This is a genomic window from Citrobacter sp. RHB21-C05, assembly GCF_013889015.1.
Taxonomy (GTDB): domain Bacteria; phylum Pseudomonadota; class Gammaproteobacteria; order Enterobacterales; family Enterobacteriaceae; genus Citrobacter_A; species Citrobacter_A sedlakii.
The window spans coordinates 172,493-403,178 of record NZ_CP057611.1; the positions used below are offsets into that span (position 1 = coordinate 172,493).

At 55.7% G+C, this 230,686-nt stretch carries 204 protein-coding genes, 1 tRNA gene and 1 other RNA gene (2 of these 206 cut by a window edge); 103 read left to right on the top strand and 103 right to left on the bottom strand.

Features of this window, described 5'->3' with window-relative positions:
• Window positions 1–115 carry the end of a molybdopterin guanine dinucleotide-containing S/N-oxide reductase gene (locus HVX72_RS00790; protein ID WP_233459249.1) on the top strand. Its footprint begins 2,210 nt before the window's first position, so the window shows 115 of its 2,325 coding nt (coding positions 2,211–2,325); its start codon lies off the left edge, out of view; its stop codon occupies window positions 113–115.
• On the opposite strand, the gene HVX72_RS00795 is transcribed toward HVX72_RS00790, so the two are convergent.
• Complete coding sequence (locus tag HVX72_RS00795; RefSeq protein WP_060570228.1) at window positions 84–524, bottom strand: N-acetyltransferase; 441 nt, start codon at window positions 522–524, stop codon at window positions 84–86. The two genes, HVX72_RS00790 and HVX72_RS00795, sit on opposite strands and share 32 nt — an antisense overlap.
• A complete protein-coding gene (tag, locus tag HVX72_RS00800; protein ID WP_042286797.1) occupies window positions 505–1,083 on the bottom strand; it encodes a DNA-3-methyladenine glycosylase I in 579 nt (192 codons plus the stop codon). Before tag ends, HVX72_RS00795 begins: the two co-directional genes overlap by 20 nt.
• Before the next feature lie 157 nt (window positions 1,084–1,240).
• Here tag and HVX72_RS00805 point away from each other — a divergent pair, with 157 nt between their 5' ends.
• The 10 genes from HVX72_RS00805 to dppF all read left to right on the top strand — a co-directional run bounded on the left by HVX72_RS00805 (window position 1,241) and on the right by dppF (window position 12,048).
• Entirely contained in the window at window positions 1,241–1,942 is a 702-nt protein-coding gene (locus tag HVX72_RS00805) for an autotransporter domain-containing protein (protein WP_042286794.1), read from the top strand.
• A gap of 230 nt (window positions 1,943–2,172) precedes the next feature.
• Complete coding sequence (locus HVX72_RS00810) at window positions 2,173–3,375, top strand: MFS transporter (RefSeq protein ID WP_181822357.1); 1,203 nt, start codon at window positions 2,173–2,175, stop codon at window positions 3,373–3,375.
• A gap of 262 nt (window positions 3,376–3,637) precedes the next feature.
• A complete protein-coding gene (eptB, locus tag HVX72_RS00815) occupies window positions 3,638–5,329 on the top strand; it encodes a kdo(2)-lipid A phosphoethanolamine 7''-transferase (RefSeq protein WP_060570226.1) in 1,692 nt (563 codons plus the stop codon).
• A 91-nt stretch (window positions 5,330–5,420) separates the two neighbouring features.
• A tRNA-Pro gene (locus HVX72_RS00820) sits at window positions 5,421–5,497 on the top strand.
• A gap of 32 nt (window positions 5,498–5,529) precedes the next feature.
• Window positions 5,530–5,662: non-coding RNA, RtT sRNA (locus HVX72_RS00825), on the top strand.
• 677 nt (window positions 5,663–6,339) lie between these two features.
• Complete coding sequence (gene dppA / locus HVX72_RS00830; RefSeq protein WP_042286785.1) at window positions 6,340–7,947, top strand: dipeptide ABC transporter periplasmic-binding protein DppA; 1,608 nt, start codon at window positions 6,340–6,342, stop codon at window positions 7,945–7,947.
• Between the two features lie 165 nt (window positions 7,948–8,112).
• On the top strand, window positions 8,113–9,132 hold the full coding sequence (dppB, locus tag HVX72_RS00835; protein WP_042286783.1) for a dipeptide ABC transporter permease DppB: 1,020 nt from the start codon (window positions 8,113–8,115) through the stop codon (window positions 9,130–9,132).
• A gap of 9 nt (window positions 9,133–9,141) precedes the next feature.
• Window positions 9,142–10,044 carry a dipeptide ABC transporter permease DppC gene (dppC, locus tag HVX72_RS00840; RefSeq protein ID WP_042286779.1) on the top strand — a complete coding sequence of 301 codons (903 nt, stop codon included), beginning with the start codon at window positions 9,142–9,144 and terminating at the stop codon, window positions 10,042–10,044.
• 10 nt (window positions 10,045–10,054) lie between these two features.
• On the top strand, window positions 10,055–11,038 hold the full coding sequence (gene dppD / locus HVX72_RS00845) for a dipeptide ABC transporter ATP-binding protein (protein ID WP_042286777.1): 984 nt from the start codon (window positions 10,055–10,057) through the stop codon (window positions 11,036–11,038).
• Entirely contained in the window at window positions 11,035–12,048 is a 1,014-nt protein-coding gene (gene dppF / locus HVX72_RS00850) for a dipeptide ABC transporter ATP-binding subunit DppF (protein ID WP_042286774.1), read from the top strand. The genes dppD and dppF overlap by 4 nt, the downstream gene beginning before the upstream one ends.
• 50 nt (window positions 12,049–12,098) lie before the next feature.
• Here the strand turns inward: dppF and HVX72_RS00855 are convergent, their stop codons facing one another.
• The 4 genes from HVX72_RS00855 to bcsE all read right to left on the bottom strand — a co-directional run bounded on the left by HVX72_RS00855 (window position 12,099) and on the right by bcsE (window position 17,107).
• Window positions 12,099–13,394, bottom strand: coding sequence for an amino acid permease (locus HVX72_RS00855; RefSeq protein WP_042286772.1), 1,296 nt, complete (start codon window positions 13,392–13,394; stop codon window positions 12,099–12,101).
• A 289-nt stretch (window positions 13,395–13,683) separates the two neighbouring features.
• Window positions 13,684–15,363: a cellulose biosynthesis protein BcsG gene (bcsG, locus tag HVX72_RS00860; protein WP_060570224.1), complete on the bottom strand. Its 1,680-nt coding sequence runs from the start codon at window positions 15,361–15,363 to the stop codon at window positions 13,684–13,686.
• The gene (bcsF, locus tag HVX72_RS00865) at window positions 15,360–15,551 is read right to left on the bottom strand and encodes a cellulose biosynthesis protein BcsF (protein ID WP_181822358.1); all 192 of its coding nucleotides are present in this window, start codon (window positions 15,549–15,551) and stop codon (window positions 15,360–15,362) included. The genes bcsG and bcsF overlap by 4 nt, the downstream gene beginning before the upstream one ends.
• The gene (gene bcsE / locus HVX72_RS00870; RefSeq protein ID WP_042286763.1) at window positions 15,548–17,107 is read right to left on the bottom strand and encodes a cellulose biosynthesis c-di-GMP-binding protein BcsE; all 1,560 of its coding nucleotides are present in this window, start codon (window positions 17,105–17,107) and stop codon (window positions 15,548–15,550) included. Before bcsE ends, bcsF begins: the two co-directional genes overlap by 4 nt.
• 288 nt (window positions 17,108–17,395) lie before the next feature.
• On the opposite strand from bcsE, the gene bcsR reads away from it, so the two are divergent.
• The 9 genes from bcsR (at window position 17,396) to HVX72_RS00915 (ending at window position 33,250) form a co-directional block, all read left to right on the top strand.
• Complete coding sequence (gene bcsR / locus HVX72_RS00875) at window positions 17,396–17,584, top strand: cellulose biosynthesis protein BcsR (protein WP_042286759.1); 189 nt, start codon at window positions 17,396–17,398, stop codon at window positions 17,582–17,584.
• An 11-nt stretch (window positions 17,585–17,595) separates the two neighbouring features.
• The gene (bcsQ, locus tag HVX72_RS00880) at window positions 17,596–18,348 is read left to right on the top strand and encodes a cellulose biosynthesis protein BcsQ (RefSeq protein WP_060570223.1); all 753 of its coding nucleotides are present in this window, start codon (window positions 17,596–17,598) and stop codon (window positions 18,346–18,348) included.
• Entirely contained in the window at window positions 18,345–20,966 is a 2,622-nt protein-coding gene (bcsA, locus tag HVX72_RS00885; protein WP_181822359.1) for a UDP-forming cellulose synthase catalytic subunit, read from the top strand. Before bcsQ ends, bcsA begins: the two co-directional genes overlap by 4 nt.
• Before the next feature lie 10 nt (window positions 20,967–20,976).
• Window positions 20,977–23,328, top strand: a complete 2,352-nt coding sequence (bcsB, locus tag HVX72_RS00890) for a cellulose biosynthesis cyclic di-GMP-binding regulatory protein BcsB (protein WP_042286752.1) — start codon at window positions 20,977–20,979, stop codon at window positions 23,326–23,328.
• A 6-nt stretch (window positions 23,329–23,334) separates the two neighbouring features.
• Window positions 23,335–24,441 (top strand): cellulose synthase complex periplasmic endoglucanase BcsZ, encoded by a 1,107-nt coding sequence (gene bcsZ, locus HVX72_RS00895; protein ID WP_181823226.1) that lies wholly within the window; start codon window positions 23,335–23,337, stop codon window positions 24,439–24,441.
• Complete coding sequence (gene bcsC / locus HVX72_RS00900) at window positions 24,423–27,920, top strand: cellulose synthase complex outer membrane protein BcsC (protein ID WP_181822360.1); 3,498 nt, start codon at window positions 24,423–24,425, stop codon at window positions 27,918–27,920. Before bcsZ ends, bcsC begins: the two co-directional genes overlap by 19 nt.
• 164 nt (window positions 27,921–28,084) lie before the next feature.
• Window positions 28,085–30,073: a biofilm formation regulator HmsP gene (gene hmsP / locus HVX72_RS00905; protein WP_181822361.1), complete on the top strand. Its 1,989-nt coding sequence runs from the start codon at window positions 28,085–28,087 to the stop codon at window positions 30,071–30,073.
• Window positions 30,074–30,248: 175 nt separating this feature from the next.
• Window positions 30,249–31,535: a C4-dicarboxylate transporter DctC gene (dctA, locus tag HVX72_RS00910; protein ID WP_042286745.1), complete on the top strand. Its 1,287-nt coding sequence runs from the start codon at window positions 30,249–30,251 to the stop codon at window positions 31,533–31,535.
• Between the two features lie 221 nt (window positions 31,536–31,756).
• Window positions 31,757–33,250 carry a pitrilysin family protein gene (locus HVX72_RS00915; RefSeq protein WP_181822362.1) on the top strand — a complete coding sequence of 498 codons (1,494 nt, stop codon included), beginning with the start codon at window positions 31,757–31,759 and terminating at the stop codon, window positions 33,248–33,250.
• 54 nt (window positions 33,251–33,304) lie between these two features.
• On the opposite strand, the gene HVX72_RS00920 is transcribed toward HVX72_RS00915, so the two are convergent.
• Complete coding sequence (locus HVX72_RS00920; protein WP_060570217.1) at window positions 33,305–34,234, bottom strand: sugar kinase; 930 nt, start codon at window positions 34,232–34,234, stop codon at window positions 33,305–33,307.
• A 229-nt stretch (window positions 34,235–34,463) separates the two neighbouring features.
• Between HVX72_RS00920 and pdeH the strand changes: the two genes are divergently transcribed.
• On the top strand, window positions 34,464–35,231 hold the full coding sequence (gene pdeH / locus HVX72_RS00925) for a cyclic-guanylate-specific phosphodiesterase (protein WP_042286736.1): 768 nt from the start codon (window positions 34,464–34,466) through the stop codon (window positions 35,229–35,231).
• Window positions 35,232–35,307: 76 nt separating this feature from the next.
• Window positions 35,308–37,368, top strand: coding sequence for an AsmA family protein (locus tag HVX72_RS00930; protein ID WP_181822363.1), 2,061 nt, complete (start codon window positions 35,308–35,310; stop codon window positions 37,366–37,368).
• A gap of 98 nt (window positions 37,369–37,466) precedes the next feature.
• Here HVX72_RS00930 and HVX72_RS00935 read toward each other — a convergent pair whose 3' ends face one another.
• The 3 genes from HVX72_RS00935 to HVX72_RS00945 form a co-directional block, all read right to left on the bottom strand.
• The gene (locus tag HVX72_RS00935) at window positions 37,467–38,789 is read right to left on the bottom strand and encodes an MFS transporter (protein WP_042286730.1); all 1,323 of its coding nucleotides are present in this window, start codon (window positions 38,787–38,789) and stop codon (window positions 37,467–37,469) included.
• Window positions 38,790–39,097: 308 nt separating this feature from the next.
• A complete protein-coding gene (gene yhjD, locus HVX72_RS00940) occupies window positions 39,098–40,126 on the bottom strand; it encodes an inner membrane protein YhjD (RefSeq protein WP_181822364.1) in 1,029 nt (342 codons plus the stop codon).
• A 48-nt stretch (window positions 40,127–40,174) separates the two neighbouring features.
• Window positions 40,175–41,074, bottom strand: a complete 900-nt coding sequence (locus HVX72_RS00945) for a LysR family transcriptional regulator (protein WP_181822365.1) — start codon at window positions 41,072–41,074, stop codon at window positions 40,175–40,177.
• A gap of 119 nt (window positions 41,075–41,193) precedes the next feature.
• On the opposite strand from HVX72_RS00945, the gene HVX72_RS00950 reads away from it, so the two are divergent.
• Window positions 41,194–41,952 (top strand): SDR family oxidoreductase, encoded by a 759-nt coding sequence (locus HVX72_RS00950; protein WP_060570213.1) that lies wholly within the window; start codon window positions 41,194–41,196, stop codon window positions 41,950–41,952.
• 358 nt (window positions 41,953–42,310) lie between these two features.
• On the top strand, window positions 42,311–42,910 hold the full coding sequence (locus HVX72_RS00955; protein WP_042286718.1) for a response regulator transcription factor: 600 nt from the start codon (window positions 42,311–42,313) through the stop codon (window positions 42,908–42,910).
• A gap of 12 nt (window positions 42,911–42,922) precedes the next feature.
• On the opposite strand, the gene HVX72_RS00960 is transcribed toward HVX72_RS00955, so the two are convergent.
• Window positions 42,923–43,477, bottom strand: coding sequence for a GNAT family protein (locus HVX72_RS00960; RefSeq protein ID WP_181822366.1), 555 nt, complete (start codon window positions 43,475–43,477; stop codon window positions 42,923–42,925).
• A gap of 151 nt (window positions 43,478–43,628) precedes the next feature.
• Here HVX72_RS00960 and HVX72_RS00965 point away from each other — a divergent pair, with 151 nt between their 5' ends.
• Window positions 43,629–45,212: an STY4199 family HEPN domain-containing protein gene (locus HVX72_RS00965; RefSeq protein ID WP_181822367.1), complete on the top strand. Its 1,584-nt coding sequence runs from the start codon at window positions 43,629–43,631 to the stop codon at window positions 45,210–45,212.
• Window positions 45,213–45,259: 47 nt separating this feature from the next.
• On the opposite strand, the gene HVX72_RS00970 is transcribed toward HVX72_RS00965, so the two are convergent.
• Entirely contained in the window at window positions 45,260–46,909 is a 1,650-nt protein-coding gene (locus HVX72_RS00970; protein ID WP_042286711.1) for an alpha,alpha-trehalase, read from the bottom strand.
• 421 nt (window positions 46,910–47,330) lie between these two features.
• Between HVX72_RS00970 and HVX72_RS00975 the strand changes: the two genes are divergently transcribed.
• Window positions 47,331–48,725: a cytochrome-c peroxidase gene (locus tag HVX72_RS00975; RefSeq protein ID WP_042286708.1), complete on the top strand. Its 1,395-nt coding sequence runs from the start codon at window positions 47,331–47,333 to the stop codon at window positions 48,723–48,725.
• A gap of 34 nt (window positions 48,726–48,759) precedes the next feature.
• Here the strand turns inward: HVX72_RS00975 and HVX72_RS00980 are convergent, their stop codons facing one another.
• From HVX72_RS00980 to HVX72_RS01010, 7 genes are all read right to left on the bottom strand, one after another.
• On the bottom strand, window positions 48,760–49,938 hold the full coding sequence (locus HVX72_RS00980) for a fimbrial protein (RefSeq protein WP_181822368.1): 1,179 nt from the start codon (window positions 49,936–49,938) through the stop codon (window positions 48,760–48,762).
• Window positions 49,939–50,006: 68 nt separating this feature from the next.
• The gene (locus HVX72_RS00985; protein WP_181822369.1) at window positions 50,007–52,544 is read right to left on the bottom strand and encodes a fimbria/pilus outer membrane usher protein; all 2,538 of its coding nucleotides are present in this window, start codon (window positions 52,542–52,544) and stop codon (window positions 50,007–50,009) included.
• Window positions 52,545–52,656: 112 nt separating this feature from the next.
• Window positions 52,657–53,361 carry a fimbria/pilus periplasmic chaperone gene (locus tag HVX72_RS00990; protein WP_181822370.1) on the bottom strand — a complete coding sequence of 235 codons (705 nt, stop codon included), beginning with the start codon at window positions 53,359–53,361 and terminating at the stop codon, window positions 52,657–52,659.
• Between the two features lie 83 nt (window positions 53,362–53,444).
• Window positions 53,445–54,002 (bottom strand): fimbrial protein, encoded by a 558-nt coding sequence (locus HVX72_RS00995; RefSeq protein WP_060570208.1) that lies wholly within the window; start codon window positions 54,000–54,002, stop codon window positions 53,445–53,447.
• A 321-nt stretch (window positions 54,003–54,323) separates the two neighbouring features.
• Window positions 54,324–54,938, bottom strand: coding sequence for a hypothetical protein (locus HVX72_RS01000; RefSeq protein WP_181822371.1), 615 nt, complete (start codon window positions 54,936–54,938; stop codon window positions 54,324–54,326).
• A gap of 769 nt (window positions 54,939–55,707) precedes the next feature.
• Window positions 55,708–57,060 carry a glutathione-disulfide reductase gene (gorA, locus tag HVX72_RS01005; RefSeq protein ID WP_181822372.1) on the bottom strand — a complete coding sequence of 451 codons (1,353 nt, stop codon included), beginning with the start codon at window positions 57,058–57,060 and terminating at the stop codon, window positions 55,708–55,710.
• A 71-nt stretch (window positions 57,061–57,131) separates the two neighbouring features.
• Window positions 57,132–57,974, bottom strand: coding sequence for a 23S rRNA (adenine(2030)-N(6))-methyltransferase RlmJ (locus HVX72_RS01010; protein WP_042286702.1), 843 nt, complete (start codon window positions 57,972–57,974; stop codon window positions 57,132–57,134).
• Between the two features lie 214 nt (window positions 57,975–58,188).
• On the opposite strand from HVX72_RS01010, the gene prlC reads away from it, so the two are divergent.
• Both prlC and rsmJ read left to right on the top strand, forming a co-directional pair.
• Window positions 58,189–60,231 carry an oligopeptidase A gene (gene prlC / locus HVX72_RS01015; RefSeq protein WP_042286700.1) on the top strand — a complete coding sequence of 681 codons (2,043 nt, stop codon included), beginning with the start codon at window positions 58,189–58,191 and terminating at the stop codon, window positions 60,229–60,231.
• Between the two features lie 7 nt (window positions 60,232–60,238).
• Window positions 60,239–60,997, top strand: a complete 759-nt coding sequence (gene rsmJ / locus HVX72_RS01020; protein ID WP_181822373.1) for a 16S rRNA (guanine(1516)-N(2))-methyltransferase RsmJ — start codon at window positions 60,239–60,241, stop codon at window positions 60,995–60,997.
• A 24-nt stretch (window positions 60,998–61,021) separates the two neighbouring features.
• Here rsmJ and HVX72_RS01025 read toward each other — a convergent pair whose 3' ends face one another.
• The gene (locus HVX72_RS01025) at window positions 61,022–62,224 is read right to left on the bottom strand and encodes an NAD(P)/FAD-dependent oxidoreductase (protein WP_181822374.1); all 1,203 of its coding nucleotides are present in this window, start codon (window positions 62,222–62,224) and stop codon (window positions 61,022–61,024) included.
• A 219-nt stretch (window positions 62,225–62,443) separates the two neighbouring features.
• Between HVX72_RS01025 and HVX72_RS01030 the strand changes: the two genes are divergently transcribed.
• Window positions 62,444–62,947, top strand: a complete 504-nt coding sequence (locus tag HVX72_RS01030) for an Rrf2 family transcriptional regulator (protein WP_042286691.1) — start codon at window positions 62,444–62,446, stop codon at window positions 62,945–62,947.
• 97 nt (window positions 62,948–63,044) lie between these two features.
• Here the strand turns inward: HVX72_RS01030 and dtpB are convergent, their stop codons facing one another.
• Both dtpB and uspA read right to left on the bottom strand, forming a co-directional pair.
• Entirely contained in the window at window positions 63,045–64,517 is a 1,473-nt protein-coding gene (gene dtpB / locus HVX72_RS01035) for a dipeptide/tripeptide permease DtpB (RefSeq protein WP_181822375.1), read from the bottom strand.
• 234 nt (window positions 64,518–64,751) lie between these two features.
• Window positions 64,752–65,186, bottom strand: a complete 435-nt coding sequence (uspA, locus tag HVX72_RS01040; RefSeq protein ID WP_000323571.1) for a universal stress protein UspA — start codon at window positions 65,184–65,186, stop codon at window positions 64,752–64,754.
• A gap of 398 nt (window positions 65,187–65,584) precedes the next feature.
• Here uspA and uspB point away from each other — a divergent pair, with 398 nt between their 5' ends.
• Window positions 65,585–65,920, top strand: coding sequence for a universal stress protein UspB (uspB, locus tag HVX72_RS01045; RefSeq protein ID WP_042286682.1), 336 nt, complete (start codon window positions 65,585–65,587; stop codon window positions 65,918–65,920).
• A 146-nt stretch (window positions 65,921–66,066) separates the two neighbouring features.
• Here uspB and pitA read toward each other — a convergent pair whose 3' ends face one another.
• Window positions 66,067–67,566: an inorganic phosphate transporter PitA gene (gene pitA, locus HVX72_RS01050; RefSeq protein WP_042286680.1), complete on the bottom strand. Its 1,500-nt coding sequence runs from the start codon at window positions 67,564–67,566 to the stop codon at window positions 66,067–66,069.
• 230 nt (window positions 67,567–67,796) lie between these two features.
• Between pitA and HVX72_RS01055 the strand changes: the two genes are divergently transcribed.
• Entirely contained in the window at window positions 67,797–69,005 is a 1,209-nt protein-coding gene (locus tag HVX72_RS01055) for an NAD(P)/FAD-dependent oxidoreductase (protein ID WP_181822376.1), read from the top strand.
• Here the strand turns inward: HVX72_RS01055 and HVX72_RS01060 are convergent.
• The 5 genes from HVX72_RS01060 to HVX72_RS01080 all read right to left on the bottom strand — a co-directional run bounded on the left by HVX72_RS01060 (window position 68,995) and on the right by HVX72_RS01080 (window position 75,257).
• Window positions 68,995–70,878: a sigma 54-interacting transcriptional regulator gene (locus HVX72_RS01060; RefSeq protein WP_181822377.1), complete on the bottom strand. Its 1,884-nt coding sequence runs from the start codon at window positions 70,876–70,878 to the stop codon at window positions 68,995–68,997. The two genes, HVX72_RS01055 and HVX72_RS01060, sit on opposite strands and share 11 nt — an antisense overlap.
• An 81-nt stretch (window positions 70,879–70,959) precedes the next feature.
• Window positions 70,960–72,123 carry a metallo-dependent hydrolase gene (locus tag HVX72_RS01065; RefSeq protein WP_042286672.1) on the bottom strand — a complete coding sequence of 388 codons (1,164 nt, stop codon included), beginning with the start codon at window positions 72,121–72,123 and terminating at the stop codon, window positions 70,960–70,962.
• A gap of 11 nt (window positions 72,124–72,134) precedes the next feature.
• Complete coding sequence (locus tag HVX72_RS01070; protein WP_042286947.1) at window positions 72,135–73,529, bottom strand: DASS family sodium-coupled anion symporter; 1,395 nt, start codon at window positions 73,527–73,529, stop codon at window positions 72,135–72,137.
• Window positions 73,530–73,594: 65 nt separating this feature from the next.
• Window positions 73,595–74,293 (bottom strand): RraA family protein, encoded by a 699-nt coding sequence (locus tag HVX72_RS01075; protein ID WP_042286670.1) that lies wholly within the window; start codon window positions 74,291–74,293, stop codon window positions 73,595–73,597.
• Window positions 74,294–74,303: 10 nt separating this feature from the next.
• A complete protein-coding gene (locus HVX72_RS01080) occupies window positions 74,304–75,257 on the bottom strand; it encodes a hydroxyacid dehydrogenase (protein WP_042286667.1) in 954 nt (317 codons plus the stop codon).
• Between the two features lie 634 nt (window positions 75,258–75,891).
• Between HVX72_RS01080 and HVX72_RS01085 the strand changes: the two genes are divergently transcribed.
• The 5 genes from HVX72_RS01085 (at window position 75,892) to HVX72_RS01105 (ending at window position 81,580) form a co-directional block, all read left to right on the top strand.
• Window positions 75,892–76,959 (top strand): HlyD family efflux transporter periplasmic adaptor subunit, encoded by a 1,068-nt coding sequence (locus HVX72_RS01085; protein WP_060570202.1) that lies wholly within the window; start codon window positions 75,892–75,894, stop codon window positions 76,957–76,959.
• A complete protein-coding gene (gene rbbA, locus HVX72_RS01090; RefSeq protein WP_181822378.1) occupies window positions 76,956–79,700 on the top strand; it encodes a ribosome-associated ATPase/putative transporter RbbA in 2,745 nt (914 codons plus the stop codon). The genes HVX72_RS01085 and rbbA overlap by 4 nt, the downstream gene beginning before the upstream one ends.
• Window positions 79,700–80,824, top strand: coding sequence for an ABC transporter permease (locus tag HVX72_RS01095; RefSeq protein WP_042286658.1), 1,125 nt, complete (start codon window positions 79,700–79,702; stop codon window positions 80,822–80,824). Before rbbA ends, HVX72_RS01095 begins: the two co-directional genes overlap by 1 nt.
• A 124-nt stretch (window positions 80,825–80,948) precedes the next feature.
• Window positions 80,949–81,224, top strand: a complete 276-nt coding sequence (locus HVX72_RS01100; protein ID WP_181822379.1) for a type II toxin-antitoxin system HicA family toxin — start codon at window positions 80,949–80,951, stop codon at window positions 81,222–81,224.
• Window positions 81,221–81,580 carry a type II toxin-antitoxin system HicB family antitoxin gene (locus HVX72_RS01105; RefSeq protein WP_042286652.1) on the top strand — a complete coding sequence of 120 codons (360 nt, stop codon included), beginning with the start codon at window positions 81,221–81,223 and terminating at the stop codon, window positions 81,578–81,580. Before HVX72_RS01100 ends, HVX72_RS01105 begins: the two co-directional genes overlap by 4 nt.
• 81 nt (window positions 81,581–81,661) lie before the next feature.
• Here HVX72_RS01105 and nikR read toward each other — a convergent pair whose 3' ends face one another.
• From nikR to HVX72_RS01140, 7 genes are all read right to left on the bottom strand, one after another.
• The gene (gene nikR, locus HVX72_RS01110; RefSeq protein WP_042286649.1) at window positions 81,662–82,063 is read right to left on the bottom strand and encodes a nickel-responsive transcriptional regulator NikR; all 402 of its coding nucleotides are present in this window, start codon (window positions 82,061–82,063) and stop codon (window positions 81,662–81,664) included.
• A 12-nt stretch (window positions 82,064–82,075) separates the two neighbouring features.
• Window positions 82,076–82,876: a nickel import ATP-binding protein NikE gene (gene nikE, locus HVX72_RS01115; RefSeq protein ID WP_181822380.1), complete on the bottom strand. Its 801-nt coding sequence runs from the start codon at window positions 82,874–82,876 to the stop codon at window positions 82,076–82,078.
• Window positions 82,873–83,637: a nickel import ATP-binding protein NikD gene (gene nikD / locus HVX72_RS01120; protein WP_042286643.1), complete on the bottom strand. Its 765-nt coding sequence runs from the start codon at window positions 83,635–83,637 to the stop codon at window positions 82,873–82,875. Before nikD ends, nikE begins: the two co-directional genes overlap by 4 nt.
• Window positions 83,637–84,470, bottom strand: coding sequence for a nickel ABC transporter permease subunit NikC (gene nikC / locus HVX72_RS01125; protein ID WP_042286641.1), 834 nt, complete (start codon window positions 84,468–84,470; stop codon window positions 83,637–83,639). Before nikC ends, nikD begins: the two co-directional genes overlap by 1 nt.
• Complete coding sequence (gene nikB / locus HVX72_RS01130) at window positions 84,467–85,411, bottom strand: nickel ABC transporter permease subunit NikB (protein ID WP_042286639.1); 945 nt, start codon at window positions 85,409–85,411, stop codon at window positions 84,467–84,469. Before nikB ends, nikC begins: the two co-directional genes overlap by 4 nt.
• Window positions 85,411–86,985: a nickel ABC transporter substrate-binding protein gene (gene nikA / locus HVX72_RS01135; protein WP_181823227.1), complete on the bottom strand. Its 1,575-nt coding sequence runs from the start codon at window positions 86,983–86,985 to the stop codon at window positions 85,411–85,413. The genes nikB and nikA overlap by 1 nt, the downstream gene beginning before the upstream one ends.
• A 127-nt stretch (window positions 86,986–87,112) precedes the next feature.
• A complete protein-coding gene (locus HVX72_RS01140) occupies window positions 87,113–87,973 on the bottom strand; it encodes a LysR family transcriptional regulator (RefSeq protein ID WP_181822381.1) in 861 nt (286 codons plus the stop codon).
• 99 nt (window positions 87,974–88,072) lie between these two features.
• Between HVX72_RS01140 and HVX72_RS01145 the strand changes: the two genes are divergently transcribed.
• Window positions 88,073–88,579 (top strand): phenolic acid decarboxylase, encoded by a 507-nt coding sequence (locus HVX72_RS01145; protein WP_042286629.1) that lies wholly within the window; start codon window positions 88,073–88,075, stop codon window positions 88,577–88,579.
• On the opposite strand, the gene acpT is transcribed toward HVX72_RS01145, so the two are convergent.
• The 20 genes from acpT to HVX72_RS01245 form a co-directional block, all read right to left on the bottom strand.
• Window positions 88,576–89,160, bottom strand: a complete 585-nt coding sequence (acpT, locus tag HVX72_RS01150; protein WP_181822382.1) for a 4'-phosphopantetheinyl transferase AcpT — start codon at window positions 89,158–89,160, stop codon at window positions 88,576–88,578. The genes HVX72_RS01145 and acpT overlap by 4 nt on opposite strands.
• Before the next feature lies 1 nt (window position 89,161).
• On the bottom strand, window positions 89,162–90,391 hold the full coding sequence (locus HVX72_RS01155; RefSeq protein WP_042286622.1) for a beta-ketoacyl-ACP synthase: 1,230 nt from the start codon (window positions 90,389–90,391) through the stop codon (window positions 89,162–89,164).
• Window positions 90,388–91,119, bottom strand: a complete 732-nt coding sequence (locus HVX72_RS01160; RefSeq protein WP_042286618.1) for a 3-ketoacyl-ACP reductase FabG2 — start codon at window positions 91,117–91,119, stop codon at window positions 90,388–90,390. Before HVX72_RS01160 ends, HVX72_RS01155 begins: the two co-directional genes overlap by 4 nt.
• Window positions 91,116–91,592 carry a 3-hydroxy-fatty acyl-ACP dehydratase gene (locus HVX72_RS01165; RefSeq protein WP_042286614.1) on the bottom strand — a complete coding sequence of 159 codons (477 nt, stop codon included), beginning with the start codon at window positions 91,590–91,592 and terminating at the stop codon, window positions 91,116–91,118. The genes HVX72_RS01160 and HVX72_RS01165 overlap by 4 nt, the downstream gene beginning before the upstream one ends.
• Window positions 91,589–92,758 (bottom strand): beta-ketoacyl-[acyl-carrier-protein] synthase family protein, encoded by a 1,170-nt coding sequence (locus HVX72_RS01170; protein WP_181822383.1) that lies wholly within the window; start codon window positions 92,756–92,758, stop codon window positions 91,589–91,591. Before HVX72_RS01170 ends, HVX72_RS01165 begins: the two co-directional genes overlap by 4 nt.
• 1 nt (window position 92,759) lies before the next feature.
• Complete coding sequence (locus tag HVX72_RS01175) at window positions 92,760–93,335, bottom strand: DUF3261 domain-containing protein (RefSeq protein ID WP_060570193.1); 576 nt, start codon at window positions 93,333–93,335, stop codon at window positions 92,760–92,762.
• Window positions 93,332–95,650: an MMPL family transporter gene (locus HVX72_RS01180; RefSeq protein WP_181822384.1), complete on the bottom strand. Its 2,319-nt coding sequence runs from the start codon at window positions 95,648–95,650 to the stop codon at window positions 93,332–93,334. The genes HVX72_RS01175 and HVX72_RS01180 overlap by 4 nt, the downstream gene beginning before the upstream one ends.
• The gene (locus tag HVX72_RS01185) at window positions 95,619–96,224 is read right to left on the bottom strand and encodes an outer membrane lipoprotein carrier protein LolA (RefSeq protein WP_042286603.1); all 606 of its coding nucleotides are present in this window, start codon (window positions 96,222–96,224) and stop codon (window positions 95,619–95,621) included. Before HVX72_RS01185 ends, HVX72_RS01180 begins: the two co-directional genes overlap by 32 nt.
• Window positions 96,221–96,643 (bottom strand): thioesterase family protein, encoded by a 423-nt coding sequence (locus HVX72_RS01190; RefSeq protein ID WP_042286599.1) that lies wholly within the window; start codon window positions 96,641–96,643, stop codon window positions 96,221–96,223. The genes HVX72_RS01185 and HVX72_RS01190 overlap by 4 nt, the downstream gene beginning before the upstream one ends.
• A 3-nt stretch (window positions 96,644–96,646) precedes the next feature.
• The gene (locus HVX72_RS01195) at window positions 96,647–98,338 is read right to left on the bottom strand and encodes a glycosyltransferase (protein WP_181822385.1); all 1,692 of its coding nucleotides are present in this window, start codon (window positions 98,336–98,338) and stop codon (window positions 96,647–96,649) included.
• The gene (locus HVX72_RS01200) at window positions 98,329–98,682 is read right to left on the bottom strand and encodes a hydroxymyristoyl-ACP dehydratase (RefSeq protein WP_042286593.1); all 354 of its coding nucleotides are present in this window, start codon (window positions 98,680–98,682) and stop codon (window positions 98,329–98,331) included. The genes HVX72_RS01195 and HVX72_RS01200 overlap by 10 nt, the downstream gene beginning before the upstream one ends.
• Window positions 98,669–100,027, bottom strand: a complete 1,359-nt coding sequence (locus tag HVX72_RS01205) for an acyl-CoA synthetase (RefSeq protein ID WP_181822386.1) — start codon at window positions 100,025–100,027, stop codon at window positions 98,669–98,671. The genes HVX72_RS01200 and HVX72_RS01205 overlap by 14 nt, the downstream gene beginning before the upstream one ends.
• On the bottom strand, window positions 100,024–100,605 hold the full coding sequence (locus HVX72_RS01210; RefSeq protein ID WP_042286588.1) for a hypothetical protein: 582 nt from the start codon (window positions 100,603–100,605) through the stop codon (window positions 100,024–100,026). The genes HVX72_RS01205 and HVX72_RS01210 overlap by 4 nt, the downstream gene beginning before the upstream one ends.
• Window positions 100,606–100,610: 5 nt before the next feature.
• Window positions 100,611–100,862, bottom strand: coding sequence for an acyl carrier protein (locus tag HVX72_RS01215; RefSeq protein ID WP_042286585.1), 252 nt, complete (start codon window positions 100,860–100,862; stop codon window positions 100,611–100,613).
• A gap of 11 nt (window positions 100,863–100,873) precedes the next feature.
• Window positions 100,874–101,131: a phosphopantetheine-binding protein gene (locus tag HVX72_RS01220; RefSeq protein ID WP_042286581.1), complete on the bottom strand. Its 258-nt coding sequence runs from the start codon at window positions 101,129–101,131 to the stop codon at window positions 100,874–100,876.
• Window positions 101,106–101,945: a lysophospholipid acyltransferase family protein gene (locus HVX72_RS01225; protein ID WP_148365385.1), complete on the bottom strand. Its 840-nt coding sequence runs from the start codon at window positions 101,943–101,945 to the stop codon at window positions 101,106–101,108. Before HVX72_RS01225 ends, HVX72_RS01220 begins: the two co-directional genes overlap by 26 nt.
• Window positions 101,924–102,646 (bottom strand): beta-ketoacyl synthase chain length factor, encoded by a 723-nt coding sequence (locus HVX72_RS01230; protein ID WP_042286575.1) that lies wholly within the window; start codon window positions 102,644–102,646, stop codon window positions 101,924–101,926. Before HVX72_RS01230 ends, HVX72_RS01225 begins: the two co-directional genes overlap by 22 nt.
• Before the next feature lie 54 nt (window positions 102,647–102,700).
• Window positions 102,701–103,762 carry a methyltransferase gene (locus HVX72_RS01235; RefSeq protein WP_181822387.1) on the bottom strand — a complete coding sequence of 354 codons (1,062 nt, stop codon included), beginning with the start codon at window positions 103,760–103,762 and terminating at the stop codon, window positions 102,701–102,703.
• 73 nt (window positions 103,763–103,835) lie between these two features.
• Window positions 103,836–104,213, bottom strand: a complete 378-nt coding sequence (locus tag HVX72_RS01240; protein WP_131729044.1) for a hypothetical protein — start codon at window positions 104,211–104,213, stop codon at window positions 103,836–103,838.
• A gap of 376 nt (window positions 104,214–104,589) precedes the next feature.
• Entirely contained in the window at window positions 104,590–105,639 is a 1,050-nt protein-coding gene (locus HVX72_RS01245) for an AI-2E family transporter (protein WP_181822388.1), read from the bottom strand.
• Between the two features lie 89 nt (window positions 105,640–105,728).
• On the opposite strand from HVX72_RS01245, the gene HVX72_RS01250 reads away from it, so the two are divergent.
• Window positions 105,729–106,988 carry an MFS transporter gene (locus tag HVX72_RS01250; RefSeq protein ID WP_072014968.1) on the top strand — a complete coding sequence of 420 codons (1,260 nt, stop codon included), beginning with the start codon at window positions 105,729–105,731 and terminating at the stop codon, window positions 106,986–106,988.
• Window positions 106,989–106,992: 4 nt separating this feature from the next.
• Here HVX72_RS01250 and HVX72_RS01255 read toward each other — a convergent pair whose 3' ends face one another.
• Together HVX72_RS01255 and HVX72_RS01260 are read right to left on the bottom strand one after the other, a co-directional pair.
• Window positions 106,993–107,550: a DcrB family lipoprotein gene (locus HVX72_RS01255; RefSeq protein WP_060570187.1), complete on the bottom strand. Its 558-nt coding sequence runs from the start codon at window positions 107,548–107,550 to the stop codon at window positions 106,993–106,995.
• 72 nt (window positions 107,551–107,622) lie between these two features.
• The gene (locus tag HVX72_RS01260; protein WP_181822389.1) at window positions 107,623–108,288 is read right to left on the bottom strand and encodes a 7-cyano-7-deazaguanine/7-aminomethyl-7-deazaguanine transporter; all 666 of its coding nucleotides are present in this window, start codon (window positions 108,286–108,288) and stop codon (window positions 107,623–107,625) included.
• A gap of 242 nt (window positions 108,289–108,530) precedes the next feature.
• Between HVX72_RS01260 and tusA the strand changes: the two genes are divergently transcribed.
• From tusA to HVX72_RS01290, 6 genes are all read left to right on the top strand, one after another.
• Complete coding sequence (gene tusA / locus HVX72_RS01265) at window positions 108,531–108,773, top strand: sulfurtransferase TusA (RefSeq protein ID WP_042286560.1); 243 nt, start codon at window positions 108,531–108,533, stop codon at window positions 108,771–108,773.
• 412 nt (window positions 108,774–109,185) lie between these two features.
• Entirely contained in the window at window positions 109,186–110,325 is a 1,140-nt protein-coding gene (gene tssD / locus HVX72_RS01270) for a type VI secretion system tube protein TssD (protein ID WP_181822390.1), read from the top strand.
• Window positions 110,319–110,579 (top strand): hypothetical protein, encoded by a 261-nt coding sequence (locus HVX72_RS01275; protein WP_042286554.1) that lies wholly within the window; start codon window positions 110,319–110,321, stop codon window positions 110,577–110,579. Before tssD ends, HVX72_RS01275 begins: the two co-directional genes overlap by 7 nt.
• Window positions 110,580–110,763: 184 nt before the next feature.
• Window positions 110,764–111,735, top strand: a complete 972-nt coding sequence (locus tag HVX72_RS01280) for a TRAP transporter substrate-binding protein (protein WP_181822391.1) — start codon at window positions 110,764–110,766, stop codon at window positions 111,733–111,735.
• A gap of 23 nt (window positions 111,736–111,758) precedes the next feature.
• On the top strand, window positions 111,759–112,268 hold the full coding sequence (locus HVX72_RS01285) for a TRAP transporter small permease (protein ID WP_181822392.1): 510 nt from the start codon (window positions 111,759–111,761) through the stop codon (window positions 112,266–112,268).
• A 10-nt stretch (window positions 112,269–112,278) separates the two neighbouring features.
• A complete protein-coding gene (locus tag HVX72_RS01290; protein ID WP_181822393.1) occupies window positions 112,279–113,565 on the top strand; it encodes a TRAP transporter large permease in 1,287 nt (428 codons plus the stop codon).
• Between the two features lie 76 nt (window positions 113,566–113,641).
• Here HVX72_RS01290 and zntA read toward each other — a convergent pair whose 3' ends face one another.
• Window positions 113,642–115,840, bottom strand: coding sequence for a Zn(II)/Cd(II)/Pb(II) translocating P-type ATPase ZntA (gene zntA, locus HVX72_RS01295; RefSeq protein WP_181822394.1), 2,199 nt, complete (start codon window positions 115,838–115,840; stop codon window positions 113,642–113,644).
• A gap of 76 nt (window positions 115,841–115,916) precedes the next feature.
• Complete coding sequence (locus HVX72_RS01300; RefSeq protein WP_042286542.1) at window positions 115,917–116,543, bottom strand: lysoplasmalogenase; 627 nt, start codon at window positions 116,541–116,543, stop codon at window positions 115,917–115,919.
• 141 nt (window positions 116,544–116,684) lie between these two features.
• Between HVX72_RS01300 and HVX72_RS01305 the strand changes: the two genes are divergently transcribed.
• Complete coding sequence (locus tag HVX72_RS01305) at window positions 116,685–117,050, top strand: DUF2500 domain-containing protein (protein WP_181822395.1); 366 nt, start codon at window positions 116,685–116,687, stop codon at window positions 117,048–117,050.
• 20 nt (window positions 117,051–117,070) lie between these two features.
• On the opposite strand, the gene HVX72_RS01310 is transcribed toward HVX72_RS01305, so the two are convergent.
• Window positions 117,071–117,340, bottom strand: coding sequence for a DUF1145 family protein (locus HVX72_RS01310; protein ID WP_042286536.1), 270 nt, complete (start codon window positions 117,338–117,340; stop codon window positions 117,071–117,073).
• On the bottom strand, window positions 117,330–117,926 hold the full coding sequence (gene rsmD, locus HVX72_RS01315; RefSeq protein WP_042286534.1) for a 16S rRNA (guanine(966)-N(2))-methyltransferase: 597 nt from the start codon (window positions 117,924–117,926) through the stop codon (window positions 117,330–117,332). The genes HVX72_RS01310 and rsmD overlap by 11 nt, the downstream gene beginning before the upstream one ends.
• 125 nt (window positions 117,927–118,051) lie before the next feature.
• Between rsmD and ftsY the strand changes: the two genes are divergently transcribed.
• From ftsY to rpoH, 4 genes are all read left to right on the top strand, one after another.
• Window positions 118,052–119,542, top strand: a complete 1,491-nt coding sequence (gene ftsY / locus HVX72_RS01320) for a signal recognition particle-docking protein FtsY (protein WP_181822396.1) — start codon at window positions 118,052–118,054, stop codon at window positions 119,540–119,542.
• 2 nt (window positions 119,543–119,544) lie between these two features.
• Window positions 119,545–120,213, top strand: coding sequence for a cell division ATP-binding protein FtsE (ftsE, locus tag HVX72_RS01325; RefSeq protein ID WP_012908291.1), 669 nt, complete (start codon window positions 119,545–119,547; stop codon window positions 120,211–120,213).
• Window positions 120,206–121,264: a permease-like cell division protein FtsX gene (gene ftsX, locus HVX72_RS01330; protein ID WP_181822397.1), complete on the top strand. Its 1,059-nt coding sequence runs from the start codon at window positions 120,206–120,208 to the stop codon at window positions 121,262–121,264. The genes ftsE and ftsX overlap by 8 nt, the downstream gene beginning before the upstream one ends.
• Window positions 121,265–121,517: 253 nt before the next feature.
• On the top strand, window positions 121,518–122,372 hold the full coding sequence (gene rpoH, locus HVX72_RS01335) for an RNA polymerase sigma factor RpoH (RefSeq protein WP_042286526.1): 855 nt from the start codon (window positions 121,518–121,520) through the stop codon (window positions 122,370–122,372).
• A 51-nt stretch (window positions 122,373–122,423) separates the two neighbouring features.
• Here rpoH and HVX72_RS01340 read toward each other — a convergent pair whose 3' ends face one another.
• Window positions 122,424–123,920, bottom strand: coding sequence for a PLP-dependent aminotransferase family protein (locus HVX72_RS01340; protein WP_060570178.1), 1,497 nt, complete (start codon window positions 123,918–123,920; stop codon window positions 122,424–122,426).
• Window positions 123,921–124,038: 118 nt separating this feature from the next.
• Between HVX72_RS01340 and HVX72_RS01345 the strand changes: the two genes are divergently transcribed.
• The 3 genes from HVX72_RS01345 (at window position 124,039) to livJ (ending at window position 128,041) form a co-directional block, all read left to right on the top strand.
• Entirely contained in the window at window positions 124,039–125,304 is a 1,266-nt protein-coding gene (locus HVX72_RS01345) for a 4-aminobutyrate--2-oxoglutarate transaminase (protein ID WP_181822398.1), read from the top strand.
• Window positions 125,305–125,440: 136 nt separating this feature from the next.
• Window positions 125,441–126,685: an aromatic amino acid transport family protein gene (locus tag HVX72_RS01350; RefSeq protein ID WP_042286519.1), complete on the top strand. Its 1,245-nt coding sequence runs from the start codon at window positions 125,441–125,443 to the stop codon at window positions 126,683–126,685.
• Window positions 126,686–126,937: 252 nt separating this feature from the next.
• On the top strand, window positions 126,938–128,041 hold the full coding sequence (livJ, locus tag HVX72_RS01355) for a branched chain amino acid ABC transporter substrate-binding protein LivJ (protein ID WP_120714933.1): 1,104 nt from the start codon (window positions 126,938–126,940) through the stop codon (window positions 128,039–128,041).
• 134 nt (window positions 128,042–128,175) lie between these two features.
• On the opposite strand, the gene panM is transcribed toward livJ, so the two are convergent.
• Window positions 128,176–128,559, bottom strand: a complete 384-nt coding sequence (gene panM, locus HVX72_RS01360; protein ID WP_042286942.1) for an aspartate 1-decarboxylase autocleavage activator PanM — start codon at window positions 128,557–128,559, stop codon at window positions 128,176–128,178.
• A 423-nt stretch (window positions 128,560–128,982) separates the two neighbouring features.
• Here panM and livK point away from each other — a divergent pair, with 423 nt between their 5' ends.
• From livK to ugpQ, 10 genes are all read left to right on the top strand, one after another.
• Entirely contained in the window at window positions 128,983–130,092 is a 1,110-nt protein-coding gene (livK, locus tag HVX72_RS01365) for a high-affinity branched-chain amino acid ABC transporter substrate-binding protein LivK (protein ID WP_181822399.1), read from the top strand.
• A gap of 61 nt (window positions 130,093–130,153) precedes the next feature.
• Complete coding sequence (gene livH, locus HVX72_RS01370) at window positions 130,154–131,080, top strand: high-affinity branched-chain amino acid ABC transporter permease LivH (RefSeq protein WP_042286511.1); 927 nt, start codon at window positions 130,154–130,156, stop codon at window positions 131,078–131,080.
• Window positions 131,077–132,354 (top strand): branched chain amino acid ABC transporter permease LivM, encoded by a 1,278-nt coding sequence (livM, locus tag HVX72_RS01375; protein ID WP_181822400.1) that lies wholly within the window; start codon window positions 131,077–131,079, stop codon window positions 132,352–132,354. Before livH ends, livM begins: the two co-directional genes overlap by 4 nt.
• Window positions 132,351–133,118: a high-affinity branched-chain amino acid ABC transporter ATP-binding protein LivG gene (gene livG / locus HVX72_RS01380; RefSeq protein ID WP_042286506.1), complete on the top strand. Its 768-nt coding sequence runs from the start codon at window positions 132,351–132,353 to the stop codon at window positions 133,116–133,118. Before livM ends, livG begins: the two co-directional genes overlap by 4 nt.
• A 1-nt stretch (window position 133,119) precedes the next feature.
• A complete protein-coding gene (gene livF, locus HVX72_RS01385; RefSeq protein ID WP_181822401.1) occupies window positions 133,120–133,833 on the top strand; it encodes a high-affinity branched-chain amino acid ABC transporter ATP-binding protein LivF in 714 nt (237 codons plus the stop codon).
• Window positions 133,834–134,080: 247 nt separating this feature from the next.
• A complete protein-coding gene (gene ugpB, locus HVX72_RS01390) occupies window positions 134,081–135,397 on the top strand; it encodes a sn-glycerol-3-phosphate ABC transporter substrate-binding protein UgpB (protein WP_181822402.1) in 1,317 nt (438 codons plus the stop codon).
• A 98-nt stretch (window positions 135,398–135,495) separates the two neighbouring features.
• Window positions 135,496–136,383 (top strand): sn-glycerol-3-phosphate ABC transporter permease UgpA, encoded by an 888-nt coding sequence (gene ugpA, locus HVX72_RS01395; RefSeq protein ID WP_042286499.1) that lies wholly within the window; start codon window positions 135,496–135,498, stop codon window positions 136,381–136,383.
• On the top strand, window positions 136,380–137,225 hold the full coding sequence (ugpE, locus tag HVX72_RS01400; protein ID WP_181822403.1) for a sn-glycerol-3-phosphate ABC transporter permease UgpE: 846 nt from the start codon (window positions 136,380–136,382) through the stop codon (window positions 137,223–137,225). The genes ugpA and ugpE overlap by 4 nt, the downstream gene beginning before the upstream one ends.
• 1 nt (window position 137,226) lies before the next feature.
• On the top strand, window positions 137,227–138,297 hold the full coding sequence (locus tag HVX72_RS01405; protein WP_181822404.1) for a sn-glycerol-3-phosphate import ATP-binding protein UgpC: 1,071 nt from the start codon (window positions 137,227–137,229) through the stop codon (window positions 138,295–138,297).
• On the top strand, window positions 138,294–139,040 hold the full coding sequence (gene ugpQ, locus HVX72_RS01410) for a glycerophosphodiester phosphodiesterase (protein WP_181822405.1): 747 nt from the start codon (window positions 138,294–138,296) through the stop codon (window positions 139,038–139,040). Before HVX72_RS01405 ends, ugpQ begins: the two co-directional genes overlap by 4 nt.
• Here ugpQ and HVX72_RS01415 read toward each other — a convergent pair.
• Window positions 139,024–139,392 carry a DUF2756 family protein gene (locus tag HVX72_RS01415; RefSeq protein WP_181822406.1) on the bottom strand — a complete coding sequence of 123 codons (369 nt, stop codon included), beginning with the start codon at window positions 139,390–139,392 and terminating at the stop codon, window positions 139,024–139,026. The genes ugpQ and HVX72_RS01415 overlap by 17 nt on opposite strands.
• Window positions 139,393–139,513: 121 nt before the next feature.
• Here HVX72_RS01415 and ggt point away from each other — a divergent pair, with 121 nt between their 5' ends.
• Entirely contained in the window at window positions 139,514–141,259 is a 1,746-nt protein-coding gene (ggt, locus tag HVX72_RS01420; RefSeq protein WP_181822407.1) for a gamma-glutamyltransferase, read from the top strand.
• Between the two features lie 86 nt (window positions 141,260–141,345).
• On the opposite strand, the gene yhhY is transcribed toward ggt, so the two are convergent.
• Window positions 141,346–141,834: an N-acetyltransferase gene (yhhY, locus tag HVX72_RS01425; RefSeq protein WP_181822408.1), complete on the bottom strand. Its 489-nt coding sequence runs from the start codon at window positions 141,832–141,834 to the stop codon at window positions 141,346–141,348.
• 468 nt (window positions 141,835–142,302) lie between these two features.
• Here yhhY and HVX72_RS01430 point away from each other — a divergent pair, with 468 nt between their 5' ends.
• From HVX72_RS01430 to gntU, 5 genes are all read left to right on the top strand, one after another.
• Window positions 142,303–143,340 (top strand): oxidoreductase, encoded by a 1,038-nt coding sequence (locus tag HVX72_RS01430; RefSeq protein WP_181822409.1) that lies wholly within the window; start codon window positions 142,303–142,305, stop codon window positions 143,338–143,340.
• Window positions 143,341–143,462: 122 nt separating this feature from the next.
• Entirely contained in the window at window positions 143,463–144,158 is a 696-nt protein-coding gene (locus tag HVX72_RS01435; RefSeq protein ID WP_042286476.1) for a pirin family protein, read from the top strand.
• Window positions 144,159–144,299: 141 nt separating this feature from the next.
• Entirely contained in the window at window positions 144,300–145,295 is a 996-nt protein-coding gene (gene gntR / locus HVX72_RS01440) for a gluconate operon transcriptional repressor GntR (protein WP_181822410.1), read from the top strand.
• A 139-nt stretch (window positions 145,296–145,434) separates the two neighbouring features.
• Window positions 145,435–145,962, top strand: a complete 528-nt coding sequence (gntK, locus tag HVX72_RS01445; RefSeq protein WP_042286469.1) for a gluconokinase — start codon at window positions 145,435–145,437, stop codon at window positions 145,960–145,962.
• 3 nt (window positions 145,963–145,965) lie between these two features.
• Window positions 145,966–147,306, top strand: a complete 1,341-nt coding sequence (gene gntU / locus HVX72_RS01450) for a gluconate transporter (protein ID WP_042286465.1) — start codon at window positions 145,966–145,968, stop codon at window positions 147,304–147,306.
• A gap of 78 nt (window positions 147,307–147,384) precedes the next feature.
• Here the strand turns inward: gntU and yhgN are convergent, their stop codons facing one another.
• Window positions 147,385–147,978, bottom strand: a complete 594-nt coding sequence (gene yhgN / locus HVX72_RS01455) for an NAAT family transporter YhgN (RefSeq protein WP_012908322.1) — start codon at window positions 147,976–147,978, stop codon at window positions 147,385–147,387.
• A gap of 190 nt (window positions 147,979–148,168) precedes the next feature.
• Between yhgN and asd the strand changes: the two genes are divergently transcribed.
• From asd to glgP, 6 genes are all read left to right on the top strand, one after another.
• Window positions 148,169–149,272, top strand: a complete 1,104-nt coding sequence (gene asd, locus HVX72_RS01460; RefSeq protein WP_042286462.1) for an aspartate-semialdehyde dehydrogenase — start codon at window positions 148,169–148,171, stop codon at window positions 149,270–149,272.
• Window positions 149,273–149,599: 327 nt separating this feature from the next.
• The gene (gene glgB, locus HVX72_RS01465; RefSeq protein WP_042286460.1) at window positions 149,600–151,786 is read left to right on the top strand and encodes a 1,4-alpha-glucan branching enzyme; all 2,187 of its coding nucleotides are present in this window, start codon (window positions 149,600–149,602) and stop codon (window positions 151,784–151,786) included.
• Window positions 151,783–153,759 (top strand): glycogen debranching protein GlgX, encoded by a 1,977-nt coding sequence (gene glgX, locus HVX72_RS01470; RefSeq protein WP_181822411.1) that lies wholly within the window; start codon window positions 151,783–151,785, stop codon window positions 153,757–153,759. The genes glgB and glgX overlap by 4 nt, the downstream gene beginning before the upstream one ends.
• Before the next feature lie 13 nt (window positions 153,760–153,772).
• Window positions 153,773–155,068 carry a glucose-1-phosphate adenylyltransferase gene (gene glgC / locus HVX72_RS01475; protein WP_042286454.1) on the top strand — a complete coding sequence of 432 codons (1,296 nt, stop codon included), beginning with the start codon at window positions 153,773–153,775 and terminating at the stop codon, window positions 155,066–155,068.
• Complete coding sequence (gene glgA, locus HVX72_RS01480) at window positions 155,068–156,501, top strand: glycogen synthase GlgA (protein ID WP_042286452.1); 1,434 nt, start codon at window positions 155,068–155,070, stop codon at window positions 156,499–156,501. Before glgC ends, glgA begins: the two co-directional genes overlap by 1 nt.
• Before the next feature lie 19 nt (window positions 156,502–156,520).
• Window positions 156,521–158,968, top strand: a complete 2,448-nt coding sequence (glgP, locus tag HVX72_RS01485; protein ID WP_181822412.1) for a glycogen phosphorylase — start codon at window positions 156,521–156,523, stop codon at window positions 158,966–158,968.
• A gap of 89 nt (window positions 158,969–159,057) precedes the next feature.
• Here the strand turns inward: glgP and glpD are convergent, their stop codons facing one another.
• Complete coding sequence (gene glpD, locus HVX72_RS01490; protein ID WP_042286444.1) at window positions 159,058–160,566, bottom strand: glycerol-3-phosphate dehydrogenase; 1,509 nt, start codon at window positions 160,564–160,566, stop codon at window positions 159,058–159,060.
• Between the two features lie 207 nt (window positions 160,567–160,773).
• Between glpD and glpE the strand changes: the two genes are divergently transcribed.
• The 3 genes from glpE (at window position 160,774) to HVX72_RS01505 (ending at window position 162,779) form a co-directional block, all read left to right on the top strand.
• Complete coding sequence (glpE, locus tag HVX72_RS01495) at window positions 160,774–161,100, top strand: thiosulfate sulfurtransferase GlpE (RefSeq protein WP_042286441.1); 327 nt, start codon at window positions 160,774–160,776, stop codon at window positions 161,098–161,100.
• A 74-nt stretch (window positions 161,101–161,174) separates the two neighbouring features.
• The gene (gene glpG / locus HVX72_RS01500; RefSeq protein WP_042286439.1) at window positions 161,175–162,005 is read left to right on the top strand and encodes a rhomboid family intramembrane serine protease GlpG; all 831 of its coding nucleotides are present in this window, start codon (window positions 161,175–161,177) and stop codon (window positions 162,003–162,005) included.
• A 15-nt stretch (window positions 162,006–162,020) separates the two neighbouring features.
• The gene (locus HVX72_RS01505; protein ID WP_042286437.1) at window positions 162,021–162,779 is read left to right on the top strand and encodes a DeoR/GlpR family transcriptional regulator; all 759 of its coding nucleotides are present in this window, start codon (window positions 162,021–162,023) and stop codon (window positions 162,777–162,779) included.
• 46 nt (window positions 162,780–162,825) lie between these two features.
• Here the strand turns inward: HVX72_RS01505 and HVX72_RS01510 are convergent, their stop codons facing one another.
• The 6 genes from HVX72_RS01510 to HVX72_RS01535 all read right to left on the bottom strand — a co-directional run bounded on the left by HVX72_RS01510 (window position 162,826) and on the right by HVX72_RS01535 (window position 168,385).
• Window positions 162,826–164,004, bottom strand: coding sequence for an acetyl-CoA C-acetyltransferase (locus HVX72_RS01510; RefSeq protein WP_181822413.1), 1,179 nt, complete (start codon window positions 164,002–164,004; stop codon window positions 162,826–162,828).
• Window positions 164,001–164,660, bottom strand: coding sequence for a 3-oxoacid CoA-transferase subunit B (locus HVX72_RS01515; RefSeq protein ID WP_181823228.1), 660 nt, complete (start codon window positions 164,658–164,660; stop codon window positions 164,001–164,003). The genes HVX72_RS01510 and HVX72_RS01515 overlap by 4 nt, the downstream gene beginning before the upstream one ends.
• On the bottom strand, window positions 164,660–165,316 hold the full coding sequence (gene atoD / locus HVX72_RS01520; RefSeq protein ID WP_181822414.1) for an acetate CoA-transferase subunit alpha: 657 nt from the start codon (window positions 165,314–165,316) through the stop codon (window positions 164,660–164,662). Before atoD ends, HVX72_RS01515 begins: the two co-directional genes overlap by 1 nt.
• A 90-nt stretch (window positions 165,317–165,406) precedes the next feature.
• Window positions 165,407–165,706, bottom strand: coding sequence for a hypothetical protein (locus HVX72_RS01525; protein ID WP_181822415.1), 300 nt, complete (start codon window positions 165,704–165,706; stop codon window positions 165,407–165,409).
• Window positions 165,706–167,046: an acyclic terpene utilization AtuA family protein gene (locus tag HVX72_RS01530; RefSeq protein ID WP_181822416.1), complete on the bottom strand. Its 1,341-nt coding sequence runs from the start codon at window positions 167,044–167,046 to the stop codon at window positions 165,706–165,708. Before HVX72_RS01530 ends, HVX72_RS01525 begins: the two co-directional genes overlap by 1 nt.
• 34 nt (window positions 167,047–167,080) lie before the next feature.
• Window positions 167,081–168,385: a citrate:proton symporter gene (locus HVX72_RS01535; protein ID WP_181822417.1), complete on the bottom strand. Its 1,305-nt coding sequence runs from the start codon at window positions 168,383–168,385 to the stop codon at window positions 167,081–167,083.
• Between the two features lie 416 nt (window positions 168,386–168,801).
• Here HVX72_RS01535 and HVX72_RS01540 point away from each other — a divergent pair, with 416 nt between their 5' ends.
• Window positions 168,802–169,710 carry a LysR family transcriptional regulator gene (locus HVX72_RS01540; RefSeq protein WP_181822418.1) on the top strand — a complete coding sequence of 303 codons (909 nt, stop codon included), beginning with the start codon at window positions 168,802–168,804 and terminating at the stop codon, window positions 169,708–169,710.
• Window positions 169,711–169,737: 27 nt separating this feature from the next.
• Here HVX72_RS01540 and malT read toward each other — a convergent pair whose 3' ends face one another.
• From malT to HVX72_RS01560, 4 genes are all read right to left on the bottom strand, one after another.
• On the bottom strand, window positions 169,738–172,443 hold the full coding sequence (gene malT / locus HVX72_RS01545; protein ID WP_042286434.1) for an HTH-type transcriptional regulator MalT: 2,706 nt from the start codon (window positions 172,441–172,443) through the stop codon (window positions 169,738–169,740).
• Window positions 172,444–172,816: 373 nt separating this feature from the next.
• Entirely contained in the window at window positions 172,817–173,248 is a 432-nt protein-coding gene (locus tag HVX72_RS01550; RefSeq protein WP_181822419.1) for a hypothetical protein, read from the bottom strand.
• Window positions 173,249–173,256: 8 nt separating this feature from the next.
• Window positions 173,257–174,117: a hypothetical protein gene (locus HVX72_RS01555; protein ID WP_181822420.1), complete on the bottom strand. Its 861-nt coding sequence runs from the start codon at window positions 174,115–174,117 to the stop codon at window positions 173,257–173,259.
• A gap of 28 nt (window positions 174,118–174,145) precedes the next feature.
• On the bottom strand, window positions 174,146–174,625 hold the full coding sequence (locus tag HVX72_RS01560; RefSeq protein ID WP_042286423.1) for an Hcp family type VI secretion system effector: 480 nt from the start codon (window positions 174,623–174,625) through the stop codon (window positions 174,146–174,148).
• A 387-nt stretch (window positions 174,626–175,012) separates the two neighbouring features.
• On the opposite strand from HVX72_RS01560, the gene malP reads away from it, so the two are divergent.
• Together malP and malQ are read left to right on the top strand one after the other, a co-directional pair.
• Window positions 175,013–177,406, top strand: a complete 2,394-nt coding sequence (malP, locus tag HVX72_RS01565; RefSeq protein WP_181822421.1) for a maltodextrin phosphorylase — start codon at window positions 175,013–175,015, stop codon at window positions 177,404–177,406.
• Between the two features lie 9 nt (window positions 177,407–177,415).
• A complete protein-coding gene (gene malQ, locus HVX72_RS01570; RefSeq protein ID WP_181822422.1) occupies window positions 177,416–179,500 on the top strand; it encodes a 4-alpha-glucanotransferase in 2,085 nt (694 codons plus the stop codon).
• Window positions 179,501–179,587: 87 nt separating this feature from the next.
• On the opposite strand, the gene gntT is transcribed toward malQ, so the two are convergent.
• The 3 genes from gntT to gntX all read right to left on the bottom strand — a co-directional run bounded on the left by gntT (window position 179,588) and on the right by gntX (window position 182,569).
• Window positions 179,588–180,904 carry a gluconate transporter gene (gene gntT, locus HVX72_RS01575; RefSeq protein ID WP_042286414.1) on the bottom strand — a complete coding sequence of 439 codons (1,317 nt, stop codon included), beginning with the start codon at window positions 180,902–180,904 and terminating at the stop codon, window positions 179,588–179,590.
• A gap of 347 nt (window positions 180,905–181,251) precedes the next feature.
• Complete coding sequence (gene nfuA, locus HVX72_RS01580; protein ID WP_012908340.1) at window positions 181,252–181,827, bottom strand: Fe-S biogenesis protein NfuA; 576 nt, start codon at window positions 181,825–181,827, stop codon at window positions 181,252–181,254.
• Window positions 181,828–181,885: 58 nt separating this feature from the next.
• Window positions 181,886–182,569 carry a DNA utilization protein GntX gene (gene gntX / locus HVX72_RS01585; RefSeq protein ID WP_181822423.1) on the bottom strand — a complete coding sequence of 228 codons (684 nt, stop codon included), beginning with the start codon at window positions 182,567–182,569 and terminating at the stop codon, window positions 181,886–181,888.
• Window positions 182,570–182,606: 37 nt separating this feature from the next.
• Here gntX and bioH point away from each other — a divergent pair, with 37 nt between their 5' ends.
• Window positions 182,607–183,377: a pimeloyl-ACP methyl ester esterase BioH gene (gene bioH / locus HVX72_RS01590; RefSeq protein ID WP_060571177.1), complete on the top strand. Its 771-nt coding sequence runs from the start codon at window positions 182,607–182,609 to the stop codon at window positions 183,375–183,377.
• Between the two features lie 45 nt (window positions 183,378–183,422).
• Here the strand turns inward: bioH and HVX72_RS01595 are convergent, their stop codons facing one another.
• The 6 genes from HVX72_RS01595 to greB form a co-directional block, all read right to left on the bottom strand.
• A complete protein-coding gene (locus tag HVX72_RS01595; RefSeq protein ID WP_181822424.1) occupies window positions 183,423–184,349 on the bottom strand; it encodes an Rpn family recombination-promoting nuclease/putative transposase in 927 nt (308 codons plus the stop codon).
• 198 nt (window positions 184,350–184,547) lie between these two features.
• Entirely contained in the window at window positions 184,548–184,784 is a 237-nt protein-coding gene (feoC, locus tag HVX72_RS01600; RefSeq protein WP_181822425.1) for a [Fe-S]-dependent transcriptional repressor FeoC, read from the bottom strand.
• A gap of 10 nt (window positions 184,785–184,794) precedes the next feature.
• Window positions 184,795–187,119 carry a Fe(2+) transporter permease subunit FeoB gene (gene feoB / locus HVX72_RS01605; RefSeq protein ID WP_181822426.1) on the bottom strand — a complete coding sequence of 775 codons (2,325 nt, stop codon included), beginning with the start codon at window positions 187,117–187,119 and terminating at the stop codon, window positions 184,795–184,797.
• Window positions 187,120–187,137: 18 nt separating this feature from the next.
• Window positions 187,138–187,365: a ferrous iron transporter A gene (gene feoA, locus HVX72_RS01610; RefSeq protein ID WP_012908346.1), complete on the bottom strand. Its 228-nt coding sequence runs from the start codon at window positions 187,363–187,365 to the stop codon at window positions 187,138–187,140.
• Between the two features lie 429 nt (window positions 187,366–187,794).
• Window positions 187,795–190,116: a Tex family protein gene (locus HVX72_RS01615; RefSeq protein WP_181822427.1), complete on the bottom strand. Its 2,322-nt coding sequence runs from the start codon at window positions 190,114–190,116 to the stop codon at window positions 187,795–187,797.
• 88 nt (window positions 190,117–190,204) lie between these two features.
• Window positions 190,205–190,678 (bottom strand): transcription elongation factor GreB, encoded by a 474-nt coding sequence (gene greB / locus HVX72_RS01620; protein WP_042286394.1) that lies wholly within the window; start codon window positions 190,676–190,678, stop codon window positions 190,205–190,207.
• A gap of 226 nt (window positions 190,679–190,904) precedes the next feature.
• Here greB and ompR point away from each other — a divergent pair, with 226 nt between their 5' ends.
• Both ompR and envZ read left to right on the top strand, forming a co-directional pair.
• Window positions 190,905–191,624: a two-component system response regulator OmpR gene (gene ompR, locus HVX72_RS01625; RefSeq protein ID WP_001157751.1), complete on the top strand. Its 720-nt coding sequence runs from the start codon at window positions 190,905–190,907 to the stop codon at window positions 191,622–191,624.
• Window positions 191,621–192,973: a two-component system sensor histidine kinase EnvZ gene (gene envZ, locus HVX72_RS01630; RefSeq protein ID WP_042286390.1), complete on the top strand. Its 1,353-nt coding sequence runs from the start codon at window positions 191,621–191,623 to the stop codon at window positions 192,971–192,973. Before ompR ends, envZ begins: the two co-directional genes overlap by 4 nt.
• Window positions 192,974–193,055: 82 nt before the next feature.
• Here envZ and pckA read toward each other — a convergent pair whose 3' ends face one another.
• The 5 genes from pckA to igaA form a co-directional block, all read right to left on the bottom strand.
• On the bottom strand, window positions 193,056–194,675 hold the full coding sequence (pckA, locus tag HVX72_RS01635) for a phosphoenolpyruvate carboxykinase (ATP) (protein ID WP_042286388.1): 1,620 nt from the start codon (window positions 194,673–194,675) through the stop codon (window positions 193,056–193,058).
• A 365-nt stretch (window positions 194,676–195,040) separates the two neighbouring features.
• Window positions 195,041–195,919: an Hsp33 family molecular chaperone HslO gene (gene hslO / locus HVX72_RS01640; protein WP_042286939.1), complete on the bottom strand. Its 879-nt coding sequence runs from the start codon at window positions 195,917–195,919 to the stop codon at window positions 195,041–195,043.
• Window positions 195,920–195,943: 24 nt separating this feature from the next.
• Complete coding sequence (hslR, locus tag HVX72_RS01645) at window positions 195,944–196,345, bottom strand: ribosome-associated heat shock protein Hsp15 (protein ID WP_181822428.1); 402 nt, start codon at window positions 196,343–196,345, stop codon at window positions 195,944–195,946.
• Window positions 196,346–196,355: 10 nt separating this feature from the next.
• Window positions 196,356–197,024 (bottom strand): GMP/IMP nucleotidase, encoded by a 669-nt coding sequence (yrfG, locus tag HVX72_RS01650; protein WP_042286384.1) that lies wholly within the window; start codon window positions 197,022–197,024, stop codon window positions 196,356–196,358.
• A gap of 65 nt (window positions 197,025–197,089) precedes the next feature.
• Window positions 197,090–199,222 carry an intracellular growth attenuator protein IgaA gene (gene igaA, locus HVX72_RS01655; RefSeq protein WP_181822429.1) on the bottom strand — a complete coding sequence of 711 codons (2,133 nt, stop codon included), beginning with the start codon at window positions 199,220–199,222 and terminating at the stop codon, window positions 197,090–197,092.
• Between the two features lie 324 nt (window positions 199,223–199,546).
• Between igaA and nudE the strand changes: the two genes are divergently transcribed.
• Window positions 199,547–200,107: an ADP compounds hydrolase NudE gene (gene nudE, locus HVX72_RS01660; RefSeq protein WP_060571183.1), complete on the top strand. Its 561-nt coding sequence runs from the start codon at window positions 199,547–199,549 to the stop codon at window positions 200,105–200,107.
• 87 nt (window positions 200,108–200,194) lie between these two features.
• Here nudE and mrcA read toward each other — a convergent pair whose 3' ends face one another.
• Window positions 200,195–202,747, bottom strand: coding sequence for a peptidoglycan glycosyltransferase/peptidoglycan DD-transpeptidase MrcA (mrcA, locus tag HVX72_RS01665; RefSeq protein WP_181822430.1), 2,553 nt, complete (start codon window positions 202,745–202,747; stop codon window positions 200,195–200,197).
• 120 nt (window positions 202,748–202,867) lie between these two features.
• Between mrcA and HVX72_RS01670 the strand changes: the two genes are divergently transcribed.
• From HVX72_RS01670 to trpS, 12 genes are all read left to right on the top strand, one after another.
• Window positions 202,868–203,650 (top strand): DNA utilization protein HofM, encoded by a 783-nt coding sequence (locus tag HVX72_RS01670; RefSeq protein ID WP_181822431.1) that lies wholly within the window; start codon window positions 202,868–202,870, stop codon window positions 203,648–203,650.
• The gene (locus HVX72_RS01675; protein ID WP_181822432.1) at window positions 203,647–204,186 is read left to right on the top strand and encodes a PilN domain-containing protein; all 540 of its coding nucleotides are present in this window, start codon (window positions 203,647–203,649) and stop codon (window positions 204,184–204,186) included. Before HVX72_RS01670 ends, HVX72_RS01675 begins: the two co-directional genes overlap by 4 nt.
• Window positions 204,170–204,625, top strand: coding sequence for a hypothetical protein (locus HVX72_RS01680; protein WP_181822433.1), 456 nt, complete (start codon window positions 204,170–204,172; stop codon window positions 204,623–204,625). Before HVX72_RS01675 ends, HVX72_RS01680 begins: the two co-directional genes overlap by 17 nt.
• Window positions 204,618–205,022, top strand: coding sequence for a HofP DNA utilization family protein (locus HVX72_RS01685; RefSeq protein ID WP_181822434.1), 405 nt, complete (start codon window positions 204,618–204,620; stop codon window positions 205,020–205,022). The genes HVX72_RS01680 and HVX72_RS01685 overlap by 8 nt, the downstream gene beginning before the upstream one ends.
• Window positions 204,934–206,172, top strand: a complete 1,239-nt coding sequence (gene hofQ / locus HVX72_RS01690) for a DNA uptake porin HofQ (RefSeq protein ID WP_181822435.1) — start codon at window positions 204,934–204,936, stop codon at window positions 206,170–206,172. The genes HVX72_RS01685 and hofQ overlap by 89 nt, the downstream gene beginning before the upstream one ends.
• A 306-nt stretch (window positions 206,173–206,478) precedes the next feature.
• Entirely contained in the window at window positions 206,479–207,000 is a 522-nt protein-coding gene (gene aroK / locus HVX72_RS01695) for a shikimate kinase AroK (protein WP_042286358.1), read from the top strand.
• 80 nt (window positions 207,001–207,080) lie between these two features.
• The gene (gene aroB / locus HVX72_RS01700) at window positions 207,081–208,169 is read left to right on the top strand and encodes a 3-dehydroquinate synthase (RefSeq protein ID WP_181822436.1); all 1,089 of its coding nucleotides are present in this window, start codon (window positions 207,081–207,083) and stop codon (window positions 208,167–208,169) included.
• 97 nt (window positions 208,170–208,266) lie between these two features.
• Entirely contained in the window at window positions 208,267–209,556 is a 1,290-nt protein-coding gene (gene damX, locus HVX72_RS01705) for a cell division protein DamX (protein ID WP_181822437.1), read from the top strand.
• A gap of 65 nt (window positions 209,557–209,621) precedes the next feature.
• On the top strand, window positions 209,622–210,458 hold the full coding sequence (dam, locus tag HVX72_RS01710; RefSeq protein ID WP_042286349.1) for an adenine-specific DNA-methyltransferase: 837 nt from the start codon (window positions 209,622–209,624) through the stop codon (window positions 210,456–210,458).
• Window positions 210,459–210,475: 17 nt separating this feature from the next.
• Window positions 210,476–211,153 (top strand): ribulose-phosphate 3-epimerase, encoded by a 678-nt coding sequence (gene rpe / locus HVX72_RS01715; RefSeq protein ID WP_042286346.1) that lies wholly within the window; start codon window positions 210,476–210,478, stop codon window positions 211,151–211,153.
• Window positions 211,146–211,904: a phosphoglycolate phosphatase gene (gene gph, locus HVX72_RS01720; protein ID WP_181822438.1), complete on the top strand. Its 759-nt coding sequence runs from the start codon at window positions 211,146–211,148 to the stop codon at window positions 211,902–211,904. The genes rpe and gph overlap by 8 nt, the downstream gene beginning before the upstream one ends.
• Entirely contained in the window at window positions 211,897–212,901 is a 1,005-nt protein-coding gene (gene trpS, locus HVX72_RS01725) for a tryptophan--tRNA ligase (protein ID WP_042286340.1), read from the top strand. The genes gph and trpS overlap by 8 nt, the downstream gene beginning before the upstream one ends.
• A 69-nt stretch (window positions 212,902–212,970) precedes the next feature.
• Here trpS and HVX72_RS01730 read toward each other — a convergent pair whose 3' ends face one another.
• The 6 genes from HVX72_RS01730 to tsgA form a co-directional block, all read right to left on the bottom strand.
• On the bottom strand, window positions 212,971–213,138 hold the full coding sequence (locus HVX72_RS01730; RefSeq protein WP_042286337.1) for a YhfL family protein: 168 nt from the start codon (window positions 213,136–213,138) through the stop codon (window positions 212,971–212,973).
• A 245-nt stretch (window positions 213,139–213,383) separates the two neighbouring features.
• On the bottom strand, window positions 213,384–214,757 hold the full coding sequence (cysG, locus tag HVX72_RS01735) for a siroheme synthase CysG (RefSeq protein ID WP_042286335.1): 1,374 nt from the start codon (window positions 214,755–214,757) through the stop codon (window positions 213,384–213,386).
• Between the two features lie 11 nt (window positions 214,758–214,768).
• Window positions 214,769–215,578, bottom strand: coding sequence for a nitrite transporter NirC (nirC, locus tag HVX72_RS01740; RefSeq protein ID WP_042286332.1), 810 nt, complete (start codon window positions 215,576–215,578; stop codon window positions 214,769–214,771).
• 116 nt (window positions 215,579–215,694) lie between these two features.
• The gene (gene nirD, locus HVX72_RS01745) at window positions 215,695–216,021 is read right to left on the bottom strand and encodes a nitrite reductase small subunit NirD (protein WP_042286330.1); all 327 of its coding nucleotides are present in this window, start codon (window positions 216,019–216,021) and stop codon (window positions 215,695–215,697) included.
• Window positions 216,018–218,561: an NADPH-nitrite reductase large subunit gene (nirB, locus tag HVX72_RS01750; RefSeq protein WP_181822439.1), complete on the bottom strand. Its 2,544-nt coding sequence runs from the start codon at window positions 218,559–218,561 to the stop codon at window positions 216,018–216,020. Before nirB ends, nirD begins: the two co-directional genes overlap by 4 nt.
• Window positions 218,562–218,887: 326 nt before the next feature.
• Window positions 218,888–220,069: an MFS transporter TsgA gene (gene tsgA / locus HVX72_RS01755; protein ID WP_042286325.1), complete on the bottom strand. Its 1,182-nt coding sequence runs from the start codon at window positions 220,067–220,069 to the stop codon at window positions 218,888–218,890.
• Between the two features lie 293 nt (window positions 220,070–220,362).
• On the opposite strand from tsgA, the gene ppiA reads away from it, so the two are divergent.
• From ppiA to HVX72_RS01780, 5 genes are all read left to right on the top strand, one after another.
• The gene (gene ppiA / locus HVX72_RS01760) at window positions 220,363–220,935 is read left to right on the top strand and encodes a peptidylprolyl isomerase A (protein ID WP_042286322.1); all 573 of its coding nucleotides are present in this window, start codon (window positions 220,363–220,365) and stop codon (window positions 220,933–220,935) included.
• A gap of 106 nt (window positions 220,936–221,041) precedes the next feature.
• Window positions 221,042–221,209, top strand: coding sequence for a YhfG family protein (locus HVX72_RS01765; protein WP_060571196.1), 168 nt, complete (start codon window positions 221,042–221,044; stop codon window positions 221,207–221,209).
• A complete protein-coding gene (locus HVX72_RS01770; protein ID WP_042286314.1) occupies window positions 221,199–221,801 on the top strand; it encodes a putative adenosine monophosphate-protein transferase Fic in 603 nt (200 codons plus the stop codon). The genes HVX72_RS01765 and HVX72_RS01770 overlap by 11 nt, the downstream gene beginning before the upstream one ends.
• A 31-nt stretch (window positions 221,802–221,832) precedes the next feature.
• Window positions 221,833–222,396 (top strand): aminodeoxychorismate synthase component 2, encoded by a 564-nt coding sequence (pabA, locus tag HVX72_RS01775; protein WP_181822440.1) that lies wholly within the window; start codon window positions 221,833–221,835, stop codon window positions 222,394–222,396.
• 85 nt (window positions 222,397–222,481) lie between these two features.
• Complete coding sequence (locus HVX72_RS01780) at window positions 222,482–223,702, top strand: aspartate aminotransferase family protein (RefSeq protein WP_060571198.1); 1,221 nt, start codon at window positions 222,482–222,484, stop codon at window positions 223,700–223,702.
• Between the two features lie 13 nt (window positions 223,703–223,715).
• On the opposite strand, the gene HVX72_RS01785 is transcribed toward HVX72_RS01780, so the two are convergent.
• Together HVX72_RS01785 and crp are read right to left on the bottom strand one after the other, a co-directional pair.
• The gene (locus tag HVX72_RS01785; RefSeq protein ID WP_181822441.1) at window positions 223,716–225,803 is read right to left on the bottom strand and encodes a YccS/YhfK family putative transporter; all 2,088 of its coding nucleotides are present in this window, start codon (window positions 225,801–225,803) and stop codon (window positions 223,716–223,718) included.
• Window positions 225,804–225,854: 51 nt separating this feature from the next.
• Window positions 225,855–226,487 (bottom strand): cAMP-activated global transcriptional regulator CRP, encoded by a 633-nt coding sequence (crp, locus tag HVX72_RS01790; RefSeq protein ID WP_000242758.1) that lies wholly within the window; start codon window positions 226,485–226,487, stop codon window positions 225,855–225,857.
• 307 nt (window positions 226,488–226,794) lie between these two features.
• Here crp and HVX72_RS01795 point away from each other — a divergent pair, with 307 nt between their 5' ends.
• Entirely contained in the window at window positions 226,795–227,199 is a 405-nt protein-coding gene (locus tag HVX72_RS01795; RefSeq protein ID WP_042286302.1) for an OsmC family protein, read from the top strand.
• Window positions 227,200–227,266: 67 nt separating this feature from the next.
• Here HVX72_RS01795 and HVX72_RS01800 read toward each other — a convergent pair whose 3' ends face one another.
• Genes HVX72_RS01800 through HVX72_RS01810 form a run of 3 tightly spaced genes read right to left on the bottom strand, consistent with a single transcriptional unit; the run spans window position 227,267 to window position 229,428 of the window.
• The gene (locus HVX72_RS01800) at window positions 227,267–228,136 is read right to left on the bottom strand and encodes a phosphoribulokinase (RefSeq protein ID WP_042286299.1); all 870 of its coding nucleotides are present in this window, start codon (window positions 228,134–228,136) and stop codon (window positions 227,267–227,269) included.
• 54 nt (window positions 228,137–228,190) lie between these two features.
• The gene (locus HVX72_RS01805; protein ID WP_042286296.1) at window positions 228,191–228,409 is read right to left on the bottom strand and encodes a YheU family protein; all 219 of its coding nucleotides are present in this window, start codon (window positions 228,407–228,409) and stop codon (window positions 228,191–228,193) included.
• Window positions 228,406–229,428 carry a hydrolase gene (locus HVX72_RS01810; RefSeq protein WP_181822442.1) on the bottom strand — a complete coding sequence of 341 codons (1,023 nt, stop codon included), beginning with the start codon at window positions 229,426–229,428 and terminating at the stop codon, window positions 228,406–228,408. The genes HVX72_RS01805 and HVX72_RS01810 overlap by 4 nt, the downstream gene beginning before the upstream one ends.
• Window positions 229,429–229,678: 250 nt before the next feature.
• Between HVX72_RS01810 and mdcA the strand changes: the two genes are divergently transcribed.
• Window positions 229,679–230,686, top strand: the 5' portion of a protein-coding gene (gene mdcA / locus HVX72_RS01815; RefSeq protein ID WP_181822443.1) for a malonate decarboxylase subunit alpha. The gene runs 648 nt beyond the window's last position; only the first 1,008 of its 1,656 coding nucleotides appear in the window; its start codon is at window positions 229,679–229,681; its stop codon lies beyond the right edge, outside the window.

Below are 230,686 nucleotides of genomic sequence, written 5' to 3' on the forward strand. Positions count from 1 at the left end.
GCCCAGTTCCCGACTGGGCAATGGCTGCGCGGCGAACACCGCGCTGGCGTGGCTGGAAAAATATTGCGGCCCCGCGCTGACGCTTACGGCGTTTGATCCGCCTGCCAGCTCATAATCCAGGTGGGATGCTGGGTATCCTCCTGCCATGCGCTGTCTTCAATACGAAAGCCCATCGCATGGTAGAAGTTCACCGCGTTCTGGTTTTTTTGATATACCTCAAGACTCAGCTGCGTAAAGCGCTGTTGCACATACCGCACCAGCGCTTTGCCGATCCCACTGCGCAGTGCGTCAGGCGTGACAAACAGCGCGCCTAAAAAACGATCTTCCAGAACGCTAACGAACCCTTTCAGAACGTCGTTATCCTCCCACACCCAGGTTCTGGCGGCGGGCAGATACACGTCGCGCACGATCGTTTCGCTCTCGCGCCAGTAGTGTTCAGGAATAAACGGATGGGCAAAGATCGTGCTTTCCAGCCACAGCGCCAGAATCGCCGTCCTGTCGGCGCTACGGGATTCGCGAATCATATTTTTCACCCGGGTGGCAAAAACAGCCGGTGATATGGTCATTGACCAGTCCGCACGCCTGCATAAAGGAATAGCAAATGGTCGTACCGACGAACTTGAAGCCCCGTTTTTTCAACGCTTTTGACAGCGCGTCGGAGGCGGGCGTAGAGGTTGGGATCTCGCTCAGCGTGGCGGCCTGCGTCACTTGTGGTTGATGGTCGACAAATGACCAGACGAACTGCGCAAATGGTTCGCCGTTTTGCTCCATCGCAAGCCAGGCGCGGGCATTGCCAATGATGGCCTGAATTTTTCCGCGATGACGGATGATGCCCGGGTCGAGCAGCAGCCGTTCGACATCCTCTTCCTGCATCGCCGCCACGCGAACGGGATCGAACTGGTGGAAATTGGCGCGATAGTTCTCGCGTTTTTTCAGCACCGTAATCCACGACAGGCCGGCCTGCTGGCCTTCAAGGCAGATCATTTCAAACAGTTTTTTACCGTCGGTTTCGGGGACGCCCCATTCTTTGTCATGGTAGGCAATATAAAGCGGGTCCTGGCTGACCCAGCCGCATCGTTCCATACTTTCCCTCGCTCTCTGAATTGCCTTAAAAATTTCATTCTGCGCGCCTTGACGCGTCTGCGAAAAAGACAATATTTAATACAGGGCTTTTAGCCTGTCATCCTTCTCACAATGACAATAATATCGCCGATTTCGGCTCTCCTCTGGAGTCGCATTGATGATGACAAAAAAAGACGGTGGTCGCCGGGAAATCGTTCTGCTGGCGAGCGTGGTGGCCTGTTCGCTATACATCAATACCGCCAGTGCATGGCAACAAGAATATATCGCCGAAGCGCCATCCGGACATACGACTGAACGCTATACCTGGGACAGCGATCACCAACCGCGTTATGACGACATCCTGGCGGAACGGATCAAATCCTCGCAAAACGTGCCGGGCTTGAGCGTTAACTTTGCGGATGCGTCGCCCCATGAGGCGACCAGTGGCATGAGCATGGGCTGGAATTTCCCGGTTTCAGAGACGGTGATGACCGGGCCGGTCGCCGCGCTCCATTACGACGGTACTACTACATCGATATATAACGAATTTGGCGACAGCGTGATGAATTTATCCGCCGATCCGTTATGGCATGCCAGTGTGAGTACGCTGGGCTGGCGGGTGAATTCGCAATTTGGCGAGATCAGACCCTGGGCGCAGGTCAGCTATAACCAGCAATATGGCGATAGCATCTGGAAAGCGCAGTCCGGGCTAAGCCGCATGGCGGCTACCTCACAAGACAACAGCTGGCTGGACGTGACCGTGGGGGCGGATATGCTGCTTAATCCGCACATGGCCGCTTACGCAGCGCTCACTCAGGCGGAAAATACGCCCAACACCACCGATTACCTCTATACGATGGGGGTCAGCGCCAGATTTTAACCTTGAATTTACAACTACACCTTAGCCATAACATGGCATGCAATGATAGTGAGCACTAACTTACAATATAAAAATCAGCTTGCTGAATATATGTCTCGTCATTCATTCCAGATTCCAGGCATTTCATTCCGTTCTGACGGCACTTCATGCCGTTTTTTCCCCGCATAAAATGCATTTCGTTATGGTTGTCAGCAGTGAATTTCCCCTTTTGTTTATGCAGGAATACTGCCATGAAAACTTCAACGTATCAGCGCACCCGTTGGTTGACCCTTATCGGCACCATTATTACGCAGTTTGCCCTGGGTTCTGTTTACACCTGGAGCCTGTTTAACGGCGTACTGTCCGAAAAACTGGATGAACCCGTCAGCCAGGTCGCCTTCTCTTTTGGCCTGCTAAGCCTGGGGCTGGCGATCTCATCTTCCGTTGCCGGAAAGTTACAGGAACGATTTGGCGTTAAACGGGTGACGATGGCGTCAGGCATTTTGCTTGGGCTGGGCTTCTTCCTGACCGCACATTCTTCGAATCTGATGATGCTGTGGCTGAGCGCTGGGGTGCTGGTAGGACTGGCGGATGGCGCAGGTTACCTGTTAACCCTGTCCAACTGTGTGAAGTGGTTCCCGGAGCGCAAGGGGCTGATCTCCGCTTTCGCCATTGGCTCCTATGGTCTGGGCAGCCTGGGTTTTAAATTCATCGACAGTCAACTGCTGGCGACCGTCGGTCTGGAAAAAACCTTCGTAATTTGGGGCGCGATTGTGCTGGTAATGATTGTCTTTGGCGCCACGCTGATGAAAGATGCGCCGAACCAGGAAGTCAAAACCAGGAATGGCGTTGTGGAAAATGATTACACGCTGGCGCAATCGATGCGTAAACCGCAGTACTGGATGCTGGCGGTCATGTTCCTGACGGCGTGTATGAGCGGTTTGTACGTGATCGGCGTGGCGAAAGATATTGCGCAGGGCCTGGCGCATATGGACGTCGCGTCTGCGGCCAATGCGGTGACGGTTATTTCTATCGCAAACCTGTCTGGTCGTCTGGTGCTGGGGATCCTGTCGGACAAAATTGCCCGCATTCGCGTTATTACGATTGGCCAGGTGGTGTCGCTGGTGGGGATGGCCGCTCTGCTGTTTGCGCCGCTGAACGCGATAACCTTCTTTGCCGCTATTGCCTGCGTCGCCTTTAACTTTGGCGGCACCATCACTGTCTTCCCGTCGCTGGTGAGCGAATTCTTCGGCCTGAATAATCTGGCGAAAAACTATGGCGTGATTTACCTCGGCTTTGGCATCGGCAGCATCTGCGGTTCGATCATCGCCTCGCTGTTCGGTGGCTTCTACGTCACCTTCTGCGTGATTTTCGCCCTGCTGATTCTCTCGCTGGCGCTGTCTACCACCATTCGCCAACCAAAACGCGATGTGATGAATATGGCGCATGCCTGAATAAAATAAACAATGACAGGACCAGCCGCGTGGCTGGTCTTTTTGTTATTAGCAGTCGCGTGAAAAATCCGTTTTCAAACTTGAATATTTGTAAAAATCTGCTTCGATCACATTATCTGCTGCCACTTTTTCCCTTCCTTGTGGTCTACTTAGCCGCGCGTGTAGATCTTTCCTGTCTGACTACCTTCGCAATTTGTCCTGCCCGGCTGGGTTAGCCGAAGCGCAGGCTGTGTTTACCCCTCGATTTCCAGGGCTTGCTTGCATGAAATACATTACGTCGATGACGCAGCAAAAGCTGAGCATTTTGCTTGCCGTCTATATCGGTCTGTTTATGAATGGCGCGGTTTATTTCCGTCGGTTTGACGGTTATGCGCAGGATTTTACCGTATGGAATGGAATCGCCGCGGTTGTTGAATTGGCTGGCACGGTGCTGGCTACTTTCTTCTTTTTACGTCTCTTTTCCCTGTTAGGCCGTACGGCCTGGCGCGTTCTGGCTTCGCTACTGGTGCTGATCTCCGCTGGCGCAAGCTATTACATGACCTTTATGAATGTCATGATTGGTTACGGTATTGTGGCTTCAGTCATGACCACCGATATCGACCTGTCAAAAGAGGTTGTTGGCTGGACGTTTATTCTTTGGGTGGCTGGCGTAAGCCTCATCCCGCTGGTGTTGATCTGGTTTAACCGCTCGACGGACACCTTTTTGCGTCAGCTTTGTACGCCAAAAGTACGCTGGCGCAGCGCGCTCACCGTTCTGATGGCGGCTTTTCTGGTGTGGGCGCCGATTCGCCTGCTGGAGCTGCACCAGAAGCGCGCCGATCGCATCGCTGGCGTCGACATGCCAAGCTACGGCGGGGTGCTGGCGAACTCGTATCTGCCAACAAACTGGCTGTCCGCACTGGGCCTGTACGCCTGGGCGCAGGTTGATGAATCGTCAGATAACAAATCGCTTATCAATCCGGCGAAAAAATTCACGTATACGCCAACCCAGAATCTTGATGACACCTACGTGATTTTCATCATTGGCGAAACCACGCGTTGGGATCACATGGGCATGCTGGGCTATGAACGTGATACCACGCCGAAGCTTGCGAAAGAGAAGAATCTGGCAATGTACCGCGGCTACTCCTGCGATACCGCCACCAAGCTGTCGCTGCGCTGCATGTTCGTGCGTCAGGGCGGGGCGGAGGATAATCCACAGCGCACGCTGAAAGAGCAAAACGTATTTGCAGTGCTTAAACAGTTAGGTTTTAGCGCCGATCTGTACGCGATGCAGAGCGAGATGTGGTTCTACAGTAACACGATGGCCGACAACATCGCCTATCGCGAGCAGATCGCTGCGGAGCCGCGCAACCGGGGCAAAGCGGTGGATGATATGCTGCTGGTGAACGAAGTTTCGCGGTCCCTGGAGAATAACCCGCAGGGCAAACATCTGATTGTGTTGCATACCAAAGGTTCCCACTATAACTACACTCAGCGCTACCCGCGCGAGTTCGCCCAGTGGAAGCCGGAATGTTATGCCATCGACCGTAAGTGTCCGAAGGACCTGATGATTAACTCTTACGATAACTCCATAACCTATGTGGACCACTTTATCGATAGGGTGATTGATCAGGTGCGCGATAAGAAAGCGATTGTGTTCTACGCGGCGGATCACGGCGAATCGATTAACGAGCGCGAGCATTTGCACGGCACGCCGCGTAAGCTGGCGCCGCCGGAGCAGTTCCGCGTACCGATGATGGTCTGGATGTCGGACAAATATCTCGAGAATCCGGCCAACGCGCAGGCATTCGCGCATCTGAAGAAAGAGGCGGAAATGAAGGTGCCGCGTCGTCACGTTGAGCTGTACGACACGATTATGGGTTGTCTCGGATACACCTCGCCCAACGGCGGGATTAACGAGTATAACAACTGGTGCCATGTCCCTGACGGGAAGAAAGTTGCCGCACAATAAGCGGCCTGACGACTTTCTCGCCGATTAAATGGCATTTTGCGACTAAGGGATTGACGGGGGCGCGCCTGAGCAGTAAGATGCGCCCCGCATTCGGTGATTGGCGCAGCCTGGTAGCGCACTTCGTTCGGGACGAAGGGGTCGGAGGTTCGAATCCTCTATCACCGACCAAATTTAAAGCCCTGCTCAACGAGCAGGGCTTTTTGCATTTGAAGCCAATGAGGATGAGAACCTCCGGGGGAAGAGGTTCGACCCGAGCGAAGCGAGAGAACGTTGCGTCAGCAACGGCCCGCAGGGCGAGCCACGCAGTGGCGAGTCATCCTCTATCACCGACCAAATTTAAAACCCTGCTCAACGAGCAGGGTTTTTTGCATTTGAAGCCAGTGAGGATGAGAACCTCCGGGGGGAAGAGGTTCGACCCGAGCGATCACCGACCCAATTCGAAACTCTGCCATCTTCATTTTTGCTACAAAAATTGCGCCTTACTTCTCACTATTCGTTAACGATTTTGTGACATATTCCATTGTCTTTTTTTATCTTTGCATCAATCTTTTTTTGCGTTACTTATGGCTGACCCCAGCATTTTCCGCTGTGCGTTTTAACGTTCATGGCATTAATCGCTCAGATATACAGCATTTCGTCAGAAATTTTTCATAATCTGCACAAAACTTAATCACCAAATGTTGCGAAATATTAAGATTTATATTCTGGTATTACGCGCGTAGCATAAATTTCTCTGCTGAAAATACCCCTCTGGAGTTTTTTTAATCTTTGTTTGTCAATTCTCACCGTTGTCGTAAAACGCGGTTAGCTGTATTGACGTTTTCACATTCTGTTGACAGATTGTAGGGCATGAGGGGCATTTCATGGAGAATCCGCGCTGCAACTCAGTCGTTTAAGTGAATGGAATCCCACCTCATCACGCCGACCCGGCCGGTCAAAAATAAAAAAGGCCAGGCGGCGCTAACCCACTGCAAAGGGTAAAACAACAACATCACATTTGGAGCAGAAGAATGAGTATTTCCTTGAAGAAGTCAGGGATGCTGAAGCTTGGTCTGAGCCTGGTGGCTATGACCGTCGCAGCAAGCGTACAGGCTAAAACCCTGGTCTATTGTTCAGAAGGTTCTCCTGAAGGGTTCAACCCGCAACTCTTTACCTCTGGCACAACCTATGATGCCAGTTCAGTACCAATCTATAACCGTCTGGTGGAATTTAAAACCGGCACCACCGAAGTAATCCCAGGCCTTGCGGAAAAATGGGAAATCAGTGAAGACGGGAAAACCTACACCTTCCACCTCCGTTCTGGCGTGAAGTGGCAATCCGGCAAAGAATTCAAACCGACGCGCGACATGAACGCCGACGACGTGGTCTTCTCCTTCGATCGTCAGAAAAACGCGCAAAACCCGTACCATAAAGTGTCCGGCGGCAGCTATGAATATTTCGAAGGGATGGGCCTGCCCGATCTGATCAGCGAAGTGAAAAAAGTGGACGATATGACCGTCCAGTTTGTGCTGACGCGTCCGGAAGCGCCGTTCCTCGCCGACCTCGCGATGGACTTTGCCTCTATTCTTTCTAAAGAATATGCGGACAACATGCTGAAAGCCGGTACGCCGGAAAAAGTGGATCTGAACCCTATCGGCACCGGTCCGTTCCAGTTGCAGCAGTACCAGAAAGACTCCCGTATCCTCTATAAAGCCTTTGACGGCTATTGGGGCACCAAGCCGCAAATTGACCGCCTGGTCTTCTCCATCACGCCTGACGCCTCTGTGCGCTATGCCAAACTGCAGAAGAACGAATGCCAGGTGATGCCGTATCCGAACCCGGCAGACATCGCGCGCATGAAGCAGGATAAAAACATCAACCTGATGGAGCAGGCGGGTCTGAACGTGGGTTACCTCTCGTTCAACACCGAGAAGAAACCGTTTGATGACGTCAAAGTGCGTCAGGCGCTGACCTACGCGGTGAACAAAGAAGCGATCATCAAAGCCGTTTACCAGGGCGCGGGCGTTGCGGCCAAGAACTTGATCCCGCCAACCATGTGGGGTTATAACGACGATATCAAAGACTACACCTACGATCCTGAGAAAGCGAAAGCGTTGCTGAAAGAAGCAGGGCAGGACAAAGGTTTCACCGTCGAACTGTGGGCAATGCCGGTACAGCGTCCTTACAACCCGAACGCGCGCCGTATGGCGGAGATGATTCAGGCGGACTGGGCGAAGATCGGCGTGCAGGCCAAAATTGTCACCTACGAGTGGGGTGAGTACCTGAAACGCGCCAAAGCGGGTGAGCATCAGGCGGTCATGATGGGCTGGACCGGCGATAACGGGGATCCGGACAACTTCTTCGCGACGCTGTTCAGCTGCGCGGCGGCGAAAGACGGTTCCAACTACTCTCGCTGGTGCTACAAGCCGTTTGAAGATCTGATTCAGCCGGCGCGCGCCACCGATGATCACAACAAGCGTATTGAACTGTACAAACAAGCTCAGGTGGTAATGAACGAGCAGGCACCGGCCCTGATCATCGCTCACTCCACCGTATATGAGCCGGTGCGTAAAGAAGTCAAAGGCTATGTGGTGGATCCGTTAGGCAAACACCACTTCGATAACGTCTCTGTCGAATAATTAAACGCTATCGTCAGGTAAGCGCTACGCCCCCGAAGATCGGGCAGGCGTAGCGCCACCCGGCAGCAGTGCTTTATTCCTTCTCTGTAAGCGGGAAGGGATAAGATTTGTGAGCAATACAGACTCACGGTTCCACGCCGTGCGTCCTGAGAGAGAATCCGGGTTATGTTGCAGTTCATTCTCCGACGTTTGGGACTCGTCATCCCTACGTTTATCGGTATCACCCTTCTCACCTTCGCGTTTGTCCATATGATCCCCGGCGATCCGGTGATGATCATGGCGGGTGAGCGTGGTATCTCCCCTGAGCGTCATGCTCAACTGTTGGCTGAACTCGGTCTCGATAAACCGATGTGGCAGCAGTACCTCCATTATATCTGGGGAGTCATGCAGGGTGATTTAGGCATCTCGCTGAAAAGCCGTTTGCCGGTGTGGGACGAGTTCGTGCCGCGCTTTAAAGCGACGCTGGAACTTGGCGTCTGCGCCATGATTTTCGCCACCGCGGTGGGCATTCCGGTCGGCGTGCTGGCCGCCGTCAAGCGCGGGTCCATTTTCGATCACACCGCTGTTGGCCTGGCGCTGACCGGTTATTCCATGCCGATCTTCTGGTGGGGGATGATGCTGATCATGCTGGTCTCGGTACACTGGAACCTGACGCCGGTTTCCGGGCGTGTCAGCGACATGGTGTTTCTTGACGATACCAATCCGCTGACCGGTTTTATGCTGATCGACACCGCCATCTGGGGCGAAGAGGGCAATTTTATTGATGCGGTTGCGCACATGATTCTGCCCGCAATGGTCCTCGGCACGATTCCGCTGGCGGTCATCGTGCGTATGACCCGCTCGTCGATGCTGGAAGTGCTGGGTGAAGACTACATTCGTACCGCCCGCGCCAAAGGGCTGACCCGCATGCGGGTCATTATTATTCACGCGCTGCGCAACGCCATGCTGCCGGTGGTCACCGTGATTGGCCTGCAGGTGGGCACGCTGCTGGCGGGCGCCATTCTGACCGAAACCATCTTCTCGTGGCCTGGCCTCGGACGCTGGTTGATTGATGCGCTGCAACGACGCGATTACCCGGTGGTACAGGGCGGGGTGCTGCTGGTGGCGACGATGATTATCCTCGTCAACCTGCTGGTTGACCTGCTGTACGGCGTGGTGAACCCGCGTATTCGTCATAAGAAGTAAGGGGCCATCATGTCACAGGTTACTGAAAATAAAGTTATTGCCGCACCGGTGCCGATGACCCCGCTACAGGAGTTCTGGCACTATTTCAAACGCAACAAAGGCGCGGTTGTTGGCCTGGCGTATGTCGTCATCATGATCCTGATTGCGGTATTCGCCAACGTCCTTGCGCCCTATAACCCGGCGGAACAGTTTCGCGATGCGCTGCTCGCGCCGCCGGCCTGGCAGGAAGGCGGGAGTCTGGCGCACCTGCTGGGTACCGACGATGTGGGTCGCGACGTGCTGTCGCGACTGATGTATGGCGCGCGCCTGTCGTTGCTGGTCGGCTGCCTGGTGGTGGTGCTGTCGCTGGTGATGGGCATCGTGCTTGGGCTGATTGCCGGTTACTTTGGCGGCATTGTTGATAACGTCATTATGCGCGTGGTCGACATCATGCTGGCGCTGCCGAGCCTGCTGCTGGCGCTGGTGCTGGTAGCGGTCTTTGGGCCGTCAATCGGTAACGCCGCGCTGGCGCTGACCTTTGTCGCCCTGCCGCACTATGTCCGGCTTACCCGCGCGGCGGTGCTGGTGGAGGTGAACCGCGACTACGTGACGGCTTCCCGCGTGGCGGGCGCTGGCGCGATGCGTCAGATGTTCATCAATATCTTCCCGAACTGCCTCGCGCCGCTGATCGTTCAGGCGTCGCTCGGTTTCTCTAACGCCATTCTCGATATGGCCGCACTCGGCTTCCTCGGCATGGGTGCGCAACCGCCAACGCCGGAGTGGGGCACCATGCTCTCCGACGTGTTGCAGTTTGCGCAAAGCGCCTGGTGGGTCGTGACCTTTCCGGGTCTGGCGATCCTGCTGACGGTGCTGGCATTTAACCTGATGGGTGACGGTCTGCGTGATGCGCTCGATCCCAAGCTGAAGCAGTAAGAGGTTCGAGATGGCGTTATTAAATGTAGATAAATTATCGGTGCACTTCGGCGACGAAGGCAGCGAATTCCGCGCCGTAGACCGGATTAGTTACAGCGTGAATCAGGGCGAAGTGGTCGGTATCGTTGGCGAATCAGGTTCCGGTAAGTCCGTCAGTTCACTGGCGATAATGGGGCTGATTGACTATCCCGGGCGGGTAAACGCCGAAAACCTGGTGTTTAACGATCAGGATCTGAAACGCATCTCTGAGAAAGAGCGGCGCAATCTGGTGGGCGCCGAAGTGGCGATGATTTTCCAGGACCCGATGACCAGCCTGAACCCCTGCTACACCGTCGGTTTCCAGATCATGGAAGCCATCAAGGTACATCAGGGCGGCAACAAGAAAACCCGCCGTCAGCGGGCCATCGACCTGCTGACCCAGGTGGGGATACCGGACCCGGCGTCGCGTCTGGACGTGTATCCGCATCAGCTTTCCGGCGGGATGAGCCAGCGCGTGATGATCGCGATGGCCATTGCCTGTCGGCCAAAACTGCTGATTGCCGACGAACCGACGACGGCGCTGGACGTGACTATCCAGGCGCAAATCATCGAGCTGCTGTTGGAACTGCAACAGAAAGAGAACATGGCGCTGGTGCTGATTACGCACGATCTGGCGCTGGTGGCGGAAGCGGCGCATAAAATCATCGTGATGTACGCCGGTCAGGTCGTGGAAACGGGCGATGCGCACGATATCTTCCGCGCGCCGCGTCATCCGTACACCCAGGCGCTGCTTCGCGCGCTGCCGGAGTTCGCTCAGGACAAAGCGCGGCTGGCGTCTTTGCCGGGTGTGGTGCCAGGGAAATACGACCGTCCCACGGGCTGTCTGCTCAATCCGCGCTGCCCCTATGCCACCGATCGCTGCCGCGCAGAAGAACCTGCGCTGAACCAACTGGACGGCGGACGTCAGTCAAAATGCCACTACCCACTCGATGATGCCGGGAGGCCCACACTATGAGTACGCACGAGGCCACCTTGCAACAGCCGCTGTTGCGGGCCATCGACCTGAAAAAACATTATCCAGTGAAGAAAGGGATCTTTTCTCCTGAACGGCTGGTGAAAGCGCTGGACGGCGTGTCGTTCACCCTTGAGCGCGGTAAAACGCTGGCGGTGGTGGGCGAGTCCGGCTGCGGGAAATCGACGCTCGGTCGTCTGCTGACGATGATCGAAACGCCGACCGGCGGCGAGCTGTACTATCAGGGGCAGGATCTGCTCAAGCACGACCCGCAGGCGCAGAAGCTGCGTCGGCAGAAAATCCAGATTGTGTTCCAGAACCCGTATGGTTCACTGAACCCGCGTAAGAAAGTGGGGCAGATTCTGGAGGAGCCGCTGCTTATCAATACGTCGCTCAGCAAAGCGCAGCGTCGCGAAAAAGCGCTGGCAATGATGGCGAAAGTGGGGCTAAAAACCGAACACTACGATCGCTATCCGCATATGTTTTCCGGCGGCCAGCGTCAGCGTATCGCCATTGCCCGTGGTCTGATGCTGGACCCGGACGTGGTGATTGCCGACGAGCCGGTCTCTGCGCTTGACGTTTCTGTCCGCGCGCAAGTGCTGAACCTGATGATGGATTTGCAGCAGGATCTGGGGCTGTCCTACGTCTTTATCTCCCACGACCTGTCGGTGGTTGAGCACATTGCCGATGAAGTGATGGTGATGTATCTGGGCCGTTGCGTCGAGAAAGGGACGAAGGAGCAAATTTTCAACAACCCGCGCCATCCGTATACGCAGGCGCTGCTCTCCGCCACGCCGCGTCTGAATCCGGACGAGCGTCGCGAACGTATCAAACTGACCGGCGAGTTGCCCAGCCCGCTGAATCCACCGCCCGGCTGCGCGTTCAATGCGCGCTGCCGCCGTCGCTTCGGCCCGTGCACCCAGTTGCAGCCGCAGTTGAAGGAGTACAACGGTCAACTGGTCGCCTGTTTTGCTGTCGATCAGGACGAGAATGGGCAGAAGCCGGTGACATAACCTTCCCGCAAGGCCGGATGGCGCTTGCGCTTGATCCGGCCTTTTCTCTGCTACTCAATCAATTTCAGCAGCGGCGACAGGCACAGCAGTACGCCGTACAGCAGTATCAGCCAGGTTTTCAGGCCACGCAGTTTTTCCAGTTGCGCGACCTTGTATATCAGGAAGCAAGGGATCAGGCAGGAGACAATGCCGTATAGCGGGCTGCCGAGCTGGAAGAACACCAGCACCGACACGCGAAATGAGACCCAAATCACCAGCGTCGTCACGATAAACGCACAGATCCCAAGCGTGATCATGCGCGAAGGAATGCGCTCCACGTTGACGATACGACCCAGCAGATTCAGCACAATCCCTTTCATTGCCTCGTGGAAGCCGAGATAAATACCAAAAAACGCGGTCAGGACGGCGAAGATATTCAGTACCGTCGAGGTGATATGGATCACCGGACCGGGAATAACCTGAGCCGCCAGCGCCAGGGCGGAGATGTTTTGCTCGAATGCCGACACCGCTTCTTCGTGGCTGATGGAAAAGGTAAACGAGAAAGAGAAAAACAGAATCACCGCAATCAGCGTGATATAGCTGATGCGGTGGGTGCGAATTGCCATCCGGGTTGCCAGCACCCTGTCGGCCTCGCGCTTGCGATAGGCGATGTTCATCGGATTCAGCACCTGAATAAACACCGCCGAAAAGAAGCAGAACGGAATAGTAAGCAAGACGTCGCGAAAAAACACCGATGCCTGGGGAAAGGCGGTGATATTGGCGAAATTCCAGTGTGGAATCATCGCCAGGCCAAATACCACGATGATCCCCACTTTTACCACCACCATCGGCCCGGAGATTTTGAACAGCAGTTTCTCGCCGCCCGAGGCGATAGCGACCAGCGCTGCGAAGATGGCCGCTTTAAAAAGCAGCGACTGGGAGAGATCGGTCTGGGTCAGGCCAAAGGTACGCAGATAAGACGCGCTGTCGAATACCACGGAAAGCGAATAAATAAAGATGCCGTGGATAATCATCAAAAAATAGATCACACCGAGAAAAACGCCCCAGTTTTTGCCGAGATAATGGCTAATGACGTCGGTGTAGTCATGGCAGGTTTCGCTTTGCGAAAGCGTTTTGAGATACACGTCCTGTACGATCCAGGTCGCCGGATAAGCGATAAGCGACGCGGTGATAAATACCCAAATCCCTTTAAGTCCAATCTGCACCGGCATCAGCACCGTACCCGCGCCAATCGCCATACCAATGCACAGCAATACCCAACCAAAGTCGTAGCGGGTAAAAGGAAGTCTGCGCGAAACCTGTTCGCCTGAGCCGTTAAGATGAGAAAGTGATGTGTCGTGCTGCATGAAGTCCCCTGCCAGAAATAGCCTTCACGGCGTCATGGCCGCAAGGGGACGCAATTCTACAGAAGCGCAGGAGACACTGCCAGCCGATTGAGGATTTGCGAGACGCCACGCAGAGTAAAACACGGGCGGATGTGTAGGCAAACCGCTTGCCGTAGAATCCGCAGCAAGCCGGGGCAATCCGGTGAGGCGCAACGTTGCGGGGGCTTGATCCCCTGACGGGCGTCTGCCTGCCGCAGTGGCAACATGCGCCCGAACCGGGCCGCAGGGATATCCTTGCGGCCTTTTTCGTTTACTGCGGATACGGTACCCAGTCGCCGCCGTTCAGGCGCACGTAGGGTTTATCCTGGTACTGAATCACCACCGCGTTGGCGTTTTCCGAGACCGCCGCGGTTTGCGGCAGATTACTGGTGAGCTTCGTCCAGTCAACCGGATCTTCGGAGAAGATCTTGCCGTCGAGCACGCGCACCACCAGTTCTGAGATGGCCAGATAGCTGCTCGGTTGGGTAATTTCAATCGGCGCGCCCTGATGCGGCGCTTTCATGCCAAAGAATTTCACCCCGGCGGGGACGTTGGTGATCGACGGGCTGGGGATATCGCGCAGACCGGAGACCTGCATTCTGTCGCCTTTCAGCGCCCCGCCATGTTCCGGCACCACCACCACCATGACTTTACGGCCAGACTTCTCGAGCTGCGTAAAGAACGCATCCAGTTCATCGAAGAATTTCTGTGCACGCGCTTTGTAATCCGCCGTTTTGCTCACGCCAGGATAGTGGTTGCCATCGTGCAGCGGCAGGGTGTTATAGAAGGTTGCGCTGCGCGAATCTTTGTCCTTTTCGGTGGTTTCAAGCCAGCGGTTAAGCACTGCCGTATCGTCATAGACTGGCGAGCCGTCAAAGCCCAACAGCGGCACCGGTAAACCACTCTGATCCATCAGCTCAGCCTGCATACCGCCGTTTTCGCGCACTTCTTTCAGGAAGCCGCCGAACTCACCGTTGTGTCCCATCATCAGATGCTGGGCGAAGCCCAGTTTCGACAGATTATCAAACAGATAGCATTCATTGCCGGCTGGTTGATACAGATTGGTATGTGACGGCTGACCGCAGCTGGCGCGCAGCAGGCGAATCGCCGCCGGACCGCTGTAAGAGGTCGCCGAGTTAAAGTGCTTAAACTGAATATCAAAATGCGACCACAGCGGATGTGACATCAGCCCCGCCGCTTCGATATCGGACCACGAAAGCGAGCAGATGTTGATCACCAGCAGTTCAAACGGCTGGGCATCTTCCGGCAGCGCCGCCGGGAAGGGCGTTTTACGTTTTGCTTCCGCGTTGTAAAAGGTGTTCAGCCAGGCGTTGAGGTTGGCGGACGTCGGTGGCGCGGTTTGCGCCGGGATATCACCGACAACCGGCGCGCCTTCAGCGGTGGCGATCGTGGCCGCCGCGGTACCGCCGGTGGTCGTGACGGTGTTGGTCGGCTGACCGGCAGGCCACAGTGAAAAACTCGGCCCCGCCAGCGTCAGAACGTTGAGCCAGACCATTATGGCCACCACAAAAACGGTGACGCGAACCCACTGCGCCAAAAACAGCCACGCCACGAGCAGCACGAACACCGCGCCGATCATTTGCCAGTTAATAAAGCGGGTGACCAGGTCGAGCATATAGTCAGTGCTGAACGCCGCGACCTGGGAGCCCTGGCTCATTATACTCTCTGGCCCTGGCAGCCAGGTATCGTGCCAGAACAGGGCAAAACCAATCGGAATGGCGATCCAGTGGCGAAGGCGATGCAGGCTGTAGCGCGGAATCGGCATCAGCAGGAACGCCATGAACACCAGGTTCATCAGGGCGTGGAAGTTAAGATAGCCTGCCCAGAGCAGACCAAATTTCACCAGAAAATAGAAATTCCAGCCCGAAAGTCCGCGCCAGTATTGCCAGAGAGGCGAAGGCGGCGAGGCATGTTGAGTATGTTGAGTCATTTTTTGGTCGCTCTGGGAATTACCGTGCGGCGCAATGTTCCGGCCGGTTTGACATAACGAGGTTTAGCAAATAGCAGACGGGCGATGTTGCTGAGACGGCGCAGAGAATGACGCGCCAGATAGCCCAGTGGAAAAAAAATCAGCGCGCAGACGACGATGATTTGCAGAATATCGCTGATGGTCATCATGATGAACGCTCCATTTCATCGTCCAGCAAGCGCAGCGGCTGAGGAATTCGACGCCAGACCTTACCATCGTGTTCAGCGTTCAGTACGGGTTTGACCTCCTGGGTGAGCGGCAGCGGCTGACCCCACAGCTCCGGCGACAGCAGACGCATTTGCACCAGTTCGGCGCTGATCTGATTGTCCTCGAACCACACCATGCGGTTAGAGAACAGATCGCCGGTCGGCAGCGGAAAGATGTGATTCAGGGCGGTGTCGAGATCGTTGACCCGGCAGAACGACAAAAACAGCACCAGTCGGTTGCCGCCAATGGTCACAATATCGCCGGTACGGTGTGGGCGGCAAAGCGTTAACGCCTGTTCCACGCGAATACCTGGCACTGGACGCAGCGCCACCATCACCCCTTTGCCGTCGGCGGGGAGCAGGGTATTGCTCATCATATTATTCACCGCGTCACAGAAGACATCCCACTTCTGAAAGCCGCGCAGCTTCATCGGCTGGGTCATCGACAGCAGGGTGGTGATATCTTCCGGCACATAACGGCTGAACTGTTGGCCCTGCACGCTTTCAATCAACGTCAGGCAGCGGGAAAGCGGGGCGTTCCACGGGATCACCATATTGGCGCCGCAGCCCAGCAGCAGACGTTCGTCGGTGGCGCGCAGGCTGGCGATATTTTCCCGCACAAGAATTTTTAGCGCGCTGCCGCGCTGGCGGCGCAGGGTGTGGATGCTGCGCGCCAGCGGTTCAATCTGACGATTTTGCTGGAGAGAAAAGACCAATGTCGCCGCCTGGGCGGTACGGGCCTCATTGAATAATGCTTCATTACTGTCGAATAATTTCCAGTGCTCCGACAGCGGCGGCGCACCTTCGAGTACGGTCACATTACTGAGGATCCGCTTTTCGTCGCTGCGGGGCTGGATGTCGGCTTCGGCCTCTTGCGCCAGTTCCCAGCGACCCTGGCGATGGCGAATGGTCAACTGCTGGCGGGCGCTGACTCCTTTCTCGTTGCACCAGAAGGCGATATCCAGCAGGTGCTGGTCGCCCTGAAAACGCATGCTGGCAAGACCAGACAGCGAGCGATATTCCCCCATTAACAGCGAGAACTGTTTGTCATTATTATTCCCAGGGTTAAGCACCAGAACAGAACAACGATGAAGACGTGTCCATTTATTCATTTTATCCAGCCACTGACGCAATCGTTCCGCTGGAATATTTTGCCACGCATTATTTGCGCATATAAGGATGAATAAGTAATGGGTAGGATCAACTGAGCAGAGTATATCGCGGGACATAAAGTATAGTCCCTTCTCTGAATCTGGCATCGAAAATAACTGAATTTTTTCCGGACCTTGCGTTTCGTCTAATTTGAAAACTTTCCCTGGATCGCTGCCCATACTCATCGCCGCGACTTTTGCAGTCCCGGTTTGAAAAGCAATCGTTTGATTCGCCAGGCTGATAGCATCTTCACTGCGATCAGTGTTAACCCACCAGACACCGCCAGTTGGCATATGGCGAAGTTCATCCCATAATGATGAGATACCTATTGAAAATACTGGGTCCACAGCGTTCCTCGGGTCGCTATTTGTCTGCTTATCAGTTTACTAGCGAAAGCGCAGAAATAAACCTAACATTGAAATTAAAACGTATCAGATTTAGCATGTGAATCAATTTGGCTGGCAGGAAGCCTCTTTACGTCGGCCTTTCCGATTCCATGACTCGTATTCTTTGAGTGATGAAAAATCAGAAAATGCGCGGATTCTGACGCCATCAATTTTCGTTGGGAAGGGGGCTGAATGCAAACAGAAAAAATGTCTGAAGCATGGCGAGTATATTCAAAGGGATAAAAAAATATGTCTGACAACGAACCCGATACGCTGCCTGATTCAGCTTTAGGCTATACCTTTCAAAACGATTTCCTGGCCCTGAGCCAGGCTTTTTCATTGCCTGAATTCGATTACACCGATATATCCCAACGTGAACAGCTTGCCGCTGCGATTAAACGCTGGCCGCTGCTGGCTGAATTTGCGCAACAAGAATAAGGGAGTCGTGGATGGCTATTCTGGGACTTCAGGGCATCCGTGGTGGCGTAGGCACGACGTCTATCACTGCGGCGCTGGCCTGGGCATTACAACTGTTAGGTGAAAACGTCCTGGTGGTGGATGCCTGCCCCGATAATTTGCTACGCCTGTCATTTAATGTCGACTTTGTGCATCGCGACGGCTGGGCCAGAGCGCTGCTGGACGGGCGTGACTGGCGCGAAGGCGGAATGCGCTATACCTCGCAGCTCGATTTGCTGCCGTTTGGCCAGCTCACGGCGCAGGAACGTGACTACCCCGATCAATGGCAGGAACGGCTCGGCGAGATTGTCCCTGGCCTCCAACGGCTAAAAGAGAGCGGCAGGTATTCCTGGATTTTACTCGATTTGCCCACCGGCGCCGCGCCGCTCACTCGCCAACTGGTCAACGCCTGCGATCGTACGCTGGCGGTCGTCAAAGCCGATGCCAATTGCCATATTCGCCTGCATCAGCAGGCGTTGCCCGCCGGTTCGCATATTTTGATTAACGATTTACGCATTGGCAGCCAGATGCAGGACGATCTTTACCAGGTCTGGCTCCAAAGCCAGCGTCGGCTGCTGCCGATGGTTATTCATCGCGATGAAGCCCTGGCCGAATGCATGGCGGCGAAACAGCCACTGGGAGAATACCGCAGCGATTCGCTGGCCGCCGAAGAAGTGTTGACGCTGGCGAACTGGTGTTTATTGCATTATTCAGGCCGCAAAGACGCCGCCGGGAGCGCAACATGAGTATCCTGTCCCGGTGGTTGCTTATCCCGCCGGTCAGCGCGCGCCTGAGCGAGCGCTATCAGGGCTACCGTCGTCATGGCGCGCCAGCGTTTAGCGCGGCCCTGGGCTGTTTTTGGGCCGTTCTGGCATGGGTGTTCATCCCGCTGGAGCATCCGCGCTGGCAGCGGATCCGCGCTGCGCATAAGGCGCTTTACCCGCATATCAACGCCGCTCGTCCGCGCCCGTTAGATCCCGCCCGCTACGTTATTCAAACGCTCTGGCTGATGGCGACCGCCTCGCGTCGACAAACGGCCCAACCGCGCTGGCAGACCTTTTCCCGCCTGGAAGGCGTCCGGGGCCGTTACCATCAGTGGCTGGATAAACTGCCTGAACGGGTCACGCAAAACACAACCCATCTTGATAAGCAAAAGGAACTGGGGCATCTGAGCGCTGGCGCGCGCCGTTTAATCATTGGGATTATTGTCACTTTCTCGCTGATACTGGCGCTGATCTGCGTGACGCAGCCGTTCAACCCGCTGGCGCAGTTTATCTTCCTGATGCTGCTATGGGGCGTTGCGCTGATTGTACGGCGGATGCCGGGGCGTTTCTCGGCGCTGATGCTGATTGTGTTGTCGCTGACCGTATCATGTCGCTATATCTGGTGGCGCTACACGTCCACCCTGAACTGGGACGATCCGGTAAGCCTGGTTTGTGGACTGATCCTGCTGTTTGCCGAAACCTACGCGTGGATTGTGCTGGTGCTGGGCTACTTCCAGGTGGTCTGGCCGCTCAACCGTCAGCCGGTGCCGTTGCCCAAGGATATGTCGCAGTGGCCGTCGGTGGATATTTTCGTTCCGACCTACAACGAAGAGCTGCACGTAGTGAAAAACACCATCTACGCGTCGCTGGGCATCGACTGGCCGAAAGATAAGCTCAACATCTGGATTCTCGACGACGGCGGGCGGGAAGAGTTTCGCCAGTTTGCCCAGAATGTCGGGGTCCACTATATCGCCCGCACCACCCATGAGCACGCCAAGGCCGGGAACATCAACAATGCGCTGAAGTACGCCAAAGGCGAATTCGTGTCGATCTTCGACTGCGACCACGTGCCGACGCGCTCGTTCCTGCAAATGACCATGGGCTGGTTCCTGAAAGATAAAAAACTGGCGATGATGCAGACGCCGCACCACTTTTTCTCGCCGGACCCGTTCGAACGTAACCTTGGCCGCTTCCGCAAAACCCCCAACGAAGGCACGCTGTTCTATGGGCTGGTGCAGGACGGCAACGACATGTGGGACGCCACCTTTTTCTGCGGCTCCTGCGCGGTGATTCGCCGTAAGCCGCTGGATGAAATAGGCGGTATTGCCGTCGAAACCGTCACCGAAGATGCGCACACCTCGCTGCGTCTGCACCGTCGCGGTTACACCTCGGCTTACATGCGTATTCCGCAGGCGGCGGGGCTGGCGACCGAAAGTTTGTCCGCCCATATCGGCCAGCGTATCCGTTGGGCGCGCGGGATGGTGCAAATTTTCCGCCTCGACAATCCGCTTACCGGGAAAGGGCTGAAATTCGCCCAGCGGTTATGCTACGTCAATGCGATGTTCCACTTTCTGTCGGGGATCCCACGGCTCATCTTCCTGACCGCGCCGCTGGCGTTCTTGTTGCTGCATGCCTATATCATCTACGCGCCCGCGCTGATGATTGCGCTGTTCGTACTGCCGCATATGATTCACGCCAGCCTGACCAACTCGAAGATTCAGGGAAAATACCGCCACTCCTTCTGGAGTGAGATCTACGAAACGGTGCTGGCCTGGTACATCGCGCCGCCGACGCTGGTGGCGCTGATTAATCCGCATAAGGGCAAATTTAACGTCACCGCGAAAGGCGGGCTGGTGGAAGAAGAGTATGTCGACTGGGTGATCTCTCGTCCGTATATCTTCCTGGTGCTGCTTAACCTGGTCGGCGTGGCGGTAGGTATCTGGCGTTATTTCTACGGGCCGGAAAGTGAAATGCTCACCGTCATCGTCAGTATGGTGTGGGTATTCTATAACCTGATTATCCTCGGCGGCGCGGTGGCGGTGTCAGTGGAAAGTAAACAGGTACGCCGTTCTCACCGCATGGAGATCTCAATGCCAGCGGCGATTGCTCGCGAAGACGGTCATTTGTTCTCGTGTACCGTGCATGACTTCTCCGACGGCGGCCTGGGGATCAAAATCAACGGTCAGGCGCAGGTGCTGGAAGGGCAAAAGGTGAATTTACTGCTTAAGCGTGGACAGCAGGAGTATGTCTTTCCCACCCAGGTGGCGCGCGTATGGGGTGAACAGGTGGGGTTACAACTGATGCCGCTGACCACTAAACAGCATATCGATTTTGTGCAATGTACGTTTGCTCGTGCGGATACATGGGCGCTCTGGCAGGACAGCTATCCGGAAGACAAACCGCTGGAAAGCCTGCTCGATATTCTGAAACTGGGGTTCCGCGGCTATCGCCATCTTGCGGAATTTGCCCCAGCGTCGGTCAAAGTAATTTTCCGGTCTCTGACGTCTCTGGTTGCCTGGATTGTGTCGTTCATTCCGCGCCGTCCGGTGCAGGATGATATGGCGGTGCAACCACCGGCTCAGGTTATGGCTCAACAATGATGATAACGCGATGAAAAGAAAACTTTCCTGGATTTGTGCGATGGCAATGGGGATGAGCGCTATCCCCAGTTTCATGTCGAATGCGGCGCCAGCAATACAACCGCAGACAGCGGCTGAGCCAACCGCGGCCCCGGCCATTCCCGTTCAGGCGGACGACAATCAGCCGGTGGGCCAGGTGATGCCGGGCGTGCCGGGAGCGGATGCGCCGATCGTCGCGCAAAATGGTCCTTCGCGTGATGTGAAACTGACGTTTGCGCAAATCGCGCCGCCGCCGGGCAGTATGGTGCTGCGCGGCGTTAACCCGAACGGCAGCATTGAATTTGGCATGCGCAGTGATGAAGTGGTCACGAAGGCGATGCTGAATCTGGAATACACGCCGTCGCCATCGCTACTGCCCGTTCAGTCCCAGCTCAAGGTCTATCTGAATGATGAGCTCATGGGCGTGCTACCCGTCACCCAGGAACAGCTTGGCAAAAAGACGCTGGCGCAGATCCCCATCAACCCGCTGTTTATCACCGATTTCAACCGCGTACGGCTGGAGTTTGTCGGCCATTACCAGCAGGTATGTGAAAACCCGTCCAGCAGTACGCTGTGGCTGGATGTAGGTCGCAGCAGCGTACTCGATCTCACCTACCAGACGCTGGAAGTGAAAAACGATCTCTCGCACTTCCCGGTTCCGTTCTTTGACCCGCGCGACAACCGCGCGATGACGCTGCCGATGATCTTCGCCGGCGCGCCCGATCTTAAACTGCAGCAGGCCGCCTCTATCGTCTCGTCATGGTTTGGTTCCCGCTCAGGCTGGCGCGGGCAGCACTTCCCGGTGCTGTATAATCAACTGCCGGATCGGAATGCGATTGTGTTCGCCACTAACGACAGCCGTCCCGACTTCCTGCGCGAGCAGCCGCCGGTGAAAGCGCCGACGATCGCGATGATCGACCATCCGGAGAACCCCTACGTAAAACTTCTGGTGGTGATGGGGCGTGATGAAAACGATCTGTTGCAGGCGGCGAAAGGTATTGCGCAGGGCAACATTCTGTTCCGCGGCAGCAGTGTCGAAGTGAACGAGGTAAAACCGCTGCTGGCGCGTAAACCGTACGATGCGCCGAACTGGGTGCGGACCGATCGTCCGGTGACCTTTGGCGAGCTGAAAACCTATGAGCAGCAGTTGCAGTCCAGCGGCATCGAGCCCGCCGCCATCAACGTTTCCCTTAACCTGCCGCCGGACCTGTATCTGCTGCGCAGTACCGGTATTGATATGAACCTCAACTACCGTTACACCACGCCGCCGACCAAAGACAGTTCGCGCATGGATATCAGCCTGAATAACCAGTTTCTGCAAGCCTTTAGCCTCACCAGCAACGAAAAGAACAACCGTCTGCTGCTGCGTCTGCCGGTGCTGCAAGGGCTGCTGGATGGTAAAACCGACGTCTCGATCCCGGCGCTGAAGCTGGGGGCGGTGAACCAGTTGCGTTTTGACTTTGAGTACATGAACCCGATGCCTGGCGGTACGGTGGATAACTGTATTACCTTCCAGCCGGTGCCGAACCATGTGGTGATCGGCGACGACTCGACCATCGACTTCTCGAAGTACTATCACTTTATTGCGATGCCGGATCTGCGCGCCTTTGCGAACGCGGGGTTCCCGTTCAGCCGAATGGCCGATCTTTCTGACACCATCGCCGTGATGCCGAAAACGCCGAATGAAGCGCAGATGGAAACACTGCTGGAGGCGACGGGCACGATTGGCGCGCAAACCGGCTTCCCGGCCATCAACCTGACCATCACTCAAGACGGCAGCCAGATTCAGGGGAAAGATGCCGATATCCTGATTATTGGCACGATTCCGGACAAGTTAAAGGATGAGAAGCGTATTGACCTGCTGGTGCAGGCGGCGCAGAGCTGGGTGAAAACGCCGCTTCGCCAGAGCGCATTCCCGGGGATCATGCCGGATGAGGCCGACCGCAAAGCGGATGCGCAGGCCACTGTCACGTCGAGCGGCCCAATGGCCGCCGTGGTGGGCTTCCAGTCGCCGTTTAACGATCAGCGCAGCGTTATCGCCCTGCTGGCGGACAGCCCGCGCGGTTATGAACTGCTGAACGAAGCGATTAACGACAGCGGCAAACGTGCGGCGATGTTTGGTTCGGTGTCCGTCATTCGCGAGTCGGGCGTCAACAGCTTGCGGGTGGGCGATGTTTATTACGTCGGACATCTGCCGTGGTTTGAACGTCTGTGGTATGCGCTGGGAAATCATCCGGTGCTGTTAGCGGTGTTGGCGGCCATCAGCGTGGTATTGCTGGCATGGGTGTTGTGGCGCCTGCTGCGCATCATTAGCCGCCGTCGTCTTGATCCAGACCATGAGTAACGCATGATGAACGCGCTGCGTAGTGGAATCGCTGTTGTCCTGATGTTGGCCGCCCTGAGCGTTCAGGCGGCCTGTCATTGGCCCGCCTGGGATCAGTTCAAAAAGGATTACATCAGCAAGGAGGGCCGGGTGATTGATCCGAGCGACGCGCGGAAAATCACCACCTCGGAAGGGCAAAGCTACGCCATGTTCTTTGCCCTCGCGGCTAACGATCGTCCGGCGTTTGATACGCTTTTGGCATGGACCGAAAACAACCTGGCGCAAGGCTCGCTGAAAGCGCATCTGCCCGCCTGGCTGTGGGGACAAAAAGATCCAGCGACCTGGGAAGTGCTGGACAGCAATTCCGCTTCTGACGGCGATATCTGGATCGCCTGGTCGCTGCTGGAAGCCGGGCGTTTATGGCAGGAGCCGCGATACACCGATATCGGTAAAGCGCTGCTGAAGCGGATTGCCACTGAAGAAGTGGTGACGGTGCCAGGGCTGGGGTCGATGTTGCTGCCGGGTAAAATCGGTTTTGCCGAAGAAACCCGCTGGCGCTTCAACCCGAGTTATCTGCCGCCGCAGCTGGCGCAGTACTTTACCCGTTTCGGCGCGCCGTGGACCACCCTGCGGGAGACGAATCAGCGGCTGCTGTTAGAAACCGCGCCGAAAGGCTTTTCGCCGGACTGGGTGCGTTACGAGAAAAACAAAGGCTGGCAGTTAAAACCAGAAAAAACGCTGGTCAGCAGCTACGACGCCATTCGCGTCTATCTGTGGGCCGGGATGATGCATGACGGCGACCCGCAGAAAGCGCGGCTGCTCACTAAATTCAAACCGATGGCTACCCTGACAACCCAAAACGGCGTTCCGCCGGAGAAAGTGGATGTCGCCAGCGGCAAGGCGCAGGGCAACGGCCCGGTAGGCTTTTCCGCTTCTTTACTGCCTTTCCTGCAAAACCGCGACGCACAAGCGGTGCAGCGACAGCGCGTTGCAGACCACTTTCCTGGCAGCGATGCCTATTACAGCTACGTGCTGACCCTCTTCGGACAAGGGTGGGACCAGCATCGTTATCGCTTCACCGCCAAAGGTGAGTTACTACCTGACTGGGGCCAGGAATGCGCAAGTTCACACTAAGTTTTCTTGGGGTATCACTCGGTATTGCGCTGATGCCCTTCGCGGAAGCCGCGCCGTCGGCGCAACAATTGTTACTCGACCAGGTTCGGCTGGGCGAGGCCACGCACCGCGAAGACCTGGTGCGTCAGTCGCTCTACCGGCTGGAGCTGAACGACCCGAATAACCCTGACGTTATCGCTGCCCGCTTCCGCTATATGCTGCGTCAGGGCGACAACGACGGCGCTCAAAAGCAGCTCGACAGGCTTGCAGAGATCGCGCCCAATTCGGCGGCGTATAAATCGTCGCGCACCACCCAACTGCTGGCGACGCCGGATGGCCGCCAGGCGCTGCAGGAAGCGCGGTTACAGGCGACGACCGGACATGCGGAAGAGGCCATCGCCGCTTACGATAAGTTATTCAAAGGCGCGCCGCCGGAAGGCGAGCTGGAGGTGGAGTACTGGAGTACGGTGGCGAAAGTGCCTGCCAGACGCGGTCAGGCGATCAACCAGCTTAAGGCGATCAACGCCCGCAGCCCCGGCAATACCGGGTTGCAGAATACTCTGGCGCAACTGCTGTTCGATAACGACCGTCCGGCTGAAGGTTTTGTCGTGCTGGAACAAATGGCGAAATCCAGCGCCGGACGCAACGCGGCGGCAACGCTCTGGTACGCCCAGATAAAAGATTTGCCGGTCAGCGACGCCAGCGTAAAAGCGTTGCAAAAGTACCTCACCGTGTTTAGTGAAGGGGACAGCGTGACGGCGGCGCGCAGTAAGCTGAACGAACAGCAACAACAGCTTGCCGATCCGACGTTCCGCGCCCGTGCGCAGGGGCTGGCGGCGGTAGAGGCCGGGCAGGGCGGCAAAGCGGTTGCCGGGCTGCAGCAGGCGGTGAAAGCGAATCAAAACGACAGCGAAGCCGTTGGCGCGCTGGGTCAGGCGTATTCACAGCGCGGCGATCGCGCCAGCGCGGTGGCGCAGTTTAAAAAAGCGCTGGCGATGGATCCGCAAAGCCCGAGCCGCGACAAATGGGAAAGCCTGCTGAAGGTGAACAGCTACTGGCTGGCGATCCAGCAGGGCGACGCCGCGCTGAAAGCGAATGATATCGACCAGGCCGAACGGTTTTATCAACAGGCAAGACGCATCGACAATAGCGATAGCTATGCGGTGCTGGGGCTGGGCGACGCGGCAATGGCACGTAAAAACTACCCGGCTGCCGAGCGTTACTATCAGCAGACGCTGCGTATGGACAGCGGCAACACCAACGCCGTGCGCGGCCTGGCGAACCTCTATCGCGAGCAGTCGCCGGAGCGAGCCAGCGCTTTTATCGCCACGCTTTCCGCCAGCCAACGCCGCAGTATTGATGACATTGAACGCGGGCTGGAAAACGATCGTCTGGCGCAACAGGCTGAAACGCTGGAGAGCCAGGGCAACTGGGCGCAGGCGGCGGAGCTGCACCGGCGTCGTCTGGCGCTGGATCCGGGCAGCGTCTGGATAACCTACCGTCTGTCGCGCGATCTGTGGCAGGCCGGTCAGCGTAGCCAGGCCGACGCGCAGATGCACGCGCTGGCGCGTCAGAAACCTGGCGATCCCGAGCAGGTCTATGCTTACGGGCTGTACCTGTCCGGCGCCGATCGGGACCGCGCGGCGCTGGCGCATATCAACGCGCTGCCGCGCAGCCAGTGGAACCCAAATATTCAGGAACTGGCCGACAGGCTGCAAAGCAACCAGGTACTGGAAACCGCTAACCGTCTGCGCGAAAGCGGCAAGGAGCGTGAAGCCGAAGCGCTGCTACGTCAGCAGCCTGCTTCTACCCGTATCGACTTAACCCTCGCCGACTGGGCGCAGCAGCGCCGGGACGTTACGGCCGCGCGCGGATATTACAGCGGCGTGCTGGCGCGCGAACCGGACAACGTTGACGCGCTGCTTGGGCTGGCGGAGATCGACATCGCTCAGGGCGACAACGCGGCCGCGCGGGCGCGACTGGCGGCACTGCCGACGACCAACGGGTCTTCAATGAATATGCAACGTCGGGTGGCGCTGGCGCAGATGCAACTGGGCGATACCGTGGCGGCCAGACAGACATTCGATAGCCTGATTCCGCAGGCGAAATCGCAGCCGCCGTCGATGGAAAGCGCGATGGTGCTACGTGATGCCGCCAGGTTTCAGGCCCAGAGCGGCGAGCCGCAGCAAGCGCTGGAAACGTATAAAGATGCCATGGTCGCCTCTGGCGTCACCCCGACGCGTCCGCAGGATGACGACACTTTTACCCGTCTGACCCGCAACGATGAAACAGACGACTGGCTGAAGCGCGGCGTGCGCAGCGACGCGGCGGATCTGTATCGTCAGCAAGATTTGAACGTAACCCTCGAACACGATTACTGGGGATCGAGCGGTACCGGCGGTTATTCCGATCTGAAAGCGCACACCACCATGCTGCACGTTGATGCGCCCTGGTCCGATGGGCGTATGTTCTTCCGCACCGACCTGGTCAATATGAATGTCGGCAGCTTCGCAACCGATGCCGACGGGCGTTATGACAACAACTGGGGCACCTGTACGCTGGAAGACTGTAGCGGCAACCGCAGCCAGTCGGACGCCGGGGCGAGCGTGGCGGTGGGCTGGGCAAACGACACCTGGCGCTGGGACATCGGCACCACGCCAATGGGCTTCAACGTGGTTGATGTGGTTGGCGGCGTCAGCTACAGCAGCGATATCGGGCCGTTAGGGTATACGCTTAACGCGCATCGTCGTCCCATTTCCAGTTCGCTGCTGGCGTTTGGCGGCCAGAAAGACGCGCAGAGCCATAACGGCGACAGCGATGCGATTAACACCGGTAAAAAATGGGGCGGCGTACGCGCCGACGGCGGCGGCATCAGCCTCAGTTACGACAAAGGGGAAGCGAATGGCGTCTGGGCTTCGCTCAGCGGCGACCAGTTAACCGGCAAAAACGTGGCGGACAACTGGCGCGTGCGCTGGATGACCGGGTACTACTACAAGGTGATTAACGAGAATAACCGCCGCGTCACTGTCGGTCTGAACAATATGATCTGGCACTACGACAAAGACCTCAGCGGCTATTCGCTCGGTCACGGTGGTTACTACAGTCCGCAGGAATATGTGTCGTTTGCGGTGCCGGTAATGTGGCGTCAGCGTACGGAAAACTGGTCCTGGGAGCTGGGCGGTTCCGTGTCGTGGTCGCATTCACGCACGAAAACGATGCCGCGTTATCCGTTGACGAACCTCATTCCGGCGGATTACCAGGAGGCGGCGCGCGATCAGACCAATGATGGCGGCAGCAGCCAGGGCTTTGGTTATACCGCCCGGGCGCTGGTGGAGCGGCGGGTCACCTCCAACTGGTTTGTCGGCACCGCTATCGATATCCAGCAGGCGAAAGATTACACTCCAAGCCATTTCCTTCTTTACGTGCGTTATTCCGCCGCAGGCTGGCAGGGCGATATGGATTTACCGCCGCAGCCGCTGGTGCCTTACGCCGACTGGTAATCGCCAGGGTCGGATGGCGCTGCGCTGGCGTGAAAGCCAGATAAGACAACGCCGCCATCCGACGACCTGAACTCAGAAAAGTCCTTTTCAGATACGGCCTCTCTTAATGCCGCTGCAATCGGGTATACTCGGGCGGCAATTTGGGATATCCGGGGGAGACAATATTGCGCGTGAGTCGCTCGTTAACAATTAAGCAGATGGCAATGGTCGCGGCCGTTGTCATGGTGTTCGTTTTTATTTTTTGCACCGTTTTGCTATTCCATCTGGTCCAGCAGAACCGCTATAACACGGCTACGCAACTGGAAAGTATCGCCCGCTCCGTTCGTGAACCCTTGTCTGCCGCCATATTAAAAGCGGATCTCCCCGGCGCGGAGGCGATTCTCGCCAGCATAAAACCGGCTGGGGTGGTTCAGCGCGCCGATGTCGTGCTGCCAAATCAGTTTCAGGCGCTGCGCATGAGCTTCATTCCTGAACGCCCGGTGCCGGTCATGGTCACCAGACTTTTTGAATTACCGGTGCAAATTTCCCTGCCCGTCTATTCGCTCGAGCGTCCGGCGAACCCACAGCCGCTGGCCTATCTGGTGCTACAGGCGGATTCGTTCCGTATGTATAAGTTCGTCATGAGCACCCTCTCCACGTTAGTGACTATTTACTTACTTTTGTCACTCATGCTGACCGTGGCGATTAGCTGGTGCGTAAACCGCCTGATTCTGCACCCGTTGCGCAAAATCGCCCGCGAGCTGAACGATATTCCGCAACAGGATCTTATCGGGCATCAGCTGGCGCTGCCGCGTCTGCACCATGACGATGAGATCGGGATGCTGGTGCGCAGTTATAACCTTAATCAACAGATGCTTAAACGCCACAGCGAAGAGTTGACGGGGAACGCGATGCGTTTTCCGGTTTCCGAGCTGCCCAACAAAGCCTTTCTGATGGGGTTGCTGGAGCAAGTGGTGGCGCGACAGCAGACCACCGCGTTGATGATCGTCACCTGCGAAACGCTGCGTGATACCGCAGGCGTGCTGAAAGAGGCGCAGCGGGAAATCCTGCTGCTCACGCTGGTGGAAAAACTGAAATCGGTGATTTCCCCGCGAATGGTGCTGGCCCAGATCAGCGGCTACGACTTTGCGATTGTCGCTCACGGCGTGAAAGAGCCGTGGCACGCCATCACGTTAGGTCAGCAAGTGCTCACTATTATTAATGAGCGGTTGCCGGTCCAGGGGATCCAGCTACGCCCGAGTTGCAGCATTGGCGTGGCGATGTTTTATGGCGACCTCAGCGCCGAGCAGCTCTACGTTCGTGCCGTTTCGGCGGCGTTTACCGCCCGTCGGAAAGGCAAAAACCAGATTCAGTTCTTCGACCCTGAACAAATGGCGCAGGCGCAAAAAAGGCTGACCGAAGAGAGCGACATTCTTACCGCGATGGAAAACCACCAGTTTGCGCTCTGGCTACAGCCGCAGGTGGCGATCGCCAGCGGCAAGGTGGTGAGCGCGGAAGCGCTATTGCGTTTGCAGCAACCGGACGGAAGCTGGGCGTTACCGGAAGGGCTGATTGAGCGCATCGAGTCCTGCGGCCTGATGGTCACCGTGGGGCGCTGGGTGCTGGAGGAGTCTTGCCGTCTGCTTGCCGCCTGGCAGGAACGCGGAATGGCCATGCCGCTGTCGGTCAACCTGTCGGCGCTGCAACTGATGCACCCGACCATGGTGTCGGACATGCTTGAGCTGCTGGCCCGTTATCGCATCCAGCCGGGTACGCTGATTCTGGAAGTGACCGAAAGCCGCCGTATCGACGACCCGCACGCCGCGGTGGCGATATTACGACCATTGCGAAACGCTGGCGTGCGCATAGCGCTGGATGATTTTGGTATGGGTTACGCGGGGTTGCGTCAGCTCCAGCACATGAAGTCGCTGCCGGTAGACGTGCTGAAAATCGACAAAATGTTTGTCGACGGTCTGCCGGAAGATAACAGCATGATCACGGCGATTATTCAGCTGGCGCGCAGCCTGAATCTGCAAACGATCGCCGAGGGCGTTGAGAACGAGGCGCAGCGCGACTGGCTGGCGCAAGCCGGTGTGGATATCGCTCAGGGCTATCTTTTTGCCCATGCCGTGACGGCTGAAACCTTCCAGGAACAGTATCTCACGCACAAGTGACGTAATTACAAAACTTTAAAAAGGCCCGGCTTATGCGAGCCAGTTCAAAGTTTTTAACATTTTTGTTTCAATTATGATCTAGGTGCATTTCTGTCGTGTTGTCCGGGTGTTATTTTAAGGCCGCAGGTTAATCATAACCTTACAAGACCTGTGGTTTTTACTTCAAGGACACCCTATGAAAACCTCTCTGTTCAAAAGCCTTTATTTTCAGGTCCTGACAGCAATTGCCATTGGTATTCTCCTTGGCCATTACTACCCTGAATTAGGCGCACAAATGAAGCCGCTTGGCGACGCGTTCGTCAAGCTGATAAAGATGATCATCGCTCCTGTCATCTTCTGTACTGTCGTGACCGGCATTGCAGGCATGGAAAGCATGAAGGCCGTTGGCCGCACCGGTGCGGTAGCGCTGCTTTACTTTGAGATCGTCAGTACGATTGCGCTGATCATTGGTCTGATTATCGTTAACGTCGTGCAGCCAGGGGCCGGGATGAACGTTGATCCCGCGACTCTCGATGCGCAGGCGGTGGCGGTTTACGCCGAGCAGGCGAAAGATCAGGGCATTGTCGCCTTCCTGATGGATGTGATTCCGGGCAGCGTCATTGGCGCGTTTGCCAGTGGTAACATCCTGCAGGTGCTGCTGTTTGCGGTGCTGTTTGGCTTTGCCCTGCATCGCCTGGGCAGCAAAGGCCAGCTGATTTTCAACGTCATTGAAAGTTTCTCGCAGGTCATTTTCGGCATTATCAATATGATCATGCGCCTGGCGCCTATCGGCGCGTTCGGCGCAATGGCCTTCACCATCGGTAAATATGGCGTCGGGACGCTGGTGCAACTGGGGCAGCTTATTATCTGCTTCTACATCACCTGTATCCTGTTTGTGGTGCTGGTACTGGGTTCTATCGCGCGGGCGACGGGCTTCAGCATTTTCAAGTTTATCCGCTATATCCGCGAAGAGCTGCTGATCGTGCTGGGTACCTCCTCTTCTGAGTCCGCGCTGCCGCGTATGCTCGATAAGATGGAGAAGCTGGGCTGCCGCAAGTCGGTGGTTGGGCTGGTTATCCCCACCGGGTATTCCTTCAACCTTGACGGGACGTCGATATACCTGACGATGGCGGCGGTGTTTATCGCCCAGGCGACCAACAGCCATATGGATATCTTCCATCAGATCACGCTGCTGGTCGTGCTGCTGCTCTCCTCTAAAGGCGCGGCGGGGGTAACCGGAAGCGGCTTCATCGTGCTGGCGGCGACCATCTCTGCGGTAGGCCATCTGCCGGTGGCGGGCCTGGCGCTTATCCTCGGTATCGACCGCTTTATGTCGGAAGCCCGTGCGCTGACTAACCTGGTTGGCAATGGCGTGGCGACGGTCGTGGTGGCGAAATGGGTGAAAGAGTTGGATTCCCAAAAGCTCGACGATGTCCTGAATAATCGTGCGCCGGACGGCAAAACGAACGAAATATCCTCATAATCTCACGACTTATGACCGCAGTCCCTTGTGGGGCTGCGGGCTCCTGCGCATAATTGACCCCTGCACCTTAATCCTTCAACATGAAGGCATTGGGTTTATTTCACTTCTGCCGTGACATTTCCATGTTCTTGCGGTCTAACACGAAGTGTTTTTACGTCATATTCAGACTGGCCTTCGCAGGGCTGTCTTTTTATTACCAGGATTGTTGATCAGGGGTTCACATGCAGGGCACAAAAATTCGACTTATAGCGGGCGGTTTGCTGATGATGGCCACTGCTGGCTATGTGCAGGCAGATGCGCTCCAGCCTGACCCGGCATGGCAACAGGGGACGCTGGCGAATGGATTACAGTGGCAAGTGTTAGCCACCCCGCAGCGCCCCAGCGACCGCATTGAGGTCCGCCTGCTGGTAAATACCGGTTCGCTCACCGAAAGTACGCAACAGAGCGGTTTCAGTCATATTATTCCTCGTATTGCGTTAACCCAGAGCGGCGGGCTGGACGCCACCCAGGCGCGTTCGCTTTGGCAACAGGGTTTCGACCCCAAGCGTCCGATGCCGCCCGTTACCGTCTCCTATGACTCCACGCAATACAATCTCAGCCTGCCCAACAACCGTAACGATCTGCTGAAAGAGTCGCTGACCTATCTGGCGAATACGATGGGCAAACTGGCGATCACCCCGGAAACGGTGAACCATGCGATCAATAGCGAAGATATGGTCACTACGCTGCCGGTCGATACCAAAGAGGGCTGGTGGCGCTACCGGCTGAAAGGCTCCGCGCTGCTGGGCCACGATCCCGCTGAACCGCTGAAGAGGCCGATCGATGCGGCGAAAATTCACGATTTTTACCAGAAATGGTATACCCCGGACGCGATGACGCTGATTATTGTCGGTAACGTCGACGCGCGGACGGTAGCTGAGCAAATCAACAAAACGTTTGGCGAGCTGAAGGGCAAACGCGAAACGCCTGCGCCAGTGCCGACGCTGTCGCCGCTGCGCGCTGAGGCGGTGAGCATCATGACCGACGCCGTGCGCCAGGATCGTTTGTCAGTCATGTGGGATACGCCGTGGCAGCCGATTCGCGAGTCATCCGCGCTGCTGCGCTACTGGCGCGCGGATCTGGCGCGTGAGGCGCTGTTCTGGCACGTACAGCAGGCGCTGAGTAAGAACAATGCTAAAGATATCGGCCTCGGCTTTGACTGCCGCGTGCTGTTTCTGCGCGCTCAGTGCGCCATCAATATTGAATCGCCGAACGATAAGCTCAACGCCAATTTAGGCACCGTGGCGCGCGAACTGGCGAAAGTGCGCGATAACGGTTTGCCGGAAGACGAGTTCAACGCGCTGGTGGCGCAGAAGAATCTGGAGCTACAAAAGCTCTTTGCCACCTATGCTCGCACCGATACTGACATTTTAATCAGCCAGCGCTTGCGTTCTCTGCAAAATCAGGTGGTAGATATCGCGCCGGAGCAGTATCAGCGTCTGCGTCAGGACTTTCTTAATGGTCTGACCGTGGAGATGATGAACCAAAGCCTGCGTCAGCAACTGTCCCAGGAGATGGCTTTGATTCTGCTGCAGCCGAAGGGAGAACCGGAATTTAACATGAAGGAACTGCAGGCCACGTGGGATCAGATTATGGCCCCGGTGAGCGCGGCGGCAGCGACGGTTGAAACGGATGATGCGCATCCGGAAGTCACGGATATTCCGGCCGCGCAGTAACCTGCAATTCTGTTGGCCCGGTAAGCGTAATGCTACCGGGCAATGGTTAATGGCTTACTGCGGCATTGCGTCGCGCGGGATAATCGCCCCGCGATGCTGTATTACCGTGCTGGCGGTCAGGTGTCCGCGCTTCGCAGCCGCTACGGTATCGCCACCGGTCAGGCGAATGGCCAGATATCCTGCGCTGAACGAGTCCCCTGCGGCGGTGGTATCAATGACGTTCTCTTTCGGCAGTTTTACCGCCGGGACGTCAATCAGATCTTGTCCCGCAACAGACACCAGGCAGGAATCCGCCCCGCGTTTCACCACCACTTCCTCTACGCCCGCGGCGTGCGTCCGCGCAATCACCTCTTCCACGGGTTTGACGCCCCACAGCGCGTCTTCGTCATCCAGCGTCAGGAAGGCGATATTGGTGCAGTCGAGCATCTGCTGATACACCTGCTGCGTTTCTTCTTTGCTTGCCCACAGACGCGGACGATAGTTGTTGTCGAAAATGACTTTGCCGCCGTTAGCGCGGCACTCGCGCAGCAGGGACAACAGCTTTTCACGGCTGCCCGGGCTGAGGATCGCCAGGCTAATGCCGCTCAGGTAGAGATAATCAAACGTCGCCAGTTCTTCACAGATCGTCGCAGACTGCTCGCTCTCGAGCCAGAATTTCGCCGCGGCCTCGTTGCGCCAGTAGTAAAACGTGCGTTCGCCGCTGCTGTCGGTCTCAATGTAGTACAGCCCCGGCAGACGGTTTTCCATACGCTGGGTCAGCGAGGTATCGACGTTTTCACCGTGCCATGCGTCCAGCATCTGCTGGCTGAAACTGTCCGTGCCCAGCGCCGTGACGTAGTGAACGGAAAGCGCCGCAGCGTCAACCTGGCGGGCAATATAAACGGAAGTATTCAACGTATCGCCACCGAAGCCGCGCTGAACGTCAGCGCCTTTCTGTGACAGTTCGATCATGCATTCGCCAATCACGGCAATCTTTTTGGACATAGTCGTGAACCTACCTGGAAAAATTAACGTTAGTGTGCGCTGTGGGTGTTTGGTGGTCAATCATATTAAAACAACGTTCCATTATTTTTTTGAGCCAGTCCGTATTCTGCGTTGTTTTTTCCTGACTGTTGTCGTTTTTGCGTGTGACGCAGCATAAAGTTCTTCGCGCGAAGGCCGATAACCCTTGACGAGTCCGGGCAGCCACACACTTAATCACGGGACATCGGCGATGATAAACCAGATTATCCAGCAGCTAAGCACGTCCGCAGCGAGCCCTGAATGCTTGCAGGAGCGTCGCTACTGGCTGCAGTGTGAGCGCGCTTACACTTTTCAGCCTATCTATCAGACCAACGGGCGTCTGTTGGCGGTGGAGCTTCTGACGGTGGTCACGCATCCGGATAATCCCGCGCAACGCATTGCGCCCGATCGTTATTTTGCCGAAGTGGCGGTACGCCAGCGTATTGAGGTGATAAAAGAGCAGCTCTGCTTACTTGAACAAAAGGCAGACTTTTTCCAGCGTCACGCGCTTCTGGCGTCCGTCAACGTTGATGGCCCGACCTTAATCGCTCTGCGCGAGTATCCGCAGATCCTGCAGAATATCGAGCGTATGCCCTGGCTGCGCTTTGAGCTGGTGGAACACATCCGTCTGCCGAAAGAGGCCTCGTTTGCCTCGATGTGCGAGGCAGGACCGCTGTGGCTGGATGACTTCGGCACCGGGATGGCTAACTTTTCCGCCCTCAGCGAAGTGCGCTACGATTTTATTAAGATAGCCCGCGAGCTGTTTGTGTTGCTTCGTCAGACGTCAGAAGGGCGTAACCTTTTCACCCAACTGCTACAGCTGATGAACCGCTACTGCCGTGGCGTTATCGTAGAAGGTGTCGAGACGCAGGAAGAGTGGCGAGACGTACAGCGCTCGCCCGCGTATGCCGCTCAGGGCTATTTCCTCTCTCGTCCGCGACCTTTTGCCTGTCTGGATGAGGTGAATTTGTCGCATTAAATCAGGCTGTTTCCGGTAAATCCGCCTGGCTGGACTATCTTTAGGACAGGCAAGGGAAGAAGTGAGGAAGCAGAACATGACCAGAGCAGGCAAAATTACCGCCGCTGTAACAGGGACTTTCTTGTTGTTGATCGTCGTGCTCATCGTCCTGATCGCGACATTTGACTGGAACCGACTCAAACCGACCATCAACCAGAAAGTCTCTGCGGAACTGAACCGTCCGTTCGCCATTCGCGGCGATTTAGGCGTGGTGTGGGAGCGTCAGAAACAGGAAACCGGCTGGCGAAGCTGGGTGCCGTGGCCGCACATCCACGCCGAGGATATTATCCTTGGCAACCCGCCGGATATCCCCGAAGTGACGATGGTGCATCTGCCTCGTGTTGAAGCGACGATTGCCCCGCTGGCATTGCTCACGAAAACCGTGTGGCTGCCGTGGATCAAGCTGGTGAAGCCCGACGCGCGGCTGATTCGTCTGACGGAGAAAAACAATAACTGGACGTTTGATCTCGCCGGGGATGAACAAAAAGATCCCAACGCGAAGCCGTCTGCCTGGTCTTTCCGCCTTGACAACATCCTTTTCGATCAGGGGCGGATCGCCATTGATGACAACGTCAGCAAGGCGGATATTGAGATCCTTGTCGATCCGCTGGGTAAACCGCTGCCGTTTAGCGAAGTGACGGGAAGCAAAGGTAAAAATGAAAACGCCAACGTTGAGGATTACGTTTTCGGCCTGAAGGCGAAAGGGCGTTATAACGGCGAACCGCTCAGCGGGACGGGGAAAATTGGCGGTATGTTGGCGCTGCGTAGTGCTGATGCGCCATTCCCGGTGCAGGCTGATTTTCGTTCCGGAAATACCCGCGTGGCGTTTGTCGGAGTGGTGAACGACCCGATGAAAATGGGCGGCGTCGATTTACAGCTTACGTTTTCCGGCGATTCGCTGGCGGAACTGTACGACCTGACCGGCGTCCTCTTGCCGGATACGCCGCCGTTTGAAACCGATGGCCGGCTGGTGGCGAAAATCGACAGCGAAAAATCCTCGGTCTATGACTACCGCGGCTTCAACGGACGGATTGGCGACAGCGACATTCACGGCTCGCTCACCTATACCACCGGTAAACCGCGTCCGAAGCTGGAAGGGGATCTGGAGTCTCGCCAACTGCGTCTGGCGGATTTAGGCCCGCTGATTGGCGTCGATTCCGGCAAAGGAGCCGAACAGACCCGGCGTTCAGAACAGAAAAAGGGTGAAAAAAGCGTCCAGCCTGCGGACAAAGTGCTGCCCTATGACCGTTTTGAAACCGATAAGTGGGACGTCATGGACGCCGACGTGCGCTTCAAAGGACGGCGCATTGAGCACGGTAGCAGCCTGCCAATTAGCGATCTCTCTACCCATATCATCCTGAAAAACGCCGATCTGCGTCTGCAGCCGCTGAAGTTTGGCCTGGCTGGCGGCAGCATCAACGCCAACATTCATCTGGAAGGTGATAAAAAGCCTATGCACGGACGGGCGGATATTCAGGCGCGCCGTCTGAAACTGAAAGAGCTGATGCCGGATGTTGAACTGATGCAGAAGACGCTGGGTGAGATGAACGGTGACGCCGAGTTTCGCGGCACCGGGAACTCCGTAGCGGCGCTGCTTGGCAACAGCAATGGCAACCTGAAACTGCTGATGAACGACGGTTTAATCAGCCGCAACCTGATGGAGATCGTCGGGCTGAACGTCGGTAACTACATTGTCGGGCAGATTTTTGGCGACGATGAGGTACGGGTGAACTGCGCGGCAGCCAATCTGGATATCGTTAACGGCGTGGCGCGCCCGCAGATTTTCGCTTTTGATACCGAGAATGCGCTGATCAACATTACCGGAACGGCGAGCTTCGCGTCTGAGCAACTCGATTTAACCATTGATCCGGAAAGTAAAGGGATCCGCATTATTACTCTGCGCTCGCCGCTGTACGTGCGCGGCACCTTCAAAAATCCGCAGGCCGGGGTGAAGGCGGGGCCGCTGATCGCGCGTGGGGCGGTAGCGGCAGCGCTGGCGACTTTGGTCACCCCAGCCGCTGCGCTGTTAGCGCTGATTTCGCCCTCTGAAGGCGAGGCGAATCAGTGCCGAACGATTTTGACCCAGATGAAGAAATAATGTCCTTCGCCGCGTTGCCCGGCGGCGCTATGCTTGCCGGGCTGTCGGGAAGGCACACAGGATGACCGGATAAGCGTCAGCGCCATCCGGCCAATGACTCACAGCGACTGATGACGCGTCTCGTGCGTTAACAGCAGCGCAATCAGCGTCAGCGCGGCCATTGATGCCAGATAAAGACCCACGGCGGCCAGCCCATAGTTTGACTGCAACCATGCGGCGATATACGGTGCCACCGACGCGCCAAGAATCGACGACACGTTATAGGAGAACGACGCGCCGGTGTAGCGTACTTCCGTGGGGAACAGCTCCGGCAGCAGCGCACCCATCGGGCCAAAGGTCAGCCCCATCAGGCTCAGCCCCAACAGCAGAAAAGCAAACACCAGCACCGGGTTTCCGGAACCGAGCAACGGTTTAAACGCGAACAGGGCAAAGAGGATGATCAGGCTGGTAATAATCACCATGCTCTTACGACGACCAAACGCATCCGCGAGCAGACCTGCAATGGGGACCATTACGCCGAAACCAATGACCGCCATCATCAGCATCCACAGCACCTCATTACGCGGCATGCCCAGCCCAACGGGAGCGGCTGCGGTACTGTAGGTCATTGAATAAACAGTCATAATATAAAACAGCGTGTAGGTCGCCAGCATGATAAAGGTGCCGAGGATTGTCACGCGCACATGTTTAGTCAACAGCGTGCCGAGCGGGATCTTGACCTGTTTTTTCGCTGCGGCGACTTTGGCGAAGACCGGTGTTTCATGCAGCGACACGCGAACGTACAGGCCGATGATCACCAGCACTGCCGAGAAGATAAACGGCACGCGCCAGCCCCAGGTCATAAACTGCTCGTCGGTCAGCAGCCAGGAGAGCAGCAGGAAAGTGCCGTTGGCAAAGAAGAAGCCAATCGGCGCGCCCAACTGCGGAAACGAACCGTACAACGCGCGCTTGCGCGGCGGCGCGTTTTCGGTGGCCAGCAGCGCTGCGCCGCCCCATTCGCCGCCGAGTCCCAGACCCTGACCAAAACGCGCCAGCGCCAGCAGCAGCGGCGCGAAGATACCAATGGTGGCATAGCCTGGCAGCAGGCCGATGATAACCGTTGAAATCCCCATGGTTAGCAGCGACGCCACCAGCGTCACTTTACGCCCCACCCGATCGCCAAAGTGACCAAACAGCGCGGAGCCGATGGGACGCGCGACAAAGGCGATGGCGAAGGTGGCGAGCGACTGCAGCGTGGCGGCTGTCGGGTCGCCCTGCGGGAAGAAGATATGTGGGAAAACAATCACCGCGGCGGTGGCGTAAATGTAGAAGTCGAAGAACTCAATGGCGGTGCCAATGAGTGAGGCGACGACGACTTTATTACGCGAGTTGACCGGCGTGTGTTCCTGTTCATTGTCGAGTGTGGTGGCTGTTGCTTGCATACAATTTTCTTATTTTTTGGCGAACGAAAGGCCATATTACGCACAGCAAAAGCGACATTTCAATCTGTAACAACGTAGTGGGATGGCTAAAAAATGGGCAAAAAGCGGATAATTTTTACACCTTAGATTTCACGTCCATGAAATGCTTCACATAATTGTAAACTTAGTGGATAAAACTGGTTTTCGGTTAAATAAAAGTTACGGCCTGGATTTATATGCTGAATCAATGAGTGCTGGCGGAAGTCCATGCCTGGTCGGCCTTAGCTGGCCGGATGAGCGAGTCGCTATCCGGCACGTCGATACCGCCTCTAGCGGTGGCTTTTGCCCGGCATACGCGGGTCGTCTTTGTATTCGGCGGTGGCGATCCACGCGGCGCAAAACAGCGTCAGGCGGGCGAAAAAGTAAAAGAACGCCATCAGCCCCAGCACCGAGCCAAATGCGGCGCCGGACGGCGATTTCACCAGCGCGGGCAGGGTGTAGGTCATGATGATTTTGATCACCTCAAAGCCAATCGCCGCAATAAACGTTCCGCGAATTAGCGCTTTTTTGCGCGGACGATGGCGCGGCAGACGCCAGAAAATCCAGAAGAACAACAGGTAGTTGGCGAAGATAGAGATCGTCAGGCCAATCAGACGCCAGGCCGGTTTCAGCCATTCAATGTTGTCCAGATACAGCGCCGAAATAATCATTTGCTGCGCCGAACCCGCAACCGAAGTTATCGACAACGTAATAATCAGCGCGACCAACAGCCCGATCAGCGAGATAAAATCGCGCAGGTACTTTATCCAGATTTTTTCCTGATCCTGCGGCGTGCGTTCCCACACGTCACGCGACTGCGCGCGTATCGCCTCACGCAGGTTACCCATCCAGTTCACTCCCGAATAGAGCGCCACCGCCAGACCCACCAGGCCAACGGTAGTACGCTGCTGCACCGCGGTATTGATGGTGCTTTTCAGCGTGGCGGCCAGCGTCGGGTCGCTGACGTTCATCAGAATCTTATTAAAGATATCCTGCAACAGCGTGGGATGGGAGACGAGGATAAAACCGGCGGCGGCAAACGACACCATCAGAAGCGGAATCATCGACAGAAACGAGAAGTAGGTGATGGCCGCGCCAAACTGATTGCCCAGGCGGTCGTTAAAGCGCTCAGTCGCGCGGATCAGATGCGCAATCATCGGAATGCGCTGGATCTGTTCCACCATGGTGGTCAACTTTTTCAGCGTCGCGTTGCTGCTTTCCTGCTTCGGGGTCTCAATGGCTTCAGTCGTGTCGACCTTTGGGATCGGCTGGTGTTCAAGTTCCTGAGTGGGGCGTTTTACGTCGTTATCCTGCGTCATCAGGTCGGTCGTCCTTCTTTTGTTCATGTCTGCACAGAGTATAGCTTCTCAGTCCACGTAGTCCCGCATAACGCCGGATAACCATTCCATAAACAAATGGACCCGCCGCGAAAGATTCCGCCGATGGGGATAAAGTAGCGACACCGGCATCGGCGCGGCGCGGTACTGGGGCAGGATTTCGATCAGGCTGCCGCTGCGTAATGCCTCCCGCACGCCGACCCGCGGCACCTGTATGATGCCCAGACCCGCCAGACAGGCGGCGTGATAGGTTTCGGTGCTGTTTACCGTCAGCGTGCCGCCGGTTTTTATCCAGTGTGTGCCGCCGGCGCTGGCGATCTCAAAGCCGGGCGGGCGCGTCCCGAGATTCAGCGAATAATGCACCACGGCATGTGAGGCGAGATCGTCGGCGCTTTCCGGGTAACCAAAACGCTCCAGATACTGCGGACTGGCGCAGTTGATCACCGTCAGCTTACCGAGAGGACGGGCGATCAAACCGGAATCCTTAAGCGTGCCGACGCGTACCACGCAGTCAAACCCTTCGCGGATCAGATCCACCAGCCGATCGCTGCTGCTCAGCTCCAGCTCAATGCCGGGATACTGCTGTAAAAAGGCGGGCAGGCGCGGGATCACCAGATTCCTGGCGACGCCTACCGGCATATCGATCCGCAGCTTGCCGCTGATGCTGGTCGGGTCGTGTTGAAACAACCCGTCCAGCTCATCGAGGTTGCTCAGCACATCTTTTGCCCGCTCGTAGTAGACCATGCCGTCCTGGGTCAGTTGAACCCGACGCGTGGTGCGGTGCAGCAACTGGGTGCCGAGATGGTTTTCCAGTGCCTGGATCTGGCGCGATACGCTACCTTTAGGTAGGCCCAGGGTATCGGCGGCACGCGAAAAGCTTTCCAGCTCCGCGACGCGAAGGAATAACTGCATTGCATGAATTTTATCCATTCGATTGACCTATTGTTGTTCTGGATGAAACAGTCATGCGCAATTCGCGACATTTATTGTTTTTCTATCACCTAATAAGCTTTGTCTCAATCTTCACAAGCGCAGAAATGAGGTTTCTTATGACGCAACGTATCGCATTGGTGACTGGCGCAAGCCGTGGACTGGGTAAAAACGCCGCGCTTAAGCTGGCGGACAAAGGAACGGATATCCTCATTACCTACAATAGCCAGCAGCAGGCGGCGCTGGATGTTGTCGCCGAAATTGAAGGAAAAGGCAGAAAAGCGGCGGCAATTCAGCTAAATGTCGCCGATACATCCGGCTTTTCCGACTTTGCGCAAACGGTAAAAGAACAGCTTCAACAACACTGGCATCGCGAGACATTTGATTATTTAGTGAACAATGCCGGTATTGGCGTGTATGCACCTTATGTCGACACGACCGAAGCGATGTTTGACGAACTGATGCGCATTCATTTTAAAGGCCCCTTTTTCCTGACTCAGCATCTGTTGCCGCTGCTGAAAAATGGCGGACGCATTCTCAATGTGTCAACCGGGCTGGCGCGTTTTGCCCTGCCGGGTTACGCGGCCTACGCTGCGATGAAAGGGGCAATGGAAGTCCTGACGCGCTATCAGGCGAAAGAACTTGGCGAACGGGGCATTTCCGTTAATGTTATCGCGCCCGGCGCAATTGAAACGGATTTCGGCGGCGGTCGTGTGCGGGACAATCAGGCGCTGAACGCGTGGATCGCGTCGCAAACGACGCTTGGTCGCGCAGGGCTACCCGATGACATCGGTGACGCTATTGCCGCGTTGCTCAGTGACGATCTGGCCTGGATGACCGCACAGCGTATTGAGGTGTCAGGCGGTATGTTTTTATAACCGCGGTTCAGCGGGCGAAAGTCCGCTGAATTAACCTAAAATGCGAATTTTTATTATGTTACATATTGCGGGTTTTTCACTTCTTTCCCTTTCTGCGCGCTTTCGATAATATTTTGATAAATAATATTATAAATCATTACCTCACCACGAATTTATAAGGATATCCTTAATTTGGCGTCGGTATTTTCGTCAAATGTGTAATTTATGGGGCTGAGCTGTAACTATTCGTCTTTTTTTCTTCTCTCCATGCGTGATATCGGTAGAATGGCCCCCGCCAAAAGGCGAATTCTTATTTTACCCCCCGGGTAATACCCTTTCACTCCTTAATGCGATTTTGGAAAACGGTGGAGAGAGAGTAATGAACATCATCATGTTTGACAGGCAGTCAATATTTATTCATGGAATGAAAATCAGTTTAGAACAGCGAATTCCAGGAGTAAGTATTCAGGGCGTCAGTCAGGCGGATGAACTCTGGCAAACGCTGGAAAACACCCCGGACGCCCTGCTGATGCTGGACGGCGATCTTGACGGCGAGTTTTGCCGCTGGTTATTACAGACTCTGGTCCAGCGGTTTCCGCAGGTGAGGACCTTGATTTCGGTGACAGACTGCAGCAAAAAGTGGCTTCAGGAAATGGTGCAATATAACGTGCTGGCGATTGTGCCGCGTGATTCTGTCGCCGAAAAATTCGCCCTTGCCTTAAATAGCGTCGCGATGGGAATGTTATTTTTACCCAGTGAACTGTTAACAACTCCATCACCTGAATATCGCGATATAAACGCATTAAGTAGCCGACAGCGAGAAATTTTAACAATGCTTGCAGCGGGCGAATCAAATAAAGAAATTGGCCGCGCGTTAAATATCAGTACCGGAACGGTTAAAGCGCATCTTGAAACGCTTTATCGCCGCCTCGACGTGAAAAATCGTACGCAGGCGGCCATGCTGTTGTTTCAGCCATAAGGCAATCGCTTTTTATTTCGTGGCCAGAAATGTGCTGGTCGCGAAATAGTCCCGCTTCAGTAGACCGAACAGCCAGTCATTTTGCCAGCGCTGTTCGAGCCAGTAGCTTTCCCGCAGCGTGCCTTCCAGTACAAATCCTGTTTTTTCCAGCAAGCGCCGCGAGGCCTGGTTTCCTTCTGTGACGCAGGCTGTCAGGCGGCGTAAGCCGCCCGTTGTGAAGGCGTAGTCGCAGACTGCGCGCAGGGACTCCATGCCATACCCTTTCCCCTGCGCCTCCGCTGCCAGCAGGAACCCCACTTCCGCGCTTCCTTCATCATGCTGAATATACCCCGTCACGCCCAGCGGCGTCTGCGTCGCCGTGTCGCACACCACCAGGCACAGCCAGTGCGCTGCGCTAGGCTGCCATGCCGGCAGGCGGGCGTCAAAGGCGTCACGGATCTGTTTTTCGCTGCGCGCGTCAGCAACGTAACGCATCACCGACGGGTGTCGCTGGAGCGCGAGAAAAAAGGGCCAGTCGTGGGAGACGATGGGGCGGCAGGTCAGGCGGTCGGTCGTTAACACGGGCACGGGGCACACTCCTGAAAATTTCTCGATGTTCACACAGCGGTCACTGTATTAATGATTAAACATGTTATATCTATAAAAAGTAATAATTAAAACAATGTACTAAAGCAAAATTTATTTCCCGGTGGGGTGGACTTTCTGGTGAAGGAAGAGAATGACGATTAGCGTTTTACAGACCACACGCACGACGTTTGAACACTGCCTGGGAATCATCCGCCAGGCTTCCGTTGAAATCCTGCTGTTGTTGGGGGTACATGCTTCTGAAGGCAAAGATCCGCGCTGGTTTCTTGAACAACTGGATCAGGCCCGACTGAATCTGGGGGGCTGGAGCGCGGTCGCCCGGCGGCTGCATCTTAACGATGCGCAACTGAGCCAGTTGACGCTGCAACTTCGCCACCTTCAGCAGTGCGTGCCGCAATACGACAATGGACAAGAGGTCAACGAGAATCAGCTTATTGCCGCCCTGCGGGTAGTGAATGCCCTTGAACGACTGCGCCAGCATCAGCCGTTGCTGAACTACAAGACAGACATTGAGCAAACCGATGCAAGCCAGCAGATGCGCGCCGAGCGCCAGCTGCGCGCGATTGAACTGACGTTAATCGCCCTGATTGCGCAAATGTGGCCGGACAAGAGTCAGCTCAACAACTATCTCAGACAGAGCTTTGGCGCCGATAAGCTCAGACGCTGGATTAAGCAGGGTGAAAAGCAGGATCCGCTGAGCGGAATGCGCTTTAGCGAATTGGCGCTAATGGTGGTCGACAAGAAAACCTTTAGCCGCCATTATGCCGGGATCTTTAACGATGCATCCGTGTTGACGCTGTTTGTAGAACCGCGCCTCACACTACGCGTGTTTCTTGATGACTGCCGGCAGGCGCGTAACAGCGTACTGGCCGGCGTTCCCTTATCATCGGCGCAACTGACGCTACTGGCCTGCCAGTTTCAGCATATTGTCCGCCCCGTACAGCGGGCTTACGAACAGGGACGAGGGCGGGTAAACCCGACGGCGTTCATGATCGTGGAAGAAGGAAAACTGGCGCAATACTGGGACGATGCGCGGCATAAAGACCATCAGGCAGGCGGTGACGCGCAGGAGATCGGCGAATCCATTGATCCACCGCGCAAGCGGCCGCAGCGCACGGCGGAAGAACGCGAGCAGCTGATTTCCGGCGTGCTGTGGGGCGCCGTCGGCGTGATGGTCTTCGCCATGCTCGGCGGCGGCGCGTGGCTGGTCAGCTCCCAGCCGCCAGCCCCAGCCCCAAGCGTGGCTATCGTGCAGAGCGAACCCAAGCGTGAAATGCCTTCTGCACGGGAGACGGTCAGCCAGATGGGGATTACCTGGGATGCGTTTTCACTTCGGGCGGCCATCGATCGTAACGATGTGCGGGTCACCAGCCTTTTTTTACAAGGCGGAATGAACTGGCAGATTGCCTGGACGGAGACGGCGTTTGCCCGCGGACACGACGACGTTTTACAGCTGCTGCTGCGCTATCCCTCCCAGATGGACGAAAACAAGCCCTGTCGACGGTTCATCAACACGCTGGGTCACGCCATGTCAGGCGGCGCGACGATGAACAGTGAACACAAAGCCTACCTGCAACGATTTTGCACCGTGCCTGCGGTGGTGAAGCGCCAGCAGTATGATATGGAGCAGGCGGAACGGCGCTTGCGCGCCGACCCCAGCGCGGATAATAAAAAGTGGCACAGGATCCAACGCGCCATTTATGACGCCATCAGGTAATGCGGTAGGCCGGAGAAGGCGCTTCGCGCCGCCATCCGGCACTCGCTTTAAGGTTCGCCGTACAAGCCAATCAGCCGACGCACCACGCCGTTCGTCCAGCCGAAGCCGTCCTGCAACGGATATTCACCACCGCCCCCTTCACGCGGGGTGCCGCCAGCGATGTGATACTTCTCGATCAGCTTGTGGTGCTGTTGATAAAAAAGGTTCACCGTTTGCAACCAGCTATGCGCTATCTCATCGCCAAGCGCGTCGTCGCCGTACATTTTGAAGCCCTGAATCGCCATCCACTGGAGCGGCGCCCAACCGTTGGGTTTATCCCACTGCTCGCCGGTTTCATACTCGGTGGCGAGGATCCCGCCAGGCGTCAGCAGGCGGTTACGTACCGCGTCGCCGAGGCGATCGGCCTGTTCGTGCGTCGCCATGCCGACATACAGCGGCACGATGCTGGCGGCGGAAAACAGCGCCATCTCTCCGCGTCGCCAGTCATAGTCGCGATAGCAGCCGTTTTCTTCATCCCACAGATAGCGGTTTACTGCCGCCCGTCGGTCGCTGGCCTTCTGGCGAAATTCCGCTTCCACCTCGCGTTCTCCTTTCAGCGCCGAAATATTGGCGATAGCGCTTTCCAGCTTAAACAGGAAGGCGTTGAGATCGATCGGGATAAACTGCGTTGTGCGAATGCTCGCCAGACGCGTGGCGTCGCGCAGCCAGCGGGAAGAATAGTCCCAGCCGGAGGCCGCGCCCGCACGCAGGTCGCGATAGACCTCATTTGGCGGACGCCCGGAGTGCTTGGCGGTTTCCACATCTTCCAGCCACGACTCGTCGCGCGGCGTGTCACGATCGTCCCAGTAACGGTTGAGCAGCGAGCCGTCCGGCATGCGAACCACGTGACGATAGGCCTGGTTAAGCACCAGCGACTCCGCCCCGTCCATCCAGAAGGCGTACTCCATTTTCAAATGATCGAGATAACGCCGCGCGCCGCGTACGCCATCTTCTTCGAACAATTCGACCATCAGGGCGAAGACCGGCGGCTGCGAGCGGCTCAGATAATAGGTGCGGTTACCGTTAGGAATGTGACCGTATTTCTCGATCATCCACGCAAAATTATCCGCCATACATTTCAGCAGATCTTCCCGGCCGCTTTCCGCCAGGCCCAGCATGGTGAAGTAGGAATCCCAGTAGTAGGTTTCACTAAATCGGCCGCCTGGCACGATATAAGACTGCGGCAACGCCAGCAGCGAGGACCACGGGATATGATCCTGCGGTTCGCGGGTAAGCACCGGCCACAGACGGTCAATGTGTTCTTTAAGCGTATTTTCAGGGTCTGAGACATATTGGCTGTCGTACACTTCCGGCAACCAGAAGTGGTTTTCGACAAACTGTCGCAAATCGAAATCCCGATGACGTCTGACTTTACGGTAGCGGATCAGAATATCGAGCGGATCCATTTTCGGCGCGCAGTCCGGGAACGTTTTGCTGTCGGGAAACAGCTTTACGGACTGCACATGCTCAAACAGTTCAAGATAACGATCGGCTGGCGTCAGGGCGTCAGAGGCGGGGAGCCCCTCAATCATCTCAGGTTCCGGTTCTGCCTCGATCATCTCATCCAGCTTTAACTCGCACGGATCCGTTTCGTACATCAGATCGACATCGATCGTGAGTTCCTCTGACGGGACGTGTTGTAGGTTCTGGTTGATCATAATGAGAAGGACCTCCGGATTGCGTCGTAAATGATACGGGTGTTGCCCGGCTGTTTTTTAAGCGTAGACATTCGCTTCGGTCTGTGCGGTGCAAAGTGTGCGGTCGATCACGTTTCGATATTTCCTCTTTTATCATATAAATAATTTATCTGTTTGAAAGACAGCGATATTCTGAAAAATGATGTCGTGTCGACCGTCGCTATTTTCGGAACATTCGATTGCAACGAAGTATAAATAGCAAAAAATAAAAAACCCGTTAAATAATAGGGATAAGCTATCTCAACGATAGTTACCGCCCATGTTATTGCTTGATACTTATCAATCCCCGCTTCAGCGTCTTTTTTATTATGACTGGGTCTTTACAAGACACGTCATTTTATCTTTCTGGGACCCACTAACTCACTACCGTGAGGGTAAAATAATGAAAATCATTACCCGTCTTACCGCGATAGCCATCGCGGGCATCGTTCTATGTTATTTCGGCTTATCCGCTTACGTCTGGTACCACGAAAAGCAGCGTAGCCAGACCGCATCCGTTCAGGCCTCTGCGCTGAAGGAAAATAACCAGGTGTTGGGGTTTTTAAGAGAGAAGGGATGCGATTATTGCCATACCCCCTCCGCTGAACTTCCTTTTTATTCTTCTTTCCCCATCGCCAGGCAACTGATGAATTACGATATTCAGCTTGGCTATAAATCTTTCAATCTGGAGGCCGTTCGCGCCGCGCTGGTGGCCAACGAGCCTGTTTCCCAGAGCGATCTGAATAAAATCGAGTGGGTGATGCAATACGAAACCATGCCACCGACGCGCTATACCGCGCTGCACTGGGCGGGGAAGGTGAGCGACGAGGAACGTAAGACGATTCTGGACTGGATCGCGAAGCAGCGTGAGCAGTATTACGCCAGCCATGACACCGCCGCGCAGCATCGCAATGAGCCGGTGCAGCCGATTCCAAAAGTCTTACCGACCGATGCGCAAAAAGTGGCGCTGGGTTTCACGCTGTATCACGATCCGCGTTTATCCGGCGACAGCACGATTTCCTGCGCCCATTGCCATGCGCTGAACGCGGGCGGAGTGGATGGTCGTAAAACGTCGATCGGCGTGGGCGGCGCGGTAGGGCCAATCAATGCGCCGACGGTGTTTAACTCCGTCTTTAACGTTGAGCAGTTCTGGGACGGACGCGCGCCAACGTTACAGGCGCAGGCCGGTGGACCGCCGCTGAACCCGATCGAGATGGCCTCGAAATCCTGGGATGAGATCATCAGTAAGCTCGACAAGGATCCTGTGCTGAAGCAGCAGTTCCTGGCGGTTTACCCGCAGGGTTTCAGCGGAGAGACGATCACCGACGCGATTGCCGAATTCGAGAAAACGCTGATCACCCCAGACTCCGCGTTTGACAAGTGGCTGCGCGGCGACGAAAACGCGCTGACGGCTCAGCAGAAGCACGGTTATCAGCTGTTTAAGGATAACAAGTGCGCGACCTGTCATGGCGGCGTGATTCTCGGCGGTCGGTCGTTTGAGCCGTTGGGTTTAAAGCGGGACTTTAACTTTGGTGAAATGACCGCAGCGGATATTGGGCGTATGAACGTTACCAACGAGTTGCGCGATAAACTGCGCCAGAAGGTGCCGGGTCTGCGTAATGTTGCGCTAACCGCGCCCTATTTCCACCGGGGCGATGTGCCGACCCTGGACGGCGCGGTGAAGCTGATGCTGCGTTACCAGGTCGGGAAAGAGATCCCGCAGGAAGATATCGATGATATCGTCGCCTTCCTCGAAAGCCAGACCGGGGTGTATACGCCGTATATGCAGGGCAAGTGATAAAAATCAGGCCGGAAATCCGGCCTGTTAATTATCAATTGTAGGTGATCGTAAAAACCGCTGCGCCGTTGGCGATGCCAGCTTTTACTTCGGATTGATATTGTACATAGCGTGCTTTAAGCGGAATGATATAGTTTGCGCCATCTTCCGTCGGTAAATTTTGCAGGTTAAATCCGCCCGAACCATCAAGATTAAGCAATGTAGCGCTATTTCGTTCTGACACTTCGATACCAATGCCTTCGGCTGCCGTCGGTCCGCTTTCCAGTTTAGCGATTTGCGGATTGTTCTCTACTACACCGTGAACGCTGTTAAAGGTGATAGCGACCTGGTTTGGGGCGTTGGTGCCCGTTGTCTCGCCGGTTGATTCTCTGTAAGAGTGATTGCCATAGCCGACAAATGCCGGACAATCCCGCAGCATAATATCAAACTCGCTCCACGGCGCGACGGTGCCAATACCGGTGAAGTCAGCGCGTTGATGGCGGCCCAGCTCGACATCAACGACTGATGTAGCCAACTGACAGGTTTTGGTATACATGGTCGTGGCGCCGCTGAAATTGAGCGTTACAAACACATGATCCACAACGATTGGCGAATGTGATCCAGATGTAATCTGGAACGTCGGAAAAGACGATCCCAGTACCTGATGAGTACCTGGCGCAATTGGACCTGTCTTGATTAATTCGAGCTCAACCAATGATATCTGTCCCAACCCCTGCGATGTCTTCCCATATCCGATCTCAAATTTCCTTTCCCAAATAGCCGGGAATTTCGAATTTTGGAATGACGATCCCGACAGGTAAAAGATGACGCCAATGCCGGGCACGTTGGTTGGGAAAATGGCTTTTTCCTCTGAAAGCGTCGGCGCACCCAATGGTGTGGCGATGATGTCAATTTTGTTATAAACATGCATTGTCTGTACGCTTTCGCCAGCTTCAATATCTTCTACATTGATATCGCAGTAATAACTGGTTGCCCTGGCGGTACCCATAAACCGTCCTCTGTAGATAACCTGACCCACGGGAACATCTTCACCAACGGTTGACATACCCGGTCCGACAACCGGAATGGTCAAATTTTCGTGAAAGATATTATCGAATCCGCAGGTATACGCCTGAGCCTGTAGCGCCGTAAGCGCCAAAACGCCGCAAATCATGCGCCTCAACGACCCGAGGGAAAGGCGGAGCCGGGGCGGTAAGCGCAGAGCTAATTTCATGTTCATATTCCTTTTTGTCCGTTACCGTTGTATCCGGTTGTGCATTCAGCGATGCTACGGTACTGTCGTTACTCGCAGCGCGAGTTAAATTTGATGGCGTTGCTTTTTTCCAGATCTGCATTGGCGGGCAGCATATAGCGCACCTGGCACTGCTGGTCCGGGCCTTCGCCCCAGACAACCTTGATCTTGCCTTCGGTTGACGGCACGCGGGCAAATAGTCTGCCGCCCTGGCCGACAACCCCGATGTGTCTTCCGTCGCTGTCAAAGGCTTCAGCGCCAAACGGCAACGGTTTTCCATTCGCCATTGGCGCGCCGATCAGGGCGGGATAACCCACCGTAGTGTCGTATTTCACTTTCACTACTGCTCCGCTATAGGGCGCCACTTTCTGACTGGTCAGATTCAGTTCGACGTTGTTCGATAGCCCCTTCGGACTGATCTCCACTTCATTAAGTTGATACGCTGTCAGATAAGGAATGACGGCATAGCCGAAGCGATCCACTTTAATGCCTGGATAACTCACCATGCTTGCCCCTTTTGCGCCTTTCGCTTCAACCAGCGCATAGGTATCGCCGCTGTATGGCGAGAGCGTCAGTCCGCCGGAGTGAGCCACCATCGCGCCGCTGAATCCCGCAGACCAGGTTTCATAATGTTTACCGCCGCCCGCCAACGCGTTCAGCGTGGTGTATGGCGTACGAGCAGAACCGTTCATCACCAGGCTGCTGCTGTTTTCCCTGCTCTGCCGGGTATGCCCGGCCGTCACGCTATAGTTGTATTGGTTTTCGTCGCCTGCCGTGCCGGAAGCAAACAATTGTTCATTGAGGGTGTTGCCAGGACCATGCGTCAGGGTAGAACCCATCTGGCTGAAGCCCAGTAAATCGTTCAACGGCAGTGTCAGGTTGAGCATGTAAGAGTTCTGAAACCGGCCAAACGCGTCCTGATTGCGATTAATACTCAGGCTGTAGCTGAGCTTTTTGAACCGGTTGTTATAACCGAACTGGTACTGGCGGTCGGTTGCCGCATCATTCCAGTAGGCCTGTTGCCAGGCACTGACATAAAATTGCCCCCAGCCGGTAGGCAGGGGTTGTGACGCACTGACCAGCACCCTGTCTTTAGCGCGTCTGGCGGTTCTACCGCTACCGTTTCCAGAATACAGCTCGTCGGTGGTCATGGCGGTCATGAAGTCCATATAACCATCAGTAGAGTAGCGATACGCCGCGACAGAAAGATTACTGCCGGTGCTTTGTATGACATTGCTGTACTTAAGCTGATAACTTTCGCCAGACATTTTTCCCCAGCCCGTTCCCAGTCTCGGGCGCGAATGTGTCACATCCAGTGAGAACGTACCAAATGCGGTGCCGAATGCCGCGCCGCCCTGGATTGCCTGATAGGCGCCGTTACCTTGCATGCCGCCATAGAGCGTTAGCGCATTATTTATCCCGCGCCGATAGGTCGCTTCCGCAAGGGTGGGCTCTTCACGCAACTGAGTTGAGCGTATTTTGCCTATGGTCAGGCTGTAATGGTGCGTGCCGGGGCGCAGCAGGTTGCTGGTGGCCGTATAGGGAATTTGAAAATTCTGCTGTGAGCCGTCCGCTTCTTCGATAGAAATATCCAGGTTGCCGCCATAACCGGTTGGGTAGAGATCGGCGATTTCAAAGGGGCCGGGAGCAACCGAACGTTCGTAGATAACATTGCCGTTCTGCCGAATAATAACGCGCGCGGCTGTGCGGGCGTTGCCCCTAACAACCGGTGCGTACCCTCGAACGGAGTTAGGTAACATCTGTTCTTCGTTAGCGATTTGCGCACCGCGAAATGAAAGGGTGTCGAACAACTCTCCTTTGGTATTGGCGTCACCCAAAAGCAGGCGTCCCTGAATAGCGGGAATATCGCGCTGTAAGTAGGTATTGATATTGTTGTAAACGCTGTCGGTATCTGTCGTTTTGGTGTAAACGCCGTTGTGGCGGAAGTACCAGCCGCCGAGGTTAAAACCGCCCTGGAAACTGCTATACAACATGTCGTTGTCTTTGCCGTGGTAACGGGTGCTTCCGGCGTTCACGTTATAGCCCAGCGTGGCCGCCGTGATGCCTGTATCCCATTGTTCAGGATTAACATAACCTCTGGGGCGATTAATGAGATACACCTCCGGCAGCGTCATGTTCAGCGATTGTTCGTTAGCGTCGAAAGAAACGCTGTTGACTGGCAACAGGCGGTTCAGCGCCAGACAATGATCGTCGTTGTTGGATTCTTGATGGGTCGCAATCATTTTTTGCGCTTCAGGTGTAAGCCGCTTGAGGTTGATATCCAGCGCGTCCAGCGTCGACAATTTTACGCAAATATCCACTTCAGGCAGTCGTTTACCGCTGACGGTTCTGTCTTGTACCGTTACGTCATCGCGACCGATACGGCGATCGTTAACGATAAGCTCAACGCTATACCGACCCGCAGGAGCGAGATCCTGATTGTAGCGAGACAGGTCGATCCGGCTCTGGCTTCCCGGACTCATAAAGTGGGGGTTAAACTCAATATCATTATTGGCTGCGCTCTCGGTTGCGGTAGCAAGCAGAACAGCGGCAGTCAGCGGAGACAGCAAATGATGGAAAGAGGACATGTGAGTTCCTTTCACTTTAGCGACGTGACGCGGTTGAACACAATTAAGCTCGGTATTCGGTCTTTTTTCTTTTTTGCCCGCCCGTACACGCGGGGATGCCGGACAGCGATGGCTACGGCGCTACCGACTGTGGCACAGGGGTTATCCCACCAAAATCATTGATATATGAGGGGTAAATTGTTGAGGGGCGCTTATTTGTCACAAAGAATGTCTTCCCGCCGGGAGCAATCATTCCACCGTTACCAATCGGTTTTTTACCTTCTTCATCTTCCGCAATGTTGGCGAGTGAGACGAAGTATGGTGTCGGGTTTGTACCCTCAACGCCCCCATCCACCTTTTTCCAGCTAACGAATTGTCCGGCCAGGTTTGCATCCCCCACCAGACCTGAAGGACGAAAGAAAATTTTGATTCGCGAACGAAACGCCATCTGTAACTGGTTTTGCTTTTCTTTGCTCATTGGCGGTACTTCAAGCACGTTCAGCCAGAATACAGATTCCTTATCCTTCGGAAGCGCTTCTCCGGTATACATCAGACGCAGCGTCTGACCTTTTCCCGGATTGATTCGATTCACAGGAGGTGTGATAGTAAACGGCGCGTTCGCTGTTTCCGGCGTGGCGCCAGCATCGCCGTCGTCGACCCAACTTTGCGCAAGGACCGGTTTATCTCCGCGGTTATCAATTTTAACCGTGACCTCTCGTTCTCCTGCCGGGTAAACGACGCGTGTACCGGTGATAACAATTCCCGCCATTGCAGGGGCCGCTAAAGCGAAAGATAAGACGAATGCGGCGGCATTAAGGTAAACGGTACGATGTTTCATGCTGATTTCTCCCTGAATGCGGGGGAGCGAAATGTCGCTCCCCCGCATATCGCTCCTCACTACCCGGACTGTTGCGAAACAGATTAGAAGTAGTTAATGGTGAAGTTGACTGAGCTGGCCACCAGGCCCGGGGTCGCTGCATCGGTCGCGTAGTATTCAACGGCGTACGGCAGTGTGGCGGAGCCTGATGTCAAATCATAAGTCGACGACGAGGCGTGCTGATCCGGACTACCGACCTTAATGGCATTGCCGGTCGGGGCGTCAACCAGCTGCAGCTGGACGTTGGTCGCTCCTGTTCCATCGGTGATGGTGTTGTTCAGTCGGTAGCCGATCGGATCAACGGTTGAACCGTTTTCAAAGAATGCCGCTGCGCTGGAGACAGACGCGGAACCAGAGCAGTTGCTCAGTTCAATATTGAAACCTGTCCGTTTTGCGGTTGCGCCGGCGGCACTCAGTTGGCTTTTGTCGACTGCTTGCAGCACCACTGTTGCCGGGCTGGCATTACCGTCGATGGTGACATCACAAGTTTTGTCCAGGACTTCACCGGTAAAGTTGACGGTACCGTTAGAGGCGGCCTGAACGCTTGCTACGCTAAAGGTTGCTGCGATTGTGATAGCTAATAACTGCTTTATCACCTTCATAATAAACTCCATGTTGTACTTGCATATATTGAAGAAAAAGGGAACCTTACCGCAATAAAAGGCGGGTGTTCGTGTGGTGTTTTTTTCATAATCTGTAAATAAAAGTTCTCTTTTTATTGCGTTAGCTATCACTCCTTCCTGAATTTTATAAGCCAGATAGTAATCATCAATGTCGATATGGTTTTATAGCGTGACTAAATATAATTCGGATCTAGCGCGAGAAAGAAAGTTTCGGGCTTTCAGAATTCTTTTTGATATAACTTTATGCCTCTTTTATCTGTCTTTAATGTACAGCTACGTATTAAGCATAAAGCTGATTGTTTAGTAAAATGCAATACTGTTTTCAAAAGTAAACCGATTCAAAACAGGTTGTCTTTTATTATACGTTCTCATCTCCGCGATATCCCGGCATAAAAGAATACCTGTGGCAGAGTTACAATGTAAAAGACCAAGACTAATGTTGATCTTACGCCTTAATGCGTAGATGTACTTACTGGGCAAGCCCATTATCTCCGCGACTTCATCATGCGAAAGTCCGGCACCAAGGTAAGAAAAAAGCTCAGCTTCTCTGGCAGAAATCTGGTGCATCTTAAAACGATTTATTTGGAGTGTATGCAGAGCATTAATAAGCTCTTCTTTGGTTAAACACTCTGAGACAAGCCATGGGATAAAGATTCCCCTTGGGATTACACGCGTTCCAGTTCTCTCCATAATCGCCAGCCGGCAAAGCGCAATTTCTGGGATATGCAAAACCCTTCGGCGCACGCAAACATTTGAGATGGCGAGAATGACAATGTCATCTTGTTCTGGTGTCGTGTAAAACTCATCTTCATTGATATTGACGTAAATGGAATGCTCGCCAATAGAAGTTCCTCTTAAAACATGCTTTAACCCGTCAATAAAGTAACTATTGTCAGAAATGAAATAACATTTCACTGATCCACACCTCCACCTCCCTTTGAGAAAATCTGCGTTAAAACTTCTTACCTTTCAGAACGGAAAGAGAGAAATAAACCTTTTGCAGAATAATCTTTTACCAATCCTTTTGCTAATTTTTAACGAATGATTCATTTCATTTAAAATCGTTTTTAACTATCGCAATTGGTTTTAATGATAGTTAAATCCTATTTAAAGGAAAATAAGATTATTCACTAGAAAATTAAAAATTAGTACCAATCACATAATTTTGAATATTCTTAAAATGGAATTTTGGAAATGTAAATTCGCTCAAGATCATTTTAAAAACTAAAAACCGAAGAATAAGGCGGAGTTAAGGCCTATAATATTTCTGCAATCTAATATGCGCTGACTTATGCTTACAAAACCATACTAAAAATCCTGGATAAGATTCCCATTTTATAGCGGACATTTAATTTGGTTCAAAAAATCTTAGCATGTGACAAAATGCAAAATAGCCCATCAAAAAAGATGACATATATTTGATCTGGATCAAATATATGTCTTGCATCATTGCAACTAAAAGTAAGTAAAGAACAAGAATCAGTATAAGGATGGTCCACAATGTTAATGCAGGAATTGTTGATGGTAACGCGTTAGCGGGAAGGCAGAGTTGAGCGTCTTAACGTATTGGACAGGCAAAAAACGTAGTATGAAAAAGGCCGAAGCAGTAAAAAAAACAAGCAGGGACAGAAGGGTAAACAGGGCGTTCTGCCGGACAGCTCAGTGCCGTCCGGCATGTTGTCGCTTAACGCATCGTCACAAATTCTTCCGCGGCGGTTGGGTGAATCGCTACGGTGTTGTCGAAGTCTTTCTTGGTGGCGCCCATTTTCAGCGCAACCGCGAAGCCCTGCAGCATTTCATCCATGCCGAAGCCAATACCGTGAATACCGACAATCTTCTCTTCCTGACCGACGCATACCAGCTTCATGCGGCACGGCTGGCGGTGAGAGGTAACGGCGGTATACATGGCGGTAAACGATGATTTGTAGACTTTCACCTGGTCATCGCCGTACTGCTCGCGCGCCTGCGGCTCGGTTAAGCCAACGGTGCCAATCGGTGGATGACTGAAGACCACGGTTGGGATGTTGCTGTAGTCCAGATGCTCGTCCGGCTTGTTGTTAAACAGGCGTTCAGAAAGACGACGACCCGCCGCCACCGCGACCGGCGTCAGTTCGACCGCGCCGGTGTTGTCGCCTACCGCGTAAATCCCTTCCACGTTCGTGTTCTGGTATTTATCAACGATGATGTAGCCTTTTTCATTCGTTTTCACGCCCGTTGCCGCCAGATTAAAATCATCTGTCGCCGGTTCGCGGCCAATCGCCCAGATCAGACAGTCAACCGTTTCGCGGCGACCGTCTTGCAGTTCCAGCGTCAGGCTGCCGTCGGCGTTTTTTACCACCGCTTTCGGAATGGCCTGGGTGTGCAGCGTCGGGCCTTCAGCGTTCATCACCTCGACCAGCGTCTCGGTGATCATCGGGTCAAAGCTGCGCAACGGCGCGTGTTTACGAACAAACAGGTGCGTTTGCGCTCCCAGACCATTGATCACGCCCGCCAGCTCGACGGCGATATAGCCTGCGCCAACTACCGCCACGCGTTCCGGCAGCGCGGGAAGTTCAAAGAAACCGTCAGAGTCGATGCCGTATTCCACGCCCGGAATATCCGGATGGCTTGGGCGGCCGCCCGTGGCGATCAGAATATGGTCGGCGGTCAGGGTTTCGCCGTTAACTTCGATGGTTTTTGCATCGACAAAGCGGGCAAAGCCCTTGATCACATCAACATTATTTTTACCCAGCACGTTATCGTACGAGGTGTGAATACGGTCAATATAGGCGGTACGGCTGGCAATCAGCGTGTCCCAATTGAAACTATTGATGGTGGTATCAAAACCGTAGTCCGGGCCGTACAGATGGATCGCTTCGCGAATCTGCGCAGCATGCCACATCACTTTTTTCGGCACGCAGCCGACGTTGACGCAGGTGCCGCCCAGCTCTTTGGCTTCAATCAGCGCACACTTCTGGCCGTACATCGCTGCACGGTTAATCGAGGCGATACCGCCGCTGCCACCGCCGATAGCGATGTAGTCATAATGTTTGCTCATAGGTCTTATCCTTCCGTTCAGATTGCCGCGATTGTATACCTGAAATCAATTGGTTCCACCAATGGCTGCGATTACTCCGGCACGATCCAGTTCACCGATGTATGTCCGGTTCCGGCGGGAACCAGTTTGCTATGCAGCCATGGCAGCACGTTGTTCATTTGCGCTTCCAGCTTCCACGGCGGGTTGATCACAATCATTCCGGAGGCGGTCATGCCGCGCTGGTCGCTGTCCGGGCGCACGGCCAGTTCAATTTGCAGGATCCTTCGGATGCCAGTGGCTTCCAGGTCGTGGATCATACGTTTGACTTGCTGGCGGAGCACCACCGGATACCACAGGGCATAAGTGCCGGTGGCGAACCGTTTATAGCCTTCGCTGATGCCGCTGACCACGGCCTGGTAGTCACTTTTGATTTCATAAGGCGGGTCAATAAGAATCAGGCCGCGGCGGGAAGCCGGAGGCAGCTTAGACTTCAACTGCTGATAGCCGTCGGCGCGCGCCACACGGGCGCGGCTGTCTTTCTGAAATTCGCCGCGCAGCAGCGGAAAATCGCTCGGGTGCAGCTCAGTCAACTGTAGGCTGTCCTGCTCGCGCAGCAGCTGACGGGCGATCAACGGCGAGCCCGGGTAATAACGCAACTGACCGCTGCGGTTGAAGTGGCTCACTACGTTAATGTACGGCTCCAGCTCGGCGGGCAGGTCGTCCTGCTGCCAGATGCGGGCGATGCCTTCCAGGTATTCCCCGGTGCGCTCGGCGTGTTCACTGCTCAGCTGATAGCGACCTGCCCCGGCATGGGTGTCCAGATAAAGAAACGGTTTTTCCTTCTCTTTCAGCGATTCAATGATCAGGCTCTGAACGGTGTGTTTAAGGACGTCGGCGTGGTTGCCTGCGTGGTAGCTATGGCGATAACTGAGCATGGATGAAAGTATTCCATATAATAAACGTAGACCCAAAAGCTGCGCGCCATCGGGCAAAAATAGAGCGTATCGCCACAGTATACAGAAAAGTTCCCCCTGCCGCGAAAGCGCAACGCCCGGTATTGAAATCCTCTACACTTATCCCCATTGTACAGGGATATTGCACAGCGCCGGATGCGCGCTTCATACACTTCTTTCAAACAGGACAGCGTTTATGACTAATCCTTTACTGACGCCCTTCGAGCTACCGCCGTTTTCCCAGATTCAGCCTGAGCATGTTGTTCCCGCCGTCACCAAAGCGCTGAACGACTGCCGTGAAAATGTGGAACGTGTGGTCGCGCAGGGCGCGCCGTACACCTGGGAAAATCTGTGTCAGCCGCTTGCCGAAGTTGATGATGTGCTGGGTCGCATTTTTTCGCCGGTCAGCCACCTGAACTCGGTGAAAAACAGCCCGGAACTGCGCGAAGCCTACGAGCAAACGCTGCCGCTGCTGTCTGAATACAGCACCTGGGTAGGGCAACATGAAGGACTGTACAAAGCGTACCGCGACCTGCGCGACGGCGATCATTACGCCACTCTGAACACCGCGCAGAAAAAAGCGGTAGATAACGCCCTGCGTGATTTCGAGCTGTCCGGCATCGGCTTGCCGAAAGATAAACAACAACGCTACGGTGAAATCGCCACCCGTCTGTCCGAACTGGGCAACCAGTACAGCAACAATGTCCTCGACGCCACCATGGGCTGGACGAAGCTAATTACCGATGAAGCGGAGCTGGCGGGTATGCCGGAAAGCGCGCTGGCGGCGGCGAAAGCCCAGGCCGAAGCGAAAGAGCAGGACGGTTACCTGCTGACGCTGGATATTCCGAGCTATTTGCCGGTGATGACCTACTGCGACAACCAGACGCTGCGTGAAGAGATGTACCGCGCCTACAGCACCCGCGCTTCTGATCAGGGGCCAAACGCCGGAAAGTGGGACAACAGCCCGGTGATGGCGGAAATCCTCGCCCTGCGTCACGAACTGGCACAACTGCTTGGCTTTGACAGCTACGCGGATAAATCCCTCGCCACTAAAATGGCAGAAAACCCACAGCAGGTGCTCGACTTCCTGACGGATCTGGCGAAACGCGCCCGTCCACAGGGCGAAAAAGAGCTGGCGCAACTGCGTGCGTTTGCCAAAGCGGAATTTGGCGTTGATGAACTGCAGCCGTGGGACATCGCGTACTACAGCGAGAAGCAAAAACAGCATCTGTACAGCATCAGCGACGAGCAACTGCGTCCTTACTTCCCGGAAAACAAAGCCGTTAATGGCCTGTTTGAAGTGGTGAAACGCATTTACGGCATCACCGCCAAAGAGCGCAACGACGTGGACACCTGGCATCCGGACGTGCGTTTCTTCGAGCTGTATGATGAGAAAAACGTGCTGCGCGGCAGCTTCTACCTCGACCTGTACGCCCGCGAAAACAAACGCGGCGGGGCGTGGATGGACGACTGCGTCGGCCAGATGCGTAAAGCGGATGGTTCCCTGCAAAAACCGGTCGCCTATCTGACCTGTAACTTCAACCGTCCGGTGAACGGCAAACCTGCGCTGTTTACCCACGATGAAGTGATTACCCTGTTCCATGAGTTCGGTCACGGCCTGCATCACATGCTGACCCGTATTGAAACTGCCGGAGTTTCGGGGATTAGCGGCGTACCGTGGGATGCGGTCGAGCTGCCAAGCCAGTTTATGGAAAACTGGTGCTGGGAGCCGGACGCGCTGGCGTTCATCTCCGGTCACTTTGAGACCGGCGAGCCGTTGCCGAAAGCACTGCTGGATAAAATGCTGGCGGCGAAGAATTATCAGGCGGCGCTGTTCATCCTGCGCCAGCTGGAGTTCGGCCTGTTCGACTTCCGCCTGCATGCGGAATTTGACCCGCAGCAGGGGGCAAAGATCCTTGAAACGCTGGCAGAGATCAAAAAGCAGGTGGCCGTGGTGCCATCACCGCACTGGGGCCGCTTCCCGCACGCGTTTAGCCACATCTTCGCCGGCGGGTATGCGGCGGGGTATTACAGCTACCTGTGGGCAGACGTGCTGGCGGCAGATGCCTACTCCCGCTTTGAAGAAGAGGGGATTTTTAACCGCGAAACCGGACAGTCGTTCCTTGATAACATCCTGACCCGTGGCGGTTCTGAAGAGCCGATGGAGCTGTTCAAACGCTTCCGTGGCCGCGAGCCGCAGCTGGACGCAATGCTGGAACATTACGGGATAAAAGGCTAATCCCGACGTGAAAATCTGCTTAGTTAATGAAACAGGCGCCGGAGACGGCGCCTTATCTGTTCTCGCGTCTCGCTGGGGACTGGAGCACGATGAAGACAACCTGATGGCGCTGGTGATGACTGCCGCGCATCTGGAACTGCGTAAGCGCGACGAACCCAAACTGGGCGGTATCTTCGTTGATTTTGTTAGCGGGGCGATGGCGCATCGGCGTAAGTTTGGCGGCGGTCGCGGCGAAGCGGTAGCGAAAGCGGTCGGCATTAAAGGCGACTATCTGCCCGACGTTGTTGACGCCACGGCGGGGTTAGGACGCGATGCGTTTGTGCTGGCCTCGGTGGGCTGCCGCGTGCGGATGCTGGAGCGTAACCCGGTGGTGGCGGCCTTACTCGACGATGGCCTGACACGCGCCTATGCCGATCCGGAGATTGGCGGCTGGTTACAGGAACGCTTACAGTTGATCCATGCCTCCAGCCTGTCGGCGCTGACGGACATCACGCCGCGTCCGCAAGTGGTCTATCTCGACCCGATGTTTCCTCATAAGCAGAAAAGCGCTCTGGTGAAAAAAGAGATGCGGGTGTTTCAGTCGCTGGTGGGACCGGATTTAGACGCCGACGGTCTGCTGGAACCGGCGCGCCAGCTCGCCACGAAACGTGTGGTGGTCAAGCGCCCGGATTATGCGCCGCCTCTGGCGAATGTCGCCACGCCCAACGCGGTGGTGACCAAAGGGCATCGGTTTGATATTTATCCCGGGACGCCGTTGGACGCGTGACGAAGCCCCGGATGGCGCTTCTGCTTACACAAATGGTGCGTACGGATCCGCCATTTTAAACGCGGCTTCTTTTTCTGCTACCGGCGGGTAAATTAATTCGCGGGTGATCGACTGCTTCACTTTTTTCGCCTCTGCGCGCGTCAGTTTCACCTGCTGGTCCCATCCTTCGGTATAGACAGCACCCCAGGCGCCGAGATCCAGACAGGTGACATACATTTCCTGGCGATACGGTAGCGCTTCGATGCCGAGCAAATCGGCTGCGGCGTTATTACCCGCAAATTTGCCCAGCAAAATCGCGTGCTGGCAGGTCATGAGGGCGTGATTGCCTTTATCCTCGGTGGCTGCGTAGGCCACATCGCCAGTGGCGAAAATATGCTCGTGTCCTGGCACCTGAAGTTTGCTGTTGACGTGCAGACGGCCCTGGCGATCGCGCGGCGCATCAATTTGCGCTGTCAGGGCGTTTGCCTGTACGCCAGCCGTCCAGATTACCGTTTGTGAAGGGATGGCGCGTCCATCTCTCAGCGTTACGCCGCTGGCATCGACTTTTTCAATCTCACTATTCACCAGCCATTCCACGCCAAGCTCAGCGGAAGCTTCGATGATAGTGTTTCGCAGGGCTTCGCTGTAGCGTGAGCCGGGCGTCGGTCCACGTTCAACTACGACTACTCTGGTCTTAGCATTCGCGCCGAGGATCTCACGCAGCCGTCCCGGTAGTTCCAGCGCCATCTCGATACCGGTAAAACCGCCCCCGCAAACGACAACGGTATTACGCGCGTCACTTTCCACCTGGCGCGGCAGTTCGTTCAGGTGCCGCTCCAGGACCGCGGCGCTCTCCAGTTGATCCAGATCGAACGTATAAGTTTGTGCGCCCGGCACGTGTGAACGGTTGACGTGGCTTCCGCTGGCGAGAATCAGACGGTCATAGTGATGTAAGTGTGATTCACCGTTGGTATCAGTCCAACTGACCTCCTTTGAGGCGGGCAGAATTTGAGTGACCGTTCCACGCAGGAAATTTACGCCCGTAACGTCGAACAAAGGCTGTAAAGGGGCAACCAATGTTTCTACGGCATTTTCATAGAAGCGGGGACGCACACGAAGCTCAGGCTGCGGGGCAATCACCGTAATATCAATAGACTGGCTGTCATTTTTATCCACCAGACGAGCGGCGCTCAGGGCTGCCCACATTCCGGCGAAACCCGCACCAACGATCAAAATTTGTTTATGCATTGCTTACCTGCTCCGTTAACACTGATTTATTTACTCGGATTTTATTGGTCGTAGTTTGAAAAAGCAACGCGAAAAATCATGACGGCCAATATTTAGCTATTATCATCTTGATTAATAGCTAGTTATTTTTGCTATCATCGCTGATTTAAAGGGAGGGAGTGGAATGATAAGGGCGAAAAAGCTACAATAACTCAGAATTAATTTGGCTGAGATAAAGGCATGGCATTCTACAGTTCCGGGGTTGAGTATGGCATCCACAGCTTGATGTGTATGGTGGACAGCAAAGGCGATGCCCGCGATATGAGCGTGCGCGAAATAGCTGAGTTACAAAGCGTGCCGTATGACTACCTGGCTAAAATCTTTACCCGACTGTCGAAGGCGGGACTGGTGCGCAGCATAGAAGGAAAGGGGGGCGGTTTTCAGCTTGCCAGACCCGCCGAACACATTACCGTGCTGGATGTGGTTAATGCCATAGATGGCGACAAGCGTATTTTCGAATGTCGCGAGATCCGCCAACGTCTGGCGGTATTTGACGAGCAACCGCCGACGTGGGCCTGTGAAGGCATTTGTGGCGTGCGTTCAGTGATGGATATGGCGCAGCAGCGAATGGAAGAGGCATTGGGCCAACATACCATTCTCGATTTGGCGCGTAAAATGTACCGTAAAGCCCCGGATACATTTGTCGTCGAAGTGCAGGCGTGGATCGACGCGCGTAAAGGGTAAATCGTATGAATGGCCCGATGGCGTTGCGCTATCGGGCCTGGAGCCCGGTGCGGAAGGCGAGACAGGGCGAGGCTGCCCTCCGGCACAAGCAGTACGGTTACTTCTCGCTGTCCGGCGTATTGATCATCCGGTTCAGCCACGGCACCATCAGCGCCATCACCACCGTTACGCCCAGCGTCACCAGTCCGATTTTACTGAATACCCCGGTATAAATGGGCAGCGTCAGTAGCGGGTCGGTGATATTTTCCGGCACGGCGGTAAAGGTGGCCACGTAGCCGCCCAGCAGAAACGCCGCGGCCTGCGTCAGGAACCACATCCCCAGAATAAAGCCCATCAGGTGCTGCGGCACCAGCGCCGCGACCATCGCCAGCCCCAACGCGCTGATCAGCAGTTCGCCCAGACTCTGGAACAAATACACCAGTACGATAAACCACGGCGACGTCAGCCCCTGCGCGTCGGCAAACCACATGCCTGCGGCGGCGGCGGTTAAAAAGCCCAGCGAGCATAAAAACATCCCGAGGGTAAATTTCATTGGCATCGTCAGGTCTTTGCCTTTGCTGCCCAGACGGGTGTAGATCGCCGCCAGTACCGGGCTGGCGACGACTACCCAGAACGGGTTCAGCGCCTGGAAACTCACCGGGTTAATGGTGAAGCCGAGGATCTCATGGTGGACGTTATTAATGGCGAAAAAGTTCAGCGAGGTTGGCATCTGTGCGTAAAGAATGTAAAACAGCACCGCTTCAAGCATCAGGATAAACGCCACGAACATTTTGTTGCGCCCGGTTTTATCCAGCTTAAACGCCTGGCGGAAAAAGATAATTGTCACCGCGATGGACAGAACGATCAGCACCAGGTTGGCGACCTGTACGTTATGCATCAACCAGGCGCAGAGGAAAATCATCGCCACTGTGCCAATCAGCACAGACAGCAGATTCCGCATACTGAGCGGCCGATGGTCTGGCTCGGAGCCAATATTCTTTACCATCCCCCGGCAGGCGAAATAGACCAGCAGCGCGACAATCAGCCCCGCGCCGCACAGGTTATAGGTGACGGCATAGCCAAACTTTTCCGCAATCACGGGCGCCAGGGAAAGCGACAGCAGCGAACCGATGTTGATCGACATGTAAAACAGGGTGAAAGCGCCATCCAGACGCGGATCTTTCGGGGGATAACATTTCGAAAGCAGGCTCGCCGGGTTGGCTTTAAATAAGCCGTTGCCGACAGCGATGGTTCCGAGTGCGATAAATATCAGGTCGGGCTTCAGTAACGACATCCCGGTCATGAAGTAGCCGATTGCCAGTACAATCGTCCCCAGCACCAGCGTTCGCTTAGTGCCAAGCAGGTGATCGCCCACGTAACCGCCAATGGAGATCAGGCCGTAGACCAGCGCAGCGAAGGCGCCAAAGGTGATAAAGGCCTGTTCCTGCGAGAAGCCAAGCTGTTTGACGAAGAAAACGGCCAGGATGCCCTGAACGCCGTAATAGCCGAATCGTTCCCATAATTCGACAAAAAAGATCATGAAGAAGGGGCGGGGTTGCTGTAGCAAACCCGTCGGTGCAGATGTGTTCATATTTTTTCGCCTTTCGATGCCATCCCAAAAAGTATGACGCGTAAAACAAAACGCGCCGAAAATGTATGACTCTGTTATAGACTGCGGTCATTAACCGAATGAGTAGATTATTATACAGATAGATTTCGATCTAATTAGCCGATCACACTAATTATGTTTTGTGGGCTGGAATGATGTCCTGAGGGAGAAATAAAAACGCCCGCAAAAGCGGGCGTGGGATCTGGCAGGGAAAACTTACTCTTCTTCGTCGCGCAGAGGAACGATCAGCATGTCAACGTGAACGGTGTTGATCAACTGGCGCGCTGAAGACATCAGCTTGCTCCAGAAGTCCTGATGATGACCACATACCACCAGGTCCATGTCGTATTTCTTAATCGCGTCGACCAGCACCTGGCCCAGGTCGCCGCTACCGCTCAGGGTTTCGGTGATAGGGTAGCCTGCGTTGGTGGAAAGCTCGGTCAGCGCATGGTGAGTTTCTTCAGAAATGCGCTTTTGCATATCGCCCAGATTAACGTCAATCAGGCCGGTATAAAGGTCAGAGTAGTTTACATCTACGTGGATCAGGGAAACTTTTGCGTTGTACGGGCGCGCCATAGAGACCGCTTTTTCTACCAGCACTTTACTTTCCGGAGAAAGATCAACTGCGATGAGAATGTGTTTGTAAGCCATAGTATTACTCCTTCCATAAAGTTGTCGATGACCAGCCAGCTGGCGTTTCTTGTGCCGTCGCGTCACCCGCGTCCTGCGAACTATGCGATTTTGTCTACGCGGGGCCAGCTCAGCCGCGATGAATTGTTGAGACGATCCTTACAGTATAGCGACCAGGATAATCCGTCAATCCGCCTTGCTTACCAGTTAGTTAAACAAATTTTTGCGTTAATTGCATTGATAGTGATTAACCTTCTGGCAAAAAAATTAACTGATCTCCTACACTATTAATAAAGCCGCTCGGATTTTATGCACCATCGTGGGCGGTTTCGTCGTACTCTTTCATTGAACTGTCTGGCAAGTTTGGGGAGCGGTAGTCCCGGAGAGGATCTCCGTGGGCGGGTCGCCGGGGAGGTCGTATGATAAGCACCGTCGCATTGTTCTGGGCGTTATGTGTCGTATGCATTGTTAATATGGCGCGCTATTTCTCATCGTTACGCGCACTGTTAGTGGTACTTCGTGGTTGCGATCCTTTGCTTTACCAGTATGTGGATGGGGGCGGCTTTTTTACCTCGCACGGCCAGCCCAACAAGCAGGTGCGGCTGGTGTGGTATATCTACGCCCAGCGTTACCGCGATCACCATGATGATGAATTCATTCGCCGCTGTGAGCGGGTGCGCGGTCAGTTTATCCTGACCAGCGCGCTGTGCGGCCTGGTGGTCATCAGCCTTATCGCGTTGATGATTTGGCACTGAGCAAAAAAAAGCGGGCCAGTTTCCTGACCCGCCCGATACGGTTTATTTCGCATCCCCTTACCTGAAAGCGCTTCGCTTACCGGGCCAGAGTGCTTCGTTTATCTGTAGGCCGGATAAGGCGTTGCCGCCCTCCGGCACAGTGATGTTTAAATCAGCTTCAGCGAGATCCAGTACAGCGTACCGGAAAGCAGGATCGCGGCTGGCAGCGTGAAGACCCACGCCATCAGAATGCTGGTTACCGTTTTACGCTGCAAACCGCCGCCGTCAACCACCATCGTCCCCGCCACAGAGGAGGAGAGTACGTGGGTGGTGGAAACCGGCATACCGGTGTAGCTGGCCAGACCGATAGAGACAGCCGCCGTCATCTGCGCGGACATCCCCTGTGCATAGGTCATGCCTTTCTTGCCAATCTTCTCACCGATAGTGGTCGCCACGCGGCGCCAGCCGATCATGGTACCAATACCCAGCGCCAGCGCGACCGCCATGATGATCCAGACAGGCGCATACTCAATGGTGCTCAGCATATCGGTTTTCAGTTTTTTCAGCAGACGCTGGTCGTCTGTGCTCACGCCTGGCAGCTTCGTCACCTTATCAGTGGTGTCGGAGATGCACAGCATGATGCGACGCAGCTGGCTACGTTGCTCAACGCTCAGTTTGTCATAGCTTTCCACGTTGTTCGCCAGCATGGCCTTCGCACGCTCAAGCGCGTTGATGGTGTTTGCCGGGTGGCAGTGGAATTCCGTTGGCTGGGTGGCGACCGGTTCCGGGGAAGGAATCAACTGGTCGACGCCTGTCACTTTTTTCAGCAGGTCAGGGTGCTGCTGGAAGTAAGTTTCGACGTTATTGATCGCATCGCGGGTACGGGTAATTTCATAACCTGAGGCGTTCATATTCACCACGAAGCCCGCCGGAGCGACGCCAATCAGAACCAGCATTACCAGACCAATGCCTTTCTGACCATCGTTCGCGCCGTGAGAGAACGCCACGCCGATAGCGGAAAGAATCAGGGCGATACGGGTCCAGAACGGCGGTTTTTTCTTACCGTCTTTCTTTTCACGTTCCGCTGGCGTCAAGTGGATACGGGCGCGCTTTTTGGTGCCGCTCCAGTAACGACGCAGAATGAAAATCAGGCCGCCCGCGACCACCAGACCGACGATCGGCGAGACGATAAGCGAAGCAAAAATGCCGATAACTTTCGGGATGTTGAGCGCGTCGACAACTGACGTGCCGGTCATCAGGGCATTGGTTAAACCGATACCGATAATCGCGCCAATCAGCGTGTGGGAACTGGATGCAGGCAAGCCAAAGTACCAGGTGCCGAGGTTCCAGATGATCGCCGCAAGCAGCATGGAGAAGACCATCGCAAGTCCATGCGTGGAGCCCATGTTGAGTAGCAGGTCCGTCGGCAGCATATGCACGATGGCATAGGCTACGCTGAGTCCGCCCAGCAGCACACCTAAGAAGTTGAACAGCGCAGCCATCACCACCGCCAGCTGCGAACGCATCGCGCGGGTGTAGATAACGGTTGCGACTGCGTTGGCTGTATCATGGAAGCCATTGATCGCTTCGTAGAACAGCACAAAAGCCAGAGCAAGTAACAATAAAAGCCCGGTATGTAAATCCAGGCCAGCAAACAAATGTAGCATAGGACGTTACGCCATCTTGAGGACATGAACGCGGCGCATTATCAGTGACTTTGGCGGCGCGGGCAAAGTGAAATATAGATTTTTTTTGATTTAACGTCGGCATCCTGAGCTGCCTCTAAAGAATTATCTTATAGATTTCAGACAAATACTCCTTACTGAGGATTTTGGCGCTGGTGCGACCACTTAGATAACTTTACAATTCACGCCCGGTTTTGAGAGAGGAACGCAAAGTGGAAAGGTTTGATGCCGTTATTATAGGCGCTGGCGCGGCAGGTATGTTTTGTGCGGCGCAGGCAGGACAGGCGGGGAGCCGGGTGCTGCTTATCGATAACGGTAAGAAACCGGGTCGCAAGATCCTCATGTCCGGCGGCGGGCGCTGCAACTTTACTAACCTTTATGTTGAGCCTGCGGCCTATTTGAGCGAAAACCCGCATTTTTGCAAATCGGCGCTGGCGCGCTATACCCAGTGGGATTTCATCGATCTGGTCGGCAAGTACGGCATCGCATGGCACGAAAAAACGCTCGGACAGCTTTTTTGTGATGACTCCGCGCAGCAAATCGTCGACATGCTGGTGACCGAATGCGAAAAAGGCAATGTTACCCTGCGGTTACGCAGCGAAGTGCTGAGCGTGACGCGGGACAACGACGGTTATACGCTGGCGCTGAATGGCATGAACGTTGGCGCAAAAAAACTGGTGATCGCCTCTGGCGGGCTGTCGATGCCGGGACTGGGCGCCACGCCGTTCGGTTATAAAATTGCCGAACAGTTTGGCCTGAAGGTGTTGCCGACGCGTGCAGGTCTGGTGCCTTTCACCCTGCATAAACCCCTGCTGGAGGAGCTTCAGGTGCTTTCCGGCGTTTCTGTGCCGTCAGTCATTACCGCCGAGGACGGCACCGTCTTTCGCGAAAATCTGCTGTTCACTCATCGCGGTCTGTCAGGCCCGGCTGTTTTACAGATATCCAGCTTCTGGCAACCTGGCGAATTTGTTACCATTAATTTGCTGCCGGATGCCGATCCCGACATTTTCTTAAACGAGCAGCGCAGCGCACATCCCAATCAAAGCCTGAAAAATACGCTGGCGATGCTTCTGCCGAAGCGGCTGGTGGAATGTTTGCAGCAGCTTGGGCAAATCCCCGACGTTTCGCTTAAGCAGCTTAACGCGCGTGAGCAGCAGACGCTGGTCGACACCCTCACCGCGTGGCGTATACAGCCAAATGGCACTGAAGGTTACCGCACGGCGGAAGTGACGCTGGGCGGCGTCGACACCAACGAACTGTCATCGCGGACGATGGAAGCCCGTAACGTACCGGGGCTCTACTTCATTGGTGAAGTGATGGACGTGACCGGCTGGCTGGGCGGCTACAACTTCCAGTGGGCGTGGTCGAGCGCCTGGGCCTGCGCGCAGGATTTAACGTCTCATGAGGACGCTAAACGCTGATGCGATGTTCTTTAAGCTTACGCCACAATGTGGTGGGGCTTATTCCGAGCATTGTCGCGGCTTTGGTACGGTCGCCTGCCGTGGTTTCAATGACGCGGGTAATGAGCTGTTTTTCCTGTTTCTTAAGCAGGTTGGTAGCGTCCACCGTCATTTCGCTTGTGTGGAGGCGCGAAACCTCCTCCGGCGAAACGGAGGATATCTGGCACAACTGCTGAAGATCCGCTTTGCTCACCACATCCGTTTGTAATAACACAACGAGCCGATAAACCACCGCCTGCAGCTCACGAATGTTGCCCGGCCAGGTATACGCGTTTAAAAACGCCTGGGCTTCCGGGGTAAATATCAGCGTTTTGCCTTGCTGCGCCAGCAGGTGCTGCACGATCAGCATGACGTCGCCGGGGCGCTCGTGGAGCGCGGGCAACGCCAGTTCGAGAATGTTGATGCGGTACCAGAGATCCTGACGAAATTCACCCGCGTCGACCTGCGCCTTCAGCGGTTTATTACTGGCGGTAATAAGGCGGAAGTTGGCGGTAATCAACGAGTCGCCGCCGATCCGGGAAAACTGTTTTTCCTGTAATACGCGCAGCAATTTTACCTGCACCGATAACGGCGCTTCGCTGATTTCATCAATGAACACCGTGCCGTCTTTCGCCATTTCGAAAATGCCGGGTTTGCCGCCTTTACGGGCGTTGGTAAATGCGCCATCGGCATAGCCAAACAGTTCGCTTTCCAGCAGGCTTTCCGGGATGGCCGCGCAATTGATGGCGATAAAAGGACAATGGCTGCGTGCGCTATGGTTATGAATGCTCTGGGCGAAAAGCTCTTTCCCCGTCCCGGTAGCACCGGTGATATTGACCGGTAAATCATGTTGGGCGCACAGCTTTGCTTTCGCAATGACGTCAAGGATTTGCCGCGACTGGCCGATAATATCGTCAAAGTGATACGACGTGGAAAAGCCGCGCAGTTTGCTTTTTTTATTCGCCACGGAATGCCAGAGCGCATTATCCTGGCTTAAACCGGTGATAATCGAAAACGAGTGTCGACGGTTGGCAAAATGTTTGATCGAGACGTAGACCAGATTTCCGTTAATTTCCGTCGGCTGTTCCTTGAGGCTTATTTCATTAATAATGCTACCGTACAGATCTTTAAACGCCTCTTTTTTGAAGAGTTTATCGCCCGGATGGCACTGAAACAGGGTCATACCGGTGGCATTAACGCTAATGACTTCCCCCATCTGGTCGATACACATAATGCCTTCACGCGACTGATTCAGCGCCGACTGGCTCATTAGCAGTTTTGTGTTTTCCTGATTGATATATTTCAGCAGACTCCAGGCTTCGTTAATGGCTTGTTCGATGGAGATATTATCGGTATCGCCCATGACCGCATTTAAGCCGTACTTTTTCGCCATTTCAGCCACTGTCAGGCCGCCAATCACCAGCTGATAGTCATTTTCGGCCAGATTTTTAACCACGTTTTCAATATCATAATGGTTATAGACCTGGCAGATCTTGAACTCTTCGTTGGTCATATTTTGATAATGGCGCAGCGCATTACAAAACTGAGGAAAACCAATAGCGGCGATTTTCTGCGACTTGTGTTTGGCTTCCTGCAGGATGCGATAAACGCCGTGAAAATCATGGGCGATCTCGATAACCGGAATGGTCATATTGCTGCGCAACAGGGCGGCGGTGCCACCGCGGCTGATAATAATTTTTGTGCCGGCGCGAATCATCTCATCCGCTTTTTCCAGCACGTCAGAATAATGAAATTCGTATACGGGAATATCCAGTTTGCGTTCTATTAACACATTGGCGATGCGCTGAGTGATGGTGCTGGAAACAGAAAAGATAACAATCTCATTATTCTTCATTTATTCATCACTTACGGCTGGCGTCCTGATTTATAAAAAGAACCTTACACAAACCATTGTGTAAGGTTCAACAGGCAATGCTCAGAAATGAAGACGACGATAAACAATCTGACCGTTGCAGAGTGTGGCGCAGTTATCGATATACCGATCGCCCTCTATTTTTACGCCGCGGGTATCTTCAAAGACGATCCGCTCCTTGCGTAGCTTCACAAGGGAAATATCGGCAAACGCGCCTGGCTTTAACGTGCCGATGTCTCCTTCCATTTTCATCAGGCGGGCTGGCGTGGTGGTGACTGCGCGCAGGACGTCAAAAAATGACATGCCCATGTTGAGATATTTCGACATTACATGCAGCAGGCTGTACACCTTATCCGTCCGCAGGCTATTTCTTTGCGTCAGGTCAGTGCTGATGATATCCGGGTAAAAACCTTGCTCCATCGCATTGCTGGCCACGTTGAAGTCAAAATGCGCCACCCCGTTGGAGCAGTCGAAAATCACGCCCCGCTTTTTGGCCTGTTTCACCGCCGGGTAAACTTCGCCCTGCGCGTTCAGTATCGAGTGACCCGTACCGTGGAAGCAGTGGGCGTATATATCGTTTGCCTGAAAATGACCTATCAGCTCATCGGCGGGCAGCAGGGCATCTGTAACATGAACGCAGAGGGAAGTGTTCAGCTCACGCGCCAGCGCGACGGTGGTAAGGAAAGGATCGCTGGAGTACGCTTTTCCCTTCGCAATATCCTGGCTGTAACGCAGCTTCAGACCAAGGATATTGTCGCTGTTTTCCGCCAGCGTCCGGGCAATGCGTTCCACGTTGTAATTCGCGGGATTGGTGTTTTCCAGATAACCGGTTGGCCCGCCCCCGAGCGTGGAAAGCCCGACGTTCACCACGTTGAGATAGCTTTTTATCTTTACCATTGAAGATGCGATCACGCTGTGACGAAACAACGCGTAGTTCACCCATCCGCTGCTTCCCGCATCCACCACGCTGGTGACGCCATTCGGCAGGCAGATAATATCCGGGTTCACGCTGATTGCCGTACCGCCATGAAACACATGGGCATGAAAGTCGATCAGACCCGGCAGGACGAGACAGCCAGCGGCATCGATCACCGTTTCCGCCTGGGTGGCGTCGACGTTATCCAGATCGACAATGCGGTTGCCAATAATCCCGATGCTGCGATTCAGGTATTCATTGCTTTCGACATCGGCAATCAGGCCATTTTTGATCAGAATATCCAGTTTCATTGCTATCTCCTTTAAATACCGATGAATTTCCAGTAAGGAATGCCGATCAGGAAGTAAACCAGAACGTTAATCACCACCATAATGGTACCTAACAGCCAGAAGGTTTTTTGCGGGACATAGCCGCTGGAGAAGGTGAAAACCCCCGCGCCGTTGCCGTAGTGGGTCAACAATGCGCCATAGCCTGCTGAAAACGCTAAAGACAGCGCCACATACATCGGGTGCGCCTGGGTGGTCATGCCAAGAGTAAACAGCACCGGGTAGAACGAGACGACAAAAGCGCTGTTAGAGACGAAGAAGTAACGTACCGCGAGGCTGATAAACACCAGCACCGCGATGGCGCTGAATTCGCTCAGGTGCGACAAATCAAGATAGTTTTTGATGACGTCGACGAGGAAGACATAAAAACCGCCCTTTGACAGCGCCACCGCGCAGCCATAGAACGCGCCGTACCAGACAAAGGTTTGCCAGGCGGATTTCTCACTGACCACATCGTTCCAGCTTAAAACGCCAAACAGCAACAGACAGGCAAGGAAAGCCAGTCCCACAGGTATAAAGGCGATGCCGGTGAGCGAACCCGTCATCCAGCCCAGTACGCCGAGGATGAAAAAGACGATCAGCAGTTTTTCTTCCCGCTTCACCGGCCCCAGCTCACGCAGGCCTTTTTCAGCGATGTCGTTCACGTTGGCGATTGTTTTTAACTCTGGCGCGTAGATTTTATACAGGATCCATGGCGACAGCAGCAGAACCAGTCCGGCGGGCACGATGGCGGCCTTAAACCAGGTCATCCATTCCAGGTTGACCTTCATAATTTCGTTCGCCAGCGACACGGTAATTGAGTTGGTGGCCATCCCGGTCAGAAACAGGCTGGAGGTGCCCATTGAGACGACATACATCAGGATAGTCAGATAAGCGCCGATTTTGCGGCTGCCCTCATCCGGCTTTGAGCCCAGCGCTTCGGCAATGTTGCGGAAAATGGGGTAGGTGATGCCGCCGGAACGGGACATGTTTGAGCCGGTGGCGGGCGCGAGAACGGTATCGGTTACCATCATCAAATAGCCGAGCGTCAGGGTATTCTTCCCGTAACGCTTAAGCAGCATATAGGCGATGCGCTTGCCGAGGCCGGTGATCACAAACGCTTTGCAGATGATAAAGGCGCTGATAATAAACCAGACCATCGGACTGCCGAATCCGGCAAACAGTGGACCGGGATCGAGCACCAGAGACGCGAACCCCAGAATAATCAGCATGATCACCGCATCGGTAAACGGGCGCAGCACCAGACCGCACAGCATTGCCAGATAAATCCCCACCATATGCCAGGTGGCGGCGGAAACGCCTTCAGGATTAGGTATTATCCAGAACAAGACCGGGAAAAAAATAATGGGTAAGAGTTTTAAATAAAGCATGTTAATTACCTTTGCTTTAAAGCCGCGGCTCATCAGACGTCGCGGCGTTTTATTATTTATTCGTATTAACGGTAAGTGTCGTCGATGAACTCAACGCCTTTGTCTTCAAGCGTCTTCTTAACCCACTGACGGTTCGCGGCGCCGTTTTTAGCCGCTTCGACCTTACTTGCGTCAAATTTTGAATACTCTTTTGCTTTCGCCAGCAGCGCTTCGGCGTCGCCAAGCGGCACCACGATGACGCCATCGGCGTCGCCGACAATCAGGTCGCCCGGATTCACCGCCACACCGCCGACGGCGATCGGCGTATTCACTTCGCCCGGCCCTTCCTTAAAGGGGCCTGCCGGGTTTGCGCCGGTAGCAAAGAGCGGGAAGTCGAGGACGGAAAGCGCGTCGATATCACGGATGGGGCCGTCGAGCACAATTCCGGCGATTTTTTTGCAGCAGTGCGCGTAGGCCACCATGATCTCCCCCATCAGCGCGCGGGAGCGGTCGCCTTCATTAGAGACCACAATCACGTCGTTTTCCGTCGCCATATCCAGCGCCGCATGCAGCATCAGGTTATCCCCGGCGCGCGCTTTCACGGTGATAGCAAACCCTGCCATAATCGGCTTCTTCGGCGCGGAAATACGCTTTATGCCGTTGCCGAGTACCGCGATACGGTTCATGGTGTCGGCAATATTTGCCGCCGGAAGCTGTTCATACGCTTTGAGCAGTTCAGGGTTGCCTTGCGGGCGTTGTAAAAAAATACGGTTGCCAATAGACATGTTTTTCTCCTTAAAAACCCGGAACCGGCCAGGACGGTTTTTTACCGGACAGGACTTCATCAATCCCGATGGCGGAATGCAGTGAAGCGCGATCGGTCGCTTCGATCGTGGCGGCGCCGATATGCGGCCCAATCACGATATTGCTCAGTGAAAAAATGGGATCGTTGGCGTCGAACGGCTCTTTTTTCAGCACATCGATGCCTGCGCCCGCGATGGTGTTACTGGTGAGCGCGTGATAGAGCGCTTTTTCATCCACCAGCTTGCCGCGCGCGGTGTTGATGAAATAGGCCGAAGGTTTCATCAGGGAGAACTGTTTTTCACCGACAAAATCGGTGGTTTCGGCGGTGGTCGGACAATGCAGCGAAACAAAGTCGCTCTCTTTAAAGATGCGTTCAAAGTCATCCGTCATCTGGACGCCCTGCGGCACTTGCTGCTGGGTTTTATACGGATCGTACGCAATGACTTTCATGTTGAAGCCGTGCAGGGCTTTCAGGGCCACGCGGGAGCCGATATTCCCCACCCCGATCAGGCCGAGCGTTTTGCCATCCAGCTCCACTTTTGGGGTACGCAGTTTGGCCCAGTAGTAATCTTCAAGCATCTTTTCTTCGACCAGCTTAAAGTTACGCGAGCAGTGCAACATGTAGAAAATCGTCAGTTCGGCAACCGACATGCTGTTGGCGATAGGCGCGTTAAGAACCACCACGCCGTGGCGTTTGGCTGATTCAAGATCGACAGTGTCGTAACCCGCGCCGTGACGTGCGACCACCTTCAGCTTTTTAGCCGCTTCAAAGACGCGATCGGACATTTTGGACAGGCGAACGATAATACCGTCGCAATCCGGGATATCGCGGATAATGTCCTCTTCTTCCATGCCTGAGCCGGTAATCAGCTCATAACCGCGGCTTTCCAGATATTCTCTCCCTTCTGCCATGATTTCCTGCGGGAGTAAAATTTTGTACGTCATTTAACTATCTCCAGTGTTGATTACACCGGTGATATTGCAGAGGGCGTGCCATAACCTTGCAGAACGCAGTGAATTTTTATAATGCATTGAAAATAATCTATTATTTTTTAAATGGGTGAGGCGAGTGAGACCTGTTCAGGTGATGTTCTTCACATTCTGGCTGGCCGCCGAAATAGCGATATTTGCAAAGTGAAAGGGGGTGAAATGCAGAATGAAATCCGAAATGGAACGCGATCACATCGTCCATGCCAGCACCCTGCGGCGCCGCCAGAGTACGGCCTTCGTTCAGTCCGGGATAATACAGGGCGATAAGTGAATTCCGTTACGGGCGTCATTGACAAGAATTACTGAATAGACTTATTAATCGCAGGTGTTAGTATCCTATTGATAGTAGTTATGAGTATGCGTGTTTCATTTACGGCCAGGATCGCTGATGATGACAACATTACTACCCGTTTTTCGCACTTCTCCATCATTCACTTTCCTTCACGGCACGCGTCGCGCTGACGCCCGGATGCCGCACGGCTACTTTCTCGCTTTCCTTCTTATCCCGGAAGGAAGATCCCGCTGAACGCGCGTTCGGCGGGTGTTGTAACACGCATGGTTTGCTGACAGGGATTATGGCGGGTCGATTATGGACAAGAGTAAACGTCATTTGGCGTGGTGGGTGGCAGGCGTGCTGGTGGTGGTCGCGGCGGCGGCGTGGTGGATGCTGCGCCCCGCTGGCGTGCCGGAGGGCTTTGCCGCCAGTAACGGCAGGATCGAGGCGACGGAAGTGGATATCGCCACCAAAATCGCCGGACGCATTGACGCTATTCTGGTGAAAGAGGGGCAGTTTGTTCGCCAGGGCGAGGTGCTGGCGAAGATGGATACCCGCGTGTTGCAGGAGCAAAGGCTGGAAGCCATCGCGCAAATTAAAGAAGCGGAAAGCGCCGTTGCCGCCGCGCGGGCGCTTCTTGAGCAGCGACAGAGCGAAACCCGCGCCGCGCAGTCGGTGGTGAAACAGCGTGAAGCCGAGCTGGCTTCGGTCTCTAATCGACACCTTCGCTCACGCTCGCTTTCCCAGCGTGGCGCGGTGTCGGCGCAGCAACTGGATGACGATCGCGCCGCCGCCGAAAGCGCCCGCGCGGCGCTGGAGTCGGCAAAAGCGCAGGTCTCTGCCGCTAACGCGGCGATCGAGGCCGCGCGTACCAGCATCATTCAGGCGCAAACCCGCGTGGAAGCCGCGCAGGCCACCGAACGTCGCATCGTCGCCGACATTGAGGACAGTGAACTGAAAGCGCCGCGCGATGGCCGGGTGCAGTACCGGGTGGCGGAACCGGGCGAAGTACTGGCGGCGGGAGGTCGGGTGCTGAATATGGTCGATCTCAGCGATGTTTATATGACCTTTTTCCTGCCTACCGAACAGGCCGGACTGCTGAAGATTGGCGGCGAAGCGCGACTGGTGCTGGATGCCGCGCCAACGCTGCGTATTCCCGCCACCATTAGCTTTGTCGCCAGCGTCGCCCAGTTCACTCCGAAGACCGTTGAGACGAGCGATGAGCGACTGAAGCTGATGTTTCGCGTCAAGGCGCGTATCCCACCGGAACTGCTCGAACAGCATCTGGAATATGTGAAAACCGGGCTACCGGGAATGGCGTGGGTGAGGCTGGATGAAAAACTCCCGTGGCCTGAGTCGCTGGCAGTGAGGCTGCCGCAATGACGCATCTGGCGCAGGTTTCTGTACCTCCCGTGGCGCACCTTGACGGCGTGAGTCAGCATTACGGGGCTACGGTCGCGCTGAACAATATCACGCTGGACATTCCCGCCCGCTGCATGGTGGGGCTGATTGGCCCGGACGGGGTGGGAAAATCAAGCCTGCTGTCGCTGATTTCCGGCGCGCGGGCGATCGAACAGGGAAACGTGAGGGTGCTTGGCGGCGATATGCGTGACCCGAAGCACCGCCGCGAGGTGTGTCCGCGCATCGCCTGGATGCCGCAGGGGCTGGGAAAAAACCTCTACCACACGCTGTCGGTGTATGAAAATGTCGACTTTTTTGCCCGCCTGTTTGGGCATAGCAAAGCCGAGCGCGAAGCGCGTATCAATGAACTGTTGAACAGCACCGGGCTGGCGCCGTTTCGCGACCGTCCCGCCGGAAAACTGTCGGGCGGCATGAAGCAAAAGCTGGGACTGTGCTGCGCCCTGATCCACGACCCGCAGTTATTGATTCTCGACGAGCCGACCACCGGCGTTGATCCGCTTTCCCGCGCGCAGTTCTGGGACCTTATCGATAGCATTCGCCAGCGTCAGACCAACATGAGCGTGCTGGTCGCGACCGCCTATATGGAAGAGGCTGAACGTTTTGACTGGCTGGTGGCAATGAACGCGGGTGAGGTGTTGGCAACCGGCAGCGCGCAGGCGTTGCGCGAGCAAACCGCCAGCGACTCGCTGGAGCAGGCGTTTATCGCCCTTTTACCCGAGGCGCAGCGGCAGGCCCACAAACCGGTGACTATCCCGCCGTATGACGCGGAACAGGCGGAAATTGCGATAGAGGCGAAAGCGTTGACTATGCGCTTTGGCAATTTCGTCGCTGTCGATCACGTTAACTTCCGCATTCCGCGCGGCGAGATTTTTGGCTTTCTCGGTTCGAACGGCTGCGGGAAATCCACCACCATGAAAATGCTGACCGGGCTGCTGCCCGCAAGCGAAGGCGAAGCGTGGCTGTTTGGTCAACCGGTCGATCCGAAGGATATCGAAACTCGCCGCCGCGTCGGCTATATGTCGCAAGCCTTTTCACTCTACAGCGAGTTGACGGTGCGGCAAAATCTGGAGCTGCACGCCCGCCTTTTTCATATACCGCAAGCGGAGATCCCGGCGCGGGTCAATGAGATGAGCAAACGCTTTATGCTCACCGAAGTGGAAGACATCCTGCCGACGTCGCTCCCGCTCGGCATTCGTCAACGCCTGTCGCTGGCCGTGGCGGTGATCCATCGCCCGGAAATGCTGATCCTTGACGAACCGACTTCCGGCGTCGATCCGGTCGCCAGGGATATGTTCTGGCAACTGATGGTCGATTTATCCCGTCGCGACAAAGTGACCATTTTTATCTCCACCCACTTTATGAACGAGGCGGAGCGTTGCGACCGCATGTCGCTGATGCACGCCGGGAAAGTGCTGGCCAGCGGCACACCGCGGGAACTGGTAGAACGGCGCGGCGCCGCCACGCTGGAAGACGCGTTTATTGCCTGGCTGGCGGAAGCGTCGGGTCCGGCCCCGACGCCGGACGCGTCGTTGCCGCTGAAGACGACGCATGAGCAGGAAAAACCGCCGCGCCAGGGCTTCAGCCTGCGCCGTCTGTTCAGCTATAGCCGTCGCGAAGCGCTGGAGCTGCGTCGCGATCCGGTTCGTTCAACGCTGGCGCTGATGGGGACGGTGATCCTGATGCTGATCATGGGCTACGGCATCAGCATGGACGTTGAAAACCTGCGCTTTGCGGTGCTCGACCGCGACCAGACAGTCAGCAGCCAGGCGTGGACGCTCAACCTGTCCGGTTCCCGTTATTTTATTGAACAACCACCGCTTACCAGTTATGACGATCTCGACCGGCGAATGCGCGCGGGTGAAGTGGCGGTAGCGATTGAAATTCCGCCTGATTTTGGCCGCGACATTGCCCGCGGCACGCCGGTGGACATTGGCGTATGGGTTGATGGCGCGATGCCGAGCCGCGCCGAGACGGTGAAAGGTTATGTACAGGCGATGCACCAAAGCTGGCTGCAGGAGGTGGCGGGCCGCCAGCCAACGCCCGTAACGCAGTCCGGTTTACTGACCATCGAAACCCGCTATCGCTATAACCCGGACGTGAAAAGTCTGCCTGCTATTGTTCCGGCGGTGATCCCGTTGCTATTAATGATGATCCCTTCCATGCTCAGCGCGCTGAGCGTGGTACGGGAAAAAGAGCTCGGGTCAATCATCAACCTGTACGTAACGCCGACCACCCGCAGCGAATTTCTGCTCGGCAAACAGCTGCCGTATATCGCGCTGGGGATGCTCAATTTTCTGCTGCTCTGCGCGCTGTCGGTGTTCGTGTTTGGCGTTCCGCATAAGGGCAGTTTTCTGACGCTCTGCCTCGCGGCGCTGCTATATGTCACCATCGCCACCGGCATGGGGCTGCTGATTTCTACGTTCATGAAAAGCCAGATTGCGGCAATTTTCGGTACGTCCATTATCACGCTGATCCCGGCCACCCAGTTTTCAGGAATGATCGATCCGGTGGCTTCGCTGGAAGGTCCAGGCCGGTGGATTGGCGAGATCTACCCGACCAGCCATTTTCTGACGATCGCCCGCGGAACATTTTCGAAAGCGCTGGATCTTGCCGATCTCTGGCCGCAGTTCCTGCCGCTGCTGGTGGCCATTCCGCTGGTGTTGGGACTGAGCATTCTGCTGCTGAAAAAACAGGAGGGGTAATGCGCCGGTTACGCAATATTTTCAATTTGGGCATTAAAGAGTTACGCAGCCTTCTGGGTGATAAAGCGATGCTGACGCTGATCGTTTTCGCGTTTACCGTCTCGGTATACTCCTCCGCCACCGTGCTACCCGGTTCGCTGCATCTGGCGCCGATTGCGATTGCCGACATGGATCAATCGCCGTTGTCGAATCGCATCGTGAACAGCTTTTATCGCCCGTGGTTTTTACCGCCGGAAATGATCACCGCTGACGAAATGGACGCAGGGCTGGACGCGGGTCGCTACACCTTTGCGGTGAACATTCCGCCCAATTTTCAGCGCGACGTGCTGGCCGGACGGCAACCGGATATTCAGGTCAACGTTGACGCCACGCGGATGAGCCAGGCGTTTACCGGCAACAGCTATATCCAGAATATCATTAACGGCGAGGTGAACAGTTTTGTCGCCCGTTATCGCGACAACAGCGAGCCGCCGGTCTCACTGGAGACGCGAATGCGTTTTAACCCGAACCTTGACCCGGCGTGGTTTGGCGGCGTAATGGCGATTATTAACAACATCACCATGCTGGCGATTGTGTTGACCGGCTCGGCGCTGATCCGTGAACGTGAACACGGCACCATTGAACACCTGCTGGTGATGCCGATTACGCCGTTTGAGATCATGATGGCGAAGGTCTGGTCGATGGGGCTGGTGGTGCTGGTGGTTTCTGGCCTGTCGCTGCTGCTGATGGTGAAAGGCGTGCTCGGCGTGCCGATCGAAGGTTCGATCCCGTTGTTTATGCTGGGCGTAGCGCTGAGCCTGTTCGCCACCACTTCCATTGGTATCTTTATGGGCACGCTGGCGCGTTCCATGCCGCAACTGGGCCTGCTAATGATCCTGGTGCTGTTGCCGTTACAGATGCTTTCCGGCGGTTCGACGCCGCGCGAAAGTATGCCGGAGGCGGTCCAGGACATCATGCTGACCATGCCAACCACCCATTTTGTCTCGCTGGCGCAGGCGATTCTTTATCGCGGCGCGGGGTTTGGCATCGTGTGGCCGCAGTTCCTCACCCTGCTGGCTATTGGCAGCGCCTTCTTCCTGATCGCCTTGTTCCGCTTCCGGAAAACGATCGGCACGATGGCGTAATCCGGCCTGCGGTCGCGAACTGCGCCAGGCCGGAGAAGCGCAGCGCACCCGGTAGCGGAGGCTTGACTTCACTTTATGCTGTCATAAAATTGACGTCAAAGGATGAAGTCAAAAAGGGAATGTTATGAGGCAGCAGGTGTTATCCTTGCGGAAAAAGCAAAGGAATATGCTGGAGCAACTCTTTAAAACGCCTGTACCACAAGCAATAAAGTGGTTAGACATAGAGTCTCTGGTCAAAGCGTTAGGCGGTGAAATTAAAGAAGGACGCGGCTCTCGATGCAAATTCTTATTAAACAATAGTATTGCTTGTTTTCACCGACCGCATCCTTCACCGGATACAGATAAAGGCGCAGTGGAGAGTGTGCGCGACTGGCTAATAAGCATAGGGGTTAAACCATGATCAAACCTAAAACGCCAAACGCAATGGAAATCGCGGGGCATCCTGCCGTGATTCATTATGTGCCTGAACTAAACGCGTTTCGCGGTAAATTCCTTGGGTTATCGGGTCATTGCGATTTTGTCTCAGACAGCATTCAGGGTTTACAGGAAGAGGGCGAAATCTCTTTAAACGAATATCTTGCGGATTGCCGGGAAGCGGGAATCGAACCTTATGCACATACGGAAAAAATGAAAACGTTTACGCTTCGCTATCCGGAATCTTTTGGCGAACGCTTAAGTTCCGCAGCGGCGGAAGAACAGGTGTCCGTCAATACCTGGATTATCGATACCCTTAGTGAACGTTTGAAACAGGCTTAATGCCTGAGCCGGCCTGCGGTCGCGAACTGCGCCAGGCCGGAGAAGCGCAACGCACTCGATCTTTTGCCGGATGCGGCGACGTTATTCTTCTTTTGGCAGGCACTGCAAATGGCCGTGGCGCACGCCGCGCTGGGCGATGACATCGTCGGCGAAATGTTGCACGTCGCCCATGTCGCCTTTCAACACCGCGATCTCCAGGCAATCGTCATGATTAATATGCACATGCAGGGTGGCAACGGAAAGGTCGTGGTGATGGTGCTGCGTGGAAACAATCCGGCTGGCTAAGTCGCGTTTTTCATGTTCGTACACATAGGAAAGCACCGCGAAGCCCTGGGTGCCGTGTTCCTGCGTGGTTTCCTGCGCCAGCGCGCCGCGCAGGATATCGCGGATCGCTTCGGAACGGTTGTGATAGCCCCGGCGCTGACTCAGGCTGTCCAGCGTCTCCAGGAGATCGTCATCGAGGGTAATGGTGACTCGTTGCATCTGTTATAAACCTCAGGCTATGGCGCGACGGCGCACGGGAAAAGCGGGAAGTACCGCGTTTTGTAACACACGTCCCGCCTCAGAGGAAAATGTTAACGTCTCGCCAACGGTCTGCGTTTCCACGATTCGCCCGTCGTCCATCACCATCACCCGCTGGCAGAAACGCTCGACCAGCCGCAGATCGTGGGTGATAAACAGACAGGCGGTGCCAAACTGTTGCTGCAATTTTTTGAGCAGACGGATCACCCCGGCCTGCAACACCAGATCGAGGTTCGATACTGCTTCGTCCAGAATCAACAGTTTCGGCTCTACCACCAGCGCTCGCGCCAGGCAGACGCGCTGCAGCTGGCCGCCGCTCAACTGCGGCGGGCGTTTGTTCAGCAGCGAAACGTCGAGATCGACCGCGTTCAGCATCTCGCGCACCCGCGCCAGTTGGTCGGCTTTCGACAGCGAGAGCAAATGACGCATCGGCTCACGGAGGATCTCGCAGACGGTTTTGCGCGGATTAACGGCGCTGATAGCGTCCTGGAACACCATCTGAATATCCCGGCGAAAGGCTTTCTGTTTCGCCCGGTTCAGTGTCGCCAGCGGTTCGCCGCGCCAGCTTACGCTCCCCTGCGTCGGTGACTCCAGCCCGACGAGCAGACGCGCGAGGGTGCTTTTCCCGCAGCCGCTACGGCCTAACAGCGCCACGGTTTCGCCGCTTTGCAGGTTCAGTGAGATATCGTTCAGTACCGCCTGATGCGGATGTTTGCCGCCGAGGTTCGCGTGCGCATACTGATGTGACAGGGCAGAGACGCTGAGTAAGGTCATGAGGCTAACTCCATTCCGTACAGGGCCAGATGCGCCGACACCAGACTGCGGGTTACGCTGTGCTGCGGCGCATGGAACAGCGTTTCCACCTCGCCCTGTTCGACGATCCTGCCGTTATCCATCACCGCTACGTCGTCGGCCAGCCGCGCCACCACGCCCATGTCGTGCGTCACCAGCAGCATACCTGGCGCGCGCTCAGCCATAATGCGTTCCAGCAGCTCGAGGATGCGCGCCTGGGCGACCACGTCAAGATCGGTCGTCGGTTCGTCGGCGATGATAAACGGCGCGTCGCACAGCACCGCCATAGCAATCATCATACGTTGCAACATGCCGCCGCTCATCTCAAACGGGTACAGCTTCAGTACACGCTCCGCGTTGTCCAACCCGACAGCATCCAGCGCCGCGATAAGCGTGGCGTCGTCGGCGGATTTCCCCAGCGCCAGGCAGGTCTCCCGCGCGTGTGTCGCCATGGTATGAAGCGGATTAAAGGCGCTGCGCGGGTTTTGCATAATAGTGGCGATTTTGATGCCGCGCAGCGTGCCGGGCGAGACCGGCCTGCCGTCGGCAAGGAGGACGCCTGCCGTCTGGCGAACGCCTGCGGGCAGGATACCGAGCGCCGCCGCGCAGGTCAGCGACTTACCGCTGCCGCTGCCGCCCACCAGCGCCAGCACCCGTCCGCGTTTCAGCGTTAATGAGACGCCGTGTACCAGCGGACGGTCCGCTTCCAGGGCAAGAGTCTGTAATGCAATCTGTTGCGGCATCAGTGGGCATGCTCCGTAATCAGATGAGGATCGAGGTGATCGCGCAGGGCGTCGCCCACCATGTTAAAGGCCATCACGGTGACAAACAGCGCCAGCCCCGGCCAGAACATTTGCAGCGGCTGGGTCCAGATATACTGGCGCGCGTCGTTAATCATTACTCCCCATTCCGCCGTCGGCGCGGTGACGCCGAGGCCGAGGAATGACATACCGGCGACGTGCAGCATCATATGGCCGATATCCAGCGTCGCCAGCACCAGCAGGGAAGGGATTACCGCACCGGCCAGATGATCGATAAACACCCGCACGTGACCGGCGCCGGAAAGGCGCGAAGCGAGTACGAACTCGCGCTGGCGCAGGGAGATCACCAGGCTGCGCACCATTCGCGCATACCACGCCCAGTGGGACAGCGCGATGGCGATAATTACGTTGGTCAGCCCGGTTCCCAGTACACCGACCATGAAGAACGACAGGATCGAGGTTGGGAACGTCATAAACATATCCGCGACGCGCATCGTTATCTGATCGACGCGACCGCCCATCAGTCCGGCGCTGCCGCCAACGACCAGCCCCAGCGCCAGTACCAGCAGCAGGCAGGCCATCACTGACCCCAGCGACACCTTTGTCGCCGCCAGCAGGCGGGAAAAAATATCGCGCCCCAGATGGTCGGTGCCAAGCCAGTGCTGGCTGTCGGGGGCCAGCAGACGCGACGGTAAATCGATCGCCTGCGGATCGTACGGCAACCACCACTGACTGGTGATCGCAACCACCGCCAACAACGCGATAATGACCAGTGCCAGACGTACCGACCAGCGAGCAGAGAGAAAAAAGTTCACGAATGCGCTCCTTCATGGCGGCGAATGCGCGGGTCCAGCGCGGCGTTCAGCAAATCTACAATCAGGTTACAGACTACAAACACCACCACCATCATCAGCGTAAAACACTGAATCACCGGATAGTCGCGGTTAAAAATCGCCGATACGGCGTAGCGCCCGACGCCGGGCCAGGCGAAGATGTTTTCAATAATCATCGTCCCGCCGATCAGCTCGCCGATGTGCATCCCCACCGCGGTGACGACCGGCAGCGAGGCGTTGCGCAGAATATGGCGACGTTCGGTTTGTTTCTCGTTAAGACCGCGCAGTCGCGCCCAGGTGACGTGGCGCTGCCCGGCAACCTCCAGCATGCTGGCGCGCAGCAAACGGGCGTTGATCGCCAGCGACATAAAGGCGATCGACAGCGCAGGCAAAAGAAGGTGCTGCCAGCCGCCGTAGCCCATCGCGGGTAGCCATTGCAGGTACACGGAAAAGAACATCACCAGCAGGAAAGCGAGCCAGAAGTTGGGCATTGAGACGCCGAGGAACGCGATCAGCCGCACGATGAAATCCGGCAGGCGATCGCGGTGGCGCGCCGCCCAGATACCAAGCGGCACAGAGGTGAGCAGAATTAATATCAGCGCCGCGCCCGCCAGTTGCAGGGTCGCGGGCAGGAAGTTCAACATATCATCCAGCACCGGGCGCTGAGTGGCGAACGAGATGCCGAAGTCCAGATGCAGCGCCTTCCACAGCCAGTTGCCATACTGCACGATAAGCGGCTGGTCCAGCCCCAACATTACGCGCGTCGAAGCGACCATCTCCGGCGTCGGCGGCAGATTCGACAGGCGCAAGTAGTCCATTGCCGGGTCGCCGGTACCCAGACGCAACATCAAAAAGATAATCACCGAGGCGGCGAAAATCATCGGGATCAGCAGCAGAATGCGCCGCACTATGTAACGCAACATCAGGGGTTCACCGGTTCTATCTGTTCAAACGGGATGTCCGACGCGATGGGCGCGTAAGGGATTTCGCCCAGCTCAGGTTTTGCCACCACCATCATGGAGACGTAGCTGATGGGCAGATACACCGCGTCATTGTGCAAACGGGTCAGAATGTCTTTGTACAGCGCCTGACGCGTGGTTTCGTCTGTGGTTTCCAGCACTTCGCCGATCTCTTTATCGATGATCGGCTTGTCAGCCAGTCCCTGCTGCGCCTGGTAGTCGGCGTGGGAGGGGACGCGCATTGAGCTCATAAAGGCGTGCGGATCGTACGGCGCGCCCCAGGTGCGATTGAAAATCATGCCAAAGCGACCGTCACGCTGGCGGGCATAGATACTGCTCTCTTCTTCGCCGATCAGAGCGATATCGACGCCAATTTTGCGCATATCGGCCTGAATGATTTCCGCCATGGATTTGCTCAGCGCGTCGGTGCCGATAAACGACAGCTCAATGCGCAGCGGCTGACCCATTTTTTCGCGGATGTCTTTGCCCGCCGGGAGCTTCCAGCCCGCATTTTCCAGCAGCGTTTTGGCCTGCTGCGGGTCGTACTGGCGCGGCTTCAGGCCGATATTGGCGTAGGGCACGCTCGGGGCGAACAGCGTGTCGGCCACCTGCTGGGTGCCGTACAGGGCATTGTCGATCAGTGATTTTTTGTTCACCGCATAATTCAGCGCTTCACGCACTGCCAGCTCGTTGGTGGGCGCTTTGGCGGAATTCAGCGCCAGCATCACCGTCTCTATCGGCTGTGAAAGCTGAGTACGGTACGCCGGGTTCTGACTGAACCGGGCAAAGGTGTCGAGCGGCAACAGTCCTTCATTGCCGTACAGCAGGTCAACTTCGCCGGTTTCAAACGCCACCGCGCGGGTGGTTGGATCAGGGATCACCTTGACGGTGATTTGCCTGATCGGCGGCTTGTCGCCCCAGTAACGTTCGTTACGCACCAGCACGTCGTACTGGTTAAGCTTTGATTCTTTCAGTACCCACGGTCCGGTGCCGATCGGCGCTTTAATGCCGCGCAGGGTTTCATTGTCTTTAAACTGCGACGGGGCGATAAAGCGGAAAGGGCGCGGCAGGGACAGCTCTTGCAGGAACGGGTAATAGGCGCTCTTCAGGGTAATTTGCAGTTCGGTTTTGCCCAGCGCTTTGACGTCGACGATTTGGTTGGCCAGTTCAAGCCAGGCATGACGCTGGCGGTTGTCGAGCACCACGCGGAAATTTTCCGCCGCGGCAGGGGCGTCAAACGGTTCGCCATTGGAAAACGTCACGTCATCGCGCAGCGTGAAGGTCCAGGTTTTCCCGTCCGCCGTGTGGGTCCAGCTTTTTGCCAGCCACGGTTTTACCGATCCGTCCGCCTGGTATTTCACCAGCGGCTCGTACACCATGCTCTGGGCGAACATCTGATTAGGGGTATAGAGATGCGGGTTAAGCGGCCCGACGTTGACCGGCCAGGCGGTAGTGATTTCGTCAGGCGCGGCGGCGTGCGCGAAGAAGGACGCACAGGCCAGCAGCGCAAAGAGTGTGCGGCGTAGTCTGGACAAAATAGTGATCCTGAATGCTGTAGGAGTACGACTAAAGAAGTATGACGATTCTAAGGAATCATCATACTTTTGACGTGTTCTGGATCAATAGAAGGGCGGTGAAAGGCGGGAATTATACGAAAATCATATGTTATCTCTCGCTTAATAACCGCAGCAGAGTGCTGACCTGATCATCGAGCGGGGCGAGGGTATTTTTGACAATAAGATGCAGCGGCGTGGCGCGACGGGCGCCATGCGTCAAGGGTAGCCTGCGCAGTACGCCCTGTTCCAGCAAGGGTTCAATCCGTTCCTCCGGTAGCCAGCCATAGCCGACCTGATACATCACCGCGTCAATGGCGGCGTCGACGGTGGAAAAGGTCCAGCCATCGCGGCCAGGCTGCTGCGGATTATCCCGGTCGGCAATGCGAATAAGCGGCCAGGCGCGCAGCGCGTCTTCATCCAGCGGTATCGTCTGCGCGCACAGCGGATGATCGCGATGGGCGACAGCGATGAAATCAATGTTCATCAGCCACTCGCCGCGCCCGGTGATATCATGTCGGCGGGTGAGCACCATGACGTCAGCATCGGCATACGCCGCCTGCTGTTCGGGGCTGTTTTCCAGCACTTCCGTGAGGCGTACCTGGGTTTGCGGCCACGCCTGTTGAAACTGTTTGAGAATGACAAACAGACGGCGGCGAGGAAAAATGCTGTCGACCACCAGATCCAGTCGCGTGCGCATACCGTTTTGTAACGTCGCGGCGCGGGTTTCCAGCCAGGTGAACCCCTTCAGTAACGGCTTCACCTGATTGAGCAGCAGTTCACCCGCTGGCGTTAATACCGCCCGGCGGCCTTCCGGCGCCAGCAGCGTCACCCCGAGGCGCTCCTGGAGCAGCGCGAGGTTATAGCTCACCGATGACTGGCTGCGGTGAGTGACTTCCGCCGCTTTGACAAAGCTGCCTGCCTCCACCACCTTTTCTAACAATGCCCACTGTTCCAGCGTCGTTTTGTGCATAACTCATCTAAAAATTGAATGAATGTGATGCAAACATAGCGTTATTCATCGATTTTTTGAAGCGTTATGATCTTCGCATCAACCAACAGGAGAAAGATTATGAGCACTTTCGACAAACAAGATTTAAGCGGTTTCGTTGGCAAACATCTGGTTTATACCTACGATAATGGCTGGAACTACGAAATTTACGTCAAAAATGACACTACCCTGGACTACCGGATCCACAGCGGTATCGTCGCAAACCGTTGGGTGAAAGATCAGAAGGCTTACATTGTGCGTGTCGGGGAAAGCATCTATAAAATTTCGTGGACCGAGCCGACCGGGACTGACGTCAGCCTGATCGTCAACCTCGGCGACAAACTGTTCCACGGCACCATTTTCTTCCCGCGCTGGGTAATGAATAACCCGGAAAAAACTGTTTGCTTCCAGAACGAGCATATCCCGCTGATGGAGTCGTATCGCGAAGCGGGCCCGGCGTATCCAACGGAAGTGATTGACGAGTTTGCGACCATCACTTTTGTCCGTGACTGCGGCGCTGACAATGACAGCGTGATCGACTGTGCGGCGAGCGAGCTGCCGGCGAATTTCCCGGATAACTTACGCTAAACCGTCTCCAGCCATTGCACCGACGCCGCACTCAGCGTATACGGCGTCGGCGTGCAGACGGCGAGGCTTAAGTTGTTGATCTGGCAATGGCTGACGGAAAGCGCGGAGGCCAGCGTGCTGTCGACGCTAACGATTTGCCAGGCGCTGCCGCCGCGCTGTTTCACCATCGCTTCTTTGCGCGTCCAGATACGCCAGAAAGCAGCCAACTGCTGGTCCGGATGTTCTGCTTCAATTTCAGCGTGCTCCCCGACGCTGAAAACCGCATTTGCCAGTTCCCGCCAGTTGGTTCGCGGGCGGATGGCTTCGATGTCGCATCCCACTTCCCCTTCATCACTCAGCAGTAGCGCAATATCATCGCCGCTATGGCTCAGGTTGAACCACAGCGTGTGTTGCGGGGCAAAGGCGGGCTTTCCCTGTTCGCCGTAGACGATCTCCGGCAGCGGCGAAAGGGCATGGGAAAGCAGTACGCGACCCGCCAGCCAGCGCGCGCGGCGCGCTCCCTGAGGCGCCTGCTCTGTTAACGCCGGCGGCAAAACGCCTGTGCTCAGTGTCGATACTTTTCCGAGCAAAATCTGGTACATATCACGACCAACGTTTAATGATGATGGAGGTATTGATGCCGCCAAACGCAAAATTGTTGCTCTGTAAGTATTCGCAGTCAATCTTACGGGCTTCACCCATGATGTAATCCAGTGCGCCGCAGCTGGCGTCCGGTTGACGTAAATTTAGCGTAGGCGCAAACCAGCCCTCGCGCATCATTTGCAGACTCATCCAGGCTTCCAGCGCGCCGCAGGCGCCAAGCGTATGACCGAAGTAGCTTTTCAGCGAGGAGACCGGCACGTTGTCGCCGTAGATCGCCGCCGTTGCCTGGCTTTCCGCGATGTCGCCACGGTCGGTGGCCGTGCCGTGCGCGGAAATATAACCCATGTCCCGCGGGCTTAAGCCTGCCATGTTTAACGCCTGCTCCATGCAGATTTGCATTGTTTCCCGCTGCGGCTGGGTGATATGCGCCGCGTCGCAGTTGGTGGCGAAGCCGACAATTTCACCGTAGATCGTTGCGCCGCGCGCTTTCGCGTGTTCCAGCTCTTCAAGAATGAGCGTCCCGGCGCCTTCGCCAATCACCAGTCCGTCGCGCGCTTCATCGAATGGCGAAGGCGTGGTTTTTGGCGCGTCGTTGCGCTGGCTGGTGGCGAACAGGGTATCGAAAACCGCGGCTTCTGACGGACAGAGTTCTTCCGCGCCGCCTGCAACCATCACTGTCTGATAACCGTGGCGAATGGCCTCCCATGCGTAGCCGATGGCCTGACTGCCGGAGGTGCAGGCGCTGGAGGTCGGGATCACCCGCCCGCGCAGACCGAAAAACAGTCCGGTGTTCACCGCGGTGGTGTGCGGCATCATCTGCACGTAGGTGGTGCCGGTAATGTTATTGGTGTGCTTTTCGGTCAGCATGGTGGCGAATTCGCTTACCGGGCCGGTGCTGCCGGTGGATGAACCGTAGGCGATGCCGGTCTGACCGTTGGTTAATACCTCATCGCCAATCAGTCCGGCCTGCTCCAGCGCCAGTTCGCTGGCGCGGGTGGACATCAGCGACACGCGGCCCATTGCGCGGATGCGCTTGCGGGTGTAGTGCTCCGGCAGGCTGAAGTCGTCGATCGGCGCGCCCAGCAGCGTATGCAGCCCGTCATACACTTGCCATTCCGGCATTTTTCGCACCGCGTTTTCATAGGCCAGTAGCCGCGCGGAGACAGCCTGCCAGCTTTCACCAAAAGCGGTCACGCCGCCCATCCCTGTAATCACCACGCGACGTGTCATAGCATCCCTCCATTGATGGAAATCACCTGGCGGGTGACGTAACCCGCAATATCCGACATTAAATAACTGGCCAGTCCGGCCACTTCGTCCGCCTGCCCCATGCGTTTCATGGGGATCATCGCCATCGCCTCTTTCAGCGCGGCGTCTTCCATGTCGATCATCCCGGTATCAATCAGCCCGGGCGCGATACAGTTGACGGTAATTTTGCGCTTCGCCAGCTCAATCGCCAGCGCTTTGGTCGCGCCGATGATCCCCGCTTTGGCGGCGCTGTAGTTGACCTGCCCGCGGTTGCCCATCACGCCGGATACCGACGACAGGGTGATGATGCGTCCGCCCTGGCGTGCGCCGATCATTGGCATGATGCAGGGCTGGATAACGTTATAAAAACTGTCGAGATTGGTGTGGATCACCGCATCCCAGTCGTTATCGCTGAGTGCCGGAAACGCGGCGTCACGGGTGATACCTGCGTTGCTCACCACGCCGTACCAGGGGCCGTGGGCGGCGATATCCTGCTCCAGCACCTCCCGGCACTGCTCGCGGTTAGCCACGTCAAAGCTGAGCAGACGGCCCGCGCCGCCAACGGCGAGGATCGCTTCCAGCGTCGCCTGCGCGCCTTGCGCGTCGCGGTGATAATGCACGCCGACCACAAAGCCGTCTGCCGCCAGCTTCCGGGCGATAGCACGACCGATACCTTTGCTGGCGCCGGTCACTAAAACTGAACGACTCATACAGACGCTCCTTGTTGAAATAGGGTGTTAAGTTCATCAGCCGTTGGCTGGAAGGTGTTGACGCGCCCGGTTGCCAGCGTCTCGTCATCCGCCGAGATAACGCACTCAAAGCTGCCAAAGCGTTCATCCTGCATCAGCAATTTGACGTCAATGATCAACGTCTTACCGGCGGGAAGCCTCCCCGCCGCGCAGATGAGTTCCCGCGCGCCGAGCACCATGCCCAACGAAATCGCGCCCTGTCCCTGCTGGTGGCGATGCCAGCCAGACCACACGCCGACGGTTTGCGCCATCAGTTCCAGGGCGTACCAGCCGGGGAGATAGCCCATTGGATCGAGAAACGGCGCCAGCACGCCGTCGGGCGCAACCGTCACGCGGCAGATGGCGGTCTCGTCGGTCACGCTATCGACCTGCTCAAGCAGCAGCATCGGCGCGTCGTGCGGCAGGTATTCGCCGGGCGATAAATAAGGGCTCATGAAATCCTCCCGAGCAGAATACTGGCGTTATTGCCGCCAAAGGCGAAGGAATTGGAAAGAATGACCGGCCGCTCCAGCGGCTGCGGCTGCGTAATGATGCCGCAGACTGGCAGCGCCGGGTCGTGCGGCGATGCGCTAAAGTCCTGAGGGGGCAGCGGAAGGTTGCGCTGCAAAATCAACATACTCAGGGCGGCCTCGGTGATGCCCGCCGCCCCCAGCGTATGCCCGGTCAGGTGTTTTGTGGAACTGCAGGGGACGCGTTCGCCAAACAGCATGTTTACCACTTTCGATTCAATTTTGTCATTAAGCGGCGTGGCGGTGCCGTGCAGATTGATATAGCCCACCTGGTCCGCAGCGATGCCCGCGTCGTTTAACGCTTGCTGAATCGCGCGGATCGCCCCTTCGCCTTCCGGATGTGGGGCGGAAATATGGTGCGCGTCGCTGGATTCGCCGACGCCCAGCAGCGCGATGGACTGCGGCTCGCGGGTGAGCAGCATCAGTGCCGCCCCTTCGCCGATGGTGATACCGCTGCGATCGCGGGCAAACGGCTGGCACCGCGTCGGCGAGAGCGACTCGAGGCTGTGAAAGCCGTTGACCGGCATCCGGCTGAGCGTATCCGCCCCGCCAACAATCGCCACGTCCGCCAGGCCCGCCTCGATTAACCGGCGCCCGCTGATGATGGCGCGGGCGCTGGAGGAGCAGGCCGTAGAAAGGGTAAAGGCCGGGCCGTCCAGCGCCAGCCAGTGACTGAGAAAGCGCGACGGGTCACCCAGTTCCTGCTGCGGGTACTGCCATGCGGTGCTTTGCTGGCCATTCAGCGTCAGATTGACGTGAGCATCGCCTTCATCCAGCCCCGAGGTGCTGGTGCCGAGCACCACGGCAATCCGATCCCGGCCATAACGCGCGATGGCGTCGTCCACCTGCGGTTGAATCTGCGCCAGCGCCGCCAGCAACAGTTGATTGTTGCGCGAACGGTGGGCGTGAAACGCGTTTGGAATCGCTGGCAGTTCACCGTCGACGCCTGCCAGTACCGCGTCGGGATAACCCTGCAGCCAGCCCGCGCGCGCCCGCATGCCGGGCGCCACGCCGCGTGTCAGGTTCGCGGCGATTGCGTCGTTATCGTTGCCCAGTGCATTGATCGTGCCGACCGCGGAAATGTAGATCATCTCAGCCACCTAAATATTGAATGGTGATGTGGTATTTAAAGACGTGCTGTTCAATGCCGATCGGCTCGCGCTTCCCGTTACGGTTCAGGTAGCTGATTTCAGTGACCAGCCTGCCGCGCGCGTTGCGCAGTTCACGCTTGTCGCCAGTGTCTGTTAACGTCCAGCCTTCCGGTAACTGTGGCTGCCAGGCGCTGACAGGCCAGTGGCTCAGCATCACGTCCGCCAACACCTGGCTGGCTGGCGGCAACTGCGGTACCACGATGGACTGCTCGGTATGCAGTCCTTTTTCATCGTAGGTGACCAGAAACAGCCGAATGCCGACGGACGACAAGCCAGCAAGGGTAATTTTTTTATTGTCGGCGTTGAGCATCACCAGCAGCGACTGGGTTTTGCCGTCAAAGCTGCCGGTAAGCAACTGCTGGGAATTTACCGCCGGAGAGATGCCCGGCGCAGGCAGCGTGACCCGCACGCCGGGTTCCAGCCACGCCTGCGGACGGCCTTCCTGCTCCCTGGGGGAGTGGCTACAGCCGGTCAGAATGAGCACGCCAAGCAACATGGCAAAAATACGTTTTATCATCGTTTTTTCTTCTCTCTTTTCGACGGCATCGCCAGCGGCGAAAGCAGGAATGCGGTGAAAATACCGCTCACCAGCACAATGCCAAAACTGCTTATTGCCTGGGTGGCGCTAAACACCAGCATGCCAAGCGTCAATAGCGTGGTCAGCATCGCCAGCGTTATCGCCAGCAGCGAGGTCAACGGCGTACCGCGCGGATTACTGAAAAACAGGGTGTAGTTAATGCCAATGCCCAGCACCAGCACCAGCGCCAGCAGGGAAAACAGATTGACCGCATGGCCGCTCAGCGACAGTACCGCCAGGGCGCAGCCGAGCGAGAGTACCGAGGGCACCAGGCTGATAAGTCCTTTTCGCCAGCCGAGCCGGACTATCGCGCCGCAGGCGATTACCGCCAGCGCGACAAACAGCAGACCGCTCAGTATGTGGCGATACAGCGCGAACAGCGCATCAAAGGCGCTTTTCCGATCCACCCATGCCACGCCGGAATACCGCTCGCCAAGAGCGTTCAGCGCTGCGCTCTGTCTGACCCCTTCAACCGGCACCAGCATGCCGCTTTCGCCGTCCTTCAGCGTCAGCCACAAAAGGCGCCAGCCTTCGCTTGCCGGATTGGCAAGCCAGGCGTCCACCGTCACCGGCATGGCGTTAAGGTCCGGCGTAACCGTCGCCAGTCCGGCGTGGTTCAGGCTTCGGGTAACGGCAGGCGCGGCGTTTTTCAGCAAGTCGAGATCCTGCTGCTGGCGCGCCAGCGAATTGAGCGGAATGCTGCGGTAGTGGTCGATCAGTCCTTCTTTTTTAGCCTGTTCCAGCGCGGGCAGGAAGGCTTCCAGCCGCTCCAGCGTCTGCTGGGCGGAGTCACCGTAAACCACAAACCACTTCTGGTCGACGCTCTGGCCTGTCAGCGCGGTAATCGCTTTTTCCTGCGCCAGAAGGGTCTGCGGCAGCGCCTGCAACTGCGAAATGTCATCATCGACGCGCAGGGTTGCCAGTCCGGCCAGCGAGAAGACGGCGAGCACCAGCGGGAGCCCCACGGAAAGCGCCTTGTTACGGCGCCAGGCGACAAGCCAGCGCAGCATCAGTACCATCGCCGGTACCGGTCGCACCGGCAAACCGCGGCACAGCCACGGATGCCAGAAGATTACCGTCAGGCATGAGGCGGAAAGCCCCACGGCGGCGAAGACGGCCATCTGGCGTATGCCGGGGAACGGCGCGAGCATCATGATCAAATACGCCGCCACAGTGGTCAGCAGCGCCAGCAGCAGGGCGTTGCGCACTTTGCCGAGGCTTTGCCACGGCGTAGCGTCTGCGCCATGTACCATACGTTCGGTCAGATAATAGAGCGTGTAGTCGGCGGAAATGCCGATGATGCTCATGCTCATCACCAGCGTCATCAGGTGCAGTTCGCCAAAGAGAAGCAGGGTGACCACACTGCCCGCCAGCGCGCCGATACTGATGGAGATCACGCACAGCAGCAGCGGACGCAAGGAGCGGAACACCGTGACAATCAGCAGCAGCACGCCCAGCACCGTCGCCACGCCGAGGGTCGAAACATCCTGCTTCGCCTGTTGGCTGGCATAGTCGCTGTAGAACGCGGTTCCCCGCGACAGCAGCTGCGCCTGCGGATAGCGTGCTTTCAGGTCGCTTTCCAGCGCGTTGAGTGTGGTCACCAGCCGGTGCGTCTGCTGCATGTCAAACGAGGAGCCAGCCAGTTCACCGTGCAGCAGGTACCAGTAATTCCCCTGCGCGTCTTGCGCCACCAGCCAGCCGTCCATCAGCCGCAGGCGTTGACCGTTTTTCGCCATCGCCAGTTGCGAACCGCGCATCAACATCAGCGGATCGTTTTGCAGCTCTTTACCGCTCACGCCGGAAAATGCGGAATAGAGTTGAGACAGGATCCACTGCGCCTGCGCCTCGCCGCCGTTTTGCAGGCGCGCGCGGGTGTCGGGATCCACAAGGCCGTTGCGGTGCTGCCAGAAGAACGCGCCCCACGCCTGCTGGCTGTCGGCGTCCATCGGGCCTTTCACCTCCGCCAGCGCCTGCGATTGTTTAAGCAGCGTCAGCCACGCCTGCGCCACCTGCGGGTCGGCCTGTTTGCCGGGGCTGACCAGCCAGACCAACTGGCGGTCCAGACGCTGCAGAAAGCCGTCGTTCAGGGTCGGCGGAATCGTCCCCAGCGCCTGTTTCGGCAGCATCGCCAGCACGCTGCTGTTCAGCCGCGCCTGGGGCAGCAGCGCAAGCAAGACGCCCAGCATCAGCAGGCAGGCAAAACCCCATAACAGCGCGGGGCGTTTACTGGGCGGCAAAGCGTTGGCGTTCGTCATCGGTCAGTTGTGTGGGCGTCAGTTGGTGCTGGGAGAGCGTAATGTCCGTGCGGTCGCCCTGTTTGTCGTTTAGCGTAATTCGCTCCAGATACGCATTTCCGGCGAGATCGATAGTGGCGAAAATTTTATCCAGCGGCGTGGTGATCGGGGTGAGGCGCAGCGACCAGCGGCCTTCGCCTGCATCGGTAAAGTCAACGCGGAAGTTTTGCTCCAGCACCTTGCGATCGGCTCTGAACAGCGCGCGCAGCAGATGGTTGAACTGGAACATCTGCGGATTATTGTCGGCGGTGATGGTCTGCGGCGGCTGACCGTTGATGGTCTGCACCATCCGTTTGTCGTCAAGCAGAAGCTGCATCGGAAACGGCGCGGTTTGATCCCACAGCAACCCCTGGTCGCGGGCGATCAACATCTGGCCCTGGGATCGCAGCGGCTGCGGCAGATCTTTTATCGTGCGGGTCTGATCAAAATGGGCGCGTACGACCGGCTGCCCGGTAAAGCGCTGCTGTAAATCATCAAGCGTCAGGGCGCTGACGAACGGGCTGACGAGCAAGGCCAGCAGGGGCAAAAATCTCATGGCGTCACCCCCATGCGTTCAAACAGGATATCCGGGCTGACGAAGCACATTTCACGGCTTTTTTCTTCTACCGCTACCTGAATGGTGTAACCGGTGGTGGCGCGCTTACCGGTTTCGGCGTCAAAAATTTCATAGCCGATACGCAGTCGGTTTTCGAATTCCTCCAGACGCGCGCGCACGCGAATGCGCTGCTCGAAGGTCAGCGGATTGCGGTACTTCACGCGGGTATCGACCACCGGCCACAGATAGCCGGAGGCTTTCATCTGGCGGTAGCCATAGTCAAACTGGTTGAGCAGCGCTTCGCGGGCGATTTCAAAGTAGCGGAAATAGTTGCCGTGCCACGCCACGCCCATCATATCGACGTCGTGAAACGGAATCGTCAGCTCGACTTCAGCCGTAAAACGGGGATCGTTAAGCACCCTTTACTCCTTGTTTTTGGCATCCGGCAGATGCCAGAAATCGTAAAAATTAAACCAGTCGAGCGGCGACTGGCGCGCGTAATGCTCAAGGCGTTCGGCGTAGCGGTCGATGGCATGCTGCAAAGCGCGCTGGCGATCGCCACGCGGCAGGACCAGCGGATCGGCGAACGGCACACAGTACACGCTCAGCGTATTCTGTTCGCGCAGGGCAAAGATGAGATCGACCGGGCAGCGGAGTATTGACGCCAGAATAAATGGCCCCTGCGGAAACGGCGCGGGCTGCCCCATAAAGTCACTCCAACAGACGCGCCAGTCGCCGCCGCGTTGCGGGTTCACCGCGATGCGGTCGCCAACGATGGCAATCCATTCGCCGCGTTCCAGCTTCTCTTTAAGCGCAATGGCGGTGTCCGGGCCGATGTCGGTCACCGGCATCAGGTTTAGCCCGGCCTGCGGCGCCATCTCCTGCATGATCTGTTTAAAGCGCTGGGCGTTATCGCTGAACACCAGCGCATTGATAGTTTTGCTGCCCTGACGCTGCGCCAGCGCCCGACAGGCTTCAACATCGCCAAGATGCGACGCCAGCAGCAGCTTGCCGCGTGGGTCGTCAACGTTAAGCGCCGCCTCCGCGCCAGGGGCGAACACCACGTCGCGACCCAAATGCAGTTCACCGCGCCAGCTGGCGATTTTGTCGAGCATCGCATGACCAAAGCGCAGGAAGTGCTGGTAGCTGTTCAGAGTGCGCGGTACCGGTTGCTGGCGCGCGGTGAGCTGCTCGCGTACGCGGGCGATCCAGTCTTGCGATGCGCGTCGGGCGCGGGAGGCGGTCAGCCAGTACACGCCGATCACCGGGTACAGCAGCAGTGAAAACGCCCTGCGTCCCAACAACCGCCAGACCAGCAGCATCAGACGCATGCCCCAAAGTCCTTTCACTTCGTCCTGACGCGCCCAGTGCGAGGATGGGCGGCGAAACAGCAGCGACGGTATGCGCGGCAGCATGCCGAAGAACAGCCGGGTGTGCATCAGCGAAATGCGGCAGTTGTCTTTCAGCGCGTCGAAGTGCGACAGGCCGTCTGCCGGGTAGGTCACCCGGGTCGGCACAAAATAGCTGGTGTTACCCTGCCAGTAGAGGCGCACCATGACTTCGGTGTCGAAGTCCATCCGCTGACCGAGCGTCACGCGCTGGGCCAGCTTCAGCGTGGGCGCGATCGGATAAACGCGAAAGCCGCACATGCTGTCTTTCAGTTGCAGCGACAGGGTTTCTATCCACACCCAGACGTGGGTCACCCAGCGTCCGTACAGGCGCGAACGGGGAACAGAGTCATCATAGACAGGCTGCCCGGAAATCAGCGCGTCCGGGTGCGTCTGCGCCCGTTCGAGCAGTTTGGGGATATCCTCTATGGCGTGCTGGCCGTCGGCGTCTACCTGCACGGCGTGGGTAAACCCTGCCTGCGCCGCCGCCTGCAAACCGCGGATCACCGCCGCGCCCTTGCCGGCGTTTTCCGCCAGGCGAAGCAAGGTCAGGTTGGTGGTTTGTGCCGCCAGCCGCTCCAGCTCCTGCCGGGTAGCCATGTCGCTACCGTCATCCACGACGATGCAGGGCAGGTCGAACGGTTCCAGGCGCGCCAGCACCTGCGCCATCATCGCGCCGTGGTTATAGCAGGGGATCAGTACGCACGGGGAGAAGGTCAACGACATAACCGAATCTTCCCGCTGCTGGCGGTATGACGGGCTTCACCGTCGTGACGCTGATAGCTGAACGCCAGGATCTGGCGCGCTTCCTGCCAGTTCAACGTGAGCGTGACGGTGCTGTCAGGCAGCAGCGGCGCCTGGAATTTGACGTTTTGTATGCTGTGAAAGCGCCAGCCGGGGGCGAGCAGGGTAGTGGCGTAGTGCATCACCCAGTCCATCTGCGCCACGCCGGGCAGCAGCGGCTGCACGGCAAAATGACCGCGAAACCAGAACAGGGACGGGTCGAGATGCAGTACGATCTCAATCTGGTGCGGCTGTGCCTGATGGCGCTCAATTTCATGGGGTTTCATGAAATAACTCCTGTAGTTGCGCATAGACACGCTTATTCATACTGTTGACCGGGATCTCGTCGATCACCCGCCAGTAACGAGGGACGGCAACCGGCTCCAGCCACGGCAGCAAGGCGCGTCGCCAGTTAAGTTCCTGCGCTTTGCCGCTGCGCTGCCAGCGCGCGCGGGCCTCGTCCTCCAGCACCAGTAGCACGCCCACGCCCTGGCGACCGCCACGGTTCAGGGCCAATGCGGCGGCTTCGCGGACGCCTTCCAGCGACAGCAGGCGTTGTTCGACTTCGCTGAGGGATATCCGTTTTTCTTCGATTTTAACCACCCGGCCCCGGCGTCCCATCAGTCGGAACTGCCCGTTCGCCTCGAACTGCAGAATGTCGTCGAGCGCTAATCCTTTATCGTCGGCGATCAGCGGCGAAAATACGCGATATCCTTGGGCTTCTGGCATAAACCGTATACCAGGAAAGGGCAACCAACTGACGTCATCCTGCTGGCGGTAGCGCCAGGCGAGGATGCCGGTTTCGGTACTGCCGTAAATTTCATCCGGCCAGACGTTGAGCCAGGCGGCAGTTTGGGTGACGTCCCGCCAGGGCAGCATGCCGCCCGCGGAGAGGAGCATCGACACCGGCGGCGGCGTAAGCTGGGCATCGAGGCGCTTTAAAAACGCCGGACTGCTGATAAACGCGTAACGATGTTGATGGTCCAGCGCCGCAAGCTGCTCGGCGTACCAGAGCATGGCCGCATGTAGCGGCAGGCTAAGGGCCATCGGCAGGAAGATGCGGAACGTCAGGCCGTACAGATGCTGCGGCACAACGGAGGCCACGATGCGACAGCCCGCCAGCCTTTCAGCGAAACGCGCCGCCAGCAGCCCGGCTTCGCGGTCAAGACAAGCGATGGGCTTCACGATGCGCTTCGGCTGGCCGGTAGAGCCAGAGGTAAACAGTTCCACGTAAGCGTCTTCAGGGACGGGCGGGAAGGTGAAAGCCTCGTCGCGAAGGGTTTTCGCGGTGCTGACAACCCGTAGCGTGCCTTGCCAGCCAAGGGGTTTGTCGCTCAGTACGCCGTCAAACAAGGCACGCTGCTCGTCGAGCAATGAAACGCGGCTATGTCCGGGAATGACCGGCGTTTTGCCCGCATGCAGGGTGGCGAGTAACGCGACGATAAACAGATAGCTGTTTTCAAAGCACAGCGCCCAGCGAGCGCCCGGCTGTTGGCGCAACTGCGCTATCAGGTGGGCGACGTCGTGGCGCAGATGGCCCAGCGACCAGGTAAAGTCGTCCTGCCAGGCAATCGGCGTTTGTGCGGGACGCGGCGCGGTGAGCCACTCGGCAAGCGTCAGGGTTTGCTTCATCGGGGATCTCGTTTAATCATCTGACGGCGAACCAGCCATTCGCCCGCCATCAGCGCGCCCATCAGCAGATAGGCAATCATGCCGTTCCAGGCCGTCCATAGCGTCATATCGCCATAAATCGCGGTAAAGAGCGCGATGCTGCCGTTAAGAATGAAAAAGACGCACCAGATTTGCGTCACCCGGCGGGTATAGCGTACCGCAGCGTCTGGTAACTGCGGGTCGCGCAGTCTTGCCAGCCGTTCGACAAGCGGCATTGACGTCCACAGCGAACCGCCAAACACCGCGAGCATGACGCTGTTCACCACCACCGGATAAAAAAGCAGCAGCTGATGGGTTTTCAGCAGGGCGCTGCCGACGCACAGGGCGATCCCGGCCACGGCAACCACCTGGGTCACTACGCGCAGGGGACCCGCCTGTCGCCGGGTCTGGCGAAAGCGCAGAAACAGCAGCAGCGCCATCAGCGGAAGTAACCAGCGCAGGCTGTTATGCGCCAGCCCAAACCAGATAAGAAACGGCCAGGCGAGCAATAACATGCCCGTCAGCAGCTTGACGCCAGGCAGCGCGCGTGCGCCCGACATGGCGATTACGCTTCTTTCAGCAGACGTTCTACGGCGTCAACGACATCCTGCACGGTGCGCACCGCTTTAAATTCTTCCGGCTTGATTTTCTTACCGGTTTTTTTCTGCAGGTGCACAATCATGTCGACGGCGTCGATGCTGTCCAGTTCCAGATCTTCGTACAGGCGCGCCTCAGGCTTGATATCCTCCGGGTCAATTTCAAACAGTTTGACCAGCAGCGCGGAGACTTCGTCGTAAATGGCTTGTTGTTCGGTCATCACGGTTCTCCTCAGGCACGTTGCGCGTGAATGAAGGACGCCAGCGTGGCGACGGAGAAGAAGTGCTGGCGCATTTCTTCACTTTCCGCAGAGAGCACCACGCCGTACTGATTTTTAACCGCCAGCCCCAGCTCCAGAGCATCGATTGAATCCAGCCCCAGGCCGTCGCCAAACAGCGCCGCTTCGGTGTCGATGTCGTCTGCCGACAGCTCGTCCAGATTCAGCGTGGTGATGATGAGATGTTTAATTTCCTGATAAAGCGCTTGCATCATTAATTCCTGAGAGAGGTAACGTACCTGGTTGTAATTTAAGTAAAAGATGCCGGTTTAGCTGTCTTGCCGCCAGCGCCGGTTCTTGTGAGTCTGCGTCATAAAACTGGTTGATCTTCACGCGCTCTCGCACCTCAATGGTGAACAGCGGTTTGCAGGGCGGAACCTGATACCATTTACTCTCTTTATCGAGCATCCGCTCGCTACAGTGGATCGTCACGACCCGTAAATCGCTGTGACAGCGCACGGCGATATTGGCGGCGCCGCGCTGTAGCGTCATGGTTTCACCGGGTTTTGTGCGGGTCCCTTCGGGGAAGATCAAAATGGTGTCGCCCTGCGCCAGCCGCTGCTGGCTGGCGGGCAACAGCGCGTCCGCCTGGCTGTTAACCAGATAGTCGGCGGCACGCACGACGCCGCTAAGGAAAGGGTTCGTCAGCAGCGCGCTTTTAACCAGACAGTCCGTTTCGGGCATCACGGAGGCCAGCAGCACGTAATCAATGAGCGTGGGGTGATTAGCGACCACCAGACATCCGCGTTCCTGACGCAAAATGTCCACCCCTTCCATGCGATAGTCCAGCACGCCAAGCACCCGCGTCACCGTTAAAAAGAGACGGAAGCTGGCGGAAATGCTGCGCCTGGCAATGCGGCGACGCCGGGAATTATCCCACACGAAAACTAACAGAACGTTAAACCAGACGACAGAAAGCAGCAGGCCGCCGAGGCCAAAGAGGGCGAAGCAGAAGCCGGTCATAGCGATGCGCCATAGCCGGTTCAGAGAGGTAAAAACGCCGTTCATGCGCGGCTCCAGTGCCATTGCATGCGCTCTCCGGGGATCGTAAAGGCGTTGGCGTCTTGTAAAAAGTGCTGTAAAAACAGCAGGCTTTGCGGAAGTGTTGTCTCCGCGCCCGCAAGGGCCGGACGGGTCTGGCAGTGCCAGTCATCGCCTGCTTCGCATACCAGCGCGACTGCGTAGGGCCAGGTCGGCATGTTTTCCGCCAGGTGCGGATGGTAAAATTCGGGGAGAAATCCGTCGAAATCGACCAGCAATATCCGTTGGTAACCCGCCTGCAAAAGGCAAATCACTTCACACAGACCCTGCTGGAAAGTGTCACGACCCGCTGAGAGCGAGGAAGAGACGACAGGCTGTTTGGCCGCGATAGTCAGATTGCCGACGGCGGAGTTATGCACCGACAGGGCGAAGTCGGTCGGTGAAAGCGCCTGTTCGTTCGCCAGTGCGTGCAGAATGCGGTAATTGCGCTCCAGTTCGCCGTGACGACTGGTATACAGCACCGCGTCGATAGCGTGACGGCGCAGCATCGTCAGTCCGCACTCTACGGCGAGTTTGCTGCCGGAGCTGAGGCGGCGAGCGGTCATCATCGGCAGCTCGCTTAACTTGCCTTGCGCCGCGCCCGGATCGATGGCGTGCGAATGCCGTGACCATTGCAGCCACTGATTAGCTTCGCTGAGCCCTGGCGCCATCGCCCGCCAGTCGGTCATGTTTAAAGAGAATTTCATCAACGCGCGTCCGCGGTAAACCGGTGATTCCTGTAGCGTGGTGACGCTACTTTGTTATTTTTTCTTTTGGCATATCAGTAAGGTATGCCCAACGCCTAAATTGTCGTGGCGTGCTTCTACCTGGAACCCTGCCATGTCCAGATAGCCATAAAATTTTTCTGCGCTGTAGAAGCGGCTGTTGCCGTTCGCCATGCAGGTAAAATAGAGCGAAGACGCATTCAGACTGAATGAAGCGGCTTCAAAGCGCTGTGCATCCCAGAACAGCTCCATAACGCACAGCCTTGCACCGGGTTTCATGACGCGTGCAACGTTGCTGAGCAGGGCGACAATTTGTTCGGGTGAGAAGCAGTCCAGAAATTGACTCATCCACCAGATATCGGCCTCTGTCGGTAAAGGCGCATCGCCAAGCATATCTACCGCATGAAAGTCGATGCGATGAGATAATCCTGCATTTTCGATATTTTCGCGGGCAAGTGCAATTTGTTGTGGCAAATCTAATAGGGTTACCGCGATATTTTCGTCGTAGCGGCAGCAGCGGATCGCCCATTTACCCGTATTTCCACCTACATCGTACAGGGTTGCAGGACGGCTGGCGAATATCAGCGGCAGCGCCGCGTCAAATGCCCCGTCTGAGTAGTAGTGATCGAAGGCGAACCAGCTTTCACGCGCCGATGGCGGCAATTGGGATAACGCCGGATAAATCGTTGGCCAGTCGCCAAATACTTTTAATCCTGACGGTTTCCCCTCTTTCAGGGCGTTCTCTAAAAAGAACAGCCCCTGATAACAGACGTCCTGCGTGAAATCCATATTTACGCGGGTCATGGTGTCGTGCAAAAGGAAATGTCCGATTTTTCCCAGATAATACCGTCCCTCTTTATAGGTAAGAATACGTCCGCTTAATCCCATATCCAGCAGTACGCTGGCCGCATATTCATTTATCTGGCTATTTTCGGTTATCTCGGCAAGGGTCGCCCCATTTTTTCGCTGGCTATCAAGCCAGGCCAGCACGCCAGTATTTCGCAGACACAGCGCGGTTTGAAATAGCATCGGGGCGAAGGCGATACGCTGCGCTTCAGTAATCGCATCCAGTGCGCTGAGAGAGTCCTGTTCGTACATGGCGAGCACAACCTGTTAAAAGGGTAATGATAAGGTTATCGGGCCAAAATGGCCCGAATTGAATTTTTTTGAATTACAGACCCGCGCCGGCAGACAGATTCAGCTGAATGTCTTTATCCAGGTTACGTACCCAGCGGTTGTAGTTTTTATGAATTTTGCCGCCAGACGCCTGCAGATTGAGGCTGCTGTCGTATTTGATATCGTAGCTGGTCGCGGTATAGGTTATACGTACTTCCGCTACGTGGTCGCGAGACTGCTGGCGCGCTTTGATCACGCCCGGACCCGCTTCGTTCATGATCCATTTACGCTGGATGCCCGCTTTCAGGATCGCATTTTTAACCTGATCCTGCGTGTGGCCTGCGCTCACGGTTGAGTGAACCTGATCGATTGGCGCAGTACGCGCGCAGCCTGCCAGGGCGCCCACAACGGCAATCGCCGCAAACCACTTAATGTATTGTTTCATGAAAACTCCCTATCAAAATAACTATTTATATTAACGTCGAACACATTTCTTTATTGGTTTACGCAACAATAATACCGCTTATTTTAAATGATGACTTTCGCGGATTGTCACGAAAAATCTGTAATTATTATGCGTTGCAGGCGGGGAAATATCCTGCGGTACTGCATGAGATCAGTCAATTAACGCTTACTTAAATGAAATTTCGTAGTGAATTGATTTGCCTTAAAATCATGGACGCAGAGTATATATTTTATTTTTTATGATCATCGGCGCGCTAAATGAAACATGATGATAACAAAAAGCGCGCCTTATAATACGTTCACCCGTCCGGGAATAAAACTACCCTGGTTGGTAGGTAACGTCGTTAGCCGGGTAATCGATTTTTGGGACGGCCCGGCCCAAGCAGTATTGCCAGTTTACTGCCGCCTTTGGTGGTTTCCATCCAGATTTTACACACGCTGGTCAGCGGTACGGAGAGCAGCATTCCTACCGGGCCGAGCAGCCAACCCCAGATGAGCAATGAGAGAAATACCACCAGCGTCGACATGCCAAGACGGTGCCCCATCATGCGTGGCTCCACCATGTTGCCCAGCACCATATGCACCACCAGAAACAGCGCCCCGACGAGAAAACATTCATAGAGGCCATTAAACAGCAGTGCCTGAATCATAGGAGGAACGGCGGAGATCACCGAGCCAATATTGGGCACGTAGTTCAGCAGAAACGCCAGCACGCCCCACATCAATGCAAACTGAATATCCATGAGCGCCAGACCCAACCAGATAATCACCCCGGTCCACAGGCTAAGCAGCGTTTTCAGCGCCAGATAGTGTGATACTCCTTTCAATGCCCGGTGCAGACCCGCGATGTGAATTTGAGGGTTATTCAGAGCAAAACGCATTTTGTAAGGTACATGGCGGACTTCAAACAGCATAAAAACCACGGTCATGACCAGCAGCACGACGCTGGCCATCGCGCCGGAAAGCCCGGTCATCAGGGTGGTCGTGAAGGCCATGATTTTTTCCGAATCCATCCGCTGTAGCATTCGCTCTGGCGACATATGCAGATTGAGAAAAGGCATCATATCCTGCAGATACAATAACTTGCGCGTTAACTCTTTATTGTAGCTCGGCAGCATGGCGATAAATTCATTGATCGACGCGGCGAGCACGCCAATGAGCGCGGTGAGGGCAATAAGCATCACCACCACCACAATGGTGATCGCCACGGGTCGCTTGATGCCGCGACGCACGAACCAGGTGACCAGCGGGTTAAGGACGATAGCGAAAAAGAGCGCCAGCAACAGTTGCACAATAATATCGGCGGCAGCGTGGATCCCGGCGAGGATCACCACCAGCGAAGCCAGTTTGAGCAAAATATGCATACCCGTTTTGTCGGGCTGGGGGGTTGTCATGGTTACGTCCTGTTTATGATTTTCATTAAGTGTAGCGTCTGGCTTGCTGCCGATAATCCTAATCTTCATGCTGATTTTCCCGCCGTTGCATGGTAGAAGGGAAACACTGTGGTAAAAACGTGGTGATCCCCATGCCCGAACCTGTCGCTGACCCGGCGCTTACTGGATTGCGCCTCAATCTGCGCATTGTCTCTGTTGTCATGTTTAACTTTGCCAGCTACCTCACTATTGGCCTGCCGCTGGCGGTACTTCCCGGCTATGTCCATGATGTCATGGGATTTAGCGCGTTCTGGGCGGGACTGGTTATCAGCCTGCAATATTTCGCTACCTTGCTCAGCCGCCCTCATGCCGGTCGCTACGCCGATTTACTCGGGCCGAAAAAAATCGTCGTTTTTGGTCTGTGCGGCTGTTTTTTAAGCGGGGCGGGCTATTTTCTGGCCGCAAGCGTCAGCCCGTGGCCGGTTGCCAGTCTGCTGTTGCTGTGTCTGGGGCGTGTGATTCTGGGCATTGGACAGAGCTTCGCCGGTACGGGATCGACGCTGTGGGGCGTGGGCGTTGTCGGTTCGCTGCATATTGGCCGGGTGATTTCGTGGAACGGCATCGTCACGTATGGCGCGATGGCGATGGGCGCGCCGCTTGGCGTACTGTTTTACGCCTGGGGCGGCCTGCAGGGTCTGGCGATGATCATCATGGGCGTTGCGCTACTGGCGGTATTACTGGCGATTCCGCGCCCGGCGGTAAAAGCGAACAAAGGTAAACCGCTGCCGTTTCGCGCGGTACTTGGACGCGTCTGGCTGTACGGCATGGCGCTGGCGCTGGCATCCGCCGGATTCGGGGTGATCGCCACGTTCATCACTCTGTTTTATGACGCCAAAGGCTGGGACGGCGCGGCCTTTGCGCTGACCTTATTCAGCTGCGCTTTTGTCGGGACGCGTCTGCTGTTTCCCAACGGCATTAACCGCCTGGGCGGGCTGAACGTGGCGATGATCTGCTTTAGCGTCGAAATCGTCGGTCTGTTGCTGGTCGGCGTGGCGGTGATGCCGTGGATGGCGAAAGTCGGCGTGCTGCTGGCGGGAATGGGTTTCTCACTGGTGTTCCCGGCGCTGGGCGTGGTGGCGGTGAAGGCGGTGCCGCAGCAGAATCAGGGGGCGGCGCTGGCGACATATACGGTCTTTATGGATTTGTCGCTTGGGGTGACGGGACCGCTGGCGGGGCTGGTGATGAGCTGGGCGGGTGTCCCGGTGATCTACCTTGCGGCGGCGGGACTGGTGGTCATTGCGCTGTTGCTGACGTGGCGGTTAAAAAAACGGCCTCCGCAGGAGTCTGAGGAGGCCGCTTCATCCGCGTAGAACGTTACTGGATAACCAGCGTATTGATGATGTTCTCGGCTGTGGTTTGTGCTTTCTGCTGATCGTCCGCAGGCAGCGTGATTTGCAGAGTCAGCAATTGGTCATCGACTTTACCCAACAGGACAGAGGAATACGCCGTCTGGCCTTTTGCGGAGATAATGCTGTCTAACTGCTGCAGCGTGTGGCCTTTCAGCTCGATGGATTTGTTGGTCACCACCTGCAACTGCGGGTCACGGGCGCGCTGTTGATCTTCCAGACGTTTCGCCAGCACCGCCAGGTCTTCGCTGGTGTTGTCACCAACAATCACAATCACCGCTTTCTGTCCGGTTGAATCCGAGTAAACGTGCATGTTATTCGCCTGGGTGCCCAGCTTACCGCTTTGATCGGTCATATCCGCGGGCAGGGAGAAACTGAGTTTACCGTCGAGCAGCGTAATAGGCTGACCGGTGGCCTGGCTTTCTGCCGCCGCACCGTCTGCAGGCGCTTTCGTCTCACTATTATCACAGGCCGCCAGCCCCATCACCAGCAGGCCAATCCCGACATATTTAACCAGATTGCGCATTGACTTCTTCCTTTCGATAAACGGCCATAACGGCTCATGGGTTCATCTTAACACAACTCGGAAAACGAACCTTTAACTCGTCTGCATTGCCGGGATTTCGGATTTATCTGCCAGTCTTTTCAGCAACATATTCAGCAACACACCGTACATCGGCAGGAAGAAAATCATGCTGATAAGCACCTTGAAGCCGTAGTCGACGAGGGCAATTTCCATCCAGTGCTCGGCCATAAACGCATCCGGGCTGCGCCAGAACGCGATAAAGAAGAACGCGAGGGTATCACTGATATTGCCAAACAGCGTGGACGCGGTTGGCGCCAGCCACCAGCGCTGATTCTGTCGCAGGCGGTTAAAGACATGCACGTCGAGGATCTGCCCCAGCGCGTAAGCCATGAAGCTGGCGGCGGCGATACGGGCGACGAACAAATTAAACTGCGCCAGCGCGCCGAATCCTTGCCAGGCGCCCATGTAAAACAGCGACGAGATAATATAAGAGACCAGCAGCGCCGGGATCATCACCGCGAAAATAATCCGTCGGGCCAGCGGCGCGCCAAAAATACGCACGGTCAGGTCGGTGGCGAGAAAGATAAACGGAAAGCTGAATGCGCCCCATGTGGTATGAAAACCAAAAATGGTGATGGGAAGCTGAACCAGATAATTACTGGAGGTGATCACCAGCAGATGAAATAGTGATAGCCAGAACAACGCTTTTACGCGCTGCGATTGAGAGAACGACGTCATATTGTACCTTTTTAATTTTGGGGTGAGGGAACCCAATACGTGCTTCACGCTATTTTCCTTGCCATTTTTCCCTTAAGGTAAACTGGCTGCGACAATAACGCGTTTTAAACCGGGTAAGGCCGCCGCATGATACTGCTTTAGCGGGACTTTGCAATGGTTGTTTTTCACGCAATCGTTAACCTGATTGGCTTAGCGCGCAACAGGGCGTAAACTACGGCGGTTTTTATGTATATGAGACCACCATGAGCGATCTGTTTACCTCTCCCGACCACACTCTTGATGCCCAGGGGCTCCGCTGCCCGGAACCGGTGATGATGGTACGTAAAACCGTCCGCGGTATGCAGAGCGGCGAAACGCTGCTGATTGTGGCGGACGACCCGGCGACCACTCGCGACATCCCCGGCTTCTGTACCTTTATGGAGCATGAACTGCTGGCTCAGGAAACCGAGGCGCTACCCTATCGTTATCTGCTGCGTAAAGGCTAAATCATTTGCCGCTTTGAATCTGCGCCGGGCTCAGATAAAACGCGTGAGCGTTTTGAACCCCCTTCAGGACGGCCCGAAGGGGGAGCTTCGCGAAAAATGCTTTCGTATTGCGTGCACGCTCCGGTGCTTCCACATCGTCCGTATTCAACAGATCGTGCTACTCTCGCTGACAAAGGCTTTTATCCGCAGCGGCGACATGCTGTACCTGTCCCGATAAAATAATCGCCTTCTATAATTTAAACCACTCTATTCACATTACGCATTTCATCCTGTCAGATAATCCTTATTATTGCCGATAAATTGAAAAAATTTATTATTTCGCTATACGGAATCTCTTTATCAGCGTAAAAGTTAATTTCCAGGGATATTGTTGCCACTGTTGTATTACCTCAACATGTAATAAAGGGATGAAATGAGTGATATTGTTTACCTGACGATCGCAGGGGAACAACAAGGCGCTATTTCTGACAGTTGTGGAACCGCTGATTCAATTGGGAACCGTCGACAAATCGGTCACGAGAACGAAATTTTTGTTTTTTCGCTCACGAATAGTCTTACCAGTACCGGTAATGGTTCGCAACAGCATGGGCTAAGTTTCAAGAAACTGATCGATAAAAGCACACCATTGTTGTCGAATGCGATTAATAATAACGAACAGTTATATATGGAGTTTTATTTCTACCGCATCAATGCCTATGGCCGATGGGAGAAATATTATTATCTTCAATTGCGAGGCGTTTTCATATCAAGTATCCATTATCTATTTTCGCCAGGTAATTTAGATACGGAAACTATTGTTGTAAATTATGAATATATCCTCAGCAAACATCTTATTGCTAACACGGAGTTTGGCTATCTGGCGTTCCCTGCTGACTATAACCGCTTGTTTATACCCGTCAAAAATGAAACGGCGATCAATGTGTTAACAACGTTGAATAGCAAGTCTGTCGGTAGGCTTCTCGCTGCTGGTGGGATTTATAACGGGAATATCGACGGCTTCGAAGAGACAGCGAAAAAACTGGGAGGAGAAGCGCCTGATGGCTACAACCAGGTGATGGATAACCAGGGTTTATTGATTACTGGCGCGTCGTTGATGGCTGGATTAATGATGGGGAGGATGAAGTTTCCGCAGCTATCAAAACTTGATGTTTATGGAGCGAAAGGAGCATTCACATCACGACCATTTGATGCAAAAAAGGCCGGTGGGCCTGTTGAACATTTAACAACAGAAGGAGTTGTGATCACTCATGAAGGAGTTGACATTGTAGAGAAGCATGTTTCTCGGTTTGATGCTGATCCCGGGAATGAATTCATGGTTAATAGATTAAGAAAAATTGCAGATGGTAAGATGACTGCGGAGCAAGTTGATTTAAACTACTACACTCACGAATGTAGAGAGTATCAACGATACTGTAATCTTGGTTGGGAAACTGGACGGCCTACGGATTACGATGAATCATATGATTTATGGAATAATGCTCATACAGCAACTCTTGAGGATTATAGAATTACTGGCGATGATCTTTATCACAAGGATGCCCCAACATGGTAAATGAAACTGAATTTAATATCCTTAAGCTGTTAGCTTCAAGGGTTGATGTTAAATGGAATTGGTACACCCTTGATCGTGCGATGAGTTCGAGGGAAATGGATGGTATTGGCAATGTCGCAAGGCTTGTGAAAAACCTTGAAGAGCAAGGTTTAGTTGATTTCATACCTTCTACAGTGCCTTCAATGCCAACATATCGTGTTTCTGAAAAGGGATATGAATACATAAAAAATATGGATGAACTAAAAGAGTCTTAATCCAAAGCCGGGTAAGATTTCCTTCTGCCCGGCTTAACGACATCACAGTTCTAAACCATCGTTTCAAAACTTCACAATTTTGTGAGGTGCTTCACCTCCGCTTTTCAGGGCGTAGTCTAGTTTTTAAGCGTACAAAACTAAAACACTGTTTTAACGCTTACCTCACTACCCTGGAGCTCACGAAATGAAAACGACCCTCAAGCCGTTACTGGCCGTGCTGTGCCTGTCTGCTTTTTCCTGCGCCGTTTCTGCGCAAACGATTAAAGCCGCCGACGTCCATCCCGAAGGCTACCCGAACGTGGTGGCGGTGCAGCAGATGGGCGAGAAATTAAAACAACAAACCAATGGCGAGCTGGAAATCAAAGTTTTTCCGGGTGGCGTGCTCGGGGATGAAAAACAGATGATTGAGCAGGCGCAAATGGGGGCGATCGATATGATTCGCGTCTCGATGGCGCCGGTTGCGGCGATTCTGCCCGATATCGAAGTCTTTACCCTGCCGTACGTGTTCCGCGACGAAGACCATATGCACAAGGTGATCGACGGCGATATCGGGAAGCAGATCGGCGACAAGCTCACTGCTAACCCGAAATCGCGGCTGGTCTTTTTAGGCTGGATGGATTCCGGTACCCGCAACTTGATCACCAAAAATCCGGTAGCGAAACCGGAAGATTTGAAAGGTATGAAGATCCGCGTTCAGGGCAGTCCGGTCGCGCTGGCGACATTGAAGGATATGGGGGCGAACTCAGTGGCGATGGGCGTCAGCGAAGTGTATAGCGGCATGCAAACCGGCGTGATTGACGGCGCGGAAAACAATCCGCCGACCTATATTGCCCATAACTACCTGCCGGTCGCCAAAAACTACACCCTTAGCGGGCACTTTATCACCCCAGAAATGCTGCTCTATTCGAAAGTGAAATGGGACAAGCTCAACGCCGACCAGCAGCAAAAACTCCTCACTCTCGCCCGTGAAGCGCAGTTTGAACAGCGCAAGCTATGGGATGCCTATAACCAGCAGGCGCTGGAAAAAATGAAGGCAGGCGGCGTCCAGTTCCATGACATCGACAAGGCGGTGTTTGTGAAAGCCACGGAGCCGGTACGCGCGCAATATGGCGAAAAACATCAGGATCTGATGAACGCTATCGCGGCTGTGAAGTGATCCCACCCCGTTGCGGAGGAAATATGTCCGAACTGTACCTGAAGTGGATGGATCGCCTGTACCTGCTGGCGATGACCGTGGCGGGGGTGTCGCTGCTGGTGATGACCACCGTCATCCCCATCGGCATCTTCTCGCGCTATGTGCTGAATCGCGGGGAGTCATGGCCGGAACCGATCGCCATTATTTGCATGGTGACTTTTACCTTTATCGGCGCGGCGGTGGGCTACCGCGCCGGATCGCACATCGCGGTGAACATGCTGACCGACCGTCTGCCGCCGGTGCTGAAAACCGCCTGCGCACGGGTGGTGGATCTGTTGATGTTGCTGATTTCGCTGATCATGTTCTGGTACAGCTATCTGCTGTGCGTCGATCTGTGGGAGCAGCCAGTGGCGGAATTCCCAATACTGACGTCGGGTGAAAGCTACCTGCCGCTGCCCATCGGTTCGGCAATTCTGATTTTCTTCGTCCTTGAGCGCCTGTTCTTTGGCTCACAGGAACACCGTCCGGTCGTGACGATCGGCAACCACGGTTAAGGGGTGAACAATGGACGCCTTTATCTTGTTATTCACCCTCGCCATTTTGCTGGCGCTGGGCATGCCAGTGGCCTTTGCCGTCGGCCTGAGCGCCGTTGCGGGCGCGCTGTGGATCGATTTACCGCTGGAAGCGCTGATGATCCAAATCACCAGCGGGGTCAACAAGTTCACCCTGCTGGCGATCCCGTTTTTTATTCTTGCCGGGGCGATCATGGCGGAAGGGGGAATCGCCCGGCGGCTGGTCAACTTTGCCTATCTGTTCGTCGGCTTTATTCGCGGCGGATTGTCGCTGGTGAACATTGTCGCCTCGACCTTTTTCGGCGCGATTTCCGGCTCGTCGGTGGCGGATACGGCGTCCATCGGTAGCGTGATGATCCCGGAGATGGAGAAAAAGGGCTATCCGCGCGAGTACGCGGCGGCGGTCACCGCGAGCGGTTCAGTGCAGGCGATTTTGATTCCACCGAGCCATAACTCGGTGATCTACTCGCTGGCGGCGGGCGGGACGGTCTCTATCGCCACGTTGTTTATCGCGGGGGTGTTGCCGGGACTGCTGCTCGGGCTGTGTCTGATGGGGCTGTGCCTCTGTTTTGCGCGTAAGCGTGGCTACCCGAAAGGTGAACGGATCCCGTTTCGCCAGGCGGTGAAAATCTTCATTGACGCGCTGTGGGGGTTGATGACGGTCGTGATCATTCTGGGCGGTATATTGTCGGGAATTTTTACCGCCACCGAATCGGCGGCGGTGGCCTGCCTGTGGGCCTTTTTCGTCACCATGTTTATTTACCGTGACTATAAGTGGAATGAGCTGCCCAAACTGATGTGCCGGACGGTGAAAACGGTCACTATCGTGATGATTTTGATCGGCTTCGCCGCAGCGTTTGGCGCGGTGATGACCTATATGCAGTTGCCGATGCGTATCACCGAATTCTTCACCTCGCTTTCCGATAATAAGTACGTGATCCTGATGTATCTCAACATCATGCTGCTGCTGATTGGCACGCTGATGGATATGGCGCCGATCATCCTGATCCTGACGCCGGTGCTGTTGCCGGTGACCAATGCGTTAGGGATCGATCCGGTGCATTTCGGGATGATTATGATGGTGAACCTGGGGATTGGACTGATTACCCCACCGGTCGGATCGGTGCTGTTTGTGGCCAGCGCGGTAAGTAAGCAGAAAATTGAACACGTGGTGCGGGCGATGCTGCCCTTCTACGGTCTGCTGCTGGTGGTGCTGGCAATGGTGACCTATATCCCCGCCATCTCGCTGTGGCTGCCGGGGCTTCTGGGAATGCAGTAAGACACAAAGCCGGATGGCGCTATCCGGCCTACACGTCATGCTACGCGTAGGGCCGGTAAGCGCCACCGGGCTTTTTTTACCGACGACGCAACAGTCGCAGCGCGTTAGCCGTCACCAGTACCGTCGCGCCGGTATCCGCCAGCACCGCCAGCCACAGCCCGGTCATGCCGAGCAGGGTGGTGACGAGGAAGATCCCCTTCAGCCCCAGCGCAATGGCGATGTTCTGGCGAATATTGGCGTGCGTCGCCCGCGCCAGCGTCACCATTTGCACGAGTCCGGTCAGACGATTGTGGGTTAGCGCAGCGTCTGCTGTTTCCAGCGCCACGTCGGTACCGCTGCCCATCGCAATCCCGATGGCGGCGGCTTTCATCGCGGGAGCGTCGTTAATGCCGTCGCCCACCATCGCCAGCGGCGACTGCTGATTCAGCGCGCTGACCGCCTGGACTTTGTCTTCCGGCAGGAGTCCCGCTTTGTAATCCAGTCCCAACGTCTCCGCGATGGCCGCCGCCGCGCGTGGGTTGTCGCCGGTGAGGATGACGCCTTCAACCCCCAGCGCGTTCAGTGCGCTTATGGCGGTACGGGCATCGTCCCGTAGCGTATCCTGGAGGGCGATAACGCCGAGCACGATGCCATTTCGCCGCACTAATACGACCGTCTGACCTGAACGTTCAAGCTGATTAATGCGCGCAGCAAACGCCTCGTCAGGCTGTTTCCCGGCGGCGCTAATCAGGACGCGCTCACCGTTGACCCGAGCCTCAATGCCGGAACCGACCAGCGCGCGCTGTCCGTCGGCGGCGGGGAGGGTAAGCGCCCGCTGTTGCGCTTCACGTACAATCGCCTGCGCCAGCGGGTGCGTCGCGCCTTGCTCCACCGCTGCCGCCAGCGCCAGCAGCTCAGTCTCGCTGATACCCGTGGCAGGATGAATTGCCGTCACGCGCGGCTTGCCTACGGTCAGCGTCCCGGTTTTATCAAACGCGACCTGCGTGACACGTCCTAGCTGTTCCAGCGCCGCGCCGCCTTTGATCAGCGCCCCGCGACGCGCCGCCGCCGCCAGCCCGGAGGTAATCGCCGCCGGGGTGGAAATCACCAGCGCGCACGGACAGCCAATCAGTAACAGCGTCAGTCCCTTATAAATCCACTCCTGCCAGCTACCGGCAAACAGCAGTGGCGGAACGAGCATCACCAGCAGGGCGACGACCATGATGGCGGGCGTGTAAATCCGGCTGAAGCGGTCGATAAAGCGTTCGATGGGCGCGCGCCGTTCTTCCGCTTCTTCAATCAGCTTCAGGATGCGATCTATGGCGCTGGCACCCGCTTCCGACAGTACCTCCAGCGTGACAAGACGATCCACGCTGGTCGCCCCCGCCGGGACTTTCTCGCCGCTGGCGCGTTCAACCGGGATCGACTCGCCGGTCAGGGCGCTTTCGTCAAAGCTGGCGAACGCGGACAGCAGTTTTCCGTCGGCGGGCAGGCGTCCTCCGGCGGCGACTTCAATCACATCGCCCGGTTGCAGAGTGTTGATGGCGACCTCTTCGCGCACGCCGTCGCGCAGGCGGATTGCCACCTCTGGTTTTAGCGCCATCAGCGCGCTGACCCCTTTGCGGGCGCGACTGGCGGCCCATCCCTCTAACCGCTCGCCAATCAGGAACAGCAGCAGCACCATTGCCGCTTCCGCTGTAGCGCCAATAAACAGCGCGCCGATGGCGGCGACACTCATCAGCGTTTCAATGGCAAACCAACTGCCGGATTTCATCAGGCGCAGCGCCTGGCGGGCGATGGGATACAGCCCGACCAGCGTGGTGGCGATAAACGCCAGTTGTCCGAACAGAGGGTTGAACTGCTCCAGCCCCCAACTGACCGCCATCATCACAATCAGGGTCAGTAGCGGCAGATTCTCTTTGACGCGCGATTCCGGCGCGGCGGCGTTGGCCTGCTCGTCTTGCAGCGTATAGCCCGCATTTTGCACTGCCCGCGCGATTTGTGAACGCAGATCGCCGTCGCTGTCGACCACCAGCTTTTCGGTAGCAAACAGCACCTGAACCTGATTCACGCCGCTTATCTGGCGCACCGCGTTCTCAACTTTGCGGGCGCAGGCGGCGCAGTCCATACCGGCGATTTTCCAGCTATAACGGGCGCCTTTTACCGTTTCAGCGACGGTTTCCGGCGAGTCGCAGGCACCGTCGCAGCAACAGGCATCGGCTTTCTGCGGCGCCGGGGCGAGTGTGAAGGATGAAAATTGTGGGGCTTTTTTGCCATCAGTATCGGGTGTCGACATGGCATCCTCCGGTTGATGATAATTTTCTCATTAACCGGAGGATACACTCTGGAGTCGACTCCAGAGTCAAGCACTATCAGAGATAAAGTGAGCGGACGATCAGGAAATGCCCGGCGAAGTAGCAGGCCGCAGCGATAGCGTTGTCGGCACGAAAGCGGCGGCGGTAATGACTGCCCAGCCAGACAATGTTACCCAGGAACAGCAGCGCCGCCCCCATAAACGCCGACAGCGCGGGCGCGGTGGGTCGGAAAAACCACAGTTCACCGGCCAGCCAGACCATGACCAGCGTCATGGCGACGAAGGTGCATACCGGCCAGCGCAGCTCCTCAAGACGCGACCAGATTACCGCGACGAGCAGCGCGCCCAGTACCAGGAGCGCTAATGGCAATGGCCAGAAGAATGAAAGCGTCATCTGGCTGGCGAAATAGATGGTGTACAGCAGATGCGAAAGGAAAAACGCGCCAATCGCGTACAGCAGACGCTGACGTGGCAAGAGCGTTAACGCATCGCCTAACAGCGACGCACAGAGACCCGCCAGCACCAGATAACTGATAGCGTCAAACATCGGCGCTTGCCAGGCGAGCAGCAGCAGGAGAAGCAGCGTGACAGGTTTAAAGACCCAACGTTGCCAGGCGGGGCCACGGTAAGAAGCATCCACAAACAGCCATGCGGAAAGGCAGACAGCGATAAACGACCAAAGCATCTTAGTTCCTTGAATTCGTTATTTTTTCGTAAGCGGTATGCTTACGGTCTTACTCTTCAGTTTAGAGGCGGGTAAGGGCGGATGACAACACCATAACGGTCAGGGTATGCTGATTTCCGCATTTTCTGATGGGTTAAGGGTATGAGTAAGCCACCGCTCTTTTTTATTTTAATCATTGTGTTAATTCTCATTGCCGCCTCGTTTCGTTTTATGCAGCAGCGGCGGGAAAAAGCCGATAACGAGGCTGCGCCCCTGCAACAGGCGCCAATGATGGTCAGCAACAAGCGGGAAAAGCCGCTCAATGACCGCCGCTCGCGTCAGCAGCAGGTCACCCCCGCAGGCGCCAGTATGCGATACGAAGCGAGCTTTAAGCCGCTACGCGGCGGACAGGAAAAAAACTTCCGCCTGGACGCGCAGCAGTACCACGCGCTGACAGTAGGCGACAAAGGGACGCTGAGCTTTAAGGGTACGCGGTTTGTCGGGTTTGTGGTTCACAGGCCGGATTAAATGCCATCCGGCTGTCAGCCTCATTTTTTGACGTTAAACTTCTTCTGCCATACCAACAGTTCAAACACGCCGAACAGGAAAATTCGCACTTTTTCCCCGTTGCTCATCTGCGGCCCGTCTTTTGGCAGGGTCGATTTCAGTAGCGCCAGTTGCATACCGTGCATCAGCGCCATAAACACCAGCGCGACGTTAACAAAAATATTGAGCGGGCGCGGAAACGGTTGCACCAGATTCCAGAGTAAAAAAGCCCAGACGCAGAGCATCAGTAAACGTCCAATATTAATCAGCATCGTTTTCTCCTTGTGCTTCGCGTTGATACAAGCGATAGGCAACCTGTCCGGCAACCTTCTCGCGATACAGCGACCAGTTATTGGGCACCGGCGGCAGACCGTTTTCCACTTCGCTTTCCACGTAAATATACGCCTCGTCAGCCAGCCAGCCATGGTTTTCCAGCAGGCGTAAGGTCTCTTCCAGCAGACCCTTGCGAAACGGCGGATCGACAAACACGACGCTGTGCGGCGTACCGGTCTGCGCCAGAAATGCCAGTGTATTCGTGTTTACGACGTTAGCGTTGCCTGCCTTCAGCGTCGCTAAATTCTTTTGTAACTGCTGCGCGACGGCGCGATCCATTTCCAGCAGGGTAGCAGACGCCGCGTAACGCGACAGCGCCTCCAGCCCCAGCGCGCCGCTTCCGGCGAAACAGTCGAGACAACGGGCGTCGACCATTACCGGCGCCAGCCAGTTAAACAGCGTCTCGCGCACGCGATCGGTGGTGGGACGCAGACCGGGGCTGTCCGGTACCGGAAGTTTGCGGCCGCGCCATTGCCCGCCAATAATGCGGATCTGGCCACTGCCAGAGTGATTCGGTTTTTTCATTTCTGCTGCTCAAACCGCCCTAATTCGGTCTTTCCAGGCGGTGATGTAAATTAAGTTAAGTGATAGACTATTTCATCATTTTTTTAGCTTCCATGTATATAGAGCCGCGAGGAGTGTAACCGCAGATGGCAAAACAGAAAAAACGTGGCTTCTTTTCCTGGCTGGGCTTTGGTGAAAAAGAGCAGGAACAAGAACAAAAAACCGAAGAACAGCAGGTTGTCGAGGAACAACGACAGGCAGACACGCCTGTTGAAACGGCAGCTGACGTAGAAGCAGAATCCCCTGCGCACAGCAAAGAAGAGACAGACCACTTTGCACAAGAGGTGGTTGAGGTCACCGAACAGGTTCAGGAGAGCGAAAAGCCGCAGTTGGTTGAGCCTGAACCGCCTGCCGTGGCAGACGAGCCACAACCGGAAGTGGAACCGCTTGCGGTCGCCGTACGTGAAGAACTGCCGCTGCCGGAAGAGGTAAACGCGGAAGAAATCTCTCCGGAAGAGTGGCAGGCGGAAGCCGAAACCGTTGAGATCGTTGACGCGGTAGAAGAAGAGGCGCAGAACATGCCGCCGCTGAGCGATGAAGAGCGGGAAGCGCAGGCGCTGGCGGCAGAAGCCGCAGAAGAAGCGGTGCTGGTGGTGCCGGTAGCGGAAGAAGACGCGCCGGTTGAAAAGATTGCGCAGGAGCAGGAGAAACCGACCAAAGAGGGTTTCTTTGCCCGTCTTAAGCGCAGCCTTCTGAAAACAAAAGAAAACCTCGGTTCCGGATTTATCAGTCTGTTCCGCGGGAAGAAAATCGACGATGATTTGTTTGAAGAGCTGGAAGAACAATTGCTGATCGCCGACGTGGGCGTGGAAACGACGCGTAAAATCATCACCAACCTGACCGAAGGCGCCAGCCGCAAGCAACTGCGTGATGCGGAAGCGCTGTACGGTCTGTTAAAAGATGAGATGGGCGAGATTCTGGCGAAGGTCGATGAACCGCTGAACGTGGAAGGCAAAACGCCGTTTGTGATTTTGATGGTGGGCGTCAATGGCGTCGGTAAAACCACCACCATCGGCAAGCTGGCGCGTCAGTTCGAGCAGCAGGGCAAATCGGTGATGCTGGCGGCAGGCGACACGTTCCGCGCCGCAGCGGTGGAACAGCTTCAGGTCTGGGGCCAGCGTAATAATATTCCGGTGATTGCCCAGCACACTGGCGCGGACTCTGCTTCCGTCATCTTTGACGCTATTCAGGCGGCGAAGGCGCGTAACATTGATGTGCTGATCGCCGACACCGCGGGGCGTCTGCAAAACAAATCGCATCTGATGGAAGAGTTGAAAAAAATCGTTCGCGTGATGAAGAAACTGGACGAGGATGCGCCGCATGAGGTTATGCTGACTATCGACGCCAGCACCGGGCAGAATGCGGTAAGCCAGGCCAAACTGTTCCATGAAGCCGTGGGGTTAACCGGGATCACCCTGACCAAGCTGGACGGCACGGCGAAAGGTGGGGTGATCTTCTCGGTGGCCGACCAGTTTGGCATTCCTATCCGCTATATTGGTGTGGGCGAACGTATCGAGGATTTGCGTCCGTTTAAGGCGGACGATTTTATTGAGGCACTTTTTGCCCGAGAGGATTAACAATGATTCGCTTTGAACATGTCAGCAAGGCCTATCTCGGCGGGAGACAAGCGCTGCAGGGCGTCACGTTCCACATGCAGCCGGGCGAGATGGCTTTTCTGACCGGCCACTCAGGCGCGGGGAAAAGTACCCTGCTGAAGCTGATCTGTGGGATTGAGCGGCCAAGCGCCGGGAAAATTATCTTCAGCGGACACGATATTACCCGTCTGAAGAATCGTGAAGTGCCGTTTTTGCGTCGGCAGATTGGCATGATTTTCCAGGATCACCATCTGCTGATGGACCGCACCGTTTACGACAATGTGGCGATCCCACTGATTATTGCTGGTGCCAGCGGAGACGACATTCGTCGCCGCGTGTCGGCGGCGCTGGATAAAGTCGGGCTGCTGGACAAAGCGAAAAACTTCCCTATTCAACTCTCCGGCGGTGAACAGCAGCGTGTGGGTATCGCCCGTGCGGTGGTCAATAAACCGGCGGTCCTGTTGGCGGATGAACCAACCGGTAACCTGGATGACGCGTTGTCAGAAGGGATCCTGCGTTTGTTCGAAGAATTTAACCGTGTGGGGGTCACCGTCCTGATGGCCACCCACGACATCGGGCTGATTTCCCGCCGATCTTATCGCCAACTGGTGCTAAGCGATGGACACCTGCATGGAGGCGTGGCTTATGAATAAGCGCGATGCGATGAATCATATCCGGCAGTTCGGCGGGCGTCTGGATCGTCTGCGCCGCTCTGGCGGTTCGTCAGGCGACGGTGGCCGCAATACCCCGAAGCGGGCGAAACCGTCGCCGAAACCTAACTCGCGGAAAACCAACGTTTTCAACGAGCAGGTACGCTACGCGTTCCAGGGCGCGTTACAGGATCTGAAAAGCAAACCACTGGCGACCTTTTTAACGGTGATGGTCATTGCCATCTCTCTGACGCTGCCGAGCGTTTGCTATATGGTCTACAAGAACGTCAACCAGGCGGCGACGCAGTATTATCCGTCTCCACAGATCACTGTTTATCTGCAAAAAACGCTGGATGACGATGCGGCGGCGGGGGTGGTGGCGCAGCTTCAGGCCGAGCAGGGCGTGGACAAGGTGAATTACCTGTCGCGGGAAGACGCGCTGGGTGAGTTCCGTAACTGGTCCGGCTTTGGCGGCGCGCTGGACATGCTGGAAGAGAACCCGCTCCCGGCGGTGGCCGTGGTGGTGCCGAAGCTTGATTTCCAGGGCACCGATTCGCTTAATACCCTGCGCGATCGTATCTCGCAGATTAACGGCATCGATGAAGTACGTATGGACGACAGCTGGTTTGCCCGCCTGGCGGCGCTGACCGGTCTGGTGGGCCGCGTATCAGCCATGATCGGCGTACTGATGGTGGCAGCGGTGTTCCTGGTGATCGGCAACAGCGTACGCCTGAGCATTTTTGCCCGTCGCGATACCATTAACGTGCAAAAACTGATTGGCGCGACGGATGGATTTATTCTCCGTCCGTTCCTTTACGGCGGCGCGCTGCTCGGCTTTTCCGGCGCGTTTCTTTCACTGATTTTATCTGAAATTTTGGTGATGCGGCTGTCTTCGGCAGTGACAGAAGTGGCGCAGGTTTTCGGAACGAAGTTTGATCTCAATGGGTTATCGTTCGATGAATGCCTGTTATTGCTGCTGGTTTGCTCGATGATCGGCTGGGTGGCGGCGTGGCTTGCCACGGTTCAACATTTACGCCACTTTACTCCCGATTAATAAAATCGTGGTATAATCTTTCCCTGCAATGGATTTCCGTTCGCAGGGAAAGAGTCTCCGTTGTCCTCTTCCCCGCTTTCATCTTCATGTCACATTTTGTGCGCAATTTATACACAACGTTGCATGGAACTTGTGGATAAAATCACGGTCTGATAAAAGAGTGAATGATAATCTCGTTGCTCATTAACGCTGGCACGGTTGTTGCTGATGACTTTCAGGTAGTGCCAGACGATAAAAAATTGAGAGGATTTGAATGACCAAAGAAATGCAAAATTTAGCTTTAGCCCCTGTTGGTAACCTGGAGTCTTACATCCGGGCTGCGAACGCGTGGCCGATGTTATCGGCTGACGAAGAGCGGGCACTGGCTGAAAGGCTGCATTACCAGGGCGATCTGGAAGCAGCTAAGACGCTGATCCTGTCTCACCTGCGCTTTGTTGTTCATATTGCTCGTAACTACGCGGGCTATGGCCTGCCGCAGGCGGATTTGATTCAGGAAGGTAATATCGGCCTGATGAAAGCCGTGCGCCGTTTCAACCCGGAAGTGGGTGTGCGCCTGGTCTCCTTCGCCGTACACTGGATCAAAGCGGAGATCCACGAATACGTTCTGCGTAACTGGCGTATCGTCAAAGTCGCGACCACCAAAGCGCAGCGTAAGCTGTTCTTTAACCTGCGTAAAACCAAGCAGCGCCTGGGCTGGTTTAACCAGGATGAAGTTGAAATGGTGGCGCGCGAGCTGGGCGTGTCCAGCAAAGACGTGCGTGAGATGGAGTCCCGCATGGCGGCGCAGGACATGACCTTTGACATGTCTTCGGACGATGAGTCCGACAGCCAGCCGATGGCCCCGGTCCTGTATTTGCAGGATAAAACCTCTAACTTTGCCGACGGCATTGAAGAGGATAACTGGGAAGATCAGGCGGCCAACAAGCTGACCCACGCGATGGAAGGTCTCGACGAACGTAGTCAGGACATCATTCGCGCCCGCTGGCTGGACGAAGACAACAAGTCCACCTTGCAGGAACTGGCTGACCGCTATGGCGTGTCTGCTGAACGTGTCCGCCAGCTTGAAAAGAACGCAATGAAAAAACTGCGCGCCGCGATCGAAGCATAACACCGCAAGCGCAGCTAAAAACGCCCCGACATTGGTTGGGGCGTTTTGCTTTCAGGCGTTCATCAACAGCACCTGCGGGCAGTTGTCACGCAAACAGTCCAGCAGCGTGGCGAATGCAGGCACCATCTGTTCTTCCGTCAGACAGGCGAACCCCAACAGCAGCCCCTGCTTGCGCTGGGCGGTCAGGTAATAACGCGAAAGCGGACGTACCAGAATATTTTGCGCATTGGCGCTGGCCGCGACGGCGACATCATCCACCTCATCCGGCAGGTTGAGGATCAAATGCAGCCCGGCATTATCGCTGAAATCCGACAGCGCCCGCGTCCCACAGTGACGTTCAATCAGCTCGGTGAGAAAGGCACGACGGCGGCTGTATAACAAACGCATACGGCGGATGTGCGCCGAATAATGTCCGCCGTTGATAAACTCTGCCAGCGCCATCTGAATCAGTGAATGCCCACCGCGATACAGCTCCGCATGGGCGCTTTTCAGGGCGTGCGCCAGCGGGCGAGGCAGCACCATATAACCCAGTCGAAGCCCCGGATAGAGCGTTTTACTGAAGGTGCCGATATAAACGACTGGCGCATCCGGCACCAGACCCTGCAACGCCGGGATCGGTTGTCCAGAAAAGCGAAACTCGCTGTCATAGTCGTCTTCCACAATCCAACTGCCGTACTGCCGGGCGAGTGCCAGCAGCCGCTGACGTCGCTCAAGACTCATCACCGCGCCCAGCGGGTACTGATGAGAGGGCGTAACGAAGATCAGACGCGGTGCTTCATCCGGCCTGTCGGGCGGCGCGAGGCCGCTGGCATCAACGGGGACAGGCGTAATGCGTAGATCGTTCATCGCCAGCACATGGCGGATCCCCCAGTAGGAGGGTTCCTCCACCCACGCCAGGTCGCCGGTATCAGCCAGCATCCGCGTCACCAGGTCGATAGCCTGGTGGATCCCCTCCGTGATAAGTATTTGATCTGCCTGACAGCGCACACCCCGGGCGACGCGCAGATAATCCACCAACGCATGTTGCAGTTCCGGCGTCCCGCCATTGCAGCTGTAGCTCAGCCGTTCCGGCTTCGGTCGACGGCTGATGCGTGCCTGTAACTTACTGAAAAGTGGATGGGGAAAGGCATTGACGTCGGGAACGCCGGGAATAAATGCTCCCCATTGTCGTGGGCTGGCGCTGACGTGCTGCAGCAAAAAATGGCCGCGCTGCGAAACGGAGGATGCCTGTGCGGCCGTCTCACTGTTTTCCACTCCGGCTGCCGCCGTTAAAAAGGTATCGGGGGTGGTTTGTGCGACGAATGTCCCGCTTCCTCGTCGGGAAACCACATATCCTTCCGCCAGCAATTGTTCATAAGTTGTTAATATGGTGTTTCTGGAAATCCCAAGCTCGCCCGCGAGATCGCGCGATGCGGGCAAGCGGCTATGCGGCGGTAAAGAACCGTCGAGAATCGCCCGGCGAAGCGCGTTGTAGAGCCGTTTGTGCAGGAATTCATCCTGTTCCTGTTGGAGTCTGACCAACAGGAGATCGCCCACTAATGCCCGCAATTGGATCCCTCAGATATTCTGAATTGGTACTCGATTATAGGGCCAACACCTGTGTAAATAAACGTCATCGTTTCGAATTTGTTGCAATAAAGTGACATTCATAACAGGAGATCCGAGGGTGAAAAGTTCAGAACTGAATCAGCGTCGCCAGCAGGCGACTCCCCGTGGTGTTGGTGTGATGTGCGACTACTTTGTCGAAAAGGCCGAAAACGCCACAATTTGGGACATTGAAGGCAAAGAAGTGATCGATTTTGCCGCCGGGATCGCCGTCCTTAACACCGGCCACCGCCACCCGAAAATTGTCGCGGCGGTAGAAAAACAGCTTCAGGCGTTTACCCATACCGCCTACCAGATTGTGCCTTACGAGAGCTACGTGTCGCTGGCGGAGCGCATCAACGCCATTGCGCCGATCGACGGTCCGGCGAAAACCGCGTTTTTCACCACCGGCGCCGAAGCGGTTGAAAACGCGGTCAAAATTGCCCGCGCCCATACCGGTCGTCCGGGGTTGATCACCTTCGGCGGCGGGTTTCACGGACGTACCTTCATGACCATGGCGCTGACCGGCAAAGTGGCGCCTTACAAAATAGGTTTTGGGCCTTTCCCCGGTTCGGTCTATCACGCTGTGTACCCGAACGCGGCTCACGGCGTGACCGTCGAGGACGCGATCAAAAGCCTGGAGCGCCTCTTTAAGGCCGATATCGCCGCGGATCAGGTCGCTGCCATTGTTATTGAGCCGATTCAGGGCGAGGGCGGTTTTAACGTCGCGCCTGCGGCCTTTATGCAGGCGTTGCGTAAAATTTGCGATACCCACGGCATTCTGCTGATTGCGGATGAAGTGCAGACCGGCTTTGCCCGTACCGGCAAGGTCTTTGCGATGCAGCACTATGACGTGAAGCCCGACCTGATGACGATGGCGAAAAGCCTGGCGGGCGGCTTCCCGCTCTCTGGCGTTGTGGGGCGTGCTGAGGTGATGGATGCGCCTGCTCCCGGTGGGCTGGGCGGTACCTACGCCGGTAATCCGCTGGCGGTTGCCGCCGCGCACGCGGTGCTGGACATCATTGAAGAAGAGCAATTGTGCCAGCGGGCGAGCCAGCTGGGCGAGCATCTGAAAGAAGTGCTGAATCAGGCGCGCGAGCACTGCCCGGCGATTGTTGACGTTCGGGGACTCGGTTCGATGGTAGCGGTGGAATTTAACGATCCGCAAACCGGCGAACCGTCTGCCGAATTTACCCGCGAGGTCCAGCGCAAAGCGCAGGAAAACGGCCTGCTGCTGTTGAGTTGTGGCGTATATGGCAACGTCATACGTTTTCTTTATCCCTTAACGATCCCGGATGCGCAATTCTCTAAAGCGCTGGATATTCTGACCCGCGCGCTACGGGGCTGACGCACCCGGACCGGCAGGCAGCGGCAGGGAAGCCTCTACGACAACTGAGTTGTTCCCGTTCAGCGTGAGTGGTTAATCACCCTGATATCACCTTTTTTCCGGCGGCGCTCGTCGCCGGAGTAAAACGGAAAATATTATGTCTGAAAACTCCACCTTTTCTCCGGCGCTGACGCGTCGGGAGCGTACCGCTGTACCCGCTAAATCGTTGAGCTTTGTTGAGGGCGTGTCGATGATCGTCGGCACCAACATCGGCGCAGGGGTATTATCCATCGCTTACGCCTCCAGCAAAGCGGGTTTCCTGCCGCTGTTGTTCTGGCTGGTGCTGGTTGGCAGCCTGACCACCATCACCATGTTGTACGTTGCAGAATCCACCCTTCGCACCCGCAAGCATCTACAGCTCAGCGGTTTGTCGCACCGTTACGTCGGACGGTTTGGGGCGCTGATGATGTTTATGTCCGTCTGCGTCAACAGCGTCGGCGCGCTCATTGCCTACATGACCGGTAGCGGCAAACTGTTGCACTCGTTATTAGGGATTTCGCCCGCGCTCGGCAGCGCGCTGTTTTTTATTCCGGCGGCCGGCGTGCTTTATCTTGGCCTGAAGGCAATTGGTCGCGGGGAGAAATTTATCAGCATCGGGATGGTCGTCATGATCGCTGTGCTGATCGTCGCCACGATGCTGAAAGAAACTACCCAGGTACGCTATCTGCTGGACGGCAACTGGCTGTACATGGTGCCGGTGTTTAACGTGGTAGCATTTTGCTTCTCCGCGCAGTACATCGTGCCGGAAATGGCGCGCGGCTTTGTCGATAAGCCGGAAAAACTGCCAAAAGCGATTATGGTCGGAATGGCGATTACTTTCAGCCTGCTGGCGCTGGTGCCGATGTCGGTCATCATGTTAAACGGCCTCGATAACATTACCGATGTGGCGACCATCTCATGGGGACGCGCGTTGGGAGAGTGGGCTTTCTTCTCGGCGAACCTGTTTGCGCTGTGCGCCATGTTGACTTCGTACTGGGGGCTGGGCGGCAGCTTTCTGACCAATATTTTCGATCAGTTTCGCCTAGGCGATGATGCGCAGCCGTTGAAGCGCTTTCTGGTGCTGGTGGTGGTGGCCGTGCCGCCGTTTATCCTTGCCTACAGCGGTATGGTGTCGTTTGTAAATGCGCTCTATTTCGCCGGGGTGTTCAGCGGCGTGATTCTGTCGATTATGCCCATTCTCATGTTGAAAGGCGCGCGTCAGCGCGGCGATGTAACGCCTGGCTGGACCTGCCCGGCATGGATTACTCATCCTGTTATTCAGGGATTCATCGTATTGCTTTACCTGTGCAGCGCCGTGTATGCCATTGCTTCTGCGCTGGGTTACCTTCCGGCTGGCTGGTAATCCGGTATTTTACTCCCCCGCGTCTTCCGGAAGGACGCGGTTTTTTTTGTCACTCATTTGTTACATTCGCCGTAATTTAGTCTTTTCAAACGCCAGTAAATAACGGTATGTTTAGCATAGTGTGCTGCAAAAGCGCGAAAGGCAGCCCTTAAGATAGCTATCATATGCTTTTCTTATTTCATATAACAGAATAATGCGCTGAAAAACAACATCATAACAAATGCAAAAACCACAATAATGGGGAGCTTCAGGATGAATATGAAGGGTAAAACGTTACTGGCAGGATGTATTGCCTTAATGATGAGCAGCCCGGCGCTGGCGGAAGATATCAAAGTCGCCGTTGTCGGCGCGATGTCTGGTCCGGTCGCGCAGTACGGCGACCAGGAATTTACCGGTGCGGAGCAGGCCATCGCCGATATCAATGCCAAGGGCGGCATCAAGGGAAATAAGCTGGTTGCGGTAAAGTATGACGACGCCTGTGACCCGAAACAGGCTGTCGCGGTGGCGAACAAGGTTATCAATGACGGCATTAAATATGTCATCGGTCACCTGTGCTCCTCATCGACTCAACCCGCGTCTGATATCTACGAAGATGAAGGCATCCTGATGATCACCCCGGCTGCCACCGCGCCGGAGCTGACCGCGCGTGGCTATCAGTTGGTGCTGCGCACCACCGGTCTGGATTCCGATCAGGGACCGACCGCCGCGAAATACATTCTGGAAAAGGTGAAGCCGCAGCGCATCGCCATCGTCCACGACAAACAGCAGTACGGTGAAGGGCTGGCGCGCGCGGTGCAGGATGGCCTGAAAAAAGGCAACGCGAACGTGGTGTTCTTTGACGGCATTACCGCCGGAGAGAAAGACTTCTCCACGCTGGTGGCGCGTCTGAAGAAAGAGAATATCGATTTTGTGTATTACGGGGGCTATCACCCGGAAATGGGCCAGATCCTACGCCAGGCGCGTGCCGCCGGTCTGAAAACCCAGTTTATGGGGCCGGAAGGGGTGGCGAACGTCTCGCTGTCTAACATCGCCGGTGAGTCTGCGGAAGGTCTGCTGGTGACCAAGCCGAAGAACTACGATCAGGTTCCGGCGAACAAACCCATCGTGGACGCGATCAAAGCGAAGAAACAGGATCCAAGCGGCGCGTTTGTGTGGACCACCTACGCCGCGTTGCAGTCTCTGCAGGCGGGCCTGAACCAGTCCGATGATCCGGCGGAAATCGCGAAATATCTGAAAGGGAATACCGTCGAAACCGTTATGGGGCCGCTGTCATGGGATGAGAAGGGCGATCTGAAGGGCTTCGAGTTCGGGGTCTTTAACTGGCACGCTAACGGTACGGCGACCGACGCCAAATAATTTTCCCGTCGTTTTTCTACAGTATGGAACGTCCGGGAAAACGCCGAAAACCTCAATGCCGGATGACGCTTACGCTTAACCGGCCTTTGTGAACAGCGATATGCAGGCCGGGTATGGCGACGCCACCCGGCTTTTTAACGTTTCTCCCAGCCATCCTGCTGCGCGGTAAAACCCGACGCCTGCATAAACGCCGCCATCACGCCGCGGTCTTCCACGCCGACGTCCGCCATCCACCAGGAGGAGACGTTAGGGTTATCGCGTATGACTTCCTCCACAAGATACTGCCCTACGCCGCGACGACGCGTGATCTCACGCACCCGCAGGGAATCCAGCGCGCCCTGCGCTCCGCTTAGCGTCACGCGTACCGCGCCCAGCAGACGTTCATTGAAACGCGCGGCGTAAATCCGGTGCGTTTCATCTACGCTTAACGAGGCGGCGGAATATTCCGGCCAGATTTTGCCCAGATCTATCAGATCCTGATCGCTAAAGTGTTCTAATCGAACGATGGTCAGCTTCATCGACAGCATGTCCAAATCACAAAAGAGAGCGTCAGTGTACCGAAAATTTTTAGCGGGATGCTTTCACTTTTTTAATTCATTTGGCAGGTGATTAGTTTTTTGTCAGTCGCAACCTTAGCGCGAAACGTCAGAGAATGAAAAACAGGCAGGATATTCCCCTGGAAGGTAGTGATTTATTCGGCTCTTTGTCCCGTTATTTTATGCTGACAAACGCGCTTTTTTTTGTTTATCTATGGTGAAAAGCAGAATATTATCTGTTCTTAATAGACTGAAAAATAGGGGTTTTACTCTATTTTTGTCAAAAACACTGCGCTAAACCATTAATCAGACTGGTAAAAAACAGTGTAGTACAAAAAAACACAGTCTTCTTTTTACGCATACAAATAAAAAATAAGTACACTTCGTCACGAATGGGGATTCAGTATGAAACGGAATGCGAAAACAGTTATCGCAGGCGTCATTGCATTAGCGATGTCGCAGGCGGCAATGGCAGATGAGATCAAGGTTGCCGTTGTGGGCGCGATGTCCGGGCCGGTCGCCCAGTGGGGCGATATGGAATTTAACGGCGCGCGTCAGGCCATTAAAGACATCAACGCCAAAGGCGGTATCAAGGGCGACAAACTGGTGGGCGTAGAGTACGACGACGCCTGCGATCCGAAACAGGCCGTTGCGGTCGCCAACAAAATTGTCAATGACGGCATTCAGTACGTGATTGGCCATCTGTGTTCTTCTTCTACCCAACCTGCATCGGATATTTACGAGGATGAAGGCATCCTGATGATCTCCCCGGGGGCGACGAATCCGGAGCTGACCCAGCGCGGTTATGCGCACATCATGCGTACCGCCGGGCTGGACTCCTCTCAAGGGCCGACCGCGGCAAAATACATTCTGGAGAAGGTGAAGCCGCAGCGCATCGCCATCATTCACGATAAACAGCAGTACGGTGAAGGGCTGGCGCGCTCCGTACAGGACGGCCTGAAAGCGGCGAACGCCAATATTGTCTTCTTCGACGGTATTACCGCCGGTGAAAAAGATTTCTCCGCGCTGCTTGCCCGTCTGCAAAAAGAGAACATCGACTTTGTTTATTACGGCGGGTACTACCCGGAAATGGGACAAATGCTGCGACAGGCGCGTTCGGTTGGCCTGAAAACCCAGTTTATGGGGCCGGAAGGGGTCGGTAATGCGTCGCTGTCGAACATCGCCGGTGATGCCGCAGAAGGCATGCTGGTGACGATGCCGAAACGTTATGACCAGGATCCAGCCAACAAAGCGATTGTCGATGCGTTGAAAGCAGACAAAAAAGATCCAAGCGGTCCTTATGTGTGGATCACCTATGCGGCGGTGCAGTCGCTGGCAACCGCAATGGACCGTTCCGGCAGCAAAGCGCCGCTGGATCTGGTGAAAGATTTAAAAGCGAACGGTGCTGACACCGTGATTGGGCCGCTGAAATGGGATGAAAAAGGCGATCTGAAGGGATTTGAATTTGGTGTCTTTCAGTGGCACGCCGACGGTTCGTCTACCGCCGCGAAGTAATTCCTGAAGACAAGTTATCCCACCGCCCGCGCAAAACGGGCGGGTTGAGAAAGGTTACCTTATGTCCGAGCAGTTCCTCTATTTTCTGCAGCAGATGTTTAACGGCGTCACGCTGGGAAGTACCTACGCGCTGATCGCTATTGGTTACACCATGGTGTACGGCATTATTGGCATGATCAACTTCGCCCACGGCGAGGTTTACATGATCGGCAGCTATGTCTCATTCATGATCATCGCCGCGCTAATGATGATGGGTATTGATACCAGTTGGCTGCTGGTGGCGGCCGGGTTTGTCGGGGCGATCGTCATCGCCAGCGCCTACGGCTGGAGTATTGAGCGGGTGGCCTACCGGCCGGTGCGCAACTCCAAGCGCCTGATTGCGCTGATTTCCGCGATTGGGATGTCCATCTTTCTGCAAAACTACGTCAGCCTGACCCAGGGCTCGCGCGATGTCGCGCTGCCAAGCCTGTTTAACGGCCAGTGGATTGTGGGGGCCAGCGAACACTTTTCGGCCAGCATTACCACCATGCAACTGGTGATCTGGATCGTCACCTTCCTCGCCATGCTGGCATTGACCCTTTTCATCCGTTATTCCCGCATGGGACGTGCCTGCCGCGCCTGCGCCGAAGATCTGAAAATGGCCAGCCTGCTGGGGATCAACACCGACCGCGTGATTGCGCTGACCTTCGTGATCGGCGCGGCGATGGCGGCGGTGGCGGGTGTTCTGCTCGGTCAGTTCTACGGGGTGATCAACCCCTACATCGGTTTTATGGCCGGGATGAAAGCCTTCACCGCCGCAGTGCTTGGCGGGATCGGCAGTATTCCGGGGGCGATGATTGGCGGCCTGATTCTCGGCGTCGCCGAAGCGCTTTCTTCAGCTTATCTCAGTACGGAATATAAAGACGTGGTGTCGTTCGCGCTGCTGATTCTGGTGCTGCTGGTGATGCCGACCGGTATTCTGGGTCGTCCGGAGGTAGAGAAAGTATGAAACCGATGCATTTTGCAATGGCGCTGCTCTCTGCCGCCATGTTCTTTGTGCTGGCTGGCGTCTTTATGGGCGTTCAGCTGGAGCTTGACGGCACGAAGCTGGTGGTGGATATCGCTGCCGACATCCGCTGGCAGTGGGTGTTTATTGGCACCGCAGTGGTTTTTTTCTTCCAGCTTCTGCGTCCGGCGTTCCAGAAAGGGCTGAAAAGCGTTTCCGGGCCTAAGTTCATTCTGCCGGCCATTGATGGCTCAACGGTTAAACAGAAGCTGTTTCTGATTGCGCTGTTGGTGGTGGCCGTCGCGTGGCCGTTTATGGTGTCGCGCGGTACGGTGGATATCGCCACCCTGACGATGATTTACATCATCCTCGGTCTGGGACTGAACGTGGTGGTGGGACTGTCCGGGCTGTTGGTGCTGGGCTACGGCGGTTTCTACGCAATTGGCGCTTACACCTTTGCGTTGCTGAACCACTATTACGGCCTCGGTTTCTGGACCTGCCTGCCGCTGGCGGGGCTGGTGGCCGCTGCCGCCGGCTTCCTGCTCGGCTTTCCGGTGCTGCGCCTGCGCGGCGACTATCTGGCGATTGTGACCTTAGGGTTTGGCGAAATCGTCCGCATCCTGTTACTCAATAATACCGAAGTGACCGGCGGGCCGAACGGCATCAGCCAGATCCCGAAACCGACGCTGTTTGGTCTCGAGTTCAGCCGTAGCGCCCGTGAAGGCGGCTGGGATACCTTCAGCAATTTCTTCGGTGTGAAGTATGACCCGTCCGATCGCGTTATCTTCCTGTATCTGGTGGCGTTACTGCTGGTGGTGCTGAGCCTGTTTGTTATCAATCGTCTGCTGCGTATGCCGCTGGGTCGCGCGTGGGAAGCTTTGCGTGAAGATGAGATCGCCTGCCGCTCGCTGGGTCTGAGCCCAACGCGTATCAAACTGACCGCATTTACCATCAGCGCCGCGTTCGCCGGTTTCGCCGGGACGCTTTTCGCCGCGCGCCAGGGCTTTGTCAGCCCGGAATCATTCACTTTTGCCGAATCGGCGTTTGTGCTGGCAATTGTGGTATTGGGGGGAATGGGCTCGCAGTTTGCGGTGATCCTTGCGGCGGTATTGCTGGTGGTTTCGCGCGAGCTGATGCGTGATTTCAATGAATACAGCATGTTGATGCTGGGTGGTTTGATGGTGCTGATGATGATCTGGCGTCCGCAGGGCTTGCTGCCGATGACCCGTCCACAGTTGAAGCTGAAAAACGGGGAAGCGAAAGGAGAGCAGGCATGAGTCAGCCATTATTATCGGTTAACGGCCTGATGATGCGTTTCGGTGGTCTCTTGGCGGTCAACAACGTTGATCTGGAACTGCATCCCCAGGAGATTGTTTCGCTGATTGGGCCGAACGGCGCCGGGAAAACCACGGTCTTTAACTGCCTGACCGGGTTTTACAAACCGACCGGCGGTACGATCATGTTGCGCGATCAGCACCTTGAAGGGCTGCCGGGCCAGCAGATTGCCCGTATGGGCGTAGTTCGCACTTTCCAGCACGTACGTCTGTTTCGTGAAATGACGGTGATCGAGAATCTGCTGGTGGCGCAGCACCAACAGCTGAAAACCGGCGTGTTTTCCGGTCTGTTGAAGACACCCTCGTTTCGCCGGGCCCAGAGTGAAGCGCTGGACCGCGCCGCCACCTGGCTTGAGCGTATCGGTCTGTTAGAGCACGCCAACCGACAGGCCAGCAACCTGGCTTACGGCGATCAGCGTCGTCTGGAAATCGCGCGTTGCATGGTGACCCAACCGGACATTCTGATGCTCGACGAACCGGCTGCGGGGTTGAACCCGAAAGAGACGAAAGAGCTGGACGAACTGATCGCTGAGCTGCGCAATCATCACAACACCACCATCTTGCTGATTGAGCACGATATGAAGTTGGTGATGGGGATTTCTGACCGGATTTACGTGGTGAATCAGGGCACGCCGCTGGCGAACGGGACGCCGGAGCAGATTCGTAATAACCCGGACGTGATCCGCGCATACCTTGGTGAGGCCTAAGATGGAAAAAGTCATGTTGTCCTTTGACAAAGTCAGTGCCCACTACGGAAAAATCCAGGCGCTGCATGAGGTGAGCTTGCATATCAATCAGGGGGAGATCGTGACTCTGATTGGCGCTAACGGCGCAGGGAAAACCACGCTGCTCGGTACGCTGTGCGGCGACCCGCGCGCAACCAGCGGTCGGATTGTTTTTGATGACAAAGACATTACCGACTGGCAAACCGCCAAAATCATGCGTGAAGCGGTGGCGATTGTCCCGGAAGGGCGCCGCGTTTTTTCCCGTATGACGGTAGAAGAGAACCTGGCGATGGGCGGTTTTTTTGCCGAGCGAGACCAATTCCAGGAGCGCATCAAAGGGGTCTATGAACTGTTTCCGCGTCTGCACGAACGCCGTATTCAGCGAGCGGGAACCATGTCTGGCGGCGAGCAGCAAATGCTGGCGATTGGTCGCGCGCTGATGAGCCAGCCGCGCCTGCTGCTGCTGGACGAACCGTCGCTGGGACTTGCGCCTATTATCATCCAGCAGATTTTCGACACCATCGAGCAACTGCGCGAGCAGGGAATGACCATCTTCCTCGTCGAACAGAACGCTAACCAGGCGCTAAAGCTCGCTGACCGTGGATACGTGTTGGAAAACGGTCACGTCGTGCTCTCCGATACGGGCGACGCCCTGTTGGCGAATGAGGCGGTGCGCAGCGCTTACCTCGGCGGGTAACGCCTGTCATGCCCGTATGCGTGCAGCATCCGGGCTGACAACACCGTGCTCCCCAGGCAGGGTAAGGCGAAGCCGCCCCCCGGTTTTTATTCATAACACTTTTCATATTTCCATCATCCCATTGACGCCTGGCTGTCATCTTTTTGTAAATAAACGGTTATTTTTCTGTCATTCGCGCATGGCATGTTAACTCGCGAACAAAAAACGCGTGATATCGCGCATCCGGCACAACAAGAGAGATAACCGAATGACATCGTTACGACATACAGCGTTAGGCGTGGCGTTAAGCCTGGCATTCGTGGGAAATGCTATGGCCGTGACCACCATTCCGTTCTGGCATTCTATGGAAGGCGAGCTGGGGAAAGAGGTGGATTCTCTGGCGCAACGTTTTAATGCCGCCAATCCGGATTACAAAATTGTGCCGGTGTACAAAGGCAACTACGAACAGAGTCTGAGCGCGGGCATCGCCGCCTTCCGTACCGGCAACGCGCCGGCGTTGCTTCAGGTGTACGAAGTAGGCACGGCGACGATGATGGCGTCGAAGGCTATCAAGCCCGTTTATGAGGTGTTCAAAGACGCGGGTATTCATTTTGATGAATCACAGTTCGTGCCGACCGTCTCCGGTTACTACACCGATTCCAAAACCGGTCACCTGTTGTCTCAGCCGTTTAACAGCTCCACTCCGGTGTTGTATTACAACAAAGACGCCTTCCAAAAAGCCGGGTTAGACCCCGAACAACCACCAAAAACCTGGCAGGATCTGGCCGACTACACCGCGAAGCTGAAAGCGGCAGGGATGAAGTGCGGCTACGCCAGCGGCTGGCAGGGCTGGATCCAGATCGAAAACTTCAGCGCCTGGCATGGTCTGCCGGTGGCGACCAAAAACAACGGTTTTGACGGTACTGACGCGGTGCTGGAATTTAACAAGCCGGAGCAGGTGAAACACATCACCCTGTTGCAGGAACTCAATAAGAAGGGCGATTTCAGCTACTTCGGACGTAAAGACGAATCCACCGAGAAGTTCTACAACGGTGACTGCGCCATTACCACCGCTTCCTCTGGTTCGCTGGCAGACATTCGTCACTACGCCAAATTTAACTACGGCGTGGGCATGATGCCGTACGATGCCGACGTAAAAGGCGCGCCGCAGAACGCCATTATCGGCGGGGCGAGCCTGTGGGTGATGCAGGGGAAAGACAAAGAGACCTACAAAGGCGTGGCGACGTTCCTCGACTTCCTGGCGAAACCGGAAAACGCTGCTGAATGGCATCAGAAAACCGGCTATCTGCCGATCACCAAAGCTGCCTACGATCTGACCCGCGAACAGGGTTTTTATGACAAAAATCCGGGCGCGGATATCGCTACGCGTCAGATGCTGAACAAACCGCCGTTACCGTTCACCAAAGGCCTGCGTCTGGGCAATATGCCGCAAATCCGTACCATTGTGGACGAAGAGCTGGAAAGCGTATGGACCGGCAAGAAAACCCCGCAACAGGCACTGGATTCTGCGGTAGAGCGCGGAAATCAACTGCTACGCCGCTTCGAGCAGTCGACCAAATCGTAATGTGACTTGCCCGGTGGCTTCGGCTTACCGGGCCGACAAGAGTGTAAGCCGGGTAAGCCGAAGCCGCCGCCCGGCGCTGTTCAGGAAAGCCAATTTTCATGTCATCTTCTCGTCCGGTATTCCGCTCGCGCTGGCTGCCTTATCTTCTGGTCGCGCCGCAGCTGGCAATTACCCTTATTTTCTTTATCTGGCCTGCGGGCGAGGCGCTGTGGTACTCGCTGCAAAGCGTCGATCCGTTTGGGCTGTCCAGCCAGTTTGTCGGGCTGGATAACTTCGTCGCACTGTTCCATGACCGCTACTACCTCGATTCCTTCTGGACGACGGTGAAATTCAGCGCGCTGGTGACCGTCAGCGGCCTTTTGGCCTCGCTGTTTTTCGCCGCGCTGGTCGACTACGTGGTGCGCGGCAGTCGTCTGTACCAGACGCTGATGCTGCTACCTTACGCCGTCGCTCCCGCCGTCGCCGCCGTGCTGTGGATCTTTCTCTTTAACCCGGGGCGCGGGCTGATTACGCATTTTTTGGCCGAATTCGGTTATGACTGGAACCACGCCCAGAATAGCGGTCAGGCCATGTTCCTGGTGGTGTTTGCGTCGGTCTGGAAGCAAATTAGTTACAACTTCCTGTTCTTCTTCGCCGCGCTGCAGTCGATTCCCCGTTCGCTGGTGGAAGCCGCCGCCATTGACGGCGCGGGGCCGGTGCGCCGCTTCTTCAGGCTGTCGTTGCCGCTGATTGCCCCGGTGAGCTTCTTTCTGCTGGTGGTTAACCTGGTGTACGCCTTCTTCGATACCTTCCCGGTGATCGACGCCGCCACCGCCGGTGGGCCTGTGCAGGCGACCACCACGCTAATTTATAAAATTTACCGCGAAGGTTTCGCCGGGCTGGATCTGTCAGCTTCCGCCGCGCAGTCGGTGGTGCTGATGTTCCTCGTCATCATCCTCACGGTGGTGCAGTTTCGCTATGTGGAAAGTAAGGTGCGTTATCAATGATTGAGAACCGTCGCGGGCTGACGATTTTCAGCCATACCATGCTGGTTCTGGGGATTGCCGTCATCCTGTTTCCACTGTACGTGGCGTTTGTCGCGGCGACGCTGGATAACCGGGCGGTATTCGACACGCCGATGACGCTGATCCCAGGATCACACCTGATTGAAAACATGAAAAATATCTGGGTCAACGGCGTGGGCGCCAACAGCGCGCCGTTCTGGCTGATGATGCTCAACAGCTTCATCATGGCATTCGGTATTACGGTGGGCAAAATCACCGTGTCGATGCTCTCGGCCTTCGCCATCGTCTGGTTCCGCTTTCCGCTGCGTAACCTGTTCTTCTGGATGATTTTCATCACCCTGATGCTGCCGGTGGAAGTGCGTATCTTTCCCACGGTAGAGGTAATCGCCAACCTGAAGATGCTCGACAGTTACGCAGGTCTGACGTTGCCGCTGATGGCCTCGGCGACGGCCACTTTCCTGTTCCGCCAGTTCTTTATGACCCTGCCGGACGAGCTGATTGAGGCCGCGCGTATCGACGGCGCGTCGCCGATGCGTTTTTTCCGCGATATCGTGCTGCCGCTGTCAAAAACCAACCTCGCGGCGCTGTTTGTCATCACCTTTATCTACGGCTGGAACCAGTACCTGTGGCCGCTGCTGATTATCACCGACGTTAATCTTGGCACTACCGTGGCGGGTATTAAAGGCATGATCGCCACCGGCGAAGGCTCCACCCTCTGGAATCAGGTGATGGCGGCGATGTTGCTTACCCTTATCCCCCCGGTCGTTATCGTTTTAGCCATGCAGCGTGCGTTTGTGCGTGGTTTAGTGGACAGTGAGAAATAAGATGGCAGGTTTAAAACTTCAGGCAGTCACCAAAAGCTGGGATGGTAAAACCCAGGTCATTCAGCCGCTCACGCTCGACGTGGCGGACGGGGAATTTATCGTGATGGTCGGCCCGTCCGGCTGCGGCAAATCCACACTGCTGCGCATGGTGGCGGGGCTGGAGCGCGTGTCCTCTGGCGATATCTGGATCGACCGCCAGCGCGTCACCGAGATGGAGCCCAAAGATCGCGGTATCGCGATGGTGTTCCAGAACTATGCCCTCTATCCGCACATGAGCGTGGAGGAGAACATGGCCTGGGGGCTAAAAATTCGCGGGATGGGTAAAGGCCATATTGAAGCACGGGTGAAAGAGGCGGCGCGCATTCTGGAACTGGATGGTCTGCTTAAGCGCCGCCCGCGCGAGCTCTCCGGCGGCCAGCGCCAGCGCGTGGCGATGGGGCGCGCCATCGTGCGCGATCCGGCGGTGTTTCTGTTTGATGAGCCGCTCTCCAACCTCGACGCCAAACTGCGCGTGCAGATGCGCCTCGAGCTGCAACATCTGCATCGTCGCCTGAACACGACATCCCTGTATGTGACCCACGATCAGGTTGAGGCGATGACGCTTGCCCAGCGGGTGATGGTGATGAACAAAGGCATCGCCGAACAGATTGGCACGCCGGTAGAGGTGTATGAAAAACCCGCCAGCCGCTTTGTGGCGAGCTTTATCGGCAGTCCGGCAATGAACCTGCTGGACGGGCGCATCACCAGATCGGGCACGCATATTGAGCTGGAAAGTGGCATGGCGTTGCCGATTGGGGGAGACTACCGTGGTTACGCCGGGCGTAAGATGACGCTGGGTATTCGTCCGGAGCATATTGCGCTAAGCTCGCAGACGGAAGGCGGCGTGCCGCTGGTGATGGACACCCTCGAGATGCTGGGGGCTGACAATCTGGCCCACGGACGCTGGGGCGAGCAAAAGCTGGTGGTGCGCCTTACCCATCAGCAACGCCCGAAAGCAGGCAGCACGCTGTGGCTGCATCTACCAGGAAATCATTTGCATCTTTTTGACGGTGAAACAGGACAACGTGTATGAGTAACTGGCCGTATCCCCGCATCGTCGCCCACCGTGGCGGCGGTAAACTGGCGCCGGAAAACACCCTCGCAGCAATCGACGTGGGCGCCCGTTTCGGACACACCATGATTGAGTTCGACGCTAAGCTGTCAAAAGACGGCGAAATCTTTCTGCTGCACGACGATAATCTCGAGCGAACCAGCAACGGCTGGGGCGTGGCGGGTGAGCTGAACTGGCAGGATTTATTGCGTGTCGATGCGGGAAGTTGGTTCAGCGGGGAGTTTAAAGGCGAACCGCTGCCGCTGCTGGCGGATGTGGCGGACCGCTGTCGTCAACACGGTATGATGGCCAATATCGAAATCAAACCGACCACCGGCACCGGGGCGCTGACGGGAAAAGTGATTGCCCTTGCCGCGCGTGAGCTGTGGGCGGGGATGACCGCGCCATTGCTTTCATCGTTTGACATTGATGCGCTGGAGGCTGCGCAGGTTGCGGCACCGGAACTGCCCCGCGGACTGTTGCTGGACGAATGGCGCCAGGACTGGCGCGAGTTAACCACCCGCTTAGGCTGCGTGTCGATCCATCTCAATCATAAATTGCTCGATGAAGCGAGCGTGAGCAGTCTAAAAGACGCCGGGCTGCGCATCCTGGTGTACACCGTCAATAAACCCCAGCGCGCCGCTGAGTTGCTGCGCTGGGGCGTGGACTGCATCTGTACGGATGCCATTGATATCATCGGTCCGGACGTTAATTCTGCTGGTTAAGCATATCGCCGTTCTGCCGCTGGGGCAGCATCTTCTGACTGCTGCTCTGGCCGCCGCTTAGCATCCCGCCGCCGCTGTTGGGGAGCGGCTGTTCACGCATTTGGCCCTGCTGGATCCGTTGCTGATTGCTGTTTATCTGCGTTTGCAGATGCTGCTGTTGTTGTTGAGTCTGGGTTTTGAGCTGTTGGTTCAGCATCCCTTTCTGCTGGATCTGCTGCGACTGCATTTGCGTCTGCATCCGCTGCTGGCTGGGGATCTGATAACCCGGTTGGTTCGGGTTGTTCATGGTATTGATCGGCTGTGCGAAACAGGCAAACGGCAGTAGCGCTGTCAAAATGAAGAGTCGTTTCATCGTCATTCCTCCTGTGTGAGGTATCTCTTAAGTTTACGCCTTTCCCGGCGAAACGATGGTTATTTCAGAGTTATGCACCAGGCTTAGTGGGGCGTTGCCCGTTCAATTCTGGAGAATAACGATGATGAAACCGACGTTTTTGCGCCGGGTAGCCATTGCTGCTCTGCTCTCAGGAAGTTGTTTTAGTGTGGTAGCCGCGCCGCCAGCGCCGCCTCCGGTCTCGTACGGCGTGGAAGAGGATGTATTCCATCCCGTTCGCGCAAAGCAGGGCATGGTGGCCTCGGTGGATGCGATGGCGACAAAGGTGGGGGTGGATATCCTCAGGCAGGGCGGTAATGCCGTCGATGCCGCTGTCGCCGTCGGCTACGCGCTGGCGGTGACCCATCCGCAGGCGGGGAACCTGGGCGGCGGCGGCTTTATGCTGCTGCGCACGAAAGAGGGTACGACCACCGCCATCGATTTTCGCGAAATGGCGCCCGCTAACGCTACGCGTGATATGTTCCTTGACGATCAGGGGAATCCCGACAGTAAAAAATCGCTGACTTCGCATCTCGCGTCCGGGACGCCAGGCACCGTGGCGGGGTTTTCACTGGCGCTGGAAAAATACGGCACGATGCCGCTGAACAAAGTGGTGCGTCCGGCTATTTCATTGGCGCAGGACGGCTTTGTGGTTAACGACGCGCTGGCGGAGGATCTGAAAACGTACGGCAGTGAAGTCATTCCCCATCATGAAAACAGCAAAGCGATTTTCTGGAAGGACGGCGAGCCGCTGAAGAAAGGCGACACGCTGGTACAGAAGAATCTGGCGAAAAGCCTGGAGATGATCGCCGAAAGCGGTCCGGATGCGTTCTATAAAGGCGCCATTGCCGATCAAATTGCCCAGGAGATGCAGAAGAACGGCGGGCTTATCACCAAAGAGGATTTAGCCAACTACAAAGCGGTGGAGCGTACGCCAATTAGCGGTGATTATCGCGGGTATCAGGTCTTCTCCATGCCGCCGCCTTCATCCGGCGGGATTCATATCGTCCAAATCCTCAACATCCTTGAAAACGTCGATATGAAAAAATATGGCTTTGGCAGCGCAGACGCCATGCAAATTATGGCGGAAGCGGAAAAATACGCTTATGCCGATCGTTCGGAGTATCTGGGTGACCCGGACTTCGTGAAAGTGCCGTGGCAGGCGCTGACCAACAAAGCCTATGCCAAAACGATCGCCGAAAAGATCGATATCAACAAAGCGAAACCGTCCAGCGAAATTCGCCCCGGCAAACTCGCGCCTTATGAAAGCAATCAGACCACGCACTTCTCGGTGGTGGACAAAGACGGCAACGCAGTGGCGGTGACCTATACCCTGAATACCACCTTCGGTACTGGCATCGTGGCGGGCAATACCGGCATTCTGATGAACAACGAAATGGATGACTTCTCCGCGAAACCGGGCGTGCCAAACGTATACGGACTGGTGGGCGGCGATGCCAACGCCGTCGGGCCGAAGAAGCGCCCGTTGTCGTCGATGTCGCCAACCATTGTGGTGAAGGACGGGAAAACCTGGCTGGTGACGGGCAGCCCGGGCGGCAGCCGTATTATCACCACGGTGTTGCAGATGGTGGTCAACAGCATTGATTTTGGGATGAACGTTGCAGAGGCAACCAACGCGCCGCGCTTCCATCACCAGTGGCTACCGGATGAGCTGCGCGTGGAGAAAGGCTTTAGCCCGGATACGTTGAAGCTGCTGGAGCAAAAAGGACAAAAAGTCGTGCTGAAAGAGGCGATGGGCAGCACCCAGAGCATCATGGTTGGGCCTGATGGCGAGCTGTATGGGGCTTCCGACCCACGTTCGGTGGATGATTTAACGGCGGGGTATTAACGTGTTGCCGGGTGGCGGCTTCGCCTTACCCGGCCTGCGTTTCAGTCTTATCAGTCCCGGTAGGCGTAGCGCCACCGGGCGATGTGTCACTTTATTCTTGCCATATAATACGCGTCCACATACTCGCCGTCGCGCAGGGCGTAGCGCTTGCCGGTGCCTTCAATGTCAAAGCCATGCTTTTTATAGACCGCCACCGCTGGCGCATTATCGACAAACACCGTCAGTTCGATGCGATCTACCCGCAGCCAGTTATCGCACATATCGATCATCGTGCGAATCAACGCGCTGGCAACGCCGCGGTTTTGCCAGCGGGCGTCAACGCAGATGCCAAAATCGGCGACATGGCTGCGGCGGGGGCGCTGCGTAACCTCAATGCACAAATGCCCGACAACCTGCTCGTCAATGCAGGCGACAAGCTGTTTAATGCCCGGCTGGTCGGCCAGTCGCGCCTGCCACATTTCCATCGAGGGATGCGGAACCTGTAGCGTGTTGCGATACACCTCAGGCTGGGCGTGGATCTGACGAATCGCGTCATAATCTCTGGTTTCAGCGTGGCGTATCACTATTTCGCTCATTCTTGTCTCTCCGGTGGGGGTAAAGTCCTTTTTAACATCATTGACTTTTAAATCGCAGTCAAATGCATTTATTTGCAAAAAGTGTTGGACAACTGCGAATGAGAATGATTATTATTGCTTTGCGTTCAGGGAGACCCTTGCGGAGAACCTGAAAGCACGACATTGCTCACATTGCTTCCAGTATTACTTTAGCCAGCCTCTGCTGGCTTTTTTTTTGGGGTCTGTTTCAGCCTGGCTTACTTGTCATTTTGTCCCCGGGAAGTGCCCGTGCTCCTCACGTACATTAAGTACGCTCCGGGCCCTGCGCTCTTGCCGTGAACAAACTGACGGCGACGGCTGATTTTTTGGTTTTGCTTTTGTAGGCCGGATAAGCGCTAGCGCCATCCGGCAACGGTTTCGGGCTCTGACGTGTCGTCTTTCCCTGGTTTGCGCTAAGGTGTAGTCAATCACCTTAAAAAGGACACCTTCATGACGTTACATTGCGCATTTATTGGCTTTGGGAAAAGCACGACCCGTTATCATCTTCCTTATGTACTCAACCGTAAAGACACCTGGCACGTCGCCCATATTTACCGCCGCCGCGCGAAGCCGGAAGAACAGGCGCCGATCTATTCTCATATCCATTTCACCAGCGATCTTGATGAAGTGTTAAATGACCCACAGGTAAAACTGGTGATTGTCTGTACCCATGCCGACAGCCATTTTGAATACGCGAAGCGTGCGCTGGAAGCAGGGAAAAACGTGCTGGTCGAAAAGCCCTTCACCCCAACCCTGGCAGAGGCCAGGGTGCTGTTTGAACTGGCGAAAAGCAAAGGACTGACGGTATCGCCGTATCAGAACCGCCGCTTTGACGCCTGCTTCCTGACCGCCAAAAAAGTCATCGAAAGCGGCAAGCTGGGGGAGATTGTCGAAATCGAAAGTCATTTCGACTACTACCGACCGGTGGCGGAAACCAAACCGGGTTTGCCGCAGGACGGCTCGTTCTACGGTCTCGGCGTGCATACCATGGACCAGATTATCTCGCTGTTTGGGCGTCCGGATCACGCCGCGTATGACATCCGTAGTCTGCGCAACAAAGCGAACCCGGACGATACCTTTGAGGCGCAGCTGTTTTACGGCGACCTGAAAGCGATCGTTAAAACCAGCCATCTGGTGAAAATCGATTACCCGAAATTTATCGTTCATGGCACCAAAGGCTCGTTTATTAAATACGGCATCGACCAGCAGGAAACCAGCCTGAAGGCCAACATCATGCCGGGTGAACCGGGGTTTGCAGCCGATGAGTCGCTGGGCGTGCTGGAGTACGTCAATGATGACGGTGTGACGGTGCGCGAAGAGATCATGCCGGAGGTGGGGGACTATGGTCGCGTTTATGATGCGCTGTTCAAAACGATTACCCAGGGGGCGCCAAATTACGTCAAGGAATCTGAGGTTTTGACGAATCTTGAACTCCTGGAACGGGCGTTTGAGCAGGCGTCTCCGGCCACCATTACCCTTGCCAGATAAGGTTTACGGCTCCTCTATGCTTGTTCATATTTTTTGAACAGAGGAGTCAATTTTCACCCTCTATGATCGCAGCGCGATTGGGTCCACACTGACTCCATCGAAAACATCTGGGGGTGAACACAATGATCTACTTACGCAAAGCAAATGACCGCGGCCACGCCAATCATGGCTGGCTGGATTCCTGGCACACCTTTTCGTTTGCCGACTATTATGACCCGAACTTTATGGGCTTTTCGGCGCTGCGGGTGATTAACGATGACGTGATTGATGCGGGACAGGGGTTCGGTACCCATCCGCATAAAGACATGGAGATCCTGACCTACGTGCTGGAAGGCGCAGTAGAACACCAGGACAGCATGGGCAACAAAGAGCAGGTGCCAGCCGGTGAATTCCAGATCATGAGCGCGGGAACAGGGGTACGTCACTCTGAGTACAACCCGAGCAAAACGGATCGTCTGCGTCTTTACCAGATCTGGATCATCCCGGAAACAACCGGCATAACGCCGCGTTACGAACAGCGTCGTTTCGATGCCACGCAGGGGAAACAACTGGTGCTGTCGCCGGATGCCCGCGACGGTTCGCTGAAAGTGTATCAGGATATGGAACTGTACCGCTGGGCGCTGGTAAAAGACGAGCAGTCGGTGCATCAGATTGCCGCAGAACGCCGCGTCTGGATCCAGGTGGTGAAAGGCGAGGTGACGATAAACGGCACCAAAGCGACCACCAGCGACGGTCTGGCGATTTGGGATGAACAAGCGATCTCAATTCATGCCGACAGCGATAGTGAAGTGCTGCTGTTTGACTTACCGCCAGTATAAATCGACATCACCCTGCCCAACGAGGGCTTACAGGCCGGATGCGACGTGAAAACGTCGCTATCCGGCTTTTTTCGTGTGTCATTAATTCTTCATGTCCGTGGTAAACTGAGAAAATCTATCCCTTTTATATCTTTCAGGACGATGAAAAAGAAAAGACCCGTACTTCAGGATGTCGCCGACCGCGTAGGCGTGACCAAAATGACGGTCAGCCGCTTTTTGCGTAACCCGGAGCAGGTCTCCGTCGCGCTACGCGGCAAGATCGCCGCTGCACTTGATGAACTGGGTTACATTCCCAATCGCGCCCCTGATATTCTTTCAAACGCCACCAGCCGGGCGATCGGCGTGTTGCTGCCTTCATTAACCAACCAGGTCTTCGCAGAAGTGCTGCGCGGGATTGAGGCGGTGACGGATGCCCACGGCTACCAGACTATGCTCGCGCACTACGGCTATAAGCCGGAAATGGAACAGGAGCGCCTGGAGTCGATGCTTTCCTGGAATATCGACGGTCTGATTCTGACCGAACGTACCCATACTCCGCGCACCCTGAAAATGATAGAAGTGGCAGGCATCCCGGTGGTTGAACTGATGGACAGCCAGTCGCCGTGTCTGGACATCGCCGTCGGCTTTGACAACTTTGAAGCTGCCCGTCAGATCACAGCCGCGATTATCGCCCGCGGGCATCGTCATATCGCCTATCTTGGCGCGCGTCTCGACGAACGTACTATCATCAAACAGAAGGGGTATGAGCAGGCGATGCGGGATGCAGGCCTGGTGCCTTACAGTGTGATGGTTGAACAGTCTTCATCTTACTCGTCGGGGATCGAACTGATCCGCCAGGCGCGCCGCGAATATCCGCAGCTTGACGGGATCTTCTGTACCAACGATGACCTGGCGGTCGGGGCGGCGTTTGAATGCCAGCGCCTGGGGCTTTCAATCCCGCGTGATATGGCGATTGCCGGGTTCCACGGTCATGATATTGGACAGGTGATGGAACCGCGTCTGGCCAGCGTCCTGACGCCGCGTGAACGGATGGGCAGCATTGGCGCAGAGCGCCTGCTGGCTCGCATCCGTGGTGAAAGCGTGACGCCGAAAATGTTAGATTTAGGTTTCACCTTGTCACCGGGCGGATCTATTTAAGCCGACAAATTTGAAGTAGCTCACACTTATTCACTTCTGGCACGTTTGGACATTGCGTCCAGGTTTGTCCGGTCGGACAATGTTACCGATAACAGTTACCCGTAACAATTCCTGAACTTTGTACTGTGAGGGCACCACTTTGAGCACGACTAACCATGATCACCACGTTTACGTTCTGATGGGCGTATCGGGCAGCGGCAAATCCGCTGTCGCAAGCGAAGTGGCGCATCAACTTCATGCCGCGTTCCTTGACGGCGATTTTCTCCATCCGCGTAGCAACATTGAGAAAATGGCCTCTGGCGAACCCTTAAATGACGACGACCGTAAACCGTGGCTGCAGGCGCTGAACGACGCCGCGTTTGCTATGCAGCGTACCAACAAAGTGTCGCTGATCGTCTGTTCCGCGCTGAAAAAACACTACCGCGACATCCTGCGCGACGGTAATCCAAACCTTTCTTTTATCTACCTGAAAGGCGATTTCGACGTCATTGAAAGCCGTCTGAAGGCGCGTAAAGGCCATTTCTTCAAAACGCAGATGCTGGTGACACAATTCGACACGCTGCAGGAACCGGACGCTGACGAGAAAGACGTGCTGGTGGTGGATATCGATCAGCCGCTGGACGGTGTTGTTGCAAGCACCATCGAGGTCATTACTAAAAGGCAGTAAGTTTTGAGTACATTAACGCTTGTTTTAACAGCAGTAGGCTCCGTTTTACTGCTGTTGTTTTTAGTGATGAAGGCGCGAATGCATGCCTTCGTTGCTTTGATGGTGGTGTCTATTGGCGCAGGGCTCTTTTCCGGTATGCCGCTCGATAAAATTGCAGCGACGATGGAAAAGGGAATGGGCGGTACGCTTGGCTTCCTGGCCATTGTGGTCGCGCTGGGCGCTATGTTCGGTAAGATCCTGCATGAAACGGGCGCGGTCGATCAGATCGCCGTCAAGATGCTGAAATCCTTTGGTCACAGCCGCGCGCACTATGCGATTGGCCTGGCCGGTCTGATCTGCGCGCTGCCGTTGTTCTTTGAAGTGGCGATCGTGTTGCTGATTAGCGTCGCGTTTTCGATGGCGCGTCATACCGGCACCAATCTGGTGAAGCTGGTGATCCCGCTGTTTGCCGGGGTTGCGGCGGCTGCGGCCTTCCTGCTGCCCGGGCCTGCGCCGATGCTGCTGGCTTCACAAATGCACGCCGACTTTGGCTGGATGATCCTGATTGGCCTGTGCGCCGCGATTCCGGGAATGATTATTGCCGGGCCGCTGTGGGGCAACTTCATCAGCCGTTTTGTGGAGCTGCGCATACCCGACGATATTACCGAGCCACACCTCGGCGAAGGCAAGATGCCATCCTTTGGCTTCAGCCTGTCGTTGATCCTGCTGCCGCTGGTGCTGGTGGGGCTGAAAACCATCGCCGCGCGCTTTGTACCGGAAGGGTCAACGGCTTACGAATGGTTTGAATTTATCGGCCATCCGTTCACCGCGATTCTGGTTGCTTGTCTGGTGGCGATCTATGGCCTGGCGATGCGTCAGGGAATGCCAAAAGATAAAGTAATGGAAATCTGCGGTCACGCGCTGCAGCCGGCGGGGATTATTCTGCTGGTGATTGGCGCAGGCGGCGTGTTTAAGCAGGTGCTGGTGGATTCCGGCGTGGGCCCGGCGCTGGGGGAAGCGTTGACCGGCATGGGCTTGCCGATTGCCATTACCTGCTTCGTACTGGCCGCGGCAGTGCGCATCATTCAGGGTTCCGCGACGGTGGCCTGTCTGACGGCGGTGGGGCTGGTGATGCCGGTGATTGAACAACTGAACTTCTCCGGTGCGCAGATGGCGGCATTGTCTATCTGTATCGCGGGCGGTTCGATTGTTGTCAGCCACGTTAACGACGCCGGTTTCTGGCTGTTCGGTAAATTCACCGGCGCGACCGAAGCGCAAACGCTGAAGACCTGGACGATGATGGAAACCATCCTCGGTACTGTCGGCGCGATCGTCGGGATGATTGCCTTCCAGCTATTGAGCTGATGACTGTGCCCGGTGGCGCTTGCGCTTGCCGGGCCTGAGTACTGCATAGGTTGAAACCGTAGCACCCCCGCCGTTTTATCACCCCTTCATCCACATCCGGATACCGTCGAGGAACATCTGGGTCGCCATCATCACCAGAATCAACCCCATCAGGCGCTCCAGCGCGTTTACGCCTTTTTCGCCAAGCAGGCGCAGGAACAGCGATGACTGCATCAGAATGGCAAACGTGCCGCCCCAGGCCAGCAGCAGAGCAATGACCAGATGTCCCATCTGGTTTGGATATTGATGTGACAGCAGCATTAACGTCGCCAGGATGGTCGGACCGGCCACCAGCGGGATGGCCAGCGGCACGATAAAGGGCTCTTCACCCGCCGGTAACCCCGCGCTATTGCCCGACGCGCTGGGGAAAATCATTTTAATGGCGATCAGGAACAGGATAATCCCCCCGGAGATGGACACTGTTTCGGCGCGTAAATTGAGAAAAGCGAGAATTTTCTCGCCCGCGAAAAGAAAAATCAGCATCAGCAGCAGCGCGATAAACAGCTCGCGAACCATAATCGCGCGACGCCGTTTTGGCTCGGTATGTTTCAGTACGGACATGAAGATAGGCAGATTACCGAGCGGATCCATAATCAGGATCAATAAAACTGCTGCTGAAATGATTTCATTCATAACTCAAATTCCCTGATAATTGCCGCGGACTTTCTGCTTGCTAACGCAGCGGGATAAGTCGCATTACTGATGGCATCGCTATCATTGATTAATTTCACTTGCGACTTTGGCTGCTTTTTGTATGGTGAAGGATAAGCCAGTAGGACACTGGTTAGCATACACAGCACACATCTCTGCAGGAAAAAACGCTATGAAAAATGTTGGTTTTATCGGCTGGCGCGGTATGGTCGGCTCTGTTCTCATGCAACGCATGGTTGAAGAGCGCGACTTCGACGCCATTCGCCCTGTTTTCTTTTCGACTTCTCAGCTGGGGCTGGCTGCGCCGACGTTTGGCGGCACCACCGGCACACTTCAGGACGCATTCGATCTCGAGGCGCTGAAGGCGCTCGACATTATTGTGACCTGCCAGGGCGGCGATTATACCAACGAAATTTATCCAAAGCTGCGTGAAAGCGGGTGGCAGGGCTACTGGATTGACGCCGCCTCCTCGCTGCGTATGAAAGATGACGCCATCATCATTCTCGACCCGGTTAACCAGGATGTCATCAACGATGGCCTGAATAAAGGCATCAAAACGTTTGTCGGCGGTAACTGTACCGTTAGCCTGATGCTGATGTCGCTGGGCGGCCTGTTTGCTAACGACCTGGTGGACTGGGTGTCTGTTGCCACTTACCAGGCGGCTTCCGGCGGCGGCGCGCGGCATATGCGTGAGTTGCTCAACCAGATGGGCCAACTGCATAACCACGTGGCGGATGAACTGGCGACCCCTTCTTCAGCGATTCTCGATATCGAACGTAAAGTCACCCATCTTACCCGCAGCGGCGATCTGCCGGTGGATAACTTTGGCGTACCGCTGGCAGGCAGCCTGATCCCGTGGATCGACAAACAGCTCGATAACGGCCAGAGCCGCGAAGAGTGGAAGGGCCAGGCGGAAACCAACAAAATTCTCAATACCGCTTCCGTGATCCCGGTGGATGGCCTTTGTGTGCGCGTGGGCGCGCTGCGCTGCCATAGCCAGGCTTTCACCATTAAATTGAAAAAAGATGTGTCTATTCCGACCGTGGAAGCACTGCTGGCGGCGCACAATCCGTGGGCCAAAGTCGTGCCAAACGATCGGGATATTACCCTGCGCGAACTGACCCCGGCGGCCGTTACCGGTACGCTGACCACGCCAGTGGGCCGTCTGCGTAAGCTGAATATGGGACCGGAGTTCCTGTCAGCCTTTACCGTGGGCGACCAGTTGCTGTGGGGCGCGGCGGAACCGCTGCGTCGGATGCTGCGCCAACTGGCGTAACCGTGTATTGCCCGATCGCGCTTTGCGTATCGGGCCTGCGGGTAATCCGCAAAAATTTGTCAAAGTGTTATCCAGGGTGCTGAGTCACCCTTTTTTATGCGTTATACAGGAGTAATCGCAGATGTTTCATTTTTTCACAGGAGTTAATTAAAGCGTTGGCTATTCTTTAAAGGTGCCCTGATACCTCCACGGTATTACGGTTTTGCCTGAAGCCAGGACGGCGCAGAGAGGATGCACAATTGTGCTGCGCTGTTAAAGTTAAAAAAAGCGTCTCCGCCCGATGCCACAAGCAGCGGGAAAGGGAGGCTGTAAAACAGGATGACAACCATGTCCGTTCGTATCGATAGAGACGTGATTAACGCGCTAATTGCAGGCCATTTTGCGGATCCTTTTTCCGTACTCGGAATGCACCAGACCCCCGCCGGACTTGAAGTCCGCGCTCTGTTACCTGACGCCACCGAAGTGTGGGTCATTGAACCGAAAACCGGACGTAAAGTCGGCAAACTCGAATGCCTTGACTCGCGCGGTTTCTTCAGCGGCGTATTACCGCGTCGTAAAAATCCTTTTCGCTATCAGCTTGCGGTTGTCTGGCACGGCCAGCAGAACCTGATTGACGATCCCTACCGTTTTGGTCCATTGATTCAGGAGATGGATGCCTGGCTGCTGTCGGAAGGCACCCATCTTCGTCCGTATGAAACCCTCGGCGCCCATGCGGATACGATGGATGGCGTGACCGGAACCCGCTTCTCGGTGTGGGCGCCGAACGCCCGACGCGTCTCGGTTGTGGGGCAATTTAACTACTGGGATGGACGTCGTCATCCGATGCGCCTGCGCAAAGAGAGCGGCATTTGGGAGCTGTTTATTCCCGGCGCGCAGAACGGTCAGCTGTATAAATACGAAATGATCGACGCCAACGGCAATCTGCGCGTGAAAGCCGATCCTTACGCGTTTGAAGCGCAGATGCGCCCGGATACCGCCTCGCTGATTTGCGGGCTGCCGGAAAAGGTTGAGCAAACCGAAGAGCGCAAAAAAGCCAATCAATTCGATGCGCCTATTTCCATTTATGAAGTGCACCTTGGGTCGTGGCGTCGTCATACCGACAACAATTTCTGGCTGAGCTACCGTGAGCTGGCGGACCAGCTTGTCCCGTACGTGAAGTGGATGGGCTTTACCCATATTGAGCTGTTGCCCGTTAACGAGCATCCGTTCGACGGCAGTTGGGGCTATCAGCCCACCGGTTTGTATGCGCCGACCCGTCGCTTCGGTACCCGCGATGATTTCCGTTATTTCATCAACGCCGCGCATAACGCCGGGCTGAACGTTATTCTCGACTGGGTGCCGGGTCATTTCCCCTCCGACGACTTTGGCCTGGCGGAATTTGACGGCACGAAGCTGTACGAACACAGCGACCCGCGGGAAGGCTATCACCAGGACTGGAACACGCTGATCTACAACTACGGACGCCGTGAAGTCAGCAACTATCTGGTCGGCAACGCCCTGTACTGGATTGAACGCTTCGGCATTGACGCCCTGCGCGTGGATGCGGTGGCGTCGATGATCTACCGCGACTACAGCCGGAAAGAGGGAGAGTGGATCCCGAACGAGTTCGGCGGACGGGAGAACCTGGAAGCGATCGAATTTTTACGCAATACCAACCGGATCCTTGGCGAACAAGTGCCGGGCGCGGTGAGCATGGCGGAAGAATCCACCGACTTCGCCGGTGTGTCCCGTCCGCAGGACATGGGCGGGTTGGGATTCTGGTACAAATGGAATCTTGGCTGGATGCACGACACCCTCGACTACATGAAACTGGATCCGGTCTATCGTCAGTATCACCACGATAAACTGACGTTTGGCATGCTCTACAACTACACCGAAAACTTTGTGTTGCCGCTGTCGCATGACGAAGTGGTTCACGGCAAGAAATCGATTCTCGACCGTATGCCGGGCGATGCATGGCAGAAGTTCGCCAACCTGCGCGCCTACTACGGCTGGATGTGGGCCTTCCCTGGCAAAAAACTGCTGTTTATGGGCAACGAATTCGCCCAGGGCCGCGAATGGAACCACGACGCCAGTCTCGACTGGCATCTGCTGGAAGGGGGCGACAACTGGCATCATGGCGTCCAGCGGCTGGTACGCGACCTCAACCACACTTACCGACACCATAAAGCGCTGCACGAACTCGATTTTGACAGCTATGGTTTTGAATGGCTGGTGGTGGATGACAACGCGCGCTCGGTGCTGATTTTTGTGCGCCGCGATAAGGTCGGCAACGAAATTATTGTTGCCAGTAACTTCACCCCGGTGCCGCGCCACGATTATCGCTTTGGCGTAAATCAGCCGGGCAAATGGCGTGAAATCCTCAACACCGACTCGATGCATTACCACGGCAGCAACGCGGGTAACGGCGGTGTCGTGCAAACCGACAACATCGGCAGCCACGGACGTCCGCAGTCGTTGAGCCTCACCCTGCCGCCGCTGGCGACCATCTGGCTGGTTCGGGAGGGGGAATGAGCCAACTGGAGACGGGCAATGCGACGCCTCACGGCGCGACGTATGACGGGCACGGCGTGAACTTCACGCTGTTCTCCGCCCATGCCGAGCGCGTCGAGCTGTGCGTGTTTGACCCGCAGGGTAACGAGCAGCGCTACGATCTGCCTGCGCGTACTGGCGATATCTGGCACGGCTATTTGCCCGACGCGCGCCCCGGTCTGCGCTATGGTTATCGCGTGCATGGCCCATGGGCGCCTGCTCAGGGGCACCGCTTTAATCCGGCAAAGTTGCTGATTGACCCCTGCGCGCGGCGCGTTGAGGGAGATTTTAAAGACAACCCGCTGTTCCATGCGGGTTATGACGCACCGGATCATCGCGATAACGCCACCATCGCAGCGAAGTGCGTGGTAACCGCCGATAACTATGACTGGGAGGGCGATACGCCACCCCGCACGCCGTGGGGCAAGAGCGTGATCTACGAAGCCCATGTCAAAGGCTTAACGTATCTGCATCCACAGATCCCGGCGGCGATCCGCGGTACTTATCGGGCGCTCGGCCATCCGGTGATGATCGCGCATTTTAAGCGTCTCGGGATCACCGCGCTGGAACTGCTGCCGGTGGCGCATTTCGCCAGCGAACCGCGCCTGCAACGGTTGGGGCTTTCGAATTACTGGGGGTACAACCCGGTAGCGCTGTTTGCGCTGCATCCGGCCTATGCCTGTTCGCCCGAAACGGCGCTCGACGAGTTTCGCGATGCGGTCAAAGCGCTGCACAACGCCGGTATTGAAGTCATTCTCGACATCGTGCTGAACCACAGCGCCGAGCTGGATCTGGACGGACCTCTCTTCTCCCTGCGCGGAATCGACAACCGTAGCTATTATTGGATAAGGGACGATGGTGATTACCACAACTGGACCGGCTGCGGCAACACGTTGAATCTCAGTCAGCCCAACGTGGTGGCATATGCTTGCGAATGCCTGCGCTATTGGGTAGAGACCTGCCATGTAGACGGTTTCCGTTTTGATCTGGCGTCGGTCATGGGTCGCACGCCGGCGTTTCGTCAGGATGCGCCATTGTTTACGGCCATCAAAAATTGTCCGGTGCTTTCCCGCGTGAAGCTGATAGCAGAACCGTGGGACATTGGCGAAGGCGGGTATCAGGTGGGCAACTTCCCGCCGCCGTTTGCGGAGTGGAACGACCATTTTCGCGACGCCACGCGCCGCTTTTGGCTACGGCAAAACCTGACGCTCGGCGAATTCGCCGGACGCGTTGCCGCCTCCAGCGACGTGTTTAAACGTGACGGACGTCTGCCCAGCGCGTCGGTCAATCTGGTGACGGCCCATGACGGTTTCACGCTCAGGGACTGCGTTTGTTTCAACCAGAAACACAATGAGGCGAACGGAGAGGAAAATCGGGACGGAACCGACAACAACCAGAGTAATAATCATGGTAAAGAAGGGTTAGGCGGGACGCTGGATGTGGTTGAGCGTCGGCGCGACAGCATTCACGCGCTGTTGACGACGCTGCTGCTGTCACAGGGAACGCCGATGCTGCTGGCGGGCGATGAACAGGGTCACAGCCAGCACGGCAACAATAACGCCTATTGCCAGGACAATGCGCTGACCTGGCTGGACTGGTCGCAGGCAAGCGACGGTTTGATCGACTTTACCGCCGCGTTGATACATCTGCGCCAGCAAATCCCCGCGCTGGTGGACGACCGCTGGTGGGAAGAGGGCGATGGCAATGTGCGCTGGCTTAACCGCTTCGCGCAGCCTTTAAGCGCAAACGAGTGGCAGAACGGCGCCAGACAGATGCAAATCCTGCTGTCGGGCCGTTTTCTCATCACGATCAATGCCACCGCTGAAGTGGCTGAAATTGTATTACCTGACGGGGAGTGGCGCGCTGTTCCCCCATTTGCCGGTGAGGATAATCCGGTGATTACGGCTGTCTGGCCGGGACCTGCGCACGGATTGTGTGTGTTCCAGAGAGGATAAAAAGGAGTTAGTCATGGTGAGTTTAGAGAAGAACGACCGTTTAATGTTGGCGCGCCAGTTGCCGTTGAAATCCGTTGCCCTGATTCTGGCTGGCGGGCGGGGTACCCGTCTGAAAGATTTAACGAACAAGCGCGCAAAGCCGGCCGTTCATTTTGGCGGTAAGTTCCGCATTATCGATTTTGCTTTATCCAACTGTATTAACTCCGGGATCCGCCGTATTGGCGTGATCACGCAATATCAGTCTCACACTCTGGTTCAGCATATTCAGCGCGGTTGGTCGTTCTTTAGCGAAGAGATGAACGAGTTTGTCGACCTGTTGCCCGCGCAGCAAAGAATGCAGGGTGAAAACTGGTATCGCGGCACTGCCGATGCCGTGACGCAGAACCTTGATATTATTCGTCGCTACAAAGCGGAATACGTGGTGATCCTCGCCGGAGACCACATCTACAAGCAGGACTACTCGCGTATGCTCATCGACCATGTCGAGAAGGGCGCGCGCTGTACCGTGGCCTGTATGCCGGTACCTATTGAAGAAGCCAGCGCCTTTGGCGTGATGGCGGTGGACGAAAACGACAAGATTATCGATTTCGTTGAAAAACCGGCGAATCCGCCCGCCATGCCAGGGGATGCCACGAAGTCCCTTGCCAGCATGGGGATCTATATTTTCGACGCTGATTACCTTTACGAGCTGCTGGAACAGGACGACGCTAACGACGCCTCCAGCCATGACTTCGGTAAGGACATTATCCCGTCCATCACGAAAGCTGGCATGGCCTATGCCCATCCTTTCCCGTTGTCCTGTGTGCAGTCGGACCCGGAATCGGAACCTTACTGGCGCGATGTCGGAACGCTTGAAGCGTACTGGAAAGCCAATCTTGACTTAGCCTCGGTGACGCCAGAACTGGATATGTACGATCAGAACTGGCCGATTCGCACTCATATGGAATCCCTGCCGCCGGCGAAGTTCGTTCAGGACCGCTCCGGCAGCCACGGCATGACCCTGAACTCGCTGGTGTCCGGCGGCTGTATTATCTCGGGTTCGGTGGTGGTGCAGTCTGTCCTGTTCCCGCGGGTACGGGTGAACTCATTCTGTAATATTGATTCGGCGGTGTTACTGCCGGAAGTCTGGGTAGGGCGCTCGTGTCGCCTGCGTCGGTGCATTATCGATCGCGCGTGCGTTATCCCGGAAGGGATGGTTATTGGCGAAAACGCGGAAGAAGATGCCCGTCGCTTCTACCGATCCGAAGAAGGCATTGTTTTAGTTACGCGCGAAATGCTGCGCAAACTGCACGTCAAACAGGAGCGATAATGCAGGTTTTACATGTATGTTCGGAGATGTTCCCCCTGCTCAAAACAGGCGGTCTGGCAGATGTGTTAGGTGCGTTACCTGCGGCGCAAATTGCGGACGGCGTGGATGCCCGCGTACTGTTACCCGCGTTCCCGGATATTCGGCGCGGCATTACGGATGCGCAGGTGGTATCGCGTCGTGATACCTTCGCAGGCAAGATCAGCCTGCTGTTCGGCCATTACAACGGGGTGGGGATTTACCTGATCGATGCGCCGCATCTTTACGATCGTCCGGGGAGCCCGTATCACGATACGAACCTGTACGCCTATACCGATAACGTGCTGCGTTTCGCGCTGCTCGGGTGGGTGGGCTGTGAGATGGCCTGCGGACTTGACCCGTTCTGGCGCCCGGATGTGGTGCATGCGCACGACTGGCACGCGGGCCTGACGCCCGCGTATCTGGCGGCGCGCGGGCGCCCGGCGAAGTCGGTCTTTACCGTACACAATCTGGCGTATCAGGGCATGTTTTATGCACAGCATATGAATGACATCGAACTGCCATGGTCGTTCTTTAATATGCATGGTCTGGAGTTTAACGGACAGATCTCCTTCCTGAAGGCCGGTCTGTACTACGCCGACCATATTACGGCGGTCAGCCCAACCTATGCGCGGGAAATCACTGAACCGCAGTTCGCCTACGGTATGGAGGGGCTGTTGCAGCAGCGCCACCGTGAAGGCCGACTGTCCGGGGTGCTGAACGGGGTGGATGAAAAAATCTGGAACCCGGAGACGGATCTGCTGCTGGCCTCGCGCTACACCCGGGATTCACTGGAAGAAAAGGCCGAGAACAAACGTCAGTTACAGATTGCGATGGGGCTGAAGGTCAACGACAAAGTACCGCTGTTTGCCGTCGTGAGCCGCCTGACCAGTCAGAAAGGGCTGGACCTGGTGCTGGAAGCGCTGCCGGGTTTACTGGAACAGGGCGGTCAACTGGCGCTGCTTGGCGCGGGCGACCCCGTATTGCAGGAAGGGTTTCTTGCCGCGGCGGCGGAACATCCCGGTCAGGTGGGCGTGCAGATCGGCTACCATGAGGCTTTTTCGCACCGCATCATGGGCGGCGCGGACGTTATCCTTGTACCGAGCCGTTTTGAGCCGTGCGGCTTAACGCAGCTTTATGGTTTGAAATACGGCACGCTGCCGCTGGTGCGGCGTACCGGCGGTCTGGCGGACACGGTGTCCGACAGTTCGCTGGAAAATCTGGCGGACGGCATCGCCAGCGGCTTTGTGTTTGAGGACAGCAACGCCTGGTCTCTGCTACGGGCGATCCGGCGTGCGTTTGTATTGTGGTCACGACCTTCGCTCTGGCGGTTTGTGCAACGGCAAGCGATGGCGATGGATTTTAGCTGGCAAGTCGCGGCGAAGTCATACCGCGAGCTTTACTATCGCTTGAAATAGTTATTCAGGAATCACCATTATGAATGCTCCATTTACCTATGCATCGCCGACCCTGAGCGTAGAAGCGCTTAAGCACTCTATCGCTTATAAGCTGATGTTCACGATTGGTAAAGATCCGGTCATTGCCAATAAGCATGAATGGTTGAACGCCACGCTGTTTGCGGTGCGCGATCGTCTTGTGGAGCGCTGGCTGCGTTCTAACCGGGCCCAGCTGTCGCAGGAAACTCGCCAGGTTTACTATCTGTCGATGGAGTTTCTGATTGGCCGCACACTGTCCAACGCGCTGTTATCGCTGGGCATTTATGACGATGTGAAAGGCGCGCTGGAGGCGATGGGGCTCGATCTCGAAGAACTGATCGACGAAGAAAACGACCCGGGGCTGGGTAACGGCGGTCTTGGGCGTCTGGCGGCCTGTTTCCTTGATTCGCTGGCGACGTTAGGGCTGCCGGGACGCGGCTACGGTATTCGTTATGACTACGGCATGTTCAAGCAGAACATCGTCGACGGACGGCAGAAAGAGTCCCCCGACTACTGGCTGGAATACGGCAACCCGTGGGAATTTAAACGTCACAACACACGCTATAAGGTGCGTTTCGGCGGGCGTATCCAGCAGGAAGGCAAGAAAACGCGCTGGATTGAAACCGAGGAGATCCTGGCGGTCGCTTACGACCAGATCATCCCCGGCTATGACACCGACGCCACCAACACCCTGCGTCTGTGGAACGCCCAGGCCAGCAGCGAAATTAACCTGGGTAAATTCAACCAGGGCGACTACTTCGCGGCGGTGGAAGATAAAAATCACTCTGAAAACGTCTCGCGCGTGCTGTATCCGGATGACTCTACCTATTCCGGGCGTGAACTGCGTTTGCGGCAGGAATATTTCCTTGTTTCCGCCACGGTGCAGGATATTCTCAGCCGTCATTACCAACTGCATAAAACCTACAAAAACCTGGCGGATAAAATCGCCATCCACCTCAACGACACCCATCCGGTGCTGTCGATCCCGGAGCTGATGCGCCTGTTGATCGACGAGCATAAGTTTAGCTGGGACGACGCGTTTGAAGTCTGCTGTCAGGTCTTCTCTTACACCAACCACACGCTGATGAGTGAAGCGCTGGAAACCTGGCCGGTGGATATGCTTGGTAAAATCCTGCCGCGCCATTTGCAGATTATCTTTGAAATAAACGACTACTTCCTGAAAACCCTGCAGGAGCAGTATCCGAACGATACCGGTCTGCTGGGACGCGCCTCGATTATTGATGAGTCCAACGGTCGCCGCGTGCGTATGGCGTGGCTGGCTGTGGTCGTCAGTCATAAGGTGAACGGCGTGTCTGAACTGCACTCCAACCTGATGGTGCAGTCGCTGTTCGCCGATTTCGCCACTATCTTTCCGACCCGCTTCTGTAATGTGACCAACGGCGTGACGCCGCGTCGCTGGCTGGCGCTGGCGAATCCGTCACTTTCTGAGGTGCTGGATGAAAACATTGGCCGCACCTGGCGTACCGATCTCAGCCAGCTCAGCGAACTGGAGCAGCACTGCGATTTTCCGCTGGTGAATCACGCGGTGCGTCATGCGAAGCTGGAAAATAAAAAGCGGCTGGCGGTGTATATCGCGCAGCAACTGAACGTGGTGGTGAACCCGAAATCGCTGTTTGATGTGCAGATCAAACGTATTCACGAGTACAAGCGGCAACTGATGAACGTGCTGCATGTGATCACCCGTTACAACCGGATCAAGGCCGATCCGGATGCGCAGTGGGTGCCGCGGGTGAATATTTTTGCCGGTAAAGCCGCGTCGGCGTACTACATGGCGAAGCATATTATTCATCTGATCAACGACGTGGCGAAGGTGATCAACAACGACCCGAAGATTGGCGACAAGCTGAAGGTGGTGTTTATCCCGAACTATAGCGTCAGCCTCGCGCAGTTGATTATTCCGGCGGCGGATCTCTCTGAGCAGATTTCTCTGGCAGGGACGGAGGCGTCAGGCACCAGTAACATGAAGTTCGCCCTCAACGGCGCACTGACCATCGGTACGCTGGACGGCGCGAACGTCGAGATGCAGGAGCACGTCGGTGAAGAGAATATCTTTATTTTTGGTAATACCGCGGAAGAGGTGGAGGAACTGCGCAGGCAGGGCTACAAACCGCGCGAGTACTACGAGAAAGATGAAGAACTGCACCAGGTGCTGACGCAGATTGGCAGCGGGATGTTCAGTCCGGATGAGCCAGGACGCTATCGTGATCTGGTGGATTCGCTGATTAACTTTGGCGACCACTATCAGGTACTGGCTGACTATCGCAGCTACGTGGATTGTCAGGACAAGGTCGATGAGCTGTATGGTCGACCAGAAGAGTGGACCGCAAAAGCGATGCTCAATATCGCGAATATGGGGTATTTCTCTTCTGACCGAACCATCAAAGAGTATGCCGATACCATCTGGCATATCGATCCGGTTCGGCTGTAACAGGCATAGCGCCGGGGGCTTCGCTTACCCGGCCTACAACGCGCGTTGTAGGCCGGGTAGGGCGCAGCCGTCATCCGCCAATGCTGGTTTTACGATGCCAGCGACAGCGCCTGTTTTTCCGTATACGCCGCCAGCCACTGGGTTATGCGTGACTGTTGCTCAGCGTTGAGCCACATTCCCTCTTTTGTGCGGCGCCAAAGCGCATCGTCCGCGCGGCGCACCCATTCATGATCCACCAGATACTTCAGCTCCGCCTCGTAGAATTCATGACCGAAATCTTCGCCGAGATCCGCCAGCGACGTCGCTTCGCCGAGGATCAGCCTAGTGTTGCTGCCGTAGGTGCGGGAATAATGGCGCGCCAGTGATTCGCTCAGGAACGGATAGCGGCGGCGCAATTTAGCGGCATAATCTTCACGGTCGCCGCCAATCTCACCGCCCGGCAGCACGCAGTCTTTGGTCCACGCCGGACCGATACCCTGATAGTACGACGACAGTTTTTCCATTGCGTGTTCGGCGAGTTTACGGTAGGTGGTCAGCTTACCGCCGAACACCGACAGCAGCGGCGCTTTACCATTTTCATCATGAATATCCAGCGTGTAGTCGCGGGTGATGGCCTGCGGAGAATCGGATTCATCGTCGCACAGCGGACGTACGCCGGAATAGGTCCAGACGATATCGTCGCGGCCCAGCTGTTTTTTAAAGTGGGCGTTATACACCTTCAGCAGGTAATTGATTTCGCTTTCATCGATTTTCACCGCTTTCGGATCGCCTTTGTACTCAACGTCGGTGGTGCCGATGATCGAGAACTCATCCATCCACGGGATCACAAACACGATGCGTTTGTCTTCGTTTTGCAGAATGTAGGCCTGTTTCTGGGTATGAACGCGCGGCACCACGATGTGGCTGCCTTTGATCAAGCGAATACCGTACGGTGAAGGCAGATGCATGCCCTCGTCGAAAAACTCTTTTACCCACGGACCGGTAGCGTTGACCAGACCACGCGCCTGCCAGGTGTATTTTTTGCCGGAATCAATGTCTTCTGCTTCGACAATCCACAGACCGTTTTCGCGACGCGCCGAGGTAGCCCGGGTGCGGGTTAACACCTCGCCGCCTTTTTGCACCACCATCTGCGCATTCGCCAGCACCAGTCGGGCATCGTCCACCCAGCAGTCAGAATATTCGAAACCGCGCACGATTTCCGGTTTAAGAACGGATTCTGCGCCAAAACGCAAACCGGTCGAACCCGGCAGGCTGGTGCGTTTGCCGAGGTGATCGTACATAAACAGACCGATGCGGATCATCCATGCCGGACGTAAATGGGGGCGATGCGGCAGACGAAAACGCATCGGAAAGGCAATATGCGGCGCCATTTTCAGCAGCACTTCACGCTCGGCCAGCGCTTCGCTAACCAGGCGGAATTCGTAGTGTTCCAGGTAGCGCAGGCCACCATGAATGAGTTTTGAACTGGCGGAAGAGGTGGCGCACGCGAGATCCTGCGCTTCCAGCATCAGCACGGATAAACCGCGTCCAGCGGCATCTGCCGCGATACCGGCACCGTTAATGCCTCCCCCTATCACAATCAGATCTTTGGTTTCCATGCTGCCCTCTTGCACTTTCGTTATAGCTCATAAATGTTCGTTATCGAACATAATAGCAAAGAAACGCGCTATTGGTAACATCGAATAAACAATTTACAGTGATACATATAACATTATGGCGTTTCACTGCCGCCGGGACGTACACTACACGGTAACATGCCTGAAAAACGTCACCTGCAATAACCTGTACGATAAAGAAGAGAATGTATGGATCAGTTTGAATGTATCAACGTAGAAGAAGCGCACCAGAAGCTGCATCAGGGCGCGGCGGTGCTGGTGGATATCCGCGATCCGCAAAGTTTCGCAATGGGACATACTCCGCAGGCGTTTCATCTGACGAACGACACGCTGGGCGCGTTTATGCGCGAGCATGATTTTGACACGGCGGTCATGGTGATGTGCTATCACGGCAACAGCAGCAAAGGCGCGGCGCAATATTTGTTACAGCAAGGGTATGATGCGGTCTACAGCGTAGACGGCGGCTTTGACGCCTGGCACCGCAACTTTCCCGCCGAAGTGGCGTATGGCGGTTAAGCCAACAAAATGCAGCCTGAAGGAAGAAGGGCCTATATACTGTCCTCTTTTGTGTGGAATAAGCGACAGCAACAATGTTGATGATTACTTCTTTTGCTAACCCCCGCGTGGCCCAGGCTTTTGTCGACTATATGGCGACGCAGGGCGTTATCCTGACCATTCAACAACATCAGCAAAGCGATGTCTGGCTGGCGGATGACTCCCAGGCTGAACGGGTACAGGCAGAGCTGGCGCGTTTTCTGGAGAATCCTGCCGATCCGCGCTATCTTGCGGCCAGCTGGCAGTCGGGGCATACCGGCAGCGGCCTGCACTACCGTCGCTTCCCGTTTCTCGCCACCCTGCGCGAGCGCGCCGGACCGGTCACCTGGTTTATCATGGCGCTCTGCGTTGTGGTATTTATCGTGCAAAATATCGTGGGCGATCAGACGGTAATGGTATGGCTGGCCTGGCCGTTCGATCCGTCACTGAAGTTTGATGTCTGGCGCTACTTCACGCATGCCTTTATGCATTTCTCACTGATGCATATCCTCTTTAACCTGCTGTGGTGGTGGTATCTTGGCGGCGCGGTAGAGAAGCGACTTGGCAGCGGGAAGCTGATAGTCATTACCGTGATCAGCGCGCTACTGAGCGGCTACGTACAGCAGAAATTCAGCGGTCCGTGGTTCGGTGGCCTGTCCGGTGTGGTCTACGCGCTGATGGGCTACGTCTGGCTGCGCGGCGAACGCGATCCGCAAAGCGGTATCTTTTTGCAACGCGGACTGATTATTTTCGCGTTAATCTGGATTGTTGCCGGTTGGCTGGATTTCTTCGGCATGTCGATGGCGAATGGCGCACACATTGCCGGGCTGGCGGTCGGACTGGCGATGGCGCTGGCTGACACGCTGAATGCGCGAAAACGAACATGATTCCAGGGAATAACAATGAAACAAACACAACGACATGACGCGATCATTGAGCTGGTAAAAAAACAGGGATACGTCAGTACCGAAGAGCTGGTGGAGCATTTCTCCGTGAGCCCGCAAACCATTCGCCGCGATCTCAACGATCTGGCCGATCAAAACATGATTCTGCGTCATCACGGCGGCGCCGCGCTGCCGTCCAGTTCGGTGAATACCCCGTGGCACGATCGAAAGGCCACTCAGACGGCGGAAAAAGAGCGCATTGCGCGCAAAGTGGCCACGCAAATCCCCAACGGTTCCACTCTGTTTATTGACATCGGCACCACGCCGGAAGCCGTGGCCCACGCGCTACTCGGTCACAGCAATTTGCGTATTGTGACTAACAACCTGAACGTGGCGAACACGCTGATGGCGAAAGACGATTTCCGCATTATCCTCGCGGGCGGCGAATTGCGCAGCCGCGACGGTGGAATTATTGGTGAAGCGACGCTCGATTTTATTTCGCAGTTCCGTCTTGATTTCGGCATTCTGGGGATCAGCGGCATCGACAGCGACGGTTCGCTGCTGGAGTTCGACTATCACGAAGTGCGCACTAAGCGTGCGATCATTGAAAATTCCCGCCATGTGATGCTGGTGGTGGATCATTCGAAGTTTGGCCGTAACGCGATGGTGAATATGGGCAGCATTAGTATGGTGGATGCCGTTTATACCGACACCCTGCCGCCCGCAGGCATTATGCAGGTGATTTCGGACAACCATATTCAACTGGAACTGTGTTAAACGTACTGCATGTCCCTGGCGTGTCGGGGACATGCAGACGACACGCTTACAGCCGTTCAACAATCACGGCGATCCCCTGACCACCGCCGATGCACAGCGTTGCCAGCCCGGTGGTTTTATTGCGCTGCTGCAACGCGTGAACCAGTGTTACCAGAATCCGTGCGCCGCTTGCGCCGATTGGATGCCCCAGCGCGATCGCGCCGCCATTGACGTTCACTTTCTCTTCCGGAAAGTCGAGTTCACGCGCAACCGCCAGATACTGTGCGGCAAAGGCTTCGTTGGCTTCGATTAAATCCAGATCGCTGACTGTCATTTTGGCTTTTTCCAGCGCCCGTTTTGTTGCCGGGATCGGCCCAAGTCCCATTATACTGGCATCCACCCCAGCCGACGCCCAGCTCTTCAGGCGCGCCAACGGCGTAATCCCATGCGCGCGCGCAGCGCTTTCGGACATCAGGACCAGCGTCGCCGCCGCATCATTGATGCCGGAGGCATTGCCTGCAGTTACTGTCCCTGAACTTTTAAAGGCCGGACGCAGTTTCGCCAGCGAACTGGCATCGGTCTCCGGACGTGGAAACTCATCGGTATCAAACAGACAGACCTCTTTTTTACGCTTCAGGGCCACCGGTACGATTTCCTGTCTGAAATAACCGGCGTTGATTGCGGCTTTCGCTTTTTGCTGCGATGCCAGCGCCACCTGGTCTTGCTCTTCACGGCTTAAATTATAGCGTTTGGCAATGTTTTCTGCCGTGACCCCCATGTGGTAATCATTGAAGGCGCACCAGAGACCGTCGTGGATCATCACGTCTGTCAGCTCACCGTTGCCCATACGGTATCCCTGGCGCGCGCGGGCCAGCAGGTAGGGGGCGGCGCTCATGTTTTCCATCCCGCCGACAATACAGGTCTGATTATCACCACTCAGAATGGACTGCGCGCCCAGCACAACGGTTTTTAGCCCGGAACCGCAGACTTTATTGACCGTGAATGACGGAACGCTCTCCGCCAGGCCCGCGTGATGTGTCACCTGGTGAGCCGGGTTTTGCCCTAATCCGGCCTGCAACACGTTGCCGAGGATCACTTCGTCAATGTTGATATCTGACGGAAGGTCCAGCAGGTTTGCCCTGACACAGGTCGCGCCCAGCATTACCGCCGGGACGTCAGCCAGGCTGCCAGCAAATTTACCGATAGGGGTGCGTTTCGCACTCACAATCACAATCGAGTCGTTCATGCCAGAGTCCCCGCAGGCTGCAATGTTTTCAGGTGTGCACTAAGACGGAAGTTCGCTTCCGTGCGCGCACGAAGTTCATCAAGCGTGATGGTGTCGCTGATTTCATCAAGGATCATTTCGCCGTTCACAAAGCTGAATACGGCGAGTTCAGTGATGACTTTGCTGACCTTGCCGACCGCTGTTAAGGGATAACTGCACTGATGTAGCAGCTTCGGTTCGCCATTTTTTGCACAATGCTCCATCGCAATAATGACTTTTTTCGCTCCTGCCACGAGGTCCATCGCTCCGCCCATGCCGGGCACCATTTTGCCAGGCACCATCCAGTTGGCGAGGTTTCCGCGTTCATCAACCTGCAAACCGCCGAGCACGCAGACATCAACATGTCCTCCGCGAATAAGGGCGAAAGAGAAGCAACTGTCGAACATTGCCGCACCTGGGATCATGCCGCAAGGCTGACCGCCTGCATTGACAAGGCTGGCATTCACCTCGTCCAGAGGGCCGAGGCCAAGAAAACCATTTTCTGACTGCAACGTGACCTGAATATCCTCGGCCAGGTAGTTCGCGACCTGCGTTGGCAGGCCAATGCCCAGATTGACGACGTCGCCATCGTGTAACTCCTGCGCTACGCGGCGGGCAATACGTTCTTTTGCATTCATCACTGGGCCTCCATGAACAGATAATCCACCAGCGCACCAGGGGTGATGACGTGCACGGGAGGAATGCTTCCCAACGCCCCGATGCTGCGGGTTTCGGCCACAACCACGTCGGCGGCCAGCGCCATTACCGGGTTGAAGTTTCGGGCGGTCAGGTCATAGGTGAGATTGCCAGCCTCATCGGCATGACTGGCGAGAAGAATGGCGAGGTCGGCGCGCAGAGGTTGTTCCAGCAGCCATTTCTCACCGTTGACCAGCAGGGTTTGTTTATTTTCTTCCACTACTGTGCCCAGCCCGGTTTGCGTGAGGAATCCCCCCAGCCCGGCGCCGCCAGCACGGATCTGCTCGGCGAGCGTTCCTTGCGGCACTAACTGAACATCGAGCTCACCGGAAATCATCTTCTTGCCGGTTTCCGGGTTGGTGCCAATATGAGAGGCGATCACTTTTTTGACCTGGCCATTAGAAATCAGCGGACCAATGCCTTTATCGACAAAAGCGGTGTCATTGCCGATGAGCGTCAACGCTTTAACACCGGAGCGCATAATTTCTGCTACCAGATATTCCGGCGTCCCGACGCCCATGAAGCCGCCAAACATAATGCTCATGCCGTCATGTAATAGTTCGCGGAATTTATCCGCCGTTATTCTTTTGTTTTGCATAATGGTGTACTTGCTGTTTTGAGGACAAGGATCCCCTGGCGGAGTAATGAAACCCCGCCGAACAGTGAGGATCCTCTTGGCCGAAAAGAATTAAATGGGCATATCCAGCAACGCGGAGCTCAGCCCTTTGCCGTGCATATCCAGCGCCAGTGAGCGAGTAACGCCACCTCCCAGCGCTTTATGCATCACGAAATTCAGTGCGCCGAGTTCCGGTAATTCATAGCGAATCACCTCGCCCTGTACAATATCGCCAAACCAGGTTTTGACTTTTTCGGCGGTGACCTGTTCTGCCAGCGTGGCATAATCTTCCGGACGCCAGGCAATTAATGAAATATTGGAAATATTTCCTTTATCTCCGGTACGGGAATGCGCTATTTCACGTAATTTCATTATTTATTCTCCAGTACGGTAACATGGTGTTGAACGCAGTGACGCGGAATAAGGGTGGAGTCCATGGCCAGTATTTCTTTTACCGATTTCATGACACCACCACCGCCCGCAGGGCCGTTGGTATAAAGCGTTTCCACTTCGTTGCCGACGATAACCGCCTGTGCGCGAGTGGCGCAGCGGGCAGCAACACGAGCGCGAACTTCATAGGGGGCGCTGTACTGACCGCGCGTTTCACCATGCAACGCATTGACACCAATGAGGTCGTAACGTATTTCCTGCGCGTTAAAGTGACAAATCGCGAAGCGCTCACGCACGATGTCGAGAGCGAGACGCCCACGATTTACCGCGCCCGGACCGGCGTAGGAAATTTCGCCTTCACCGATAAAACCGTCCTGATAACCGACGGAAACCTTCAGCGTTTCGGTACGTGGCGCACCCGTCGCACCGGTCACCCGCACCTCATCCGGGCCGCATTGGCTAAAATGCACATGGCTGAAGTCAGCGACTACGTCAGGGGTGAGATAGCGATCCGGCCGGTGAATCTCGTAGAGCAGTTGTTCTTTGCAGGTGTCTTCGGTGATCAGTCCGCCAGAGCCCGCCACTTTGGTTATGGTGGCGCTGCCATCTTCACAGACTTCAGCCAGTGGGAAACCGAGGTGTGCCAGATGAGGAACATCCTTCACCCCCGGATCGGCGTAATATCCGCCGGTGATTTGCCCGGCACACTCCAGAAGATGGCCGATACAGGTCCCCATACCCAGGTGATGCCAGTCATCAGCGGCCCAGTTGAACTCATGCATCATCGGTGCAAGAAAAAGCGACGGGTCGGCGACGCGTCCGGCAATCACCACATCTGCCCTGGAATCAAGCGCTTCCAGTAACCCCGCCGTACCTAAATAGGCATTTGCGGAAAGTAAGGTTTTTTCAAAGCGAGAAACGGGAACACTGGCTTCGTCCAGCGTCAGGTCCATCGACTGTATGAGAGACAATACTTCATCACCCGTGACCACCGCGACTTTAAGGCCATGCAAACCCAGTTCCTGGGCAATTTTCAGCACCACTTTTCCGGCGGCGAGCGGGTTGGCTGAACCCATGTTAGAGATGATCCGCACACTATTGGCGTGACAGGTCGGTAACACCGCGCGCATCCGCGCTTCGAGCAGTTCGTTATAGCCTTTGTTCGGATCCTGCTGCTTCTGTTTTTGTCCAATGGCGATAGTGCGCTCTGCCAGACATTCAAACACCAGGTAATCCAGTTCCCCTTTTTCGGCCAGTTCAACCGCAGGCTCAATGCGGTCGCCTGCGTAGCCTGCGCCGGAACCAATTCGAATGGTTTTCATTTTATTTCCTTAATTCTTAACAAGAAATGTGCTGTTAAATCGGGAAGACGCCGGTGAGGGCGGCGGCAAAGGTCATAATGACGCTGGCAGCCCACAGGACCGGGATGGAGAATTTTTGATGATCCGCGAGGTCGACACCGGCAAGACTGACCAACAGGAAGGTCGCGGGAGTCAGTGGACTGACCGGGAAGCCGGTGGTCATCTGACCGAGCACTGATGCCTGAGCTACCTGAATGGCAGGGATACCCATAATATCCACGGTATGCGCGACGACAGGCATAATGCCGAAGTAGTAAGAGTCTGGATCGAAAATCAACGACAGCGGCATCGAGATCAGTCCGACGATGAACGGAATATGGGATGCCAGTGCCTCAGGCATAAACTCTACCGCCGCATGGGACATGGCTTTCAGCATGCCAGCACCACCCATGATTCCGGTAAATGCCCCCGCCGCGAACAGGATACTGGCCATCATCAGCGCTGCTTTTGCGTGGGCGTTGATCCGTTCTTTTTGCATTTCAACATTCGGATAGTTGATCATTAATGCCAGCGTCAGGGCGATCATGAAGGCAACGGTGGGGGAGATGCGGGTGAACACCATCGTGCCGATCACGGCAATAACCAGCGCAATATTCACCCAGAAAAGATGCGGACGACGCAGGACTTTTTCCTGCTCGGTCAGTTCTTTATGATGCGAAAAATCGCCTGCGGCCGCAGCAAAGTGGGCCGCGCCAAGGCGTTTCTCTTCGCGTTTACCCCAGAACCAGCCCATGATGACCATAAAGGTCAGGCCCGCGAGCTGTGCTGGAATTAACGGAATAAAGAGGTCGTGGGTGGTGACGTTCAATGCAGCAGAGGCGCGAATCATCGGCCCGGTCCAGGGTAAAAAGTTGACCCCGGCGCTGAGCGCAACAATCCCAAGCAAGATCCGTTTGTCCATACCGAGCCGATTGAACAGCGGCAGCATGGTGGGGACGGTGATTAAGAAGGTCACGGCGCCATTACCGTCAAGATGGGCGATGAGCGCCAGAAGGCCCGTGCCGATGATGATTTTAACCGGGTTGGTCCCGACGAATCGCAATATACCGCGTACGATAGGGTCAAACATCCCGGCATCGGTCACGACGCCAAAAAAAGCGATCGCAAAGACAAACATCGCCGCCATCGGAGCCAGTTTTGTGATGCCTTCGACCACATATTTTGCGGTATCTGTTCCGCAACCTGCAGCCAGCGCGCCAATCACCGGAATAACGATCAGGGCAACCAGAGGCGACATCCTTTTAGACATGATAAAAAATAATAAGGTGGCTATGGTAAGCACACCTATTAGCGCCAGCATGAGTTTCTCCTTAATATTTTTATTAAATTTATCTGCTTCTAAAGTATGAAAGTAAATGCAATGTTAATTATGCCCAGGGGATATATGTTTTAGCAGTGCATTAATTTTTATCACAGTGCGCCGGTTGGTACTAATTTGTAAATCCAATGGAGTCATTTGTTGTAAGTCTTAATGCGACTATTTGAAATGAAAATAACCCTATAGCTAATTTGCTTAAATATAAAAACGACCTTGTAAACATAGGGTTGCTCTGTCTGTTATGTATGTTTTGCTTAAATGACTTTTGTGGCGACAGGGTAGTGCATCGGAAATGAAATGTGGTTAATGTGGGGTGGGTCATAAAAAGAAATTAACTGCCTTTTATTCATTTTAAAAACCGATAAAATAATTAATGATTTCGATGGCAGGAGTAGGAAATGAATCTTTCGATTAAGCAACTCAGGGCCTTTTTAATATTAAGCGAGGCTGATAGTTTTACTCAGGCGGCCCGGCGGTTTAACCTTTCACAGCCCGCATTTAGTACTCTGATTGCATCACTGGAAGAGGAGATTGGCTATCGGCTATTTGACAGGGATACGCGGCGTGTGTTGCTGAATGCGGATGGCATTCATTTTCTCGATCTGGCGCGCAAGATTGTGCAGAGCCATGATGATGCCGTGGGCGAAATCAAAGACCGGGTAGCAGGTAATAATAACGATATCACCCTCGCGGTGTTGCCTTCGCTGGCGGTGGAATGGCTACCTGAAATACTGGTGAAATACACTAAGAGGGTGCCGCAAAGTAATGTGAAATTGATCGACACCCAGTGGGATCGCTGTCTGAAGGCATTACTTGATGGTCAGGCGGACATGGCATTAACCGCCGGGCAACCCTCGTTGACCACGTTCGATTCAACGTTATTGTTCTCGGATAAATTTTATCTGCTCTGTCATCGCGAACATCCTCTGGCACAACAATCTTCGGTATCGCTCAGTCAGGTTTGCGATTATCCCTTTATTGGTTTCAGTGTCGGCACCAGTATTCGGCAGTACACCGATAAGCTCTGCGAAAATCTGTCCATGAGCTTTAATTATCAACTGGAAGTGCGGCAGCTAACTACGATGATGGGCCTGATTGCCGCCAACTACGGGGTCAGCATTACGACCGGATTAACCCTGTTCCAGTTCAACCATAAAGATATCGTGATTTTACCATTTGAAGATTTGGCGTTGGAGCGGGCTATCTATCTGGTGACGCCGAAGGGGCGACATCTCGCGCCTGGCGTCGCGTCGTTTGCGGAATTCATTACCTGCCAGGCGCACCAGTTCGCGTCAGAACATATATGATGTTAACGCCCGCGAAAGACTGGCGCGCTACACCCCATAACCCATCATTTTCAGCAACTGCTGCGCATGCTGTACCGCGTCCTGACGGTGCGCCACGCCAAGTTTCTGATACAGGTTGCGGATATGGGTTTTGATGGTGGTCGCGGCGACGGCCAGCTCGCCGGCGATCTGCTCGTTGCTGTACCCGGAGTAAATCAGCCCCAGCACCTGCCATTCACGTTGGGTCAGTGGGCTGGTGCGGATCAGCTCCGGCACTTCCGGATGGTTCAGCAGACGCTCGACAAAGCCTTCGTCGAAGTGGGCAAACTTGTGGCGGTGATGCTGGTTAATTTCGCGCAAGATCCGCTGGGCGCGATGCTGGTCCAGCTCCGGCAAGGTATTCAGTTGGATCAACTGGCGTAACTGCTGCGCCATCGCTTCGCCTTCAATCACAAAATGGCTGATAAAACCGGTGCGGTTGGCAAGCTGTAAGGCGTCGAGCAGCACGCGCTGGGCGTCGTTTTTCCGCCCTGCCTGCCAGTAAAGCTGGTTCAGGAGCAGCAGGTTACGGTTGAGATCGCTCATCAGCCGTAGGCTGCGCGCGTTCTCATTCAGTTCTTCAAGCACGATTTCCGCGGGTTCGAATTCCCCCAGCAGGATCTGCGCGCGGGCAATGTTGCGCCACTGGCCCTGCAGGAAGTGGTTATTGGCAAACTCCGGTTTCGGTGTGTGGCGCAACCAGTTAGCGGCGGACTTTTTATCGCCGGTCATCTGCCAGTAGATTACCCGTACTTTGTCGGCGTTGGAGATCCAGTCGCTATGGTAGTGACCGTTGCCGAGCAGGTTTTCCAGACGGTTAAGATGGCTGCGGGCATTATCCAGATCGCCGCGCGCCAGCGAGCACTGGATCAGCAGGGCCAGACACTGGAGCTGCTGCTGGGGCTGGAAGGTGGAAAGCACTTCAATGCCGCTGCGGGCAGAGGCTTCCGCTTCGTCCAGACGCGCCCATGCCCACAGTAACTGTGCGCGGATGCGTACCAGGAACTCGTGCATCGGCAACTGTTCCAGATGCTGATCTTTGATCAACTGGAACGCTTTTTCCTGTGTTTCCCAGGCGGCCTGCAAAAAGCCCTGGGCAAACAAGATTTCGCTTTGCTGGATCAGACTCCACAGCGCGTAGTGCCAGACGTCATGATGACGCGCCATCTGCTCGGTCTGCTGCATCAACGCCAACGAGCGGGAGAGGTCGCCTTTACAGTGCAGCACTTCGCCGTGCACCGAGGTGGCGACAATGCGGCTATAGAACCAGGCAATGGGCAGTTCGTCCAGCGCCAGTTTCGCCAGGCGCTCCGCTTCGTCAGGGTTGCCGTCGTTGATCGCCACCTGCGCCCGCAGCGCGTTAAATTCGGCATGCAGGGTGCTGTCCATCACGCCTTTGATCTCTTGTTCGGCGCGCGCCAGCAGAGTATTCACTTCGCTGTAGCGGTGCTGGCTCTGCATCAGCCAGGCCTGGAGCAGCACCAGACGCGGGTTTTCCAGCAAACTTTCCCACGGCAGCGCTTTGAGTGACTCTTCCAGCAGCGCCAGTTCGCTGTGGTTGAACAGACCCCAGGCGTGGTTCAACAAGATATCGCGCAGCATATGCGCGTCACCTGCCGCCAGCGCGTGGTGGATAGCTTCGCTCGGGAAGCCCTGCGCCATCCAGCTTTCGGCGGCGGCGCGGTGAATCTCCGGCAGTTCTGTCGCCAGTTCCCACTGGCAGCGCTGGCGCAGGAAGCTACCAAACAGTGGGTGGTAGCTGAACCATTCGCCGGTGTCATCCATTCGTTGCAGGAATAAACCCTGACGCTCGATCTCCTCCAGGCGCATTTGACCGTTTTCTTCACCGGTCACCCGGACGATCAGCGCATCGTTCATTGATCGCAGAATGGCGCTTTTCAACAGGAAATGACGGGTGCTGACGTCGACGCTGTCGAGCACTTCATCAACCAGATAATCTGAGAGATGGCTGGCGTTGATGCCTGCCAGTCGGCGTGCGGACTGGTGGGCTGAGTTGTTATTTTGCCGTGCAGAGAGGGCGATCAGCTGCAGGGCTGTCGCCCAACCGGCAACGTCGTCGCACATCCGGCTACTTTCAGCCGCTTCAATGGGGGAGGATAAACGGCGATCGAAAAACTGCTTCGCTTCCTGATGATTAAAGGCCAACTGCTGGCTGCCGATCTCCAGAAGCTGATCGCGTACGCGCAGATTGGCAATGCCTAACTGCGGTAAATTACGCGACAGCACCACCAGGGTAAGATTTTCCGGCTGATGGCGCAGGAAGAAGCGCATGGATTCATGAATCACCGGATTGGTGATCAGGTGGTAGTCGTCGATAACCAGGTACAGCGGGCGATGCCATTCGGCCAGTTCAATAAACAGCTGCGCAAACAGCGAGGTCAGACTGACGTACTGGCGTTTTTGCACCATTACTTCACTGGTGGCGCAGTGTCCGTTGGTGGCCTGTTGAATTGCCGCAATCAGATAGCTGGCAAACCGTTCCTGCTGGTTGTCACCTTCATCCAGCGAATACCAGCCGAGATCGGTTTTGCCTGCGGCCCATTGTGAAACGAGCGTGGTTTTCCCATATCCCGCAGGACTTGTGATCAGGGCGAGCCTGTAATTGTTCGCGCCGGAAAGTTTAGCCAACAGGCGCTCGCGAACCACCGTATGGTCGAGACGAACCGGACGACTTAGTTTAGACGGAATCAACATAGTTAACACTTCACTGTGGAAAATGGGGGAACTGCGATTTTTTTTGCGCTTCGTAATTAATGGTTATAAGGTCGGCCAGATTAGAAACTTTTGCAAGTTATGTCCGGTAATGGACTGCCTTAATTTGCACTGCATCACAAATTTTTCTGAAGCCTAATCCGCGTCGGGTCTGGTTTGCCCGGCATGACGTTGGGTTTTTTACTCTTGCTGAAGAATAATTACAGTTTGCAAGGGCTTGCATTCACGAAAGTGACCGCGTTAATTGTAACTTACGGTGATAAATTATTATTGAAAATGCCCTGCGGCGAAGCAGCAGAAAACGGTTTGAAATAGCAGCAGTATTTTCCTGGCAACAGACGTTGTTTAAGGATCATCACCAGAAACTACGATTATCGACAAGCGTTTTGCAGAGCGCGATATCGGTTACATGATAATCGCGAAGCGTGTCCTGAGGGCAGGAATGGTAAGACAACGCCATGAATAAAAAAGGGATAATGCAATCAGCAATGAGACCAAGGAGAAAAGAAAAGGTAATGGTAAGAAGCACCCATTTTTCATAAGGGTCGGGAAGTGCTGTGTACTTCACGTCTTGACTAAATAAAATACGAATCATAGCTAATGCAACATATATGACTAAAGGAGTCGCGCCAATAAGTATACATGTTTTGTTGTAAGATATAATATCCCCTGCTTTAATTAAAGATAAAAAATCTGTCATTACTAAACCAAATAATAAAAAATCTATAAAAATAATGCAGAAAATCATAAAAATAATGACCATGATTCGTAACCATAAATTATGCATAAGCATCCTTAATATGAGTGGAAGTCAGGAGAGGGGAATTCGTAATTACAACTTTTTATATGATGAAGCGTATAATCCCGAACCTTTCCCTTTAGCTCGTTTGATAGCCCCAACTTGTCATCAAGTATGTTTAATCCAATATTGATACCTATGCCTATGGCAATTATAAAGCCGGTTGTAACAATTATAGGTAAACTCAACAACGCCAAAATACCTGCGACTAACCCAATCAAAACTCCCGACACCACAGCTTTTGCCATATCCATTGTGATATCGACCAGAAAATCAGTCAGGTTATAGTCAGACTTAAAAATGAGTTCGATAGCTCGCCAGGCCAGCGAAAAATAGATGCAATATCTGACTCCGTTGCGGATGTTGTGGTAAAGCCCCTGTTTACCGATGGCCATTTCCAGTATTTGCGGGTGATTAGCGCCGTAGCGAGTACCGGTAAGTATGCGCCGTAAGCCGGGGTATCCGGTAATTTTTATATAGGTTTTACCGCCCACTTTGTATTCAATGGCTTTGATTTTCAAAACATCAAAGTTAAACATCAACTCCTTAGCAGGGTTGTACCAGGTGGTGAGCTTTGTCAGACTGCGAAAGGCATCCAGCCCATCCTTTATATTGCCAGGCCCTGCCCGATATGAAAAAAAACGATCGACGCCACCCATCAAATCGTCGATAACTTGCTGCGCTTCTTCCAGGGTCAGCAGGAGAATGTGATGATGTTGGGTAATAAATGAACCATCCATAAAAGCCATATCACGCAGCGCAGGATTCATTGAATGCCAGCGGAAGTCTGATGAATCGCGTAGTGGATCTTCCCTGTAATGATCGGTGTTGTATAACGAAGAGGGTCGGTGACGCATACTATTCCCTTATATAAGCTGTCCAGATTCAGAAAAGACGGTCGTTCCAGAAACTGAAAGCGCTGGTGCTCGCTATACAGTGTTCCCAACTGATGGATTCATACGTAAAACAAACGCGTTCCTGTGCTTCGTTACCATTTTCAATAATATTATGTGGTACTATCATTTTGATGCTAGAAATATGCGCTTTGAATAACTTTATTTTATAATAAATCTCTTGATGCCCTTCCGGATTAACCCGATAGAGATGGATCTCACACTCAAGCGTTTCGTTATCATTTATAGCTTTGTTGAGTAACGGCGACGAACGGTCAACGGGCTTGATGATTTGCAATTCATGATGGCAAACATTTTGCTGGCGGGATGTTTCATGCTCAAGTGCGTAAATCATTATCTGATCAATATGACTGGCTTGAGATTTATTACCAATCGAATTCCGTGAGCCGCACCGGGCCGAGATATCACCCTGTAACTCTCCCTTTAGCGTAAGCCAGGATAAATGAGCCATATTATTTCCTTATAAAATATTTGCGTAAATAATATATTGAAATAAAGCTATTTAAGTGTGCGCGTGTTATTTCGGTAATTCAACTATTTTTATTATTGCATTCCAGTAATAATAAAAGACGTCGTAACACATTCTCATATATACCGGACAGGCGATTCATCCCCATTCACGGAAGTTGGTCTGGCCAGACCAAAATTTGGGTTAAAATAAGCAAGTGACGGTAAGCTGAACCGCAGGGAAAGATGCGCGAAAGTGGCCTCGATCACATTTTTGCGCTCATCCCCACTACTCCTCCCTGTCTAATCCCGGGTGGGATGAGGAAGGTCAACAATGAGCCAGGCAAACTAGCGATAACGTTGTTTTATTACCAAAGGACCCGGAATTCCTATGTCACAGCCTACCTTCAATCAAGAGCAATTTCAGGCTGCCCTGACGCGTCAGTGGCAGCGTTTCGGTTTACTGTCAGCTCACGAGATGACGTCCCGCCAGTGGTGGCAGGCGGTCAGCGGCGCGCTGGCGGAATTACTCAGCGCCCAACCTGTGGCGAAGCCGGTGAAAAACCAGCGCCATGTGAACTACATTTCAATGGAGTTTCTGATTGGACGCCTGACCGGTAATAACCTGTTGAATTTGGGTTGGTATGAAGGGGTGAGCGAGACGCTGAAAGCACACGGCGTTCACCTCACTGACCTGCTGGAAGAAGAGATTGACCCGGCGCTGGGCAACGGGGGGCTGGGCCGTCTGGCGGCCTGCTTCCTTGATTCCATGGCGACCGTCGGACAGTCTGCGACCGGCTATGGCCTCAACTACCAGTACGGGCTGTTCCGCCAGTCGTTTGCCGACGGTAAGCAAATGGAAGCGCCGGACGACTGGCATCGCGGTAGCTACCCGTGGTTCCGCCATAATGAAGCGCTTGACGTGCAGGTGGGGATCGGCGGGAAAGTAACGAAGGAAGGGCGCTGGGAGCCTGGCTTTACGATCACCGGGCAGGCGTGGGATCTGCCGGTACTGGGTTACCGTAACGGCGTAGCGCAACCGCTGCGTCTGTGGCAAGCCACCCATGCGCATCCGTTTAACCTGACCAAATTTAACGACGGCGATTTCCTGCGTGCCGAGCAACAGGGCATCGATGCTGACAAACTGACCAAAGTGCTCTACCCGAACGACAACCATACCGCAGGCAAAAAGCTGCGCCTGATGCAGCAATATTTCCAGTGCGCCTGCTCGGTGGCCGACATTCTGCGTCGCCATCATCTGGCGGGGCGTAAGCTGCACGAGCTGGCGGATTACGAAGTCATTCAACTGAACGACACCCATCCGACCATTGCGATCCCGGAACTGCTGCGTGTGCTGATTGACGAACATCAGATGAGCTGGGATGACGCCTGGGCGATCACCAGCCGCACCTTCGCCTACACCAACCACACCCTGATGCCGGAAGCGCTGGAGTGTTGGGATGAGAAGCTGGTAAAAGCGCTGCTGCCGCGTCATATGCAGATTATTAAAGAGATTAACACCCGCTTTAAAACGCTGGTCGATAAAACCTGGCCTGGCGACAAGCAGGTCTGGGCGAAGCTGGCGGTGGTGCATGACAAACAGGTGCGCATGGCGAACCTGTGCGTGGTCAGCGGCTTTGCGGTTAACGGCGTGGCGGCACTGCACTCCGATCTGGTGGTGAAAGATCTGTTCCCCGAATACCACCAGCTGTGGCCGAACAAATTCCACAATGTCACCAACGGTATTACCCCGCGCCGCTGGATCAAACAGTGCAACCCGCAGTTGGCGGCGCTGTTGGATAAGACGCTGAAAAAAGAGTGGGCCAACGATCTCGATCAGTTGATCAACCTTGAGAAGTACGCTGACGACGCGAAATTCCGTCAGACCTGGCGCGACATCAAACAGGCTAACAAAGTACGTCTGGCCGAGTTTGTAAAAGCGCGTACCGGTATTGCGATTAACCCGCAGGCGATTTTTGACATTCAGATTAAGCGCCTGCATGAGTACAAACGCCAGCATCTGAACCTGCTGCATATTGTGGCGCTGTATAAAGAGATCCGCGAAAACCCCCAGGCTGACCGTGTGCCGCGTGTGTTCCTGTTTGGCGCGAAGGCGGCGCCGGGCTACTACCTGGCGAAAAATATCATCTTCGCTATTAATAAAGTGGCGGACACCATCAACAACGATCCGAAGGTCGGCGATAAGCTGAAAGTGGTGTTCCTGCCGGACTACTGCGTGTCGGCGGCGGAAATGCTGATCCCGGCGGCGGATATCTCGGAGCAAATCTCCACGGCGGGTAAAGAAGCCTCCGGAACCGGCAATATGAAGCTGGCGCTGAACGGCGCGCTGACGGTCGGTACGCTGGACGGGGCGAATGTCGAAATCGCCGAGAAAGTTGGTGATGAAAACATCTTTATTTTTGGCCATACCGTGGAAGAAGTGAAAGCCCTGAAGGCGAAAGGCTACGACCCGGTGAAGTGGCGTAAGAAAGATAAGCTGCTGGATGCGGTGCTGAAAGAGCTGGAAAGCGGTAAGTACAGCGACGGCGACAAACACGCTTTCGATCCGATGCTGCACAGCATCGGCAAGCAGGGCGGCGACCCGTATCTGGTGATGGCCGATTTCGCCGCTTACGTAGAGGCGCAGAAGCAGGTGGATGTGCTGTACCGTGACCCGGAGGGTTGGACTCGCGCGGCGATCCTGAACTCTGCGCGCTGCGGCATGTTCAGCTCGGATCGTTCTATCCGTGATTATCAGACCCGTATCTGGCAGGCCAAACGCTAAGGGAGCGCGATGGAGAGCAAACGTCTTGATAATGCCGCGCTTGCGGCGGGGATCAGCCCCCATTACATCAATGCCCACGGCAAACCGCAGTCAATTGGCGCCGAAACCAAGCGGCGTTTGCTGGACGCAATGCACCGTATCCCCGACGCCGGGAAGGCGACGACGCCTGTGCCGGGCGTCAGGGTGTTTACCGCGGGCAAAAAAATGTCGCTCACCGTCGAAGGCAAAGGCGAGTTTAGCTGGCTGTTGACGACCGAACAGGGCGAGCCGTTCAAAGGCCATGCGACAGGCGGCAAAGCGTTCAACCTGCCGGCGAAGCTGCCGCCCGGTTATCACTCGCTGACGCTGACGCAAGGGGAGCAGCGCAGCCATTGCCGGATCATCGTCGCGCCGAAGCGCTGCTATGAACCGCAGGCATTACTGGACGGTAAAAAATTGTGGGGCGCGTGCGTGCAGCTTTATACGCTGCGCTCAGACAACAACTGGGGAATTGGCGATTTCGGCGATCTGAAAGCCATGCTGGTTGACGTCGCCAAACGCGGCGGGGCGTTTATTGGATTAAATCCGATTCACGCGCTTTATCCTGCCAGCCCTGAAAGCGCCAGCCCTTATAGCCCATCGTCACGCCGTTGGCTGAACGTGATTTATATTGACGTGAATGCGGTCGACGATTTCCGTCTGAGTGAAGAGGCGCAGGCATGGTGGCAAATGCCAACCACGCAGCAAACGTTGAAGCAGGCGCGGGAGGCCGAATGGGTCGATTATTCGACCGTCACCGCGCTTAAATTGGCGGCTCTGCGCATGGCGTGGAAACGCTTTGCCGTGCGTGATGATGAGCAGATGGCGGCGTTCCGCCATTTTGTGGCGCAGGAAGGTGAAAGCCTCTACTGGCAGGCGGCGTTTGATGCGTTGCATGCCGCACAGGTGAAAGAAGACGAACTGCGCTGGGGGTGGCCGGTCTGGCCGCAGGCGTATCAGTCGGTGGACTCACCGGCGGTCAAAGCCTTTTGTGACGAACACCGTGACGAAGTGGATTTTTATCTCTGGCTACAGTGGCTGGCGTACACCCAGTTTGCGGCGTGCTGGGAAACCAGCCAGGGCTATAGCATGCCGGTCGGCCTGTACCGTGATCTGGCGGTAGGCGTGGCGGAAGGCGGGGCGGAAACCTGGTGCGACCGCGAGCTGTATTGCCTGAAAGCGTCGGTTGGCGCGCCGCCGGATATTCTCGGTCCGCTTGGGCAAAACTGGGGGCTGCCGCCAATGGATCCGCATATTATGGCGGCGCGCGCTTACGAACCATTTATTGAGCTGCTGCGCGCCAATATGCAGAACTGTGGCGCGCTGCGTATCGACCACGTGATGTCGATGCTGCGTCTGTGGTGGATCCCGTATGGTGAAACCGCCGACCACGGCGCGTATGTTCATTATCCGGTCGACGATCTGCTGTCGATTCTGGCGCTTGAAAGCCACCGGCATCAGTGCATGGTGATTGGGGAAGATTTGGGTACGGTGCCGGTGGAGATTGTCGGCAAGCTGCGTGACAGCGGCGTGTACTCGTACAAAGTCCTCTACTTCGAGAACGATCATGAGAAGACCTACCGTGCGCCGAAAGCGTATCCGGAACAATCAATGGCTGTCGCGACGACGCATGACCTTCCTACGCTGCGAGGCTACTGGGAGAGCGGAGACCTGACGCTTGGTAAAACGTTGGGGCTGTATCCTGACGACGTTGTGCTGCGCGGCCTGTATCAGGACCGCGAGCTGGCGAAGCAGGGGCTGCTGGACGCTCTGCACAAGTATGGCTGTCTGCCTAAACGCGCCGGGCATAAGGCTTCGCTGATGGCGATGACGCCAACGCTGAATCGCGGCATGCAGCGATATATCGCCGACAGTAACAGCGCCCTGTTGGGTTTACAGCCGGAAGACTGGCTGGATATGGCGGAACCGGTGAACATTCCGGGCACCAGCTATCAGTACAAAAACTGGCGTCGTAAGCTGTCCGCCACGCTTGAAGCGATGTTTGCGGATGAAAAGGTGAATAAACTGATTAAGGATCTGGACAAGCGGCGACGCGCGGCCACGAAGAAGAGGTAAAACAAAACCCGTCGAAAGACGGGTTTTTACTGTCCTGATGATGTGCCGGATACGACGTTTCGTGTCGCCATCCGGCATAGAAAGCGATCAGACCACCATCCCCAGCAGCAGACAGCCAATCAGGCCACAGACTGAGATAATGGTTTCCAGCATCGACCAGGACTTAATGGTCTCGCCGATTGTCAGGTTGAAGTATTCTTTAAACAGCCAGAAGCCCGGATCGTTCACGTGAGAGAAAATCACGCTACCGGAGCCAACTGCAATCACCATTAGCTCAGGACTCACGCCGGTTGTGGCAATCAGCGGCGCGACAATCCCGCCAGCGGTAATTGCTGCAACGGTTGCAGAACCCAGCGCGATACGCAGAACGGCTGCGATAGACCACGCCATCAGGAGCGGGGAAATGTTGGTTTCATGCATCATTGACGCGATGTATTTGTCCACGCCGCTGTCAACCAGCACCTGTTTGAACGCACCGCCGCCGCCGATGATCAACAGCATCATGGCGATAATTTTGATCGAAGAAGTCAGGGTGTCGTTAATCTGATCCATCGAACGACCACGGTTCAGGCCGAAGGTGAACAGGGCGATCAGCACCGCAATCAGTGTCGCCATTACCGGGTCGCCAAAGAACTCCGCCACCGGCAGGAAGGCGTGGCCTTTCGGCAAGACCATTTCGGCAACGGCGCGCATCGCCATCAGCACAACCGGGACCAGCGAAGTCCAGACGCTGACGCCAAAGCTCGGCATCTCTTCTTCGCTAAAGGTTTTCGCGCTGTACAGACCTTCCGGGATCGGCTTATCGATGCCTTTCAGGCAGCGAGCAAATACCGGACCTGCCAGAATAACGGTCGGGATCGCGAGGATGGTACCGAACAGCAGCGTTTTACCCATATCCGCCTGGAAAATGGTGGCGATAGCGGTCGGGCCCGGGTGCGGCGGCAGAAAGCCGTGGGTGACGGACAGCGCAGCCGCCATAGGTACGCCGACGTACAGCAGCGGAATGTTGGCCGCAGCCGCAATCGTAAAGACCAGCGGCAGCATCAGCACAAAGCCCACTTCGTAGAACAGGGCGAAACCAACGGTAAAGCCGGTTAATACCACGGCCCACTGGATGTGCTGTTTACCAAATTTGGCAATCAGGGTGGTGGCGATACGCTGTGCGCCGCCGCAGTCCGCCAGCATTTTGCCCAGCATGGCGCCAAAGCCCATGATCAGGGCGAGGCTTCCCAGGGTACCGCCGACGCCCGCTTTGATCGAGCCGATAACTTTATCCAGCGGCATTCCTTGCATCAATCCAACAGCAAGCGCCACCAGGACGAGAGCGATGAAGCCGTTCATTTTGAAGCGGATCATCAGGAGTAATAGCAAGATTACACCGATAGCAACGATGACTAATGGCATGATTTACCTGGCCTTTCATTTTGTTATGGGTAACGTCAGTGTTTAGACGACAATTTCCGGTTGTCCCAACTGGGAACAGAGACGTAACGGCACCGTGACTGATTTCCTTCGAACTATTTAGTTTAGTCGGATGTTATGTGTGTGTTGGGTGCCCATGTGAATGATACGGGTAACATGTTGTGATTGAAAATCACCCCGGTAGGCAAAATTTAAATTATGCGAGGCAGGTCAAATTATTGGGGTAGCAGAAGGGCATTTTATGACGGATGAACAGCCGTATGTGCAAGACAGATACGCGTGAGCAGGCCCGGTAAGCGGTAGCCCACCGGGCAGAAGGGAGGCCGGACTTAGTAGTATGAGTGTTCGCCGCGCTGGTGTTCAGTCAGGTCGCGAACGCCTTTCAGTTCCGGGAATTCGTTCAGCAGTTGCTTTTCGATCCCTTCTTTCAGGGTGACGTCAACCATGGAGCACCCGTTACAGCCGCCGCCAAACTGCAGGATGGCGTAGCCTTCGTCGGTGATCTCCATCAGTGAAACGCGACCGCCGTGACCGGCAAGCTGCGGGTTAATCTGCGATTGCAGCATGTATTCAACGCGTTCCATCAGCGGCGCATCGTCAGCCACTTTACGCATTTTGGCGTTCGGCGCTTTCAGGGTTAACTGAGAACCTAACTGGTCGGTGACGAAATCGATTTCCGCATCTTCCAGGAACGGTGCGCTCAGTTCATCAACATACGCAGTCAGCAGATCAAATTTCAGGGCGGTGTCGGTTGCTTCCACGGCGTCCGGCGGACAATAAGAAACGCCACATTCAGCGTTAGGCGTACCGGGATTGATCACAAATACGCGGATTTGTGTCCCTTCTTCCTGATTTGCCAGCAGTTTGGCAAAGTGCGCTTGTGCAGCATCGGAAATACGGATCATAGTAATGGCCTAATAGTTGACTATTTTAGTTGGTTATAATACGCCCATCATCGAGGCTCTACAAGGTTCGACACAGGCACCATACCTGGACCGTCGCCGCGCCGTTGCGCAAAAGCAGCTTCGCGAGCTCCCCGACGGTACTGCCGGTAGTGACGACATCATCCACAACAACCATATGGAGTCCCTTTACCGGCAATTCAAGGCGAAAGGCGTTTTTCAGGTTGCGTTTACGCAGTCGGGCGCTGAGATGATGCTGGGGCGCGGTAGGACGTACGCGCGTGACGCAGCGATCGTCCCAGGGACAATTTAGCCAACGCGCCAGCGATCGGCACAGCAGTTCGCTTTGATTAAATCCTCTGCGCCAGTGGCGACGCGACCAGAGCGGAACGCTAATCAGCCTGTCTGGGCGGATGAATCCGCTCTGACGACGTGCCTGTAACACTGACAGCAACAGCAAACGCGCCAGCGCGGGGGCGATCTCCCCGCGTCGGGAAAACTTAAGCTGGTGAATAAGCGTACTTAACGGCGGCGTATAGTCATTTACCATAATCAGCCGCTGCCACGGCGGCGGTTTTTGCAGACAGCGGCCGCAGGGCAGGGTTGGATGCGCGCAAGGCAGCCCACAGCGCGGACAAAGCAAGACGCGATGGCCCGTCGCCCGCTGGCAGACGGAGCAAAGACCCCAACGGCTTAGCGCCAGCGGCATCCGACATAGCCAGCATAATCCCGGTACTGTTAGCATAGGTTCATCCTTGTAAGTGAAAAGAGAACAGTAACTGATGAATGACATTTGGTGGCAGACCCGCGGCGAGGGAAAGTGTCATCTTGTGCTGCTGCACGGATGGGGACTGAATGCGGAGGTGTGGCATTGCATTAGCGAGGAACTTAGCTCGCATTTCACGCTGCATCTGGTCGATCTCCCCGGTTTTGGGCGCAGTCAGGGGTTCGGTGCGATGTCGCTTGAGGAGATGGCGGTTCACGTACTGAAACAGGCGCCAGAGAACGCGATCTGGCTGGGCTGGAGTCTGGGAGGGCTGGTGGCAAGCCAGGTGGCGCTAACGCGTCCTGAACGTGTGCAGGCGCTGGTAACGGTAGCGTCCTCTCCCTGCTTTAGCGCTCGTGACGGCTGGCCGGGGATCAAGCCTGAAGTACTGGCGGGTTTCCAGCAGCAGCTAAGTGAGGATTTTCAGCGGACGGTTGAGCGTTTTCTGGCGCTGCAAACCATGGGCACGGCGTCGGCGCGCCAGGATGCCCGCGCGCTGAAGAAAACGGTGCTGGCGTTGCCCATGCCGCCGGTAGACGTGCTCAACGGCGGACTGGAGATCCTTAAAACGGTTGATCTGCGCGAACCGCTGAAAGCCGTGCAGGTGCCTTTCCTGCGCCTGTACGGTTACCTGGACGGTCTGGTGCCGCGTAAGATTGTGCCAGTGCTGGATGCGCTGTGGCCGCAGAGTGAATCGCAGATGTTTACGAAGGCGGCACATGCCCCGTTTATTTCTCATCCAGCGGCGTTTTGTGAAGCGCTGATTGCGTTGAAACAGTCACTGTAATGCCTGTTGCCAGGCCCGGCACTCGCGCACTCGCCGGGCAGGGTATCAGTGGCTTAATCGCATTACTTCAGCGGCTGACAGGCCGGTGATTCTTGACACCGTACGCCGATCGATTCCATCCGCCAGCATGGTGCGCGCAATGCGTTGCGCTTCTTCGCGTTTACCTAACCGTAAGCCTTTTTTTATGCCCTTTTTCAATCCATTTTCAAGGCCGCGTTGATGGCCTTCCTGGCGTAATCTTTCGGCAATCGTCATCATCCTCTCCTTGTGCTTGGGTAAACGTTCGGTCACCGCGTGAATAAACTCATCAAAGCGATCGGTGTCGCCGGAACGCAAGAGATAATTAAATAGCGCTTTAAGCTGTTTGTCATTAGCGTGTCCTTTAACAAGCAGCGTCGCCAGCTTTTCCACCAGCCCAAGCAGGTCACGGGTGCGAATATGCTTTTGTATCAGCTCAAGCAACGCCATTCGTCGATGCTGCATGATCTCGTCATCCGGTATGACGGTGATATCCACAAGGGGAAATGCAGTGGCATAAAGCTCTCTTGCCAGTGAGGGGTTATCAAATTCATCAAGCCAGCAAAGGGAAAATGGGTAGGGACTTTCCGTGCCGTGATAAAACAGCATCGGGACCACCAGTGGCAATTTTTTATGCCCCGCGTCCAGGTGCTGCTGCATCGCCGCGATGGCGTAACGCATCAGCCGAAACGCCATGTGAGCATCCGGCGTGCTTTGATGCTCAATAACAATGTAGATATAGGCGTCTCCTTCGCGGGTTTTAAGCGACCACAAGATATCGGAATAATAAGCCCGCAGTTGTTCCTCGATAAAGCTGCCCGATTCCAGCTTCAGCGTTTTCAAATCGCAGAGGTGTCGCACCGCTGCGGGCAGATGGAGTTTAAGGAAGTCCCGCGCGGTAGGGGGATGGCGGAGAAAGGTTTTGAAAATCGCATCATGCGGCGTTGAGGTCATTATGGTGTTCCGTCACGTAAATAGTCAGAGGACGGAAGCGTAAACGTCGGGGCTGTTGGCCGCACCCGGTAAAAGTTCATCCTGCGAAAGAGGACGAAGGAATCATCACGCGTGGTGAAAGCGGTTCATTTTCGCGGAACGGAGCACGCAAAAAACGACACGGGGGAGAAGGTATCGTTTTTAGCGCCGGGGGAGGGTTTAGCGCAATGTCCACCATTCGCGCAGGCAGGCTTTGCCTTCCGGACAGCTTTTACAGCTTCCCGAAAGGCAGCCGTCGGCTTCTTCCTGAATCCGCGCGGCTTTTCCCATCGTTTCCAGTTGATTCAGCATCGCGTCGATCATTGGCTGTGGCGTATGCAGCGTCTGGCTGATTTGCGCCGCCTCCATGCGCCCTCGCAGCGCCAGTAAATCGCGAACCTGAATCAGTGAAGCCACCGTTCAACCCTTAGTGACAGTCGCCGATGGTGGTCGACGCGGCGCAGCAGGCGCTGGCGCTTTTACGCGTCGCCAGCAGATTAACATCCACCCGGCTCCGCGCCCGACGCAGCAGGCCAATCACCACGACGTTAAACAGAATCACCGCCAGAATGCACACCAGGCTATAGGTTGGATGTTCGCCGTAGCTGGCGACCTGATAGAACAGGGTCGACAGCGAGTATGCGATGTTCAGCCCCCACAGAATGGAGAAGCCCATCCAGCCGCGGCTGGACTCGCGAGCGATTGCGCCCATCACTGAGATGCACGGAACGTACAGCAGGACGAAAATCAGGTAGCTGTAAGCCGCCGCCGCGCTGCCAAATTTCGCATCCATGACGCCCATCGCGCCGGTCGCCATTTCGCCATCACCCTTGCTGGCTTCGATCGGGTTCGCCAGAACGCTCAGGCTGAGCGTATCTTTCAGGCTCTGCCAGGTTTCTTCCAGCGCGTCGAGCAGTTCGCCGCCAAGGCTGAACTCAGCCGGGTTAAACGCCTCTTCCTGAATGTTTTCCGCGGTGTAAAGGGTGTTGAGCGTACCGACCACCACTTCTTTCGCCATCGCACCGGTGAACAGACCTACTGTGGCCTGCCAGTTATCCTCGTGTACGCCGATCGGCTTGAAGACAGGCGTAATTACGCGGCTAACGGAAGCCAGGGCAGAGTCGTTGATGTTGTCGACGATTTTACCGTCCAGCGAGAAGCTGTTAAACGCGCTCAGGAAGATGCTGACGATGACGATCACTTTACCGGCGCGCAGTACAAAGCCTTTCAGACGCTGCCAGGTCTGGATCACCAGGCTCTTAATGTGGGGGATATGATAAACCGGCAGTTCCATCACAAACGGCGAGGCTTCGCCGCGCATAATGGTGTGTTTGAGCATCAGGCCGGTCAGCACTGCCATCACAATGCCCAGCACGTACAGGGAGAACACTGCCAGCGCGCCGTTTTGCCCGAAGAAGGCGGCCGCAAAGACGGCGAAAATCGCCAGGCGCGCGCCGCAGGACATAAACGGCGCCATCATGATGGTCATCAGGCGTTCACGCGGCGCGTCCAGCGTACGGGCGCCCATCACCGACGGGACGTTGCAGCCAAAGCCGACGATCAGCGGAACAAACGATTTTCCTGGTAGCCCCAGCGCCTGCATCAGGCGGTCCATGACAAACGCGGCGCGCGCCATGTAACCGGAGTCTTCGAGGAAAGAAAGGAACAGGTACATCATGCCGATTTGCGGTACCAGCGGCAGAACAGTATTGATACCGCCGCCAATCCCCTGGGCGAGGAAAATGGTCAGCCAGTCCGGGAAGTGGAGGGTGTAGCCAATCCACTGGATGCCGTGAATAAAGACGGCGACAGAACCGGCGTCGAAGATGGGCGCCAACGCGCCGCCAATGTTAATGGCGAGCAGGAACATCAGGTACATCACAAACAGGAAGACTGGCAGCCCCAGGAAGCGGTTGAGGACGATTTTGTCCACCGCCGTGGTGAAGCGGCTGGGCTCCGCCGTCAGGGTGTTGCTCACCACGTCGCAGATGGCGGCGATGCACTGGTAGCGGGCGTCAGCGATGTGTAGCGCCGGATCGTCCATCTCTTCGCTCAGGCGAGCGAACGAAGCGTCCAGTTGCTGCGCGGCATCCCCGGCGTAAGCGCGGCTGTAAATGTCGCCCTCCAGCATCTGTAAACCGAGCCAGCGACGCTGGTGCGAAGGCATGGTCTGCGCCATCAGGTTTGCCAGATTATCCGCTTCACGTAGCAACGGCTGGGCATAATGTACCAATTCGACGTTTTCATTTTTGCTGTGGCGATCGATCGCCAGCTTCAGTGCTTCGATACCGCGTCCACGGGTGGACACCAGCGGAACTACCGGGCAGCCGAGACGCGCGGACAGCGCATCAATGTCGATCCGGATCTGCTGTTTTTCGGCGATATCCAGCATGTTAAGCGCGACAATGCAGGGGATCCCCAGCTCCAGCAATTGCAGCGTCAGGTACAGGTTACGCTCGAGGTTGGAGGCATCCACGACGTTGATTAACAGATCTGCGTCGCCGCTCAGAATGTAATGGCAGGCAATCTGCTCATCGAGAGAGGTTTGTGACGAAATGGTGGTCAGAGAATAAGTGCCGGGCAGGTCGACCAGCGTCACCTGGTGGTCAGTGGTAGAAAACAGGCCTTCTTTGCGTTCGACCGTCACGCCAGCCCAGTTGCCCACGCGCTGGCGCGCGCCGGTAAGCTGGTTAAATAATGTTGTCTTGCCGGAATTTGGATTACCAATTAAACCAATGGTTAATTTTTTCATTGTTATAGACTCACTGTATTAGCAGGAAACCGCTTCCACTTCTAATAACGCCAGGTCTTTTTTCCGTAATACCAGGCTGACGCGGCGGGTTTCGATATGCACCGGGTCACCCAAGGGCGCGACGCGCACCACGTTAAATGAGGAACCCGGCAGCATGCCGAGGGAAAGCAGTTTCTGACGGTATGCAGGACTTATTTCACGGGCAAAGCCGGTAATTTTCCACGCAGTATCTGGAGTAAATTGCATAAGAGCCTACTTGTATCTTGCTTACTGGTTATTACCTCATGGGGCTGAGGAACGCGGCATGAGACCAGCTGATTAGCCAACGAAGGAAAGATTAAATAATCAACAATGCGATGATAATGAGAATGGTTTCTATCATCAATAGAATAAATGTGACGGAATGTTGGTTTGAATAATAATTTGCGACAACTTTGACATGGCTCAACATTTATTGTCGGCAGGTGAAATGATTCGAGGAATTAATAAATTAACAGTATTAATGTTTAATTATCGTTTCATCTGTTAACGATGTGATAAATATTAGTGCGGGGGTAAAAGAAGAATTGAATGTTGCCGGATGGCGAGTTAATCGCCTTTCCGGCAGGCAGCGCGACAATGTCCTCCAGGCCGGACAAGACGCATTCGCGTCGTTATCCGGCACAGGTTTCTGGGTTAGCGTTTTTTACCCATTGCCGCCGCCAGCGCATCCATCATCGCGCTATTGCCTGTCGGCTGCGCGTCGCGACCGCGCGGTCTGGCGGCTTTCGCGGCGGGACGTTCGTTCCCGTTCGTCCCCCCTCGGCGCGCCTGAGTCTCTCCTGGCTGTTCATCGAGACGCATGGTCAGGGCTATGCGCTTACGTTGCAGATCCACCTCCAGCACTTTCACCTTCACGATGTCGCCTGCTTTCACTACAGTATGGGGATCTTCCACAAACTTGTTCGACAGGGAAGAGATGTGAACCAGACCATCCTGATGGACGCCGATATCGACAAACGCGCCAAAGTTGGTGACGTTGGTGACGGCGCCTTCCAGAATCATCCCCGGCTGCAGGTCGTTCATGGTTTCGACGCCGTCGGCAAACTGCGCGGTTTTGAACTCCGGACGCGGGTCACGCCCCGGTTTTTCCAGCTCTTTGATGATGTCAGTCACGGTCGGCACGCCGAATTTGTCGTCGGTGAAGTCAACGGCTTTCAGGTTGCGCAGTTCGCTGCTGTTACCCATCAGATCTTTCAGTGCCTGCTGGGTTGCCGCCAGAATACGTTCTACCACCGGATACGCTTCCGGGTGGACGGTTGAGGCGTCAAGCGGGTTATCGCCGTGATTGATGCGCAGGAAGCCCGCGCACTGCTCAAAGGCTTTTGGCCCCAGACGGCTTACCTTCAGCAACTGCTGACGATTCTTGAATTGTCCGTTTTCATCGCGCCAGGCGACGATATTTTGCGCCATCATACGGGTTAAGCCCGCCACGCGGGTCAGCAGGGGGACGGAGGCGGTGTTCAGGTCCACGCCGACGGCGTTTACGCAATCTTCCACCACCGCGTCCAGCTTACGCGCCAGCTGTGTCTGGCTGACGTCATGCTGATACTGGCCGACGCCGATGGATTTCGGGTCGATCTTCACCAGCTCCGCCAGCGGGTCCTGCAGACGGCGGGCGATAGAGACCGCGCCGCGCAGGGAAACGTCAAGATCCGGAAATTCCTGCGCCGCCAGCTCAGAGGCGGAATAAACCGACGCGCCCGCTTCGCTGACAATCACTTTTTGCGCGGTGACTTTCGGGAACTGCTTCTGCACGTCGAGGAAGAAACGCTCGGTTTCACGCGAGGCCGTACCGTTACCAATCGCCACCAGTTCAACGTGATATTTTTCACACAGCGCGGCGACGACCATCGCGGCTTTAGCGGCCTGGCCGGTATGGGGATAAATGGTGTCAGTGGCGACCAGCTTACCGGTACCATCCACCACCGCCACTTTCACCCCGGTACGCAGACCCGGATCGAGGCCCATGGTTGCGCGCAGGCCCGCCGGCGCGGCCATCAGCAAGTCATGCAGATTACGGGCAAACACGTTGATCGCCTCGTCTTCCGCGCGTTCACGCACGGTGCCCATCAGTTCGGTTTCGAGGTGCATCAGGACTTTAATGCGCCATGTCCAGCTCACCACGCCCCTGCGCCAGCTGTCCGCTGGCGCGTTGTTCAGCCGCAGACCGAGGTGATCGAGAATGATCTGCTCACCGTGGCTCTGTTTTGGCGGCTCATCAAACTGTGGGTCGGGGTTCAGAGACAGTTGCAGGACGCCTTCGTTACGGCCGCGAAACATCGCCAGCGCGCGGTGAGACGGCACGCCGGAAATGGGTTCGTGATGATCGAAATAATCGCGGAATTTCGCGCCTTCCTCTTCCTTGCCGCTGACCACAGTGGCAACCAGATGCGCATTTTTCCACAGATAATCGCGCACTTTTGCCAGCAGCGCCGCGTCTTCCGCGAACCGTTCCATCAGGATGTAGCGCGCGCCGTCAAGGGCGGCTTTGCTGTCGGCAACGCCTTTGTCGGCGTCGATAAATTTCGCCGCTTCCGTGTCAGGATCGTGCGATGGATCGTTCCACAGCAGATCCGCCAGCGGCTCAAGACCCGCTTCAATGGCGATCTGACCGCGGGTGCGGCGTTTGGGTTTGTAGGGGAGATACAGGTCTTCCAGCTCGGTCTTACTTAATGTGCCGTTGATGGCGTTAGCCAGCTCATCGGTCAGCTTGCCTTGCTCAGAAATGGACTTCAGTATGGCCTGGCGGCGCTCTTCCAGTTCACGCAGATAGCCCAGTCGGGTTTCCAGATTACGCAGTTGTGTATCATCCAGACCGCCGGTGATTTCCTTACGATAACGTGCGATAAACGGCACAGTGTTCCCTTCATCAAGCAGGCGAACGGCAGCTTCAACCTGTTCGGCGCGTGCCTGAATTTCACCCGCAATAATGCGGCAGAAAGAATTGTTCATCATGGATAGGCTTCATCTTTAGGATCAAAAATCAGGGGATAGTTATACGGACTGGCACGATAAAATGCCAGTCGCGGAGGGCGCTCTCGGATTATTTTACGTACTCGATGGCGTTGACGTACCAGCTGGCTTCTCCGCCGGGCGTATTGACCACAGCAAGGTCGCCGATCTCTTTTTTCAGCAACGCGCGCGCCATCGGCGAGTCAATCGAGATGTAATCCTTACGGCCGAAAATTTCATCGTAGCCGACAATACGAAAGCGGCGGATATCGCCGTCGTCATTTTCAATCTCCACCCACGCGCCGAAAAACACTTTGCCTTCCTGCTGCGGTGAATAGTCGACGATTTTTAAATTTTCCATGCATTTCGTAAGATAACGAACCCGACGGTCGATTTCACGCAGGCGCTTTTTATTATACTGGTAGTCGGCATTCTCGCTGCGGTCGCCAAGGCTCGCGGCCCAGGTCACCTTTTTCGTGACTTCCGGGCGCTCTTCACGCCAGAGATAATTCAGCTCTTGTTTCAGTTTCTCGTACCCTTCCCGGGTGATCAGGGGCGTTTTCATCTTATTGAATACCTTTAAGTCTGTGACGATGCGCACAAATCGTATTACGTCACCCTGCTAACAGAATAAATAATGTGCCGCACGTTTCATTGTATACTTAAGCTGCTGTTAAATATGCTTTGTAACAATTTAGCCTGGAATTCATACCAGAATTCGCTGGTGACGAACGTAAGCTTTTTTAAGAATACATACCTTCAATTGTTGCGAACCTTTGGGAGTACAAACAATGCAAGAGAACTATAAAATTCTGGTGGTGGATGACGACATGCGTCTGCGTGCGCTGCTGGAGCGTTATCTTACCGAGCAGGGCTTCCAGGTTCGAAGCGTCGCGAACGCTGAGCAAATGGATCGTCTGCTGACCCGTGAATCTTTTCACCTTATGGTACTGGATCTCATGCTGCCGGGTGAAGATGGTCTGTCAATTTGCCGCCGCCTGCGCAGCCAGAGCAACCCGATGCCGATCATCATGGTGACGGCGAAAGGGGAAGAAGTTGACCGCATCGTCGGCCTGGAAATCGGCGCCGATGATTACATCCCGAAACCGTTTAACCCACGTGAACTGCTGGCGCGTATTCGCGCGGTGCTGCGCCGTCAGGCCAACGAGCTGCCGGGCGCGCCTTCCCAGGAAGAAGCGGTCATTGCCTTTGGTAAGTTCAAACTGAACCTCGGCACCCGCGAAATGTTCCGTGAAGATGAGCCGATGCCGCTCACCAGCGGAGAGTTCGCGGTGCTGAAAGCGCTGGTGAGCCACCCGCGTGAACCGCTTTCCCGCGATAAGCTGATGAACCTGGCGCGTGGTCGCGAGTATTCCGCGATGGAACGTTCCATTGACGTGCAGATTTCCCGTCTGCGCCGCATGGTGGAAGAGGATCCGGCGCATCCGCGCTACATTCAGACCGTGTGGGGTCTGGGCTACGTTTTCGTGCCGGACGGTTCTAAAGCATGAGGCGAATGCGCTTCTCGCCACGAAGTTCATTTGCCCGCACGCTGTTGCTCATCGTCACGTTGCTGTTTGTCAGCCTGGTGACGACCTATCTGGTGGTGCTGAACTTTGCGATTCTGCCGAGCCTCCAGCAGTTTAACAAGGTGCTGGCGTACGAAGTGCGTATGCTGATGACCGACAAGCTGCAACTGGAGGACGGTACGCAACTGGTGGTGCCTCCCGCTTTTCGACGGGAAATTTACCGTGAGCTGGGAATTTCTCTCTATTCCAACGAGGCCGCCGAAGAGGCAGGGCTGCGTTGGGCGCAACATTATGAGTTTTTAAGCCATCAGATGGCGCAGCAGCTGGGCGGCCCGACGGAAGTGCGCGTTGAGGTTAACAAGAGTTCGCCTGTCGTCTGGCTGAAAACCTGGCTGTCACCCAATATCTGGGTGCGCGTACCCTTAACGGAAATTCATCAGGGCGATTTCTCGCCGCTGTTTCGCTATACGCTGGCGATTATGCTGCTGGCGATAGGTGGGGCGTGGCTGTTTATCCGAATCCAGAACCGACCGTTAGTGGATCTTGAACATGCCGCATTACAGGTCGGTAAAGGGATTATTCCGCCGCCGCTGCGTGAGTACGGCGCGTCCGAAGTGCGCTCGGTAACTCGCGCCTTCAACCATATGGCGGCCGGGGTGAAGCAGCTTGCCGACGACCGTACGCTGCTCATGGCTGGCGTCAGCCACGATCTTCGCACCCCGCTGACGCGCATTCGTCTGGCCACGGAGATGATGGGGGAGCAGGATGGTTATCTTGCGGAGTCGATCAACAAAGATATCGAAGAGTGTAACGCGATCATTGAGCAGTTCATCGACTACCTGCGTACCGGCCAGGAGATGCCGATGGAAATGGCCGATCTCAATGCGGTGCTCGGTGAGGTTGTGGCGGCAGAGAGCGGCTACGAGCGTGAAATTGAAACCGCGTTACAGCCAGGCAGCATTCAACTGAAAATGCACCCGCTCTCTATCAAGCGCGCGCTCGCCAATATGGTGGTGAACGCCGCCCGCTACGGAAACGGTTGGATTAAGGTTAGTAGCGGTACGGAACAGCATCGGGCGTGGTTTCAGGTGGAAGACGACGGGCCGGGCATCAAGCCCGAACAGCGGAAATACCTGTTCCAGCCGTTTGTGCGCGGCGACAGCGCGCGCAGCACCAGCGGCACCGGACTCGGATTGGCGATCGTGCAACGCATTGTTGACAACCATAACGGTATGCTGGAAATCGGCACCAGTGAGCGCGGCGGCCTTTCTATCCGCGCCTGGCTGCCCGTTCCCGTGGCGCGTGTCCAGGGAACCACGAAAGAGGCATAAAAAAGGGGAGGCATTTAGCCTCCCCTTTTTTGTGGTAACAGCCGGTAACGCTGTACCGTATGCCGTCATCCGGTCATGTCAGTTACAGCTTCGGACCTGCGCTGACCAACGCGGCGCCTGCAGGCGTATCGGTGTACTTCTCGAAGTTCTCAATGAACAGTTTCGCCAGCGCGGTGGCTTTTTCCTGCCACTGTTCCGGCGACGCGTAGGTGTTACGCGGGTCGAGAATGCGCGTATCCACCCCCGGCAGTTCGGTCGGGATCGCCAGATCGAACATCGGCAGGCTGAAGGTTTCCGCATCGTCCAGCGAACCGTTCAGGATGGCGTCGATGATGGCGCGGGTATCCTTGATCGAGATACGTTTGCCGGTGCCGTTCCAGCCGGTGTTGACCAGGTATGCCTGCGCGCCGGCGGCCTGCATGCGTTTTACCAGCACTTCCGCATACTGGGTCGGATGCAGTGACAGGAACGCTGCGCCGAAGCAGGCAGAGAAGGTTGGCGTCGGTTCGGTTACGCCGCGTTCGGTACCGGCCAGTTTGGCGGTAAAGCCAGACAGGAAATGGTACTGCGTCTGGTTAGCCGTCAGGCGAGAAACCGGCGGCAGCACGCCAAACGCGTCGGCGGTCAGGAAGATCACCTTCGTGGCATGACCCGCTTTAGAGATCGGTTTGACGATGTTCTCGATGTGATAGATAGGATAAGAAACGCGGGTGTTCTCTGTTTTCGAACCGTCATCAAAATCAATCGAACCGTCGGCACGAACGGTAACGTTCTCCAGCAGCGCATCGCGGCGGATCGCGTTGTAAATCTCGGGTTCAGCCTCTTTCGACAGCTTGATGGTTTTCGCGTAGCAGCCGCCTTCGAAGTTAAACACGCCGTCGTCGTCCCAGCCGTGCTCATCATCGCCAATCAGGCGACGTTTCGGGTCGGTGGAAAGGGTGGTTTTCCCGGTGCCGGACAGGCCGAAGAAGACTGCCACGTCACCTTTCTCGCCGACGTTGGCGGAGCAGTGCATAGACGCGATGCCTTTCAGCGGCAGCAGGTAGTTCATCACCGAGAACATCCCTTTCTTCATTTCGCCGCCGTACCAGGTTCCGCCGATCAGTTGGATCCGCTCGGTCAGGTTGAACGCCACGAAGTTCTCGGAGTTCAGACCCTGCTCTTTCCACTGCGGGTTGGTGCATTTCGCACCGTTCATTACGATAAAGTCAGGCTCGAAGCCTTCCAGTTCTTCATCGCTCGGGCGGATAAACATGTTCTTCACGAAATGTGCCTGCCAGGCCACCTCGGTAATGAAGCGAACGGAAAGACGGGTGTCGGCGTTCGCGCCACAGAAGGCATCAACGATAAACAGGCGTTTACCGGAGAGCTGCTGCGTTACCAGCCCTTTCAGGTGCTGCCAGGTTTCCTGGGAAAGCGGTTTGTTGTCGTTCTTGCCTTTTCCTTTGTCGGACCACCAGAGCGTGTCACGCGTGGTGTCATCACGGACAATGTACTTATCCTTTGGTGAACGTCCGGTGAAAATACCGGTATCAACGGCAACGGCGCCGAGGTTCGTCAGAACGCCACGCTCGTAGCCTTCCAGAGAAGGGTCAAGCTCCTCCTGGTAGAGCGTTTCGTAGCTGGGGTTGTAAACGATATCCTGAACGTCGTTGATACCATAAGCCTTGAGATCTTGCGGGGTTAATCGTTTCACGCGCATATCACTGCTCCTTAGCCAATATGTATTACCTGGAATAGTAAGGTTTTTTGAGGGTCGTTAACCGCGACAAGGCTCATAGATTTACTTATCTGGACAAAATCACGATTGACTGAAAACGCTGTGACTCCTGTCACGAAGCGGCGGTTATTATGGCAGGAAAGGGCTTTTTGTTGTGGAAAATGTTCCTAAAACGTTAAAACAGAGTGTTTTTGACGGAAATGTTGTGAGTGTAATCGCATTCACGTAAGAAATTTACGTAAGTCTTACATACGAAATATCGATTCATCACGAAATAAAAAATCAGGCATTTGTCGAAAGGACCGGATGGGGCGTCAGGCCGCCATCCGGTTTTTCAGAAAGGAGGATTAATGCACCTGCGGATCGGCAGGGGAGGCGTTGTTACGGATTTCCGCAATATCCATCGCATTGAACAGATAATGGCTGCCGCAATAGTCGCAGTGCATGTCGATCTCGCCTTCTTCCGCCAGGATGCTATCCACTTCCGCGTCCGGCAGGGTTTTCAGCGCGCCCGCGCAGCGTTCACGCGAACAGGTGCATTTGAATTCCACGTCCTGCGGATCGTAGAGGGTCACCTCTTCTTCGTGGTACAAACGCCACAGTACATCGTTAGCCGGCAGGGTCAGCAGCTCTTCTGCCTTGATGGTTTCTGTCAGCGTCGCCAGATGATCGAAATCATCCGCCTGAGCGTTTTGCGCAGGCATCACCTGCAGCAGCATACCGCCTGCGGCGGCTTTACCGTCAACATCGCCAGTGCGAATAAACAGGCGGGTCGGTAACTGCTCGGAGCGCAGGAAGTAATCTTCCAGGCAGGCCGCCAGAGTGTCGCCTTCCAGCCCGACCACGCCCTGATAGCGCTCGCCTTCTTCCGGCGTAATCGTGATCACCAGATAGCCGTTCCCCACCAGCGTTTTCAGATCGGCGTTTTCCGGCACATCGCCCTGCACGCGCGCGACGCCGCGCATCTGCTGGTTATTGTTGCCGTTGATCACCGCCAGGCTCAGCGGGCCGTCGCCCTGCAGTTGCACGGTGATATCACCGGCAAACTTCAGCGTCGCGGTCAGCAGGCTGGTGGCGACCAGCAGCTCAGCCAGCACCGTTTTTACCGGCTGCGGGTAGCTGTGGTTTTCCAGGATCTGTTGCAGGGTTTCCGATACGGTCACCAGTTCGCCGCGCACGGCAAAGTTTTCGAACAGATAGCGGTGTAATTGGTCATGTTGCGGCATAATCATCTCTCTTGCAGACGACAGTCACTCACTGTCGCCGTGTTTAAATCGTAACAGGTTGCGGCGCTCTTTTTTGTCCGGACGTCGGTCCGGATGCGGCATCGTTAGTGCGTTAAGTTTACGCGCCAGCGCCATTTTTTCGCGTTTCTCGGCGCTTTCCGTTGTTTCTTCATACAGGGCGACGGCCTCACTGGCCGGCCGACGCTGCTCAGTGATCCCTTTGATCACCACCGTACGTTCGTCATTGCCCTGGCGTAACGTCAGGGTCGCGTTCAGTTCGACTATCTTGCCCGGCTTACTGCGCTGCCCGTTATAGTGAACTTTGCCGCCTTCAATCATTTCGCGAGCCAGCGCGCGGGTTTTGTAAAAACGCGCGGCCCATAGCCATTTGTCCAGTCTGACCTCAGTTGAGGGCTTCTCTTTCATGGCGTCTCCTTCACAACAGTGAGGGGATCAGCCGGCGGTAGTCATTCAATGACGGATGACGGAGATACTGTTTTTCCGCTACGCCAGAATCGGGGTTCGTCACGCCGAGGCAATAACGAATGCCAAACGTCGCCGCTGCGTCGAGAATCGGTTCGCTATCGTCGATAAACAGCGTTTTTTCGGCGTCCAGTCCCGTTTCTTCGGCAACAGCGCGCCATAACCGCTGATCCTCTTTGGGATAACCAAATGTGTGGGTGGAAAGTAATAAATCAAGGTGCGAGGCCAGGCCGGTATGCTCCAGCTTCACCGCCAGGTTATGTGGATGCGCGTTGGTCAGCAAAATACGACGCTTGCCGCAGGCTTTTAAAGCCTCTAAAAAAGGCACTGTATCGTCGCGCAGGACGGCGCGTGGCCCCATCGCCGTCGTCATCGCGCAGATATCCAGCCCCAGACGCTCGCTCCAGTAATCAAGACAGTACCAGTTTAGCGTATGCTGAACCGCATGGTACTCCTGACGGATATGGGCCTGCGCTTCCTGCGGCGAGATCCCTTGCTGTGCGCCGTAGGTTTCGGGCACCAGTTTTTGCCAAAAGAAGGTGTCAAATGCCAGATCGAGCAGTGTGCCGTCCATGTCTAACAGAACGGTATCGACGTCCTGCCAGGCAATATTCATATGCATGGGAACTCTCCAGAGTGAAACGCGTTGCGCGACAGGGTAGCACATCCCGTCGCGCAGACAGGATATCAGATGAGGCTATCCGGAGAGGCAATGAGCTTGGGATTCAGACAGCTTTCATAATACGCCTGAATTTCCATCATGCGGGTGCGGTGACGCTGATAGCGACGGAAAGCCTGCACGCCATTATAGACGGCGCTGACCAGCATCGTCAGCATCAGTAACGTGGTGCCGAGATAGCGCCATAGTCCGGAGCGATCCGGAATACGGTGCAGGCCGATGTGTTGCGTGCCGTTGGCGTCAGTATAGATATTGGTGACGATCCCCTCGGCGCTAAACGGCGTTTTCATCAGCATTTGCGCCAGACGCTGGAAGGCGTTCCACTGCTCCTGCGGCGGGTAATCGTACAGAGAAACAGCAGGCCACGGCTGATCGACGAGATCGCTGCCTTCGTCACTGACGATCAGAAATCCGCCCGGCGCGGGGCTGTTCAGCGACTGGGCGGCGCGGGCAGTCTCGCGGGCGATAAAGGGCGCCGTTGAGGTGGCGACCAGATTATCAAGCGACTCCGCGCTGACCGGACGCAGCAGAACGTTTACGCCATCCAGCTTACCGGTGTTGGCCCGTTTAACCAGCGCGCTCCAGTCTTTGCTGTTCCCCAGATTTACCAGCGCGTTTTTCAAACGCACACATTCATCTTCTGCCGCGCACAAATCTGCGGTTTTCAACACGATATCGCCAAAGTCATCAATCAACACCATCCCTGATTTCTGAATCGCCGAACGTAACGCCGCGCTGACGCGGGATTCATCTTCCGGCTTAGGATGCAGTTGACGGTTAACCGCCTGCGACAGCGCCGTGGCCTTGTTGACCAGATCGGACTCCGGTAACGGCAGCGCAGCCGCGTCGTTCCAGATGATTTGCGAGCAGTCGAACGGCATAAACGGCGAATTCGTCTGGGCGCTCCAGGTGCCGTTGGCATGAATATTACACATTCCCGTACCGCGAATATTCAGCGTGTCGCCCACGCGCACGCCCGCGTCTGCAAGCTGCTTTACGCTGGTTGCCTCAACGGTTTGCGCGCCTTTCATCCAGGATAGCGTGAACTTGATTGGCATATCCAGCGGGATGCAGAACAGCAGCATGATCAGCACCAGCAAAGAGCCACCGGCGATAACGGTACTGCGCACCCAGTGCTGGAGCGGGAAGTTTTTTACTTCATCGTGCAGGGACAAAAAACGCCCCTGGCGCACGACGTGGCGATCAAGATAAATATCAATATCCGTTTGCTGGCCTAAGTCCTGCGTTATCCACGGCTGCCAGTGCGGTGGATAAACCAGGTCGATAATGCCGAGCGAAATATTGTTAATTTGCTCCTGGTTATTTTCGCCAAACAGTCCCCAGCGACGGGGGGTACCGCGCAGACAGTGAATCTCCCGGAGCGCTGATTTCGACGGCGGGGCGTACAGTCCCCACAAGCCAGCGACCAGCAGCAAAACGGCACCGCCAACCATCCACGGCACAAAAACGTCTGGGGTGATCAGGCAGAAAAAGAACAGCAGGAAAGAGGCGACAATCAGTAGCGCTTCACGGAATCCCGCAGGGCGGCTCAGTGCGTACTCTTCGTGGGTTTCCTGACGAATATTCAGCAGCTCGATCTGCTCGCTTTCTTCGCCACGGATCGACGCTTGCGTTGAACTGGCTGGCTGTAGCGCATAGCCACGCGCCTCCTGCATATACTCTTGCAGCGTATGGCCGTTCAGGGAGATCACCAGCGGCAAGGTATCGGTATGGATCAGCTCGACGTTATTTTCGTCATTAATGTATTGTTCCCAAAACGGCGGCAGATGGACCTCGACGGAATCGAGGTAATAGCGCCATTTATTGGGATCGTCGGTGGTAATGCCGTAACGGGTGATCGAGTGCGTCAGAATAATGACGTTTTGGCTTTCAGCATTCAGCGTCAGGGAGACCGGCGCCGCGCTGGCGCCTGTCGGGCCGGGAACCCGTTGGATTTGGCTCAGGCTTTCCAGATAGTTTTCCACGGCGCTGCGTTCGTCCGCCGTGAGCTTGCGGGTCGCCGCGTCAGAGAACGCATGGCTCCACGGCAGCTTACGCCGCCTGGCGCGCACAGTGACCCGCCACCAGACCAGCAACAGGCCGACCAGTAACGCCGCTAAAAAAATCAGAATGGTGCTCATGCTTTCCCCATCTTACTTAATCTGTCAGGCGTGGTCAGTCGCACCCTGTCACAATAAACGTGATTCTGTGGTTGGCTATCGGCAAGCATGGAGTTGAACTTGAGCATTTTTCAGCGCATCCCAGTGAATGCTGATGATAGCAAAACCAGCAAAAGCGGAATATCAGCAAATTCCTGGACGTATTTCAACCTATTGACTTTTAATTTGAAATAGGAATTATATTTTTATTAGGTTACAAAGATGTAAATAAACGGCAATTCACATTGCCGAAACCGTGTTGCGTATCGCACAATGACGGTAGATTCCACGGCAAAGATTCTCACGATGAGCAAATCATTACAAAAACCCACCATTCTGCATGTCGAAACAGTCGCGCAATCGCGGCTTTTTAGCGTGGAAAGTGTGGATCTCGAATTCAGTAACGGCGTGCGCCGCGTTTATGAGCGGATGCGTCCTACCAATCGTGAAGCGGTTATGATTGTGCCGATTGTTGACGATCATGTGATTCTGATTCGCGAATACGCAGTGGGAACCGAATCCTACGAGTTGGGTTTTTCCAAGGGGTTGATCGACCCGGGCGAGAGCGTGTTCGAGGCTGCAAACCGGGAGCTTAAAGAAGAAGTCGGTTTTGGCGCGAAGGATCTGACGTTTTTGAAAAAGCTCAGCATGGCCCCCTCCTATTTCTCCAGCAAAATGAACATCGTGGTGGCAGAAGGTCTGTATCCGGAGTCGTTGGAAGGGGATGAGCCGGAACCGCTGCCGCAGGTGCGCTGGCCGCTGGCGCATCTGATGGATCTGCTGGAAGATCCTGATTTTACCGAAGCGCGTAACGTGAGCGCGCTATTTCTGGTGCGTGAATGGCTGAAAGGACAGGGAAGGCTCTGATACGCGCTTTCCCGCAAAAATGGCTAACACGGTGTTCAGAACGGGTCATCGACAACAATAAAAAAGGCGCCGGAGCGCCTTTTTTGATCAGAACAGTTCGTGCGTTTCGCCATTGTCGATAATGGTGGTGCCCACCTCATGCACCGCCTGTTGCGTTGGCTGGGTGCCTTCAATGAAATATTCCGCCCGGCTGTTGCCGCCGTTAGCCAACTGCCCGGTGCTGCGATCGATATTCACCGTCACAATGCCCGGCGGCGGGGTTAGCGGCTCTTCAGGCACGCCTTCCAGTACCGCTTTCATGTAAGCATCCCACGCCGGTTGCGCGCTCTTTGCGCCGCCTTCGTAGCCGGAGATCTGATCTTTTATCGCGCCGGAAGCGGTGGTACGTCCGAGATCGCGACGGTGGTCATCGAACCCAATCCATACCGACGTCACCACGCCCGGGCCGTAGCCGGAGAACCATGCGTCTTTCGAACTGTTGGTGGTTCCGGTTTTCCCGCCGATATCGTGACGCTTAAGATCGCGGCCCGCGCGCCAGCCGGTCCCCATCCAGCCGGGTTCACCGAAGATATTGGTGTTCAGCGCGCTTTTGATCAGGAAAGCCAGCGGGGTGTTAATGACGTGCGGCGCATATTCCTGCGCGCCCGTCTGCGCCACCAGCGCCTGGTTTGCCTGCTCCAGTTTTGGCATTGGCACAGCGGCATTTTGCTGCTCGCCAGAGACCGCGACATCTTCCACGTTGCTGTTTTCCAGAACGTTCGATTTCTGCGTATCGCCGTAAATCACCGGAATATCACATTCCGGACAGGCAATTTTGGGCTTCGCCTCAAAAATTACGCCGTTCTGGTCGGTTTCAATCTTGCTGATGAAATACGGATCGACCAGGAAGCCGCCATTCGCCATCACCGCATAGCCGCGCGCCACCTGTAACGGCGTAAAGGAGGCCGAACCCAGCGCCAGCGATTCGGTATGCACAATGTTCTGTGCCGGGAACCCGAAGCGCTGTAAGTATTCTGCCGCGTAATCCACGCCCATCGCACGCATCGCGCGCACCATTACCACGTTTTTCGACTGTCCCAGCCCCTGACGCAGACGGATCGGACCGGCATACTGCGGCGGGGAATTTTTCGGACGCCAGTCGGAACCGGCGCCGGCATCCCAGCGAGAAATCGGCACATCGTTCAGCATGCTCGCCAGCGTCAGGCCTTTATCCATCGCCGCAGTATAGAGAAACGGCTTAATGTTGGAACCGACCTGACGCAGCGCCTGAGTCGCGCGGTTGAACTTGCTCTGGTTGAAGTCAAAACCGCCCACCAGCGCCAGTACCGCGCCATCTTTAGGATTGATCGACACCAGCGCCGAGTTCACGTCCGGCACCTGCGCCAGCCACCAGGCTTCGCCCATCTTGCGAACCCAGATTTGCTGGCCCGTCTGGATAACGTCGGTGACTTTACGCGGCGTCGGCCCCTGCTGGGTATCCGAACGGTACGGGCGCGCCCAACGAATGCCTTCCATACGTAGCGCAACCGATGAGCCATCCGCCAGCGCCGCAGTGGCTTCCTGCGGATTCGCGCTGGTGACCACGGCGGGGAGCAGCGGGCCGTAGGTTGGCAGGGCTTTCAGCGTGTCGGTGATTTTCTTACTGTCCCACGCCGTTTCGCCCACTTTCCACAGCACGCTCGCCGGACCGCGGTAGCCGTGGCGCATGTCATACTCCAGCACGTTATTGCGTACCGCCTGCTGGGCGGCCTGCTGCACTTTGCGGGTGATCGTGGTGTAAATGCGATATCCGTCTTCATAGGCGTTTTCGCCGTAACGGGCATACATTTCCTGACGCACCATTTCGGACAGATACGGGGCGGAGAAGGCGATTTCCGGAGCGTGGTAATTGGCGTCGATCGGCTCATCACGCGCCTGGTCGTACTGCGCCTGGGTGATGTAGCCTTCGCTCAGCATACGTGACAGCACTACGTTGCGGCGCGCTGTCGCGCGATCCATCGAATAGAGCGGGTTGAACGTTGAAGGCGCTTTCGGCAGACCGGCAATCACCGCCATTTCGCTTAAGGTGAGTTGATCGATCGACTTACCAAAGTAAACCTGCGCCGCCGCACCGACGCCGTAGGCGCGGTATCCCAGATAGATCTTGTTCAGATAAAGCTCAAGAATTTCGTCCTTGTTCAGCATTTGCTCAATGCGGATGGCGAGGAACACTTCCTTGATCTTACGTATCAGCGTGCGCTCCGGACTCAGGAAAAAGTTTCTCGCGAGCTGCTGAGTAATGGTACTCGCTCCCTGCGACGCATGGCCGGAAAACAGCGCGACGCTGGCCGCACGGAAGATCCCCACCGGGTCCACTCCGTGATGCTCATAGAAACGACTGTCTTCCGTCGCGATAAACGCTTTCACCATTTCCGGCGGGATCTGGTTCAGCGTGACCGGAATACGACGCTTCTCGCCATATTGGGCGATCAGCTCGCCGTCCGCGCTGTACACCTGCATCGGAATCTGCAGGCGTACATCTTTGAGCGTCGCGACGTCAGGCAATTGCGGCTCAATATAACGATACAGACCATAAATCGAGCCTGCTCCCAGCAGGATGCAACATACTGCAAGGATCAATAAATACTTTACGAACTTCACTGGAGATTTCCCATTTAGTTTCATTTGGGCAGTTTATAAACAACCGCGCGGTAGTATAAAGGCAAGCCTGACGCATTGATATACCCGTAAGAGCGACGGGTGATAAGGAGATCATCAGCGATGGCTTTTAAAATCTGGCAAATTGGCTTGCATATTCAACAACGTGAAGCGCTGGCGGTGGCCGTTGTGCGCGGCGCGTCGGGGTGGTCGCTTCAGCGCTGGTGGCGTATCCCATTGGCGCAATCCACCTTGCAGGAAGGGCACATGCACGACCCGGAACCGCTTGCCGCGGCGCTCCACGCCTGGAGCCGTGAACTGCCGCAGCGACATCAGGTTCATCTCTCGTTTCCCGCCAGCCGTACGCGGCAAAAGACATTTCCCCGACCGTCGATGTCCTTACGCGAACGAGAGCAAACAGCGTGGCTGACGGGCTCGCTGGCGCGCGAACTGGATATGGACCCGGACGCCCTGCGTTTTGACTACAGCGAAGATGCGCTGGCCCCCGCGTTTACGGTCACAGCCGCCCAGGACAAAGAAGTCTCCACCTTGTTAACGCTCGCGCAAACGCTCCGGATCCAGGTCGCGGCTATCACACCAGATGCTTGCGCGCTGCAACGGCTGCTGCCTTTTCTTCCTCCCACGCAATCCTGCGTGGCTTGGCGCGATGAGACGCAGTGGCTCTGGGCGACGCGGTACGCCTGGGGGCGCAAAACGGTGGCGGAGGTGGCGTCAGTCGATGGGCTTTCCGCGTCTCTTTCCCTTACGCCAGACGCCGTAGCGCTGTGTGCGAAAGCGCAGTTTGATCCGTGGCAGGCGATTTCAGTTCGCCAGCCTCCTGTCCCTGAAGAAGGCCACGCCTTCGCCGTCGCGCTTGGGCTTGCGCTGGGAGACGCGAGCGCATGACGTCATCTGTCAATTTTCTGCCCTGGCGACAGCGCCGACGCAGGGCCTGCCTGCGTTTTTGGGGCGTCATGTTTGGCGCATCCGCCGCGCTGGCGCTCGCGGCAGGCATAATGGGGTATGCCACCCGAAATGTTAACGGGCGGGTGGATGCGCAGTTATTGCAGGCTGAAAACCAACGGATGGCGGCGCTGACTGCCATAAAACCGCATCTGCAACGGCGCCAGATGCAGACGCAGCAGGCCATAGCGCAGGAGAAGGGGCGAAAGGCTACCCGGCGGTGGCAGTCTGCGCTACGCGCGCTGGCGCAGCATCTTCCTGAACAGGCCTGGCTGACAAAGATCGAGTACAGGCAAAGTACGCTGGCGCTGAGTGGTAAAACGCTGACCTATGCGGCATTAAGCGCGCTGGAGACAACGCTGCGGGGCTCCCGGACCTTTGTCATCAGCCACACTGGCGGGACGCGTCAGAACGAGCAGGGACACTGGCTCTTTGAATATCGCCTGACAGAGAGAGATACGCATGACAGCGCTCTTTGATCTCTGGTGTGCGTTATCGCCACGGATACGGGCCGTTTGCTGGGCGGGCTGGACATTAGCCCTGAGCGCGCTGGCGGCGTATTGCCTGTTTCTTTCACCCGTGGAAAGCGGCGCATCGCTGGCGCAGCAGCGGGCGGCGAACGCTCAACGTTGGCAAAGCCTGCATCGCCTTGCAGAGTCGGCGGCGCGTATCCCTGCGTTAACGACGGCAAATACCGCGCCATTCTCACCGCTCGCTATCGCGTTGCCGGGATTGCGCCTGCGCCACTGGCAGCCATCGACGCAGGGCGGAGAACTGGCGCTGCGCGCAAAGTGGGAGGCGATTCCTTCGCTGTTTGCGTATCTCGCAGAACGCGGAATCTCGGTCAACGGTTTTTCCCTGACGGCGGAGAAAAACGCACTGCTGCTGACGCTTACGCTGGAGTCGCTTCATGACTAACAGGCGCTGGCTTCTGGCGGTTATCTCGCTATTGCTCCTGACCGGGATGCGCGATCCCTTTCGCCAGCCAGAGGATCGCTGCCATTCCTCTACACTGGCGCAGTGGCGGTATCAGGGCGTGGTTGGAAAAGGGGAGCGACATATCGGGCTGCTGCGCGACAGCGAACATCGATGGCGGCGGGTTGAGCTGAATACGGCGCTTGATACCGGCTGGACGGTCATTCAGCTCAACGAGCAGACATTAACCGTTCAGACGGGAACAGAATGTGACCCGCCGCAATGGCGATGGCAAAGACAAGGAGACGTTGATGAGGCATTGGATACTGGCGGTACTGTTAGCCATATTGCATCCGGCACAGGCCGGAAAGGCACAGAGCGTCACTCTGGTGGTGGATGACGTGCCGGTAGCCCAGGTGTTACAGGCGCTTGCCGAGCAGGAGCGTAAAAATCTGGTGATCTCGCCGGACGTTAGCGGCGCGGTGTCGCTGCATCTGACGGACGTGCCCTGGCAGCAGGCGTTACAGACGGTGGTAAAAAGCGCGGGTTTAGTGTTGCGTCAGGACGGTTCGATTATGCATATTCATTCCGCCGACTGGCGGAGCGCAGAGGCGGCGCGTCGGGAAGCGGAAAACGCGAGGCGACAGGCCAGCCTGCCGCTGGAAAATCGCCCTATCCCGCTGCACTATGCCGACGCCGGTGAGTTGGCGAAAGCGGGGAGTGCGCTGCTGAGCCCCCGGGGCAGCATCACGGTGGATAAACGCACCAACCGGCTGCTGGTCAGAGACACCCGACCGGCGCTGGCATTGCTTGAACACTGGGCAGGACAGATGGATCTTCCGGTCGGGCAGGTCGAACTGGCGGCGCATATCGTGACCATAAACGAGAAAAGCCTGCGCGAACTGGGCGTCAAATGGACGCTGGCCGACGCTCAGCAGGCGGGCAGCGTAGGGCAGGTGACAGCCCTGGCGGGCGACCTGTCCGTTGCCGCGGCGACAGCGCGCGTGGGGTTTAATATCGGGCGAATAGATGGGCGCATGTTGGATCTGGAGCTTTCCGCACTGGAGCAAAAACAGCAACTTGATATCATCGCCAGCCCGCGCCTGTTGGCCTCGCATTTACAACCCGCCAGCATAAAGCAGGGAAGCGAGATCCCCTACCAGGTTTCCAGCGGCGAAAGCGGCGCCACGTCAGTCGAGTTCAAAGAAGCGGTGCTGGGAATGGAAGTGACGCCTACGGTGCTGGCAAAGGGGCGGATTCGCCTTAAACTGCATATCAGCCAGAACATGCCGGGGCAGGTGCTGCAACAGGCCGACGGCGAAGTGCTGGCTATCGACAAACAGGAGATCGAAACGCAGGTTGAGGTGAAAAGCGGCGAAACGCTGGCGCTGGGGGGCATTTTCTCGCGTAAGAATAAATCCGGTAAAGACAGCGTGCCGTTGCTAGGCGACATTCCCTGGCTTGGGCAGCTTTTTCGCCATGACGGGAAAGAAAATGAGCGCCGTGAACTGGTGGTCTTCATTACCCCCAGATTGGTCTCGACAGAATGATTTATGCATGAAACACCGGTGTTTTTGCACTTAACTCGTTTCAGGGGTTTGACGTGCGCAACTATTTAGCATACAAGGAGTACCGATTTGAGAGTCGGTACTTCTCATCGCCGTCCGGCAACGCTGACTCGGGTTGTCTACAATCTGGTTTGGTGATTTATTCAGTTGCCAAACCCGCTTGAGTATTGAGATAATTTTCAGTCTGACTCTCGCAATATCTTATGAGGTTTCAGTTCATGTCCTGCTGCGCTCAGTGTCGGCGAAGCGGGTTTATCATTAACGATCAGTCTTAGTAGTACCGAAAAAATGGCAGAGAAACGCAATATCTTTCTGGTTGGGCCTATGGGTGCCGGAAAAAGCACCATTGGGCGCCAGTTAGCTCAACAACTCAATATGGAATTTTACGATTCTGATCAAGAGATTGAGAAACGCACCGGAGCTGATGTGGGCTGGGTCTTCGACGTAGAAGGTGAAGACGGCTTCCGCGATCGTGAAGAGAAAGTCATTAACGAATTGACGGAAAAACAGGGTATTGTGCTGGCAACCGGCGGTGGCTCTGTTAAATCACGTGAAACCCGTAATCGTCTTTCCGCGCGTGGCGTCGTGGTTTACCTCGAAACGACCATCGAAAAACAACTTGCGCGTACGCAGCGCGATAAAAAACGTCCGCTGTTGCAGGTGGAAGCGCCGCCTCGCGAAGTTCTGGAAGCGTTGGCCGACGAACGCAATCCACTGTATGAGGAGATTGCTGACGTCACTATTCGTACCGACGATCAGAGCGCGAAAGTCGTTGCAAATCAGATCATTCATATGCTGGAAAACAACTGATTCCGGCTTGAGCCTGGCCCATTAGGCTCTTAATACACACTCGGTAAGCGGGTATTAGCTATTAAGGTGGATGTCGCGTCATGGAGAGGATCACCGTCACTCTCGGGGAACGTAGTTACCCTATCACCATCGCGGCTGGTTTGTTTGACGAACCGGCTTCTTTCTTACCGCTGAAATCGGGCGATCAGGTTATGTTGGTCACCAACGAAACCCTGGCTCCCCTCTATCTTGATAAGATTCGCAGCGTACTTGAACATGCGGGTGTCAACGTTGATAGCGTCATCCTGCCTGACGGCGAGCAGTATAAAAGCCTGACGGTGCTGGATTCCGTGTTTACCGCCTTGCTGCAAAAACCGCACGGTCGTGATACGACACTGGTCGCCCTTGGCGGCGGCGTGATTGGCGATCTGACCGGTTTCGCCGCCGCCAGCTATCAGCGCGGCGTGCGCTTCATTCAGGTTCCAACGACGCTTCTGTCGCAGGTTGACTCCTCCGTTGGCGGTAAAACCGCCGTCAACCACCCTCTCGGCAAGAATATGATCGGCGCGTTTTATCAGCCCGCCTCCGTGGTCGTGGATCTCGACTGCCTGAAAACGCTGCCCGCGCGCGAGCTGGCGTCTGGCCTTGCGGAAGTGATCAAATACGGCATCATCCTTGATGGTGAATTTTTCCACTGGCTGGAAGAAAACCTGGATGCGTTGCTGCGTCTCGACGGCCCGGCGATGGCGTACTGTATTCGTCGTTGTTGTGAGCTGAAAGCCGAAGTTGTCGCAGCAGACGAGCGCGAAACCGGCTTACGTGCTTTACTCAATCTGGGACACACCTACGGCCATGCTATTGAAGCTGAAATGGGTTATGGCAATTGGTTACACGGTGAAGCGGTCGCAGCAGGTATGGTAATGGCGGCGCGCACTTCGGAACGGCTCGGGCAGTTTACGCCAGCAGAGACGCAGCGCATTATCACCTTACTTGAGCGCGCCGGATTGCCGGTTCACGGTCCGCGAGACATGTCCGCGCAGGCTTACCTGCCGCACATGCTGCGTGATAAAAAAGTGTTAGCGGGAGAAATACGCTTAGTGCTTCCGCTGGCGATAGGGAAAAGTGAAGTCCGCGGCGGAGTGTCGCATGAGGTGGTTCTTAACGCTATCGCTGATTGCCAGCAGGCGTAACAACAAGAAAGGTCGGACTGATACGGCACACGTATCGGCCATTTAAATTCAGGTTTGGTGCAACGTAGTAAGCATTAACCTTTGAGTGGGGTGTTAAATGGATGAATTCAAACCAGAAGACGAGCTGAAACCCGATCCCAGCGATCGTCGCCCTGGTCGTTCTCGTCAATCTTCTGAACGCGGTGAGCCGCAGATCAACTTTGATGATGTTGATCTGGACGCGGACGATCGTCGTCCCACTCGCGGACGCAAAGAGCGTCTTGATGAGCCGGAACCAGAAGAATACGAATCCGATGACGAAAGTGTGGATGAAGAACGCGTTGAGCGTCGTCCACGTAAGCGTAAAAAAGCGGCCAGTAAACCCGCTTCCCGTCAGTACATGATGATGGGCGTAGGGGTGCTGGTGCTGTTGCTGCTGATCATCGGAATTGGCTCCGCGCTGAAAGCGCCATCCACGCCTTCTTCCAACGCACAAACGGCCTCAGGCGAAAAGAGCATCGATCTTTCCGGCAATGCCGCAGACCAGGCTAACGGGGCGCAGCCTGCGCCAGGCGCTACATCCGCCGAGCAGACCGCAGGGAATTCCCCGCAGGACGTCTCTTTGCCGCCGATCTCCTCAACGCCAACGCAGGGTCAGGCGCCAGCCACGGCAGAAGGTCAGCAGCGTGTTGAAGTTCAGGGTGACCTGAATAATGCGTTGACCCAGCCGCAGGGTCAGGAACAGATGAACAATGTGGTGGTGAACTCGACGCTGCCGACTGAACCCGCTACCGTGGCGCCGGTTCGTAACGGCAACGCGCCGCGTCAGACGGCAACCGCGCCGACAGCGGAACGTCCGACGCCGTCCCGTCCGGAGCGGAAGCAGGCGGTGATTGAGCCGAAGAAACCGCAGGCAACCGCGAAAGCGACACCAGCAGAACCAAAGCCGGTGACCCAGCCGAAGCGTACCGAACCGACAGCAACGTCTAAACCGGCGACGTCCGCGCCAGCCGCGACGACAGCGCCTAAGGCCACGGCGAGCGCCACGCCTGTGCAGAAAGCCGCCCCGGCTCAGACCACGCCAGCGGCAACGACAGGGAGCGCCGGTGGAACGAAAAGCACCGGTAACGTCGGTTCTCTCAAGTCAGCGCCGTCCGGTCATTACACGCTGCAGTTGAGCAGTTCTTCTAACTACGACAACCTGAACGGTTGGGCGAAGAAAGAGAATCTGAAAAACTATGTGGTATATCAGACGACGCGTAATGGTCAGCCGTGGTATGTTCTTGTAACGGGCGTCTATGCCTCGAAGGACGAGGCAAAACGCGCAGTGTCTACGCTGCCAGCCGATGTGCAGGCAAAAAATCCGTGGGCTAAACCGTTGCATCAGGTTCAAGCCGATCTCAAGTAATGTTAAGCGCAGGATGCTGTCGGAGCTTTCTCCACAGCCGGAGAAGGTGTAATTAGTTAGTCAGCATGAAAAAAAATCGCGCTTTTCTGAAGTGGGCAGGGGGAAAGTACCCCCTGCTGGATGATATTAAAAGGCATTTACCAAAGGGCGAATGTCTGGTCGAACCCTTCGTTGGGGCCGGGTCGGTGTTTCTCAACACCGACTTTTCGCGTTATATCCTTTCCGATATTAACAGTGACCTTATCAGCCTCTACAACATTGTGAAAACACGTACCGACGAGTACGTGCAGGCTTCCCGCGAGCTGTTTACGCCCGAAACAAATCTCGCTGAGGTTTACTACCAACTGCGCGAGGAGTTCAATTCCAGTGAAGATCCCTTCCGTCGCGCGGTGCTGTTTCTGTATCTGAACCGCTATGGCTACAATGGCCTGTGTCGTTACAATCTGCGCGGTGAATTTAACGTCCCTTTTGGCCGTTATAAAAAACCTTACTTCCCGGAAGCTGAGCTGTATCACTTTGCCCAAAAAGCGCAGAATGCAGAGTTTCATTGCCTCTCTTATGAAGAGTGCATGAATCGCGCGGATAGCAATTCGGTTGTCTATTGCGATCCGCCTTATGCGCCGCTGTCGGCGACGGCGAATTTTACCGCTTACCACACCAATAGCTTCAGTCCCAAAGAGCAGGCGCACCTGGCTCAGATGGCGGAAAAGCTGGTCAGTAAGCGGATCCCGGTGCTAATTTCGAACCACGACACGCCCGATACGCGTGAGTGGTATAAAGCGGCAAAACATTTTCAGGTCAAAGTGCGACGCAGTATAAGCAGCAACGGCGGCACACGTAAAAAGGTGGACGAACTGCTGGCTCTGTACAAACCAGGAGTCGTTTCACCCGCGAAAAAATAATTCTCAAGGAGAAGCGGATGAAACAGTATTTGATTGCCCCCTCAATTCTGTCGGCTGATTTTGCCCGCCTGGGTGAGGACACCGCACAAGCACTGGCTGCCGGTGCGGATGTCGTGCATTTCGATGTGATGGACAACCACTACGTCCCCAACCTGACTATCGGCCCGATGGTGCTGAAGTCTCTGCGCAAATATGGCATTACCGCACCCATTGACGTGCATCTGATGGTGAAGCCGGTTGATCGCATTGTCCCGGACTTTGCCGCCGCAGGCGCCAGCATTATTACTTTTCATCCGGAAGCCTCTGAACACGTTGACCGCACGCTGCAACTGATTAAAGAACATGGCTGTAAGGCGGGTCTGGTCTTCAACCCGGCAACGCCGCTGAGTTATCTCGATTACGTGATGGATAAGCTGGATGTGATCCTGCTGATGTCCGTAAACCCGGGTTTTGGCGGCCAGTCGTTTATTCCGCAAACGCTGGACAAGCTGCGTGAAGTGCGTCGCCGTATCGATGAGTCCGGCTACGACATTCGTCTCGAAGTTGACGGTGGTGTGAAGGTAAACAACATCGGTGAAATCGCGGCGGCGGGAGCAGATATGTTCGTTGCAGGCTCCGCTATTTTCGATCAGCCTGACTACAAAAAAGTCATTGATGAAATGCGCCGTGAACTGGCAAAGGTAAGTCATGGATAAATTGCAGGATATTCGGGGCGTCGCCTTCGACCTCGACGGCACGCTGGTCGACAGCGCGCCGGGATTAACCGCCGCGGTGGATATGGCGCTGTACGCGCTGGAACTGCCGACGGCAGGCGAAGAACGCGTGATCGCCTGGATAGGTAACGGCGCGGACGTATTAATGGCGCGTGCGCTTGCCTGGGCCCGTCAGGAGCGCGCCACGTTACGTCAGTCCCAGGGCAAACCCCCCGTCGATGATGATATCCCCGCCGAAGAACAGGTCCGCATTCTGCGCAAGCTGTTCGACAGATACTATGGCGATGTGGCTGAAGAAGGGACGTTTTTATTCCCTGATGTCGCCGACACGCTGGGCGCGCTGCACGCGAAAGGGCTGCCGTTAGGTCTGGTGACCAACAAACCGACGCCGTTTGTCGCGCCGCTGCTGGACTCGCTGGATATCAGCAAATATTTCAGCGTGGTTATCGGCGGTGACGACGTGAAAAACAAAAAACCGCATCCGGATCCGCTGCTGATGGTGGCAAGTAAGCTCGGTATTTCGCCTGAGCAATTGCTCTTTGTCGGGGATTCGCGTAATGATATTCAGGCTGCAAAAGCGGCAGGTTGCCCGTCAGCAGGACTCACCTACGGCTATAACTACGGCGAGCCGATCTCTCTGAGCCAGCCTGACCTCATGTACGACCGCATAAATGAACTTCTGCCCGCTCTCGGGCTTCCGCATAGCGAAAATCAGGAATCGAAAAATGACTAAGCCCATCGTTTTTAGTGGCGCACAGCCCTCAGGTGAATTGACCATTGGCAACTACATGGGTGCGCTGCGTCAGTGGGTGAACATGCAGGATGACTACCACTGTATCTACTGCATCGTTGACCAGCATGCCATCACCGTGCGTCAGGATGCACAGCAACTGCGCAAAGCGACGCTGGACACCCTGGCGCTGTACCTTGCGTGCGGTATCGATCCTGAGAAAAGTACCATCTTTGTTCAGTCTCACGTGCCGGAGCACGCGCAGCTGGCCTGGGCGCTGAACTGCTACACCTATTTCGGTGAATTGAGCCGCATGACCCAGTTTAAAGACAAGTCTGCGCGCTACGCCGAAAACATCAACGCCGGTCTGTTTGATTATCCGGTGCTGATGGCTGCCGATATTTTGCTGTATCAGACTAACCAGGTTCCGGTCGGCGAAGACCAGAAACAGCACCTCGAACTGAGCCGCGATATTGCGCAGCGTTTCAACGCGCTGTATGGCGAGATCTTCAAAGTGCCTGAGCCGTTTATTCCGAAGTCAGGCGCGCGCGTGATGTCGCTGCTGGAGCCGACCAGGAAGATGTCCAAGTCAGACGACAACCGCAACAACGTGATTGGTCTGCTGGAAGATCCGAAATCGGTGGTTAAGAAAATCAAACGCGCGGTGACCGACTCCGACGAGCCGCCGGTCGTGCGTTACGATACCCAGAATAAAGCGGGCGTATCTAACCTGCTGGACATCCTTTCAGCCGTCACCGGTCAGAGCATCCCTGAACTGGAAAAACACTTTGAAGGCAAGATGTATGGCCATCTGAAAGGCGAAGTGGCGGAAGCCGTTTCCGGCATGCTGACCGAGCTTCAGGAACGTTATCACCGCTTCCGCAACGACGAAGCGTTCCTGCAGAAAGTGATGAAAGAAGGGGCTGAAAAAGCCAGCGCGAGGGCTTCTGAAACGCTGAAAGCGGTGTACGAAGCGATTGGGTTTGTCGCCAAACCGTAATAACACGCGAAAAACGAAAAAACCGGGAAGCCCCGGTTTTTTTGTATCTGCGCAATTTTTCAGAGTCTATTACTCTGCGGTTGGACCACAGCCGCCAATAATTTTGGAAATAGAAATGGCCGGGTGCAGCAGGTAGTCATAAGAGCAGGTTTTATTGCGGTTTTCAACGTGACCCGTACATGCCGTCAGGGTAGCCAGCGCTGCGCCTACCAGTGCCATTTTAATAAACTTGTTCATTTACATTTCCTATGTAAAAAATATAATTTTTAACTAATGATAGAGGTGGTGGATATATTTTCCCCACCCGGATTCGACGATAGCGTAATCTATTTTTTGCGTCAGTAAGGGAATGGAGAAATAAACCGAGGTAAGATGCTTATGTCTTTAAATTCATGCGGTTATAAGAAGGTATGATTCCGGACGTTTATTCCGGACGGCAATAAAAAAGGCCAGACAGCGCTGGCCTTCGTGTTCAGACAGTATTAATGGTTGGAGAACCAGTTTAGCTTTTCGCGTAATCCGACGACGCGACCCACGATAATTAATGCAGGACTTTCTACCTGCGTCGCCAGCTCGCCTAATTGTGCGAGTTCGCCTTTCACCACTCGCTGTTTTACAGCGGTGCCGTTTTCTACCAGTGCGACGGGCATATCCGCTTGCATACCGAATTCGATCAATTTCTGTTGAATAGTAGCGGCTTGATTCAGGCCCATGTAAAACACCAGCGTCTGTTTTTCTGCCGCCAGGTTTTCCCAGTCCAGCTCGCCGCCGGTCTTCAGGTGGCCGGTGACCAGACGAACGCTCTGCGCGTAATCGCGATGGGTCAGCGGGATCCCGGAGTATGCAGAGCACCCGGAGGCGGCGGTAATTCCCGGCACCACCGAGAACGGAATGCCCGCATGGCAGAGGGTTTCCAGCTCTTCGCCACCGCGACCAAAGATAAACGGATCGCCGCCTTTCAGACGCACCACGCGTTTGCCTTTTTGCGCTTCGCGCAGCAGGATCTGATTAATTTCCTCCTGCGGTACGCAGTGGTAGCCCGCGCGTTTGCCGACGAATACGCGATCCGCGTCGCGACGCACAAGGTTCATGATGTCGTCTGACACCAGACGGTCGTACACCACCACGTCGGCCTGCTGGATCTGTTGCAGTCCTTTCAGGGTCAGAAGGCCGGCATCGCCCGGTCCTGCTCCCACCAGCACCACTTCGCCGCGATGATCCAACGGCTCGTTAAGTAACTGCTCGGTGACGTCCGCCACTGCTTTTTCGTCGGTGTTAGCCAGCGACTGCGCCAGACGATCGTTAACGAAGAATTTTTCCCAGAAGCGACGGCGTTCGCCCATGGTGGCGAACTGCTGCTTCACGCGTGAGCGCAGTGTTCCGGCGTAATGTGCGACCTGGCCGAGATGCTGAGGCAGCAGGGATTCCAGCTTTTCGCGCAGCAGGCGGGCAAGCACCGGTGAGGTGCCGCCCGAGGAGACCGCCACCATCAGCGGCGAACGGTCGATAATTGACGGCATGATGAAGCTGGCGGCTTTCGGCGCGTCCACCACGTTACAGAAGATTCGGCGCAATTCTGCCGCATCGCTGACGCGCTGGTTAACCGCATCATCATCCGTGGCGGCAATCACCAGCCAGCAGGGGTCAAGAAGGGTTTCATCAAAGGGCCCTTCAACCAGGGTTAACATGCCCTCATTTGCCCATACGGTGAACTGCGGATCAAACGCCAGCGCATTCACCGTTAAACGCGCGCCCGCGTCCAGCAGCAGCCGCGCTTTGCGTTCTGCGACATCACCACCGCCGACAAGCAAACAGTCGCGGTCACGGAGTTGACAAAATATAGGCAAATGGTCCACGACATTACCCCTTAATCACTGATCAGATTCTCAGTTTGGTTAATTTTCGCCGGAACGGGACGCTCCGATTTTGGCGTAGCATACCAATAACCTAATCCCATGAATACGACACCGGACAAAGTATTGCCAAGAGTTACCCACAGCAGATTATGCCCTATTCCTGCCAGGGTATAGGCTTCGCTATGGTGACCGAACCAGGAGAGGGCAAATAGCGTCATGTTCGCCACGGAGTGCTCGTAGCCGGAGGCGATAAACGCCAGCAGGCACCACCAGATCGCCATAAATTTGGCGGCGCCTTCGGTGCGAATCGCCATCCAGATCGCCAGACATACCAGCCAGTTGCACAGCGCGCCTTTAAAGAACAGAACCGTGGCTGGCGCGGTGGTTTTCGCCAGCGCCACGGAGTGCACAATGCTGGTATCAACCGGCAGCAGGCTGCCGCCGCCCCAACTGTACATCAGTGCGACAAACACGGAGCCGACCAGATTGCCGAGCCAGGTTTGCGGCAGAATCGCCCACATCTGACCGTGGGTGATGGTGCCCGCCTTGACGCCGAGCGTCAGGAACAGAGTATGCCCGGTAAAAAGTTCAGAACCGGCGATGATCACCAGCGTTAAGGCGATGCCAAAGGTAGCGCCCATCACCAGTGGTCGTACAGAAGGATCAAGAAGGTTGCCCAGCGTGAAGATCAAGATGATGCCAAGGCCAACGTAGGCTCCCGCCATTGCAGAGCTTACCCAGAATCCCAGCGGGTTTTTTGCCGACAGGCGTGCGATACGCGCAGCGTTAGCGGCGCATTTATTGATAGTGTCAGTAAACATAGTATTGATTATCCCTTTTCACTTCAGCCTCTGCGCAGCCGCACAAATGACGTTGTGAACACAATTAACAATGAAAAAAACGTCAAAAAAGGGAGGCGTTGCGCCTCCCGAAAAAATTAACCGCGTAACTGCACAATGCCGTCTTTCACCCGCGCGTCGTAATGCGCGACGGAATGACTTTCGTCTTCCATGCACAACCCGTCGCTCAGGCGGAAGCGTTGTTTTTTCAGCGGGCTGGCGACCCACAGTTCGCCCTGATGCTCTGCTATCAGTCCGCGAGAAAGTACGCTGGACTCAAAGAACGGGTCGATGTTGCTAATCGCGAACACCTGATCGCTGTGATACGGGCGGAATATGGCGACCTGTTCCTCGCCTAACAGCGCGCAGACGCCGGTTTCCGGCAGGATGTCATCAATGTGGCAAATGTCTTTCCACTGGCTCATGCGTTTTCCTCCACCAGAGTGACCGGGATGCGTTCATACGGCGTGGCCGGACGATGCTGTTCACGTTCAGGCACGACCTGGACGTTCGGATCGCGTTTATCGCTGTTGATGAAGTGCTTAAAGCGAACTTGCGCAGAGGGTGTATTGACGGTTTCAGTCCACTCACACACCACGGCTTCGCGCAGACGCGCCATCTCTTCTTCGAGATGGGCGTTCAGGCCCAGCTTGTCGTCAATAATGACGGACTTCAGATACTCGATGCCCCCTTCCAGGTTATCCAGCCACGGCGCGGTACGGGTCAGTTTGTCCGCTGTGCGGATGTAGAACATCATGAAGCGGTCGAGATATTTGAGCAGCGTTTCACGGTCAATATCCGCCGCCAGCAAATCCGCATGGCGCGGTTTCATCCCGCCGTTACCGCAGACGTACAGGTTCCAGCCTTTTTCTGTGGCGATAATGCCCACGTCTTTCCCCTGGGCTTCGGCGCATTCACGAGTACAACCGGAGACGCCGAACTTCATTTTGTGCGGGGTGCGAATACCTTTGTAGCGGTTTTCCAGCTCAACGCCGAAGCCCACGCTGTCACCGACGCCGTAGCGGCACCAGGTGCTGCCGACGCAGGTTTTCGCCATACGTAGCGCTTTGGCATAGGCGTGACCGGTTTCGAAACCGGCTTCGATCAACTGACGCCAGATTTCCGGGAGATCGTCTTTCTGCGCGCCGAACAGGCCGATACGCTGAGAACCGGTGATTTTGGTGTAAAGGTTAAATTCTCGGGCGATACGGCCCACCGCCACCAGTCCTTCCGGAGTGATTTCGCCACCAGCAGAACGGGGAATAACGGAATAAGTGCCATCTTTCTGGATATTCGCCAGGAAGTTGTCGTTAGTATCCTGCAGCGGGGTGTGCTGCGGCTTCAGAATGTATTCGTTCCAGCAGGAGGCTAGCAGGGAACCGACGGTGGGCTTACACACTTCACAGCCGTAACCTTTTCCGTGTTTTGCCAGCAGCTCTTCGAACGTTTTGATGCCTTCGACGCGAATCAGGTGGAACAGCTCCTGGCGTGAATAGGCAAAGTGCTCGCACAGGTTGTTGTTCACTTCAATGCCCTGTTTCGCCAGTTCGGCGTTCAGCACCTGGGTGACCAGCGGGATACAGCCGCCGCAGCCTGTACCGGCTTTGGTTTCGGCTTTCAGCGCGGCGACGGTGTGACAACCTTTGTTGATGGCGGCGACCAACATGCCTTTAGTGACGTCGAAGCAAGAGCAAATTTGCGCGCTGTCCGGCAGCTTGTCCACACCAATCGAGGGTTTACCGCTACCCGCGTGGGCAGGCAGGATCAGGGAGTCCGGGTTTTCCGGCAGTTCGATAGCATTCAGCACCAGTTGCAGCAGGTTGCCGTAGTCGCTGGTGTCGCCCACCAGCACCGCTCCGAGCAGGGTTTTGTTATCTTCGCTGACAATAAGGCGCTTATAGACCTCTTTGCTTTCGTCGAGGTAAACATAGCTACGCGCGCCCGGCGTGCGGCCATGCGCGTCGCCAATGCCGCCCACGTCAACGCCCAGCAGCTTCAGCTTAGCGCTCAGATCCGCGCCTTCAAAAACGTTTTCGTTGCCAAGGATATGATCAACGGCGACCTGCGCCATTTTGTAGCCTGGCGCCACCAGGCCGTAAACGCGATTGTTCCAGCTTGCACATTCGCCGATGGCGTAAATGTCCGGGTCAGAAGTTTGACAGGCGTCGTTAATCACGATCCCACCGCGCGTAGCGACGTCAAGGCCGCACTGAGTGGCCAGCTTATCGCGCGGACGAATACCGGTGGAGAACACGATAAAGTCGACTTCCAGTTCGCTACCATCGGCAAAACGCATGGTCTTACGCGCCTCGGTCCCTGTCTGGACGATCTCTTTGGTATTTTTGCTGGTGTGGACGCGCACGCCCATGCTTTCGATTTTGCGGCGTAGCTGTTCGCCGCCCATCTGATCCAGCTGTTCCGCCATCAGCATTGGCGCGAATTCGATGACGTGGGTTTCCACGCCGAGGTTTTTCAGCGCGCCGGCCGCTTCCAGGCCTAACAGTCCACCGCCGACTACCGCGCCACGTTTGCTGCGACGGGCGCAGGACTCTATGGCATTGAGATCTTCAATGGTGCGATAGACAAAGCAGTCCTGCGTTTCGGAGCCTTTAATCGGCGGGATCCACGGATAGGAGCCGGTGGCCATGATCAGCTTGTCATAGTAAACCGTGCGGCCCGCGCTGGAGTGGATCACCTTTTCCTGACGGTTGATGGTGATAGCGCGTTCGCCGACCAGCACTTTCACGCCATGCTTCTCGTAAAAGCCTTCACGCACCAGAGAGAGTTCTTCGGCAGTGTGATGGGAGAAGTAAGATGACAGGTGCACACGGTCATACGCTTTGCGGGGTTCTTCGCAGAAAACAGTAATATCAAAATTGGCAGCGTCGGATTTATCAAGAAGATCCTCAATAAAGCGATGGCCGACCATACCATTACCGATAATAGCGAGTCTGACTTTGCTCATTTTTGCCTCGATTTCTTTTCTATTACTGCCTACCTTAACGATTCAGCAACCCCACTTATTGATGCAAATCAAATTCACCTTTATATACTCCTTAAGGGGTATATTGCTGATTTGTCAGGATTTTTATAAGTCACGGAAATGTCAGACTTTTCGCGATTGTATAAATAACGTACAAAATGAGGGGTTTTTCAGCATCTCCAGCTACTCCCGGCGAAGAGAGGCGCTAAGACCTTAGAGGGAGGGGGACCGGACGACAACACGTTACGTTTTATCCGGCTCAGGAAAGATCAGGATGCCCGGTAACCCTACGCTACCGGGCAACTGAATTAATGCATCGCGGACACCTCGTGACGGCGATGGCGGGTGACAAAACCGAGGATAAAGCACATCACAAACACGACGGCATACAGAGCGTTAGCGGTGAACAGCGCCGCCTGCGGGCCGCTGTGCGCCACGATAGGACCGGTGACCACGAAGGTCAACATGGTGCCAATGGTGCCGCAAGTCAGCACAAAGTTAACCAGCTTTGGCGACGCCACTTTCGTCTGCTGGGAGCCCAGCGTAATAATCGTGGTGTAAATGGCGCTTGAGAAAAAGCCCAGCGCGAGGATAAACCACGGCATATGCGCTGGCGTGCCGGTGATAAACAGATACATCAGAACCGCAGCCAGACCGGCGAGCACCGTCAGGATGCGCTGCAAGTCAAAGAAACGCAGGATGACGCTGAATGCCCACATACCGAACATATAAGACATCCAGAAGTTGCTGACCAGCGTACCGGCATCGTTCAGACTCATTCCCAGTCCCTTCGCGTATTCCGGTACCCATGAGATAAAGCCCAACTGGCCCAGGATATAGCACAGCGCGGCAATGGAGAGAAACAGTACGCCGATGCCCCATTTTTCTTTTACTGCCGGTGTATCGCTTTTCGGTGCATGTTTGCCCAGCGCGGGGAATTCACAGCCAAAGGTCAGCAGGAAAATCGCCACATAGACCAGGCCGATGCAGGCATATACCCAGTACCACTCGATGCTGCGGGCCAGCAAAAAGGCGGCAACCATTGGAAAAATCATCCCCGCCATGCTGAAGAAGGAGTCGGTAAAAAGCAGGCGCGAGCCGCGCTGACGGCCTTCGTACATCTGGGTGATCAGGAAAGTCCCGATCGACATGGTGATACCGCTTACCACGCCGAGCACGAACATCGCAGCGGAGAACAGCGCCAGACTGTGGCTGAACATCAGTCCGGCCACCGCCAGTACCATCAGGATAAAGCCAAAACGCAGCTGCGTTTTTAGCGGGACGATTTCCATCAGCCAGGCGTTAAGAAAAATGGAGATCAAAATACCGGCGTTCAGGAAGGTGAAGGTATTACTCATACTGGAAACCGGCAGGTTGAAATACTCTGCGATGTTTCCCATCACCATCCCGGTGACAATAACCAGCGCCCCGGTCAGGGCGTAGGAAAGAAAGCTAATCCATGTGAGCTTGATGCGGTTGCTGTTAGTCATGACTGGCCTGTGTTGATACGCACCTGAAAACTGTGTGTATAAGAAAGTAAAGCGCATTGACTGCGCCACGAGCGGGCAGATTTTAGGCGCTTTAGTGATTCATTTAAACTTTTATTGGCAATTAATAAGTGCGTTACATTTTTTATTGTGATCAAAATCACGCATAGCCTGGCGGTCAGTAAGTTACAGATGTTTCTGGTAAGTAAAAATAGGTAAAGGGATGGCCTTGTCTCTGAAGCCTCTTTAGAATCAAAGCACTTGCTTTTTGTTACCGCTCTCGTTAAGGAATTCTCATGCTCAAATCGACCCTGGCGGCTGTCGCAGCTGTTTTCGCCCTTTCTGCTCTCTCTCCTGCGGCGTTGGCGGCGAAAGGGGATCCGCACGTTCTGCTGACAACCTCTGCCGGTAATATTGAACTGGAACTGAACAGCCAGAAAGCGCCAGTATCAGTGCAGAACTTTGTCGATTACGTGAACAGCGGGTTCTATAACAACACCACGTTCCACCGCGTGATCCCAGGCTTTATGATTCAGGGCGGTGGGTTCAACGAGCAGATGCAGCAGAAGAAGCCGAATCCGCCGATCAAAAACGAAGCCGACAACGGTCTGCGTAATACCCGAGGCACCATTGCGATGGCGCGTACCGCAGACAAAGACAGCGCCACCAGCCAGTTCTTCATCAATGTCGCCGACAACGCCTTTCTCGATCACGGCCAGCGCGACTTCGGATACGCCGTCTTTGGTAAAGTTGTGAAAGGGATGGACGTTGCCGATAAGATCTCTCAGGTTCAGACCAAAGATGTGGGCCCATACCAGAATGTGCCGACAAAACCGGTCGTTATCCTCTCCGCAAAAGTCCTGCCGTAATCCCTTTCGGCGCGGGTGTTTCATGCCCGCGCCTGTTTCCCCTTCCTGCGTAACCGCGTTTTGCCGCTTATACTTGGCAGACACGAGACTATCAGGGAGGCGTAAAGTGAAAAAACTCACCGACAGACAGAAATCCCGGCTCTGGGAGCAGCAGCGCAATACCAATTTTCAGGCCAGCCGCCGCCTTGAGGGCGTCGACAGCCCGCTAGTCACGTTAACCGCGCCAGAGGCGCTGGCACGCCTTGACGAACTCCGGAGGCACTATGAGCGCTAAAATCGGCGACGATCGCGATCCGTATCTTTACCCCGGTCTGAACGTTATGCGTAACCGACTGGGGATCCGCCAGGCGGAGCGGCTGACGCAGGCGGCATGGGAGCTGACGGCGCTGCGGGCGGCAACCATTGAGCTTGGCCCGCTGAAGCGAGGGTTACCGCATTTATGCGCCCTCCATCGCCAGCTGTACCAGGATGTTTTCGACTGGGCAGGGCAATTGCGCGAGGTCGATATTTATCAGGGCGATACCCGCTTTTGCCATTTCGCGTATATCGAGAAAGAAGGCAACGCCCTGATGCAGGATCTGGAAGAAGAAGGGTATCTGGTTGGGTTGCCCAAAGAGAAGTTTGTGAATCGCCTGGCGCATTACTATTGTGAGATCAACGTACTGCACCCGTTCCGCATCGGCAGTGGTATGGCGCAGCGTATTTTCTTTGAACAGTTGGCCATCCACGCGGGCTATTTACTGCACTGGCGGGATATTCCGGTCGATCGCTGGAACCAGGCGAATCAGGAAGGGGCGATGGGTGACCTTAGCGCGCTGGAGGCGATATTTCGGAAAGGGGTAAGCGAAGTCGAGGAAACTGAGTAGAATAGCGCGGTTTTCTTGTACCGGAGCCGCCATGATCCTGCTTATCGACAACTACGATTCGTTTACCTGGAATCTTTACCAGTACTTTTGCGAGCTGGGCGCGGATGTGCTGGTTAAGCGCAATGATGAGCTGACGCTGCCGCAGATTGACGCGCTTGGCCCGCAAAAAATCGTCATCTCCCCCGGCCCTTGTACGCCTGATGACGCTGGCATTTCGCTGGCGGCGATTCGCCATTACGCCGGGCGACTGCCAATGCTTGGCGTCTGTCTTGGGCATCAGGCGATGGCGCAGGCCTTCGGCGCAACGATTGTCCGCGCGGCGAAGGTGATGCACGGCAAAACCGCGCCTGTCCGCCATAACGGGCAGGGGGTGTTTCAGGGTTTAGCCAACCCGTTAAGGGTAACCCGTTACCATTCGCTGATTGTTGATCCTGCCACGCTGCCCGCTTGCTTCGAGGTCACCGCCTGGAGCGAGGCGCAGGAGATCATGGGGATTCGCCATACGACCTGGGATCTGGAGGGCGTTCAGTTCCATCCGGAGAGTATTCTCAGCGAGCAGGGGCATCAACTGTTGGCTAATTTCCTTAACCGATGATTTATGGTTGCCATTTAGTGATTTTTTATGCATATTTTGTGATTATTATTTCACATTGTTTTTTGCATAAGTGGATGGGCATGAGATGGCAACTGAACAAACGGCAGTAACTCGCGCAACTTTCGATGAAGTCATTCTGCCAGTTTATGCACCGGCGGACTTTATCCCGGTGAAAGGTAAAGGCAGCCGGGTCTGGGACCAGCAGGGCAAAGACTATGTCGATTTTGCCGGAGGGATTGCGGTTACCGCGCTCGGTCATTGCCACCCGTCGCTGGTGGAAGCGCTGAAAGCGCAGGGCGAAACGCTTTGGCATACCAGTAACGTATTCACCAACGAACCGGCGCTGCGTCTGGGACGGAAACTTATCGCCGCCACCTTTGCCGAGCGCGTGCTGTTCATGAACTCCGGGACGGAAGCCAACGAAACGGCGTTTAAACTGGCGCGTCATTATGCATGCGTCCGCCATAGCCCCTTCAAAACCAAAATTATCGCCTTCCATAATGCGTTCCACGGTCGTTCGTTGTTTACCGTTTCCGTGGGCGGTCAGCCGAAGTATTCCGATGGTTTCGGCCCAAAACCGGCCGATATCATTCACGTGCCCTTTAACGATCTCCACGCCGTCAGCGCGGTGATGGACGATCACACCTGCGCAGTAGTGGTCGAGCCGGTACAGGGCGAAGGCGGCGTGCTGGCGGCGACGCCGGAATTCCTGCAAGGCCTGCGCAAGCTGTGCGACGAGCATCAGGCGCTGCTGGTGTTTGATGAAGTACAAAGCGGCATGGGGCGCACCGGCGATCTGTTCGCTTATATGCACTATGGCGTGACGCCGGACATTCTGACCAGCGCGAAGGCGTTGGGCGGTGGTTTTCCGGTAAGTGCGGTACTGACCACCCAGGATATCGCTTCGGCATTTCACGTGGGCTCGCATGGTTCTACCTATGGCGGTAACCCATTGGCCTGTGCGGTTGCGGAGGCGGCGTTCGATATCATCAGTACGCCAGCCGTGTTAAGTGGGGTGCAGACGAAGCGGCAGAGATTTGTTCAGCATCTGCAACAGATCGATGAACGCTTTGACGTTTTCAGCGACATTCGCGGCATGGGCCTGTTGATTGGCGCCGAACTGAAGCCGCAGTATAAGGGGCGCGCGCGTGATTTCCTGTATGCGGCAGCGGAGGCGGGAGTGATGGTGCTCAACGCTGGCCCTGAGGTGATGCGTTTTGCTCCGTCGCTGGTGGTGGAAGAGGCGGATATCGACGAAGGAATGCAGCGTTTCGCGCAAGCCGTCGCGAAAGTCGTAAGCGAATAGGCCGCATAGAGCGTCAGCCTTTCATATCGCGCAACCGGCGGCTGAGCCAGATCCCGTGGTGCGGTCGCTGGCGCCAGGCCACCGACGAAATGGTATGCATGGTATTTAAATGCCCCAGCACACGCTGGAGATGCTGTTCCAGCGTGCTCAATGGCCCGTGGGAGAGCATCTCTGGCGCCTCAAGAATATTCACATCCCCAGAGCTGCCCGGCCCGTCATATTCCAGCCGCTGCTGACAACGCTGGAGCGCAATTTCACACGATTGCAGATATCGTTGGGCCAGATCAGGCGTCAGCATTGTATGTTCTCGCGCCAGGGTGGTCATCGCGTTGATATGCTCGACAATGAACTGGCTGTGGGTGACCCACAGCTTCATATCTTCCAGATAGTGCGTATTAAATCCCGGTTCCTGCATGGCCTGATTCAGCGAGTTAAACAGCGTGTTGTGGGCCTGGTTGACGCGCATTCGTTGGTATGCCAGCGGCGTCGCCTGCGGATCGTCGCTGAGGATCAGGCGGATCGCCTCCTGGTCCGCCTCCAGCGCGTCGTGGGCATTTTTGCGCAACAGACCGCTTTGCCACTGCGACCACAGCCAGACGGTGCCACCGAAGGCGATCAGACAGCCGATGATCGTATCGACAAACCGCGGAATGATAAATTGTTCGCCGTTCAGGGTTAACAGTTGCAGGGTGTACACCGCCGTGACGGTAAACCCCACCGTCGCCCAGCCGTAGTTTTTGCGGATAATCAGATAGCTCACCAGGGTGACGAAGAGCATTAAGAGCAGCGTATACCCTTCGGGGATATGAAAGTGCAGCGTCACGCCCGCGACGATAAGTCCCGCCAGCGTTCCGGCCGAACGGTGCAGAATGCGTACGCGCGTTGCGCCGTAGCCATTTTGCGTCACGAACAGTACCGTCATCAGGATCCAGTACGGCTTCGGCAGGTGCAGCGCGGTACCCATCAGGCTGGCGATACTCAGCATGACGCTAATGCGTCCGGCGTTGCGCAGCGCCGGAGACTTCAGCGACAGATAGCTTTTCAGCGCCGGTAGCAGCGGAAGCCGCCGCTGTTTATCCGCCATCAGATCGCGCGCGTAGAGCGGACGCTGGGTGCGAAGCACGCGGGCGATACGGCTGAAATGCCAGTAGCAAAACTGCCCGACGGGGTTATCCGGATGTTGATTGGCGATCTTTTCCAGCGCGCCGATTTGCTTCTGCATGGTGAAGCGCGTGGGCAGGCGATGGTACAGAATGTCATCCGCCAGCACTCTCAGACGCGTGGCGACGGTTTGCGCGTTCCAGCGGATCACCTGTTCGGCGTGGCTGCGCTCGACCAGTTTTTGCACCTCTTCCGGCTGGTGCAGGCTGACTGAGATATGTTCTTGCAGATCCAGCGCTTCCTGGAAGGCGCGCAGCATCCGTTTGTAATCGTTATTGTGATGCGCCGACAGCATATGCATTTGCTGGTAGCACTGGGTGATCAGGTCAACCGCTTTCTGCTGGCGTACCAGCAGCGGCGGTAGGGCTTTTTCCGGATCGGTGTGCTGGGTCAGCATGCTGTATTTCGCTTCGCAGTAATCTGCCAGTTCGCGATACAGCAGGCTTAGCGATTCGCGCAGCGGCTGTTCGCGCCACAACCAGAACCAGAACCAGTTAAACAGTCCATACCACAATGTCCCCAGCGCATAGATCAGCAGCGGCTCCCACACTGGCATATTTCCCGCCAGACTAAGGGTAAAAATTGCGGCGATCAGCGAAGCGGGAAGCAGGCGGGCGTGAAGCGAGCTTAACTCCGCGGTGACGCCGAGGAGCAGCGTCAACCCGGTCAGAATCAGCGGCAACGGCACCGCCTGCGCCAACAACAGTTGCATCGCCAGGCTACACCCGGCAAACAACGAGGCGCCAATGACCAGGCGCTTGAAGAAGCGCTTGTGCGGCGTATCAAGCCCGGCAATGTTACAGCAGGCGGGAACGAGGGAGAAAAGCAGGCCCAGATGCAGTTGGCCTATCAGCAGGCCGACGGCCACGGGCAAACAGAGCACCAGCGTCTGACGTAGTGCGTAGTTGATCTCAGGGTGATAAATCAGTCTGCGCCACATCGGGAAAACAAAAATAGCGCGCTAGCAGGTAACGCGCCATTTCCGACGGGATTAACGAGTGCCGTAAACGACGATGGTCTTACCGTGCGCGGAGATCAGGTTTTGATCTTCCAGCATCTTCAGGATACGACCAACGGTTTCGCGAGAGCAGCCAACGATCTGGCCAATCTCCTGGCGGGTAATTTTGATCTGCATACCGTCCGGGTGGGTCATTGCATCGGGTTGTTTCGCCAGGTTCAACAGCGTCTGGGCGATACGACCGGTCACGTCAAGGAAGGCCAGGTTACCGACTTTCTCTGATGTGACCTGCAGGCGGCGAGCCATCTGGGAAGAGAGACGCATCAGAATATCCGGGTTCACCTGGATCAACTGGCGGAATTTCTTGTAGGAAATTTCAGCCACTTCACATGCAGTTTTAGCACGTACCCATGCGCTACGTTCCTGGCCTTCTTCAAACAGGCCCAGTTCGCCAATAAAATCACCCTGATTCAGATAAGAAAGGATCATTTCTTTACCTTCCTCATCTTTAATCAACACTGCCACAGAGCCTTTAACGATGTAGTACAACGTTTCTGCTTTTTCACCCTGGTGAATCAGCGTGCTCTTCGACGGGTACTTATGAATGTGGCAATGAGACAAGAACCATTCGAGAGTCGGGTCTGTTTGCGGTTTGCCAAGCACCATGCGCGATTATCCTCTGTTATAAGCTGTCTCCAGAGCCAGAAAACGGCGCTGTCTCTGGGGTTGCAAAAATGTGCTTCCCGCTTCCTGGGAAGAGGCTGTCAATAACGGACAGCAGCCTTTAATGTGAAGTCCTCTGCATACATGCAGTACGTCAATGTATTACTGTAGCATCCTGACTGTTTTAGCATAGCTTTAGCCGTGTGTCTCCTGGTGTCTCGCTTCAGCATGACGCAGGTCGCCTTCCGTTGCGAGAATTGTTATGTACGCGTAATCTGTCAGGAAAATTGACGCACTGGAGTAAAAAAATATGCAAGCGCGTGTGAAATGGGTTGAAGGGTTAACCTTCCTGGGCGAGTCGGCTTCCGGACACCAGATCCTGATGGACGGCAATTCGGGAGATAAAGCGCCCAGCCCGATGGAAATGGTGTTAATGGCCGCGGGCGGCTGTAGCGCTATCGACGTGGTCTCCATTCTGCAAAAAGGACGTCAGGATGTGACCAATTGCGAAGTAAAACTGACCTCCGAGCGTCGTGAAGAAGCGCCGCGCCTGTTTACCCACATCAATCTGCATTTCATCGTGACGGGGCATGATTTAAAAGACGCCGCGGTGGCGCGGGCGGTGGATCTTTCCGCCGAAAAGTATTGTTCCGTGGCGCTGATGCTGGAAAAAGCGGTGAATATTACCCACTCGTATGAAGTCATTGCCGCCTGATAATTTTTACCTGATGGCGCTGCGCTCGACTGCCTTATGGCACAATCGGGCCAGCCGCCATTGAGGCTTATTCGATCTTCTTGCCTTCCATCAGGCGCTGTACCAGCGGCAGCATGATCAGTTCCATCGCCAGACCCATTTTGCCGCCCGGCACCACCAGCGTATTGATGTGAGAAATAAACGAACCTTGCAGCATCGCCAGCAGCCAGGGGAAATCGATGCCTTCGAGATTGCGGAAATGTATCACCACAAAACTCTCATCAAGTGAGGGAATGCCGCGTGCGGCGAATGGGTTTGAGGTATCCACCGTCGGGACCCGCTGGAAGTTGATGTGGGTACGGGAAAACTGTGGCGTGATGTAGTTGATGTAATCGTCCATTGAGCGCACCACGGAGTCCATCACCGCCTCGCGGGAATGTCCACGCTCGCTGGTGTCGCGGATCAGTTTCTGGATCCACTCCAGGTTGACGATGGGCACAACCCCCACCAGCAAATCCACATGGCGCGCCACCTCATGCTGTGGCGTCACCACGCCGCCGTGCAGCCCTTCATAAAACAGGACGTCGGTCGGCTCCGGCAGCGGCTGCCAGGGCGTGAAGGTGCCAGGCACCTGATTCCAGGGTACGGCTTCGTCGTAGGTATGCAGATATTTGCGCGACTGGCCTTTGCCCGTCTGCCCGTATTCAATGAAGGTCTGTTCCAGCAGGCCGAAGTCATTGGCTTCGGGGCCGAAATAGCTGATATGCCGTCCGGCATCGCGCGCCTTGCGGATCGCCATGTCCATTTCCGGGCGGGTATAACGATGAAAACTGTCGCCTTCCACCTCGGCCGCGCGCAGGTTGAGCTGGGCAAAAATTTTACGGAACGCGAGGCTGGTGGTGGTGGTCCCCGCGCCGCTGGATCCTGTTACCGCAATCACCGGATGTTTGGCAGACATAACAACTCCATGAGTAGGTTAGGTTTTTTATTATAGTCGGCCGAGGATACAGGCTTATTCGCGGAACTGTTTACGCGGCATGATGTTGACTGTTTCGTGCAATTCAGACCAGACCAGAACCGCTTCTCCGCACTGCAACTGACGTTTAACGTCGGCGACCTTTTGCTCAAGTGAACGTTCATGTTCACCATAATCGGTGCCTTCGCGCAACACAAAGCTTTCGATTAAGTTGTCCAGCGTCTCGGGAGAGAGCTCCTGCCAGGGGATCATCATCTTGGTACCTCCAGATACGTTGTCAGCCAGTCGGGAATACGCGCCTCCAGCCACATCTCAGGGCGACGCAGCGTGCCGCCGATAAACCCAACGTGCCCGCCATGTTCCGTTAGCTGATACTCCACCTGCGGCGGCAAATCGTCGGCTTTGGGGATCACGTGATGATCCATAAACGGATCGTCTTTGGCGTGGATGATCAGCGTCGGGATGGCGATCCGGTTGAGTAACGGCATCGCGCTACACTGACGATAATAGTCGATAGCGTCGGCAAAACCGTGAATTTTAGCGGTGATGAGATCGTCAAACTCGCGAATGCGGCGCAGGGATTTCAACTGCGCAAGATCGACTGGCAGGGAGCCCGGATACGCCGCCAGTTTGCGCGACGCGTTCGCCTTCAGCAAATTGAGCAGATAGCGCTGATAAACGCGGGAAAAGCCTTTATCCATATGGTAACTGCACGCTTCCAGCACGAAGGGGGCGGAAACAATCACCGCAGCCTCTATCGGGATGTTTTTCCCTTCTTTTGCCAGCAGGCAGGCCAGCATATTACCCCCCAGCGAATAGCCCACCGCCGCGGTTGGCGCGTGGCCAAATTCGCGACGCAGCCAGTGTAGAAACCAGGCGCCGTCTTCGGTTTCGCCAGAGTGATAAATACGGTTCATGCGGTTTGGCTCGCCGCTGCAGCCGCGAAAATGCATCACCACCCCAAGCCAGCCGCGTTTTTGCGCCGCTTCAATCAGGCCATGGGCATACGGGCTGTTCAGACTGCCTTCCAGACCGTGAAAGACGACCAGACGAGGTTTGTGTTTCGCGGACGCCGGATCTTCACTCCAGGCCAGATCGACAAAGTCACCGTCAGGTAACTCCAGCCGCTGCCAGTGGGGGGCAAAATTCACTTTGCGGCGGATCAGGCGCGGCAGCATGGTCTGCAAATGGCGGTTACGAATACCACGCATTGGGCGAAATTCACGCGAGTTTACGGCGGTGAGTTGAAGGTCTGACGAAGTTATTTGGCTCATAACGGCTGCGATGGTCTCTCATTATCAGCCGTCTACTATACCGCCACTTGCCTGTTGTGTTTATGAAAAATGCGTAGCTCAGGATGGCGTCTGGAATGGAGTAGTTGATCCTCATCACAAATTGTTACTTCAATTATTACTCTCAGGCTAACGATCCCTCTCTACGCTTAATTGATGACTTTCTCACCAGAGCGCACACTCATTAGCGTGTTAAGCAATCAAAATGATTAGCTGAATCAGGAGGTTAATAATGTTATCTGGGCAAACACCCGCACGCGTCTGGAATACCCGCCGCACCGAGAAGCAGCGGCGTCTGGCTTCCGTACCGGTGCAGGGCAAGGTACTGCCTACCGCAGACCTGACCGCGATGCTGGAAAAACTGATCGCGCCGGGTGACCGCGTGGTATTAGAAGGCAATAACCAGAAGCAGGCAGATTTCCTGTCCCGCATGCTGGCTGAAGTGAATCCCGAAAAAGTGCACGACCTGCACATGATTATGCCAAGTGTGGGCCGCAGCGAACATCTGGATATCTTTGAGAAAGGCATCGCCCGCAAGCTGGATTTTTCCTTCTCCGGTACGCAAAGCCTGCGCATTTCGCAGCTGCTGGAAGATGGCCAGCTCGAAATCGGTGCGATTCACACCTACATCGAACTTTACTCCCGCCTGTATGTTGACCTGGCGCCAAACGTGGCGCTGATTGCCGGGTTTAAAGCGGACCGTAAAGGTAACCTCTACACCGGGGCGAGTACCGAAGATACCCCGGCGCTGGTGGAAGCCGCCGCGTTCCACGACGGCATCGTCATCGCACAGGTGAACGAGCTGGTGGACGACGAGTGCGACCTGCCGCGCGTCGATATTCCGGGCTCGTGGATCGATTACGTGGTGGTGGCGGATAAGCCGTTCTTCATTGAGCCGCTCTTCACCCGCGACCCGCGCCTGATTAAACAGGAACACATCCTGATGGCGATGATGGCGATTAAAGGCATCTACGCTGAACACCAGGTGCAGTCCCTCAACCACGGGATTGGCTTTAACACCGCGGCGATTGAGCTGCTGCTGCCCACCTACGGCGAACAGCTCGGCCTGAAGGGCAAAATCTGTAAACACTGGACGCTGAACCCGCATCCGACGCTGATCCCGGCAATCGAAAGCGGCTGGGTGGAGAGCGTGCACTGCTTCGGCGGTGAGCTGGGGATGGAAGAGTACATTCGCGCCCGTCCGGACGTGTTCTTTACCGGTGCCGACGGCTCCATGCGG

Coding starts and splice junctions, on each gene's coding strand:
- livJ (WP_120714933.1), top strand. CDS start 126,938: ATGAATATGAAGGGTAAAACGTTACTGGCAGGATGTATTGCCTTAATG.
- ugpA (WP_042286499.1), top strand. CDS start 135,496: ATGTCATCTTCTCGTCCGGTATTCCGCTCGCGCTGGCTGCCTTATCTT.
- prlC (WP_042286700.1), top strand. CDS start 58,189: ATGACTAATCCTTTACTGACGCCCTTCGAGCTACCGCCGTTTTCCCAG.
- nikR (WP_042286649.1), bottom strand. CDS start 82,063: ATGCAACGAGTCACCATTACCCTCGATGACGATCTCCTGGAGACGCTG.
- pckA (WP_042286388.1), bottom strand. CDS start 194,675: ATGCGCGTGAAACGATTAACCCCGCAAGATCTCAAGGCTTATGGTATC.
- ugpE (WP_181822403.1), top strand. CDS start 136,380: ATGATTGAGAACCGTCGCGGGCTGACGATTTTCAGCCATACCATGCTG.
- malQ (WP_181822422.1), top strand. CDS start 177,416: ATGGAGAGCAAACGTCTTGATAATGCCGCGCTTGCGGCGGGGATCAGC.
- HVX72_RS00950 (WP_060570213.1), top strand. CDS start 41,194: ATGACGCAACGTATCGCATTGGTGACTGGCGCAAGCCGTGGACTGGGT.
- HVX72_RS01060 (WP_181822377.1), bottom strand. CDS start 70,878: ATGAAGAATAATGAGATTGTTATCTTTTCTGTTTCCAGCACCATCACT.
- HVX72_RS01525 (WP_181822415.1), bottom strand. CDS start 165,706: ATGAAATTACGTGAAATAGCGCATTCCCGTACCGGAGATAAAGGAAAT.
- ftsY (WP_181822396.1), top strand. CDS start 118,052: ATGGCAAAACAGAAAAAACGTGGCTTCTTTTCCTGGCTGGGCTTTGGT.
- yhgN (WP_012908322.1), bottom strand. CDS start 147,978: ATGAATGAAATCATTTCAGCAGCAGTTTTATTGATCCTGATTATGGAT.
- dppB (WP_042286783.1), top strand. CDS start 8,113: ATGTTGCAGTTCATTCTCCGACGTTTGGGACTCGTCATCCCTACGTTT.
- HVX72_RS01245 (WP_181822388.1), bottom strand. CDS start 105,639: ATGACAACCCCCCAGCCCGACAAAACGGGTATGCATATTTTGCTCAAA.
- ugpB (WP_181822402.1), top strand. CDS start 134,081: ATGACATCGTTACGACATACAGCGTTAGGCGTGGCGTTAAGCCTGGCA.
- HVX72_RS01285 (WP_181822392.1), top strand. CDS start 111,759: ATGTCCGAACTGTACCTGAAGTGGATGGATCGCCTGTACCTGCTGGCG.
- HVX72_RS01225 (WP_148365385.1), bottom strand. CDS start 101,945: ATGGCACTGGAGCCGCGCATGAACGGCGTTTTTACCTCTCTGAACCGG.
- yhjD (WP_181822364.1), bottom strand. CDS start 40,126: ATGACGCAGGATAACGACGTAAAACGCCCCACTCAGGAACTTGAACAC.
- HVX72_RS01540 (WP_181822418.1), top strand. CDS start 168,802: ATGAATCTTTCGATTAAGCAACTCAGGGCCTTTTTAATATTAAGCGAG.
- livM (WP_181822400.1), top strand. CDS start 131,077: ATGAAACCGATGCATTTTGCAATGGCGCTGCTCTCTGCCGCCATGTTC.
- glpE (WP_042286441.1), top strand. CDS start 160,774: ATGGATCAGTTTGAATGTATCAACGTAGAAGAAGCGCACCAGAAGCTG.
- HVX72_RS01505 (WP_042286437.1), top strand. CDS start 162,021: ATGAAACAAACACAACGACATGACGCGATCATTGAGCTGGTAAAAAAA.
- uspB (WP_042286682.1), top strand. CDS start 65,585: ATGATAAGCACCGTCGCATTGTTCTGGGCGTTATGTGTCGTATGCATT.
- HVX72_RS01080 (WP_042286667.1), bottom strand. CDS start 75,257: ATGACGTACAAAATTTTACTCCCGCAGGAAATCATGGCAGAAGGGAGA.
- ppiA (WP_042286322.1), top strand. CDS start 220,363: ATGCTCAAATCGACCCTGGCGGCTGTCGCAGCTGTTTTCGCCCTTTCT.
- tsgA (WP_042286325.1), bottom strand. CDS start 220,069: ATGACTAACAGCAACCGCATCAAGCTCACATGGATTAGCTTTCTTTCC.
- HVX72_RS01160 (WP_042286618.1), bottom strand. CDS start 91,119: ATGAGTCGTTCAGTTTTAGTGACCGGCGCCAGCAAAGGTATCGGTCGT.
- HVX72_RS00920 (WP_060570217.1), bottom strand. CDS start 34,234: ATGTCCAAAAAGATTGCCGTGATTGGCGAATGCATGATCGAACTGTCA.
- bcsZ (WP_181823226.1), top strand. CDS start 23,335: ATGAACGCGCTGCGTAGTGGAATCGCTGTTGTCCTGATGTTGGCCGCC.
- pitA (WP_042286680.1), bottom strand. CDS start 67,566: ATGCTACATTTGTTTGCTGGCCTGGATTTACATACCGGGCTTTTATTG.
- HVX72_RS00970 (WP_042286711.1), bottom strand. CDS start 46,909: ATGATCAACCAGAACCTACAACACGTCCCGTCAGAGGAACTCACGATC.
- HVX72_RS01535 (WP_181822417.1), bottom strand. CDS start 168,385: ATGCTGGCGCTAATAGGTGTGCTTACCATAGCCACCTTATTATTTTTT.
- HVX72_RS01560 (WP_042286423.1), bottom strand. CDS start 174,625: ATGGCTCATTTATCCTGGCTTACGCTAAAGGGAGAGTTACAGGGTGAT.
- bcsR (WP_042286759.1), top strand. CDS start 17,396: ATGTCTGACAACGAACCCGATACGCTGCCTGATTCAGCTTTAGGCTAT.
- bcsF (WP_181822358.1), bottom strand. CDS start 15,551: ATGATGACCATCAGCGATATTCTGCAAATCATCGTCGTCTGCGCGCTG.
- HVX72_RS01680 (WP_181822433.1), top strand. CDS start 204,170: ATGACAGCGCTCTTTGATCTCTGGTGTGCGTTATCGCCACGGATACGG.
- HVX72_RS01025 (WP_181822374.1), bottom strand. CDS start 62,224: ATGCATAAACAAATTTTGATCGTTGGTGCGGGTTTCGCCGGAATGTGG.
- HVX72_RS00810 (WP_181822357.1), top strand. CDS start 2,173: ATGAAAACTTCAACGTATCAGCGCACCCGTTGGTTGACCCTTATCGGC.
- HVX72_RS01165 (WP_042286614.1), bottom strand. CDS start 91,592: ATGAGCCCTTATTTATCGCCCGGCGAATACCTGCCGCACGACGCGCCG.
- HVX72_RS01595 (WP_181822424.1), bottom strand. CDS start 184,349: ATGACCTCAACGCCGCATGATGCGATTTTCAAAACCTTTCTCCGCCAT.
- HVX72_RS01805 (WP_042286296.1), bottom strand. CDS start 228,409: ATGATGATCCCCTGGCAGGAGCTCTCTCCCGAGACGCTGGACAACTTA.
- crp (WP_000242758.1), bottom strand. CDS start 226,487: ATGGTGCTTGGCAAACCGCAAACAGACCCGACTCTCGAATGGTTCTTG.
- gntT (WP_042286414.1), bottom strand. CDS start 180,904: ATGCCATTAGTCATCGTTGCTATCGGTGTAATCTTGCTATTACTCCTG.
- HVX72_RS01615 (WP_181822427.1), bottom strand. CDS start 190,116: ATGATGAACAATTCTTTCTGCCGCATTATTGCGGGTGAAATTCAGGCA.
- HVX72_RS01195 (WP_181822385.1), bottom strand. CDS start 98,338: ATGTCGTTGACCTTCTCCCCGTGCGTACTGATCCCCTGCTATAACCAC.
- HVX72_RS01205 (WP_181822386.1), bottom strand. CDS start 100,027: ATGAAGCAAACCCTGACGCTTGCCGAGTGGCTCACCGCGCCGCGTCCC.
- HVX72_RS01685 (WP_181822434.1), top strand. CDS start 204,618: ATGACTAACAGGCGCTGGCTTCTGGCGGTTATCTCGCTATTGCTCCTG.
- glgA (WP_042286452.1), top strand. CDS start 155,068: ATGCAGGTTTTACATGTATGTTCGGAGATGTTCCCCCTGCTCAAAACA.
- uspA (WP_000323571.1), bottom strand. CDS start 65,186: ATGGCTTACAAACACATTCTCATCGCAGTTGATCTTTCTCCGGAAAGT.
- HVX72_RS01250 (WP_072014968.1), top strand. CDS start 105,729: ATGGTAGAAGGGAAACACTGTGGTAAAAACGTGGTGATCCCCATGCCC.
- HVX72_RS00805 (WP_042286794.1), top strand. CDS start 1,241: ATGATGACAAAAAAAGACGGTGGTCGCCGGGAAATCGTTCTGCTGGCG.
- HVX72_RS01415 (WP_181822406.1), bottom strand. CDS start 139,392: ATGAAACGACTCTTCATTTTGACAGCGCTACTGCCGTTTGCCTGTTTC.
- glgB (WP_042286460.1), top strand. CDS start 149,600: ATGTCCGTTCGTATCGATAGAGACGTGATTAACGCGCTAATTGCAGGC.
- HVX72_RS00975 (WP_042286708.1), top strand. CDS start 47,331: ATGAAAATCATTACCCGTCTTACCGCGATAGCCATCGCGGGCATCGTT.
- HVX72_RS01255 (WP_060570187.1), bottom strand. CDS start 107,550: ATGCGCAATCTGGTTAAATATGTCGGGATTGGCCTGCTGGTGATGGGG.
- HVX72_RS00995 (WP_060570208.1), bottom strand. CDS start 54,002: ATGAAGGTGATAAAGCAGTTATTAGCTATCACAATCGCAGCAACCTTT.
- HVX72_RS01170 (WP_181822383.1), bottom strand. CDS start 92,758: ATGATCTACATTTCCGCGGTCGGCACGATCAATGCACTGGGCAACGAT.
- trpS (WP_042286340.1), top strand. CDS start 211,897: ATGACTAAGCCCATCGTTTTTAGTGGCGCACAGCCCTCAGGTGAATTG.
- dctA (WP_042286745.1), top strand. CDS start 30,249: ATGAAAACCTCTCTGTTCAAAAGCCTTTATTTTCAGGTCCTGACAGCA.
- HVX72_RS01670 (WP_181822431.1), top strand. CDS start 202,868: ATGGCTTTTAAAATCTGGCAAATTGGCTTGCATATTCAACAACGTGAA.
- damX (WP_181822437.1), top strand. CDS start 208,267: ATGGATGAATTCAAACCAGAAGACGAGCTGAAACCCGATCCCAGCGAT.
- nikB (WP_042286639.1), bottom strand. CDS start 85,411: ATGTTGCGTTACATAGTGCGGCGCATTCTGCTGCTGATCCCGATGATT.
- HVX72_RS01795 (WP_042286302.1), top strand. CDS start 226,795: ATGCAAGCGCGTGTGAAATGGGTTGAAGGGTTAACCTTCCTGGGCGAG.
- gntX (WP_181822423.1), bottom strand. CDS start 182,569: ATGCTAACAGTACCGGGATTATGCTGGCTATGTCGGATGCCGCTGGCG.
- HVX72_RS01300 (WP_042286542.1), bottom strand. CDS start 116,543: ATGCTTTGGTCGTTTATCGCTGTCTGCCTTTCCGCATGGCTGTTTGTG.
- livG (WP_042286506.1), top strand. CDS start 132,351: ATGAGTCAGCCATTATTATCGGTTAACGGCCTGATGATGCGTTTCGGT.
- HVX72_RS01085 (WP_060570202.1), top strand. CDS start 75,892: ATGGACAAGAGTAAACGTCATTTGGCGTGGTGGGTGGCAGGCGTGCTG.
- HVX72_RS00855 (WP_042286772.1), bottom strand. CDS start 13,394: ATGCAGCACGACACATCACTTTCTCATCTTAACGGCTCAGGCGAACAG.
- HVX72_RS01435 (WP_042286476.1), top strand. CDS start 143,463: ATGATCTACTTACGCAAAGCAAATGACCGCGGCCACGCCAATCATGGC.
- HVX72_RS01145 (WP_042286629.1), top strand. CDS start 88,073: ATGAGCACTTTCGACAAACAAGATTTAAGCGGTTTCGTTGGCAAACAT.
- HVX72_RS01175 (WP_060570193.1), bottom strand. CDS start 93,335: ATGATAAAACGTATTTTTGCCATGTTGCTTGGCGTGCTCATTCTGACC.
- HVX72_RS01235 (WP_181822387.1), bottom strand. CDS start 103,762: ATGTACGAACAGGACTCTCTCAGCGCACTGGATGCGATTACTGAAGCG.
- HVX72_RS01010 (WP_042286702.1), bottom strand. CDS start 57,974: ATGCTCAGTTATCGCCATAGCTACCACGCAGGCAACCACGCCGACGTC.
- HVX72_RS01215 (WP_042286585.1), bottom strand. CDS start 100,862: ATGACCGAACAACAAGCCATTTACGACGAAGTCTCCGCGCTGCTGGTC.
- nudE (WP_060571183.1), top strand. CDS start 199,547: ATGAGCAAATCATTACAAAAACCCACCATTCTGCATGTCGAAACAGTC.
- HVX72_RS01350 (WP_042286519.1), top strand. CDS start 125,441: ATGTCTGAAAACTCCACCTTTTCTCCGGCGCTGACGCGTCGGGAGCGT.
- HVX72_RS01030 (WP_042286691.1), top strand. CDS start 62,444: ATGGCATTCTACAGTTCCGGGGTTGAGTATGGCATCCACAGCTTGATG.
- HVX72_RS00990 (WP_181822370.1), bottom strand. CDS start 53,361: ATGAAACATCGTACCGTTTACCTTAATGCCGCCGCATTCGTCTTATCT.
- pdeH (WP_042286736.1), top strand. CDS start 34,464: ATGATAAACCAGATTATCCAGCAGCTAAGCACGTCCGCAGCGAGCCCT.
- HVX72_RS01065 (WP_042286672.1), bottom strand. CDS start 72,123: ATGAAACTGGATATTCTGATCAAAAATGGCCTGATTGCCGATGTCGAA.
- HVX72_RS01105 (WP_042286652.1), top strand. CDS start 81,221: ATGATCAAACCTAAAACGCCAAACGCAATGGAAATCGCGGGGCATCCT.
- glgX (WP_181822411.1), top strand. CDS start 151,783: ATGAGCCAACTGGAGACGGGCAATGCGACGCCTCACGGCGCGACGTAT.
- dtpB (WP_181822375.1), bottom strand. CDS start 64,517: ATGAACACATCTGCACCGACGGGTTTGCTACAGCAACCCCGCCCCTTC.
- HVX72_RS01095 (WP_042286658.1), top strand. CDS start 79,700: ATGCGCCGGTTACGCAATATTTTCAATTTGGGCATTAAAGAGTTACGC.
- glpG (WP_042286439.1), top strand. CDS start 161,175: ATGTTGATGATTACTTCTTTTGCTAACCCCCGCGTGGCCCAGGCTTTT.
- HVX72_RS01290 (WP_181822393.1), top strand. CDS start 112,279: ATGGACGCCTTTATCTTGTTATTCACCCTCGCCATTTTGCTGGCGCTG.
- bcsC (WP_181822360.1), top strand. CDS start 24,423: ATGCGCAAGTTCACACTAAGTTTTCTTGGGGTATCACTCGGTATTGCG.
- HVX72_RS01200 (WP_042286593.1), bottom strand. CDS start 98,682: ATGAAACCCCATGAAATTGAGCGCCATCAGGCACAGCCGCACCAGATT.
- nirD (WP_042286330.1), bottom strand. CDS start 216,021: ATGAGCCAGTGGAAAGACATTTGCCACATTGATGACATCCTGCCGGAA.
- asd (WP_042286462.1), top strand. CDS start 148,169: ATGAAAAATGTTGGTTTTATCGGCTGGCGCGGTATGGTCGGCTCTGTT.
- atoD (WP_181822414.1), bottom strand. CDS start 165,316: ATGCAAAACAAAAGAATAACGGCGGATAAATTCCGCGAACTATTACAT.
- rpoH (WP_042286526.1), top strand. CDS start 121,518: ATGACCAAAGAAATGCAAAATTTAGCTTTAGCCCCTGTTGGTAACCTG.
- ugpQ (WP_181822405.1), top strand. CDS start 138,294: ATGAGTAACTGGCCGTATCCCCGCATCGTCGCCCACCGTGGCGGCGGT.
- acpT (WP_181822382.1), bottom strand. CDS start 89,160: ATGTACCAGATTTTGCTCGGAAAAGTATCGACACTGAGCACAGGCGTT.
- hofQ (WP_181822435.1), top strand. CDS start 204,934: ATGAGGCATTGGATACTGGCGGTACTGTTAGCCATATTGCATCCGGCA.
- HVX72_RS01515 (WP_181823228.1), bottom strand. CDS start 164,660: ATGAATGCAAAAGAACGTATTGCCCGCCGCGTAGCGCAGGAGTTACAC.
- HVX72_RS01780 (WP_060571198.1), top strand. CDS start 222,482: ATGGCAACTGAACAAACGGCAGTAACTCGCGCAACTTTCGATGAAGTC.
- tssD (WP_181822390.1), top strand. CDS start 109,186: ATGAGTGATATTGTTTACCTGACGATCGCAGGGGAACAACAAGGCGCT.
- dam (WP_042286349.1), top strand. CDS start 209,622: ATGAAAAAAAATCGCGCTTTTCTGAAGTGGGCAGGGGGAAAGTACCCC.
- nfuA (WP_012908340.1), bottom strand. CDS start 181,827: ATGATCCGTATTTCCGATGCTGCACAAGCGCACTTTGCCAAACTGCTG.
- HVX72_RS01220 (WP_042286581.1), bottom strand. CDS start 101,131: ATGCAAGCGCTTTATCAGGAAATTAAACATCTCATCATCACCACGCTG.
- igaA (WP_181822429.1), bottom strand. CDS start 199,222: ATGAGCACCATTCTGATTTTTTTAGCGGCGTTACTGGTCGGCCTGTTG.
- HVX72_RS00930 (WP_181822363.1), top strand. CDS start 35,308: ATGACCAGAGCAGGCAAAATTACCGCCGCTGTAACAGGGACTTTCTTG.
- livF (WP_181822401.1), top strand. CDS start 133,120: ATGGAAAAAGTCATGTTGTCCTTTGACAAAGTCAGTGCCCACTACGGA.
- HVX72_RS01100 (WP_181822379.1), top strand. CDS start 80,949: ATGAGGCAGCAGGTGTTATCCTTGCGGAAAAAGCAAAGGAATATGCTG.
- bioH (WP_060571177.1), top strand. CDS start 182,607: ATGAATGACATTTGGTGGCAGACCCGCGGCGAGGGAAAGTGTCATCTT.
- HVX72_RS01075 (WP_042286670.1), bottom strand. CDS start 74,293: ATGTCTATTGGCAACCGTATTTTTTTACAACGCCCGCAAGGCAACCCT.
- bcsG (WP_060570224.1), bottom strand. CDS start 15,363: ATGACTCAACATACTCAACATGCCTCGCCGCCTTCGCCTCTCTGGCAA.
- rbbA (WP_181822378.1), top strand. CDS start 76,956: ATGACGCATCTGGCGCAGGTTTCTGTACCTCCCGTGGCGCACCTTGAC.
- rsmD (WP_042286534.1), bottom strand. CDS start 117,926: ATGAAAAAACCGAATCACTCTGGCAGTGGCCAGATCCGCATTATTGGC.
- bcsA (WP_181822359.1), top strand. CDS start 18,345: ATGAGTATCCTGTCCCGGTGGTTGCTTATCCCGCCGGTCAGCGCGCGC.
- hslO (WP_042286939.1), bottom strand. CDS start 195,919: ATGCCGCAACATGACCAATTACACCGCTATCTGTTCGAAAACTTTGCC.
- nirC (WP_042286332.1), bottom strand. CDS start 215,578: ATGTTTACTGACACTATCAATAAATGCGCCGCTAACGCTGCGCGTATC.
- ftsX (WP_181822397.1), top strand. CDS start 120,206: ATGAATAAGCGCGATGCGATGAATCATATCCGGCAGTTCGGCGGGCGT.
- nikD (WP_042286643.1), bottom strand. CDS start 83,637: ATGCCGCAACAGATTGCATTACAGACTCTTGCCCTGGAAGCGGACCGT.
- nikE (WP_181822380.1), bottom strand. CDS start 82,876: ATGACCTTACTCAGCGTCTCTGCCCTGTCACATCAGTATGCGCACGCG.
- malP (WP_181822421.1), top strand. CDS start 175,013: ATGTCACAGCCTACCTTCAATCAAGAGCAATTTCAGGCTGCCCTGACG.
- HVX72_RS01310 (WP_042286536.1), bottom strand. CDS start 117,340: ATGCTGATTAATATTGGACGTTTACTGATGCTCTGCGTCTGGGCTTTT.
- greB (WP_042286394.1), bottom strand. CDS start 190,678: ATGAAAACGCCCCTGATCACCCGGGAAGGGTACGAGAAACTGAAACAA.
- livH (WP_042286511.1), top strand. CDS start 130,154: ATGTCCGAGCAGTTCCTCTATTTTCTGCAGCAGATGTTTAACGGCGTC.
- aroB (WP_181822436.1), top strand. CDS start 207,081: ATGGAGAGGATCACCGTCACTCTCGGGGAACGTAGTTACCCTATCACC.
- HVX72_RS01185 (WP_042286603.1), bottom strand. CDS start 96,224: ATGAGATTTTTGCCCCTGCTGGCCTTGCTCGTCAGCCCGTTCGTCAGC.
- nirB (WP_181822439.1), bottom strand. CDS start 218,561: ATGAGCAAAGTCAGACTCGCTATTATCGGTAATGGTATGGTCGGCCAT.
- zntA (WP_181822394.1), bottom strand. CDS start 115,840: ATGTCGACACCCGATACTGATGGCAAAAAAGCCCCACAATTTTCATCC.
- feoB (WP_181822426.1), bottom strand. CDS start 187,119: ATGAAAAAATTAACCATTGGTTTAATTGGTAATCCAAATTCCGGCAAG.
- panM (WP_042286942.1), bottom strand. CDS start 128,559: ATGAAGCTGACCATCGTTCGATTAGAACACTTTAGCGATCAGGATCTG.
- yhhY (WP_181822408.1), bottom strand. CDS start 141,834: ATGAGCGAAATAGTGATACGCCACGCTGAAACCAGAGATTATGACGCG.
- HVX72_RS01260 (WP_181822389.1), bottom strand. CDS start 108,288: ATGACGTCGTTCTCTCAATCGCAGCGCGTAAAAGCGTTGTTCTGGCTA.
- dppC (WP_042286779.1), top strand. CDS start 9,142: ATGTCACAGGTTACTGAAAATAAAGTTATTGCCGCACCGGTGCCGATG.
- dppA (WP_042286785.1), top strand. CDS start 6,340: ATGAGTATTTCCTTGAAGAAGTCAGGGATGCTGAAGCTTGGTCTGAGC.
- malT (WP_042286434.1), bottom strand. CDS start 172,443: ATGTTGATTCCGTCTAAACTAAGTCGTCCGGTTCGTCTCGACCATACG.
- HVX72_RS00980 (WP_181822368.1), bottom strand. CDS start 49,938: ATGAAATTAGCTCTGCGCTTACCGCCCCGGCTCCGCCTTTCCCTCGGG.
- aroK (WP_042286358.1), top strand. CDS start 206,479: ATGGCAGAGAAACGCAATATCTTTCTGGTTGGGCCTATGGGTGCCGGA.
- glpD (WP_042286444.1), bottom strand. CDS start 160,566: ATGGAAACCAAAGATCTGATTGTGATAGGGGGAGGCATTAACGGTGCC.
- envZ (WP_042286390.1), top strand. CDS start 191,621: ATGAGGCGAATGCGCTTCTCGCCACGAAGTTCATTTGCCCGCACGCTG.
- HVX72_RS00915 (WP_181822362.1), top strand. CDS start 31,757: ATGCAGGGCACAAAAATTCGACTTATAGCGGGCGGTTTGCTGATGATG.
- dppF (WP_042286774.1), top strand. CDS start 11,035: ATGAGTACGCACGAGGCCACCTTGCAACAGCCGCTGTTGCGGGCCATC.
- HVX72_RS00935 (WP_042286730.1), bottom strand. CDS start 38,789: ATGCAAGCAACAGCCACCACACTCGACAATGAACAGGAACACACGCCG.
- HVX72_RS01770 (WP_042286314.1), top strand. CDS start 221,199: ATGAGCGCTAAAATCGGCGACGATCGCGATCCGTATCTTTACCCCGGT.
- HVX72_RS01550 (WP_181822419.1), bottom strand. CDS start 173,248: ATGCATAATTTATGGTTACGAATCATGGTCATTATTTTTATGATTTTC.
- HVX72_RS00945 (WP_181822365.1), bottom strand. CDS start 41,074: ATGGATAAAATTCATGCAATGCAGTTATTCCTTCGCGTCGCGGAGCTG.
- gph (WP_181822438.1), top strand. CDS start 211,146: ATGGATAAATTGCAGGATATTCGGGGCGTCGCCTTCGACCTCGACGGC.
- HVX72_RS01785 (WP_181822441.1), bottom strand. CDS start 225,803: ATGTGGCGCAGACTGATTTATCACCCTGAGATCAACTACGCACTACGT.
- HVX72_RS01280 (WP_181822391.1), top strand. CDS start 110,764: ATGAAAACGACCCTCAAGCCGTTACTGGCCGTGCTGTGCCTGTCTGCT.
- glgP (WP_181822412.1), top strand. CDS start 156,521: ATGAATGCTCCATTTACCTATGCATCGCCGACCCTGAGCGTAGAAGCG.
- HVX72_RS01810 (WP_181822442.1), bottom strand. CDS start 229,428: ATGAGCCAAATAACTTCGTCAGACCTTCAACTCACCGCCGTAAACTCG.
- HVX72_RS00985 (WP_181822369.1), bottom strand. CDS start 52,544: ATGTCCTCTTTCCATCATTTGCTGTCTCCGCTGACTGCCGCTGTTCTG.
- dppD (WP_042286777.1), top strand. CDS start 10,055: ATGGCGTTATTAAATGTAGATAAATTATCGGTGCACTTCGGCGACGAA.
- gntR (WP_181822410.1), top strand. CDS start 144,300: ATGAAAAAGAAAAGACCCGTACTTCAGGATGTCGCCGACCGCGTAGGC.
- tusA (WP_042286560.1), top strand. CDS start 108,531: ATGAGCGATCTGTTTACCTCTCCCGACCACACTCTTGATGCCCAGGGG.
- HVX72_RS01140 (WP_181822381.1), bottom strand. CDS start 87,973: ATGCACAAAACGACGCTGGAACAGTGGGCATTGTTAGAAAAGGTGGTG.
- rpe (WP_042286346.1), top strand. CDS start 210,476: ATGAAACAGTATTTGATTGCCCCCTCAATTCTGTCGGCTGATTTTGCC.
- bcsB (WP_042286752.1), top strand. CDS start 20,977: ATGAAAAGAAAACTTTCCTGGATTTGTGCGATGGCAATGGGGATGAGC.
- HVX72_RS01555 (WP_181822420.1), bottom strand. CDS start 174,117: ATGCGTCACCGACCCTCTTCGTTATACAACACCGATCATTACAGGGAA.
- HVX72_RS01430 (WP_181822409.1), top strand. CDS start 142,303: ATGACGTTACATTGCGCATTTATTGGCTTTGGGAAAAGCACGACCCGT.
- feoA (WP_012908346.1), bottom strand. CDS start 187,365: ATGCAATTTACTCCAGATACTGCGTGGAAAATTACCGGCTTTGCCCGT.
- HVX72_RS01210 (WP_042286588.1), bottom strand. CDS start 100,605: ATGTCGGGCGCACGCGCGCTGCCTGGCGTCAAGCTGCTGACGGGCATG.
- eptB (WP_060570226.1), top strand. CDS start 3,638: ATGAAATACATTACGTCGATGACGCAGCAAAAGCTGAGCATTTTGCTT.
- HVX72_RS01070 (WP_042286947.1), bottom strand. CDS start 73,529: ATGCTTTATTTAAAACTCTTACCCATTATTTTTTTCCCGGTCTTGTTC.
- HVX72_RS00955 (WP_042286718.1), top strand. CDS start 42,311: ATGAACATCATCATGTTTGACAGGCAGTCAATATTTATTCATGGAATG.
- HVX72_RS01180 (WP_181822384.1), bottom strand. CDS start 95,650: ATGACGAACGCCAACGCTTTGCCGCCCAGTAAACGCCCCGCGCTGTTA.
- bcsQ (WP_060570223.1), top strand. CDS start 17,596: ATGGCTATTCTGGGACTTCAGGGCATCCGTGGTGGCGTAGGCACGACG.
- HVX72_RS01800 (WP_042286299.1), bottom strand. CDS start 228,136: ATGTCTGCCAAACATCCGGTGATTGCGGTAACAGGATCCAGCGGCGCG.
- tag (WP_042286797.1), bottom strand. CDS start 1,083: ATGGAACGATGCGGCTGGGTCAGCCAGGACCCGCTTTATATTGCCTAC.
- HVX72_RS01275 (WP_042286554.1), top strand. CDS start 110,319: ATGGTAAATGAAACTGAATTTAATATCCTTAAGCTGTTAGCTTCAAGG.
- HVX72_RS01230 (WP_042286575.1), bottom strand. CDS start 102,646: ATGAAATTCTCTTTAAACATGACCGACTGGCGGGCGATGGCGCCAGGG.
- ftsE (WP_012908291.1), top strand. CDS start 119,545: ATGATTCGCTTTGAACATGTCAGCAAGGCCTATCTCGGCGGGAGACAA.
- pabA (WP_181822440.1), top strand. CDS start 221,833: ATGATCCTGCTTATCGACAACTACGATTCGTTTACCTGGAATCTTTAC.
- hslR (WP_181822428.1), bottom strand. CDS start 196,345: ATGAAAGAGAAGCCCTCAACTGAGGTCAGACTGGACAAATGGCTATGG.
- gorA (WP_181822372.1), bottom strand. CDS start 57,060: ATGAGCAAACATTATGACTACATCGCTATCGGCGGTGGCAGCGGCGGT.
- HVX72_RS01510 (WP_181822413.1), bottom strand. CDS start 164,004: ATGAACGACTCGATTGTGATTGTGAGTGCGAAACGCACCCCTATCGGT.
- HVX72_RS01305 (WP_181822395.1), top strand. CDS start 116,685: ATGAGTAAGCCACCGCTCTTTTTTATTTTAATCATTGTGTTAATTCTC.
- HVX72_RS00965 (WP_181822367.1), top strand. CDS start 43,629: ATGACGATTAGCGTTTTACAGACCACACGCACGACGTTTGAACACTGC.
- ggt (WP_181822407.1), top strand. CDS start 139,514: ATGATGAAACCGACGTTTTTGCGCCGGGTAGCCATTGCTGCTCTGCTC.
- HVX72_RS00795 (WP_060570228.1), bottom strand. CDS start 524: ATGATTCGCGAATCCCGTAGCGCCGACAGGACGGCGATTCTGGCGCTG.
- HVX72_RS01675 (WP_181822432.1), top strand. CDS start 203,647: ATGACGTCATCTGTCAATTTTCTGCCCTGGCGACAGCGCCGACGCAGG.
- yrfG (WP_042286384.1), bottom strand. CDS start 197,024: ATGCATATGAATATTGCCTGGCAGGACGTCGATACCGTTCTGTTAGAC.
- livK (WP_181822399.1), top strand. CDS start 128,983: ATGAAACGGAATGCGAAAACAGTTATCGCAGGCGTCATTGCATTAGCG.
- HVX72_RS01405 (WP_181822404.1), top strand. CDS start 137,227: ATGGCAGGTTTAAAACTTCAGGCAGTCACCAAAAGCTGGGATGGTAAA.
- ompR (WP_001157751.1), top strand. CDS start 190,905: ATGCAAGAGAACTATAAAATTCTGGTGGTGGATGACGACATGCGTCTG.
- HVX72_RS01530 (WP_181822416.1), bottom strand. CDS start 167,046: ATGAAAACCATTCGAATTGGTTCCGGCGCAGGCTACGCAGGCGACCGC.
- glgC (WP_042286454.1), top strand. CDS start 153,773: ATGGTGAGTTTAGAGAAGAACGACCGTTTAATGTTGGCGCGCCAGTTG.
- HVX72_RS01155 (WP_042286622.1), bottom strand. CDS start 90,391: ATGACACGTCGCGTGGTGATTACAGGGATGGGCGGCGTGACCGCTTTT.
- HVX72_RS01730 (WP_042286337.1), bottom strand. CDS start 213,138: ATGAACAAGTTTATTAAAATGGCACTGGTAGGCGCAGCGCTGGCTACC.